This window comes from Streptomyces sp. NPDC046925, from assembly GCF_040644915.1.
Taxonomy (GTDB): domain Bacteria; phylum Actinomycetota; class Actinomycetes; order Streptomycetales; family Streptomycetaceae; genus Streptomyces.
Map to the genome: position 1 here is coordinate 1 of NZ_JBEYWZ010000015.1, position 221,786 is coordinate 221,786.

General features: G+C 69.4%; 207 protein-coding genes and 13 pseudogenes. 106 read left to right on the forward strand and 114 right to left on the reverse strand.

The window, feature by feature from the left end; translation table 11 throughout:
• Positions 1-142: 142 nt before the first annotated feature.
• Complete coding sequence (locus tag ABZ906_RS38745) at positions 143-1,573, reverse strand: endo-1,4-beta-xylanase (RefSeq protein ID WP_361390755.1); 1,431 nt, start codon at positions 1,571-1,573, stop codon at positions 143-145.
• A 483-nt stretch (positions 1,574-2,056) separates the two neighbouring features.
• Between ABZ906_RS38745 and ABZ906_RS38750 the strand changes: the two genes are divergently transcribed.
• Positions 2,057-3,535 carry a non-reducing end alpha-L-arabinofuranosidase family hydrolase gene (locus ABZ906_RS38750; RefSeq protein ID WP_361390757.1) on the forward strand — a complete coding sequence of 493 codons (1,479 nt, stop codon included), beginning with the start codon at positions 2,057-2,059 and terminating at the stop codon, positions 3,533-3,535.
• Positions 3,536-3,630: 95 nt separating this feature from the next.
• Here ABZ906_RS38750 and ABZ906_RS38755 read toward each other — a convergent pair whose 3' ends face one another.
• The 8 genes from ABZ906_RS38755 to ABZ906_RS38790 form a co-directional block, all read right to left on the reverse strand.
• The gene (locus ABZ906_RS38755) at positions 3,631-4,578 is read right to left on the reverse strand and encodes a zinc-binding dehydrogenase (protein WP_361390759.1); all 948 of its coding nucleotides are present in this window, start codon (positions 4,576-4,578) and stop codon (positions 3,631-3,633) included.
• Positions 4,578-5,432, reverse strand: coding sequence for an alpha/beta fold hydrolase (locus ABZ906_RS38760; protein ID WP_361390761.1), 855 nt, complete (start codon positions 5,430-5,432; stop codon positions 4,578-4,580). The genes ABZ906_RS38755 and ABZ906_RS38760 overlap by 1 nt, the downstream gene beginning before the upstream one ends.
• Before the next feature lie 36 nt (positions 5,433-5,468).
• Positions 5,469-6,317, reverse strand: coding sequence for an alpha/beta hydrolase (locus ABZ906_RS38765; RefSeq protein WP_361390763.1), 849 nt, complete (start codon positions 6,315-6,317; stop codon positions 5,469-5,471).
• Between the two features lie 119 nt (positions 6,318-6,436).
• Positions 6,437-7,276 (reverse strand): SDR family NAD(P)-dependent oxidoreductase, encoded by an 840-nt coding sequence (locus tag ABZ906_RS38770; protein WP_361390765.1) that lies wholly within the window; start codon positions 7,274-7,276, stop codon positions 6,437-6,439.
• Between the two features lie 83 nt (positions 7,277-7,359).
• Positions 7,360-8,202, reverse strand: a complete 843-nt coding sequence (locus ABZ906_RS38775; RefSeq protein ID WP_361390767.1) for an enoyl-CoA hydratase-related protein — start codon at positions 8,200-8,202, stop codon at positions 7,360-7,362.
• Entirely contained in the window at positions 8,199-10,502 is a 2,304-nt protein-coding gene (locus tag ABZ906_RS38780) for a CoA transferase (protein WP_361390769.1), read from the reverse strand. The genes ABZ906_RS38775 and ABZ906_RS38780 overlap by 4 nt, the downstream gene beginning before the upstream one ends.
• Before the next feature lie 149 nt (positions 10,503-10,651).
• Positions 10,652-11,512 (reverse strand): IclR family transcriptional regulator, encoded by an 861-nt coding sequence (locus ABZ906_RS38785; protein WP_361390771.1) that lies wholly within the window; start codon positions 11,510-11,512, stop codon positions 10,652-10,654.
• Between the two features lie 88 nt (positions 11,513-11,600).
• Positions 11,601-12,950: an MFS transporter gene (locus ABZ906_RS38790; protein ID WP_361390773.1), complete on the reverse strand. Its 1,350-nt coding sequence runs from the start codon at positions 12,948-12,950 to the stop codon at positions 11,601-11,603.
• A gap of 165 nt (positions 12,951-13,115) precedes the next feature.
• Here ABZ906_RS38790 and ABZ906_RS38795 point away from each other — a divergent pair, with 165 nt between their 5' ends.
• The 5 genes from ABZ906_RS38795 (at position 13,116) to ABZ906_RS38815 (ending at position 18,044) form a co-directional block, all read left to right on the forward strand.
• The gene (locus ABZ906_RS38795; RefSeq protein WP_361390775.1) at positions 13,116-14,102 is read left to right on the forward strand and encodes an ABC transporter substrate-binding protein; all 987 of its coding nucleotides are present in this window, start codon (positions 13,116-13,118) and stop codon (positions 14,100-14,102) included.
• 152 nt (positions 14,103-14,254) lie between these two features.
• Positions 14,255-15,256, forward strand: a complete 1,002-nt coding sequence (locus ABZ906_RS38800) for an ABC transporter substrate-binding protein (protein ID WP_361390777.1) — start codon at positions 14,255-14,257, stop codon at positions 15,254-15,256.
• A complete protein-coding gene (locus tag ABZ906_RS38805; protein WP_361390779.1) occupies positions 15,256-16,170 on the forward strand; it encodes an ABC transporter ATP-binding protein in 915 nt (304 codons plus the stop codon). The genes ABZ906_RS38800 and ABZ906_RS38805 overlap by 1 nt, the downstream gene beginning before the upstream one ends.
• The gene (locus ABZ906_RS38810; RefSeq protein ID WP_361390781.1) at positions 16,167-17,012 is read left to right on the forward strand and encodes an ABC transporter permease; all 846 of its coding nucleotides are present in this window, start codon (positions 16,167-16,169) and stop codon (positions 17,010-17,012) included. Before ABZ906_RS38805 ends, ABZ906_RS38810 begins: the two co-directional genes overlap by 4 nt.
• Before the next feature lie 69 nt (positions 17,013-17,081).
• Entirely contained in the window at positions 17,082-18,044 is a 963-nt protein-coding gene (locus ABZ906_RS38815; protein ID WP_361390783.1) for a zinc-binding alcohol dehydrogenase family protein, read from the forward strand.
• A gap of 71 nt (positions 18,045-18,115) precedes the next feature.
• Here the strand turns inward: ABZ906_RS38815 and ABZ906_RS38820 are convergent, their stop codons facing one another.
• Together ABZ906_RS38820 and ABZ906_RS38825 are read right to left on the reverse strand one after the other, a co-directional pair.
• Positions 18,116-19,747, reverse strand: coding sequence for a carboxylesterase family protein (locus tag ABZ906_RS38820; protein ID WP_361390785.1), 1,632 nt, complete (start codon positions 19,745-19,747; stop codon positions 18,116-18,118).
• Between the two features lie 133 nt (positions 19,748-19,880).
• Positions 19,881-20,846 carry a LysR family transcriptional regulator gene (locus ABZ906_RS38825; protein ID WP_361390787.1) on the reverse strand — a complete coding sequence of 322 codons (966 nt, stop codon included), beginning with the start codon at positions 20,844-20,846 and terminating at the stop codon, positions 19,881-19,883.
• Positions 20,847-20,974: 128 nt separating this feature from the next.
• Between ABZ906_RS38825 and ABZ906_RS38830 the strand changes: the two genes are divergently transcribed.
• On the forward strand, positions 20,975-22,084 hold the full coding sequence (locus ABZ906_RS38830; RefSeq protein WP_361390789.1) for a PrpF domain-containing protein: 1,110 nt from the start codon (positions 20,975-20,977) through the stop codon (positions 22,082-22,084).
• A gap of 42 nt (positions 22,085-22,126) precedes the next feature.
• Positions 22,127-23,383, forward strand: coding sequence for an SLC13 family permease (locus tag ABZ906_RS38835; RefSeq protein ID WP_361390791.1), 1,257 nt, complete (start codon positions 22,127-22,129; stop codon positions 23,381-23,383).
• A 92-nt stretch (positions 23,384-23,475) separates the two neighbouring features.
• Here the strand turns inward: ABZ906_RS38835 and dmpG are convergent, their stop codons facing one another.
• The 5 genes from dmpG to ABZ906_RS38860 all read right to left on the reverse strand — a co-directional run bounded on the left by dmpG (position 23,476) and on the right by ABZ906_RS38860 (position 28,176).
• A complete protein-coding gene (dmpG, locus tag ABZ906_RS38840) occupies positions 23,476-24,489 on the reverse strand; it encodes a 4-hydroxy-2-oxovalerate aldolase (protein ID WP_361390793.1) in 1,014 nt (337 codons plus the stop codon).
• Entirely contained in the window at positions 24,486-25,433 is a 948-nt protein-coding gene (locus ABZ906_RS38845; protein WP_361390794.1) for an acetaldehyde dehydrogenase (acetylating), read from the reverse strand. The genes dmpG and ABZ906_RS38845 overlap by 4 nt, the downstream gene beginning before the upstream one ends.
• A complete protein-coding gene (locus ABZ906_RS38850) occupies positions 25,430-26,254 on the reverse strand; it encodes a fumarylacetoacetate hydrolase family protein (protein ID WP_361390796.1) in 825 nt (274 codons plus the stop codon). The genes ABZ906_RS38845 and ABZ906_RS38850 overlap by 4 nt, the downstream gene beginning before the upstream one ends.
• A 115-nt stretch (positions 26,255-26,369) precedes the next feature.
• Positions 26,370-27,134 carry an IclR family transcriptional regulator gene (locus ABZ906_RS38855; protein WP_361390798.1) on the reverse strand — a complete coding sequence of 255 codons (765 nt, stop codon included), beginning with the start codon at positions 27,132-27,134 and terminating at the stop codon, positions 26,370-26,372.
• Positions 27,135-27,234: 100 nt separating this feature from the next.
• Positions 27,235-28,176 (reverse strand): LysR substrate-binding domain-containing protein, encoded by a 942-nt coding sequence (locus ABZ906_RS38860; protein WP_361390800.1) that lies wholly within the window; start codon positions 28,174-28,176, stop codon positions 27,235-27,237.
• A 110-nt stretch (positions 28,177-28,286) separates the two neighbouring features.
• Between ABZ906_RS38860 and ABZ906_RS38865 the strand changes: the two genes are divergently transcribed.
• From ABZ906_RS38865 to ABZ906_RS38895, 7 genes are all read left to right on the forward strand, one after another.
• On the forward strand, positions 28,287-29,093 hold the full coding sequence (locus ABZ906_RS38865; protein WP_361390802.1) for a cyclase family protein: 807 nt from the start codon (positions 28,287-28,289) through the stop codon (positions 29,091-29,093).
• Positions 29,090-30,739: a thiamine pyrophosphate-binding protein gene (locus tag ABZ906_RS38870; protein WP_361390804.1), complete on the forward strand. Its 1,650-nt coding sequence runs from the start codon at positions 29,090-29,092 to the stop codon at positions 30,737-30,739. Before ABZ906_RS38865 ends, ABZ906_RS38870 begins: the two co-directional genes overlap by 4 nt.
• A gap of 55 nt (positions 30,740-30,794) precedes the next feature.
• Positions 30,795-31,949: a thiolase family protein gene (locus ABZ906_RS38875; RefSeq protein ID WP_361390806.1), complete on the forward strand. Its 1,155-nt coding sequence runs from the start codon at positions 30,795-30,797 to the stop codon at positions 31,947-31,949.
• Complete coding sequence (locus ABZ906_RS38880) at positions 31,946-32,257, forward strand: zinc ribbon domain-containing protein (protein ID WP_361390808.1); 312 nt, start codon at positions 31,946-31,948, stop codon at positions 32,255-32,257. The genes ABZ906_RS38875 and ABZ906_RS38880 overlap by 4 nt, the downstream gene beginning before the upstream one ends.
• The gene (locus tag ABZ906_RS38885) at positions 32,254-33,882 is read left to right on the forward strand and encodes an ATP-dependent acyl-CoA ligase (protein WP_361390810.1); all 1,629 of its coding nucleotides are present in this window, start codon (positions 32,254-32,256) and stop codon (positions 33,880-33,882) included. The genes ABZ906_RS38880 and ABZ906_RS38885 overlap by 4 nt, the downstream gene beginning before the upstream one ends.
• The gene (locus ABZ906_RS38890) at positions 33,879-34,229 is read left to right on the forward strand and encodes a hypothetical protein (protein ID WP_361390812.1); all 351 of its coding nucleotides are present in this window, start codon (positions 33,879-33,881) and stop codon (positions 34,227-34,229) included. The genes ABZ906_RS38885 and ABZ906_RS38890 overlap by 4 nt, the downstream gene beginning before the upstream one ends.
• Before the next feature lie 210 nt (positions 34,230-34,439).
• Complete coding sequence (locus ABZ906_RS38895; RefSeq protein WP_361390814.1) at positions 34,440-35,780, forward strand: MFS transporter; 1,341 nt, start codon at positions 34,440-34,442, stop codon at positions 35,778-35,780.
• Positions 35,781-35,887: 107 nt separating this feature from the next.
• Here ABZ906_RS38895 and ABZ906_RS38900 read toward each other — a convergent pair whose 3' ends face one another.
• A complete protein-coding gene (locus tag ABZ906_RS38900; RefSeq protein WP_361390816.1) occupies positions 35,888-36,268 on the reverse strand; it encodes a helix-turn-helix domain-containing protein in 381 nt (126 codons plus the stop codon).
• A gap of 91 nt (positions 36,269-36,359) precedes the next feature.
• Here ABZ906_RS38900 and ABZ906_RS38905 point away from each other — a divergent pair, with 91 nt between their 5' ends.
• Positions 36,360-37,289 carry an NADP-dependent oxidoreductase gene (locus ABZ906_RS38905; RefSeq protein WP_361390818.1) on the forward strand — a complete coding sequence of 310 codons (930 nt, stop codon included), beginning with the start codon at positions 36,360-36,362 and terminating at the stop codon, positions 37,287-37,289.
• A gap of 28 nt (positions 37,290-37,317) precedes the next feature.
• Here ABZ906_RS38905 and ABZ906_RS38910 read toward each other — a convergent pair whose 3' ends face one another.
• From ABZ906_RS38910 to ABZ906_RS38920, 3 genes are read right to left on the reverse strand one after another with little or no spacing between them, the layout of a single operon-like run.
• A complete protein-coding gene (locus ABZ906_RS38910; RefSeq protein ID WP_361390820.1) occupies positions 37,318-38,238 on the reverse strand; it encodes an MBL fold metallo-hydrolase in 921 nt (306 codons plus the stop codon).
• Positions 38,235-39,581, reverse strand: coding sequence for an MFS transporter (locus ABZ906_RS38915; RefSeq protein ID WP_361390822.1), 1,347 nt, complete (start codon positions 39,579-39,581; stop codon positions 38,235-38,237). The genes ABZ906_RS38910 and ABZ906_RS38915 overlap by 4 nt, the downstream gene beginning before the upstream one ends.
• Positions 39,578-40,456, reverse strand: coding sequence for an alpha/beta hydrolase (locus ABZ906_RS38920; RefSeq protein ID WP_361390824.1), 879 nt, complete (start codon positions 40,454-40,456; stop codon positions 39,578-39,580). The genes ABZ906_RS38915 and ABZ906_RS38920 overlap by 4 nt, the downstream gene beginning before the upstream one ends.
• A gap of 269 nt (positions 40,457-40,725) precedes the next feature.
• Here ABZ906_RS38920 and ABZ906_RS38925 point away from each other — a divergent pair, with 269 nt between their 5' ends.
• From ABZ906_RS38925 to ABZ906_RS38950, 6 genes are all read left to right on the forward strand, one after another.
• Positions 40,726-42,204: a 2-hydroxymuconic semialdehyde dehydrogenase gene (locus ABZ906_RS38925; RefSeq protein WP_361390826.1), complete on the forward strand. Its 1,479-nt coding sequence runs from the start codon at positions 40,726-40,728 to the stop codon at positions 42,202-42,204.
• Positions 42,201-43,022, forward strand: a complete 822-nt coding sequence (locus ABZ906_RS38930; protein WP_361390828.1) for a 4-oxalocrotonate decarboxylase — start codon at positions 42,201-42,203, stop codon at positions 43,020-43,022. The genes ABZ906_RS38925 and ABZ906_RS38930 overlap by 4 nt, the downstream gene beginning before the upstream one ends.
• Positions 43,019-43,459 (forward strand): RidA family protein, encoded by a 441-nt coding sequence (locus tag ABZ906_RS38935; protein ID WP_361390830.1) that lies wholly within the window; start codon positions 43,019-43,021, stop codon positions 43,457-43,459. The genes ABZ906_RS38930 and ABZ906_RS38935 overlap by 4 nt, the downstream gene beginning before the upstream one ends.
• Positions 43,456-43,983, forward strand: a complete 528-nt coding sequence (locus tag ABZ906_RS38940) for a 3-hydroxyanthranilate 3,4-dioxygenase (RefSeq protein ID WP_361390832.1) — start codon at positions 43,456-43,458, stop codon at positions 43,981-43,983. The genes ABZ906_RS38935 and ABZ906_RS38940 overlap by 4 nt, the downstream gene beginning before the upstream one ends.
• A 4-nt stretch (positions 43,984-43,987) precedes the next feature.
• Positions 43,988-44,983, forward strand: a complete 996-nt coding sequence (locus ABZ906_RS38945; protein ID WP_361390834.1) for an amidohydrolase family protein — start codon at positions 43,988-43,990, stop codon at positions 44,981-44,983.
• 227 nt (positions 44,984-45,210) lie between these two features.
• Positions 45,211-46,152: a LysR substrate-binding domain-containing protein gene (locus ABZ906_RS38950; RefSeq protein WP_361390836.1), complete on the forward strand. Its 942-nt coding sequence runs from the start codon at positions 45,211-45,213 to the stop codon at positions 46,150-46,152.
• Positions 46,153-46,230: 78 nt separating this feature from the next.
• Here ABZ906_RS38950 and ABZ906_RS38955 read toward each other — a convergent pair whose 3' ends face one another.
• Complete coding sequence (locus ABZ906_RS38955) at positions 46,231-46,653, reverse strand: Dabb family protein (protein ID WP_361390838.1); 423 nt, start codon at positions 46,651-46,653, stop codon at positions 46,231-46,233.
• A gap of 73 nt (positions 46,654-46,726) precedes the next feature.
• Between ABZ906_RS38955 and ABZ906_RS38960 the strand changes: the two genes are divergently transcribed.
• Positions 46,727-47,380: a TetR/AcrR family transcriptional regulator gene (locus ABZ906_RS38960; RefSeq protein ID WP_361390840.1), complete on the forward strand. Its 654-nt coding sequence runs from the start codon at positions 46,727-46,729 to the stop codon at positions 47,378-47,380.
• Positions 47,381-47,610: 230 nt separating this feature from the next.
• Here ABZ906_RS38960 and ABZ906_RS38965 read toward each other — a convergent pair whose 3' ends face one another.
• From ABZ906_RS38965 to ABZ906_RS38995, 7 genes are all read right to left on the reverse strand, one after another.
• Positions 47,611-48,366 carry an SDR family oxidoreductase gene (locus ABZ906_RS38965; protein WP_361390842.1) on the reverse strand — a complete coding sequence of 252 codons (756 nt, stop codon included), beginning with the start codon at positions 48,364-48,366 and terminating at the stop codon, positions 47,611-47,613.
• Positions 48,363-49,340: a fumarylacetoacetate hydrolase family protein gene (locus tag ABZ906_RS38970; RefSeq protein WP_361390844.1), complete on the reverse strand. Its 978-nt coding sequence runs from the start codon at positions 49,338-49,340 to the stop codon at positions 48,363-48,365. Before ABZ906_RS38970 ends, ABZ906_RS38965 begins: the two co-directional genes overlap by 4 nt.
• A gap of 90 nt (positions 49,341-49,430) precedes the next feature.
• The gene (locus tag ABZ906_RS38975; RefSeq protein ID WP_361390846.1) at positions 49,431-50,369 is read right to left on the reverse strand and encodes a VOC family protein; all 939 of its coding nucleotides are present in this window, start codon (positions 50,367-50,369) and stop codon (positions 49,431-49,433) included.
• Positions 50,370-50,373: 4 nt separating this feature from the next.
• Positions 50,374-51,378 (reverse strand): amidohydrolase family protein, encoded by a 1,005-nt coding sequence (locus tag ABZ906_RS38980; protein ID WP_361390848.1) that lies wholly within the window; start codon positions 51,376-51,378, stop codon positions 50,374-50,376.
• On the reverse strand, positions 51,375-52,505 hold the full coding sequence (locus ABZ906_RS38985) for an FAD-dependent oxidoreductase (protein ID WP_361390850.1): 1,131 nt from the start codon (positions 52,503-52,505) through the stop codon (positions 51,375-51,377). Before ABZ906_RS38985 ends, ABZ906_RS38980 begins: the two co-directional genes overlap by 4 nt.
• Positions 52,506-52,541: 36 nt before the next feature.
• The gene (locus ABZ906_RS38990; RefSeq protein ID WP_361390852.1) at positions 52,542-53,504 is read right to left on the reverse strand and encodes a cyclase family protein; all 963 of its coding nucleotides are present in this window, start codon (positions 53,502-53,504) and stop codon (positions 52,542-52,544) included.
• Entirely contained in the window at positions 53,501-54,496 is a 996-nt protein-coding gene (locus ABZ906_RS38995) for a fumarylacetoacetate hydrolase family protein (protein ID WP_361390854.1), read from the reverse strand. Before ABZ906_RS38995 ends, ABZ906_RS38990 begins: the two co-directional genes overlap by 4 nt.
• Positions 54,497-54,638: 142 nt before the next feature.
• On the opposite strand from ABZ906_RS38995, the gene ABZ906_RS39000 reads away from it, so the two are divergent.
• Positions 54,639-55,556 (forward strand): LysR family transcriptional regulator, encoded by a 918-nt coding sequence (locus tag ABZ906_RS39000; protein ID WP_361390856.1) that lies wholly within the window; start codon positions 54,639-54,641, stop codon positions 55,554-55,556.
• 248 nt (positions 55,557-55,804) lie between these two features.
• Here the strand turns inward: ABZ906_RS39000 and ABZ906_RS39005 are convergent, their stop codons facing one another.
• Complete coding sequence (locus tag ABZ906_RS39005; RefSeq protein ID WP_361390858.1) at positions 55,805-56,443, reverse strand: SMI1/KNR4 family protein; 639 nt, start codon at positions 56,441-56,443, stop codon at positions 55,805-55,807.
• A gap of 683 nt (positions 56,444-57,126) precedes the next feature.
• Between ABZ906_RS39005 and ABZ906_RS39010 the strand changes: the two genes are divergently transcribed.
• The gene (locus tag ABZ906_RS39010; protein ID WP_361390860.1) at positions 57,127-58,239 is read left to right on the forward strand and encodes an acetate/propionate family kinase; all 1,113 of its coding nucleotides are present in this window, start codon (positions 57,127-57,129) and stop codon (positions 58,237-58,239) included.
• Positions 58,240-58,564: 325 nt separating this feature from the next.
• On the opposite strand, the gene ABZ906_RS39015 is transcribed toward ABZ906_RS39010, so the two are convergent.
• The 4 genes from ABZ906_RS39015 to ABZ906_RS39030 all read right to left on the reverse strand — a co-directional run bounded on the left by ABZ906_RS39015 (position 58,565) and on the right by ABZ906_RS39030 (position 62,080).
• The gene (locus ABZ906_RS39015; protein WP_361390862.1) at positions 58,565-59,029 is read right to left on the reverse strand and encodes a hypothetical protein; all 465 of its coding nucleotides are present in this window, start codon (positions 59,027-59,029) and stop codon (positions 58,565-58,567) included.
• A 264-nt stretch (positions 59,030-59,293) separates the two neighbouring features.
• Positions 59,294-60,343, reverse strand: a complete 1,050-nt coding sequence (locus ABZ906_RS39020) for a hypothetical protein (RefSeq protein ID WP_361390864.1) — start codon at positions 60,341-60,343, stop codon at positions 59,294-59,296.
• Positions 60,344-60,366: 23 nt separating this feature from the next.
• Complete coding sequence (locus ABZ906_RS39025) at positions 60,367-60,819, reverse strand: VOC family protein (RefSeq protein WP_361390866.1); 453 nt, start codon at positions 60,817-60,819, stop codon at positions 60,367-60,369.
• Between the two features lie 22 nt (positions 60,820-60,841).
• The gene (locus ABZ906_RS39030) at positions 60,842-62,080 is read right to left on the reverse strand and encodes an FAD-dependent monooxygenase (RefSeq protein ID WP_361390868.1); all 1,239 of its coding nucleotides are present in this window, start codon (positions 62,078-62,080) and stop codon (positions 60,842-60,844) included.
• A gap of 171 nt (positions 62,081-62,251) precedes the next feature.
• Between ABZ906_RS39030 and ABZ906_RS39035 the strand changes: the two genes are divergently transcribed.
• A complete protein-coding gene (locus ABZ906_RS39035) occupies positions 62,252-63,226 on the forward strand; it encodes a TetR/AcrR family transcriptional regulator C-terminal domain-containing protein (RefSeq protein ID WP_361390870.1) in 975 nt (324 codons plus the stop codon).
• Between the two features lie 111 nt (positions 63,227-63,337).
• Here the strand turns inward: ABZ906_RS39035 and ABZ906_RS39040 are convergent, their stop codons facing one another.
• Complete coding sequence (locus tag ABZ906_RS39040) at positions 63,338-64,474, reverse strand: MFS transporter (RefSeq protein ID WP_361390872.1); 1,137 nt, start codon at positions 64,472-64,474, stop codon at positions 63,338-63,340.
• A 159-nt stretch (positions 64,475-64,633) separates the two neighbouring features.
• Between ABZ906_RS39040 and ABZ906_RS39045 the strand changes: the two genes are divergently transcribed.
• Both ABZ906_RS39045 and ABZ906_RS39050 read left to right on the forward strand, forming a co-directional pair.
• A complete protein-coding gene (locus tag ABZ906_RS39045; RefSeq protein ID WP_361390874.1) occupies positions 64,634-65,239 on the forward strand; it encodes a TetR/AcrR family transcriptional regulator in 606 nt (201 codons plus the stop codon).
• 31 nt (positions 65,240-65,270) lie between these two features.
• Positions 65,271-65,576 (forward strand): annotated as a pseudogene (locus ABZ906_RS39050) (transposase); the annotation flags it as partial.
• A 70-nt stretch (positions 65,577-65,646) separates the two neighbouring features.
• On the opposite strand, the gene ABZ906_RS39055 reads toward ABZ906_RS39050, so the two are convergent.
• From ABZ906_RS39055 to ABZ906_RS39085, 7 genes are all read right to left on the reverse strand, one after another.
• A complete protein-coding gene (locus ABZ906_RS39055) occupies positions 65,647-66,957 on the reverse strand; it encodes a glycoside hydrolase family 6 protein (protein WP_361390876.1) in 1,311 nt (436 codons plus the stop codon).
• 141 nt (positions 66,958-67,098) lie between these two features.
• Positions 67,099-68,064, reverse strand: a complete 966-nt coding sequence (locus tag ABZ906_RS39060) for a glycoside hydrolase family 6 protein (protein WP_361191608.1) — start codon at positions 68,062-68,064, stop codon at positions 67,099-67,101.
• Positions 68,065-68,650: 586 nt separating this feature from the next.
• Positions 68,651-70,918, reverse strand: coding sequence for a glycoside hydrolase family 3 N-terminal domain-containing protein (locus ABZ906_RS39065; protein ID WP_361390878.1), 2,268 nt, complete (start codon positions 70,916-70,918; stop codon positions 68,651-68,653).
• A gap of 76 nt (positions 70,919-70,994) precedes the next feature.
• On the reverse strand, positions 70,995-71,840 hold the full coding sequence (locus tag ABZ906_RS39070; protein ID WP_361390880.1) for a carbohydrate ABC transporter permease: 846 nt from the start codon (positions 71,838-71,840) through the stop codon (positions 70,995-70,997).
• A complete protein-coding gene (locus tag ABZ906_RS39075) occupies positions 71,837-72,826 on the reverse strand; it encodes a sugar ABC transporter permease (protein ID WP_361191600.1) in 990 nt (329 codons plus the stop codon). Before ABZ906_RS39075 ends, ABZ906_RS39070 begins: the two co-directional genes overlap by 4 nt.
• Before the next feature lie 6 nt (positions 72,827-72,832).
• Entirely contained in the window at positions 72,833-74,131 is a 1,299-nt protein-coding gene (locus tag ABZ906_RS39080) for an extracellular solute-binding protein (RefSeq protein ID WP_361390882.1), read from the reverse strand.
• Between the two features lie 127 nt (positions 74,132-74,258).
• Positions 74,259-75,317, reverse strand: a complete 1,059-nt coding sequence (locus tag ABZ906_RS39085) for a LacI family DNA-binding transcriptional regulator (protein ID WP_361191594.1) — start codon at positions 75,315-75,317, stop codon at positions 74,259-74,261.
• A gap of 841 nt (positions 75,318-76,158) precedes the next feature.
• Between ABZ906_RS39085 and ABZ906_RS39090 the strand changes: the two genes are divergently transcribed.
• On the forward strand, positions 76,159-77,148 hold the full coding sequence (locus ABZ906_RS39090; RefSeq protein WP_361390884.1) for an AraC family transcriptional regulator: 990 nt from the start codon (positions 76,159-76,161) through the stop codon (positions 77,146-77,148).
• 360 nt (positions 77,149-77,508) lie between these two features.
• Positions 77,509-77,955: an STAS domain-containing protein gene (locus ABZ906_RS39095; RefSeq protein WP_361390886.1), complete on the forward strand. Its 447-nt coding sequence runs from the start codon at positions 77,509-77,511 to the stop codon at positions 77,953-77,955.
• A gap of 406 nt (positions 77,956-78,361) precedes the next feature.
• Here the strand turns inward: ABZ906_RS39095 and ABZ906_RS39100 are convergent, their stop codons facing one another.
• Entirely contained in the window at positions 78,362-79,264 is a 903-nt protein-coding gene (locus ABZ906_RS39100) for a hypothetical protein (RefSeq protein ID WP_361390888.1), read from the reverse strand.
• Between the two features lie 174 nt (positions 79,265-79,438).
• Here ABZ906_RS39100 and ABZ906_RS39105 point away from each other — a divergent pair.
• A pseudogene (locus tag ABZ906_RS39105) lies at positions 79,439-79,556 on the forward strand (maleylpyruvate isomerase N-terminal domain-containing protein); the annotation flags it as partial.
• Between the two features lie 28 nt (positions 79,557-79,584).
• Here the strand turns inward: ABZ906_RS39105 and ABZ906_RS39110 are convergent.
• Positions 79,585-80,154 (reverse strand): annotated as a pseudogene (locus tag ABZ906_RS39110) (SDR family NAD(P)-dependent oxidoreductase); the annotation flags it as partial.
• A 316-nt stretch (positions 80,155-80,470) separates the two neighbouring features.
• On the opposite strand from ABZ906_RS39110, the gene ABZ906_RS39115 reads away from it, so the two are divergent.
• Positions 80,471-81,061 carry an ANTAR domain-containing protein gene (locus ABZ906_RS39115; protein WP_361390890.1) on the forward strand — a complete coding sequence of 197 codons (591 nt, stop codon included), beginning with the start codon at positions 80,471-80,473 and terminating at the stop codon, positions 81,059-81,061.
• Positions 81,062-81,157: 96 nt separating this feature from the next.
• Here the strand turns inward: ABZ906_RS39115 and ABZ906_RS39120 are convergent, their stop codons facing one another.
• Entirely contained in the window at positions 81,158-81,517 is a 360-nt protein-coding gene (locus tag ABZ906_RS39120) for a hypothetical protein (protein WP_361390892.1), read from the reverse strand.
• Between the two features lie 429 nt (positions 81,518-81,946).
• On the opposite strand from ABZ906_RS39120, the gene ABZ906_RS39125 reads away from it, so the two are divergent.
• On the forward strand, positions 81,947-83,077 hold the full coding sequence (locus ABZ906_RS39125) for a glutathione-independent formaldehyde dehydrogenase (RefSeq protein WP_361391150.1): 1,131 nt from the start codon (positions 81,947-81,949) through the stop codon (positions 83,075-83,077).
• 265 nt (positions 83,078-83,342) lie between these two features.
• On the forward strand, positions 83,343-85,448 hold the full coding sequence (locus ABZ906_RS39130) for a regulator (protein ID WP_361390894.1): 2,106 nt from the start codon (positions 83,343-83,345) through the stop codon (positions 85,446-85,448).
• Between the two features lie 343 nt (positions 85,449-85,791).
• On the opposite strand, the gene ABZ906_RS39135 is transcribed toward ABZ906_RS39130, so the two are convergent.
• From ABZ906_RS39135 to ABZ906_RS39145, 3 genes are all read right to left on the reverse strand, one after another.
• Complete coding sequence (locus ABZ906_RS39135; RefSeq protein WP_361390896.1) at positions 85,792-86,232, reverse strand: Dabb family protein; 441 nt, start codon at positions 86,230-86,232, stop codon at positions 85,792-85,794.
• Positions 86,233-86,243: 11 nt separating this feature from the next.
• The gene (locus ABZ906_RS39140; RefSeq protein ID WP_361390898.1) at positions 86,244-87,110 is read right to left on the reverse strand and encodes an SDR family oxidoreductase; all 867 of its coding nucleotides are present in this window, start codon (positions 87,108-87,110) and stop codon (positions 86,244-86,246) included.
• 74 nt (positions 87,111-87,184) lie between these two features.
• On the reverse strand, positions 87,185-87,469 hold the full coding sequence (locus ABZ906_RS39145; RefSeq protein ID WP_361390900.1) for a hypothetical protein: 285 nt from the start codon (positions 87,467-87,469) through the stop codon (positions 87,185-87,187).
• A gap of 220 nt (positions 87,470-87,689) precedes the next feature.
• Here ABZ906_RS39145 and ABZ906_RS39150 point away from each other — a divergent pair, with 220 nt between their 5' ends.
• The 4 genes from ABZ906_RS39150 (at position 87,690) to ABZ906_RS39165 (ending at position 93,267) form a co-directional block, all read left to right on the forward strand.
• On the forward strand, positions 87,690-90,377 hold the full coding sequence (locus ABZ906_RS39150) for an AAA family ATPase (protein WP_361390902.1): 2,688 nt from the start codon (positions 87,690-87,692) through the stop codon (positions 90,375-90,377).
• Positions 90,378-90,845: 468 nt separating this feature from the next.
• Complete coding sequence (locus ABZ906_RS39155; protein ID WP_361391153.1) at positions 90,846-91,601, forward strand: ABC transporter substrate-binding protein; 756 nt, start codon at positions 90,846-90,848, stop codon at positions 91,599-91,601.
• 41 nt (positions 91,602-91,642) lie between these two features.
• On the forward strand, positions 91,643-92,428 hold the full coding sequence (locus ABZ906_RS39160; protein WP_361191565.1) for an amino acid ABC transporter permease: 786 nt from the start codon (positions 91,643-91,645) through the stop codon (positions 92,426-92,428).
• A 5-nt stretch (positions 92,429-92,433) separates the two neighbouring features.
• A complete protein-coding gene (locus ABZ906_RS39165) occupies positions 92,434-93,267 on the forward strand; it encodes an amino acid ABC transporter ATP-binding protein (RefSeq protein ID WP_361390904.1) in 834 nt (277 codons plus the stop codon).
• Positions 93,268-93,516: 249 nt separating this feature from the next.
• On the opposite strand, the gene ABZ906_RS39170 is transcribed toward ABZ906_RS39165, so the two are convergent.
• Entirely contained in the window at positions 93,517-94,071 is a 555-nt protein-coding gene (locus ABZ906_RS39170; RefSeq protein ID WP_361191559.1) for a DoxX family protein, read from the reverse strand.
• A 365-nt stretch (positions 94,072-94,436) separates the two neighbouring features.
• Between ABZ906_RS39170 and ABZ906_RS39175 the strand changes: the two genes are divergently transcribed.
• Complete coding sequence (locus ABZ906_RS39175) at positions 94,437-94,700, forward strand: hypothetical protein (protein WP_361390906.1); 264 nt, start codon at positions 94,437-94,439, stop codon at positions 94,698-94,700.
• Positions 94,701-94,715: 15 nt separating this feature from the next.
• A complete protein-coding gene (locus ABZ906_RS39180; RefSeq protein ID WP_361390908.1) occupies positions 94,716-95,093 on the forward strand; it encodes a VOC family protein in 378 nt (125 codons plus the stop codon).
• Positions 95,094-95,640: 547 nt separating this feature from the next.
• On the opposite strand, the gene ABZ906_RS39185 is transcribed toward ABZ906_RS39180, so the two are convergent.
• The 3 genes from ABZ906_RS39185 to ABZ906_RS39195 form a co-directional block, all read right to left on the reverse strand.
• A complete protein-coding gene (locus ABZ906_RS39185; protein ID WP_361390910.1) occupies positions 95,641-95,904 on the reverse strand; it encodes a hypothetical protein in 264 nt (87 codons plus the stop codon).
• Positions 95,901-96,209, reverse strand: coding sequence for a hypothetical protein (locus tag ABZ906_RS39190; RefSeq protein ID WP_361390912.1), 309 nt, complete (start codon positions 96,207-96,209; stop codon positions 95,901-95,903). Before ABZ906_RS39190 ends, ABZ906_RS39185 begins: the two co-directional genes overlap by 4 nt.
• Before the next feature lie 361 nt (positions 96,210-96,570).
• On the reverse strand, positions 96,571-97,161 hold the full coding sequence (locus ABZ906_RS39195) for a hypothetical protein (RefSeq protein ID WP_361391156.1): 591 nt from the start codon (positions 97,159-97,161) through the stop codon (positions 96,571-96,573).
• Between ABZ906_RS39195 and ABZ906_RS39200 the strand changes: the two genes are divergently transcribed.
• Positions 97,141-97,329 (forward strand): hypothetical protein, encoded by a 189-nt coding sequence (locus tag ABZ906_RS39200; RefSeq protein ID WP_361391177.1) that lies wholly within the window; start codon positions 97,141-97,143, stop codon positions 97,327-97,329. The two genes, ABZ906_RS39195 and ABZ906_RS39200, sit on opposite strands and share 21 nt — an antisense overlap.
• A gap of 119 nt (positions 97,330-97,448) precedes the next feature.
• On the forward strand, positions 97,449-97,604 hold the full coding sequence (locus ABZ906_RS39205; RefSeq protein ID WP_361191556.1) for a DUF6131 family protein: 156 nt from the start codon (positions 97,449-97,451) through the stop codon (positions 97,602-97,604).
• 111 nt (positions 97,605-97,715) lie between these two features.
• Here ABZ906_RS39205 and ABZ906_RS39210 read toward each other — a convergent pair whose 3' ends face one another.
• The gene (locus tag ABZ906_RS39210) at positions 97,716-98,012 is read right to left on the reverse strand and encodes a DUF5133 domain-containing protein (RefSeq protein WP_361390914.1); all 297 of its coding nucleotides are present in this window, start codon (positions 98,010-98,012) and stop codon (positions 97,716-97,718) included.
• Between the two features lie 172 nt (positions 98,013-98,184).
• Here ABZ906_RS39210 and ABZ906_RS39215 point away from each other — a divergent pair, with 172 nt between their 5' ends.
• Positions 98,185-98,379 (forward strand): hypothetical protein, encoded by a 195-nt coding sequence (locus ABZ906_RS39215; protein WP_361390916.1) that lies wholly within the window; start codon positions 98,185-98,187, stop codon positions 98,377-98,379.
• 108 nt (positions 98,380-98,487) lie between these two features.
• On the opposite strand, the gene ABZ906_RS39220 is transcribed toward ABZ906_RS39215, so the two are convergent.
• The 10 genes from ABZ906_RS39220 to ABZ906_RS39265 form a co-directional block, all read right to left on the reverse strand.
• The gene (locus ABZ906_RS39220) at positions 98,488-98,742 is read right to left on the reverse strand and encodes a gas vesicle protein K (protein ID WP_361391159.1); all 255 of its coding nucleotides are present in this window, start codon (positions 98,740-98,742) and stop codon (positions 98,488-98,490) included.
• A 122-nt stretch (positions 98,743-98,864) separates the two neighbouring features.
• The gene (locus ABZ906_RS39225) at positions 98,865-99,053 is read right to left on the reverse strand and encodes a gas vesicle protein (protein ID WP_361191545.1); all 189 of its coding nucleotides are present in this window, start codon (positions 99,051-99,053) and stop codon (positions 98,865-98,867) included.
• Positions 99,050-99,898, reverse strand: a complete 849-nt coding sequence (locus ABZ906_RS39230) for a GvpL/GvpF family gas vesicle protein (protein ID WP_361390918.1) — start codon at positions 99,896-99,898, stop codon at positions 99,050-99,052. Before ABZ906_RS39230 ends, ABZ906_RS39225 begins: the two co-directional genes overlap by 4 nt.
• Positions 99,891-100,253 (reverse strand): gas vesicle protein, encoded by a 363-nt coding sequence (locus ABZ906_RS39235; RefSeq protein ID WP_361191540.1) that lies wholly within the window; start codon positions 100,251-100,253, stop codon positions 99,891-99,893. The genes ABZ906_RS39230 and ABZ906_RS39235 overlap by 8 nt, the downstream gene beginning before the upstream one ends.
• On the reverse strand, positions 100,253-101,452 hold the full coding sequence (locus ABZ906_RS39240; RefSeq protein WP_361390920.1) for an SRPBCC family protein: 1,200 nt from the start codon (positions 101,450-101,452) through the stop codon (positions 100,253-100,255). Before ABZ906_RS39240 ends, ABZ906_RS39235 begins: the two co-directional genes overlap by 1 nt.
• Positions 101,445-102,116, reverse strand: a complete 672-nt coding sequence (locus ABZ906_RS39245; protein ID WP_361390922.1) for a DNA primase — start codon at positions 102,114-102,116, stop codon at positions 101,445-101,447. The genes ABZ906_RS39240 and ABZ906_RS39245 overlap by 8 nt, the downstream gene beginning before the upstream one ends.
• Before the next feature lie 33 nt (positions 102,117-102,149).
• Positions 102,150-102,395: a gas vesicle protein GvpG gene (locus ABZ906_RS39250; protein WP_361191533.1), complete on the reverse strand. Its 246-nt coding sequence runs from the start codon at positions 102,393-102,395 to the stop codon at positions 102,150-102,152.
• 6 nt (positions 102,396-102,401) lie between these two features.
• Entirely contained in the window at positions 102,402-103,145 is a 744-nt protein-coding gene (locus tag ABZ906_RS39255) for a GvpL/GvpF family gas vesicle protein (RefSeq protein WP_361390924.1), read from the reverse strand.
• A complete protein-coding gene (locus ABZ906_RS39260; protein WP_361191528.1) occupies positions 103,142-103,558 on the reverse strand; it encodes a gas vesicle structural protein GvpA in 417 nt (138 codons plus the stop codon). The genes ABZ906_RS39255 and ABZ906_RS39260 overlap by 4 nt, the downstream gene beginning before the upstream one ends.
• 118 nt (positions 103,559-103,676) lie before the next feature.
• Positions 103,677-104,060 carry a gas vesicle protein gene (locus ABZ906_RS39265; RefSeq protein ID WP_361390926.1) on the reverse strand — a complete coding sequence of 128 codons (384 nt, stop codon included), beginning with the start codon at positions 104,058-104,060 and terminating at the stop codon, positions 103,677-103,679.
• Positions 104,061-104,881: 821 nt separating this feature from the next.
• On the opposite strand from ABZ906_RS39265, the gene ABZ906_RS39270 reads away from it, so the two are divergent.
• Entirely contained in the window at positions 104,882-105,163 is a 282-nt protein-coding gene (locus tag ABZ906_RS39270) for a YhjD/YihY/BrkB family envelope integrity protein (RefSeq protein ID WP_361391162.1), read from the forward strand.
• 7 nt (positions 105,164-105,170) lie between these two features.
• Here the strand turns inward: ABZ906_RS39270 and ABZ906_RS39275 are convergent, their stop codons facing one another.
• A complete protein-coding gene (locus tag ABZ906_RS39275) occupies positions 105,171-105,560 on the reverse strand; it encodes a hypothetical protein (protein ID WP_361390928.1) in 390 nt (129 codons plus the stop codon).
• Positions 105,561-105,978: 418 nt separating this feature from the next.
• Here ABZ906_RS39275 and ABZ906_RS39280 point away from each other — a divergent pair, with 418 nt between their 5' ends.
• From ABZ906_RS39280 to ABZ906_RS39290, 3 genes are read left to right on the forward strand one after another with little or no spacing between them, the layout of a single operon-like run.
• On the forward strand, positions 105,979-106,215 hold the full coding sequence (locus ABZ906_RS39280; RefSeq protein WP_361390930.1) for an acyl carrier protein: 237 nt from the start codon (positions 105,979-105,981) through the stop codon (positions 106,213-106,215).
• A complete protein-coding gene (locus tag ABZ906_RS39285; RefSeq protein WP_361390932.1) occupies positions 106,215-107,450 on the forward strand; it encodes a beta-ketoacyl-[acyl-carrier-protein] synthase family protein in 1,236 nt (411 codons plus the stop codon). Before ABZ906_RS39280 ends, ABZ906_RS39285 begins: the two co-directional genes overlap by 1 nt.
• Before the next feature lie 16 nt (positions 107,451-107,466).
• Positions 107,467-108,315: an alpha/beta hydrolase gene (locus ABZ906_RS39290; protein WP_361390934.1), complete on the forward strand. Its 849-nt coding sequence runs from the start codon at positions 107,467-107,469 to the stop codon at positions 108,313-108,315.
• A 104-nt stretch (positions 108,316-108,419) separates the two neighbouring features.
• Here the strand turns inward: ABZ906_RS39290 and ABZ906_RS39295 are convergent, their stop codons facing one another.
• The 5 genes from ABZ906_RS39295 to ABZ906_RS39315 form a co-directional block, all read right to left on the reverse strand.
• Complete coding sequence (locus tag ABZ906_RS39295) at positions 108,420-108,896, reverse strand: (2Fe-2S)-binding protein (protein WP_361191514.1); 477 nt, start codon at positions 108,894-108,896, stop codon at positions 108,420-108,422.
• Between the two features lie 28 nt (positions 108,897-108,924).
• Positions 108,925-111,222 carry a molybdopterin cofactor-binding domain-containing protein gene (locus tag ABZ906_RS39300; RefSeq protein ID WP_361390936.1) on the reverse strand — a complete coding sequence of 766 codons (2,298 nt, stop codon included), beginning with the start codon at positions 111,220-111,222 and terminating at the stop codon, positions 108,925-108,927.
• Between the two features lie 51 nt (positions 111,223-111,273).
• A complete protein-coding gene (locus tag ABZ906_RS39305) occupies positions 111,274-112,497 on the reverse strand; it encodes an oxygenase MpaB family protein (protein ID WP_361191508.1) in 1,224 nt (407 codons plus the stop codon).
• A gap of 155 nt (positions 112,498-112,652) precedes the next feature.
• Positions 112,653-112,793, reverse strand: a complete 141-nt coding sequence (locus ABZ906_RS39310; protein WP_361390938.1) for a hypothetical protein — start codon at positions 112,791-112,793, stop codon at positions 112,653-112,655.
• 13 nt (positions 112,794-112,806) lie between these two features.
• Positions 112,807-114,015 (reverse strand): acetyl-CoA C-acetyltransferase, encoded by a 1,209-nt coding sequence (locus ABZ906_RS39315; RefSeq protein WP_361390940.1) that lies wholly within the window; start codon positions 114,013-114,015, stop codon positions 112,807-112,809.
• Positions 114,016-114,362: 347 nt separating this feature from the next.
• On the opposite strand from ABZ906_RS39315, the gene ABZ906_RS39320 reads away from it, so the two are divergent.
• A complete protein-coding gene (locus ABZ906_RS39320) occupies positions 114,363-114,983 on the forward strand; it encodes a helix-turn-helix domain-containing protein (RefSeq protein ID WP_361390942.1) in 621 nt (206 codons plus the stop codon).
• Between the two features lie 216 nt (positions 114,984-115,199).
• On the opposite strand, the gene ABZ906_RS39325 is transcribed toward ABZ906_RS39320, so the two are convergent.
• A complete protein-coding gene (locus ABZ906_RS39325; RefSeq protein WP_361390944.1) occupies positions 115,200-115,832 on the reverse strand; it encodes a helix-turn-helix domain-containing protein in 633 nt (210 codons plus the stop codon).
• A gap of 149 nt (positions 115,833-115,981) precedes the next feature.
• Between ABZ906_RS39325 and ABZ906_RS39330 the strand changes: the two genes are divergently transcribed.
• Entirely contained in the window at positions 115,982-116,695 is a 714-nt protein-coding gene (locus ABZ906_RS39330) for an SDR family NAD(P)-dependent oxidoreductase (protein ID WP_361390946.1), read from the forward strand.
• A gap of 271 nt (positions 116,696-116,966) precedes the next feature.
• On the opposite strand, the gene ABZ906_RS39335 is transcribed toward ABZ906_RS39330, so the two are convergent.
• Positions 116,967-118,055, reverse strand: coding sequence for a sodium-dependent transporter (locus tag ABZ906_RS39335; protein ID WP_361390948.1), 1,089 nt, complete (start codon positions 118,053-118,055; stop codon positions 116,967-116,969).
• 169 nt (positions 118,056-118,224) lie between these two features.
• Here ABZ906_RS39335 and ABZ906_RS39340 point away from each other — a divergent pair, with 169 nt between their 5' ends.
• Both ABZ906_RS39340 and ABZ906_RS39345 read left to right on the forward strand, forming a co-directional pair.
• Entirely contained in the window at positions 118,225-119,058 is an 834-nt protein-coding gene (locus ABZ906_RS39340) for a hypothetical protein (RefSeq protein ID WP_361390950.1), read from the forward strand.
• Positions 119,059-119,436: 378 nt separating this feature from the next.
• Positions 119,437-120,036 (forward strand): hypothetical protein, encoded by a 600-nt coding sequence (locus tag ABZ906_RS39345; protein WP_361390952.1) that lies wholly within the window; start codon positions 119,437-119,439, stop codon positions 120,034-120,036.
• Here ABZ906_RS39345 and ABZ906_RS39350 read toward each other — a convergent pair.
• On the reverse strand, positions 120,017-121,384 hold the full coding sequence (locus ABZ906_RS39350) for a HAMP domain-containing sensor histidine kinase (RefSeq protein ID WP_361390954.1): 1,368 nt from the start codon (positions 121,382-121,384) through the stop codon (positions 120,017-120,019). The two genes, ABZ906_RS39345 and ABZ906_RS39350, sit on opposite strands and share 20 nt — an antisense overlap.
• 221 nt (positions 121,385-121,605) lie before the next feature.
• On the opposite strand from ABZ906_RS39350, the pseudogene ABZ906_RS39355 reads away from it, so the two are divergent.
• Positions 121,606-121,960: pseudogene (locus tag ABZ906_RS39355) on the forward strand (transposase); the annotation flags it as partial.
• Positions 121,961-122,026: 66 nt separating this feature from the next.
• Here ABZ906_RS39355 and ABZ906_RS39360 read toward each other — a convergent pair.
• From ABZ906_RS39360 to ABZ906_RS39375, 4 genes are read right to left on the reverse strand one after another with little or no spacing between them, the layout of a single operon-like run.
• Positions 122,027-122,689, reverse strand: a complete 663-nt coding sequence (locus ABZ906_RS39360) for a response regulator transcription factor (RefSeq protein WP_361390956.1) — start codon at positions 122,687-122,689, stop codon at positions 122,027-122,029.
• On the reverse strand, positions 122,643-123,392 hold the full coding sequence (locus ABZ906_RS39365; RefSeq protein WP_361390958.1) for a phosphatase PAP2 family protein: 750 nt from the start codon (positions 123,390-123,392) through the stop codon (positions 122,643-122,645). The genes ABZ906_RS39360 and ABZ906_RS39365 overlap by 47 nt, the downstream gene beginning before the upstream one ends.
• Positions 123,389-123,997 carry a phosphatase PAP2 family protein gene (locus ABZ906_RS39370; RefSeq protein ID WP_361390960.1) on the reverse strand — a complete coding sequence of 203 codons (609 nt, stop codon included), beginning with the start codon at positions 123,995-123,997 and terminating at the stop codon, positions 123,389-123,391. Before ABZ906_RS39370 ends, ABZ906_RS39365 begins: the two co-directional genes overlap by 4 nt.
• On the reverse strand, positions 123,994-124,662 hold the full coding sequence (locus tag ABZ906_RS39375; RefSeq protein ID WP_361390962.1) for a DedA family protein: 669 nt from the start codon (positions 124,660-124,662) through the stop codon (positions 123,994-123,996). The genes ABZ906_RS39370 and ABZ906_RS39375 overlap by 4 nt, the downstream gene beginning before the upstream one ends.
• A 140-nt stretch (positions 124,663-124,802) precedes the next feature.
• Here ABZ906_RS39375 and ABZ906_RS39380 point away from each other — a divergent pair, with 140 nt between their 5' ends.
• Both ABZ906_RS39380 and ABZ906_RS39385 read left to right on the forward strand, forming a co-directional pair.
• Complete coding sequence (locus ABZ906_RS39380; RefSeq protein WP_361390964.1) at positions 124,803-125,171, forward strand: BlaI/MecI/CopY family transcriptional regulator; 369 nt, start codon at positions 124,803-124,805, stop codon at positions 125,169-125,171.
• Complete coding sequence (locus ABZ906_RS39385; protein WP_361390966.1) at positions 125,168-126,100, forward strand: M48 family metalloprotease; 933 nt, start codon at positions 125,168-125,170, stop codon at positions 126,098-126,100. Before ABZ906_RS39380 ends, ABZ906_RS39385 begins: the two co-directional genes overlap by 4 nt.
• 10 nt (positions 126,101-126,110) lie before the next feature.
• Here the strand turns inward: ABZ906_RS39385 and ABZ906_RS39390 are convergent, their stop codons facing one another.
• The gene (locus ABZ906_RS39390; RefSeq protein WP_361390968.1) at positions 126,111-126,317 is read right to left on the reverse strand and encodes a hypothetical protein; all 207 of its coding nucleotides are present in this window, start codon (positions 126,315-126,317) and stop codon (positions 126,111-126,113) included.
• Positions 126,318-126,515: 198 nt separating this feature from the next.
• Between ABZ906_RS39390 and ABZ906_RS39395 the strand changes: the two are divergent.
• Positions 126,516-127,254: pseudogene (locus ABZ906_RS39395) on the forward strand (response regulator transcription factor).
• Between the two features lie 97 nt (positions 127,255-127,351).
• Here the strand turns inward: ABZ906_RS39395 and ABZ906_RS39400 are convergent.
• The 4 genes from ABZ906_RS39400 to ABZ906_RS39415 are packed head-to-tail and all read right to left on the reverse strand — an operon-like array spanning position 127,352 to position 130,289.
• Positions 127,352-128,257 (reverse strand): M48 family metalloprotease, encoded by a 906-nt coding sequence (locus tag ABZ906_RS39400; RefSeq protein WP_361390970.1) that lies wholly within the window; start codon positions 128,255-128,257, stop codon positions 127,352-127,354.
• Positions 128,254-128,646: a BlaI/MecI/CopY family transcriptional regulator gene (locus ABZ906_RS39405; protein WP_361390972.1), complete on the reverse strand. Its 393-nt coding sequence runs from the start codon at positions 128,644-128,646 to the stop codon at positions 128,254-128,256. Before ABZ906_RS39405 ends, ABZ906_RS39400 begins: the two co-directional genes overlap by 4 nt.
• A gap of 9 nt (positions 128,647-128,655) precedes the next feature.
• Positions 128,656-129,858: a glycosyltransferase family 4 protein gene (locus ABZ906_RS39410; protein WP_361390974.1), complete on the reverse strand. Its 1,203-nt coding sequence runs from the start codon at positions 129,856-129,858 to the stop codon at positions 128,656-128,658.
• Positions 129,855-130,289, reverse strand: a complete 435-nt coding sequence (locus ABZ906_RS39415; RefSeq protein ID WP_361191459.1) for a hypothetical protein — start codon at positions 130,287-130,289, stop codon at positions 129,855-129,857. Before ABZ906_RS39415 ends, ABZ906_RS39410 begins: the two co-directional genes overlap by 4 nt.
• Before the next feature lie 78 nt (positions 130,290-130,367).
• Between ABZ906_RS39415 and ABZ906_RS39420 the strand changes: the two are divergent.
• The 4 genes and pseudogenes from ABZ906_RS39420 to ABZ906_RS39435 all read left to right on the forward strand — a co-directional run.
• Positions 130,368-131,732, forward strand: a pseudogene (locus ABZ906_RS39420) (hypothetical protein); the annotation flags it as partial.
• A gap of 223 nt (positions 131,733-131,955) precedes the next feature.
• Complete coding sequence (locus tag ABZ906_RS39425) at positions 131,956-132,345, forward strand: MerR family transcriptional regulator (protein ID WP_361191457.1); 390 nt, start codon at positions 131,956-131,958, stop codon at positions 132,343-132,345.
• 383 nt (positions 132,346-132,728) lie between these two features.
• A complete protein-coding gene (locus tag ABZ906_RS39430; protein ID WP_361191455.1) occupies positions 132,729-133,112 on the forward strand; it encodes a BlaI/MecI/CopY family transcriptional regulator in 384 nt (127 codons plus the stop codon).
• A 14-nt stretch (positions 133,113-133,126) separates the two neighbouring features.
• Positions 133,127-134,089 carry a M56 family metallopeptidase gene (locus tag ABZ906_RS39435; protein WP_361390976.1) on the forward strand — a complete coding sequence of 321 codons (963 nt, stop codon included), beginning with the start codon at positions 133,127-133,129 and terminating at the stop codon, positions 134,087-134,089.
• A 164-nt stretch (positions 134,090-134,253) separates the two neighbouring features.
• On the opposite strand, the pseudogene ABZ906_RS39440 reads toward ABZ906_RS39435, so the two are convergent.
• From ABZ906_RS39440 to ABZ906_RS39455, 4 genes and pseudogenes are all read right to left on the reverse strand, one after another.
• A pseudogene (locus tag ABZ906_RS39440) lies at positions 134,254-134,721 on the reverse strand (hypothetical protein); the annotation flags it as partial.
• A gap of 831 nt (positions 134,722-135,552) precedes the next feature.
• Entirely contained in the window at positions 135,553-136,572 is a 1,020-nt protein-coding gene (locus ABZ906_RS39445; protein ID WP_361390978.1) for a serine hydrolase domain-containing protein, read from the reverse strand.
• Positions 136,573-136,813: 241 nt separating this feature from the next.
• Positions 136,814-137,308 carry a hypothetical protein gene (locus tag ABZ906_RS39450; RefSeq protein ID WP_361390980.1) on the reverse strand — a complete coding sequence of 165 codons (495 nt, stop codon included), beginning with the start codon at positions 137,306-137,308 and terminating at the stop codon, positions 136,814-136,816.
• A pseudogene (locus ABZ906_RS39455) lies at positions 137,305-138,157 on the reverse strand (IS5 family transposase). The gene ABZ906_RS39450 and the pseudogene ABZ906_RS39455 overlap by 4 nt, the downstream one beginning before the upstream one ends.
• A gap of 278 nt (positions 138,158-138,435) precedes the next feature.
• Here ABZ906_RS39455 and ABZ906_RS39460 point away from each other — a divergent pair.
• Positions 138,436-138,600 carry a hypothetical protein gene (locus ABZ906_RS39460; protein WP_361390982.1) on the forward strand — a complete coding sequence of 55 codons (165 nt, stop codon included), beginning with the start codon at positions 138,436-138,438 and terminating at the stop codon, positions 138,598-138,600.
• Positions 138,601-139,425: 825 nt separating this feature from the next.
• Here the strand turns inward: ABZ906_RS39460 and ABZ906_RS39465 are convergent.
• Positions 139,426-139,743: a hypothetical protein gene (locus ABZ906_RS39465; RefSeq protein ID WP_361390984.1), complete on the reverse strand. Its 318-nt coding sequence runs from the start codon at positions 139,741-139,743 to the stop codon at positions 139,426-139,428.
• A gap of 62 nt (positions 139,744-139,805) precedes the next feature.
• Between ABZ906_RS39465 and ABZ906_RS39470 the strand changes: the two genes are divergently transcribed.
• From ABZ906_RS39470 to ABZ906_RS39520, 11 genes are all read left to right on the forward strand, one after another.
• On the forward strand, positions 139,806-140,069 hold the full coding sequence (locus ABZ906_RS39470) for a hypothetical protein (RefSeq protein ID WP_361390986.1): 264 nt from the start codon (positions 139,806-139,808) through the stop codon (positions 140,067-140,069).
• A 594-nt stretch (positions 140,070-140,663) separates the two neighbouring features.
• The gene (locus tag ABZ906_RS39475) at positions 140,664-142,061 is read left to right on the forward strand and encodes a S8 family serine peptidase (protein WP_361390988.1); all 1,398 of its coding nucleotides are present in this window, start codon (positions 140,664-140,666) and stop codon (positions 142,059-142,061) included.
• A gap of 4 nt (positions 142,062-142,065) precedes the next feature.
• Complete coding sequence (locus tag ABZ906_RS39480) at positions 142,066-142,434, forward strand: hypothetical protein (protein ID WP_361390990.1); 369 nt, start codon at positions 142,066-142,068, stop codon at positions 142,432-142,434.
• Positions 142,435-142,443: 9 nt separating this feature from the next.
• Complete coding sequence (locus ABZ906_RS39485; RefSeq protein WP_361390992.1) at positions 142,444-144,402, forward strand: hypothetical protein; 1,959 nt, start codon at positions 142,444-142,446, stop codon at positions 144,400-144,402.
• Positions 144,403-144,425: 23 nt separating this feature from the next.
• Complete coding sequence (locus ABZ906_RS39490) at positions 144,426-145,586, forward strand: hypothetical protein (RefSeq protein ID WP_361390994.1); 1,161 nt, start codon at positions 144,426-144,428, stop codon at positions 145,584-145,586.
• Between the two features lie 46 nt (positions 145,587-145,632).
• A complete protein-coding gene (locus tag ABZ906_RS39495; RefSeq protein ID WP_361390996.1) occupies positions 145,633-147,603 on the forward strand; it encodes a hypothetical protein in 1,971 nt (656 codons plus the stop codon).
• 7 nt (positions 147,604-147,610) lie between these two features.
• Positions 147,611-147,841 carry a hypothetical protein gene (locus ABZ906_RS39500; RefSeq protein WP_361390998.1) on the forward strand — a complete coding sequence of 77 codons (231 nt, stop codon included), beginning with the start codon at positions 147,611-147,613 and terminating at the stop codon, positions 147,839-147,841.
• A complete protein-coding gene (locus ABZ906_RS39505; RefSeq protein ID WP_361391000.1) occupies positions 147,838-148,128 on the forward strand; it encodes a hypothetical protein in 291 nt (96 codons plus the stop codon). Before ABZ906_RS39500 ends, ABZ906_RS39505 begins: the two co-directional genes overlap by 4 nt.
• Positions 148,118-148,924, forward strand: coding sequence for a hypothetical protein (locus ABZ906_RS39510; RefSeq protein ID WP_361191424.1), 807 nt, complete (start codon positions 148,118-148,120; stop codon positions 148,922-148,924). Before ABZ906_RS39505 ends, ABZ906_RS39510 begins: the two co-directional genes overlap by 11 nt.
• Positions 148,917-150,611, forward strand: coding sequence for an N-acetylmuramoyl-L-alanine amidase (locus ABZ906_RS39515; RefSeq protein ID WP_361391002.1), 1,695 nt, complete (start codon positions 148,917-148,919; stop codon positions 150,609-150,611). Before ABZ906_RS39510 ends, ABZ906_RS39515 begins: the two co-directional genes overlap by 8 nt.
• Before the next feature lie 24 nt (positions 150,612-150,635).
• Positions 150,636-151,448 (forward strand): hypothetical protein, encoded by an 813-nt coding sequence (locus ABZ906_RS39520; RefSeq protein ID WP_361391004.1) that lies wholly within the window; start codon positions 150,636-150,638, stop codon positions 151,446-151,448.
• A 211-nt stretch (positions 151,449-151,659) separates the two neighbouring features.
• On the opposite strand, the gene ABZ906_RS39525 is transcribed toward ABZ906_RS39520, so the two are convergent.
• The 3 genes from ABZ906_RS39525 to ABZ906_RS39535 all read right to left on the reverse strand — a co-directional run bounded on the left by ABZ906_RS39525 (position 151,660) and on the right by ABZ906_RS39535 (position 155,628).
• Positions 151,660-151,992: a DUF4190 domain-containing protein gene (locus ABZ906_RS39525; protein WP_361391006.1), complete on the reverse strand. Its 333-nt coding sequence runs from the start codon at positions 151,990-151,992 to the stop codon at positions 151,660-151,662.
• Positions 151,993-152,836: 844 nt separating this feature from the next.
• A complete protein-coding gene (locus ABZ906_RS39530; protein ID WP_361391008.1) occupies positions 152,837-154,486 on the reverse strand; it encodes a GMC family oxidoreductase N-terminal domain-containing protein in 1,650 nt (549 codons plus the stop codon).
• A gap of 902 nt (positions 154,487-155,388) precedes the next feature.
• On the reverse strand, positions 155,389-155,628 hold the full coding sequence (locus tag ABZ906_RS39535; RefSeq protein ID WP_361391010.1) for a hypothetical protein: 240 nt from the start codon (positions 155,626-155,628) through the stop codon (positions 155,389-155,391).
• A gap of 245 nt (positions 155,629-155,873) precedes the next feature.
• Here ABZ906_RS39535 and ABZ906_RS39540 point away from each other — a divergent pair, with 245 nt between their 5' ends.
• The 5 genes from ABZ906_RS39540 (at position 155,874) to ABZ906_RS39560 (ending at position 161,070) form a co-directional block, all read left to right on the forward strand.
• Positions 155,874-156,083 carry a hypothetical protein gene (locus tag ABZ906_RS39540; RefSeq protein WP_361191410.1) on the forward strand — a complete coding sequence of 70 codons (210 nt, stop codon included), beginning with the start codon at positions 155,874-155,876 and terminating at the stop codon, positions 156,081-156,083.
• Positions 156,084-157,314: 1,231 nt separating this feature from the next.
• On the forward strand, positions 157,315-157,893 hold the full coding sequence (locus ABZ906_RS39545; RefSeq protein WP_361391012.1) for a hypothetical protein: 579 nt from the start codon (positions 157,315-157,317) through the stop codon (positions 157,891-157,893).
• Between the two features lie 223 nt (positions 157,894-158,116).
• Positions 158,117-158,527, forward strand: a complete 411-nt coding sequence (locus ABZ906_RS39550; RefSeq protein ID WP_361391014.1) for an ATP-binding cassette domain-containing protein — start codon at positions 158,117-158,119, stop codon at positions 158,525-158,527.
• The gene (locus ABZ906_RS39555) at positions 158,521-158,715 is read left to right on the forward strand and encodes a hypothetical protein (RefSeq protein WP_361391016.1); all 195 of its coding nucleotides are present in this window, start codon (positions 158,521-158,523) and stop codon (positions 158,713-158,715) included. Before ABZ906_RS39550 ends, ABZ906_RS39555 begins: the two co-directional genes overlap by 7 nt.
• 840 nt (positions 158,716-159,555) lie before the next feature.
• Positions 159,556-161,070: an FMN-binding glutamate synthase family protein gene (locus tag ABZ906_RS39560; RefSeq protein ID WP_361391018.1), complete on the forward strand. Its 1,515-nt coding sequence runs from the start codon at positions 159,556-159,558 to the stop codon at positions 161,068-161,070.
• Positions 161,071-161,402: 332 nt separating this feature from the next.
• On the opposite strand, the gene ABZ906_RS39565 is transcribed toward ABZ906_RS39560, so the two are convergent.
• Positions 161,403-161,870, reverse strand: coding sequence for an ATP-binding protein (locus ABZ906_RS39565; RefSeq protein ID WP_361391020.1), 468 nt, complete (start codon positions 161,868-161,870; stop codon positions 161,403-161,405).
• On the opposite strand from ABZ906_RS39565, the gene ABZ906_RS39570 reads away from it, so the two are divergent.
• Positions 161,854-162,153 carry a hypothetical protein gene (locus ABZ906_RS39570; protein ID WP_361391022.1) on the forward strand — a complete coding sequence of 100 codons (300 nt, stop codon included), beginning with the start codon at positions 161,854-161,856 and terminating at the stop codon, positions 162,151-162,153. The two genes, ABZ906_RS39565 and ABZ906_RS39570, sit on opposite strands and share 17 nt — an antisense overlap.
• Before the next feature lie 55 nt (positions 162,154-162,208).
• Here ABZ906_RS39570 and ABZ906_RS39575 read toward each other — a convergent pair whose 3' ends face one another.
• Complete coding sequence (locus tag ABZ906_RS39575; protein WP_361391024.1) at positions 162,209-163,894, reverse strand: acetolactate synthase large subunit; 1,686 nt, start codon at positions 163,892-163,894, stop codon at positions 162,209-162,211.
• Between the two features lie 424 nt (positions 163,895-164,318).
• Between ABZ906_RS39575 and ABZ906_RS39580 the strand changes: the two are divergent.
• A pseudogene (locus ABZ906_RS39580) lies at positions 164,319-164,879 on the forward strand (IS3 family transposase); the annotation flags it as partial.
• Between the two features lie 545 nt (positions 164,880-165,424).
• Here ABZ906_RS39580 and ABZ906_RS39585 read toward each other — a convergent pair.
• Entirely contained in the window at positions 165,425-165,784 is a 360-nt protein-coding gene (locus tag ABZ906_RS39585; protein WP_361391026.1) for a hypothetical protein, read from the reverse strand.
• 146 nt (positions 165,785-165,930) lie between these two features.
• The gene (locus ABZ906_RS39590) at positions 165,931-166,251 is read right to left on the reverse strand and encodes a VOC family protein (protein WP_361391028.1); all 321 of its coding nucleotides are present in this window, start codon (positions 166,249-166,251) and stop codon (positions 165,931-165,933) included.
• A gap of 688 nt (positions 166,252-166,939) precedes the next feature.
• On the opposite strand from ABZ906_RS39590, the pseudogene ABZ906_RS39595 reads away from it, so the two are divergent.
• The 4 genes and pseudogenes from ABZ906_RS39595 to ABZ906_RS39610 all read left to right on the forward strand — a co-directional run.
• Positions 166,940-167,197: pseudogene (locus ABZ906_RS39595) on the forward strand (transposase); the annotation flags it as partial.
• A 224-nt stretch (positions 167,198-167,421) separates the two neighbouring features.
• The gene (locus tag ABZ906_RS39600) at positions 167,422-169,068 is read left to right on the forward strand and encodes a PP2C family protein-serine/threonine phosphatase (protein ID WP_361391030.1); all 1,647 of its coding nucleotides are present in this window, start codon (positions 167,422-167,424) and stop codon (positions 169,066-169,068) included.
• Positions 169,065-170,657, forward strand: a complete 1,593-nt coding sequence (locus ABZ906_RS39605) for a cobalamin-dependent protein (protein ID WP_361391033.1) — start codon at positions 169,065-169,067, stop codon at positions 170,655-170,657. The genes ABZ906_RS39600 and ABZ906_RS39605 overlap by 4 nt, the downstream gene beginning before the upstream one ends.
• A 52-nt stretch (positions 170,658-170,709) precedes the next feature.
• Positions 170,710-171,234: a MarR family transcriptional regulator gene (locus ABZ906_RS39610; RefSeq protein WP_361391036.1), complete on the forward strand. Its 525-nt coding sequence runs from the start codon at positions 170,710-170,712 to the stop codon at positions 171,232-171,234.
• Between the two features lie 149 nt (positions 171,235-171,383).
• On the opposite strand, the gene ABZ906_RS39615 is transcribed toward ABZ906_RS39610, so the two are convergent.
• Complete coding sequence (locus ABZ906_RS39615; RefSeq protein ID WP_361391165.1) at positions 171,384-172,517, reverse strand: PP2C family protein-serine/threonine phosphatase; 1,134 nt, start codon at positions 172,515-172,517, stop codon at positions 171,384-171,386.
• A 566-nt stretch (positions 172,518-173,083) separates the two neighbouring features.
• On the opposite strand from ABZ906_RS39615, the gene ABZ906_RS39620 reads away from it, so the two are divergent.
• The gene (locus ABZ906_RS39620; RefSeq protein ID WP_361391039.1) at positions 173,084-173,695 is read left to right on the forward strand and encodes a hypothetical protein; all 612 of its coding nucleotides are present in this window, start codon (positions 173,084-173,086) and stop codon (positions 173,693-173,695) included.
• Positions 173,696-173,916: 221 nt separating this feature from the next.
• On the opposite strand, the gene ABZ906_RS39625 is transcribed toward ABZ906_RS39620, so the two are convergent.
• Positions 173,917-174,321: a DUF6640 family protein gene (locus ABZ906_RS39625; RefSeq protein ID WP_361191366.1), complete on the reverse strand. Its 405-nt coding sequence runs from the start codon at positions 174,319-174,321 to the stop codon at positions 173,917-173,919.
• A gap of 283 nt (positions 174,322-174,604) precedes the next feature.
• Between ABZ906_RS39625 and ABZ906_RS39630 the strand changes: the two genes are divergently transcribed.
• Positions 174,605-175,627, forward strand: coding sequence for a phosphotransferase (locus ABZ906_RS39630; protein WP_361391042.1), 1,023 nt, complete (start codon positions 174,605-174,607; stop codon positions 175,625-175,627).
• On the opposite strand, the gene ABZ906_RS39635 is transcribed toward ABZ906_RS39630, so the two are convergent.
• A complete protein-coding gene (locus tag ABZ906_RS39635; RefSeq protein WP_361391045.1) occupies positions 175,624-176,442 on the reverse strand; it encodes a glycosyltransferase in 819 nt (272 codons plus the stop codon). The genes ABZ906_RS39630 and ABZ906_RS39635 overlap by 4 nt on opposite strands.
• Positions 176,443-176,685: 243 nt before the next feature.
• The gene (locus ABZ906_RS39640) at positions 176,686-177,009 is read right to left on the reverse strand and encodes a hypothetical protein (protein ID WP_361391048.1); all 324 of its coding nucleotides are present in this window, start codon (positions 177,007-177,009) and stop codon (positions 176,686-176,688) included.
• Between the two features lie 207 nt (positions 177,010-177,216).
• On the opposite strand from ABZ906_RS39640, the pseudogene ABZ906_RS39645 reads away from it, so the two are divergent.
• Positions 177,217-177,606: pseudogene (locus ABZ906_RS39645) on the forward strand (transposase); the annotation flags it as partial.
• Here the strand turns inward: ABZ906_RS39645 and ABZ906_RS39650 are convergent.
• Entirely contained in the window at positions 177,598-178,026 is a 429-nt protein-coding gene (locus ABZ906_RS39650) for a DUF5959 family protein (protein WP_361391051.1), read from the reverse strand. The pseudogene ABZ906_RS39645 and the gene ABZ906_RS39650 sit on opposite strands and share 9 nt — an antisense overlap.
• 379 nt (positions 178,027-178,405) lie before the next feature.
• Here ABZ906_RS39650 and ABZ906_RS39655 point away from each other — a divergent pair, with 379 nt between their 5' ends.
• Positions 178,406-180,025, forward strand: a complete 1,620-nt coding sequence (locus tag ABZ906_RS39655) for an endo-1,4-beta-xylanase (RefSeq protein ID WP_361391054.1) — start codon at positions 178,406-178,408, stop codon at positions 180,023-180,025.
• A 223-nt stretch (positions 180,026-180,248) separates the two neighbouring features.
• On the opposite strand, the gene ABZ906_RS39660 is transcribed toward ABZ906_RS39655, so the two are convergent.
• From ABZ906_RS39660 to ABZ906_RS39675, 4 genes are all read right to left on the reverse strand, one after another.
• Positions 180,249-180,551, reverse strand: coding sequence for a hypothetical protein (locus ABZ906_RS39660; RefSeq protein WP_361391056.1), 303 nt, complete (start codon positions 180,549-180,551; stop codon positions 180,249-180,251).
• 329 nt (positions 180,552-180,880) lie between these two features.
• Entirely contained in the window at positions 180,881-181,081 is a 201-nt protein-coding gene (locus tag ABZ906_RS39665; protein ID WP_361391059.1) for a hypothetical protein, read from the reverse strand.
• 1,011 nt (positions 181,082-182,092) lie between these two features.
• The gene (locus ABZ906_RS39670; RefSeq protein WP_361391062.1) at positions 182,093-182,476 is read right to left on the reverse strand and encodes a hypothetical protein; all 384 of its coding nucleotides are present in this window, start codon (positions 182,474-182,476) and stop codon (positions 182,093-182,095) included.
• 176 nt (positions 182,477-182,652) lie between these two features.
• On the reverse strand, positions 182,653-183,300 hold the full coding sequence (locus ABZ906_RS39675) for a hypothetical protein (RefSeq protein ID WP_361391065.1): 648 nt from the start codon (positions 183,298-183,300) through the stop codon (positions 182,653-182,655).
• An 800-nt stretch (positions 183,301-184,100) separates the two neighbouring features.
• Here ABZ906_RS39675 and ABZ906_RS39680 point away from each other — a divergent pair.
• From ABZ906_RS39680 to ABZ906_RS39695, 4 genes are all read left to right on the forward strand, one after another.
• Positions 184,101-184,517, forward strand: a complete 417-nt coding sequence (locus ABZ906_RS39680) for a hypothetical protein (RefSeq protein ID WP_361391068.1) — start codon at positions 184,101-184,103, stop codon at positions 184,515-184,517.
• The gene (locus ABZ906_RS39685) at positions 184,510-187,428 is read left to right on the forward strand and encodes a tetratricopeptide repeat protein (RefSeq protein WP_361391071.1); all 2,919 of its coding nucleotides are present in this window, start codon (positions 184,510-184,512) and stop codon (positions 187,426-187,428) included. Before ABZ906_RS39680 ends, ABZ906_RS39685 begins: the two co-directional genes overlap by 8 nt.
• Before the next feature lie 1,198 nt (positions 187,429-188,626).
• Positions 188,627-189,154, forward strand: a complete 528-nt coding sequence (locus ABZ906_RS39690; RefSeq protein ID WP_361391074.1) for a GNAT family protein — start codon at positions 188,627-188,629, stop codon at positions 189,152-189,154.
• Between the two features lie 235 nt (positions 189,155-189,389).
• Complete coding sequence (locus ABZ906_RS39695; RefSeq protein WP_361391077.1) at positions 189,390-189,710, forward strand: PadR family transcriptional regulator; 321 nt, start codon at positions 189,390-189,392, stop codon at positions 189,708-189,710.
• 1,126 nt (positions 189,711-190,836) lie between these two features.
• On the opposite strand, the gene ABZ906_RS39700 is transcribed toward ABZ906_RS39695, so the two are convergent.
• Positions 190,837-192,207 carry a WD40 repeat domain-containing protein gene (locus ABZ906_RS39700; RefSeq protein ID WP_361391080.1) on the reverse strand — a complete coding sequence of 457 codons (1,371 nt, stop codon included), beginning with the start codon at positions 192,205-192,207 and terminating at the stop codon, positions 190,837-190,839.
• A gap of 217 nt (positions 192,208-192,424) precedes the next feature.
• Between ABZ906_RS39700 and ABZ906_RS39705 the strand changes: the two genes are divergently transcribed.
• Positions 192,425-192,640 (forward strand): hypothetical protein, encoded by a 216-nt coding sequence (locus ABZ906_RS39705; RefSeq protein WP_361391083.1) that lies wholly within the window; start codon positions 192,425-192,427, stop codon positions 192,638-192,640.
• 1,186 nt (positions 192,641-193,826) lie between these two features.
• Here ABZ906_RS39705 and ABZ906_RS39710 read toward each other — a convergent pair.
• Entirely contained in the window at positions 193,827-194,384 is a 558-nt protein-coding gene (locus ABZ906_RS39710; RefSeq protein ID WP_361391086.1) for a hypothetical protein, read from the reverse strand.
• A 182-nt stretch (positions 194,385-194,566) separates the two neighbouring features.
• On the opposite strand from ABZ906_RS39710, the gene ABZ906_RS39715 reads away from it, so the two are divergent.
• Complete coding sequence (locus ABZ906_RS39715; protein ID WP_361391089.1) at positions 194,567-195,172, forward strand: hypothetical protein; 606 nt, start codon at positions 194,567-194,569, stop codon at positions 195,170-195,172.
• An 860-nt stretch (positions 195,173-196,032) separates the two neighbouring features.
• On the opposite strand, the gene ABZ906_RS39720 is transcribed toward ABZ906_RS39715, so the two are convergent.
• Together ABZ906_RS39720 and ABZ906_RS39725 are read right to left on the reverse strand one after the other, a co-directional pair.
• Positions 196,033-196,392 carry a hypothetical protein gene (locus ABZ906_RS39720; protein ID WP_361391092.1) on the reverse strand — a complete coding sequence of 120 codons (360 nt, stop codon included), beginning with the start codon at positions 196,390-196,392 and terminating at the stop codon, positions 196,033-196,035.
• 1,195 nt (positions 196,393-197,587) lie between these two features.
• Complete coding sequence (locus ABZ906_RS39725) at positions 197,588-198,085, reverse strand: hypothetical protein (RefSeq protein ID WP_361391095.1); 498 nt, start codon at positions 198,083-198,085, stop codon at positions 197,588-197,590.
• A 387-nt stretch (positions 198,086-198,472) separates the two neighbouring features.
• On the opposite strand from ABZ906_RS39725, the gene ABZ906_RS39730 reads away from it, so the two are divergent.
• Positions 198,473-198,949 carry a hypothetical protein gene (locus ABZ906_RS39730; RefSeq protein WP_361391098.1) on the forward strand — a complete coding sequence of 159 codons (477 nt, stop codon included), beginning with the start codon at positions 198,473-198,475 and terminating at the stop codon, positions 198,947-198,949.
• 422 nt (positions 198,950-199,371) lie between these two features.
• Here ABZ906_RS39730 and ABZ906_RS39735 read toward each other — a convergent pair whose 3' ends face one another.
• Positions 199,372-199,980 (reverse strand): TetR/AcrR family transcriptional regulator, encoded by a 609-nt coding sequence (locus ABZ906_RS39735; RefSeq protein WP_361391101.1) that lies wholly within the window; start codon positions 199,978-199,980, stop codon positions 199,372-199,374.
• Positions 199,981-200,090: 110 nt separating this feature from the next.
• Between ABZ906_RS39735 and ABZ906_RS39740 the strand changes: the two genes are divergently transcribed.
• On the forward strand, positions 200,091-200,795 hold the full coding sequence (locus ABZ906_RS39740; protein WP_361391104.1) for a hypothetical protein: 705 nt from the start codon (positions 200,091-200,093) through the stop codon (positions 200,793-200,795).
• 426 nt (positions 200,796-201,221) lie between these two features.
• The gene (locus ABZ906_RS39745) at positions 201,222-202,454 is read left to right on the forward strand and encodes an alpha/beta hydrolase (RefSeq protein WP_361391168.1); all 1,233 of its coding nucleotides are present in this window, start codon (positions 201,222-201,224) and stop codon (positions 202,452-202,454) included.
• A 106-nt stretch (positions 202,455-202,560) separates the two neighbouring features.
• On the opposite strand, the gene ABZ906_RS39750 is transcribed toward ABZ906_RS39745, so the two are convergent.
• Positions 202,561-203,409, reverse strand: a complete 849-nt coding sequence (locus tag ABZ906_RS39750) for a hypothetical protein (protein ID WP_361391107.1) — start codon at positions 203,407-203,409, stop codon at positions 202,561-202,563.
• An 89-nt stretch (positions 203,410-203,498) separates the two neighbouring features.
• Between ABZ906_RS39750 and ABZ906_RS39755 the strand changes: the two genes are divergently transcribed.
• The 7 genes and pseudogenes from ABZ906_RS39755 to ABZ906_RS39785 all read left to right on the forward strand — a co-directional run bounded on the left by ABZ906_RS39755 (position 203,499) and on the right by ABZ906_RS39785 (position 208,606).
• Positions 203,499-204,482, forward strand: a complete 984-nt coding sequence (locus ABZ906_RS39755; RefSeq protein ID WP_361391110.1) for a hypothetical protein — start codon at positions 203,499-203,501, stop codon at positions 204,480-204,482.
• Positions 204,483-204,776: 294 nt separating this feature from the next.
• Positions 204,777-204,935 (forward strand): hypothetical protein, encoded by a 159-nt coding sequence (locus tag ABZ906_RS39760; RefSeq protein ID WP_361391112.1) that lies wholly within the window; start codon positions 204,777-204,779, stop codon positions 204,933-204,935.
• Between the two features lie 346 nt (positions 204,936-205,281).
• Positions 205,282-205,590, forward strand: coding sequence for an antibiotic biosynthesis monooxygenase (locus ABZ906_RS39765; RefSeq protein ID WP_361391115.1), 309 nt, complete (start codon positions 205,282-205,284; stop codon positions 205,588-205,590).
• Positions 205,591-205,734: 144 nt separating this feature from the next.
• Positions 205,735-205,845: pseudogene (locus ABZ906_RS39770) on the forward strand (IS5/IS1182 family transposase); the annotation flags it as partial.
• A 570-nt stretch (positions 205,846-206,415) separates the two neighbouring features.
• Positions 206,416-206,609 (forward strand): annotated as a pseudogene (locus tag ABZ906_RS39775) (aldehyde dehydrogenase); the annotation flags it as partial.
• Positions 206,610-206,668: 59 nt separating this feature from the next.
• Positions 206,669-207,226, forward strand: a complete 558-nt coding sequence (locus ABZ906_RS39780) for a type 1 glutamine amidotransferase domain-containing protein (RefSeq protein WP_361391118.1) — start codon at positions 206,669-206,671, stop codon at positions 207,224-207,226.
• A gap of 186 nt (positions 207,227-207,412) precedes the next feature.
• Positions 207,413-208,606, forward strand: coding sequence for an alcohol dehydrogenase catalytic domain-containing protein (locus ABZ906_RS39785; protein ID WP_361391121.1), 1,194 nt, complete (start codon positions 207,413-207,415; stop codon positions 208,604-208,606).
• Positions 208,607-209,636: 1,030 nt separating this feature from the next.
• On the opposite strand, the gene ABZ906_RS39790 is transcribed toward ABZ906_RS39785, so the two are convergent.
• The 3 genes from ABZ906_RS39790 to ABZ906_RS39800 all read right to left on the reverse strand — a co-directional run bounded on the left by ABZ906_RS39790 (position 209,637) and on the right by ABZ906_RS39800 (position 212,991).
• Positions 209,637-210,920, reverse strand: a complete 1,284-nt coding sequence (locus ABZ906_RS39790; RefSeq protein ID WP_361391124.1) for a serine hydrolase domain-containing protein — start codon at positions 210,918-210,920, stop codon at positions 209,637-209,639.
• A 222-nt stretch (positions 210,921-211,142) separates the two neighbouring features.
• Complete coding sequence (locus ABZ906_RS39795) at positions 211,143-211,814, reverse strand: response regulator transcription factor (protein ID WP_361391127.1); 672 nt, start codon at positions 211,812-211,814, stop codon at positions 211,143-211,145.
• Positions 211,801-212,991 (reverse strand): histidine kinase, encoded by a 1,191-nt coding sequence (locus tag ABZ906_RS39800; RefSeq protein ID WP_361391130.1) that lies wholly within the window; start codon positions 212,989-212,991, stop codon positions 211,801-211,803. Before ABZ906_RS39800 ends, ABZ906_RS39795 begins: the two co-directional genes overlap by 14 nt.
• 375 nt (positions 212,992-213,366) lie before the next feature.
• On the opposite strand from ABZ906_RS39800, the gene ABZ906_RS39805 reads away from it, so the two are divergent.
• A complete protein-coding gene (locus ABZ906_RS39805) occupies positions 213,367-213,654 on the forward strand; it encodes a transposase family protein (RefSeq protein WP_361391171.1) in 288 nt (95 codons plus the stop codon).
• On the opposite strand, the gene ABZ906_RS39810 is transcribed toward ABZ906_RS39805, so the two are convergent.
• From ABZ906_RS39810 to ABZ906_RS39825, 4 genes are all read right to left on the reverse strand, one after another.
• A complete protein-coding gene (locus ABZ906_RS39810) occupies positions 213,565-213,753 on the reverse strand; it encodes a hypothetical protein (protein ID WP_361391133.1) in 189 nt (62 codons plus the stop codon). The two genes, ABZ906_RS39805 and ABZ906_RS39810, sit on opposite strands and share 90 nt — an antisense overlap.
• A gap of 361 nt (positions 213,754-214,114) precedes the next feature.
• Entirely contained in the window at positions 214,115-214,492 is a 378-nt protein-coding gene (locus ABZ906_RS39815) for a VOC family protein (RefSeq protein ID WP_361391136.1), read from the reverse strand.
• An 89-nt stretch (positions 214,493-214,581) separates the two neighbouring features.
• On the reverse strand, positions 214,582-214,908 hold the full coding sequence (locus ABZ906_RS39820; RefSeq protein WP_361391139.1) for a hypothetical protein: 327 nt from the start codon (positions 214,906-214,908) through the stop codon (positions 214,582-214,584).
• A 595-nt stretch (positions 214,909-215,503) separates the two neighbouring features.
• Positions 215,504-216,007, reverse strand: a complete 504-nt coding sequence (locus tag ABZ906_RS39825) for a hypothetical protein (protein WP_361391142.1) — start codon at positions 216,005-216,007, stop codon at positions 215,504-215,506.
• A gap of 2,238 nt (positions 216,008-218,245) precedes the next feature.
• Here ABZ906_RS39825 and ABZ906_RS39830 point away from each other — a divergent pair.
• The 3 genes from ABZ906_RS39830 to ABZ906_RS39840 all read left to right on the forward strand — a co-directional run bounded on the left by ABZ906_RS39830 (position 218,246) and on the right by ABZ906_RS39840 (position 220,904).
• Positions 218,246-219,061, forward strand: coding sequence for a sigma-70 family RNA polymerase sigma factor (locus ABZ906_RS39830; RefSeq protein WP_361391145.1), 816 nt, complete (start codon positions 218,246-218,248; stop codon positions 219,059-219,061).
• Positions 219,058-219,897: a hypothetical protein gene (locus ABZ906_RS39835; RefSeq protein WP_361391148.1), complete on the forward strand. Its 840-nt coding sequence runs from the start codon at positions 219,058-219,060 to the stop codon at positions 219,895-219,897. The genes ABZ906_RS39830 and ABZ906_RS39835 overlap by 4 nt, the downstream gene beginning before the upstream one ends.
• 842 nt (positions 219,898-220,739) lie before the next feature.
• A complete protein-coding gene (locus ABZ906_RS39840) occupies positions 220,740-220,904 on the forward strand; it encodes a sigma factor-like helix-turn-helix DNA-binding protein (RefSeq protein ID WP_361391174.1) in 165 nt (54 codons plus the stop codon).
• The last annotated feature ends 882 nt before the right edge of the window (positions 220,905-221,786 follow it).

The window sequence follows — 221,786 nt, forward strand, 5'->3', positions numbered from 1 at the left end:
ACCTCGTTGCCACCACCGCCCCCCACGCCCCCCCCGAGCCCCCCCCCCCCGCGGCCGCCCCGGCCGGCCCCCGGCCCCGGCCGGGGGGGGGTGCCCTCGACGGGGCGAAGGGCCCCGTGCCTCAGGTGTTGGTGGTCCACCCTCAGGTGCGGGTCCAGCGCTGATTGCTGCCGTTGGAGCAGGAGTAGAGCTGGATCAGGGTGCCGTTGGACGTGCCGGCCCCGACGGCGTCGAGGCAGAGGCCGGACTGGACGCCGACGATGGAGCCGTCGGAGTTGAGGCGCCACTTCTGGTTGTCGGCGCCCCAGCAGCTGTAGATCTGGACTTTGGCGCCGTTGCCGGTGCCGGCGGCGTCCAGGCATTTGTTGCCGTAGACCCTCAGTTCACCGGCGGTGGTGTACGTCCACTCCTGGTTGGTGCCGCCCGAGCAGTCCCACAGCTGGAGCTGGGTGCCGTCGGTGGTGCTGGAGTTCGGCACGTCCAGGCAGCGGCCTGAAGCGACGCCCTTGATCTGCCCCGCATCCGCGGGGGGCGTGGTGGAGCCGCCGTTGAGCGCGTCGAGGACGGCGGTGTAGGCGGGCTTCTTGCTGCCGTCGCCGTTGAACAGCAGCGGTGTGTCCTGCGAGCGCCAGGAGTCGGTGTCGCGTACGCCCCATACGGTGATGCCCAGGCAGCGCGAGACGGCCAGGCAGTCGTTGGTCACGGCGGCGTAGGTCGAGGCCGGGGCGCCCTGGATGTCGAGTTCGGTGATGGCCACGTCGACGCCGAGGGCCGCGAAGTTCTGCAGGGTGGTGCGGAAGTTGCTGTTGTAGGGGCTGCCGCTGTTGAAGTGCGACTGGAAGCCGACGCAGTCGATCGGCACACCGCGCTGCTTGAAGTCCTTGACCATGTTGTACATGGCCTGCGTCTTGGCCCAGGTCCAGTTCTCGACGTTGTAGTCGTTGTAGCAGAGCTTGGCGGCGGGGTCGGCGGCGCGCGCGGTGCGGAAGGCCACCTCGATCCAGTCGTTGCCGGTGCGCTGGAGGTTGGAGTCGCGCCGGGCTCCCGAACTGCCGTCGGCGAAGGCCTCGTTCACGACGTCCCACTGGGCGATCTTGCCCTTGTAGTGATTCATCACGCCGTTGATGTGGTCGATCATCGCCTGGCGCAGGGTGCTGCCGCTGAGGTTCTGCATCCAGCCGGGCTGCTGGGAGTGCCAGGCCAGGGTGTGGCCGCGCACCTGCTTGCCGTTCTGCACCGCCCAGTTGTAGACGCGGTCGCCGGCGGTGAAGTTGAACTGGCCGCGCTGCGGTTCGGTGGCGTCGATCTTCATCTCGTTCTCGGCCGTCACCGAGTTGAACTCGCGGGAGGCGATGGTCGTGTACGCCGATTCGCCCAGCTTGCCCGAGGCGATGGCGGTGCCGAAGTAGCGGCCGCTCTGCGCCGCCGCGGCCCCGAGCGTGCTCTCGGCGGCGTGGGCGGGCGGCGGCGCGACCAGTGCGACGGCGAGACCGAGGATGCCGGCGATCAGCGCCAGCAGCAGTCCGCGGGTCTTCCGGCAGACAGTGGATCTGGTGAGGGCATACGAGCTCATGGCTGCATCTCCTGGAGAGACATCAGGGAAGGACTGACGCGCGGGCCCGGGCGGGGGCGGTGCGAGGAGCCAGGAGGGGCGCTGGTGCTCTGGTACGCGGATCTGTAGTACGGCACTGGGTGCCCAGGATTGGCGGCATTCGAAATATCGAACTGTGGTCGGCTCCTCAGGCAGGGACATTGAGGCATTGACGGTGCAGCGTCAATACTCCTTGCAGAAATAGTTTCCGTTCGTCGGCCGAAACTTCCGAAATTTCAATGGGCCGGGCGAAGTGCCGCCCCCACCTGAGCTTTTGCTCCCTACCTCTCATGCCAACCCGCTGTTTGCAGACAGATCCGTGCGAGGGCTTGACCGGAGGGTCGCGTATTCCTAGCTTGTGGCGTCACTGCATCCGGAAATCTTCCGAAAAGTTTTCGGAGCTGTCCCGCCCCGCACGGCCGGTCCGCTGTTCCGGGGTCACCCCCACTTCCAAGGAGCCCTTTGATGTGGTCTCGTCACCCGTCCTCGGCCCACCCGCGACGGCTGCTCAGACGCTTACTAGCCGTCCTGTCACCGCTGATGCTCGTGGCCGCCTTCCTCGGGGTCCAGCCCGCCGAAGCGGCGACAGTGGACACCAATGCCTCGTACGTGCTGGTCAACCGCAACAGCGGCAAGGCCCTTGACGTCTACAACATGGCGACCAGTGACGGCGCCCGTATCACCCAGTGGCCCAGAAACGATCAGAGCCAGCAGCAATGGCAGTTCGTCGATTCCGGGGGCGGCTACTACCGCATCAAGTCCCGCCTCTCCGGCAAGGTCCTTGACGTCCACAACTGGTCCACCGCGAACGGCGGCTCGATCGTCCAGTGGGCCGACCTGAACGCCGCCAACCAGCAGTGGCGACTGGCCGACAGCTCGGACGGCTATGTGCGGCTGATTTCGCGCCACAGCAACAAGGCCCTCGAAGTGCAGGGCGCCTCCACGGCCGACAGCGCGAACATCGTCCAGTACGACGACTGGGGCGGTACCAACCAGCAGTGGAAGCTGGTCAAGGTCGGCGACGACACCTCCGCCCCGTGCGACCTTCCGTCCTCCTACCGCTGGACGTCGACGGGCGCGCTGGCGCAGCCCAAGTCGGGATGGGTGTCGCTCAAGGACTTCACCGTCGTCCCCTACAACGGCAAACAACTCGTCTACGCGACGACGCACGACACGGGGACCAGCTGGGGTTCGATGAACTTCAACCTGTTCGGCGACTGGTCGCAGATGGCCTCCGCCGGCCAGAACGCGATGTCGAGCTCCACGGTCGCGCCCACGCTCTTCTACTTCGCCCCGAAGAACATCTGGGTGCTCACCTACCAATGGGGCGGGAGCGCCTTCTCATACCGGACGTCGAGCGACCCCACCAACCCGAACGGCTGGTCGTCCCCGCAGGTGCTCTTCTCCGGAACCATCTCCGGCTCCGGCACGGGTCCCATCGACCAGACACTCATCGGTGACGGAACGAACATGTACCTGTTCTTCGCCGGTGACAACGGCAAGATTTACCGGGCCAGCATGCCGATCGGAAACTTCCCGGGCAGCTTCGGCGCGAACTCGACCGTGGTCATGAGCGATACGACGAACAACCTGTTCGAAGCCCCGCAGGTCTACAAACTGCAGGGCCAGAACCGCTACCTCATGATCGTTGAGGCGATCGGCGCGCAGGGCCGCTACTTCCGCTCGTTCACGGCCACCAGCTTGAACGGCTCCTGGACACCCCAGGCCGCGACCGAGAGCAATCCGTTCGCCGGCAAGGCCAACAGCGGTGCCACCTGGACCAACGACATCAGCCATGGCGAGCTGATCCGCACCAGCCCCGATCAGACCATGACCGTCGACCCCTGCAACCTCCAGTTCCTGTACCAGGGGCGCAGCCCCAGCTCCGGCGGCGACTACGGCCTCCTGCCCTACCGCCCGGGCCTGCTGACCCGTCAGCGCTGACGGCGCGTTGAGCGCGGAGGTCAGCGGGGGGCGCGGGAACTCCGACCAGTTCCCACGCCCCCTCACGCGGGCGACGACGCGCAGCCCCCGAGCTCTCACCCGGGCAACAGCACAGCCCGTCCCCGCACCCGTCCGCCGCGCAGAGCCGCAAGCGCTGCGGGAGCGTCAGCGAGGCCAAACTCCTCTACTGCCAGCGTCAGTTCGCCCTCGGAGAGCCGTCGGACCAGGTCGCCGGAGACCTCACGGGCCCGGCGCTCCTGGCGGATCATGTTCACCGGCAGCAGCGCCACCTCGTCGAGCAGCCAGCTCGGCAGATCGAGCTCGACGTGCGGGCCCGCCACGTAGCCGATGACCACGGCGCGTCCGCCTTGCCGCACCCACCGGCTGCGGCCGACAAGTCCCGCGCCGCCGAGCGTGTCGACGAGCAGCGACGTCGACCGGTCCCGGGCGAGACCTTCCGCGTCATCCAGCGTCAGAGCCTGGACCCCCTTCGGCACGTCGGCCAGCTGGTCCTCCCGGCCGACCACGCCCGTCACCCTGGCGCCCGCGGCCAGTGCCTGCTGGGCCACCATCGCGCCGACCGCGCCGGCGGCCCCCACCACGACGACGTCCTCGTTCCGACCGATCCGGGCGATGTCGTGCAGAGCCACGTGCGCGGTCGTGGCGGGGACGAAGAAGCTCGCCGCCACCGCGGGGTCGAGCGGGGCGCCGAGCGGGGTGACGGCCTTGCGCTTCACGCTGACCCGCTCGGTCCAGGTGCCGTCGCGCAGCAGGCCCAGGCCGCCACCGCGCAGGACGACCCGGGTTCCGGGGGCCAGACCGGAGTCGGCGTCCGCCTCCAGGACCGTACCCGCGCCCTCGACACCGCCGATGTACGGAAGCGCGGGCTTGAGCTCGAAGTCGCCGGACGCGACGGTGGCATCGAGGTGCGAAACACCACCCGCCGTGACCTGGACGAGCACCTCACCCGCCGCGCGCACGGGCTCGGGCACCTCGTCGAGGACCGGAGCGGCGCCCCAGTCGTGGAACCGGACCGCCCGCATCAGCCGGCGGCCTTGCCGATGAACTCCAGGCTGAGCGCGTTGAAGCGCTCGGCCTGCTCGTGCTGCGGCCAGTGCCCGCAGTTCTCGAACAGTTCGAGGCGCGAGCCGGGAATAGCCTCGTGCAGGGCCGTCGCCTCAGGGGTCTCGCCGAACGGGTTCTGGCGTCCCCACACCACCAGCGTCGGCTGGGCGATCCGCGCCAGGTGCTCGGGGCGTAGCAGGTTGCGTTGGCGCCGCTCCATCTGCTGGAGGGAGAGCAGGTTGTCGACGCCCGCGACGAACTCCGGCGTGTGGTAGATCGCGTGCCGGACCTCGACCAGTTCCTCGGTGGCGGAGGCATCGTCGGCCATAAGGAGGCGCATTCGCTTGCGGGTGAGTTCGATGTCGTCGGAGGTGACGGCCTTCTTGGTGCTGGTGCGGATACGGTCCATCACCTCGGGATTGGCCACCGTACCGCCGGAGCACAGGAGTTGAAGGCTGCGCACCCGCTCGGGGTGCTCGATGGCGGCGCGGGCGCCGACCCAGCCGCCCAGGGACTCGCCGACGATGTGGACGCTGTCGACACCGACGACGTCCAGGTAATCGATCAGGTGGGCGACGTAGTCGGCGATCTCGTACGGCTTGTCGGGCTTGCCGGTGTAGCCGTGGCCGAGCATGTCGATGGCGTGCAGGTCGTAGGCGGCGTGCGCGGTGATGTTGCGCGCGAAGGCCTCCAGGTGACCGCTGGTGCCGTGCAGGAAGACGACGGCCTGGGCGCTCGGGTCACCGGCGCGCAGGGCGCGGGTGGGGACCCCGGCCGCGTCGACGTACTCGACCCGGAAGGGGGTGGGGCTGATCTCGGTCCAGATGGACATGCTGCACTCCGAAAGGCGGTTGGGACGGGGGAGGCTTCAGCTCAAGGAGTTGAGGAAGCCGCTGACCACCGAGTGGTACGCCTCGGGGCGCTCCTCCTCGAGGTGGTGGGAGGTGTGGTCCATCACGTGGAGGTTGCCGTTCGGCACCATGCGGGCCAGCATCAGCGGGTAGTCCGGGGTGAGGAACGCGTCCTGCATGCCCCAGATGAACAGCGTGGGAGCCTGGATCTGCCCCAGTTCCTCGGTGAGGTCCTGCCAGTCGCCGCGGGGCGAGTCGGACATGGCCGCCAGCGCGCGCTCCTCCTGGTCGAGGCTCTGTTCGTAGCGCAGCGTCAGTGTCTCCTCGGGGAGTTTCGCGCCGTCGTACCACTCCAGCTTCGTGATGAGGTCCCGCATCTTCTCGCGGGTCGGGCCCTCGCCGCCGTAGTAGACGTCGCGGGCCGTGCGGCCGCGGTGACCGTTCTCCGGGAGCGGGGCGAGCGGCCCGTAGAAGACGGGCATGCTGCCGGTGATGACGAGGGACCGGACGCGGTCCGGGTACTTCGCGGCGAGGTTGAGGGCGATGGTGCCGCCCCACGAGCTGCACACGAAGTCGGCGCGGTCGACGCCGAGCGTGTCGAGGAGGCCGACGGTCTTCGCCGCGTGGTGGTCCCACATCGGGCCCTCGATGGGGGACTTCTCCGACTTGCCGTACTGCTGGATGTCGACGAGCAGACAGCGCCGGTCGGCGGCGAACAGGTGCGCGACGGGCCCGAAGTCGCTCCACGCGGTGCAGCCGGGGCCGCCACCGTGCAGGAACACGGTGTCGGGTCCCGAGCCGAGGTCGTGGTAGTGGTAGCGGATGCCCGCGCCGTCCGCGTAGTGGCTCTCCGGTGCTGGTGACATGCGAGTCCTTCCGTACGAATGCGAGGGGAGCGGTGTCAAGCCCATCACCGGGCCGGGCGCGGGCCCAGCGTCGCGGTCCGTTCAGCGAACCGCTCTCGCTGGGCGAATCGGGTGACCGCTCACTGCGCGGTGTAGCCGCCGTCCGCGTGTATCACCGCACCGGTGGTGAAGGACGAGCCGGCGGCGAGCAGCGGGAGCACCGCGTGCGCGATGTCCTCGGGCCTGCCCCAGCGGCCCAGCGGCACCTTGGCGGTGAAGGCGGCCTGGGCGGCGGCGTCGGTAGCGGTGTCACTCTCGTTCATGGGGGTGCGGACGGGGCCGGGCGCGACGCAGTTCACGGTGACGCCGGTCCCGGCGACCTCCAGGGCCGCCGACCGGGTGAGCGCGGCGATCGCGCCTTTGGTGGCGGCATAGCCGCCCCGCTCAGGGGCGCCAGTCGAGCCGAGCACGGAGCCGATCGTGACGATGCGTCCGTGCCTGGCGTCGAGCATGCCGGGCAGGACGGCCCGCATCGCCAGCCATGTGCCGATGACGTTGGTGTCGAGGGCGGCGCGGAAGTCCTCGATCGTGAGGTCGAGCACCGAGCCGCGGGCGAGTTGGCCGGCGGCCGTCACCAGGCCGGTGAAGGGGCCCCAGCGTTCGGCGGCCCGGCTCACGGCCGCGGCCAGCGCGTCGGGGTCGGTGGTGTCCGCGACCAGAGCCAACTGGCGCTCGCCCGCGATGCTTTCGAGCTGCTTCGCCGCCGCGCGGCAGCGGTCTTCGGAACGCCCGGTGATCACCACGGGGCGCCCGGCATGGGCCACCGCCTCCGCGACGGCCAGGCCGATCCCGCTCGTGCCGCCCGTGACGAGCACGGCCCCGCCTCGCGCGGCTTCTGCGGTGGGCCGGGTCTCGCTGGACTGGTTCTCGGTGGGCTGGTTCTCAGTGGGCTGGGACTCGGTGTGCTGTAGGGAACTCATCCGCCGAGGATGCGGAACGTACGGGAACACGCCAACGCGGGCGGTCCGGTCACCGGAACCGGACCACCCGCGTCGGTGCGGCCTCACCGTCCGGTGAACACCGGCGCCCGCTTGTCGAGGAATGCCTGAAGCCCCTCCGCCGCGTCGGCCGTCCCTATCAGGTCGGCGACGCCCTTCTCCTCGCGTGCCAGGGCCTGTTCGACGGGCAGCCCGTACCCCTCGTCGACGACCCGCTTGAGCAGGGCGATGGTGGCCGTCGGCTGCGCCGCGAGGCGGCGGGCCCGCTCGGCGACCGTCGCCTCGAACTCGGCCTGCTCCGCCACGACGTCGACAAGTCCGAGCTCCAGGGCGCGCTGCGGTGTGAGTAGTTCCCCCTCGATCATCAGGCGCTTCGCCAGGTGGGGGCCGACGAGCCGGGGGAGTCGCTGACTGCCACCGGCCCCCGGGAACAGCCCGAGCCGCATCTCCGGAAAGCCGAACGTGGCCTGTGTCGAGATGATCCGCAGGTCACAGGCGAGCGACAACTCCGCGCCGCCGCCCAGCGCGTGGCCGTTCAGTGCCGCGACGACCGGCTTGGGGGTCTGCTCGATCATTCGCTGTACGCGGATCCAGCGGCGCATCTTGGCCTGGTTCTCCGCGGACAGGTCCCGCATGACGGCGATGTCGGCACCGGCGACGAAGAACCTGCCGGTGCCGGTGATGACGATGCAGCGCACCCCCGGATCGGCGGCCAGCGGCGACAGAGTCGCGAGGAACTCCTCGATCATCGCCGGATCCACGGCGTTCACCTTGGGACGGTCCACGCGGACGGTGGCCACTGCGCCGTCACGCGTCACGTGCAGCACGGAGGTCTTCTCCTCGGCCGGCTTCTCCTGAGTCGGCTTCTCCTGGCTCAGCTTCTCCCGGATCATCCTCGCCTCGCTCACTCGGTCACTCCTTCGTCGGTCAGCGTCTCCAGCCGTTCATCGCTCAGGCCCAGCAGTTCTCGCAGCACCTCGTCGGTGTGCTGACCGAGGAGAGGTGCGGGCCGGTCGATTTCGCCGGGTGTCGCGGACAGCCGCGCGACGATTCCCTCGTGCCGGACCGGCCCGGTGAGGGGGTGGTCCAGTACGGGATAGAAGCCGCGGGCCGCGAGCTGCTCGTCGGCCTCGACCAGGTCCTGCCCGGTCGCCACGACCGTCGCCGCGATGCCCTCCGCCTGGAGCGTCTCGGCCAGTTTGTGCGCGTCGTGCCGGCCCGTCCAGGCGGCGAGGGCGGCGTCGATCTCGTCCTCGTGCGCCCGCCGGGCAGCCAAGTCGCCGTCAGCACAGGGGAGTTCGACGAGGTGCGTCAGCGCGTGCCACTGTGCTTCGTCGGTCACCGACACCGCCACCCACCGGTCGTCCCCGGCCGCCGGATACACACCGTGCGGCACGGCGCTCGGCGACCGGTTGGGGAACTCGGCGGTCCTGGGATCCGGCCCACCGTCGCCCAGGGCGGATTCCAGGGCGGCCGGTCCCATCGTCGCGGCCATCGCCTCCAGCTGGGACAGATCCACGTGGCCGCCACGCCCCCGCGCCAGCAGGTCGAGTGTGGCGAGCACCGCGGAATTGGCCGCGATCATGTCGCCGAGCCCGAAGGTCAGACCCTGCGGCGGGCCGCCCGGCTCGCGGGTCTCGCTGGACAGGCCGGACATCGCGGCGAGTGTGTCGGCGAACGTGACGGCGTTGCGCCAGGGACCGGTCTGCCCCACCCCCGCCATCGACACCAGGATCACGTTTGGGTTCAGTTCGCGCAGCGACGCGTAGTCCATGCCCCAGCGGGCGAGCACACCCGGGCTGAAGTTCTCCACGACGACGTCGCAGTGGGGGACCAGTTCGCGCAGCAGCCGCCGGCCCTCCTCGGTCCGCAGGTTCAGGGCGACGCCGCGCTTGTTGCGGTTGAAGTTGATGAAGTAGCCGCTGTCGTCGGGGTCGGAGCCCGGCCGCAGATGCATCGACGGCGCGAACCGCGTGGGGTCCTGGCGGTGCCGCGACTCGATCTTGACGATGTCCGCACCGTGCTCCCCGAGCTGCTTGGTCACGTACGGGCCGGCGAGGACCCAGGTCAGATCGAGGACCCGCACCCCTTCCAGGGATCGGGACGTGGGCCGTTCAGCCCGCTGGCGCGTGCGGCCGGGGCCGCGCCACGGCGCGTCGCTCTCCGCCCGGTGCAGCGCGGGCAGCGTGACCGGCCGCGGCAGCGCAGCCCAGGGAAAACCGACGTCCTCGACGCCGCCGTCCGGCAGCCCCTCGCCGGTGATCGTGACCAGGGACTCGCGGTCGCGCAGCTGCGGGTTGTCGGTCAGCCGCCCGGCCGGTACGACCTCGGCCCACGGCAGGGCCCGCTCGCGCGCCTCCGCGGCCAGTTCGGCGGCCGACTGCCGCGCCGCGAACCGCCGTACGACAGCGTCCACATGGGGGCGTTGCTGCCATCGGTATGTGGCGTCCTGCCAGCGCTCGTCGAGCAGATCACCTGCCTCGCCCCGCTCGGCCATCCACGCCAGCAGATCCGTCCACATCCGGTTGCTGCCGGAGTAGCCTCCGGCCACATACCCGTCCGCCGTCTCGAAGATCTGGTGCGCCACGTGCTCGTACACCCCTCCGTTGCGTACGGGGAAACGTCCGGCGTGGATCCATGCGAGGGCGGCGGTCTCCAGCGTGGCGGCGACGGCCTCCTGCGCGGAGACGTCGACCAGCTGAGGGGTGCCCGACACGACGGCCAGGAGCGCCCCGATAGCCGCGTGGGCGCCGGCCGTCTGGAGCGCCTGTTCGCGCGGCGGCGGCTTGGGCTGTGCGTCAGGGCGCCCGCCGAGCCAGGTCATGCCGCCCGCCGACGCGAGCACCAGATCGTCGCCGATCCAGTCGCGGCGCGGCCCGGTCAGCCCGAAGGGCGTCACCACCACGTGCACGGCGTGCGGCCACCGGGACGAACCGTCCTCCCGCAGGCCGTGCAACCGCGCCACGGGCCCACTCTCCAGGACGACGTTGGCGGCCGCCGCCAGTGCGTCGAGCTCGGCCGGGTCCGCCGCCGGCACCCAGCGCTTGCCCGCGTGCCAGTGCGTACGGGCCGCCGCGTCGAGGCCGGTGCCCGGCTCGGTCCGTACGACGTCGGCGCCGATCCCGACGAGCAACCGGGCGCCCTGGAAAGCGAGTTCATCGGTCAGGTCGAGCACGCGCAGTGCTGCCGGGTCCGTGTCTGGTCCCACCACGGCTCCTCCCCTTACGTGTCCGCAGCCTTTGCGGAATCTCACGATCAACGGGGGCGGGAAGACGGGCCACCGGGGTGTTCTGCTGACCGGAACCAGATCCGTACCCGGATCCGGGGCGTGTCCCGAGAGCAGTGGCGGGCGAGTACTCAGCTCACGGCGTGGGCGGGGCGCGCCCCGGCCGGCTTCGGTCCGCGTACCGTGCGCGCCGCGCGTGGCGTTTCGTACGACGGACTCTCCTCCGTCTTTTGCGCCACGCCCCGCTCGATGCTCTCCGCCGTGGAACGCAGCGCCGCGAGGTGTCGGTCCGCCGACACCTGCGCGACCGGTCCGGTGAGCGAGAGCGCCGCGTACTCCGTCCCGCCCAGAGCCACCGGTACGGCGAGGCTGGCGTCCCCGATCCTGACTCCCTCGATCTCCAGCGCGTACCCCTGACGGGCCGCCCTGGACAGCCGCTGGGCAAGGACCTGCGGGTCCGTGACGGAGCGCGGGGTCAGTGCGGGCAGCCCCCTGCCGGCGAGCTCCGCCACCCGCTCGGGTCCGTCCGCCGCCAGGGCGAGCAGCATCTGACCGGTCGCCGTACAGGACGCGGGGAGCCGACCGCCGACGTACGAGTGGGTGAGCACGTTGGCCTCACCGGCGATCTTCTCCAGGAACAGGACGTGGGTACCGTCGAGGACCGCGAGGTGCACGGCCGTGCGGATCCGCGTGAACAGGTCGGTCATCAGCGGGCGGGCCACGGTGCGCAGCACCGAGGAGGAGGCCACCCGCTGCCCCAGATGAAAGAGCCTGATGCCGAGCTCGTACGTGTCACCGTGCCGGTCCAGCAGCCCCCACTGCACCAGTTCCCGGGCGAGGCGGTACGCCGACGCCTTGGGCACGCCCGACCGGCGGCTCAGCTCGCTCAGCCGCAGCCGGTCCGCCCCTGACTCGAACGCGGCGAGCAGCAGCTGAGCCTTGCCCAGGACGGAATTCGGCAGCAGGACGTCCTTGTCGGCGTACGACCCCATCAGCGTCCCCTTTAATTCGTCGCATGGCGGTACGGGCCATTTGAAGTGCAACAACGCCATGTTGCATAGAGGGGCGGGGGTGTAAACATCAGGCAACAGGCGTGGTGATGTTCTCCTTCCGGGGCTGGTCGGCGTCCTGCGGGGCGTGCTGCCCGGGGTCCTTCGGTACCTGCGCGAAGAAGACCAGTGCCACCAGCGTGACGAGAGCCATCCCCATGGTCAGCAGCGCGACCGGCAGGAAATGTCCCGTGGCGGCCAGCAGCGCCGTCGCCACCACGGGTGACAGGCCACCGGCGATCGCCGACGACAGCTCGTGGCCCAGTGCCATCCCGGAGTAGCGGGTGCTGGTGCTGAACAGCTCGGAGAAGTAGGAGGGTTGGACGCCGATCATCGCGGCGATGGCGACGTGGCCGACGACGAACGCCATCCACACCGCGGCGGGCCGACCCGTGTCCATGAGGAGGAAGAAGGGCGCCGCCCACACCAGCATGCCGATCGCCCCGCCCAGATAGACAGGACGCCTGCCCACCTTGTCGGAGAGCCGCCCGAAGACGACCATCATCGCCGAGTCCACCAGCATCCCGACGATCCCGGCCCACAGCAGCACGGTCGGGGAGATCCCGATGTACGCCCCGTACACGAGGGAGAAAGACATGAAGATGTAGCTGGCGCCGCTGTCGGCGAAGCGCAGCGCCATCGCGAACAGCACCTGGCGCGGATGGCGCCGCAGTACTTCCCGCAGCGGCGAACGAGGCGCGCTCTCGGCCTCGGTGGACTCGGCCTCGAAGCTGTCCGTCTCGCCGAGATTGCGGCGGATGTAGATCCCCACCACGAAGATCACCGCGCTGGCCAGGAACGGGAGCCGCCAGCCCCAGGCCAGGAAGCCGTCCCCGGATACCTGCTCGGCCAGCCACAGCGCCAGGGCCGACAGGACGAAGCCCAGGCCCATGCCGCAGGAGCTGAACGAGGCGAGGAACCCACGGCGCTCGGCCGGGACGTTCTCGGTGATGATGAGGACGCCGCCGCCCCATTCGCCGCCGGCCGCCGCGCCCTGGAGGACCCGCAGCAGGACCAAAAGCAGCGGGGAGAGCAGACCGGCCGTGGAGTACGAGGGCAGCAGCCCCATACAGAAGGTGGCACCGCCCATCAGCGAGAGCGTTCCCATGAGCGCGGCCTTGCGCCCCCGCCGGTCACCGATGTGCCCGAAGATCAGACCGCCGATGGGCCGCGCGGCGAACCCCACGGCATGACCGGCCAGGGCCGCGATGGTGCCGAGCAGCGGATGCCCGCCGGAGGGGAAGAAGACCGTGCCGAGGACCAGCGCGGCAGCCGTGGTGTAGAGGAAGAAGTCGTACCACTCCATCATGTTGCCGGCGACGGACGCGATGACCACGCGTCGCGTCGTGGACGTGCCCTCGGTCGTGCTCTTGGGGGGCATGTGTGCTCCTTGCCGTTCGAGCCTGAGATCGGTGGAGCGTACGAACGGCCGGAAGTCGCCTCAATCGAGCCGGTCCGCCAGGCGGGACGCCGTGCTTTCCGCCGGCCTCCCGGGGTGCCAGGTTTCCGCCACCTCGACAGCACTCCGACCCGGAGGTCGTATCCGATGTCCTGTATCCACCGCACCAGACGGCGCCCGGTGGCCGCCCTGCTCACCCTGCTCGCAGTCCTCTCCGCCACCGCCTGCGGTGCGGGCACCACCGACTCGGAGGGATCCGCGGGCGGCAAGAGCCCGACCGTCCGGATCGCGCTCGGCGTCGACGCGTCGTACGCCCCGCTGTATCTGGCCGCCGAGCGCGGCCTGTTCAAGAAGGCCGGCCTCGACGTGCAGCTGACGAAAGTGGAGGGTGGACCCGCCGCGGCCCAGGCGGTCACGGCCGGTACCGCACAGATGTCGGCCAACGCCGACTCCACCGCGCTGCCGCAGATGGTGAGCAACCCGCGCCTGCGCGCCCTGGGCGTCTTCCAGTCCTCGGGCCGCCTCCTCAAGGTCGTCCTGCGCAAGGGCATCACCTCACCGCGGGACATCAAGACGATGGGCTCGATCCAGGGCATCGGCCTGTACGCCACGCATGAGTACCTGCAGCACCACGGCGTCGAGCCGGACTCCGTGAAGATCCAGCAGAGCTCTCCGCAGGAGATCCCCACCATGCTCCAGCGCGGCGACATCGACGGCTACATCCTCTTCGACCCCTGGGTGACCAAGGGCGTCGAGGCGGGCGGCCACATCGCCGGTTCCACCGGCGACTTCGGTGTCACGTACCGGCAGTGGCTGCTCGCGGACGACAAGTGGCTGAAGGGGCACCAGGATCTCGCCGGGAAGGTGTTCAAGGTGGTCGCGGAGGCCGACCGGCTGGTGACCAAGGATCCGCACGCGGCCGCCCTCGCGGCTCATCAGCAGGCCCAGCTGCCGGTGGCACAGACGCAGAAGGCCGTCGGTGAGATCTCCTTCACGTCCCGCGCACTGACGGCGGCCGATGTCGCCTCCTCGCGCAAGATCGTGGACTTCCTCCTCGCGCAGAAGCTCATCAAGAGCGCACCCGACTACGACACCGTGCTGCTGCGCGGCTGGTACGACCAGCACGCCAAGTGACCGCCTTCCACGAGCCACGTCCGGGCCGTCCCGCTGAGCGGACCGTTGCGCATGCTTCTGCCCTTGGACTGGCAGTAGCGTTCGCCCACTCGCGGGCCCGCACCCCGATTACCTGCCGAAAAGCGCCCCAATCCGAGGTGACCATGCAGACAATGTCCCGCCCGAAAGCCCGCCCGACCAAGCGCATCGCCGGCACCGTCTTCCTCACCGCCGCACTGACCGCGGTGACCGCCTGCGGAACGGGCACCACCGACGCCGGCTCGGGCTCCGGCGGCGGGGCAGGTGGTCCCCATATACGTATCGCAGTGGGTATCGATGCCGGGTACGCGCCGTTCTTCGTGGCCGATGCCGAGGGGTTGTGGGCCAAGCACGGGGTCGACGTCGACCTCGTCCAGTTCGCCAAGGGCGGGGAAGGCGTCGACGCCTTGGGCGCCGGGCAGGTCCAGATGGCGGGGAACTCCGACGCCACCACCATCGGCCTGCTCGGACAGAACCCGGATCTGCGCTCACTCCTCGTGTACGAGGACTCCGGGAAGTACCTCAAGGTCGTCCTGCGACCCGGTGTGAAGTCCCCCGCGAAGATCCGGAAGATGGCCGTGGTCCCGGGCCTGTCCGAGCTGGCCGCCACGCGGTTCCTCGAATCGAAAAACATCAAGCCCGACTCGGTCGAGTTCGTGACGGCCGACCCTGCCGAGATCCCGGCGCTCACCAAGAAGGGCGACGTGGACGCCTACGTCCTGTGGGAGCCGTGGCCGGCCAAGGGGGTGGAGCTGGGCGAGCGGATCCTGGAGACCACGGGCGACTACGGCTTCAGCTACCAGCACTGGCTCCTTTCGACGGCACCCTGGCTCAAGGACAACAAGAGCGTTGCCGTCAAGGTGGCCGCAGCCCTCGCGGAAGCGGCCGAGAAGACAGAGAGCGATCCGCAGGCCGCGGCGAAGGCCACCAAGGACGCCGCGAAGATCCCCGCCGACCAGACCCTGAACGCGGCGAAGGAGATCGACTTCGCCGTCCGCGACTTCACGGCGAAGGACCTCAAGGGCTACGAGAGTACGGCCCAGTTCTACCTGGAAACCGGCAAGGTCAAGGCCCGCCCCGACGTGTCCCGCACCGTCCAGCGCGGCTGGCTCGCCGACAACAAGGAGGGGTCTTGATGACCAAGGCGATCAAGGGCATCGAGAAGGAGACAGTGCCGGGGGAGGGCGCGGTGGCCGCGACGACCGTGACAGCTCCCCGTACGCCCACGGAGCCGACAGCCGGACGCGGAGCGGCGCTGCGCGTCGAGGGCGCGGGCATCTCCTTCGGTGACTTCCGGGCCGTCCAGGGCATCGATCTGGACATCCCGGCCGGGGAGTTTCTCTGTCTCCTCGGACCGAGCGGCTGCGGCAAGTCCACGCTGTTGTCGGCGATGGCGGGATTCATCCAGGTCAGCGAGGGGACTCTCACCGCGGACGGCGTGCCCGTCCGCGGCCCCGGCCCGGACCTCGGCATGGTGTTCCAGAGCAGCGAGGCCCTCTTCGACTGGATGACGGTGCAGCAGAACGTCACCTTCGGGCCTCGCATGCGCGGCTTGTCCCGCGCCGAGCAGAACCGGGTGGCCGACGAGTACCTCGGCCTGGTCGGCCTGCGCCACTGCGCGGACCGCTACCCCGGCCAGCTCAGCGGCGGCATGCGCCAGCGCGTCCAGATCGCCCGGGTCCTCGCCAACGAACCGGGCGTCGTCCTCATGGACGAGCCCTTCGGCGCGCTCGACGCGCAGACCCGGCAGGTGTTGCAGCAGGAGACGGCCCGCATCTGGAGCGCGTCCGGCTGCACCGTCGTCTTCGTGACGCACGACATCGACGAGGCGATCCTCCTCGCCGACCGGGTCGCCGTGATGACGGCGGGCCCCGCTGCCTCGATCAAGTCCCTGTACACGGTCGACCTGCCGCGCCCCCGCGACGAGTCCGACCCCGCCGCCCTGCGCCTGCGCAGCCGGCTGCGCGAGGACATCGGAGAAGAGGTTCGCAAGGCCATGCGCGATCAAGGACTCGACGACCAGCTCGACCGAGAGGCGAAAGGCGCATGACGATCACCACGACCGAGGCCCCGACCCCGACCCCGACCCCGGCCCGCACCCGCACCCGCCCGCGCCGCACCAACGGGAAGGGCGGCGGACAAGCGCTGCGTACCGTCGGCCTCTATGCCGTCGCCATCCTCATCGGCCTGGGTGTCTGGCAGCTCCTGGCCATGAAGTACGGCCCGTCCCTGGTCGCCTCGCCGAGCCAGACCCTGTCGGCCGCCCGCGAACTGGCGTCCGACGGCACGCTGGGCAACTCGGTCATCGCCTCAAGCCGCCGCATTCTGATCGGCTGGGGCCTGGGCGTCGTGGTCGGCGCCCCGCTCGGCCTGCTCATCGGGCAGATCAGGATCGTCCGCCTGCTCCTGGAGCCGTACACCGAGTTCTTCCGCTTCATCCCGCCGGTCGCGTTCGTGACCCTGGCGGTGGTGTGGCTGGGCATCGGTGAGAGTTCGAAGGTGGTCCTGATCTTCTACACGGCCGTCTTCATCGTCACGCTCAACACCAGCGCGGGTGTGATGGCCGTCAACGAGTCCAAGCTGCGGGCCGCGGCCAGCCTCGGAGCCGGCCGCCGCCAGATCCTCCAGCGCGTCGTGCTGCCGTCCACCGTCCCGTACATCCTCACGGGCGCCCGCCTCGCCATGGGCAACAGCTTTCTGACGATCGTCTCCGCCGAGATCGTCGCTGCCCAGGTGGGTCTCGGCTCCCTGATCTGGACCTCCCGCAACTACGGCCGCATCGACTGGGTCTTCGTCGGCATCATCACCCTCGGCATTTTGGGCCTCGTCTACGACCGGATCCTGCGCGTCATCGCGATGCGTGTACTGCACAAGTATGGAGCTAAGGTGTAAACGGGGGCCGTAACGATCTTACGGGGGGAAGCGCCGTGACCAACGGGGGATGAATGGAGAACGCAGCACATGAGCATCACCTCGTCCACATCGCGCGCCCTGTTCCTTGAGGAGTTCGGCACTCTCCCGAAGCTCAAGGAACGCCCCTTGCCCGAGCCGCGCCCCGGGCAGACCCTCGTCCGGGTGGCGGCGGCCACCGCCGCCCATCTGGACCTCAACATCCTCGACGGACAGTTCGGCATCCTGCCCGAGCTGCCGTTCATCCCCGGCACCCAGGGCAGCGGCTATGTCGTCGCCTCGGACACCCACCCCGAGGGTGCCCTGGTGCGGCTGCGCGGTGAGGGGCTCGGCCTGAGCCGTGACGGCGCCTGGGCCGAGCACGCGCTCGTGCCGGACACCGCCGCGGAGACCATGCCCGAGGGCACCGACCCGGCTCTGGCCTGCATCTACTTCTCCCCGGTCGGCACTGCCTGGGCGACCGTCCACCCGATCGCCCAGGTGCGGCCGGGGGAGCGGGTCCTTGTCACCGGCGCGTCCGGCGCGGTCGGCGCCATGGCCGTGCAGCTCGCGGCGCGCGCCGGCGCGGAGGTGGTCGGCGTGGTCAGCCGGCCGGCGAAGCTGCCGCACGTACCCGGCGTCGCCAAGGCACTGCTCGCCTCCGACCTCTCCGAGGACGCGATCGGCGGCAAGGTCGACGTCCTGATCGACTCGGTCGGCGGCCAGATCCTGCAGAGCGCCCTCACCCTGGTCCGCCCGCGCGGCCGGGCCGCGCTCCTCGGCTACACGGCCGGCCGCGAACTCACCCTGGACCTCGCGGACTTCTTCCTCGCCGACGTCTCCCTCCTCCCCGTGAACATGATGAGCCGCGGCCCGGAGGTCGCCCCCGAGGTGTTGCACCTGCTGCCGGACCTGTCCTCCGGCGCGCTGACGCTGCCGTACGAGAGCTACGGGATGGACGCGCTCGGCGAGGCGGTGGAGCGGCTGCGCTCGGGCACGGCGGTGGGCAAGATCGTGCTCGACATGGAGCACTGACCCAGGGCGTTTTCCCCGCGAAGACCCAAAGGGCCCCCTCCCACAGGAGGGGGCCCTTCGCGCTTGCCGGGTCAGGACGGGGAAACACCTGCCTGCGCGGCGAGTTGGTCCGGGTCGACGGGAAGCCAGTCGTACTCGACGGAGTTCCAGAAGGCGCACTGGCGGCGCGCCTCGTACACGCCGGTCTTCAGCGCCCGGCTCTCACCGCCCGGCAGCAGGGACATGAACTTCCCCGCCCGGTACGACGGCCAGGCGGCGATCCCCGAGGTGGCGGGGTCCCCGTGCTTCACGAACGAGCCCCAGTAGCGCACCATCCCACCGGACAGCTGCTGCTGCTCGGGAGTCAGCAGCTTCGATCTGTCCGAGGGCATCAGGTACGGCAGCTCACTGCCGTGCGAGGCACCCGCGTCGAAGTCGGACGCCGGGCGGCCGGTGGGCGGATGCGGGTCGTTGAACTCGTAGTAGTACGTGTGCGGTTGCCGCTTCGAGTACTGGGCCGTGAGTTCCTGGTACTGACAGCCCCCGAGTCCGTAGAAGGCGCTGCTGTCGCCCCACAGGGCGCCGAAGGCGTACGCCCCGGTGTACGAGTCACCGTAGGCGCTGAACGGATAGCGTGCGAGGACGGCTTCGGCCTCGTCCCCGAACTCGATCCGGACCGCCTTCTCGTACTGGCCCTTCGTCGCGTTCGCGAACGGCCCCGCCCACCCGCGCATTTCGTCACGCGTGTGGCCGACGAGGAGGGGAACGTTCGCGGTCCGTCCGGTGTGTACGGCCTTGAGCGGAGCGACGGGCAGTTCGGGAACCCCGGACGTGGGCAGCGGGCCGGTCACGAGGCCGCCGATGAAGTTCGCGGCCGCGGCCTGCAGTTCACTGGCGGGCTTGGCCCGTAGACAGGCCGGATCGGCCGAGTAGGCGGAGCAGCCGGCGGCCGTCGCGTACTTCTTTCCGCGGGCGACGGCCTGATCGACCGTGTGGCTCGGGCACCCGCCGCTCTGGATGATCGCGCCGGAGAAGAGACCACGTGCCGATGGCGATGCCAACTGCGCACACACGGAATGGCCGCCGGCCGACAGTCCACCGATCGTCACCCGGCTCGCGTCCCCGCCGAATGCTCCGATGTTGCGCTGGGTCCAGCGCAGCGCGGCCTGCTGGTCGAGCAGACCGTAGTTGCCCGCGCCCCGCTTGCTCAGCCCGGGCAGGTCGAGGAAGCCGAACACGCCGAGGCGGTAATTGATGGTGACGACCACGACGTTGTTGGTCCTGGCGATCAACGAGCCGTCCTGCGTGTCCCCCGAACCGGAGGAGAAGCCGCCGCCGTGGATCCAGAACATCACCGGCAGCGGGCGGCCCGTCCGGTTGGCGGGGGTGTAGACGTTCAGGTACAGGCAGTCCTCGCTCATCCCCGGGCTCGTGCTGCTCCCGTTCTGCAGACAGCGGGAGCCGGGGGAGGTGGCCGACCGGGTGCCCGTCCACGCAGCGGCGGGCGCCGGCGGCTGCCAGCGTCCGGTACCGACGGGCGGAGCCGCATACGGGACGCCGAGGTAACGGTCGACCTCGTCCGTCGAGGATCCCGCGACCGAACCCTTGTCGGTGCGGACGATCAACGAGCGCGAGGCGGCTGATGCGGGTGCAGCCGATAGGAGGGACAGCAGGACAAGGAGGCTCGCCAGGCAGGCAAGTCTCTGTCGGACAGTGGATCGCACTGATTCTCCTGAGAGTCGGAGCGATGGGCGCGTCATGCTCCGACGCGTGCGGCAGATGTGCCACGTCTGCGTTCCGCTGGGCGGACCGGTGTATCCTCAACTGTCCTCATTGCACGCCGAGTTGAGTGAGACGTCACCGCTTTCGTACGGCTCCCAGCTGGGGGCGGTCCAGGCCCGGGTCGGTGAAACCGCGCGCGACGGCGTGCAGGACGCGGGCCATCGCCTGGGCCGCGGGCGTGGCGGCGCGCTGGGCCGGTGTGGCCAGGAGAATGCGCCGGACCGGCAGAGCGGCGTCGGACGGCTGGTCTTGGGACAGGGAGAGAAGACGTACGTCACTGCGCCGGTTGGTCAGGGCCAGCCGGGGCGCTAGCGCCAGGCCGAGTCCGGCGGCGACCATGGCCTGCGCTTCCTGGTAGTCGTGGGAGGCATAGGCGATACGCGGTTCGAAGCCCGCCTGACGGCAGGATCGCCGGAGCACGTCCGCGACCGGGTGATTCTCGGCGCGGATGATCCACTCCTGGTCCGCGAGATCGGACAGCCGCACGTGATCGGAGGCGACCAGCGGAGAGCTGGTCGGCACGACCAGGACCGTGGGGTCCTCCAAGAGCGGCGTGAGGGCCAGCTGGCCGTCGTCGACGCGGTTCCAGTCGTATTCCCACAGCAGTGACAGCTCCACCTCGCCGATGTGCAGCATCTCCCGCAGCTGGGCCAGTACTCCGGCTCGCACGACCGTGCGCACCTGCGGGTGGGCCCGGCGGAAACGGGTCAGGGCGAGCGGAAGCAGGGAGGCGCTGGCCGTCGGGAAGGAGCCGAGGGCCACCACCCCACGGTCCAGATGACCGAACGCCTCCAAGTCGGCTTCCGCCGCCTGGAGTTCGCGGCGCACGGCACGCCCCCGCTCGGCGAGAGCGGCGCCCGCGGCAGTGGTGCGCACGCCGCGCGGTAGCCGCTCGATCAGTGGCTGCCCGGCTTCACGCTCGAACAGGGACATCTGCTGGGAAGCGGCGGACGTGGTCATGGACAGCGCCTCGGCGGCAGCGGTGAGCGAGCCGCGCTCGGCGACCTCGGCGAGCAACAGGAGTCGGCGGACATTGAGCATGAGACGACTTTAGAACAGCTAAACCCTCATCAATAAAGGAGACATTGTGCTGAAGCCGAAAGCTCTGCGAGAGTCTGCGCGACGCGGCGGCCCCCGCACCCGTCGCGCTGAGAGAAAGATGCTCTGACATGCACCTTCCCGCAACACTTGTGCGCGGCGGAACCAGTAAGTGCTGGCTCTTCCCGCAGGTGCACATGCCCGCCGACCGCGACCGGATCGAGCGCGTCCTCGTCGATGCCTACGGCGCGGCGGACCCGGTTCAGCTCGATGGCGTCGGCGGAGCCACGCCGACCACGTCCAAGGCGGCCGTGGTCGGCGCGAGTGCCCACGACGGCATCGACATCGACTACCTCTTCGCCCAGGTCGGCATCGGCACCGGCACGGTCGAGTGGGGCAGCAACTGCGGCAATTGCGCGACGGCCATCGCCCTGTACGCCGTGACCGAGGGCCTGGTGCCGCTCCGGGGCGACCGCACCCCCGTGGTCATGCGCAACACCAATACGGGCGCCGTCCTCGAAGCCGAGGTGGACACCCCGGGCGGCCGGGCCCAGGAGTTCGGCGACCGCACGGTCCCGGGCACGCTGGCCGGAGGTGTGCCGGTGGGTCTGGCCTTCCGTCACCCCTCGGGCGCCGCGACGGGCCGCCTCCTGCCGACCGGCTCGCCGGTCGACGAACTGCCCCTCGGCGAGGAGTCGTTGGCCGCGAGCATGGTGGACGCCGGCGCCCCGGTTGTCCTGGTGGACGCGCTGCGGGCCGAGCGGACCGGAGCCGAGACACTGGAGCAGATGCGCACGGAGGTGCCCTGGCTCCGTGCGGCCCGCCACGCCGCCGCGGTCCGCATGGGCCTGGCCGAGCCCGGGGCCGTGCCCGGTGACGCGGTGCCCAAGGTCGGCCTCGTCGGCCCTCCCGTCGCCTACACCACCACTCTCGGCGAGCACGTGGCCGCGCACGCGTACGACGTGTCCGTGCGGATGCTGTCGATGACCTCCCCGCACCCGTCCATCGGCCTCACCTCCGCGGTCGCCGTGGCCGCCGCCAACCTCGTCGAGCACACCGTGGTGGCCGAGGCGTCCACCGCCGCCGGCCGCGGCATCCTGCGCATCGGCACCCCGGCGGGTGTGCTGGCCGTGGAGGCAGCGGGCACCGGACCGGACCGGGTCACCGTCGCCCGGGCGGCACGCGTCCTGTGCCAGGCCCGCATTCTCGTACGCGATCCCGCCCTCCCGGCTGCCGCCTGATCCCCGCCCCCGCCCCGCCCCCGCAGGACAAAGAGGACAATGATGTCTCCTGAGTTGGTTTCCGTCGGCGCGCTGCTCGTCATGTTCGTCGTCGGCACCGTCCTGCCGATCAATATCGGCATCCTGGCCTTCGTCGCTTCGTTCGCGATCGGTACGACCGCACTGAACCTGACGGAGGACCAGATATTCGAGGGCTTCCCCGTGGAGCTCTTCCTCACCATCGTCGGCGTCACCTACCTGTTCGCCGTGGCCCGCCGCAACGGCACGGTCGATCTCCTGGTCGCCGCCGGAGTGCGCCTGGTGAGGGGGCGCACCTCCCTGATCCCGTGGGTGCTCTTCCTCCTCGCCGGCGTGCTGACATCGCTGGGCACCTTCACCCCCGCCGCCGTGGCGATCCTGGTGCCCATCGCGATGAACTTCGCCTTCCGGCACGACATCAACCCGCTCATGACCGGAATGATGGTGATCAGCGGCGCCCACGCGGGGGCCTTCTCTCCCATGGCCGTCTCGGGAGCGCTGGTGCTCGGCATGGTCGACGACACCGAACTCTCCGTCGCGCCCGCGACCCTCTTCCTCGCCAGCTTCGCCGTCAATCTCCTGTTGTCCCTGCTGACCTTCGCTGCCCTGCGGCGCCGCACGATGACGCCGGACCCGGCCGCACCGGCTCAGCACGAGACGGCGGACGGCGACACGGCCGAGCGGCGATCCACCTGGCACCAGTGGGCCACGCTCGCAGCCCTCGCGGTCCTCGTGGTGTGTGCCCTCGGCTTCCGGATGCAGATCGGTGTCCTCGCCCTGGCCGCCGGGGCGCTCCTGGCGCTCCTCGACATGAAGCGCCAGGAGAAGGCGGTGGACGGCATCAGCTGGCACACCCTGCTCCTCGTCGGCGGCATGATGACCTACATCGCGATGCTGGAGCACGCCGGGATCATCGAGAACATCTCCGAGCACGCGGCCGGCTTCGGGACCCCGCTCGTCGTGGCCCTCCTGCTCTGCTTCACGGTCGCCGTCACCTCCGCCTTCGCCTCCTCGACCGCGATCCTCACCGCGATCATCCCCATCGCCGTGCCGCTGCTGCTGTCCAGTCACCTCAGCTCGACCGGTCTGATCGCCGCGCTCGCCGTCTCCACCACGATCGTCGACGTCTCACCGTTCTCCACCAACGGAGCGCTGGTGCTGAGCAACGCACGGGGAGTGGAGCGGCGCGGCTTCTACCGCCAGGTCCTCGGCTACACCTGCGGCATCGTCGCGGCGGGGCCCGTGGTGGCCTGGGGCGCCCTGGTCCTGCCCTGGTCCTGACATCGGCGATCGGCCGACGGGACGTGACGAAGGCCTGCGTCGCGGCGGGCTGGGCAGGGACCAGCCCGCCCAGCCCTTTGTCGGACGGGTTGTCAGCTCGCCTGTGCGAGCCCCAGCGCCACGTCGACGATCATGTCCTCCTGGCCGCCGACGAGGCCGCGCTTGCCTACCTCGACGAGGATCGTGCGGACGTCGAGGCCGTAGCGCTCGGCCGCCGCTTCCGCGTGCCGCAGGAACGAGCCGTAGACCCCGGCGTAGCCGAGCGTGAGCGTCTCGCGGTCGACACGGACCGGCCGGTCCTGCAACGGGCGCACGAGATCCTCGGCCGCGTCCTGGAGCGCGAAGAGATCGCAGCCGTGCTTCCAGTCGTTGAGGTCGGCGACCGCGATGAACGGCTCGATGGGGCAGTTGCCCGCGCCCGCGCCCTGACCGGCGAGGGAGGCGTCCACGCGGGTCACGCCCTCCTCGACCGCGATCATGGAGTTGGCGACCGAGAGGGAGAGGTTCTCGTGGGCGTGGATGCCGATCTCGGTGGCCGGGTCCAGCACGTCGCGGTAGGCGCGCATCCGCTCGCGCACACCGTCCATCATCAGCCGGCCGCCGGAGTCGGTGACGTAGACGCAGTGGGCGCCGTACGACTCCATGAGCTTGGCCTGCCCGGCGAGCGTCTTGGCGTCGGCCATGTGGCTCATCATCAGGAAGCCGGACACGTCCATGCCCAACTCGCGTGCGGTGGCGATGTGCTGGGCCGAGACGTCGGCCTCGGTGCAGTGGGTGGCGACCCGTACCGAGCGCACTCCGAGCGCGTACGCCTGCTTGAGTTCCTCGATGGTGCCGATGCCGGGCAGCAGGAGAGTGGTGAGGCGGGCGTTCTCGATGTGAGCGGCGGCCGCCTCGATCCACTCCCAGTCGGTGTGGCTGCCGGGGCCGTAGTTGAGCGAGCCGCCGGCGAGGCCGTCGCCGTGGGACACCTCGATGCCGTCGACACCGGCTGCGTCGAGCGCGGCCACGATCTTCCCGACCTGCTCGGGCTCGATGCGGTGCCGGATGGCGTGCATGCCGTCCCGCAGGGTGACGTCCTGGATGAACAGCTTGTCGACGGTCATGCGTCGGCTCCCTGGAGTTCGGTGGCGCGGGCGGCCATGGCCTCAGCCATCCGCAGGGCCGCGCTGGTCATGATGTCGAGGTTCCCGGCGTAGGCGGGGAGATAGTGGGCTGCGCCCTCGACCTCCAGGAACACGGACACCTGGTGGGTGGCCGCGGCCCTGGTGAGGGTGTGCACCGGCTGGTCCGCGGGGACGGGGGTGATCTGCACCTGCTGCTTGAGTCGGTAGCCCGGCACGTACGCCGAGACCTCGTCGACCCGCCGCGCGACCGCTGTACGGATCGCTTCGTGGGCCGCCTCGTCGGGCGCGTCCACGAGCGCGAGCACGGTGTCGCGCATGATCAGCGGCGGCTCGGCCGGGTTGAGGATGATGACGGCCTTGCCGCGCTCGGCGCCGCCGACCGTCTCGATGGCGTGGCTGGTCGTCTCGGTGAACTCGTCGATGTTGGCGCGGGTGCCGGGGCCGGCGCTCTTCGAGGCGATCGAGGCGACGATCTCCGCGTACGGGACGGGCGCCACCGAGGAGATCGCGGCGACGATCGGAATGGTGGCCTGCCCGCCGCACGTCACCATGTTGACGTTGTCCGCGCCGACGTGGCCGTCGAGGTTGACCGCGGGGATCACCATCGGGCCGATGGCGGCGGGGGTCAGGTCGATGAGCTGCTTGCCGTACGGGGCGAGCGCGTGGGCGTTGGCCATGTGCGCCTTCGCGGACGTGGCGTCGAAGACGATCTTGATGTCCTCGAAGCCGTCCATCGCGATCAGGCCCTGGACGCCCTCGGCGGTCACGGGGACCCCGAGCCGCTTGGCGCGGGCGAGCCCGTCGGAGGCGGGGTCGATGCCGACCATCGCACCCATCTCCAGGGTGTCCGACAGACGGAGCACCTTGATCATCAGGTCGGTGCCGATGTTGCCCGAGCCGATGACGGCAACCTTGGTCTTCATGCGGAGGCTCCTTCGTCGGAGGCGGTGTGGAAGCGGACGGATACGGAGCCGAGTCCGCTGATGTCTGCCGTGAACGCGTCTCCGGCCGTGGCGGGCACCATCGGGCCGAGCGCGCCGGACAGGACGACTTGGCCCGCGCGCAGGGGGTCGCCGACGTCGCGGGCGGTGCGGGCGAGCCAGGCCAGGGCGGTCAGCGGATCGCCCAGACAGGCCGCCCCGTTACCCGTGGAGACGGTTTCCCCACTCCGCTCGAGGGTCATGGCGGCCTCCTCCGGCTCGAAGTCGGTGAGCGGCTTGGCCGGGGTGCCGAGGACGTAGAGCGCGGAGGAGCCGTTGTCGGCGACGGTGTCGCCGAAGGTGATGTCCCAGTCGGCGATCCGGCTGTCCACGATCTCCAGGGCGGGGACTGCATGCGCCACCGCGGCCCGGATCTGCGTGGCGTCGAGCGCTCCCTCGGTGAGGTCGGCGCCCAGGACGAACGCGATCTCCGCCTCGACCTTCGGCTGCAACAGCTCGCCGAGCGGTACGGACGCGCCGTCCGCGACGCTCATGTCCGCGAACAGCACCCCGAAGTCCGGCTGGTCCACGCCCAGTTGCTTCTGCACGGCGGGGGAGGTGAGGCCGATCTTGCGGCCGGTGATATTGCCGCCCGCTGCGAGGCGGCGGGCAGTCAGCAGCTCTTGGACGGCGTAGGCCGCCTTCACGTCGTCGCTGCCGATCAGGTCGCGGACCGGGGGACAGGGAACACGGTCGGCGGTGGCACGCAGCAGGCGCTCGGCCGCCTGCGCCACGGCGTGGTCGCCGGGAGAGAACTCGTTCATGCCCACAGCTTGGACACGGGGGTCGTCCCACACCCAGCAATGAGTTCCGCCTCGCGGAACTCGACCGCCGAAGAGGGGGCACGTGGCCGCCGAACAGGGGGCAAGCGGCAGTCGGTCAGTGGTTGCGCAGCTCCGCCCGGCGGCCGAGCGTCGCGGAGATCCCTGCCGCTGCGGCCCGCACACTGGTGGCGTGCCGGGCGGGCTGGAACCGGTGCACCGGGCCCGTCACACTGACCGCCGCCACGATCTCGTCCGACGGTCCGAAGATCCCGGCGGCCACGCAGACGATGCCGACCGCCGACTCCTCGTACTCGAAGGCCACCCCCTTGTCGGCGACGTCGGACAGCTGGCGCGTCAGCACGTCGACGTTGGTGATCGTCCGGGGCGCCTTGCGCTCCAGGGGCCCGCGCAGCGCGGCCTCCCGCACGTCGGCCGGGGCGTGGCTCAGCAGCACCTTCCCGATGGCCGTCGCGTGCAGAGGCATGCGCCCGCCGAGGCGCGAGGGGGAGTGGGCCTGTTGGTGGCCGCCCATCTTGGCGACGTAGACGACCTCCGTTCCCTCGCGGGTGCCGAGGTGGACGAGTTCGTGCGTGCGCACGTACAGGTCCTCGAGAAACGGCGTGGCCACTTCGAGCAGCCCGCGCTCGACAGACGCGCGCATCCCCAGCTCGAAGACGAGTCCCGACAGGCGGTAGCGCTCCTCGACACGGTCCAGGAGCCGTGCCGCCACGAGGTCGCCGAGCACCCGGTGCAAGGTGCTCTTCGCGAACCCCGTACGTCGCCGCAGTTCGGTGAAGTCCAGGGTGGTGTCCTCGACGGTGAATGCCTGCAGCACGGCGAGGGCTTTGCTCAGGACGCCGCTCGGCGCGTCGTTGCTCAAGGGGGTCTTCTTTCCGGGGCAGCGCAGCGTTCCGACTGTACGGGACCATGAGGGGTGTGGACCTGAGGCGGAGGCCTTGAACGGATTGCTCCTCTCATCGTCAGGATTCCAGCAGCACGGGGTCGGTCTCCCGGGCGACCGCGACGATCTCCTTGATCAGGAGCCTGGTACTCGCGGACGGCTGCCGGTCGGCGAGCGTGGTGATCCCGATCTCGCGCGGCACGGTGTCGAGCCCCAAGGGCAGCAAGGCGAGCAGCGGATCCCGTGCGCCGATCAGCATGGGCAGGGGAGCGACGGCGTCCGTCTCCAGCAGGACCGTCCTCAGCGTGAGGATCGTCGAACACTCGATGATGTTCGAGGGGAGAGGCAGGCCCCGGCGGTCGAAGAGTTCGTCGATCTCCTGGCGCAGCTGGCTGTTGCGGCCCGGCAGGATCCACGGCAGATCCATCAGGTCCTCGATGCCGCTGGTGGGTGCGGAGAGGCAGGGATGCTCATGCCGGACGACGAGGCGAACCGGTTCCTCGTAGAGCCGTACGTGACGCAGCGTGGCGCGCAGGCTCGACGGCTGGAGTCGGCCGACCAGGACGTCCACTTCGCCTCGGGAGAGTTGCAGGCCGAGTTCCTCGGGCATCGCCTCGACGACCGAGACGGTGAGATGCGGGTGGGCTTTTTTGAGCCGGATCAGGGTCTGCGGCAGCAGGGAGTGCGCGCCGGCGAGAATCGTTCCGACGCGTACGGGCTCCATGCCCAGACGCTGGAGCTCGTGGATACGTCCGGCCGCGGCTTGCACATTGCCGACGACCGCGCGGGCGTGCTCGATGAGGATCTCGCCGTACTGGGTCGGGCGGACGCCGCGCGGGCCCCTGGCGAAGAGTTCGACCCCGATGATCGTCTCGATCTCCTGCAGGCTCCGGGTCACGACCGGTTGGGTGACGTGCATCGCCTTGGCGGCACCGACCAGGGTGCCCTCATCGGCTACGACGGTGACGAGAACAAGGTGGCGCAGTTTCAGCCGACCGTCCAGAAAGTGATCCACGTTCATGCCTCGACATCTCTCCGTAACATGGCGTTGGTCTTCGGTATAGCCAAACACGCATAACGCCGACCGGAGAAGCATTAGTCAAGGCCGAATCTCTGCCAAATGATGAGGCCATGTCTAGGACACTCTCCGCAGAGGGCCTGCTGGGCGGCCTGACGGCCGCTCTGGCGTCCGGCGGCGTCGAGGTGGTCGACCTGACCGCCCTCCTGTCGCCGTCGACGCCCGTGCTCGACCTTCCGCCAGATATGGCACCGATCCCACACTTCGAGCTGGAGGAGCTCGCTCGGTACGACGAGCGGGGGCGCACGTCCTACCAGAACGGCATTCACACCGGTGAGCACGTGGGCACGCACTTCGACGCGCCGTGCCACTGGGTCACGGGCGCCGACAAGGGGGACGTCGCTCACGTACCGGTCCGGCGGCTGGTGGCTCCCGCTGTCGTCATCGACAAGACCGCCGAGTGCGCCGCCGACCCGGACTTCCTGCTGACGGTCGAGCATCTGAAGGAGTGGCAGCAGCACAACGGCCCGCTTCCGGAGGGCGGTTGGCTGCTCTACCGCACCGGTTGGGCCGCGCGCTCGCACGACCAGCAGCTGTTCCTCAACGCCGACGAGAGCGGGCCGCACACGCCCGGCATCACGGCCGAATGCGCCCGTTGGCTGGCCGAAGAGGCACCCATCGTCGGACTCGGAGTGGAGACGGTCGGCACCGACGCCGGGCAGGCGTTCACCTTCACTCCCCAGTTCCCGGCGCACCACCACCTGTTGGGCGCGGGCAAGTACGGAGTCACCCAGTTGCAGAACCTCGACCGGCTGCCCGCCACCGGCGCCGTCCTGATCGTCGCTCCGCTCCGCATCGCCGGCGGGTCCGGCAGTCCGGCGCGGGTCATGGCCCTCATAGCGAACGGAGAAGACCAGTGACCGAGCTTGTCCACGAGGCCATCGGCAGGCAGCTCACCGACCTCGGCGTCCGTGCGGTCTTCGGTGTGGTCGGCAGCGGCAACTTCCACTTCACCGACGCGATGGTGCGCGGCGGCGCCCGGTTCGTCGCCGCTCGCCACGAGGGCGGCGCGGCCACCATGGCGGACGCGTACGCCCGGATGTCCGACGAGGTCGCCGTGCTCTCCCTGCACCAGGGCTGCGGCTACACGAACGCCCTCACCGGCATCACCGAGGCCGCGAAGAGCAGGACGCCACTGCTGGTGTTGACCGCCGAAGCCGCCGATCCCGCCTCGAACTTCGCGCTCGACCAGGCGGCGATCGCGGTCGGGATCGGTGCGGTCGCCCTGCGCGTGCGCTCTCCCCGCACTGCCCTCGACGACGTGGCACGGGCCTTCGCGATCTGTAGCCACCAAAGGCGCACGGTCGTCCTCAACGTTCCCATCGACGTGCAGGACGCGCTCCTGGACGCGGAGGGCCCGGCCCGGGAGTACCACCGGGTCGTCGAACCGCGGCCCGACGACAGTGAGATAGCCACGTTCGCCCAAATGCTTGAACGCGCCGAGCGGCCGGTCTTCGTCGTCGGACGCGGCGGCCGTTCCCCCGGCTCCAGGGACGCCGTCCGGGAACTGGCCGCCGAGGCCGGCGCGCTCCTCGCCACCTCCGCCGTCTCCCGCGGGATGTTCAACGGCGACGACTGGAACATCGACGTCTCCGGCGGCTTCTCCTCGCCGCTGACGGCCGAACTCGTCTCCGGCGCCGACCTGCTGGTGGGATTCGGCTGCGCCCTGAACATGTGGACGATGCGGCACGGCAGGCTCATCGCGCCGGACGCGACCGTCGTCCAGGTCGACATCGAACCGGGGGCCATCGGCGTACACCGGGACGTGGACCTCGGTCTGTGGGGCGGTGTCGCGGGCACGGCCCGGGCCACGGCCGCGTGGCTGCGGGCGAACTCGCCCGGCGGGCGCACGGGTTATCGCACTCCGGACGTGGCCGAGCGGCTCCGGTCCGGCCTGCGCTGGAACCAGGTCGACTTCGAGGACGCCTCGGGGGACGGTCGGGTCGACCCGCGGCGTCTGAGCGTCGCGCTCAACGACATCCTGCCCACCGAGCGGATCGTCTCCGTGGACTCGGGCAACTTCCTCGGCTACCCGAGCATGTACCTCGACGTGCCCGACGAGTACGGGTTCTGTTTCACCCAGGCGTTCCAGTCCGTCGGACTCGGCCTGGCGACCGCGATCGGTGCCGCCCTGGCGCAGCCCGACCGGCTGCCCGTGGCCGGCTGCGGTGACGGCGGCTTCATGATGGGCCTCTCGGAGCTGGAGACCGTCGTACGCCTCGGTCTGCCCATGGTGATCGTCGTCTACAACGACGCGATGTATGGCGCCGAGGTGCATCACTTCGGGGCCGGCGCGAGCGGCCTCGACACGGTGACCTTCCCCGACGTGGACATCGCGGCGCTTGCACGGGGACATGGGTGCGAGGCGCTGACCGTCCGAGGGCCAGGGGACATGCACGCCGTGAAGGAGTGGTTGTCGGCCGGCCCCGTCCGCCCCTTGGTGCTGGACGCCAAGATCACCTCGGACGGGGGTTCCTGGTGGCTGCAGGAAGCGTTCGGGCACTGAGGCGCCCCGGCATGAATCCCCCCGACCACGTCACGACATGGGAGAGCGAGCTCTGATGGGAAAGACGACAAACGGCGTCTCGGTCATCGGCGCCGGTGAGTCGCCCTACACCCGGCATCCGGCATCCGGCACGACCACGGAAGGGGTGCTGGCCGACGCCGTACGCCGCGCACTCGCCGACGCGAACCTCCAGGCCTCCGAGGTCGACGGCTTCGGGGCGTGCAGCTTCACCCTCGGCCCTGACCACGCCGTCGACCTGGCCTGGCGGCTCGGACTGCGGCTGCGCTGGCTGATGCAGGACACCAACGGCGGGGCGAGCGCGGGCACGATGCTCCAGCACGCCGTGCGGGCCGTGGAGTCCGGCGACGCCTCGGTCGTGGTGCTCGTGGCCGGCGACCTGATGGACCAGCAGGTGCACCTCAAGATGGTGGCCGAGTACAACCGGGCGACCGCCGAGCAGTTGGTTCCGCTGGACATGCTCGGACCGAACGCCCTCTTCGCCCTGCTGACCCAGCGTCAGATGGAGGCCGAGGGGCTCACTCGTACGGATTATGGGCGGCTTGCGGTGGCTCAGCGCGCATGGGCCTCCCTCAACCCCGGGGCCGTCTACCGCAAGCCGCTGACGCTCGACGAATACCTCAACGCCCCCATGGTCGCCGAACCTCTCGGCCGGTACGACTGCGTACCGCCCGTCACGGGCGCCGACGCCGTGGTGGTCGCGGCCGACGAACGGGCCGCGGGCACCCGACGAGCCAGGGTCCTTGCCGTCTCGGCCCGCTACAACAGCGACGACCAGACGGGAGACGGCCTGGTCACCGGCTTGGTCGACTGCGCGCCCGAGCTGTGGGACACCGCAGGCCATGGGCCCGCCGACGTCGACGTGGTCAGCGTGTACGACGACTACCCGGCCATGGCGCTCGCCCAGCTCAAGGACCTCGGTCTGGTCGCCGGCGGTGAGATGCCCGCCTTCGTCGCCGACCGTCTCGCCACCCGCAAGCTCGCCGTCAACACCTCCGGCGGACAGCTCTCGGCCGGCCAGCCGGGTTCCGCGGGAGGCATGCACGGACTGGTGGAGACCGTCCGGCAGCTGCGCGGCCAGGCCGGACAGCGACAGGTCGATGCCCGTCTCGGCCTGTTCAGCGGATACGGGATGGTGCTTTATCGCTACGGCGCGTGTGCCACCGCCGGGCTCCTGGAGGCAGCCGAATGAGTGTGATCGTGCAGAACTGCCGGACGTGCGGCGGTCAGTGGTTCCCCGCCCGGCTGATGTGCCCCCGCTGCGGGGGCGCCGATCTGGCGCCCCTCAGCGTCGAACGCGGGGTGGTCGAGCAGCTGACCCACCTCGGCGACGTCGTCATCGCGTCGGTGGCCTGCGACCCCGAACCGCTGCTCGTGGCCAGGCTGCACGGCACGGTCGAGGTCGGTGACGTCGTGGAACTCACAGATCGCCCCGACGCCTCCGGCCGCCCTGTCGCCTTCGTACCGCCGATCGGCCTCCCCCGAGAGGAGCTTTCATGAGCGACGCCACCGCCGTCCCGGACCTCACCCGCGCGAGCATCCCCGGACTGCTGCAATGGCGCGCGGACATCACCCCGGACAGCATGCTGCTGCGCTGCGGTGACACGCAGAGGACCGCTGCCCAGATGCTCGAACGCGTCGCCGTCGCGGGAGGCCTGCTGCGCCGGCACGGGGTGGAGCGGGGAGACCGGGTGGCGCTGATGGCGTCCAACCGGGTCGAGCTGCTGGACCTGATCCTGGGCTGCGCGTGGATCGGTGCCGTCGCGGTGCCGATCAACACCGCCGCGCGGGGTGAGCAGCTCCATCACATCCTGACCAACTCGCAAGCCGAGCTGCTGGTTCTGGAACACCCCTTCCTCGCACAGGTGGAGGCGCTGCCGAGCACCGCCGAGCTGCGCCAGATCTGGCTCCTCGACGAGGACGAGGTCGTCTCGGTGCTGCCGGTTCCCGTCGACCTGATCCCTGACGACGGCCTGGCCGTGGAGCCGGTGGCGGTCGGCCCCGGCCACCCCGCGGTGATCCTCTACACCTCGGGCACCACCGGGGTCTCCAAGGGAGTCGTCTGCCCGCACGCCCAGTTCTACTGGTGGGGCCGCAACGTCACGGCCCAGCTCGGCATCACCTCGGCCGACGTGCTGCACACCTGCCTGCCGCTGTTCCACACGAACGCGCTCAACGCCTTCAGCCAGGCGCTGGTCAGCGGTGCCCAGTACGTTATCGGCCCGCGCTTCTCGGCCTCCCGCTTCTGGTCGGACGTGACGGCCAGCGGGGCGACCTGCACCTATCTGCTGGGCGCCATGATCAGCATCCTGGCGGGCCGTCCGCCCGGAGAGCACGACCGGGCGCACCGGGTGACCGCGGCACTGGCGCCGGCCACGCCCGCCGGGCTGCTCCGGGAGTTCGAGGAGCGATTCGGTGTCGTCCTCATCGACGGCTACGGCTCGACCGAGACCAACGCGGTGATCTCCGCGAGCCGTAGCGAACAGCGGCCGGGGTTCGTCGGACTCCTTCAGGAAGGATTCTCCGCCCGGATCGTCGACGAGAACGGACTCGACGTTCCCCCTGGCACACCGGGTGAACTGCTGCTGCGCAGCGAGCAACCCTTCGCCTTCGCCTCCGGCTACCACCGCATGCACGAGGCCACCGTCGCCGCGTGGCAGGACCTGTGGTTCCACACCGGTGACCGGATGGTGATCGAAGCGGACGGGTGGATCAGGTTCGTCGACCGCATCAAGGACGTGATCCGCCGTCGCGGCGAGAACATCTCCTCCGTCGAGGTCGAAAGCGTCCTCGCCCAGCACCCCGGTGTCCGTGACGTCGCGGTGTACGCGGTGGACTCCGAACTCGGCGAGGACGAGGTGATGGCCGCCGTGGTCCCGGTCGAGGGGCAGAAGATCGACTTCGCCGAGCTGGTGTCCTTCTGCGAGCCCCGGCTTGCCTACTACGCCATTCCCCGCTTCGTGGCGCTGTGCCCGGAACTGCCGCTGACCGAGAACGGCAAGGTGCGCAAGGCCGTGCTGAGGGCGTGGGGAGCCGACCGCGCCGACTGGGACCGCGAGGCGGCCGGTGTGGTGCTGCGGCGCGAGCAGGCGACCACGGCCCGCCCGGAAGGAGCTCGTACATGACCGAATACCGCGACTCCGGCGGTGGCCGGCTCCTCCTCGAGGGCACATTGCTGCTCACCGACACCGACACCGACACCGACACCGATTCAGTGGACGGCACCGTCGTCGACCGGGTGCACTTGGTGGACGCGCGATCGGCTAAACCGGTGCGCGCCGACGACGCCGGGCAGCGCATGGTGCTGCCGTTCGGCGACGAGCGCCGAAAGCTGAGCGCGGTCTCCCGCGCGTCGGCCGGGGGCCGGCCTGAGCAGCATCCCCGGGGACCTCTTCGTTCCAGGGCCCGCCTCGGAGAAGGCTGCCGTCCTGCCCGAAGCGGCGACCGTTTCCCTCGTCGAGGCCACTTCTAGGCGGCAGTTGACCTCCGCCTCCAAGATCGCGGCCACCGCCTCCGAAAAGGCGGTGGCCGTCACCGGACAGGTCGTGGCCGTCAGCGGCGGCCACCGAACCTTCCCTCGGGCGGACACCGCCCCGGCACATCCCCCTTTCCCGGCCACCGGGGCGACCCCGCGCGACCCTCGACGTCCCGATGGCCACCGTCCTCATCCAGAGGTGACGAGATGAGCCCCACCGCACCGCACAAACCGGCAGCCGAACCGCAGTCGATCCGCAAGATCGCCATCGCGAGCCTGACCGGAACCGCACTCGAGTGGTACGACTTCTTCCTCTACGGCACCGCCTCCGCCCTGGTGCTCGGCACCCTCTTCTTTCCCGAGGCCAGCTCCCTCGCCGGCACCCTGGCCTCCTTCGGCACCTTCGCCGTCGGCTTCGCGGCCCGCCCCCTCGGCGGAATCATCTTCGGTCACTTCGGAGACCGCCTTGGCCGCAAACCCATGCTCGTGATCACCCTGCTTGTCATGGGTTTCACGACCTTTCTCATCGGTGCCCTGCCCACCTACGCGCAGATCGGCGTGTGGGCACCGATCCTGCTCACCCTGCTGCGCGTCCTTCAGGGCATCGCGGTCGGCGGTGAGTGGGGCGGCAGCGTCCTGATGATCACCGAGCACGCCCCCGCCGGGCGACGCGGCTTCTACTCGGCCTGGAGCCAGGTCGGCATCAACCTCGGCTTCATCACCTCCGCCGGAGTCTTCGCCGCGGTCCAGACCCTGTCCGACGAGGCGTTCTTGTCCTGGGGCTGGCGCATCCCCTTCCTCCTGGGAGCCGTCCCCGCGCTGGTCGGACTCGTCATCCGGCTGAAGATCGAGGAAACCCCTGAATTCCAGAGCGTCCAGCACGAGGGCGAGAAGCAGCGGCTGCCGATCCTGCACGCCCTGAAGACCCATCCGCGGTCCATCATGATCACGGCCGGCGCCCGCATGGCGGAGAACGGCGCGTCATACATCTTCCTGGTCTTCTCCCTCGCCTACGGCAAGCACATAGGGGTCAGCAACGGCCTGCTGCTGACGGGGATCATCGTCGCGAACGTCGTGGAAGGCGCCTCGATGGTGGGATTCGGCGCCCTCTCCGACCGCATCGGCCGCCGCCCGGTCTACATGGCCGGAGCGGCCACCCTCATCGTCTTCGCGTTCCCCTTCTTCTGGCTGCTTGACACCGGCACCCCCGTGCTCGTCTGGCTCGCCTTCATCATCGCCATCGGCATCGGCCACGGAGCCATGATCGGCACCCAACCGAGCTTCTTCACCGAGCTGTTCGGCAAGACCTCGCGCTACAGCGCCATCTCGCTCGGCCACGAGCTCGCCTCGGTGTTCGCCGGCGGCCTCTCGCCGCTCATCGCGACCGCGCTCCTGGCGGCCACCGACGCCTCCTGGCCCATCTCCCTGTACATCGTCTTCCTCGGCTGTATCACGCTCGTCTCGGTCTACTTCGCCCGCGAGACGGTGCAGCGCGACGCCGCGCCCGCGCCGGACCCACAGATGCAGCCCGTCGGATCACACGAATAGCGCGTACCCGGCGCACCGACGCTCGTCGGCCACCTCTCGGGCGGCCGACGAGCGGTCCGTCCATCGAGAAGCGGCCGAGAGGATACTCACCCGCCCTGGCGGTGACCTCAGTCGCTGTGGGCGACCGGCCCGGGGCGGGCGTCGAGGGCATCGAGCACCGCGTCGCCGTTCGCCCTCGCCCACTCGGTCAGCGTGTGGATCGGTTCGATCAGCGTCGCGCCGAGAGGGGTGAGTTCGTACTCGACACGGGGCGGGACCTCGGCGTAGGCGTGGCGGCGGATGAGTCCGTGCGCCTCGAGCCGTCGGAGCGTCTGGGTGAGCATCTTGCGGGAGATGCCGCCGATCAGTTTGATCAGCTCGCCGTGGCGCACCGGGCCCTTGCTGAGGCCGGCAAGGACGACCACCGTCCACTTGTCGGCGATGAGCTCGACCGCCAGCCGCGCCGGGCAGTCGGCGAGAAAGAAGTCACAGGGACCGAAACCGCTCATGGCGCCAAAGGTACCTGCGCCGCAGGTACCTGCTGGTTCCTGTGGGAGATCTAGCTTGGGTTCTCTCCCCCCTCCCAAAAACAGGAGAGTCATGCGAGTCATCACCCAGCAGACGCTCGGCGGTCCCGAAGTGCTCACCATCGTGGACGCGCCCGAGCCCCGCCCCCTTCCGTCCGAGGTCCTCGTCCGGGTCAAGGCGATCGGGCTCAACCCCCTGGAGGCGCGCCTGCGCGCCGGCGAGTTCCCGCTGCTCGGCGAGCCGCCGTTCATCCTCGGCTGGGACATCAGTGGTGTGGTCGAAAAGGCGCCGCAGACGTGTCGGTTCCGGCCCGGAGACGAGGTGTTCGGGATGCCGCTGTTCCCGCGGGCCGCGAGCGCGTACGCCGAGCTCGTGTCGGCGCCGGCGTCGCATCTGGCACGCAAGCCGGAGTCGCTCTCGCATATCGAGGCATCGGCGCTGCCGGTCGTCGGGCTGACGGCATGGCAGGGCCTGGTCGACCTCGGCGGCGTGAGCGAGGGCGACCGCGTCCTGGTCCACGGCGGCGGTGGCGGGGTCGGCCACGTCGCGATCCAGATCGCGAAAGCGCTCGGCGCACAAGTGATCGCGACCGCCGGCGGGAGCAAGCGGAAGTTCGTCGAGGAGGTCGGCGCCGATGAGGTGATCGACTACACGGAGGTCGACTTCACCGAGACGGCCCGCGACATCGACGTCGTGCTCGACACGATCGGCGGCGACACCGTCGAGCGGTCACTTCAAGTGCTCCGGCCGGGCGGTCACCTGGTGACCGCGGTCGCCGAGGAGGATCTGGAGCTCGCCGCCAAGTACGAGGCGGCCGGCATGCGCTTCAGCGGCATCGGGGTCGGCCCCGATCCGGTCGCCCTGCGAGGTCTCGTCCAGCTCGTCGAACAGGGCAGGCTGCGGGTCCACGTGCAGGAGACGTTCCCCTTCGAGCGCGTCGCCGACGCGCACCGGCTGCTCGACGGCGGTCACCTCCAGGGCAAGCTCGTCCTCACCGTCTGATGTCTTCGTTGCGCACGGGGCCGGCGCGTCACCCGGCGGCGGACTCGCCCGCCACCACGTACCGGCCCGGGCGGTGGAGATCAGCGGCAGGTGCGAAGGTGAACCCGGAGCCGTGGCGGTCGACGCGGCCTGCGGAAGGGGCGGCGAAGTGCGCGGGGATCATCGTGGTTCCGGTGTCGGCCAGCCATTCCAGCGTCCGCCTGCGGGTGCGCGCCGAGAGCTCGGGGTCGACGCAGTAGCGGGTGCTGGCGTCCGGAGCCATCAGCTGGAGCGGGTGGTGCAGGATGTCGCCGGTGAGCAGCAGTTGGGCCCGGGAGCCGGTGACCAGGACGGCCGTGTTGCCCGGCGTGTGACCCGGTGCCGGGCACAGCCGCACATGCGGGCCCAGCTCGGCGTCCGGGGGCGTCAGATCCAGCAGTCCCGCCTCGGCGACCGGTTCGATGCTGTCGGCCAGGTAGTCGCCGGTTCGGGTCATCGCCGCGGCTCCCGCCGCCGACCGCCAGTAGTTGTACTCCGGTGCGGTCAGAACGTGCCGGGCCTTCGGGAAGGCCGGTCGCCATTGTCCGTCCGACCACCGCGTCGCCCAGCCGACGTGGTCCACGTGCAGATGGCTGAGGACGACCGTGGAGACGTCGTCGGCGGACAGTCCGGTCGCCGTGAACCGCTGCCACCAGCCGCTGACCTGGCGGTCGAACTCCGGCCTGCCCCGCTGTTTCCCGTCGCCGACGCAGGCGTCTACCAGGATCCGCTCGTGCGGGGTGACGACCAGGAAGGCCTGCATGGTGAAGACCAGCCGTCCTTGCCCGGGTTCGGACCAGGGCTCCTCGGCGGCCCAGCCAAAGGGCACGCCGGGGTGTCCGGGGAAGAACTCCGCCGGGTCGATGAGCAGCCGTGGTGTCTCCACGATCGGAACCACCGCGACGTCACCGAGATCGAACCAACCACTCATCGCGCCGCCACTTCCTGCTCTTTCCGCTCCGCGTCCTCAGCTTCGTTCGTCCGGTCGGCCGCGTGGGGCAGGCGCCGCAGCACCGCCGCGCTCACGGCCGCCACCACCACCGGAATGGCGGTCAGCAGCACGATGTCGTCGCCGGGGAGCGAGAGCGCGAGCAGGACACCCGCCGCGGCCGGACCCACGATCGACCCGACCCGGCCCAGGGCTGCGGCCCAGCCCACTCCGGCGGTCCTGGTGGCCGGCGGGTACATGGCCACCGCGAGGGTCAGCTGACCGATCTGGCTGGCCGTGACACCCGCACCGGCACCGGCGAGTGCGAGCAGCAGCGCGGTGTGGTCGGTCCCGACGGTGGCCGCGGCGACCATCGACACCGCGCCGATCACCGGCATCACCATCAGGGCGAACGTGATCCCCTTACGGGCGGCGAGCAGCAGGAGCACGATGCCGCCGACGACCCCGCCGAAGCTCAGGAAGGCCAGGCCGATCGGAGCCTGCGAGGCGGAGAAGCCGTACCCGGTCAGCAAGGTGGGTACCCAGGACTGAAGGGTGTAGCTGGCGATGAAGACCAGGAAGGCGAAGATCCACAGCAGTACGGTGGCGGCGCGCAGTCCGGGTGCGAACAGCGCGCCGACGCGCGCCTCACGCGCGGCGGCGGCCGAGTGGTCGGTTCCGGGCGCGGTCACCGTGCTGTCCGCGGCCGCGGCCGCGGGCGCCGGCGCGGCCGGCAGCCACCGGCCCATCAGCACGGCCAGCAGCAGCGGCAGTGCGCCGCCGATCCAGAACACCCCGGTGGACCCGACCGACGCCAGCATGCTGCTGCCGAAGACGCCGGCGACCGTCCCGCCGAAGGCGAGTCCGAGGGTGACCGTGACGGAGACCGTCTGCCGTTGCTCGTCGGGGTGGTGCGCGGCGGCCAGGGAGACGGCGCCGGGCAGGACCACGCCCAGGCCGAGGCCCGTGATCAGCCGGACCGTGCTCAGGGCGGTCAGTGACTCCAGGGGAAGCACCAGGGCGGTGGCCAGCGAGCCCGCGGCGAACAGCACGGTCCCGGCGATCAGCATCCGCCGCAGGCCAAGGCGTACCGCGAGCCTGCCCGAGGCGAGGTAGCCGAGCACCACACCGATGTTGGTCAACACCACCGCGGGGGTGAAGTCGGCCGAGGCGACGCCCCACTGCTCCGCCAGGGAGGGCAGGACGAAGGAGAGCGACGCGGAGTCGAAACCGTCGAGCAGTACCGCGAGAAAGGCAAGTCCCACCACGCCGAAGCGCATCCCGCGAAAACTCGCCAGGACGCTTCCCCGCCCACTCCCCGTCGCCGTGCTCTCGTCGTGTCTCATCGGGTGCCTCCGAAAACTACCTGGTGTGCGGCTTCGAACAGCTCCGACTTCGGTTCGGCGAAGGCGGTGGCGGTGCCGATGTGGTCGGTCCCGGTCAGCGCCACGGTCACCGGCGGCCTGCCCGCGGCGGTCAGGGCCTCGGCGAGCAGCCGTCCCTGACGGGTCAGCCACAAGTCGTCGTCCGTCTTGCGGTTGGGCTCCGGATCGCCGAAGGAGACCACCACCCGCTCGGGGCCGCGGCTCACCCGCAGGGCGGGGCTGAGCAGTTGGGCTTGTGCCGGGTCTTCGACCATGCCGCGCAGATCGGTGGGCGCGCTCATGCACACGGTGCCGGCCACCGGGCCCGGGGAGCTGTCGGTCAGCGTGACCATCGCGGCGAGATGACCGCCAGCGGAGTGCCCGGCCACGGTGATGCGTTCCGGGTCGCCTCCGTAACGAGCGGCGTTCGCGCGCGCCCACTGAACCGCCCGGGCCGCGTCCGCGACCGCGTCGGCGATGGTGTGGCGCGGTTCGAGCCGGTAGCCGCAGGACAGGAAGACCGCACCGGCGTCCACCCAGGGGCCGGCGAGGTGGTCGTAGTAGGCCGGGTGGCCCTCGCGCCAGCGGCCGCCGTGGAAGTACACGATGACCGGGCGGTCGCCGGATCCGGCGCCGGTGGGGACGGTGGGCGGGCCGGGGTGGTAGACGTTCACCAGCTGGTGGGCGTCGGGACCGTACGTGAGGTCGACCTCATGGGGCACCCGCGAGCGCAGCTCTTGGCGGCGCTGTGCGGCTCGGCGATAGAAGCCCGGCCAGTCGGGGTGATAGTCCTGCGGGCGCCGACAGGTGAAGAACTCACTGGTGTCCGCCGGACGGACTGCTTGGCTTGCGGCCACGGGTCCTCCTGGTCATCGCCGGCGCCCTGACGGCTCCGGGTGTGCAGTGGTCCGTATCATCACCAGGCTCGCGGCACCTCGGGTAATGCCTACTTCGTCCGCACCTATCGCCATCCGGTCATACCAGGGGTGTGCGGCCCCGTCCCCGGGCCCGCGCGGCGTACGTGCCTGACCGCCCTCGCCGCCCGCTCCCGCTATGCCTGATCGGCTATGCCCGAAGCCCAGATCGGTATTGGACGGGCATGGAAAGGCGCTCGTACGGTCGCCTCATGAGTGACGATTCGCCAACCGAGGTCGTTCAGCTCCGGAACCTCGTCGACGGAAGCTTCGTCGACGGTGCGGACACGTTCGACAAAATCAGCCCGGTCGACGGGGCCCATGTCGCCGTGGTGCACGAGGCCGGGCAGGAGACGGTGGATGCCGCCGTACGGTCCGCGCGCCGGGCCTTCGACGGCCGCTGGGGCCTTTCCACCGACCGGGACAGAGCCGCCTTGCTGAGGCGGATCGCCGACGGGATCGAGGCGCGTTTCGAAGAGTTCGTGGACGCCGAGATCCGTGACACCGGCAAACCGGTGGCGCTGGCCCGCGACCTGGACGTGGCCCGTGCGGCGGCGAACTTCCGGTCCTTCGCCGACACGATCTCCTCCGCCGGTCTCGACTCGTATCTGACCGACACGGGCGGGGGCCGCAGCGCCCTCAACTACGCGGTGCGCAAGCCGCTCGGTGTCGTGGCCGTCATCGTCCCGTGGAACCTTCCGCTGCTGCTGCTCACGTGGAAGGTGGCACCGGCTCTGGCCTGCGGTAACGCCGTGGTGGTCAAGCCGTCCGAGGAGACTCCGTCGACGGCGACCCTGCTGGCGGAGGTCATCGCCGAGGCGGGCGCGCCGAACGGCGTGTACAACGTCGTCCACGGCTTCGGCCCGGGCTCGGCGGGTGAGTTCCTCACCCGGCACCCGGGAATCGACGGCGTCACCTTCACCGGTGAGTCCTCGACGGGGGCGACCATCATGAAGGAGGTCGCGCCACGCGTGGTGCCCGTCTCCTTCGAACTGGGCGGCAAGAACGCAGCCGTCGTCTTCGACGACTCCCCGCTGGAGCGGACCCTCGACGGGCTGACCCGGTCGCTGTTCCTGAACACCGGTCAGGTCTGCCTGTGCACCGAGCGGGTCTACGTCCAGCGCGGTCTCTTCGACGAACTGGCGGCCGGGCTCGCCGAGCGGGCCCGGGGACTGAGCCTCGGCCGCCCGCACGACCCCGGCACGACGACCGGCCCGCTGATCTCCCAGAAGCACCGGGCCAAGGTGATGTCGTATCTCGACCTCGCCGTGCAGGAAGGCGCCGAGGTCCTCGCCGGGGGCGGCATACCCGATCTCGGCGAGGACCTGGCGCGCGGATCCTGGATCGAACCGACGGTGTGGACGGGCCTGGACAACTCCTGTCGTACCGTGCGCGAGGAGGTCTTCGGTCCGGTCGCCGCGCTGATCCCCTTCGACACCGAGGAGGAGGCGATCGGCCTGGCGAACGACACCGAATACGGTCTTGCCGCCTCGGTGTGGACCAGCGATCTGAACCGTGCCCATCGGGTGGCGCAGGCGATGAACGTCGGCCTCTCCTGGGTCAACACCTGGTATCTGCGCGACCTGCGCGCCCCCTTCGGCGGCACGGGCCGCTCCGGAATCGGACGCGAGGGCGGCAACCACTCGCTGCACTTCTACACCGAGACGACGAATGTGTGCGTGGCACTGTGACTGCATCGACCTCCCCTCTCTCCCCGTACGCCACGGCTCTCGACGAGGCCGTCACCTCCAGGCGGGCGATCGCGCAGCTGAGCGGGACCGCCTCCCTCACCCTGGACGACGCCTACCAAGTGCAGGCGCTCGGCTCCGAACTCCGGGCGGCCCGCGGTGACCGTGTCGTCGGTGTGAAGCTGGGGTTCACCAGCAAGGCCAAAGCGCTGCAGATGGGCGTCTCCGACGTCATCTTCGGCCGGCTGTACGCGAGCGGCGAGTACGCCGACGGCGGCAGCGTGGCCATGGAGGACTTCATCCACCCGCGCGTCGAGCCGGAAGTGGCCTTCCGCCTCGGTGCGCGGTTCGACGCCCGCGCCTCGGGCGATCCCGAGGCCGAACTGCGAGCCGCCGTCGACGCGGTCGCCCCCGGCCTGGAGATCATCGACAGCCGCTACGCGAACTTCAAGTTCTCCCTCACCGACGTCGTCGCCGACAACACCTCAGCGGCCGCCTTCGTGACCGGGGCCTGGCACCCGGCCGACCTCACCGCCACCGACGTCCGGTTCGACGACCGTCCGGTGACGCTGGAGATCGACGGCGCGGTCGCGGCGACCGGGAGCACCAGCGACATCCTCGGCGACCCGGTCCTCGCCCTGCCGGCGATCGCCCGCATGGCCGCGGCCCGGGGAGTCGTCCTGCCCGCCGGCTCCGTGCTGCTGGCCGGGGCGGCGACCGCCGCGGTCGCCCTTCCGGGCGGCGTCAGGGTCAGCGCGACCGTCCCAGGTCTGGGCTCCGTCCACGTCACCACCACCGGCACACCGGCGGGGGAGCGATGAACGACGAGTCCCTCGTCGTCGAGGGGAAAGCCACCCCTCGCGGCCGCTTCCCCCACGTCAAGGTCGCCGGTGACCTGGTGTTCGTCTCCGGGACCAGCAGCCGCCGCCCCGACAACACCTTCGCCGGGGCCAGCGCCGACGCGATGGGCGTGACGGACCTCGACATCGAGGCCCAGACCCGGGCCGTGATCGAGAACATCCGTGACGTCCTCGCCGCCGTGGACTGCACGCTCGACGACCTGGTCCAGGTCACCACCTACCTGGTCAGCATGAACGACTTCGGCGGCTACAACCGCGTATGGGCCGAGTACTTCGACACCACCGGACCCACGCGGACCACCGTCGCGGTCCACCAGCTTCCCCACCCGCATCTGCTCATCGAGATCCAGGCCGTCGCCGCGCGCCGGCCCGGTCCTGCCGCCAAGGAGAACTCATGACGTCGTCACTGCCTCCGGTCTTCAACTTCCCGCAGTGGCTCGCCGAGCACGAGCACCTGCTGAAGCCTCCGGTCAACAACAAGGCGATGTGGGACACCAGCGGTGACTTCATCGTGCAGATCGTCGGCGGCCCCAACCAGCGCTACGACTTCCACTTCGAGCCGTTCGAGGAGTACTTCTACCAGGTCAAGGGCAACATGCACGTCAACGTCATCACCGAGGACGGTCCGCAGCGCGTGGACATCCGCGAAGGCGACATGTGGCTGCTGCCCGGCAACACCTGGCACTCGCCGCAGCGGCCGGAGGAAGGATCCATCGGCATCGTGGTGGAGCGCGTCCGCCCCGAGGGCACGACGGAGCAGTTCGGCTGGTTCTGCCTGGAGTGCGGCACGAAGGTGCACTCGGTGGAGTTGCAGGTGCGGGACATCGTCGCCGACCTGCCGCCGGTGTTCGAGGCCTTCCACGCGTCCGTCGAGCAGCGCACGTGCGGGAACTGCGGCGCGCTGCACCCCGGTAAGGGCTGATCCGGTGTCCGATGTCATCGACGTACACACCCACTACGTCCCTGCCGCCTGGCCGGACCTCGGTCCCGGCCTGCCCTGGCTGCGGGTGGAGTCCGAACGCCAGGCGATGATCATGGTGGGGGAGACCGAGTTCCGCGCCATCGAATCGAACTGCTGGGATGCGTCGGTCCGACTGGCCGACATGGCGGCCGACGGGGTGCAGGCCCAGGTGGTCTCTCCCACCCCGCTCTTCTTCGGGTACGACCTGAGCGGTGCCGAGGCGGTCAAGGTCTGCCGGATCTTCAACGATCTGGCCCTGGAGATCTGCGCGCCCGACAGGGAGCGGTTCATTCCGTTCGCCCAGGTGCCGTTGCAGGACCCCGACGCGGCCTGCCGCGAACTCGACCGCTGCCTGGACGCCGGGCATGTAGGGGTGGAGATCGGCAACCACGTCGGCGACCAGGACCTCGACGCGGAAGGCGTCGTCACCTTCCTCCAGCACGCGGCCTCGCGCGGCGCGCCGGTCTTCGTGCACCCCTGGGACATGCCCACCTCCCCGCGGCTGGAACGCTGGATGGCGCGGTGGCTGACCGGGATGCCGGCGGAGACCCACCTTTCCGTGCTCGCCATGATCCTCGGCGGAGTGTTCGACCGGGTGCCGGATTCGCTGCGGATCTGTTTCGCGCACGGCGGCGGATCGTTCGCGTTCTGGCTGGGGCGCCTGGAGAACGCTTGGCACCGCCGCTCGGACCTCATCGCCACCTCGCAGCTGCCGCCCTCGGCCTACCTCGACCGGTTCAGCGTGGACAGCGTCGTCTTCGACCCGGTGGCCCTGCGCACGCTGGTCGACACCCTCGGCGCGGACCACGTGATGCTGGGCAGCGACTACCCCTACCCCCTGGGCGAACGGCCCGTCGGCCAGGTACTCCGGAAGGCCGACTTCCTCAGCGCCGAGGAGCGCGAGGCGATCGCCGGCGGCAACGCGCTGCGCTGGGTCGGGCGAGTGCCTGCCGACCGCTGACGACGGAGGGGCCCTCCGAAGGTGACTCCGGCCGAGTGACATCCACTCGGCCGGGACCGGCGGACCCTGGCATCCGTGCCATCAGGGCGCCCAGGGTCCGCCGTTCCGGTGCTCGAACAAGCCTGTCGGCGGGCATGCGGACCAGGCTCCACCAGCGGGTATGTCCATAGTGACGCGCACAGCCGTACGGTTATGCCTCAGCACGGAAGGCGGTCTACCGTTCTCGTATGGAAATACCGCGGATGTTGGACGGTCGGCTGAAGTTCCGCCATCTCCTCCTCGTCGAGGCGCTCTCCGGCCAGGGGAGCGTGGTCGGCGCCGCGGCCGCGCTCCACGTCACCCAGCCCGTGGTCACCCGCAGCCTCCAGGACCTCGAACGCATCCTCGGCGTCACCCTCTATGAACGCGGCCCGCGGGGGATCCAGCCCACCGAGTTCGGTGACGCCTTCACCCAGTACGCGCGCTCGGCGCTGGCCCAGATGAACCAGGCGAGCCGGCATCTCCAGGAGATAGCCGACGCCACCCGCGGACACGTGGTCATCGGCACCCATCTCGCGGGCTCCAACCTCCTGCTGCCACGGGCCATCGCCCATCTCAAGCAAGACCGCCCCGCCCTGAGGATCGTCGTGCGCGAAGCGACGCCGGAGACGCTGCTCGAAGACCTCGTCGCGGGCAAGATCGACTTCACCATCGGCCGCCTGGCGACGGTGCCTCCGGAGGGGACGATCCAGCAGACGCTGCACGCGGAGACCATCCGCGTGATCGCGCGCAGCGGGCACCCGCTCGCGGCACGCACCCACATCCCGCTCGACGAGTTGATCGCCTACCCGTGGGTCCTGCCGGGGGTGGAGACGGCGCTGCGCACGGAACTCGAGGAGTTCTTCCACCGCAACGACTGCTCCCTGCCCCCGAACCGCGTCGAGACGACCGCGTTCCTCACCGTCCGCCAGCTCCTCGTGGAGACCGACATGGTGGCCGCGCTGCCGGAACTCATCGGCGCGAGCGACCCGCGGCTCACCGCACTGGCGATCTCGCTCGACCTCGTCGGCGCACGCGTCGGGATCACCCGTGCGGCAGGACGCCGTCTGAGCCCGGCCTCGGAAGCCATGATGCAGTCGCTCGTCACCATCGCGGACTCCGTGCACCCGCGGTCAGATCGATCCGACTGAGTTCCGGCCGCGCGCAGGGGGCGTGGGACTCGTTTCTCCCCAAGCCCGGCCGACCGAGAAGCAGTTGGCGGCGTGCGGTCATGGACGACCTGACGGCTCCGGGGCGAGGTGTATCTCGAGGAGCGGTTCGAGTTGGGCGGCCCACTCCGGGTGCAGGGCGGCCTTCTTCTCGTGTACCGCCATGATCTCGCCGGCCAGTTCCGGGGCCATGTCGTCGGACAGGTCGGGGCCGACGGAGATTTTGGCCAGATGCGGGATGATCTCGGAATCTCCCGCCAGGTGAACCGGGTCGTGCATGTACCGCTCCAGGGCCGCCAGGTCCGCAATACCCACGCAGTAGGCGTGGGTGAGGCCATCGGCGGGATCGCCCAGGCTCTGTCCGACAGTTGCGAACGAGACCGACTCGACGGACGCCGTTCGCCGCATCAGCGCGAGTACATGTGCCTTCTGTTCCTCGGTCGTCCCGTCCTTGAAGGCGAAGCGCAGCGTGTGAACGATCATGGTTTGCCATCCCTAGATTGAACTGATGGGTTCAGAAAATCTGCCTTCTCAGTAACGCAGTTAGAATGAACCCATGGGTTCAACAGCGTCAAGTGGGCACAGTGGCGTCTCGCGCGGGCGGGTCGACAAGCGACAGGCGATCTTGGATGCCGCGTTCGTCGTCTTCGCGCGGCGCGGTTACGCACAGGCATGCGTCCAGGAGATCGCGGAGGAGGCGCGCGTCGCCAAGCCGACCGTCTACAGCCACCTGAACGACAAGGAGACCCTCTTCCGCCACACCATCGAGGCAGCGGCCGACACCCTGATGGCGGAGAACCTCGCGGTCGTCGGGCGGCTGCGCGAGCGAGCCCCGGACGATGACCTGCGTGTGTCGCTTGCGGACCTGGCCCAGCGGCTGCTGCGGATCTGCTGCGGTGAACGCGCCCGCGCGCTGCGCTGGTTGACCTACGCCCAGGTGGCGCGATTCCCCGACCTGATCGAGACCGTGCAGGAGCGCACCGCGCACCGTCCCCGCGCGGCGCTCGCCGATCGGCTGGCCCGCCTCTCGCTCGCCGGCCGCCTGCGCCCATGCGACCCGGAACAGGCCGCCGAACATTTCTTCGCCCTGCTCACGGGCCCTTTGGAGTCCCGCTCCCGGCTGGGGACCCGTCGCGTCCCCGCCGCCGAGCTCCGCGCCATCGCGGACGCGGCCGTGGACGCCTTCCTGCGCGCATACGGGAGCGACTGAGCGGGTTCGGGTCCGACGATCGGTGTCGATCGGCGTGCGCAGGCTGCCGAGGCGTTCGACCTCGACCCGACGATGTCGCCGGGACCGGGATGGAGCGTGAAAATATTGCTGGTCAGGGAGAGGACTTCTCACCCACCTCGAAAATCACGTCTGCGGTGTCGGCGTCCTGGACGACGGCTCCGTTGACGCGGGGCTGGATGTACTGAGGGAGACCTTGCCCTCCAGGCGCCTCATGGCTCCGCTCCCGGCCGCAGGGCGTCGGAGATCGACTTGGCCCCGCCGTGGGCGGTGTAGCCGCCGTCGACCGGGATCTCGGCGCCCGTGATGAAGGAGGCGTCGTCCGACAGCAGGAACGCGACCAGCGGGGTGATCTCGTCGACCGTGCCGGTGCGGCCGAGTGGTGTCTCGCGGGTGTTGGCCTCCCTGAAGGCGGGGGCGGCCGACGCCGTCATCTCGGTCTCGATGAAGCCGGGATGGATGGTGTTGACGCGGATGCCCCGTGGCCCGAGTTCGAGCGCCGCCGTCTTCGACAGACCGCGCAGCGCCCACTTGCTGGCCGTGTACGCGACCGGATAGTGCGCGGTCAGTGCGGCCGACGAGCCGACGTTGACGATCGAGGCGCCGGTCGGCATCAGCGGGGTGAGGTGCTGGATGCCGAGCAGCGGACCGGTGACATTCACGGCGTGGACGCGCGTGAAGTCCTCGGCGCGTACCTCGTCGAGGCGGGCGCGCCAGGTGATGCCCGCGTTGTTGACCAGGCCGTGGATCTGCCCGTACGACTCCCGCAGTTCGGCGGCCAGTTGGGCCCAATGAGCCTCGTCGGTGACGTCGAGCGGACGGATGCCGGCCCCTTCGGTGACGTCGGTGGCGATGACGCGGGCGCCCTCCCGGGTGAGGGCCTCGGTCTCGGCGGCGCCCTGGCCGCGGGCCGCGCCGGTCACGACCACGACCTTCCCGAGGAGCCGCTTGGGATGCAGGTCGTTCACGGCCGCTCCCGGGAGCGGCGCCGGCCGGCGGGCAGGGGGACCGGGGCGGCGCCGGGGCCGACGGTGTTGGTGAGCGTGCCGATGCCCTCCACCGTCAGGGTGACCGTGTCACCGGGCTTCAGGGGCGGCGGAGTCTGTTCGCCGCGCAGGCCCCACAGTTCGGCGAGGCAACCGCCGTTGCCGCACGTGCCGGAGCCGAGGACGTCGCCGGGCACGACACGGGTGCCGCGGGAGGCGTAGGCGACCATCTCCTCGAACGTCCAGCTCATGTTGGACAGCAGGTCCTTGCCGATGACCTGGCCGTTGATCTCGGCGGTCAGGGCCAGACGCAGGAAGCCGTCGCCGTCGCGGTAGGGGTCGAGTTCGTCGGCGGTGACCAGGTAGGGACCGAGGGTGGTGGCGGTGTCCTTGCCCTTGCAGGGGCCGAGCCCGACCTTCATCTCTGCGGACTGGAGGTCGCGGGCGGACCAGTCGTTGAAGACGGTGTAGCCGATGATGTGGTCGCGTGCCTGTTCCGGTGTGAGGTCGTGGCCTTCACTGCCGATCACGGCGGCGACTTCGAGCTCGTAGTCGAGCACGGCCGAGCCGGGCGGCATCGGGATGGCGGCGCCGTGGCCGTAGATCGCGTGCGGGTTCGTGAAGTAGAAGGTGGGGGCCGCGTACCACTGCTCGGGAACACCGCTGACGCCGTCCACGGAGCGGCGTACGCCCTCTACGTGCTCCTCGAAGGTGACGAAGTCCCTTATGGAGGACGGCTGGAGCGGAGGCAGCAGGCGCACCTCGGAGACGTGCGGACCGGCCGGTGCGTCGAGTGCGGCGGCGCCCGCGTCGAGGAGGGCGGGCGGACCGCCACCGGAGCGCACCAGCTCGGTGAGGGACGCGGCGTCGGGCAGCGGGTAGAGCGTGCCGTCCTGTTCTATGACGGCGACGCGTGCGTCGGCGGGGTGTTCCTGTGCGTAGGTGGCGAAACGCATACGGGGTACTCCTGGCGCGGGCAGGGACCGGAGGCGCGGCCGGCGGAGTCAGGGCATGGATTGGGCCGCCGCGCCCCCGTAGGGATGGGATCAGACCGGCGGGGCGACGAACACCCCGCGGTCGACGTCGTTGAAGGACTCCTTGGCGACGAGCTCGTTCATCGCGTTCGCGGTGCCCCACTGGTCGGTGACCTCGGGCTGCGAGAAGTCGTAGACATGCGGGTGCCAGGTGTCCTCGTCCAGGCACTCCAGCTCGGTCGTGTACTCGATGGTGTTTCCGTGCGGATCGAGGAAGTACGTGAAGGTGTTGTCGCCCGCCATGTGCCGGCCAGGACCCCAGATCTTCTTGAACCCGGCCCGCATGACACGGCCGGAGCCGCGCATGTACTCGTCGATGCCGCGCATCTCGAACGAGACGTGGTGCAGGGCGGTGTGCGGGCCCCGGGCGATGGCCATCGAGTGGTGCTGGTCGGAGATTCGCATGAAGTGCATGACCTCGCCCATGTGCGGCGACGACAGCGTGTCGGAGAGGGCGAAGCCGAGGTGGCGCTCGTACCACTCCCGGGTCCGGTTCAGATCGGGGGAGTTGAGGACGACGTGGGAGAGCTTGACCGGGACGGACTCCTTTTCCTCGATCTTGCGGTGCTGCCGCACCTCGACGTCGGCCGACACCTCGATGGTGCGGCCGTCGACGTCGAAGAACCGGAAGCCGTGGCCGCCGCCGGGGGTGTCCACCCGGCCCGGCTGTGAGATCAACTGCACGCCACCGGCGAGCAGTCGCTCGGCGAGGGTGTCGACGTCGGCGGGGGACGCGGCCCCGTAGGAGACGAGGTCGAGGCGCTTCTCGTCGGCCTTGCGCAGTCGGACGACGTAGTTCTCCGGGCTGCCTTCGGCAGCGAGGAAGGAGATGCCGGAGTCCTCGGCGACCTTGGTCAGGCCCCAGACGCCGGCGTAGAAGTCGAGCTGCTTGTCGTAGTCGGGCACGGCGAGGTCGACGTGCCGCAGGTGGGTGAGAAGACGGTTGCTCATGAGGTCAGTCCTTCCGGAGGAGGGCGGCCGCGTTGCCGCCGCGCACCGCGTCGAAGTCGGCGTCGGACAGCCGGGCGGCACGCAGTGCGGCCACCGGGTCCTTGCTGCCCATGTCGAAGGGGAAGTCGGAGCCGAGCAGTACCCGGTCCGCACCGGCTGCCCGCACCAACTCCCGCAGTACGTGCGGGTCGTGGACCAGCGTGTCGAAGTAGAGTCGCTTGAGATAGCTGCTCGGCAGGTGGGCGCAGCCGGAGCCGGCGTCGGACCGGGCGGACCAGGCGTGGTCGGCGCGGCCGATGTGCGTGGGCAGATAGCCGCCGCCGTGCGCGGCGATGATCCGCAGGCCCGGGAAGCGGTCCAGGACACCGGAGAAGATGAGATGCGACAGCGCGACGGCGTTCTCGGTGGGCTGGCCGACGGAGTTGGACAGGTACCACTGGTCGAGCCGCTCGTCGAGGGTGCAGCCGAAGGGATGCAGGAAGACGATCGCGCCCGTCTCCTCGGCCCTGGCCCAGAGCGGATCGTAGGCCGGGTCGGACAGTTCGCGACCGGGGGCGTGGCTGGAGATCTCGACGCCGACCAGGCCCCGGGCGAGTGCGTGGTCGAGCGCACGTACCGCTTGCGCGGGGTGCTGGAGGGGCACGAGACCGAGGCCGCGCAGCCGGCCCGGTGCGGCCGAACAGTGCGCGGCGGTCGCGTCGTTGGCCAGCCGGTACACCTTCTCGGCCTTCTCCTCACCGGCCCAGTAGTGGTAGTGCGAGGGAGAGGGGCTGACCAGCTGGACGTCCACGCCCTGGCCGTCCATCGCGGCGAGGCGGGCGGCGGGATCGGTGAGGCGGAGGATGCGTTCGCCGATCATCGGGCCGTTGACCTTCAGCGCGTCCGGTCCGTTGCGGCGGGCGTCCAGCGCCTTCGCCTCGGCACGGCCCGGCAGGTCCTCGACCAGCGCCTCGATCTCCGGAAGCAGGACGTGGGCGTGCACGTCGACGGTGGGCGGGGCCGTCGTCACGGCAGCTCCCTCAGCAGGGTCATGGTGCGGCCCATGAGGCCGGGCACATCGGCGTCGCGGACCCCGTCGAGCTGCCACTGGCCGATCTGGACGGAGGCTTCGACGACGGGACGTACGCGGGCGATCCGCCGCTCGTAGTACGCCTGGAACAGGGCGTCGTCCCAGGTGTCGGTGGCGGTGAGCATCTCGGTGAGCACCCGGGCGTCCTCCATCGACAGGGCCGCGCCCTGGGCGAGAGTGGGCGGGCAGCAGTGCGCGGCGTCGCCGACGAGGACGACCCGGCCGCGGTGCCAGGATCCCTCGACCAGCATCCGGTCGAACCAGGTGTAGTTGATCTTGGCTGGGTCGGTGATGTGCGCGGTGATCTCCGGCCAGTGGCCGCCGTAGTGCTGTGCCAGGGCGCGCATCTCGTCCGCGTACGAGCCGGGCGGGATGGCGGCCCGGTCGCGGTTCGCCTCGACGACGTACGCGTAGATCGTGTCCTGGCTGGTGGGGCAGTACCCGGCGATGTAGGCGGGGCCGCCGTAAGCAAGATCGGTGCGGGTCACTCCGGCCGGGCGGGGTGCCGCGACGCGCCAGATGGCCATGCCGGTGGGCTCGGGCCTGTCGGCGATGCCGATCGCCGCGCGAGTGGTGGAGCCAAGGCCGTCGGCGGCGATCACCAGGTCGTAGCGGCCCTCGGTGCCGTCGGTGAAGCGGACGGTGACGCCGCTGCTGTTCTGGTTCAGTGATGCGGCGCGCACGCCGAGGCGGATGCCTGCGCCACTGGCGCGGACGGCGTCGATGAGGATGCGCTGGAGCTGTGGGCGCTGTATGCCGACGGTGGCGGGCAGATCGTCGCCGCCGGTGCGCAGGTCTTCCGCGACGTGCAGGACGGTGCCGTCGGGCGCGGTGATGCCGACCGTGCCGAACCCGTAACCGGACTTCTCCACTTCCTTCCACACGCCGAGTTCGCGCAGCACGCGCAGGGCGTTCCCCTGGAGGGTGATGCCGGAGCCCGCGGTGGCGTTCCAGTCGTCCTTCGCCTCGATCAGGTCGACCGTGATCCCGGCGCGGCGCAGCAGGACCGTGGCGGCGTTGCCGGCCGCGCCGCCGCCTATGACAAGGACCGTGCGGGGTGGGCTCATGGAGATAACTCCCTTGTTCCGCTGGGTGGGTGAGGATTACTTGACGGCTATGGGGCTGACGGGCGAGCCCACGGCGCCGGTGATCGGCAGGGGAGCAGCGGTGAGCCAGAAGTCGTACACGCCGTCGTCCGCGCAGTCGGCGGCGAGCGCGTCCAGGTCCCACATCTCGCCGATGAGCAGTCCCATGTTGGGGATCGCGACCTGGTGCAGCGGCTGGAAGGCATCCTCGAACTCGTTCGGGCGGACCTCGAAACCCCAGGTGTCGGTGGCGATCGCGGCGATCTCGGTGCGGTGCAGCCAGCCCGCGGTGGCGAACGACAGGCCGGGCGACGGGCCGCCGGCGTACTCGCCCCAGCCCTCGCGCCGGGCCCGCGCGAGACGGCCGGTGCGCACCAGCACGATGTCGCCCCGGCCGACGGCCACGCCGTATGCCGCGGCGGTGGCGGTCAGATGCTCCTCTGTGATGGCGAAGGCGTCGGGGAGTTCGCCGTCCTCGCCGACGACACGGCCTACGTCGAGCAGGACGCCACGTCCGGCGACGTACGGGGCCATGTGCTCGATGCCGGTGACCAGGTCGCCGTCGGAGGTGACGACCTGTTCGGCCGGGCGCCCGTTCCACGCCTTGCCGTGATCGAAAATGTGGCCGAGACCATCCCACTGCGTCGAGCACTGCAACGGCATGGCGATGACGTCGTCGGCGCCGCCGAGCCCGTGCGGGAAGCCCTGGTTGCCGAGGGCGGCGTCGGTGCCCGTGTCGAGCATGGTGTGCACCGGGTTGGTGCGCCGCCGCCAGCCCTTCTGCGGGCCGTTCATGTCGAACCGCTGCGAGAGACTGAAGCTGACGCCCCGCCGCACGAGCGCGGCGCCCGCGCGGCGCTTGGCCTCGTCAAGGAAGTTGAGGGTGCCGAGCACGTCATCGGCGCCCCAGCGTCCCCAGTTCGAGTACGCCTTGGCGGCCTGCGCGATGCTTCCCTCCGGGTCCGTGCGGTCCAGGGTCACGGCGCCACCTCCGCCACACACCGGGTGCGCTGTGCGCCGAGCCCGGTGATGGAACCGTCCATCACGTCACCGTCACGCAGCAGGCGTCCCCAGTGCATGCCGTTCCCGGCGGGCGATCCGGTCAGCACCAGGTCGCCGGGCAGGAGGTGGGTGCTCTGCGAGGCGTAGGACACCATGCGCGCCACATTGAAGATCATGTCCTTGGTGGACTCGTCCTGCATGGTCTCGCCGTTCAGCCTGAGCATCAGGCGCAGATCGTCAGGGTCGGTGATCGACTCGGCGGGTACGATCCACGGGCCCAGCGGAGTGAAACCGGGGGCGTTCTTGCTGCGCAGCCAGTCCGTGCCGATCTGCGGCATGTCGCGGCGGAAGACGCTTGCGCGGTCGGTGAGGTCGTTGGCGATCGTGTACCCGGCGACGCACTCCAGCGCTTCCTCGACGGACACCCGGTGCGCCGGACGGCCGATGACGGCCGCCAACTCAAGTTCCCAGTCGGGCTGTTCGGCCCACGCGGGCAGCACGACATCGTCGTACGGGCCCGTGATCGCGCTCGGCAGCCCGATGAAGACGTACGGCAGATCCTCCGCGGCCCGCCGGTCCATGATCTCCGCCGCATCGGCGCGCCGCTCCGCCTCCGGGCGGTCGTCTCCCGGAGCCTTATGGGCCACGTGCAGATCGATGACGTGCTGTCGGTAGTTGGCGCCGGACTGGAAAACCTGGCCTGGCTCGACAGGGGCGTGCACGCGGAAGTGCGCCAGCGGCTCGCGCTTCGCGGATCCGTCACCGGCCAGCGCCCGGAGCCTAGGCAGTACCGCGCGCCAGTCTTCGAGGAGGCGCCGGACGGTCAACTGCTCGTCGCTCAGAGCGTCGCGCAGGTCGACGACGTACTCGTTGGACGTGACCAGGGCGGGGAAAGCCGGTCCGTCCGGGGCCGAGAGGGTCGCCAGGGCGAAGGGGCCGGCGAAGGGCGCGGATGCGAGTGCGGGTTTCACGGACGTGTCCTCCTGGTTGCGGTGGGACTAATCTGGACCCGCCACCCGTGATCAGGGAAATAGATTGTGTGGATGGCCGTCATCCACGGGGCAGATTTCGACTGGTCAGCGTCGTCCGACGCAGTACAGCAAGGGAAACTCCGTGAACCTGGCTCGCCTGGATCTCAACCTCGTCGTCGCGCTGCGTGCCCTGCTGGAGGAGCGCAACGTCACGCGTGCCGGGCAGCGCGTCGGCCTGAGCCAGCCTGCCATGAGCGCCGCACTGTCCCGGCTGCGCCGCCACTTCGGCGACGATCTGCTCGCTCGCGTCGGCGGCCACTACGAACTGACCGCGCTCGGCCAGGTGCTGCTCGACCGCACCTCGACCGCGTACGACGTGCTGGAGCGGCTCTTCTCCAGCCAGGCCGACTTCGACCCGGCCGTCGAGAGCCGTGAGTTCAAGCTGGTGGCCTCCGACTACGCCGTCTCCGTGTTCGGCGCCGAACTCGCCCGCGTCGTGCACAAGGAGGCCCCCGGAGTCCGGCTGCGATTCACGCAGACCCCGCCCACCGTCGTGGACGACACCGCCACCCTGCTCAGCGCCGTCGACGGCCTGCTCATGCCGCACGGCGTGATCAACGACTTCCCCGCCACCGATCTCTACGAGGACCGGTGGGTCTTCGTAGTCGCCGACGGTCACCCCACCGTCGAGGAGCGGCTCACCCGGCAGGACCTGGCGGACCTGCCATGGGTCACCTACCAGCGGACCTACGACGCCCCGGCCGTGCGCCAGCTCGGAATGCTCGGGGTGGAGCCGCGGGTGGAGGTGTCCGTCGACAGTTTCCAGCTACTGCCCCTGCTGGTGGCAGGGACCCGGCGCATCGCCCTGATCCAGAGGCGGCTCGCCCGCCTGCTCACGCCGATCGCACCGGTCCGTGTCGTGGAACCTCCTTACGAGGCCGTGCCGCTGCAGGAGGCCCTGTGGTGGCATCCGGTGCACACGCACGACGCCGCGCACATCTGGCTGCGGGAGACGGCGGCGCGGGTGGGCGCGCGGCTCTCGCCGGTGCACGACGGATGATCCGCAAACCGACCGGTGACGTTCCCGGTAGCAGGCCCGCGACCGGGCCCGGCGGGCAGCTGTGAGGCCGCCCGCCGGGCCCGGTCACGACATCTACGAGCACCGCGACGTCCTGGGACGATGCTTGAACCGCTTGAAGCGGTGGCGTGGCATCGCCACCCGCTGCTACGACAGGACCAGGGAGTCCTGCGAAGCGGCCGTCACCCTCGCCCCACGTCTGATGTGGGCGTGACGTCCGACAAGCCGACTCAGTCCTCGTCGTCGTCCCCGTCGTCGTCCATGCTCTCGTACTCGGAGTAGAACAGCGCCGAGAAGCTGGGGTACTTGGTCGTGTCGCCGTATTTCGGCGCGAACTCATAGGCAGCCCATTCGCCGTCCGGTCCGACGTCGGTCGGATCGAGCAACCAGAAGTCCTCTCCCCGGGCGATCTCGAGGGACCGGCGAAACAGCTGCACATCGTCTTCGTTGCCGGGTATCGATGCGTAGGTCTCGATCACGCGTCTGCCGGCATCGCTGTCCCGCATCCACGAGACGCGACCGCACGGATGGACGCCGTCCACCCAGGTGTCCAGGTGCGTCCATCCGTCACTGGCCAGGAAGAATCCCCGCAGGGTCGGCGGGAACCGCACCCCGAGGCGCTCCTCGGATGCCGCCACGGCCTCCTCCCGAGCCGGTGCTTCACCCAGCCACAGCTCGACCCGCTCCTCTCGCTCCAGCGCGTCCAGCTGATCCTCGTCCAGCAGATCGTCCAGCTCGTCCTCGTCGGCAGCGTTCTTCAAGTACTGCTCGCCGTACCGCTCCAGGAAGCCGCGCCACTCCTGCGGCGTGGTGGGAGCAGCGGCAACTGCATTCTCTTCGGGCCCAGTTGTCTCACTCATGCCGGTCATGGTGCCAGGTGGGTAGGACAACGCCGCCGTGTGGGCCCCCCGGGCTCCAACCACCAGAGCGACGCACCCACCCCAGATCGAAACTTGCGTGCAGGAAGCGCTTGCGCAACGCCTGCTGTGGGCGGCACCAAAGCGCCTGCCCCCGGACGAGGATCGACAGTGCGGGCAGCAGGCGGTGCATCGTGTCCTCCGTGCTGCAAGCGGGAGAGGTTGGGCCCGTCGGCAGTCCAGATGACTAGCGTGTCGACAGGGGCGAGGGCCACGTCGTTCGGTTCTGACCCGATTGCGCCGTGACCTCGGTTTAAGTCTGCCAGTTCTGCGGTGGTGTGAACGGCCGTCGCGAGGTATCCCTGATCGGCAAACAGGCGGCCTGCCGCGTCAATGACCGCAGAGTGCGACTTCAACCATGGAGTAGTCGCATAAGGGGCCCGCGACCGGCCCGCTGATCAACGCGCGTCCAAGCAGACAGCCACATCGCAACCGGCTTCTATTAGTGCCTCCTCATACCGAGCATCCGGCGAATAGGCACGCCAAGCGTTCCCGATCCGCTGGAATCACCCCGCAGAGTGATCCGTTTCCCGTGAGGTCGCATCGGGTACCTAATGCCGGGGCATGACAGCCCGGTATGAAAGTCATGATGCCTCTTCCGGGATATGTTGCGGAACAAGGGAGAGGATTGGTGTATGCGAACAGGAACCAGCCCGGTACTGGTGACGGACGCGGGGTCATCGAGTTTGCGCCTGACGGTTTTCGGGGACGGCGGCGAGGTCCTCCAAGAACATCACAGTGAATCCCCTCCCGGCGAAAGCGCAGTCGGTTCGCTGCGGCAATTGCTGAGGGAAGGACCGGCTCCTGCAGCCGTGGGTCACCGCATTGTCCACGGCGGCTCGGAGATGGGCAGCCACACCCTGCTCGATGATGAAGTGCGTGTGCGCTTGGATCGGGTGGCAGACCTCGCGCCATTGCATGTCCCGCAAGCGTTGACCGTTTTGGACGCGGCTAGGGAACTGCTGCCCGAAGTTCCGCACGTGGTCTGCTTCGACACGGTATTCCACTCCGGCCTACCGGCTGCCGCACGGGAGTACGCCGTACCTGCCAGCTGGCGCGAGGGGTATGGGCTGCGCCGCTACGGCTTCCATGGTCTGTCCTATGCCTGGGCGCTGGCCCGCACCGCTGAACTCCTCGGCCGGCGCGCGGAGCAGCTGCATTTGGTGATGGTGCACCTTGGTGGCGGCTGCTCCGCCTGCGCGGTGCGCGAGGGGCGGAGTGTTGACACGACGATGGGCTTTACGCCGTTGGAGGGCTTGGTGATGAGTCGTCGCAGCGGCAGCGTCGACCCCGGGGCGTTGACCTGGCTGCTGAATCGGAAGAATCTGTCGGCGGACGAGATCGAAGACGCGCTGAACCGCAAGTCCGGGCTTCTCGCCCTCTCCGGCACGTCGCACGACACGCGCGACCTGGTCCGCAGCCGGGCGGCGGGCGACGAGCGCGCTGCACTCGCCCTTGATGTCTTCACCCACCACTGCCGCCGCGGCATCGCCGGGATGGCCGCATCCTTGAGCCGTCTGGATGCCCTGGTCTTCACCGGTGAGATCGGTGAGGACCAGCCTGAGGTTCGTGAAGAGGTATGTGCCGGGCTTTCAGTGTTCGGCCTCACGGGCGGCCTGCGACCTGTGGTCGCCGAACGGCCAGAGATCGTCAGCGCGCCCGGCGCACGCGTCCCCGTGGTGGTCGTACCTACCGGAGAGGCTCAGCAGATCGACTTTGAGACCCGGGCTCTCTTGGGCCGGGGCTGATTGCTGGCCGGGGAGGTCTGTGATTCCTGGAGATCGCCGGTGAGCATGCAGCCTCCGGGGTCCATGCCGAGGGCTGTGGCGACGCGCGGCCCTCGTCGATCGCCTGACTTCGGCGGGAACATCATCGAGACGGGGCACGACGACAGCGAGAACTTTCTCAGCAGATGCGTGAAGACCTCCACAAGATGCATGCGCTGCTGAACGTCAACGGCAGAGCCAAGTGAGGCCGGCACGAGCCCCGATGACCTGTGCCGGCCCCATGTGGGGTCACCGCCGGGGAGCGATCGCGCTCAGGCGGGGGCATGTACCGCCGACCGGTTTCCCGTCAGCCGCTGGAAGCCGCGGCGGCCGTGGCCTGGCGCTGCTGCAGCGAGATGACGACCAGGCCCGCGAAGACCTGGACGGGAAGCGGTACGCCGGTGAATTCAGCGGTGAGCCCGCTGCCGAACCGGCCGGGCCGGAACTCGCCGACGACGCTGCCGTCCCGGACCAGTTGTCGCTTGCCGCGAAATGCCGAGGGACGCATCAGCTCGTACTCTCCTTCCGCGTCGATGATGTTCCACCGCCGGCCGGATCGGCGCGCCTCGACCCGGATCGGCCCCCCTGACGTTCCTTCGTGCATCTCGAAGGAACGGCCCCAGCGCGAGGACCGCAACTCGAAGTTCCTACCGGCCAGCTCCACGTGCCCGCCGGACTTCCAGGCGTGCCCGGACCACTGTGCGACCGGCTTGCCCTCCGACAGGATTTGGTAGGTGCGTCCGAAGACGCGTTCGCGTTTGATCTCGAGCATGAGGCACTCCTGCGTGATGGGGGGGCGGTTTCGATCGGCTCTGCATTGCCTTCCCGCGGAAATCCTGTCGATTCCCGTGGCGAGGGCTGCGGCATAGCGCGGAGCAGGCTGGCGGCCCGGGAGGCAACGGTGCCCGTGGCGGGGACTGCGGCGCCGAAGGTGTCGGGGGAGAGGGGCGCAGGAGTCAGGCCCGCCGGGTGCAGGGGGAGCTGGCTCCCTGCGGTCTGATCCGGCGGCCGTGCCGCAGTCCCGCCGCGCCGGAATCTATGCGGGCAGGGCTTCGACCCGTTGGAGGTGGCGCCCCAGAGCTCGGAGGGCCAGTACTTCCAGGCCGAGGGTGAGCAGGCCGATGAGGGCGCCGGTAAGGGAGCCGAGCATCATGAACACGGTGTGGGAGACCAGGGTCCCGCCGATCAGCCACAGCCGGTGGCTGTTGGTCCAGTTGCCTGCTGTGCGCCAGCGTGCGGCGAGCCAGGCGAACGGGAGCGCGGTCATGGCCGCAGCGATCAGCATGAACGGCTTCGACATGGCGTCGCCCAAAAGCAGGTCCCCCTCGAGGCCGAGCGGCAGCAGCGTGGTCAGGAACGCCATCGTCAGATAGACGGAAATGACCCCGACCACCAGGGGACGTGGCGCCTTCCGGCTGGGGTGGATCACCTCCCGTGGACAGTGCCGGGGCAGGACGCGCAGGGCAAACCAGGCCAGCAGCGCGATCGCGACGAGGTAAGTGGCGGTCCAGCCCATCGGGGTTCGGTAGCCAGGGTCTTCGGTGCCCGAGATGCCAAGGCGCAGGCCGAGTATGCCGATGACTGCCATCACGCTGGTGACGGCGAGGCCGCCGCCCCGCAGGTAGGGCCGGTCGCGCAGATGGGGGTAGAGCAGATTGGCGATCATGACAGGGAGCAGCACGCTGAGTACGACGTGGATGCCGATCTGGGATTCCCAGTAGGTCCAGTTGATGCCGTGGGCGCGCAGGCCCCAGTCGGCGGCGTCGTACATGTCCGGGCTGTTCAGGGCCTGGAGGCCGAGGCCGTCTTCGGCCAGCTGGTAGGCCATACCCAGTGCCACCAGGCTCGGCCATCCGCCACCGAAGCGGACCACCGCCTCGCGTATGAGCAGAACGCCGGCGCCGTACATCACCAGCAGCAGGGGCAGGGCGATCCACGTGCTGGGCACCGCCACGGCGGTGAAGGTCAGTTCTGCGCACAGCGTCGTCAGCAGCGCCAGGGTCCAGGCGGCGCGTACGCGGCGGGTCCCTGGCGGGGAGTGCGCGGAGCGGAGGGTGCGGGTGGTGGTGGGGGGAGTGGAGTTCATGGCGCGCGCTTTCTGCGGAGGTGTCATGCCCGGGCGTGGGCGTCGACCAGGCCCTGGATGTCGATCTTGGTCATGGCGTGCAGGGCATTGAGGACGCGTTCGGCGGTTGCCGGATCGGCGGTGCGCAGGAGTTCGCGCAGACATGAGGGCATGACCTGCCAGGTCATTCCGAAGCGGTCGACAAGCGAGCCGCCGGGCCCCTCCTTGCCTCCGTCGGTGAGGTCCGCCCAGAGGGCATCGAGAGCCGCTTGGTTCTCGCACTCCGTGTAGAGGGAGACAGCGGGTGTGAGGGGGTACTGCGGTCCGCCGTTGTAGGCGGTGTACTGCTGTCCGTCCAGGGTGAAGTCGACGGTGGTGACGCGGCCTTCCGGGTCCCGCTGGGTGTCGCGGATCACGGAGTTGGGGATCAGGGCGGTGTAGTGGGCGGCGAGGGCTTCGGCCTGGCCGTCGACCCACAGAAAGGTGCTGATGCTCATGAGTGTTCTCCTTGGGGAGGATTCAGTGATGTGCGTGGCTGGTGTAGTCGTCGAGCACGACGGTGTCGGCCACCTTTTCCAGGCCCCGGCCGACGATGCGTCTGGGCAGCAGGGGCAGGGCCCGCACCGACTGGTTGCGCAGCCACATCTGCGCGTGTGAGCCGGGCATGAGGCCGCCGTCGCCGGATGTCCGGGCGAACTCCTGCGCACGGTCGACGAATTGGCGCATGCCCCTTTCATAGGCGGCGAGGGCCGTCCGGTGGTCGCCGTCGGCCTTGGAGAGTTCGCCGGCCAGCATGTAGGCACCGACCAGGGCGAGGCTGGTGCCGATGCCGGACATGGGCGAGGCGCAGTAGGCGGCGTCGCCCAGGAGCACCGTCCGGTTGTCCGACCAGGTGTCGAGGTGTACCTGCTCGACGCGGTCGAAATAGAAGTCGGGCGCGTCCCAGATCTTGGGCAGGAAACCGGGCACTTCCCAGCCGGCATCCTCGAAGTGCCGGACCACGACCTGCTTTTGCGCAGCGGTGTCCCGGCGGTCGAAGCCGCCCCCGTCTTCGCGGAAGAAGAAGGCGGCAAGCGCCCTGCCCGGTGCGGCCAGCGGGCGCAGCGCCGCCGTCCGGCCGGGACGGCCGGGACGGCCGGCGCGGCCTGGCACGGTGAACATCAACTGCCAGCCGTCGAGGTCGACATCGGTTTTGACCGAGTAGAGAGCGATGAAGGAGTTCAGGTCGCGTACGAAGCGTTCGGCGGGCCCGAAGGCCAGCCTGCGCACGCCCGAATGCACGCCGTCGGCGCCAACGAGCAGGTCGAATCGCCGGTTCTCGGCCTTGCCGAAGGTGACACCGACACCGTCGGCGTCCTGCTTCACGCGGGTGATCGCGTCATCGAAGACGTACTCGACGTCATCGCGGATCGCGTCGTAGAGAATCCGGGCCAGGTCGGTGCGCAACAGCGCCCACTCCGCGACGGGCCCTCCGGACGGCCCGAAGACGTCCATTCCCAGGCTGGCCGTGTGCTTGCCCTTTTCGTTGATGAAGGCCATGCCGCGGGCAGGGATACGAGCCTTGCGGACCTCGTCCACGAGACCCATGCGCTCGATCACCTGCCGCGCGGTGCCGCGGATGTCGACGGCGTGGCCGCCTGTGCGCGGGGCCGGCGAGCGTTCCACCACCGTGGGCCTGAACCCGTACCGGCGCAGCCAGTACGCCAGGGCCGCCCCCGCGATGCCGCCACCGGACACGAGGATGTCCCGATTCTCCATTGGTTCTTCCGTTCGTCCATACGTCGTTCAAATGGTCACTGCGCATCCAACGTATCGGCGTAAAAGGCCAGTAGAGAAGCCGATGTGGGTGTAAGTGAACTAGTGCGCCATCCGAAGTGAACTAGTTCAATATGTCTGGCATGCTGGAACTCCCAGCCAGCGGAGGAGCACGTGCCACCAGCGCAGAACGCCGAGCCGCCCTACCGGGTAATCGCCGCAGAGATCCGCTCGCGGATCGACAGCGGCGAACTGCGCCCGGGGGACCGGGTGCCCTCCATCCGGGCCATCGCGCAGCGGTGGGGCGTCGCGATCGCGACCGCGACCAAGGTGACGGCCGTGCTGCGGGAAGAGGGGATCGTGGAGGCGCGCGTCGGCTCCGGCACGGTGGTCAGCGCGCAACCGGGCCGCCGCAGGGCGCCCGCGGCGGACGGCGCCGCTTCCACCACCCGCAAAGGCGAGACGCCCGACCAGGAGCTACGGCTGCGCATCCTGCGGACCGCTGTCGAACTGGCGGACACCGGCGGGCTGCACACCCTGACGATGCGCCGGCTCGCAGCCAGTCTCGACCTCGGCCCGATGTCTCTGTACCGATTCGTGGCGGGCAAGGACGAGCTGCTGACAGAGATGGCCGACCTGGTGTTCGGCGACCTCAGCCTGCCCGAGGACGGCCCGCAGGGATGGCGGGCCAAACTCGAACTCGTCGCCCGTCAGCAATGGCGGCTGTGCCGGCGTCACCTCTGGCTGCCCCGCGTCGTGTCGTTCACGCGCCCCGCCCTGGTGCCCAACATGATGGACCACACCGAATGGACGCTGCGCGCCCTGGACGGACTCGACCTCCCCATGGAGGTGCGACTGCAGGAAACTCTCACCCTCCACGCATTCGTCATCACCATCGCACTGTCCAAGGCCGACGAGGCCCGGGCCGAGCGGAACACCGGCATGACACTGAACCGCTGGTCCGACAGCCAGCGCTCCCGCCGCCGGGAACTCCTCGACAGCGGCAGATTCCCGCTCCTGGCCACCTTCTCGGACGACACCGCACCCGACCTGGACCTCCTGTTCGAGTACGGCCTGGCCCGCCACCTCGACGGATTCGCCGCTCTGCTCACCAACCACCACGCCGGCTCCCACCGTCCGGCGCAGTAGGCACCGTGGAATGGCATCTAGGGCCTGCTTGAGATGTTGATTTTGGAAGTGCGGGCTGGCAGGGCACTGGAAGTCCCTCTCCGGTGCCCTGCCGGCCCGAGTGGATCTCGGTCAGCGCACGGCGTCGTTGTTGCGGGCGGTCCAGATCGCCAGGGCTCCGAGCAAGGCGCAGGCGCCACCGAGCCAGAGCGCGCCTTGGAGCGTGAGCGTGTCGACGATGATGCCGCCGGCCAGCGCGCCGAAACCGATGGCCAGGTTGAACACCGCCACCCATAGCGAGGAGGCGGCTTCCACAGCCTGCGGAGCGGCCTTGATCATCCAGGTCTGGAGGGCCACGGACACGCCGCCGAAGGACAGACCCCAGACGATCAGCAGGATGGCGCCGCTGATCGCGGTCTGGCCCAGTAGCAGGAAGAGGGGCATCGCGGCCGTCATGGCTAGGGCGATGGTCAGCACGCTGCGGTGCACGCGGCGGGAGAGCGCCGCACCGGCGACGAAGTTGCCGATCATGCCGGCCGCGCCGAACCCGAACAGCAGCGGCCCGACATGGCGCTCGTCGATCCCCGACAGCTTCTGCAGTGCCGGGCTCACGAACGTGTAAGCGGCGAAGTGTCCGAACACGAGGAGCGCCGTCGCGATGATGCCGACGCGCACTCCCGGGTTGCGCAGCTGCTCCATCAGCAGCTTGGGCCGGAGGGCTTGGGAGGCGACCAGACTCGGCAGTACCGCAAGCAGGGCGATCAGGGTTACGAGTGTCAGGGCGCTGAGCACGGAGAAGGCGATGCGCCAGCCGGTCAGGTCACCGATCAGGGTGCCGAGCGGGACACCGAACACGTTCGCGGCTCCGACGCCGCCGAAGATGACTGCGGTGGCGCGAGGCACGTCCGCGGGGACGACGAGCCGGACCGCCAGGCCGGCGGCTACTGCCCAGAAGCCGCCGATCGCGATGCCGACCAGCACCCGGGATCCCACGAGCACCGCGAAGTTCGGCGCCAGGGCGGAGCCCAGGTTCGCGACGGTCATCAGGGCCATCAGTCCGAGCAGCAGGATGCGGCGGTCCAGCGACCCGACGATCATCGGGACCAGCGGTGCCGCGAACCCGGCGACGATGCTGGGCACCGTCACCATCAGTCCTGCCGTCCCTTCGGAGACCGACAGCGCGGACCCCACAGAGGTCAGCAGACCGATCGGTAGTTGCTCGGCGGTCACCAACAAGAAGGTGCCCAGAGCCACCGCGGAAACCGCCATCCAGCGACTCCTGTCCGGGGTCCCTGGTTCCTGCGTCTGTGTGGGGGTCTGTTCTGCGGTCGTCAACGGATCCTCCTCCAACAATTCGGGAGCGATCGCTCCCGAATTGGGGACCCTAGTATGGGAGCGAACGCTCCACAAGATGGGTAAGGTGAACTCATGGCACGCCCTCGACAGTTCGACGAGAAGAACGCGGTCACCTCGGCGACCGAGCTGTTCTGGCGGCGCGGCTACCACGCCACGTCGGTGCGTGACCTGGGCGACGAGCTGAAGCTCACGCCCAGCAGCCTGTACCGGACATTCACGGACAAGCACACGCTCTTCCTGCGCACGCTCGACCACTACCGGGTCACCGAGTCGACACAGGCCCGCCAGCGTCTGGACGCGAGTGACCGCCCGGTTCGTGAGGTGCTGCGGGAATGGATGCTGTGGCTGGTGACCTGCCCGACCGATGGCGAGTCCGGTCGCGGCTGCTTCGTGGTCAACACCGCCACCGAACTCGGCACCACTGACGCCCAGGTCCAGGAGCGGACCGAGGCTGCGTTCACGGTCACCCGGCAGGCCCTGCATGCGGCGCTGGCCGAGGGGCGGGAGCGAGGCGAGCTGTCCACCGATCTCGATATCGACGACGCCGTGGAATTGCTGTTCACGACGGTGCTCGGCCTACGGGTACGGGAGCGCGCAGGCCACGAACTGGAGCGCCTCACCACCACGATCGATCTCGCGATCCGGGCCCTGGGAGCCGCACCCGCGCAAGGCGCCTGACGGCAGCAGGAGACGCGACGGCCAGTTCAGCCGCCCCAGACGCCGTCCCGACCGGGTCGTCGCCGACAAGGGTTCCTCATCCACGAAGATCCGCTCCTACCTGCGCAGGTGCGGGATCAAAGCCGCCATCCCGACGCGGATCGACCAGATCAACGGCCGCATTCGCCGAGGCAACACCCTCTGCCGACTCGACCGCAACGCCTACCGGCGCCGCAACGTCGTCGAGCGCTGCTTCAACAAGCTGAAGCACAACAAGACCCTGGCCACCCGCTACGACACACGGGCTCGCCACAACGAAGCCATGATCACCCTCGCGTGCCTACAGCTCTGGCTGCCCAGGCCGCGGTTCTTGCGGGGCACCTCCTCGACACCACGGATGATTTCCCCGGCGCGCGGGTTGTCGGGAGTTACCGGGGGAATTGCAGACCGGGTGCGGCGTTGCGGGCGAGGGTGTGGGCCTGGTCGGGCCACCAGACGCCGGCGGCCGGGTCGACGATGCCGTACTCGGGATCGATGGTGCCGCCGGTGTTGCGTGTGCAGCTGCCGTCGGATTCGCCGATGGTCTTCACGTACAGGTAGGCGTCGACGAGCGGGACCTTGGTACTGGCGGTGGGGCGAGGTCCCATGCCGCGGCCGGGTGGGTTGCACCATGTCTCCGGGTCGCCGGTGTACTTGCCCGGGGGCGGCGTCCAGGCGCCAAGCCCGTTGCGGCTGGTGTCCACCACGAAGCGGGCCAGTTCATCGGTGGACGCGCCGCCCGTGTTCTGGTCGAACCAGGCGTCGGTCCAGTGCCAGGTCGATGGGTCGGTAGGGGAGACGGAGTTGCCCGGGCCGCCGTCGTTGGGCGCGGCGGGGGAGTAGTACTGACTGGCGCACCAGTCGGCGTGGCCGCGGTCCGACTCCGGTCCCTTGGTGGCGTACCACGCGCACTTGGCTATCCAGGTTCCGTAGCGCGAAGTCTGGTCGGTGGGCTGGTAGTTGGACACGTTGAGGGCAAAGCCGTCGCTCTGCTCGAGGCCGGCATCCAGGAGGCGCTGCGTGATGTCACCGACCGACTTCCACTGGCTGTTGCCCGCGTCGAGATAGACAGCGGTGTTCGGCCCGCTTTTCAGGGTGCGCACGGCGTAGGCGAGGTCCGCCATGCGGTGGGCGGTGAGTTCGCCGGTGGGGTCGATGTCGCCGGCGCAGTCCTTGGGAAGGGCCGCAAGGCCGTCGGGCTCCAGGACGACGGCGGCCTTGCGGTTGCCGATGCCGTCGGCGAAGGCGTCGATCCACTGACGGTATGCGGCCGAGGAGGCGGCTCCACCGCCGGAGTAGAGGCTGCAGTCGCGGCCGGGGATGTTGTAGGCGACGAGGACCGGCACACGCCGGGTGACCGCGGCGACCTGGACGAGCTTGCGCACCTCTCTCCTGACCTCGGCGGGCGTGCCTTCGGTGAACCACTCGGCCTGCGGCTGGGCGGCCAGCTTGGCCATGTTCAGGGCGTTGGCCCGGTCCCCCTTGCGCAGGTCGGTCACCGCCTGCTCGGCGGCCTTGCTGTGCGGGTCGACGTAGAAGCGCGTGGTCGGGGTGATGACCTTGTGTTGTGCCTGTTCGACCGGTTGTGCCTGTTCGGATGGTGCCCCTTGCGCCTGTGCGGCCGGGGCAGCCGCGCAGGCCATCAGGGCGGCCGAGACGAACAGGGCCATGCGTCTGACGGGCCGGATAGCGGATCTCATGTGTGTCCTCCTGGTCGGGGCGGACGGGGACAGGAACGGGCGGGGCAGAGATGAGGATGGGGCCGAGACGGGGAGGGGGATGCATCGACGGGCACGGCCACGGGCGCTCAAGGGGTGGCAGCCCGGGCGGGGATGTGGATGTCAGTAGCCGTAGATCATCTTGTAGGCGACCTCGGGAAGGAACTGGCCGGCCACCGATCCGGCGCCCACACCGCAGTTGCCGTCGGATTCACCGGGCGTCTTGACCCACAGCAGCATTTCGGCTCCCCCGCCGAGCTGGGTCGGGGTGCCGAGCCTGCGGCCTGCCGGGTTGCACCATGCGCCGTTGGAGCCGTATCCGTTGCGGCTGGTGTCGATGGCGTAGGGCTTGGTGTAACCGTAGGACGAACTCAGCTTCGCGTTGATCGCGTTGCCGTACGCGGTGTTCTCGCCGGTGGTCAGGTAGTTCGAGACGTTCAGCGAGAAGCCGTGGGCCTTGCGCACTCCCGCGTCGGCGAGGTGCTGCGCCATCGTGGGGGCCGCCAGCCAGGCCGGGTTGCCGGCGTCCAGGTAGACCCAGGTGTTGGGGGCCTTCTGGTTGAACTGGTCGATGGCGTTGTTGAGCAGACCGTTGCGCTCGGCGATCTGCGCGGCTGTCATGCAGCTGGTGTCTCCCAGGGCGTCCGGCTCCAGGACGACGACGGCCGGACGGCTGCCGATGCCGCTGGCGAAGGCGGCGATCCACGTCCTGTACGCGTCTGCCGAGCCCGCTCCGCCGCCCGAGTGCCCGCCGCAGATATCGCGGTTGGGGATGTTGTAGGCGACCAGGACCGGCAGCTTGTCCACGGCATCGGCCGCGCCGACGAACGCACCCGTGGCCGTGCCGATGGTGCCGCTCCAGCTACCGAACCAGCGGGCCATCGGTTTGGCCGCGATGTTGTCCCTGATCGCGGCGGCGCGGCCGTCACTGGGGTTGGCGGCGGCCCACGTCGCGGGGGCAGAGTGGGGGTCGACGTAGAACCCGCTGGTCATCGCCACCGGACTGTCGGCGTGGGCGAGTCCGGGGGCTGCCAGCGCGAGCGGGAAGGCGAGCAGCAGCGCGAGCAGGGCACGTCGGTATCTGAACATGGGGAACCTCTTCCTGTCGGGGGACGCAGCGCACGCGCATCGATCTGAACGTGCGCGTGCGGCGCGCTGTGGCAGTGCGAGGTGCGACGCCGCCGGGCGGCGGTGGCTCCGGGCCCGAGGACGTAAACCGTTGGCGCCGGAGAATCATGGGAGCGCTCCCAATCAGAAGCGGCCCCCACAGGCGTCCGAAGCCCCTGGGTGGGTATGGGGGGCATCGTGTGGGCGAGGGACGAACGTGTCAAGAGTTCTCGGTCAACTCCGCGTGATGTGACGGAAACAGGGCCCTGCGGCGGGCGGGGCGCCGGCAGCCCCGGCTCGACGAGACAGCGGGACGGTGGTGCGCGTTCTGCGCCCGCGCACCACCGTCACCGGCACCGTCAATCTGCCCCTCTTCGCGGTCGCGAGCGCGTGTGCGATCGCCTCGTAGGTGGGCTTGCGCCGAGCAGCAGGGCCGCCGCCGACGCGCAGGCGGCGGCTCTGCTGCGGGTACGGGCAGGGGTGCGCGGAGCAAGTGTGCGCATGGTGCTACACCTCAACTCATGCGGGGCGAAGAATGGTTGTGCGTGCGCCGTGCTGTCTTTGCGCGTTACTTGACGCGTATCTCGCACCGCATCCGCCGCTTGTGCCCGACCTCGCGTTCCGTACCCGTCAGGGTGAGCGGCACGGTGTGGTGGACGCGTTCGCTGGATGCGCAGACGCGTAGTTCGAGGGCGCCGGGTTCCACGACGCGGCGGCCGTCGGCTCCGGTGTACGCGGCGAGGTCCGCCGGGAACGTGGCGTGGACCTCGGCGGACGCCCCGGCATCGAGCGGGACGCGGGCGTACCCGACGAGCCGGACCTCGGGGCGTGCCACAGTGCCGACCGGGTCGTGGAGGTAGAGCTGGACCACCTCGGTGCCGGCTCGCTCACCGGTGTTGCGGACGGTGAGGCGCAGGGTGATCTCGCCGTCGGTGGCCAGTTCGGGGGTGGCGCACTGCGGGGCGTCCCAGGTGAACGTGGTGTAGGACAGGCCGTGCCCGAACGGGTAGAGGGCGGTGGGGTCCACGCTGCTGGCGTCGCCGCGGCGGCCGAGCGGCGGCGCGAGATAGGGGGCGGGCTGGCCGCCGGGGCCGCGCGGCACCCCGACGGGAAGGCGCCCTGAGGGCTCGACCCGTCCCGACAGGACTCCGGCGACGGCGGCCCCGCCCTCCTGCCCGGGGAAGAAGGCCTGGACGACGGCGGCGGCCCGGTCGGCCCAGCGGCCGAGTGCGTAGGGCCGCCCGCTGAGGACGACGACGACGGCCGGTGTCCCGGTGTCGAACACCTCGTCCAGCAACGCGCCCTGCCCGTAGGGAAGGTTGAGGTCCTCGGTGTCGCATCCCTCGCCGGACGAGCCGCGCCCGAAGAGGCCCGAGCGGTCGCCGACCACGGCGAGGCAGATGTCGGCCTGCGCCGGGTCGTCGACGAAGAGCGCGCCGGGCAGTTCGGCGCGCAGCGCCTGGGCGAGCGTGGGGACGTCGACGCCTGCGGGAAGGCCCGGGTGGTTGACGCCGACGTGCCGCGGGAACGTGTAACAGCCGAGCATGGCGGCCTGTTCGTGGGCGAGGGGGCCGGCCAGGGCGATGCGCAGCCCGGCGGCAGCCAGCGGCAGCAGCCCCGCGTCGTTGGCGAGCAGGACAACCGACTCCTGCGCCACAGCCCGTGCCAGATCCCGCATCTGAGGGGGGTTCAGGTCGACGAGCGCATCTTCGGCGTCTCCCGTGGATCCAGTAGGCCCCGTGGCTCCCATGACCGGCTCCCAGTCTCGGTCGAGCAGGCCCAGCTCGCACTTTTGCGTGAGGACGCGCAATGCGGCGCGGTCGAGCAGGTCCTCGGGAAGGCGGTCGGCCACGGGCAGGCAGCGCGCGGCGGGCAGTTCCACGTCGACGCCGGCCGCGAGAGCGATCCGCGCGGCGTCCCCCTCCGTCGCGGCGACCTGGTGGGCGGACTCCAGGAACGCGATGCCGAAGTAGTCGGCGACGACCGTGCCGGTGAACTGCCATGTGTCGCGCAGGAGGTGGGTGAGCAGGCCGGTGTGGGCGTGTCCGGGAAGTCCGTCGATGTCGTTGTAGGAGGCCATCACGGAGCGGGCGCCGCCTTCGCGCAGCGCCATCTCGAACGGGGGCAGGAAGATGTCCGCGAGTTCGCGCGGTCCGATGGGGGCGGGCGCGTGGTTGCGGGCGCCGCGCGAGGCCGAGTACCCGGCGAAGTGCTTGAGGGTGGCGACGATCCCTGCGGCCTCCAGGCCGCGTACGTAGGCGCTGCCGATGGTGCCGACCAGGTAGGGGTCCTCGCCGATGGACTCCTCGGTGCGGCCCCAGCGGGGGTCGCGGAGGACGTCGAGGACGGGGGCGAGGCCCTGGTGGATGCCGACCGTGCGCATCGATGTGCCGATGGACTGGGCCATCTCGGTGATCAGGGCCGGGTCGAAGGTGGCGCCCCAGGCGAGCGGCGTCGGGAAGATCGTGGCCTGCCAGGCGGCGAAGCCGGTCAGGCACTCCTCGTGGGCGAGTGCGGGCAGAGCGAAGCGGTTCGCGGAACGGATCCGGTGCTGCAGGTCGGCGAGGCGTGCCGCGCCCGCCGCGGGTTCGAGGGGGACGGTGCCGAAGGGCCGGGTCAGATGGCCCAGGCCGTGCGGCAGCAGGGCGTCGAGGGCCGCGCTCTCGGCGACGTGCGTGTGCTGCCCCGGCGCGACGGCGGCGCTGTCGGTGTCGATGTCGGCCCCCAGCCACACGCTGGACAGCTGGGCCGTCTTCTCCTCGGTGGTCATCCGGGCGAGCAGGTCTGCCGCCCGGACCTTTGCGGGCAGGGTGGTGTCCTGCCAGGGCTTGACCATGGAACTCCTCAAGTGCGGTGTGGGCGGGCGGTGGTGGCGGGGCCCGGCGGTGCGGTGTCAGCCCGTGGTCGTGGTGTCAGCCCTTGGTCGCGCCCACCGTGATGCCGCCGACCAGCTGCCGTTCGGCGACGGCGTAGAAGGCGAGTGCGGGCACCATGGCCAGGACGAGGTAGGCGAAGACGCGGGCGATGTCGGTGGCGTACTGGCCCTGGAACTGCTGGACGCCGACGGGGATGGTCCACCAGGTCTCGTTGCTGAACACGAGCAGCGGCAGCAGGAAGTTGTTCCAGCTGCTGACCACGGCGAGCACGGAGACGGTGCCGAGCGCCGGGCGCGCCATCGGCAGCAGGATCCGCCAGAAGAAGCCGAACGGCGAGCACCCGTCGAGGGTGGCTGCCTCCTCCAGTTCGCCGGGGATCTGGCGGAAGAAGCCGCGCAGGATGACGATGGTGATGGGCAGCCCGAACGCGGCCTGCGGCAGGATCACGCCCCACGGGTTGTCGAGGAGTCCGAAGGTGCGCAGCAGGATGAACAGCGGCAGGATCGCCACGGCGAAGGGGAACATCAGCCCCATCGTGAAGAGCGTGAAGAGCACCTCCCGCCCGCGGTAGGCGAAGCGGGCCAGGGAGAACGCGGCGAGGGCCGCCGCCCCCACCGTAAGGAGGGTCGTCCCGACGGCGACCAGGGTGGAGGCGCCGAGCATCCGCCAGAAGGGGCCTGAGGCGAGGATGTCCGTGTAGTTGGAGGTCACCCAGGGCGAGGGCAGGCCGAAGGGGTTGCTGGAGAGCTGGTCGGTGGACTTGAAGCCGGATACCAGGGCGTACAGCAGCGGTGTCACCATGCCGATGCCGACCAGCCACACGATCACGTACAGGGGCGCCGTGCCGAAGCGGCGGCGGCCGGGCACGCCGGGCGCGGTCATCGGGTGGCTCGCATGTTCGTGAGGGCTCCTTCGGTGTCCCGGCGCAGCACGAAGCGCTGGTAGGCGAGGGCGAAGACGAGGCTGATGAGGAACAGCGCGATGCTGATCGCGCTGGCGTAGCCGATCTCGTAGCGCTTGAACCCGAACTGGAACAAGGTGATGGCCATTGTCTCGGAGGCGTGGTCGGGGCCGCCCTGCGAGATCACCCACACCAGGTCGAACAGCTGGATGGCGCCGATGACGGACAGGAACGCGCTGATGCGGACGGTCGGTCCCAGCAGGGGCAGGGTGATGTAGCGGAAGCGCTGCCAGGCGCCGGCGCCGTCGATGCGGGCGGCCTCGTGCAGTTCGGCGGGGATGCCTTGGAGGCCCGCCAGGTAGAGCATCATGTGGAAGCCGAAGTACTTCCAGGTCATTACGAGGAACAGGGTCGGCATGACCGTGGACTGGTCGGCGAACCACAGTCCGCCCAGCCCGTCGAGGCCGACTGCGCCGAGTGCCTTGTCGGCGAGCCCGGCGTCCGGCGCGAAGATCATGGAGAACAGGACGCCGGTGATCACCTCGGACAGGACGTACGGGGCGAAGAACAGCATCCGGTAGACGGCCCGGCCGCGCAGCTTCTGGTTGAGCAGGACCGCCATGGCGAGCGCGAAGGGCAGTTGCACGAGCAGCGAGAAGCCGACGAGGAGAAGGCCGCGCCACAGGTCGCCGAGGAAGACCGGGTCCTTGGCCAGGCGGCTGTAGTTGTCCAGTCCCGTGTAGTTGGAAGGGGAGCCGAATCCGCCCCAGTTGAAGAGGCTGACGTAGAGGGCGTACAGGATCGGGGCGAGCACGAGCGCGCCGAACAGGAGGAGGGCGGGCAGGGTGAAGGAGACGGCCGTCAGCCAGTCGGTGACGCGCCGGGCGAGCGGACGCCGGTTGGCGGGGCCCGGCCGCGACGGCTCGGTGACGGCTTCGGCTGCGTCCTTAACGTAAGTCGAAGTCATGGTCTGTTACTGGCTCTTGGCGACCTGGGTGATGGACCGGGTCACCTGGTCGGGGGACTTGGAGCCGGCGATGAGGGCGGCGACGGAGTCGTTGACCTCCTGGCCGACGGCCGGCGGGTAGGCCTGGTCGAGGTAGAGCTGGAAGCCGGTGGACTTGCCGAGCATGTCGGAGACCGCCGTGAGGTTGGGGTCGGTCAAAGCGCTGGTGGCGTCCTTGACGACGGGGATCGTGTCGGCCTTGGAGACCAGGATGCGGTCGGACTTGGCGGTCATGAAGAACTTCAGGAAGTCGGTGGCGGCCTTCGGCGCGCCCTTGCGGACCGCGTAGCCGCCGCCTCCGCCGAACACGTCGGTGAGCGCGCCCTTGCCGCCGGCCACCGAGGGGAAGGCGAAGAAGCCGAGGTCCTTGCCGATGCCCTTGCCCGCGTCGGCCTGTACGACGGGTGCCCACTGGCCCATCAGTTCCATGGCCGCCTTGCCGTTGCCCATGGTTGCGGCCTCTCCGGTGGGGGTGGAGTAGGCATCGCCGAGGAAGCCCTTCTGGAACGGCTTGAGCGCCACGAGGTCCTTGAGGTGCTCGCCCGCCTTGACGAAGTCGTCGCCGGTGAAGTCCTTGGCGTCGGCGGCCTTCTGCATGCCCTCGACTCCGGCGATCCGCATCGACAGATACGCCCAGAAGTACATGCCGGGCCATTTCTCCTTGCCCGCGAGGGCGATCGGTGTGATGCCCGAGGCTTTCAGCTTCCTGACCGTGTCCAGGTAGTCGTCCCAGGTGGTGGGCGGGGCGCTGATGCCGGCCTTCTTGAAGAGCGCCTTGTTGTACCAGAAGCCCACGGCGCCGATGTCGAAGGGCACCGCGTACGTCTTGGCGTCGAACTGGTAGGCCTTGACCGAGGCGGGCACGAGTGTGTCGGCCCACGGCTCGATGGACGAGGTGAGGTCCTCGGCCAGGCCCGCGTCGACCTGCTGCCGCAGAACGCCGCCGCCCCAGGTGTGGTAGATGTCCGGAAGTTTTCCGGAGCTGGTCAGCGCCGTCATCTTCGACTTGTAGGCGTCGTTCTCCAGCGTGACGAGCTTGATCCGCACGTCGGGGTTCTCGGCCTCGAACGCCTTCGCCCGCTCGGGCCAGACGGTCTTGGACGGCTCGGTGGTCTGGATGTTCCACCATTCCACCACGGTCCGGCCCGAACTGTCCTTTCCGCTGCCGGAGTCGGAGCCGCCGCAGGCGGTCAGCGCGGCCGCCCCGAGACCGGCGGCGGAGGCAGCGCCGAGGAAGCGTCGGCGGGAGAGATCGGAGGCTGGCATGACGCACCTTCCGGAAGTGATCCGAAAACTATCGGTAGATGGCCACGGAAGTTACGGACACACAGCGGGGGTGTCAACGGCCTTAACAAAAAGGGCCGTTGACACCCCCGTCCGGGTGCCTGCCGCGCTACCGGCCGCGCGGGGCCGCCGTACTGGCCCTGACCACGAGTTCCGTCGCCAGTTCGATGCGCGGCGATGCGGGTGCCACCGAGCGCGCGAGGTCCAGGACAGCGCGGGCCGCCAACTTGCCCATGTCGGACAGGGGCTGGCGCACCGTGGTGAGCGGCGGCGCGCTCCAGCGCACCTCCGGCAGGTCGTCGAAACCGACGACGCTCATGTCCTCGGGCACCCGCAGGCCGCGCCGGCGCAGCGCCTCGATCGCGCCAAGGGCCATCTGGTCGCTGGAGGCGAAAACGGCGGTAGGCGGCTCGGCGAGGTCCAACAGCCGGTTGCAGCCGGCGAATCCCGACGCGTGGTAGAAATCGCCGGGCACGATCAGCTCGTCGTCCGCCGGCACACCCGCCACATCGAGCGCGGCCCGGTAACCATCCAGCCTGGCCCGCGAGCACAGCAGCCGGGGCGGGCCCTTGATGAACCCGATCCTGCGGTGCCCGAGGCCGAGCAGGTGCTCGGTGGCGGCCATGCCGCCCGCCCAGTTGGTGGCGCCGACCGTCGGCGCCTCGGTCGCGGGCGCTCCTGCCGGGTCGATCACTACCAGCGGTACGCCCAGGCGCTGCAACTCGTCGTGCAGCCCGGGCTCCAGGACCGACGTCACCAGGATCACGCCGTCGGAGGCGCGGGCCCGCAGATTGGTCATCCACTGCCGGGCCGCGCCCGCCCGGTCATGGATCGCGGAGACCACCGTGCCCACCTCCGCCTCGTGCGCGACCTCCTCGACGCCGCGGATGATCTCCACGGCCCACGGGCTGTCCAGGTCGTTGAAGACCAGATCGAGCAGGGCCGCACGGTCCCCGGGCGCGGGCGGCCGGCGCCGGTAGCCGTGCCGGCGCAACAGCTCCTCCACCCGGGCGCGGGTGGCCGGTGACACGTCGGAACGTCCGTTCACGACCCGCGAGACGGTCGGGACCGAGACCCCGGCCTCCCGCGCGATCTCGGCGATCGTCACCTTGGCCGGCCCGTCCGGGCTCCGCGTGGTCGCCTTGCGCTGAGCGCCTTCCCCGGCCACGTTCCCCACCTCCGTCGACTCGTCATCCGAAGATCTCCGGATGCCTTCCGGAACCGTAGGACATGCCGTCGACCACGCGCCGGTCAAGCCCCCGGTCCGTACGATCGGCCGAATCGACGGCCCCTGATCCCTGCGCGACCGGCCTCCAGAACGCGGGCCGGCCAGGTTGGTTGGCGCCGCACGCGCACGGCGGCGCCCTCCTCGCGGCCGTCGCACGGATGCGCGCGGATCTGCCGCGCCGGGGCCGTTCCGGTGGTGCGCCCTAGCGGCGGACGGCGCGAGGCGGGGGCCCCGTTGACAGGGCAGGGGAGCGGCCTTGAGTTGCGGCGACGTTGCCGGAAGATTCCCGGAAGTTCTCGGCGCACCATTCCTCGACCGTGCAAGAACCTCTGCCCGCGTGCACGGCGCAAGGCCCTGCGTGTGGCCACGCCTCCTTGCCGCCGGCGTGCATGTCGAAGGCCCCCGACCAGCTAAGAGTGCGAATTCGCCCCGTCACTCACTCCATGAATGAGGCCGAGATCAGCGACCTGGGCCTGCTTGCTGTGGGGCTTCACTGGCGCGCAGTGACCGTTTGGTGGATATGTGCCAGATGCTTGATCACTTGGTCCCCGCACCACGGACCGCCGGGCTCGCCGCCAGCGCACCGATCGCCCGCCCGTGTGCGGAGCGCGCCGAGGCCATGAGACGAGCTCAGTCGGCCCGCAGCCACACGAGTTCATCCACCGAGCGGAGATCACCAAGAGCATTCAGAAGTGTGGTCGAGCCGGCTACAAGAATGCCCACCGTCCCTCGTGTCCGCCGGGGCGGGCCATCCTGGTGCCCGCACTTGAGGGGGCAGGTCATGACGTCCACAAACGGCCAGGCGGCCGAGTCGAGCACCTTCGTCACGCGCTCAGTGGAGGAAGCGAGCCACGTGCTCTCGGAGGTCTACTACGACCTGCGACTAGAGGTGAGGGGAGGGGACGCGAAGGACTTCGTCACCCGGATCAACATGGCCGACCTCGGCGCGCTGACCGTCGGCGACGTCAGCTTCGGCACCGAGATCAAGACGGGCTACTGCGAGCCGGGCTTCTACCACGTCTGCGTTCCGATCGAAGGCGGCTTCGGCGTCCAGGAGGGCTCCGCCCCGCCCGTGTACACCACCACACGCAAGGCCATCATCTACGACCCCGCCCGGGACATCAGCGTCTACGACTGGTCGCCCGACTGCCGCGTCCTCGCCGTGAAGGTCGACAAGCTGGCCATGCACCGCCAGCTGGAAACCCTGCTGGGCAAACCACTGGGGCGACAGCCACGCTTCAAGCCGTACATGGACATCACCCGGGGCCTCGGCCGCAGTTGGGCGAACCTGACCCAGTGGAGCCTGCTGGACTGGGACATCCCGCAAGGCCTGCTGCGTCAGCCCCTCATCGCGGGCCGGTTGGAGCAGACCCTGCTCCAGGGGCTGCTGCTGGCGACCGATCACTCCTACCGTGCCCAGCTGGAGGCCGCGCCGCCGCCCATGCGCCCGGCCGCGGTCAAGCGGGTGATGGACATCGTCAGGGAACGCCCGGCGGAGCCGTACGACGCGGGCCGGCTCGCGGCCGTCGCCCAGGTCAGCCTGCGGACCCTACAGGAGGCGTTCCGCAAGCACGTGGGCATGTCCCCGATGGCCTACGTCACCGAGGTGCGCCTGCAGCGCGTACGGATGGAGCTGCGGACCTCGCCGCCGGGCACGGCGACCGTCACCGATGTCGCCTACAAATGGGGATTTGCGCATCTGGGCCGGTTCGCGGTGCGCTACCGGGCCCGCTTCGGGGAAACCCCTTCCCAGACGCTGCGCACCCACTGACCCCGGCGTTCTCAGTCCCCGCCACGCGGCGGGAAAACTGCCCGTGTCCCGTCCGTCGTACATATGTCTCGCGTTTTCCGGATAGTGCCGCGCAATCCGGAGCGTTGCCCCCTGCCGCAGCGCCATAGCCTCCCACTCAGTGTCACCGAAGGCGTGCCGGACATGACGTGAACGGGACGGGCGGGAGAACTCCGCCTGTCGAGCCTCAGCAGCGGGAAGCCCAGACCCCGGCACCAGCTGCCGAGTTCCACGGGCGCGCGCGTGGTGCGATGCGCACCCTCTCCGAGGCCTCAACCGGCTGGGGGGATCCGGGGCCCTGTGCGGTCAATGGCATACCTTTCAGCGCCGAGGCGATAGAGCATGCATGTATCTATTCCTGTCTCCGAGCACGTCGTCCTCGTCGCAGAGCTGAGTTGCCAGCTCCTGATTTTCATAGGCGCCGACGTCAGGGACGAGTGGAGCCTGCAGGGTTTGGCCCTAGGTATTGAGCTGGGCCAGCGGTCAGGAAAGCAGGTCGTGGTCGATCTTTCCGAGGCTGAATTCTTCAGCGCGGAGGTCCTCAATGAACTGTTGCGACCTGCCCGCAAAGGCGGGCAACTGCCTCGCCTTGCCGGACCGTTGAGTTCTGTCGCGCGTCGACGGCTCGAAGTAACGGGGGCATTGAAGTTCTTCGAGGTGTTCCCGACGCTGGCGGATGCGGTCATTCGGCTACCGGACACGGCCTGCTCGGACGTGACCGAAGCTTCGGGAGGGATACAGCACCGAAGTAGTACCGCAACCGAAGCGGCCAGCCCCCGGCTTCGATAGCAGCAGCCGATCGATGCTCCCGAGTCAGCCGTCAATGACTGGTCCGCAGAGAGCTACGGATCAGAAGGCCACGCATCCCGGACACGGCACAGTCACAGGCCGGGGCCGTCTCGGTTCCCGTCTCATGCAGCGCCGTACATGGCCGTTCAGACGGGACCGCACACGACACCCGACCCATGGACCAGTTCGCCGCGAACACAGGCGAACGTCCCCGATCAAGCCCCGCGAGCCCGCCACCACAGTTGGGCAGCCAGTCTGTTTGCTGCACCGTTGGTGGGAACGGCCTAAAGGCGGCACGCAAGGAGTAGACGCCGTCACGGGGTTGCTCCCCTTGGTCAAAGGGTCCCCGCGTGGCGACCCACGACCTCAAGACCAGATCACTGGTACGTCCTGCGAGGCGCCGTTCCTAGCGCATCAGCAGTCCCCGCATCCCCAGCCCGTAGTGCACGCGCAGCCGGTGCAGCTCCCACAGGCCCACCGCCGTGACGGAGAGCGGGGCGCCCAGGATGAACACGTAACGGATCACCGTCGGCACTCCCTCGTGGGCGCCGGTGAACATGTCGATCAGTGCCATCTCCCACGCCAACGCCATGATCAGCAGCGGCGGCACCGTCTCGTGGATGTCCGCGGTGCGGAACACGTGCTGGACGGCGAGTCCCACGCCCCAGACGACGAACGGCGTCACCCAGAACAGGACGAAGAGGGTGAACGCGAGGGTGAGGCCCTTCGTCACGGTGAAGTGGCCCTCCACAAGAGGTTCCTGGCCCTCGAAGAACCCTGAGAGCACGATGATCGGGAAGACGGAGGCCGCCGCCATCATGGCCACGATCGCGCCGAAGCACCGCCCCGCCCGGCGCAGCAGGTCCCGTCGCGCCGCCGGAGCGGCCAGGCCGTACAGGACGCCGACGACGACCGGGAGGGTCGCCGCCAGCACGAGGGCGCTGGTCCACGACTTGTCGACCTGTTCGTCCGCCGCATCGCTGAGCTTGGGGGCGAGCTTGTAGGCGTAGGACATCCACAGGAACGCGCCCACGCCGACCAGGGTCCTGATCTTCCGCATCCGCGCCACCTCAGGATCCGAGACGATGCCCGGCCGTGACGGGGTGAAGACCCTGCGCGCGGTGCGGATGGGGCCGATGCGCCGCCGCAGCCGGGTGATCGGCCCGCCCGGCGGCGGCACCGGCGGCCCCGGGTAGGGCGGCTGGGGCTGTGGCGGCACGTAGGGCTGGGGCGGATAGGGCTGAGGTGGCTGCGGCTGGTAGGGCTGCGGCCCCTGGGGCGGCTGTCCGCCCGGGTTCCAGTTGCTCATGGTTCGTCCCCCGATATACGAGTGTGCACCGTGATGGGTGCGATCGCCGAGTGTATTGAGCACACAGGGTCCGCGCAGCCCTCGCCCCGGGTCGTGCACCGAACGGCCACAACTGTGCAAGCATCCTTGCTTGCTTGTTTTCTTCGGCGCTGCCGTGCCCGAGGGGAGCGTCCCGTGTCCGATCCGACGCCCCGTGTTCGACGACCGGCGCGAGGAGAGCGAGAAACTCGACCGGCTGGTCGCCGAGTTGAGCGCCGAGCAGTGGGCCCTCGCCACCCCGGCTCCCGGCTGGATGTCGTACGGGACGACCCGGCGCCGACCACGGAGGACACGTCGACGAGTGTGCCGTGCCGCTGCGCGCGCATCACGTCCAGAGCGGCGCGCGCCCCGTTGACGTAGCCCAGCACATTGACGTCGAGGACGCGCCGGAACACCTCGTGCGGCACCTCCTCCAGGGCTCCGAAGGCCGCCACCGAGGCGTTGTTGAGCCAGACGTCGATACGCCCGAACGCGGCAACGGCCTGCTGGGCGAGGGACTGGACCGCCTCGGGGTCCGTCACGTCGGTGGGCACCACCAGCGTGCGGGCGCCGTGCCGCGCCCGGCACCCCTCGGCGACCTCGCCCAGCACATCGCCCCGCAGCGCGGCGAGCACAAGCGAGCAGCCCCGGGCGGCGAACGCCTGTGCGCTGGCCCGGTCCAGGGCTGGCGCGCTAGGTGCCGCTCCTTCAGCAGCACAGCGACGAACTGCCTGCGGCACCCCTCGGCTTTGCCTTCCCCTACTGCGCAGCCGCACCCGCCGAGGCGAGGTTGCGCAATCTGTCCCTGCCCGCCGCGCAGTGGCCCTCCTAGACGGCCCATCAGGCCGCCGTCCCGGGGCTGCTGTGCGCACGGCGCGGCTTCGACCTGCGTACCCGCGCCGACGAGCAGCGTTTGGCCTGCGGCATGGCAGCAGGTACGCCGCTCCGGCCGCGCGTGGAGTGCGGGCCGTGCTGCGGCGACGGTCACGGCGTCGTGAACCGCGCGCAGGCCTGCGGCGATGTGCCGTGAGATGGCGGCGACGCCGTGCCGGCCCGCGCCCGGCCCACCGACCCGCGTGCCCGGGCCGGCCGGGGCTGCAGCTCGCGCATCCGGGCAACTGCGCCAAGGGCAGGCGGCCTTGTCTTGAATGCGCGCTGGGTGGGCAGCCGATCTCTATGGCGGTAGATGTGAACGTGCTGCGCAAGGAACTGGAGAGTACGCGGGGGCACGCCCGTCACCTGGTGTACCGGGCGCGTCAGGTGGCGGAGGAGAGCCGTGGGCTGGGCCGCAGTATCCGGTGGTGCCACCACGGCAGGCAGCAGCCTGCGCTGTGTTCGGCCGCGCCGGCCCGCCCGCGGGCTCCTGCCCCCGCCCCGCCCGCCCCGGACAGTGGCGGCGGCGAGGATCAGGCGAGCGGGGGCGTGCTGCCGAACGGGGCGCAGGCGCAGGAGCTGCGGCGGGAGAATGCGCAGCTGCGTGAGGCGATGGCCACCCGCCCGGTGATCGACCAGGCCCGCGGCGTGCTGATGGCCCTGGGGGCCTGCGGGTCCGAGAGTGCGTGGCAGATGCTGGTGGACACCTCGCAGCGCACCAACACCAAACTGTGGCGCGTCGCGGAGATGGTGGTGGCCGGCCCGGAGGCGGGCAGATGCCCCGGCCGGTGGCCGCCTCTCTGCGGCAGTGGCTGCAGCGGCCCGGCGCCCGGTAGCAGTGCGCCGGCGGGCGCCGAAGCTGCCTGGATCTCCCCGCATTCGCCGACCCGGAAGCGCCCGGGATAGCCGGTGGGCCCCGACCTGACCGGCCTGCCCGGCCCCGGCCTGCCCGGCCTGCCCGGCCTGCCCGGCCTGCCCCCACCGTGACCGCCGGCAGGCTGGTTACGCCAGGCGGGTGTCGCGGGTGGCGTGTGGTGCGGGCGCGCCCCGGCCCTGCGCGTCGCCGTCGACGATTGCACGGACACGGTCGGCACCACGGGCGAAGCGGACCACGTTCTCGCCCGGCGCGCATTCTCCTCCCGCGCGGATGCACAGGAGGAGCAGGACCTGCTGGAGCTGCTGCAGGAGCGGGAGGGGCACCGGGAGGAGGGAGAGGCCCGCGTAATCGCCCTGCACCTGCGTGAGGGCCTGGTGCAGGGCACGGGAGTCGGTGCAGTTTTTGGCGAGGCCGTAGGCGAGGAGATCGCATGCTTCGGTGATCAGACTGGTCGGCGCGGGGACTAGGCGCGGGTGGCTGGTCATGATTCACCGATAGCCGCACCGCTCACGGACGGCAACCGGACCCCGGCCGGAGAGTGCGCGCACGGCAGGGCTCCCTTTGCGCGTGTCGACAGGGGCGGCGAGGACTCTCTCTGGCCCTGGCGGCACGGGTGCCGTGCGGCGGGGTCGAACACGCGCCGACGACGAGCTGCCTCGAACGAGACCAGACGGCAAAGCAACTGCCCGCCAGCATTGTGGCGGCCCGGGCCGCCACAGATACGCGCACCTCTACGCGGCGGCCGGGCCGGTGCATCTTCGCGGGCGCACCCTCGGAGCTGCCGTGCCTGCCGCCCGCTGACCAGGCCGTTCTGCATGCACAGCGGCCCGGGCGCATGGTGGAAAGACGGGGGAAGTCCCCTTTCGCCCTCGGGCCGAGACTGGCCGGAGATGGAACAGAAGGCGGTGAGCCATGTGAAAGCGCTCGTCTACCAGGGCCCGCGGGACGTAGCCGTCCTCGACGTCCCCGACGCCAGGATCGAACGGCCGACCGACGTGATCGTCAAGATCACCTCGACCAACATCTGCGGATCCGACCTCCACATGTACGAGGGGCGCACCCCCATGGAGACCGGCCGGACGCTCGGCCACGAGAACCTCGGAGAAGTGGTCGAGGCCGGTGACGCGGTGGACCGGGTGAAGGTCGGCGACCGGGTCTGCCTCCCCTTCAACGTCGGCTGCGGGTTCTGCGCCAACTGCGAGCGCGGCCTCACCGGCTTCTGTCTCTCGGTCGACTCCGACACACCGGGCGGGGCCTACGGATTCGCCGCCATGGGCACGTACGCAGGCGGCCAGGCGGAGTACCTGCGCGTCCCCTGGGCCGACTTCAACTGCCTCGTCCTGCCGGAGGACGCCGCGGAGAAGGAGAACGACTACGTCATGCTCGCGGACATCTTCCCCACGGGCTACCACGCCACCGAGCTGGCCGACGTCTCACCGGGCGAGTCCGTGGTCGTATACGGAGGCGGCCCGGTCGGGCTGATGGCCGCCTACTCCGCCCACCTGCGCGGGGCGAGCCAGGTACTGGTCGTCGACCGCCACAGCGACCGCCTGCGGCTGGCAGAAGAAGCCGGTGCCGTGGCGATCGACGACTCTGAGGGTGACCACGTCCAGCGAATCCTCGACCTCACCGGCGGCGGCGCCGACAAGGGCTGCGAGTGCGTCGGCTACCAGGCCCACGACCCGCAGGGCCAGGAGCGCCCAGAAGCGACCATGAACGACCTCGTCGCCTCGGTGAAGGCGACCGGCGCCATCGGCGTGGTCGGCGTCTTCCTCCCTCAGGACGAGGGCGCCCCGACCGAGCTCACCCGGCAGGGCAAACTCCCCTTCGACTTCGGCCAGTTCTGGTTCAAGGGACAGCGGATCGGAACCGGCCAGGCCAATGTGAAGGCCTACAACCGCCACCTCTGCAACCTCATCCACCACGGCAGGGCCAAGCCGTCGTTCATCGTCTCGCACGAGCCGCCGCTCGACGAGGCCGCCGACGCCTACCGGCACTTCGACGACCGCGACCCCGGATGGACGAAAGTCGTGCTCAAGCCCTGACCCCCGCCTACGCTGCCCCGCGCCGGCCGCCCTGCCTAACCGACGACGTCAAGCGCCAGGGCGGTGACCATGCCTACTTCACCTCCCTTGATCGGTGACGATCCGTGATGGCTGTGGGGGTTCGTTTACCGACCCGAGTCGGATCGGTCCTGCGTTCTCGTGACGTGTCGGCCATGAGTAGCGGTCAACTCCTGGCAATCGGCGACCCGCAGCGTCGTGTTCGTGCAGACTCGCGGCACAGCGATGTGCTGGGGAGCTGAGGCTCATGGTTCAGGGCACGAACGGGCGACGGGGCAACCTCCCGTGCGCGTCGACGAGTTTCGTGGGGCGGCAGAGGGAGATTGCCGCCATCGGCGCGCTGCTTTCCCGGGAACGTTTGGTGACGTTGACGGGCGCCGGCGGAATAGGCAAAAGCCGTCTGGCCCGGCACGCCGGGGTCCTGCAGGCATCCGACTTCCCCGATGGGGTGTGGCTGGTCGAACTGTCCCCTCTGCGCGAGGCCTCGTCGATCGCGCTGTGCATCTACGAGGCGCTACAGCTGGCCGATCAGAGCGCGCAGCCCGCAGTGCAGGTGGTGGCCGAATGGCTCGAAGGCAGGAAGCTGTTGCTGTTGCTGGACTGCTGCGAGCACCTCCACCAGCAAGTCGCCGCAGTAGCCGAGGAGTTGCTGACGGCTTCGCCGGGGCTGAGGATCCTGGCCACGAGCCGCCGCCCCCTCGAGTCCGCGCAGGAATACGTCCTGCCGGTGCCTCCGCTGCCACTGGGGTCGGTTCCCGGCGCGGGGGAGGGGCCGGACGGGTCCGCGGTGGAGTTGTTTATGGACCGGGCCCGCACCGCCGCTCCGGGCCTGATCGAGGCCGGCAGGGACGACGAGGACGTGGCCTACATCTGCAGCCGCCTGGGCGGGATTCCGTTGGCCATCGAACTGGCCGCCGCACAGCTGCCGGAAATGGACCTGAACCACCTCCGCTGGGCCCTGTGTACCCGCCTGCGAACCCTGACCTCGCCGAATTCTGTGCAGGACACCAACGAGCAGCGGCACCTGTCGCTGCACACCACGATCGGGTGGAGCCACGAACTGTGCGCCCCGCTGGAGCGCCTGCTCTGGGCGCGAGTGTCGGTCTTCAGCGGCGGCTTCGACGAGGAAGCCGCAGAATGGGTGTGCGGCGCGGCCCCACTCCAGGGCGAACGCATCGAGCCGCTGCTTGCCGCGCTCGTCGGCAAGTCCATCGTCCAACGCGTCACCACCCCACGCGGTCCGCGCTACCACCTGCTCGACACGGTGCGCGAGTACGGTCAGGAATGGCTCGGCGAACTCGGTGAGGCCCCCGCCACAGCGGAGCGGCACCGGGACTACTACCGGTGGCTGGCACGGGTCGGCAACCGCGAGTGGGCCGGGCCCGACCAGGTTGGCTGGTACGACCGCCTCACCACTGAATATGCCAATGTGTGCCTCGCGCTGGAAAACTGCCTGGCGTCACCGGCGCCGGGCATCGCGCTCGAAATGGCGGGTGACCTCTGGTTCTTCTGGGCCGGGTGCGGATACATTCGCGAGGGACGCGGCTACTTGGAGCGGTCCCTGGCAGCAGCGACAAACCAGCCTCCCGGCGACGAGCGGTTCTGGGCCCTGTGGGCGCTGGGCATCGTAGCTGTGACCCAAGGAGACTTCACCAGGGTCGAGGTGGTGGAGGACCAGTGCCTGTTGCTGGCCGAGCAGCTCGGCGCCCCGAAAGCGATCACCGCGGCACGATTCCTCACGGGCGCGCGCTGGTCGGCGACCGGCCGGCCCGCGCAGGCCGTTGCTCTCTTGGAAGAGATCCTGGGCCCGGCCGATGGTGTCGGCAAACCGTTCGCGGTCCACCTCCTGGCCCTCGGCATGAAGACGTTTGCCTTGTTGCAGACGGGCGACTTCACCCTGGCCGCCCAGTCGGCCGAGCAGTTGCGCAAGGAGTGCGAGGACCGTGGCGAGCAGTGGATGCGCAGCTTCGCGTTGTACTACCTGTCGGTGGCCGCGATGGCCGACGACAACGCTGCTCGTGCCGCGCTGCACGCCCGTGCCTCGCTCGCGATCCGGTGGCGGATCAACGACACGTTCGGAGCCGCGCTGGCGCTCGACGCGCTGGCACCGGCCCTGGTCGCACCCGACCCGGACCAGGCGGCCCTGGTGATCGGCCTCGTCGATGCCCTGTGGGCCTCCATCGGCCGATCCCGCATGGGTTCGCCCGAACTTCTGTCTGCCCGGGAAGCCTGCGAGACTTTGACACGCCGAGCGATCGGAGACGACGCCTACACGGCTGCATACCGCAAGAGCGCGCAGAGCGACATCGACACCGGCATCAGCTACACCCTGAGCCTACGGGCACCCGATTGAGACGTCCGCTCGCGCACGCTCAGCGCCACCGCGCTAGCCCTCGGGGGAGGGCGGGTGAGCCGACGAGTCATGAGGGTGATGAAAGTCCATGTGAGCCTCCGCAGTAGTGCCCCCTCTCCCTCTCCGCGCGGGCGGCCGGAGGCGTCGCGGCTCCACCGCGGCGAACGGGGCGTCCGTACGCAGTGCTCGGCTGAGTGGTGCGCCCGCTCCCTGCTCTCGGGAGGGGCGCACCATGGCTCTGCCGTGTAGGACGGCTACTGGTCCAGCCTCCGTTGGTCGAGCGGCCGACGCTGCGACCTCGGCGCGGACGTGGGCAGCTAGCAGCGCGTTCCCCCGGGCGCGGTCACTGGGCGGTGCCGGACGCCGCGCCCGGCATGGTTCGGCCGGGGGCCGCGCTGCCGGTGTACGCGCCGAGACCGGAAACCAGTGCGGCTATGTCAGGCAGAGCCTCGTACCGGCGCCGGTGGATGTCAGCGATCTTCGCGCCGACCTCCGGGGCCGGGTCGTCGGTGATGTCGAACGAAATGAATATGTCCACCAGCGGCAGTCCGATCCGATCGGTGTGCAGATGCGCCGGGTGGTTCATGTACTCCTCGTACCCCGCAAGATCCTCCAGCACGAAGACGGCCCCGTACTCGTACTCTCCGCCGAAGTCCGCGCCCACGGTGTACGACTTGACGGACGGAATGCTCCTGCCTTGGTGGCGCAGGCTTTCGAGAGCAGCATCCCTGTCTTCGGTCGAAACGCCTTTGCGCAGAGTGAAGCGGTTTCCGTGGTAGATCATCGGTTGTCCTTTCAGGCCTTGTTCAGGGCCGGGGTGAAGGCGGTGGCGTGGTCTCGGGCGAAGTCGGTGAGGTCGCGGGCGGGGCGTCCCGTGAGGTCGGGGACGGACGTGTGCACCTCGGCGGCCTCGCCCCTGCGGTAGTGGGCGTAGTCCTCGACGAGGCCGGCGAGTTGCCAGGGCGGGAGAACACCGGTCAGCGCGGCGGTGAAGCGGTCGGCACTGGCGTCGTGGAAGGTGATGTGCCGTCCGGTGGCGGTGGACAGCGCCTCGGCGATCTGGTCGTGGGTCATGGCGCGCGGGCCGGTCAGCGTGTAGATGCGGCCGTGGTGTCCCGGGGTGGTCAGTACGGCTGCGGCGGCGTCAGCGATGTCCCTGGTGTCGATGGCGCTCACGGCGGCGGTGCCGATGGGCGCGGTCAGGAAGCCCCGGGCGATGGTGCCCGCGAGGCCGAGAAGTGCCTGGAGGTAGAGGTTGGGGCGCAGCACGGTGTGGTTGAGTCCGAGGCCCGCCACATGTCCTTCGACCTCGGCGTGCCAGCGCAGGAACCGTACCGGTGAGTCGGCGCGGGCCGCGTACTGGGAGAGCAGCACGAGCTGTTGTACTCCGGTGTCGCGGGCGAGGTCGGCGAAGCGGATCTGGAGCTCTGCGGCGTCCGGGGCCGAGGGGCTGTTGAGGAAGGCGGCGTCGACGCCGTGCAGCGCGGCGGTGACGGAGGCGGGATTCGTGAGGTCGGCGACGACGTTTTCGGCGCCGGGGACGGGCCGGCCGGCGTCGCGGATCATGGCGCGGACGGTGACGCCTCGGGCCAGCAGAGCGGGGACCAGGTCGCGGCCGATGGTGCCGGTCGCGCCGGTCACGAGCACGGTGGGGGTGTTCATGGGGGTGGGCCTTTCTGGGGTCGGGCGGCTGGGGTGGTTCCGTGAGATCGGTGGGTGCGGTGGTTTCTGCGAGTTCAGTGCGTGCCCGCGGTGGCTGTGGCTGGCTGTGTCCGGAGGGTGGACACGAGTGAGAGTGCGAAGGTGATGAGGACGAGAGCTGTCTGGCCGAGGAGGGCTGCGGTGAATGAGATGTCGCCGTGTGTTCCCGAGATGCCGTTGGCGATCCCGGCGAGGGCGGCGAGCCCGACCGCGCTGTCGGGAATCACCAGGAACACCGCGGTGGCCAGAGCGGCCATCGCCACACCGCGTGGCGGCCGCCGGCGGGCGAGCAATGCCGTGAGGGCGGGCGCATCGCTCATGTCTCGTCCTTCGCGGAGGGGGCTTGCGGCGGCGTCCGACGCGTGAAGGGGCCTGCGGGCGCTGTTCGTTCCGGTTCCGTGCGGTGCATGCCAGGACGATCCCGTGAACAGTGCCGCGTTCGCGTCGGTGAGAATCACCTACGTATGCCGGAGGTCGCGTCGGCAGGCGCTGCCGGTGACGGGCGGACGCCTGGACGACATCACCGCTAGGGTTTCGATCATGTCGACGACGCCCGCCCGCACGCTCCTCGGTCGGCACGACGAGGTCACTCGCCTCCTGGACCTGGTCGGCGCTGCGGAACAGGGCCGGGGCGGTGTCCTCGTCCTGCGAGGCGAACCCGGCATCGGCAAGACCGCGTTGCTGGAACACGTCGAGCGTGCGGCACCCAAGGAGTTCCAGGTCATCCGCGCTTCGGGTGCGGAGTTCGAGGGTGAACTGCCCTTCGCGTCGCTGCACCAGCTGTGCGTGCCGGTACTGGCGCACCTGGAATCGCTGGCGCCCGCCTACCGCGATTCCCTGCTCGTCGCGTTCGGGCTCTCCGACGGCACGCCGGACGCGTTCCGTGTCGGCCTGGCCGCGCTGCAACTGCTGGCGACCGCCGCGTCACAGCGCCCGGTGCTGTGCCTGGTCGACGACGCACACTGGATGGACGCCGCGTCCGCGCAGGCGCTCACGTTCCTGGCACGGCGCGTTGCGGCCGAACCGATCGCGATGGTGTTCGCGGCACGCGACGCGGGAACGCTCCGCGGCCTTGACGAACTGCCAGGGCTGACCGTCGGTGGCCTGAGCGACGCGCACGCGCGCGCGTTGCTGGCCGAGCAGAAGGTCCTGACGCTCGACGAGCGGGTGCGCGATCGTCTGCTCGCCGAGGCACGCGGCAACCCGTTGGCGCTGATCGAGCTGCCGAAGGCGGGCGGCTTCGCGCCGCTGACACCGTCCCCGGTCGCGAGCCGGATCGAGCGGAGCTTCGAAGCCAGGATGGCGGAACTGCCCCTGGAAGCACGGTTGCTGCTGACCCTCGCCAGCGCCGATCCGACCGGCGACCCGGGGCTGCTGTGGCCGGCCGCGCAACTCCTTGGCCTCGGCGTTCCGGCCGCGAGCGCCAGCGCCGAGGCGTCCAGTCTTGTGCGGTTCGGCACCCGTACGCGGTTCTGCCACCCACTGGCACGCTCGGCCGCCTACCGTGCGGCCGAGCCGGAGCAGCGCCGGGCGGCACACCGGGCACTGGCCGAGGCCACCGACCCCGTCGCCGCCCCGGACCGGCGGGCCTGGCACCGCGCGCAGGCCACCACGGGCCCGGACGAACAGGTCGCGGCGGAGCTGGAGTCATCGGCGTCCCGCGCCCAGGCACGCGGGGGCGTATCGGCCGGCGCCGCGTTCCTTGAACGCGCGGCGGAACTCTCGCTCGATGCCGGCAGACAGAGCGAGCGCGCGCTCGCCGCCGCGCGGGCCACCCTCGCGGCGGGCCGGGCGGACGCGGCGGGCGAGCTGCTGACCGGCATCGATGCCGAGTCGCTCGACGACCTCCAGCACGCCGCCTTCGACCTCCTGCGCGGGCAGATCGCCTTCGCCCGGGGCGCGGACGGGGTCGTGCGCGGACCCGAACTCATCCTGCGGGCCGCGCGGCGCCTCGCAGGCAGCGATCCGCACCGCGCACGCGCATACTGCGTGGCGGCCCTGGAGATGGGCCTCGCCGTGGGACGGGCCGCAGGAGTGATGGACCAGGTGCTCGAGGCCGCCCGCACGGCGCCGGCCTCCGGCACGCCGGATCTCCTCGACGCGCTGGTACTGCTCAGCAGCGAAGGGCACCGAGCCGGGGTACCGGCACTGCGGCGGGCACTGGTCGGCGACGAGGCCGACGGCGCTGCCCGATGGGCCAGTACGCCCGCGCTGGCCACCGTCATCGCGGGCGAGCTGTGGGACTTGGACCTGCACGCGAAGATCGTGGAATGGCTGGTGCGTGCCGGCCGGGACACGGGTTCACCGATGATCATCCGGCTCGGCCTGTCCCAGCTCAGCCTGTCCGCGGTGTTCACCGGCGACTTCGGGCGGGCGATGGCCGCGATCGCCGAGGAGGAAGCGCTCGCCGACGCGGTCGGTGACCTCCCGCAGCTTTACCCCAGAGTGCACCTGGCGGCGTGGCGTGGCCGCCGTCAGGAGGTGCTCGACCTGTTCGCCGAAGTGACGAACCGGCCCAGCGGGCAGCTGACGGGAAATGCCCACTGGGCGACGGCCGTGCTGTACAACGGCCTGGCCGACTACCCGGCCGCGCTGGCCGCCGCCAAGCGCGCGGTGGCGGGCGGCGACCTGTTCCTCACCGGCATCGCGCTGCCCGAACTGGTGGAAGCCGCAGTCCGATGCGGCGAGAGCGCCGCCGCACGGTCGGCGCTGGAGTCCCTGGTCAAGCGTACGGAGCCCGCGGGAACCCGATTCGCCCTCGGCGTGGCCGCAGGGGCGCGGGCACTGGTCAGCGACGCGGAGGATGACCACCGGGAGGCACTTGAGTACCTGACGAACACCACGCTGGTCCCGCACCTGGCGCGGGCGCACCTGCGGTACGGGGAATGGCTGCGCCGCGCCGGCCGCCGCCGTGACGCACGCGAACACCTGCGCACCGCGCACGAGCAGCTCTCGGAAACCGGACTGGAGGCGTTCGCCCGGCGGGCCGCGGACGAACTGCGCGCGACCGGGGAAGTCGCCCGCAGCCGCTCCGAACACACCTACGACCGTCTGACCATGCAGGAAACACACATCGCACGCCAGGTCGCGGCGGGTGCGACGACGAAAGAGGTGGCCGGGCGCCTGTTCCTCAGCCCGCGCACCGTGGACGCCCACCTGCGGAACATCTTCCGCAAGCTCGGTATCACCTCCCGCAGGCAACTCAGGGACATGCCCGATCTCGGGTGACGCGGCACGCGCATCATCCGCTCCAGGAAGGGCCCGGGGCCGCGGGCGTCCAACTCGCCGCGACGGCACCCTTGCTCACCAGACCACCGCCTGCGTGACCGTACGCAGGCGGAGGTCGTCGCGTACGAGCCGGGGCTCGTCGTGCCGGGCGCTACGGGGACAGGTCCTCTCCGCGTCTCCGGCCGCCCTTCGCCGTCGATCCGGAAGCTGACGCAAAGTAAGGCCGGGGTGGCAGAGGGGAGTTGATGCTGCGGAGATCGATTGTGTTACCCATACGCAACCCCGAGGGCAGGACAAGAGCCCCGGGCGATGGCAGGATGCACCGCAGCTTGCGCAGCACACAGCGCTGTTGATCTCGCTCGCGCCCTGGTCCGAGCCCGCCCTGGAGGTCCTGTGTCCGCTCGTCCCCCCAAGCCCGTTCGTTCCCCGGTGGCTGCCATAGCCCTGACCGCGGTCGCCGCCCTGCTGATGACGGGCTGCACCAGCACCAAGTCCGACAGCGACGGCGACAAGAACGGCTCGGGGGTCAAGCTCGTCTCGTCCGGCAAGCTCAAGACCTGCACGCATCTGCCCTATCCGCCGTTCCAGTCGAAGAAGGACGGCAAGATCGTCGGCTTCGACGTGGATCTGGTCGACCTGGTCGCCAAGGAACTGGGCGTCGAGCAGGAGATCGTCAACACGCCTTTCGAGGGCATCGAAACCGGCCAGGACTTCAACATCCGCAAGTGCGACCTGGCCGCCGCAGGCATGACGATCACCGACGAGCGCGACAAGGTCATGGACTTCTCGGACCCCTACTTCAACGCCACCCAGGCGCTGATCACCAAGAAGGGGCAGCCCTACAAGACCTTCAAGGATCTCAAGGGCAAGAAGCTCGGCTACCAGAAGGCCACCACCGGCGGCATCTACGCCAAGAAGGAGAGCAAGGGCCTCGACATCGAACTCGTGGAGTACGAGGACGTCGGCCTGCTGCTCACGGCGGTCAAGGCCGGCAAAGTCGACGCGGGCATCAATGACAACGGCGTGCTCTTCGAATACATCAAGGACAACCCGGACACCGAGGTGACCGCGGAGTTCGACACCGGTGAGAAGTACGGAATCGGCTTGCGCACGGGCAACGACGCACTGCGCTCGAAGGTCAACAAGGTCCTCAAGGAGGCCCGGACCGACGGCAGTTACGACAAGATCTACAAGAAGTGGTTCGGCACCGCACCGCAGAGCTGACCTCGAGGATCCAAACGGCTGACCAGAGGAGTTCTGCACGTATGTCCATGTCCCGACGGCAGCGGGCACGGCTGTTCCGCGGCGTCCAGTACGCCGTGCTGTTCATCGCCATAGCCGTGTTCGCGCTGGTGGCCGACTGGGGCACGCTGCGCCAGGCATTCTTCGACGTGGAGATCGCCAAGGCGCTGTTCCCCGAGGTGATCACCACCGCGCTGGTCAACACCGCCTACTACACGCTGCTCGGCTTCGGCTTCGGCCTGGGGCTCGGCATCGTCCTTGCGCTGATGCGGCTGTCCACGGTGCCTCCCTACCGCTGGATCGCGATCGCCTACATCGAGTTCTTCCGCGGCGTTCCCTCCCTGCTGGTGTTCATCGCGCTCGGCTTCGGGGTGCCGCTGGCCTTCGAGGTCGCGCTCGACATGAACATCACGGTGATGCTGTCACTGGGCCTGGTGGGCGCCGCCTATATGGCCGAGACGATCCGCGCGGGCATCCTGGCGGTGCCCAAGGGCCAGAGCGAGGCCGCCCGTTCGCTGGGCATGTCACCGGGGCGCGCGATGGTGTCGATCGTCATGCCGCAGGCATTCCGGATCGTGCTGCCGCCGTTGACCAACGAGCTGATCCTGCTCACCAAGGATTCCTCACTGGTGTATCTGCTCGGCCTCTCGCTCGGCCAGTTCGAGCTGGCCAACTTCGGCCGGGACGCGCTGAACGAGCACAAGAGCCTGACCCCGATCCTGATCGCCGGACTGCTGTATCTCGTCATCACCCTCCCGCTCGGCCATCTGGTGCGGCGGCTCGAGGCCCGTACGGCGAAAGCCAGGTGAGCACCATGAAGTTGGACAAGACACCCGACGCACCCGCCCCCTCGGGCCAGGCGATCGAGGTGCGCGAGCTACGCAAGTCATTCGGCGATCTGCAGGTGCTCAAGGGCATCGACTTGACGGTCGGACGCGGCGACGTGGTCTGCGTCATCGGCCCTTCGGGCTCCGGCAAGTCGACCCTGCTGCGCTGCGTCAATCTCCTGGAAGAACCCACGTCGGGCACGGTGACGGTAGCCGGCACGGAGGTCACCGACCCCGATGTGGACATCGATCGCGTACGCCGCCGGATCGGCATGGTCTTCCAGTCCTTCAACCTCTTCCCGCACCTCACGGCACTGGAGAACCTGACCATCGCGCAGCGCCGCGTACTGCGGCGCAGCAAGGAGGAGGCGGAGCGCATCGCGCGGGCCAACCTTGAGCGGGTGGGCCTCGTCGACAAGGAGCAGTCCTATCCGGCGCAGCTCTCCGGCGGCCAGCAGCAGCGGGTCGCGATCGCCCGGGCGCTGTCCATGGACCCCGAGCTGATGCTCTTCGACGAGCCGACCTCCGCGCTCGATCCCGAGCTGGTCGGGGACGTACTGGCGGTGATGCGCTCGCTGGCCCGGGAGGGCATGACGATGCTGGTCGTCACCCACGAGATGAGCTTCGCGCGCGAGGTCGCCGACCGGGTGGTCTTCATGGACGACGGAGTGATCGTCGAGGAGGGCACGCCCGAACGCGTGGTGGGCGACCCGCAGCACGAGCGGACCCGACTTTTCCTGGCGCGCGTGCTCGATCCCGCGGCGGCGGAAATGGGCGAGGTCCCGGACACAGGACCGCACGAGAAGCGCGTGGACCGCTGAGCGCACCTCGCGGATCTGCCCCTGTTGGCGCCTTCGGCTAGCCCAATGCGCGCCGGGTCGGTGCTGCTTCGAACCCGGTGCGCAGACCTTGATGGCGACGTTTCGTCGTCGTCCCGCCGGTCGGGCCAGGCGTGCCCCCTTGACCGGTATCCGGCGGGACGACGACGCCGTGACGTCAGTCGTGCGAGGCTCGGCGCCGGGCGCGCGCCGAACGCCCTGCTCGGCGGTGTGCCAGTGGACGAGCAGGGATCAGAACTGCCGCGCGACGGTCTGCTGTGCGTTCTTGGACATCGATCGGAGAGTGCCGGCTGCGTCATTGAGCGTGCTCGACGCTTCGCGGCGGGCGTGACGGGCACTGCGGCGTCCTGCCACCGCGGCGGCCTGTGTCCGGTAGGCGAGAGAGGGCTTGCCGTGTGTGTCAGCTGCCGCGATGAGGAGTCCGCCGAGCAGCGAGAGATTCTTGAGGAACTGAGTGCGCTGGGCCGCCCGCTGATCCTTGTCCTCCTCCTTCCACCAGGCGTGCCCGGCGAGGGTTGTCGGCACGAGCGAACCGGCCAGCGCGAGGGCGGCGAGGCGCGGAACGCGTCCGGTCGCGAGCATCAGCCCGGCTCCCACCTGGACCGCGCCGTTGACGCGGACCAGCTGTTCCGGATTCTCGGTGAGCCGGGGGATGCGGAAGGCCAGCGGGACCGCCACCGGTTCGGCCGCGGGGGCCACGCGCTTGGGGTCTCGCAGAGTGCTCCAACCTCCGGCGAGGAAGACAGAGGCGAGCATGGGTCGGGCGACTTTCCTGAGAACGGGCATACCTTCTGGTCACCCGCAATCCGCGAACTCAAACAGACGTTACGCCTGCCGTGGTCGGGGTGCGCTTCTTATCTGCGTTCCTCGCCGTTACCTTCGGGGCCGGGCAGGGCCGGGTATGCCGGTGTCGTGGCATACACGACGGCCTCCGGGGACGCCCGCGGCCAGGTCGGCGGTGATGGATCTGCCGACGGGCTGGGGATCGACGGAGACGTGAGAAGCCGGGCGCTGAGCAATCATCCAGCCGAAGCCGCCGGGCGGTGCGGGGCCGGGGCGGACGAGGCAGGGCGGCGTGGTGGTGTCGTCGCCCACTTGTACCAGCAGGGAAGCGTTCTCGAGGCGGGCGTGGAACCGGGGGAGCCCGCTACGTGCAGGATCGCGTTGCAGGCCCACTCACTGGTCACCAACAGGGCATCCGCACGCCCGACCTCGGCGGGATGCCCGACCTGATCACCCTCGCCTGCCTCGCCATTACCGGCGGACGCACGCTGTCCCCGCGCTGGGTCCGCCAGACGTACTGTCGTCACACCAACCACCTCGGCACCCAGTGGAGCGACGCCGGTCTCGTTGGCGCCCTGCGCGCGTTCGCTGATGCCACCGGCCTGACGTCCCTCCACGAAGCCGATCAATGACCCCCGGAGGACGACGTGTTCCACGGCATCCGCGCCATCATGATCGTCGCCGAGGACCCTGAGACGTCCGCCCGCTGGTGGGCCAGCGTCCTCGACACCGAGGTCCGCCTCGACGTCAGCGACAAGAACGGCGCCGTGTACGCCTGGCTCGATGTCGCCGGCATCGAGTTCGGGTTCCACCCCCTGGACGAGAAGAACAACCGCCGCGGCGGCAGCCCGGTCCCGTACTGGAGCGTCGACGACGTCGCCGCCGTACGCCGGCAACTGATCGACGCAGGATGCACCCCCCACCGGGGCCCCCTCGACGTCGCGGACGACCCCAGCGGACGCACCAGGCGCATCGCACAGCTAACCGACCCGTTCGGAAACGTCATCGGGATCGATGGCTTCTGACCCTCTCGGAGGCACCCATGCGCCATGGCCGCTCACGCAACTCACCCTGACCACCACTGACCTGGTTCTCGCGACCCAGACGACGGCCGGCTCGACGAGTTCGCTGCATAGGACGCTGCCCGGATGCGTCACCGCCCGTGAGTGGAGTCCGCGCGGGGGCCGGGCCGCACCGACTTGGCCATCCTCGGCGAAGGCAGTCATGAGCCGCTGGCCCTGGTGGAGCTGAAGCCGACGCTGCGCGCGAGGTTGCCCGCAGCCGTCTGGCCGCCGCCCTGGGATCTGTGTGGACGGGACCATCTCCGCCGGATCGGCCTTCGATATCGGTGGCCATCCACTATTTCCTCACCGCCGTGGAATAGCCCGCGCGGGCCGTGCTGCTCCCCGTGCACGCGGGGATGGACCCGAGCCGGGTAGAGGAGCCCGACTCGTCCGCCTCTGCTCTCCGCGCACGCGATGATGGATCCTGTGGGACCAACGTGCGGGGGATGGACCTCGCGCCAGGCATCGCGTCAGGCGGAGGTCATCTGCTCCCTGCGGTTGCGGGGTATCAGGCTTCGGCGGGCGGCTCGCGGACGGCGACGAGGTTGATGCGTCCGGTGTGATCGCTGATCAGCAGGACGGTGATGGCGCTGGGGAGTTGGGCGGAGCGCATCCTGACGGGTCCGTCGACGTCAAGGCCTTCAGGCCGGGTGACGGCGTCAGGGTCTTCTTCAAGGCGCGGGAGCAGGTTAAAAAAAGCGAACTGGGCCTCGGTGGGGAGAGAGGCGATCAAGTCGAGGGCGAACTGGTCGCGTGAAAAGTGCCAGGTCACGCCGCGCTGTGTCCTTGATGTTGCCGCATTGTCTGCTCCCACTGATCCCAGGCGGCCCGTGATTCGGAGGTCTCACGGTACTCGGTCGGTAGCTCTCCGTTGTGCGTCTTGGCGTATTCGAGGAGGGCATCCATCTCCGGGGTGACCTCGTTCTGCCAGTCCTCGACGAACTGCTGCCAGCGGGCGAGAACGTCCGGGAGGTCGGGGAGCGGCGTGAGGTTGACCTGGCGCAGGAACGTCTGGCGGGTGTCGGCGACGGGGATCGCGTGGGCGATTGAGTCGATGGTCCACGGCTGCTCGCTCATGCCGTCCTCCGAGGCTGCGTATGTACGGTTCGTGGTTCCAGGTTGACAGTCGGATGGTACCGCCCGGCCGGCCGGGCGGGCGGGCAACGCGGGATGCGGATGACTGATCACGACGATGCCCCCGTGCCGAGCTGAGCTGGACCCATGCTGCTCCCGCGTGGACGGTCGGCAGATGTTCCAGGGTCGGCCGGCTGGCCTCGTGAGCCACGGTGTACCACAGCGGGCACATCTGTTCCTGCTCCTCGGCCTCGTGCCACGCCTCGGCCAGCCGACCCGGCAGAGCGCGGAAAGCGGGGGTGGTGAGGCTGGGCGGCAGGCCGTGTTTCCACGGCGCTCAGCCGCGCCTGTTCTCCGCGGGATCTCACTGCTCGAGTGGGCAGACAGTGAGCTTTCTGGTCATGCTGGCGAGAAACGCACCGTCCGGGCTGAAGGTGAGGGAACTGACGGCGCTGTTGGTGCCGGTAGTGAGGACCGCGATGCTCCTGCCGCTGACCGTGTCCCGCAGGGTGACGGTGCCGTCAAGGAAACCGCCCGTCAGGACCCCGCTGTGCCCGAACGCGACACAGGTCACGCCGGAGCTGGGTCCGGTGATGGTCGCGGACGTCTTGCGGGCTGCGATGTCCTGAGTGTGATCCGCCCATCGCGGCGCAGGCTCGCCAGCGTCTTCCCGTCGGAGCTGAGGGCCAGGGGGTTGCCCTGCGGGGGAGTTCGTTTCGGTCTCTGCTCCGGACAAGTCGCATCCGAGGTGCAGCGGCTGCCCGGCGGTGGTCAGCAGGGTGGGCCTGCCGTTCGGAGTCCCTGCCCCACCGCCGCCCGTGGACGTCGTGCTGCACGTGTAGTACTGCCGATCGGCCGCGATACACACCCCGGCACCTGCCCGGAGACAGTCGCCGCCACGGTGGTCAGCGGCAGGACCCGGACGGAGTCCGCCATGCTGCGGGAAGGCGATCACAAACTCGATCTGCGCGCGGCCCTGCTGTGGCGTTGCGGCCCCAATGGGGCCGGGCGGACGGGGGTGGCTCGTCGGCAGATGGCGTCGCATTCGATGAGCGACGACAAAAAGAGCTTGTTCGTGCATGGGCAAGTCAAGGAGGGGCACACGGAGGTCGCGCGGCAATGAACCGGCAACCGCACAGTTCGCGGATGTCGGGTTTACCCGATCCGGCTGTGCAGAGGGCGGGAGACGCGGGCCGGAAAGAAGGCCGCGCATCTCGAAATTACTTGACGTTAGGAATCCACATGATTGTCCTGGGCGCCATCTTGCTCATCATCGGTCTACTGGCCGGTATCTCCCTGCTGTCGACAGTGGGCGGCATTCTCGTCGTGGTCGGCGCTGTCCTGTGGGTCCTGGGCGCCAGCGGGCGCGCGGTGGGGGGACGCAAGCACTATTTCTAGCAGGGACGGGCTTGTCCCTTGTGGGTCCTCCCTCTCCGTTCGTGAGAGGGAGGACCCTTCGCGTGTCGCGAAGACTCCGCGGGCCCGGGCGAATTGCGACAGGGCCTGCGGTCAGGCGGCTTCGGTGACGTCGTCCTGCTTCTGCGCGGGCGAGAGCGCCCCGACACTTGACGTCACGGTCGGCAGGTCAGTGGCGGTGCTTTCCACTATGGCGTCCGCAGCACGCATTGCCTCGAAGATATTGGTGGTGCCCGTCATGACGCAGAGCGTGTAAGCGTGGTCCTCTCGTGTACGGGCTTTCTCAGGCGTCGAATGACGCTCGTCATCGATGGCAGCGTCGGCGTATCGCGCCAATGCCCGTCGAAGTTCGGCAGGCGTGGGAAGCAGCACCGTCATCTCCTTGCGCATCAGGAGCCTCTGTCAGTCGAGGCCTTTGCTGTCCCATGTGCCCCGAAACTGCGGTCCTACGGCGAGAATTTGGCCGTTCTCAAGACGCTTTTCGGCCCGGCCTCGCGATAATCAATGGCAGTCCGGACTGTCTGACTCCGCTCACGGACCCATTTCTGGGTACACGAAGATCATGCGAACCCATCTGGCCGATCTGGCTGCGTCCAGTTCCGCTCCTGTGCTGCTGGCCGTGATCATTTTCGGGCTGGTCAGCGTCTATCTCGCGGGACGTAGGTGGACTCTTGCCGAGGAACCGTCCCGAGACGGTTCCTCGGCCGCGCCGGGAAGCGTTCCCGGCCTGAACTCCGACGTGGAACTGCCGCGTTGACGCCGAACCGCGCCACGACGTGCCTTCGGGGATCCGGTATCCCCGAATCCCCGAAGGCACGAATCCCTCAATCCACGAGAAGAGCCTTGATCACGTGCTCTGCCGCCGTCAGCGCGGCAGCAGCGGTCCCAGCGGCCCCAGGTCGATGTTGAGGTCCTCGGGGCCGAGGTCATAGCGCTCGCGCAGTTCGGCCATCCGGTCCTCCAGCAGCATCAAGGTAAGACCGATCCGCTCCTCCTGGTCCTCCGACAGATCCCCCGTGTCGAAGCGGCGTACGGCCTGACGTTCCATCAACTGCCGCAGCAGCTCCACGATGGTGAGCACGAGCTTCATCAAGTCGCGTTCCACGGTGTCAGGATCGATCTTGACGTGTCCGGACCGCCGCTCTGCCGGGGTGCCGGAAGGAGCCGCGCCACAGGCATCACAGGGGGCGTTCTCGGCGGACGCAGACGCGTCAGCCGCACGGTTGGCTTCGTCGGGTGTGCTCACGGCAGGTCTTCCCACGGGGAGGGTACGTTCTCGTTCACGGAGCTGATCAGGGCATTGAGGTCGATCCGCACGAGGTCCACGTCCGCGATGCGCAGAGTGAGGTCCCCCACGAGGACGACACCGCCGGCGAGCAGACGATCGAGCAGATCGACGAGTGCGATCTCCCGCCGTTCGACGACGGTCATCGCCTGCCCCCTGCCGCCGGCTGCGCCTCGGAGCGTTCCTCGGGCGGCGTGGAGAAGGAGTAGGCGGCCCAGGGGCCGGTCAGCTCCACACGCAGGCCGGGCTCCTGGTCCGCCTGGCCGTTCACCAGTTCCACGAAGGTCTCCGACATCGAGCGGCTCACCAGGTAGGCCGCGTTGAGCACATTGCGGCCCGAGGAACTGCTCAGCTCGGAGCTCTGCGGAGGGTGCATGCGCGTGTCGTCGGCGTGCTGCGCCAACGCGTCGTGCAGCTCCTGCGCGAAGCCCTCCGCCCGGCGCCAGGCGTCGTCCCGGCCCGCCCGCTCGGTCCGCAGCCGCCGCAGGTAGTCGCGGCCGGACCCCGAGGCGAGCGAGTCGGACGAGAGGCGGTCGCGCAGTCCGCTGCCCGAGCCGGACGCGGCGGTCGCTCCGCCGTCCTGACTGGCCGAAGGGGCCTCCACATAGACCTTCACGCCCCATTCGACGCGATCGTGCAGGCGCTCGAGCGAGGCCCGGAAGCGGTCGGCCTCGGCTTCCAGCATGGACCGTACGCCGTCGTCGTCGTGGAACACCGTGGCCAGGCGCAACGGCAGGGGACTGGTGGCCGAGGCGAGTTCGGCGATCACCGCCTGATGCGCGCGGGCGGTATCGGAGAGCCAGTCCAGATTCTCCAGGTTGCGGCGCAGCGCCTTCTCGGTGAACTGCTCGGCCTGCACGTCGCCGACGACGGCGGTCAGGCCGAGGTGATGGAGCAGGCGGGGGGCGGCCCCCGCGACGCCGGCCGCTTCTGCCGCGGGCGGGGCGTCGAGGGGGCCGCAGATCGCGTAGACGTAACGCAACTCAGTCACGGGGCGTCTCCGTTCCGGGGAGCGATTCGGGCTCCCCGCGTGCGCTGTCGTTCTCCAGGGCGGCGAGGCGCTGCCTCAGTTCGGTGTTCTCCCGGGCGAGTTCCTGATGCCGGGCGCCGGACGACAACGCCGGGTCCTGCTCCCACCAGTCGATGCCCATCTCCTTCGCCTTGTCGACCGAGGCGACGATCAGGCGCAACTTGATGGTGAGCAACTCGATGTCGAGCAGGTTGATCTTGATGTCACCCGCGATGACGATGCCCTTGTCCAGGACGCGCTCGAGGATGTCGGCGAGGTTGGCCCCCGAGTTCCCGCCGCCGAGAGGGGAGTCGGGAAAGCTGTTCGCGGGGCCCATCAACGGCTCCGCGAACCGGCGTGCTCGGGCTGCTCACGCTCGTCGGCAGAGGCCTCGTCATCCTCGAGGTCGGTGTCGTACTCGTCCTCGTCCGCGAGTTCCTCGCCGTCCTCGAACTCCGCGTCCTCTTCGCCGGTTTCGTCGTCGTACTCGTCCTCGGAGTACTCGTCCTCGAGGTCGTCGTCCTCGTGGGCCGCGGCGTCCTCGTCGACGTACTCCTCCTCGTCCTCGTAGTCCTCGTATCCGTCGTCGGGTTCCCCGGCGCCGTCGCGAGGTTCCTCGTCTGGGTACTCGTCGTCCTGGTCGAACGCCTCGTCGTCCTCGGAGGCGTTCGCGGCGTTCTCCTCCTCTTCCGCGACCGCGTCGTCGTGGCTGCGTACGACCTCGCCGTCCTGGATCTCACCGCGCCAGCCGTCGGTCGCTTCACCCTTGATCGATATGAACCGGGCGAAGTGTTTGAGGTCGAGGCGGGCGCGGCGGCCCTGGGCCCGCCAGATGTTGCCGGTCTTCTCGAACAGGCCCTTGGGGTAGTACTCGATGATCAGCAGGACGCGGGTGAGGTTCTCGCCCAGCTCGTGGAAGGTGATGACACCCTTGGTCGTGCCCTTGGCGCCCTCGGAGGTCCAGCAGATGCGCTGGTCGGGGACCTGCTGGGTGGTGTGCGCCTTCCAGCTCCGGCTGGACCAGAAGATCTTCATCTGCCAGTCGGAGGTCACGTCGTCCGCGCGGTTGGCGTTCTTCACGCCGCGGGCGAAGGTGGAGAACTCCTGGTACTGGGTCCACTGGTCGTAGGCGGTACGCACCCCCACGCCGATGTCGATGCTCTCCAGGATGACCGTCGGCTTCTGGCCGCTGCCCGCCTTCGACTTGCCCTTGCCGCCCTTGCCGAACAGGCCCTTGACCCCGCCGACCAGGTTGTCCTTGAGGTGCCCGGCACCGACCTCGACGGCGGAGCGCAGCGGCCCCTTGCCGTCGGCGAGCTTCCGGCCGCCCTCCAGGGCGAGCTTGGCGAAGCCGGGGCTGTTGCCCTCGGCGATGTCGTTGAGCTTGGTCGTGGTCTGGCCCAGCTTGCGCCCGGCCCCGGTGAGCAGGCGGGTCGCCTGCGCCGCCAGGTAGTCCTGGGCCTCGGCCTTGAGTTTGTCCGCGGCCTGGCTCTTGGCCAGGTCCTTCAGCGGGTTGGTCGCGGGCGCTTCAGCCATTGCCGCGCTCTCCCTTCGCACCGCTGCGCGGGGCACGCCGGGCGGCCCCGGTGCTCTTGCGCGCCGATGCCGACGCCGACTTCTTGGCCGTTCCCGGGGCGCTCTGCGTCCGCTTGCGCGGCGCGGGCTCGCGCTCGTCGGACGGGGCGGACTTCTTGGCCGGAGCCCGCTTGCGGGAGGCCGGCCGCTCGGTGTCCTGCGAGCGGTCACCGTCCTCGCGGCTCTCGCCCTTCTCCTGGCCCTTCGACTTCTCCGTGCTCTTCGACGCGCGTGCGGTGGCCTTGCCGCTCAGCCCGCCGGTGGCCTTGTCCGCCGTGTCCTCGATGTCGTCGGTGCCGGGCGCCGCTCCCGCGAGACGGTCACGTACACCGGCCGTGCTGCTGTGCAGCTTGCCGGCCAGACCTTCCATCAGCCGTTCGAGGATCGCTCCGGTGGCGGCCTTGCCGACGCCGCGGAAGTCCTCGCGCAGCTGTCCGCCTATCTCCTTGAACTGCGGGTTGTTCTCCAGCTGAGTGCGCGCCAGGTCCAGGACGGCCTTGGGGCTCAGCTGCAGCTTCTTGCCGGCGACCACGGTGCCGACGGCGATGGCCAGCTTCAGTTTCTTCGTGCGTCCGAGGAGATATCCGGCGCCTACGGCAAGGCCCAGCGTTGATCTGTTGTTCATGGTGTGGTGTCCGTTCTCGCGCGCCGTGTGACGTCACGCGCCTGATTGTCTTGTGCGGCTGGCTTCCAGCCGGTCGAGGAGGGCGTCCTCGAGCCGGTCGAACGTCTCCTCGTCGACCTCGCCCGCTTCCAACTGCTCTTCCAGTGCGGCCAGTTGCGCCTTGATGGTCGAAGGGTCGTAGTACTGGCGCTCCGCGTCGGCGACGACCTGCTCCATGACCCACAGGGAGCCCCGCACGGGGGCGAGCGGCAGCAGGAGCACGTCGCTCAGCAGTCCCATCGGGCCCTAACCCGCGACGGGCTGCGTGACGTCGGGTTCCACGAAGCTGTAGGGAGCCAGCGGACCGTTGACCCGCAGGACGAGGTGGGGATGGGCCTGGCGGAGCTCGTCGACGGCATCCAGGAGCGGCTGATAGGAGGAACGGCCCACCAGGAAGGAGAGGTTGGTGATCCAGCCGCTGCTGTCGGGCGCGGCGCTGACCGCGTCCGCGTGCGGCTCCAGCGCGGCCCGCACCACCGCGGCGTCCCGGGCCTCGCGATGCTGCACGGCCGTGGCGACCAGCTCGCCGAGCCGCATCTTGTCCTGGTGGCTGCCGCCTCCGGCGCTGCGGTTGGTGTCCCGCAGGGCGCGGACATCGGGGTTCTCCGCCATGACAGTGCGCAGCACGGCATCCTCGTCGTGCTGGGCCTTGACGTTGTACTCGACGCGATCGTGCAGCGCCGCCAGACGTTCCTGGTAATGGGTCTCGCGCTCGCTGAGGGCGGCGGCGACCGCGTCGTCGTCCGGCGCGAGACTGCCGAAGCGCATGGGCAGCACCGTGCCTCCGCTCCCGGCGTCGGCCAGGACGCTCTGGTGGGCCAGCAGATCCCGCCGCTTGGGCCGCAGATTCTCCGGGGCGTCGCTGACCAGTGCGATCAGCCCGCCGCTGGTGACCGTGCGCAGGGGCAGTGCGGGGTTTCCCACACCCGTGGCCCCCTCGGGGAGGCCGGGGTGTCCCGCGTCCGCGATGCCGTAGACGTACGTGCTCATTCCTGCTCCTCCTTGCGGCTCGAGGTGCGGCGCTGTCGCGACCGGGAGGGGCTCTTGCCCTCGTCGCGGGCCTGGCTGAAGGCGTCGGATATGGTCTCCGCCGCGCCGGACAGGGCGCCCTTGGTCTTGCCGTGGGCGCCTGACTCCATGGTGTCGCCGATGATGTCGGTCAGGCCTGAGGGCTTCTTGCTGCCGCTCTCCAGGTCCAGGCGGTTGCAGGCCTCGGCGAAGCGCAGATAGGTGTCCACGCTGGCGACGACGACACGTACGTCGATCTTGAGGATCTCGATGCCGACCAGGGAGACGCGTACGAACGCGTCGATCACCAGGCCGCGGTCGAGAACCAGCTCCAGCACGTCGTAGAGGCCGCTGGACCCTCCGCCTCCGCTGCTCTGCGTGGTGGCGACTGTCATGGTGTTTCTCCCCTTCTTGTCGTCGATGGCCGGGAGAGCGCCGCGCACGCTCGTGCGGGGTGCCTTCCCGGGTGGTGATGGCCGGCGAAATCAGCCGGCGGATGACATCCGGCGGGTGTCACCCGGAAGCGCGGTCGTCGGAGCGACCGCGCTCATAGCGCCTGAGCCGCTGATAGCCGGTGAGGATCCCCTCGCTGTCGAGCGTGACCTCGTAGCTCGCGAGCAGACTCATCGTGTCGGGGACACGGGTGAGTTCCAGCACCTCCACCTCCAGCCGCCAGCCGTTCTCGGTGGCACTGAACGTGGAGACCGCGTCGACCGGCTTGCCGGTGAGCTCGGAAAGCTGTGCGCGTGCTTCGCGGATGGCGTCGGCCGGACGGAGTCTCTTGGTGCGTCGTGGCGCTGAGGGCTCGGCGTGTTCGCCGGAACTCCGGGTCTTTTTGGCGGTGGTTTTCTTGCGTGTACGGGACTCTGCGCCCGCTGGCTGAGAAGAGTCAGTCATAAAGCATCTCGCCCCCTGTACCCATGGATCCCTGGCTAAACCTGAAATCCTGTGGACCGATGTGACGCCCCTGGCCTTGAGCCGCACCGGAAGATAGTCAAGTGCGAGTAACGCCACATTTCCGGATGGACGGACGGGCAGACGGCTCAGGCAGGGGACGGAGACCGGATTCCCCGCTTGAACCGACTTACGACTCCCGATCGGAAGAGATATTTCCGAACGCGCAGGACATGCGGTACGTATGGCCCAGATGAAGAGGGGAGAGCACTCGGGCGCACCCGCGGAAGCGATTGAAAACGAAACTGATTATTCCGTTCCGTCCGAAGCGGTCGAACGACGAGCGCCCGACTCGCCGGCCGATCTCCCAAGCAGGCCTGGAAAGCGGCACGCAAGAGGAGTTTCCGCCAGTTCCAGGAGGATGAACTCCGCGACCGAGCCGAGGCGTTGACGTACTACGGCGTTCTCTCCCTCTACCCGGCGCTCCTGGTTCTGGTAGCGCTTTTGGGGGTGGTGGGGGAGAGCGCCACACAGAAGGTTCTGAAGAATCCGGAGACCCTCGGGCCGGGCCCCGCCCGGAGCTTTCGCCAGGACCGCGAACCAGATCTATGCCGTACCGGAGGCCTGCCCCTTCGGAAGATCCTTCCAATGCGTCTTGGCCTCACCCTGCGCTGATGGCATTGGCGGCGGTGAGTGCGCTCATCGTGGTATTCGCGGTCGGCTTCGCCAAGAGGGGCCGGAAGCGCATTCGGAGTTGGGGACACCGCGCTCACGGGCGGTCGGTGGCGAAGTAGTCGGTATTAGCGGTGCTGCTGGTACTGATGATGGCCTATTTGTTTTGGGTGACGCCCAACGTGAGGGGGCGGGGCTGGCGGTGGGTCACCCCGGGCGGATTTCTCGCGCTGCTCATCTGGCTCGCGGTGTCCGCCGGTTTCACCGTCTACGAATCCGGCTTCTCCTCGTACAACAAGGCGTGCCGCACTCACGCCATGACGACCGCACGTCGCGACGCACGCAAGACGCAAGTGGGGACCGACCCACGTGCGTTGGCCGGTCCCTCACCTACGAGCTATTGTGCGCGACTCCCGACGCGCCGAGAGAGCTGACGGATCATCAAAATCGGCCGCCGGTAGCGCGGGTGATCGGTCCGTGGCCGCGCCGCGCACTCACCCGGCCCAGTCCATAGGCGCCCACCAGCGCGGCGATCGCGCCGCCGCCCGCCCCCGCCACTATCGCTCTGCGATGCTTGACGACGGCCCAGGCCGTCGTCGCGGCCTGCAAGGACTTCACGGGAACGGTGGACAGGAACTCACCGCCCGCCTTCGCCTTCGACGTGAGGGCAACCACGTGACCGGTGCCCGCCTCGCGGACATCGGCAGCTGCCGACTCGGTCTTCTTGGATGCCTTGGACGCCGTCGACGCGGCGGTCCGGCCTGCGGATCGGGCGGCGGTCGTGGCCTTGGCGCCCTGTGCGTTCTGGTCGTTCTTCGCGGTTTCAGCCATGCCCCCCGTCTAGCCGTGACTGCGCCCCTGAAACGGATCCGTGTAAAGAAGATGTCCGCGGTGGGGAGGAAACGTGGACGAGGGGCACGCCCCTCGTCCAAGGAGGGCGGGCAGGCCGAAGGAGGCTGCGGGCGGCCCGCGAGGAAGGAAATCCCTGACGGCGAGGGGTTCCACGCGTCGTCGTGGGACGGCGGTACGACGCGGCGCACGGCGTGTGACGGCGCCCCTGCCGATGCTGCCCGCGCAGTTGCACCCTGTCTTCGCACGGCTGATCCCCGGGGCGCGGCAGCCGCGTGGTGCACCCCCCGAAGTGCTGTGCCCCGAACGGGTTGATCGGGGCCGGTGGACGTCACTTCGCGTACGGGTTGGCGTTGAGCCGACGAAGGACCGCGAACAGCGCCAGAAGGAGCAGCAGTTGATGGATGTCGCAGACCGGGTCACCGCCGTACTGGTAAGGATGTACCGCCTTGCTCCGGAGACGGTGCACCCCGACCAGCCGCTGCACCGGCTGCACATCGACTCCCTGGCCCTGGAGGAGTTGCGGCTGGTTCTCGAGGACGAACTGCACGTCGACCTGGACGATGTGCAGCTGACGTCGCGCAGCACCGTGCAACAGCTGGTGGACGCGGTGTGCGCCAAGGCGGCGGTGGCCTGATGGCGCAGAGCTACGGCTCCTGGGCCGCCGCGGTGACCGGTATCGGTCTGGTGACGGCGGCGGGGCACAGCGCCAAGGAGACCTGGAGCGAAGTCACCACCGCCCCATCCCCCCGGGGCGTGCGCAGCCTGGCATCCCTGCGCGACCTGCCCTGTGACTTCATGTACACGGTGGACGGGCTCGACCCCGAGGCCAGACTCGGCCGGGCCACCCTGCTCCTGGACCGTTTCGCCCAGTTCGCCGTCATCGCGGCCCGCGAAGCCGTCGCCGACGCGGGGCTCGACCCCGAAACCTGGGACGGCGCCCGCGTCGCGGTCGTGGTGGGCACCGCGCACGGCGGCCTGCTCTACTACGACGAACAGCAGGCCGTCCTGAGCGAGCGCGGGGCCCGCCGGGTCGCCCCCAAGGTCGCGCCGTTGAGCATGCCCAACAACGCCACCGGCGGCATCTGCCAGGACCTCGGCGCACGAGGGCCGAGCCTGACGGTCAGCACGGCCTGCGCCTCCGGCACCGACGCGATCGGCACCGCTCTGGGCTGGCTGCGCGCCAACCGCTGCGACATCGCCGTGGCCGGCGGGGCGGAGGCCCTGCGCTCACCGCTGATGTTCGCCAGCACCTGCCGGATGCGGGCCCTGTCCACCCGGGTGGACAACCCCGCCGCCGGCCGGCCCTTCGACGCCGGCCGGGACGGCTTCGTCATCGGCGAGGGCGCCGGACTGCTGGTCCTGGAACGCCCCGAGCACGCCCGGGCCCGCGGTGCCACCGTCCGCGCGCAGCTGGCCGGGTACGGCTCCACCAGTGACGCCCTGTCCCCGGTGGCTCCCGACGAGAGCGGACAGGGCATCGAAGCGGCCCTGCGGGCCGCACTGGCCGACGCCGAGGTCACTGCCGGGGACATCGGGCACGTCAACGCCCACGGCACCTCCACGGTCATGAACGACCTCGTCGAAAGCGCGGCCCTGCACCGCGTCTTCGGCGACGGTCCGCTCGTCACGTCCACCAAGGCCATGACCGGACATACCCTGGGCGCCACCGGCGGCATCGAAGCCGCCCTGACCGCCCTGGCGTTGGAGGAGCAACTGGTGCCCCCGACAGTCAACCTGGAGGTGCAGGACCCGGGCGTGCCGGTCGACGTGGTGGCCCGCACCGCCCGCCCCGCACGGCTTGCGTGCGCGGCAAGCTCCTCGCTCGGTTTCGGGGGCCACAACGCCGCACTCGTCCTCACCAGGGCCTGAGGCGGGGGATCGGCGCATGCACTGCGTACGCACGTTGAACGTGGACGGCCTGTCCTGCAGCTATCGCCTGGTGTCTCCCACCGCCTCGCGGTCCGAACCGCTCATCGCGCTGGGCGGCGCCTTCCAGGGGATGTACGACTGGGTGCAGCTCGAAGACGCCCTGACGGACGTGTCCTGCCTGCTCACCGCGGACCTGCCCGGCGCGGGCGACTCCGACGTGCCCCGCCCCGAGCACACCCTCACCCTGCTCGACGCGGTGCTCGACGCCATCGTGGATGACCTGCAGGTACCGCGCGTCAACCTCTTCGGTTACTCCCACGGCGCGGTCCTCGCCTTCCGCTACGCCCAGCGCCGTCCCCGGCGCTGCGCCCGTCTCCTCTTGGGGGGCGTGCCCGCCCACCTCACCGACGCCCCCTTCGCCCGCTACCGCAAAGCCAGCGAACTCCTGGCGAACGGTGACGCGGAGGGGTTCGTCGCGGCTATCTCCGCGGAGATGTTCTGCCTGGACGACAGCCGCCGGGTCCACCGCCGCGACCTGGCCCTGCGCTCTTTCCGGCGCTCCCTGCTGAGAGTTGCCCAACGGCCGCACGCCCAGGACATGCTGGCCCGCGCCCTGGGAACGCGCACCGCCCTGACCGGCGGCCTGGCGGGTGTGCCCACCTTGGTCTTCACCGGCGAGCACGACACCCTCACCCCGCCCGACCTGCAACGCGCGTTCGCCGAGACCATCGACGGCAGCCGCTTCGTCACGATTCCCGACTGCGATCACATGCTGCTGATGGAACGGCCCGATGCCGTCGCCGGCTTGGCCAGAGCCTTCATCACCGACAGCCGGCCGCCCGCGGAGTGCCGGATCCGTTCCTAGTACTTCAAGCAGCGTCTCCCGAACGGCGTCTTGGCCCGCGGCCTGCCCCCGGTCCGGCGCGCGTGCCGGACCGGGGAGGGGGAGCCGGGGTCGGTCCGCAGCCCTTACATGTTCTTGGCCCCGGCCCTGATCGCCTCCCGGATACGCGTGTACGTACCGCAGCGGCAGATGTTGCGGATGCCGTCCAGGTCGTCGTCGGTGATCTCGCGGCCCTCCGCCCCGACCCTGCGCACCAGGGCGACCGCGGCCATGATCTGGCCGGGCTGGCAGTAGCCGCACTGCGCCACGTCCTGGTCCAGCCAGGCCTGCTGCATCGGATGCAGGTCGGCACCGACCGTGGCCGGGAGCCCTTCGATCGTGGTCACTTCGTCGCCCGGGCCCAGGTCCTTGACGGGGATGGCGCACGGGTTGGCGGCCTTGCCGTTGACGTGACTGGTGCAGGCCTTGCAGACGTTGATGCCGCAGCCGTACTTCGGTCCGGTGATGCCGAGCAGATCGCGCAGCACCCACAGCAATCGCTCGTCGTCTGCCGCCTCGACCGTCACCTGCTCGCCGTTGACGCGGAATGTGTGCTCGGGCACGGGGCCTCTCCTTGGGGGGACCGGCAGCTCAGCGGACGTGGTCCAAGCCGTCGGTGGGGGATGCGGGGATGGGCGGAACGGTCGGTTTGGGGGTGAAGGAGAGCGTGCCGTGATTGATGGGGAAGGTGGTCGGCATCGTGCCCGTGGCCCTGCCGTACGCGCAGGCGACCGCCGCCATCGACGCGGAGACACCCAGTTCACCGGCGCCGCCCGGTTCCCCGGTGGTCGTCGGCATGATGATGATCTCCAGCTCGGGCGGCGTGTTCCACTGCCGGGTGTAGAAATAATTGTCCCAGCTCGCCTCCAGGAAGTGGCCGTCGCGCAGGTGCAGGCTGGAGGTGAGGGTTTGGGCGATGCCGTCCATCAGGCAGCCCGTCATCTGGGCTTCCAGGCCGCGCGGGTTGACGGCGAGACCGACGTCCACGGCGATGACGGCCTTGGTGACGCGTGGTCCCGCCACTCCGTCGCGGACGGGCCGGTTCACGGTCCCGGGCCGGCAGTCGATCTCCACCAGGACCGCGCTGACCGCGTGGTACTCGGAGTGAAAGGCGATGCCCTGCGCCGTTCCATCGGGCATGGCGCGGCCCCAGTCTCCGGCCTGTGCCACTGCATCGACGACGGCCTTGGACCGGTCGTCCCTGAGGGCGTCACGGCGGAAGCGGAGCGGGTCCTTTCCCGTCTTGGCGGCGAGCCGGTCGACGATCAGCTCACGGGCGCAGGTGACGTCGGGCGAGTAGACGCCCCGCATGCTTCCGGTGTTGAAGCCCTTGTCCGTCTCCGCGAGCAGGCGGCTGTGGAGGCCGAAGTCGTAGGGCATGGACTGGGACAGCTGGAAGAAGGTCTCGGAGAAGCCGATGTCGCCCACCGGGAGCTTCGCGGCCAGGGCGGTGAAGATCTCGCCGAGTCCATGGCTGAGGTCGGTGGCGACGCTGGTGTGCCGCTGGCGGTAGCTGAGGACGGAACCGCCGAGGTACGTGGCTCTCACCCGGGAGGTGGCCATGGGGTGGGTACGTCCCTGGCGCGAGTCGTCGGCCCGGTGCCACATGAGCTTGACGGGTTTGCCGATCCGCTGCGAGATCTCGGCGGCCTCCAGGGCCGCGTCGAAGAAGAGTTTGCGGCCGAACGAGCCGCCGCTCTCGGTGACATGGACGGTGATCGCGCCCGGCGGCAGCCCGAGTTTGGCCGCGATGGCCTGCCGGGCGACGATCGGCGCCTTGAGGCCCGACCAGATCTCGGCGCGGTCGGGCCGTACGTCGGCGATGGCGCAGTTGGTCTCCAGCGCGCTGTTGCTGCGGAAGTGGAAGGTGAAGGTCTCCTCCACCGACGGGGCCGCCGCGGGCAGCCCGAGGGAGAGTTCGGCGGCGCGCAGCTCCTTGAGCACGGACGCGTCCGACTTGCCCTCGGCGGTGCCGGCCTTCCACGTCACCCGCAGCGCCCGTACGGCGTCGATGCACTGGCCGAACGTCCGGGCGCGTACGGCCACGCCCGTGGAGACCACGGCGACGTCGGTGACGCCGTGCATGGCGCGGACCTGGTCGAGGTTGGTGACGGGCCCGGGCCTGCCGTTGAGGGTCGGCGGTCGGCACACCATGGTCGGCAGCGCGTCGGAGACCTGGAGGTCCATGGCGAACTTCTTGCGCCCGGTGACGGCGGCGAGTGCGTCGATGCGGTTGCGGGGCGTGCCGATGACGGTGAACTCGTCGCGCTCCTTGAGTTCCACCAGCACGTGGCGCGGGGTGGTACTCGCGGCCTTCCCCGCGAGCTCGCCGATGCCGATGCTGCGGCCCGCGGTATCGGTGACGACGCCGGCCTTCAGGGTGAGGTCGGTGACGAGCGCGCCGAGTTCGATCGCCGCCGTCTCCAGCAGGCGGCCCCGCGCGGTGGCGGCCGCGACCCGGACCGGGGTGAAGGTGGAGATGGTGGTGTTCGATGCGCCGGTGAGCTGGTTGAACACCAGTTCCGGCCGGGCGTCGGCCAACGTGACCCGCACCCGGTCGAGCGGAACGTCCAGCTCCTCCGCTATCAGCATCGCTGTCGACGTGGTGATGCCCTGGCCGACCTCGGCGCGCGGCAACGCGAACGACACGGTGCCGTCCGTGTGCACCACCACCTTGATCAGGTTCGCGGTGGGCCGGGCCGCCAGGGTCATCACGTCGTTCAGGTCGACGATGTCGGTGATGTCCCCGGAGGGGATCCCGTCCGCCGCGGCCCCGGACGCGGTGCCCAGGTCGGCGGCGGTCGCCAGGGTCGGCGCGGCCAGCACGTAGCCGAGGAACCGGCGCCGGCCGATGCCGCTCGCACCGGACGCGGCACCTGTCTTCTCCATACGTAGGTACTCCTGCCTCTCGGGATCACCTTCGGGGCGTCAACGGGTGGCTCAGGAAGGGCGGTTGGCGTCCGGGAGCTCGATGCTGATCCTCTCGCCCTCGGAGAGGAAGACAAGGACGATCTTCCTGATGATCTCCTCGAGCGTCCAGGCCACGGCCGGAACCAGCGGCAGGGGGATCAGACCTTCACGAAACGCCACCAGAAGCGGCCACGCGGCCTCCACCGTCGTCTCCAGCGGCCTCGACTTCCGCAGCCCGATGTAGTCACCGATCTGGTCCCCGAGCGTGTACCGGGAGAACGCGGAGATCAGGGGACGCGTGGCGCCCGCGTCGAGCTCGGCGACGATGTCCAGCAGCACCTCGGTGAGCTTCTTGCCCTCGTCCGTCGGGCCGAGGACCGGGTCGAGGAGCTGCCTGGACTGGGCGTTGGCCGCCGCCCAGCTGGCCGGGATGAACTCGTCGCGCACGCCCAGCATGTGCGCGGTCACCTGCCACACGTGCAGATACGCCTCGGACTCGGAGGCGCTGACGGGGACCTTCCACTCCAGGAGCTTGCGCATGACGAAGGTGGGCAGGCTGTGCCAGGTGACCATCACGTCCGCGAGGCTGATCGGAATCGTCTGGCCGCCGCTGGTGTCGGACCAGCCGGGCGACTGCGGCAGCAGGTACCGCACGGCGGCGTGCACCATCCGCGTCTTGACGGTGGTCACGATCATCTCGCCCGAGGGGCGGTAGGCGTCCAGGTCCCCGACGTCGTAGCCGAGCTTGGCCGTCTTGGAGATGCGGTCCTTCATGGCCGCACCGCCCTTGGAGTAGTAGACGGCGCGCGCCTCGCGGGGGATGGCGGTACTCATCAGACCGCTGCCCAGCCCGTACAGCGCGCCGGCGTAGATGCCCTTCTTCGTGGTGAAACGGGCGGCGGCGTCGAGCTTGGACTGGACCGTCCAGGGAGGCAGTTCGCGTGCCTTCTCCATGAACTCCCGCACATCGCCCGGCAGTCCGTCCGGCAGCGGCTGGTCGTTGCGGGTCCAGGTGCGCAGCAGTTCGTTGACCTTGGGGACGTCGCCGCGCTTGATGACGTCGGCGATCACGGGGTCGGCCTCGTCGTCCCAGATCCAGTGCGGATCGTTGCCCGTGCCCGAGCCGGCCACCGAGGCTACCGGGGACCAGGTCCAGGGGGTCTGCGCACGGGCGGGCGAGGCGATGCCGAGCATTCCGAGCGCTGTCAGAGTGCCGCCCGCGAACAACATCTTGCGTCTGCTGAGTTCGTCCATTCTCCTCAACTCCTCCTTGAGTTCCGCTGATGACCTTGCGTATGGCGAGGGAAATGCCGATGTGTTTCTCACGCGTGAGGACCCATCCGCCCGCTGACCGTCGAGCCGGACGCCTTCGTGAGCAGCAGCCCGGAAGCCCGGAAGCCGGCAGTGCGTCAGCCGCGGCGGCTCGTGGTTCCCGTTGCCGGGGCGTGAGTCGGCGTGAAGCGGGCGTCATAGCCGTCGGCGAGTTCGGCGGGCCGGTCGGCGAAGGCGGCCGGACCGCTCGGGCAGCCTTTGCCGGGGCGCTCGCACATGTGGGCAGGAAGTTCACAGGCGCTCGACGACGGTGGCGATGCCCATGCCGCCGCCGGCGCAGAGACTTACGACGGCCCGGCGCGCGCAGCGACGTTCGAGTTCGTCCACGACGGCGTTGACGAGCATTGCTCCGGTGGCGCCGATCGGATGCCCCATGGCGATCGCACCGCCGTTCACGTTGAGCTTGTCCCAGGACAGGCCGAGGTCCTCGACGTAGCGCAGGACCACGGACGCGAAGGTCTCGTTGATCTCGAAGAGGTCGATGTCCGCCACCGTCAGGCCGGCGAGGTCCAGTGCCTTCCGGGTGGCGGGGGCGGGACCGGTGAGCATGATCGTCGGATCCGCTCCGCTCAGCGCGGTGGAGACGATGCGCGCCCGAGGGGCCAGGCCGAGTTCGACCCCGGCCTGTTCGGAGCCGATCAGGACGAGCGCGGCACCGTCGGCGATGCCGGAGGAGTTGCCGGGGGTGTGGACGTGCTCAATTCGCTCGACCACGGGGTACTTTTCCAGCGCCATCGCGTCGAGGCGGCCGAAATCACCGATGTCCGCGAACGAGGACGTCAGCCTGCCGAGCGTCTCCAACGTCGTGTCCGGGCAAAGGGGTTCGTCCTGCTCCAGCACGATGACCCCGCCACGGTCCCTGACCGGCACCACCGACTTGGCGAAATACCCGCCGGACCAGGCGGCGGCCGCCCGATTCTGCGAGCGTACGGCGAACGTATCGACGTCCTCCCGGGTGAAGCCGCCGAGAGTTGCGATCAGATCGGCGCCGATGCCCTGCGGGACGAAGCGGAGGTCGTAGGCGATCCCCGGGGCGTCGGCCATCGGGCAGCCGTCGCTCTCCATCGGGACCCGCGACATCGATTCGACGCCCCCCGCCAGTACCAGGTGCTCCCACCCCGAACGGACCGTCTGGGCAGCGAAGTTGACTGCTTCGAGCCCCGAGGCGCCCAGCCGGTTGAGCTGGACTCCGGTCACGTGGTCGGGTAATCCCGCGGCGAGGGCCGCGGCCTTGGCCAGGTCCATGCCCTGGTCGCCGACCGGCGTAGCCACACCGAGCACGACATCGTCGAGCCGGCCGGGGTCCAGGCCCGGCAGCCGCCGGCCCAACTCGTCGATCAGTCCGGTCACCAGCGAAAGCGGCGTGATGTGGCGCAGGGCGCCGTCCCTGCCTCTGCCGCGCGGGGTGCGGATCGCGTCGTAGATGAAGGCTTCGCTCACCGTGCTCGCCCTTCCTTCTCGTGGTGGACACCGCAGCGCGGACCCAGCGGATCCGGCGGGACTAGTAATGCCACGTATTGGCGCAGTGTCAATAGAGCTCGCAGGCCTAGAATTGCTTGCGTGTAAAGCCGTAGGAAGGAATTTCGGGCAAGTACGGCTCCGACATGCGCCGACTATTGACGTAGAGCCAACAGTGAGTTCGGGGCGCGGAGAAACATCGACTCCCCGCGCGCGGCGGCCGGGTCGATGTAGACATGAATCCGTCACACACCACGAGGCAAAGACCACGACCACGAGGCAAGACCACGAAGCCAGACCCGCAGAGCAACGAGAAGGACGACAACGGTATGAGCGGTCAGCGCCAGACGCAGCGACGCAGGATGGAACCGGACGCGAGGCGTGCCGAGATCCTCAGCGTGGCCCGTCGGCTCTTCGGGGCGCGCGGCTACACCAAGGTGTCCCTGTCGGACATCGCCACCGAGGCCGGCGTGGCCCGCGCGCTGATCAACCACTATTTCGGCGGCAAGCGCGAGCTCTACCTGGAGGTCGTGCGCCAGATGATGGTCATTCCCGCCTCCGTGTCCGAGCGGCTGCCCCCGACGACCGCCGAGGAGCGATTGTCCGTCTGTGTCGACCGCTGGCTCGAGGTCGTCGAGCGGAACCGTGAGATGTGGCTGTCCGCGATCGGCCTGGAAGGACTCGGCAACGATCCGGAGATCGACCGGATCATGCTGGAGTCGGACGAGATCTCGACGGACCGCATCCTGGAGGCCGCGATGATGACCGACGTCGTCGAGGGCCGGGAGAAGCTGCGGGCGATGATCCGCGCCCACAGCTCCATGCTGAAGTCCGCCTCCCGGGAATGGCTGGTCCGCGGCACGCTCTCGCGCGCCGACCTCCACGTGATCCTCACCCGCACCGTGCTCCACCTGCTCCACACGGTCTTCCCGGCCGTCCGGGACGACTAGGCGGTTTCGTTTGGATCAGTCGGTCGTCGGCCCGGGCGTGTCGTTGGCTGATGCGCAGTGGGTGCGGATTGAGCCATGATCCGCAGGTGTGTCAGGTGGAGCGGAGGCTGCTCGCGACGCCGGCGATGTTGCGACGCCGGGAGGACGCAAGAGTGCGTGCCCCTTGGTGCTTCGACACGCGAACCAGACGGGCTCTTGTGGGCTGGCGGGTCGGTTCTATGCCTTGTCCCCGAGGCCTGCCAGGGCGTCGTGGACCTGCTGTGGGGTCGGCAGGCTTGCAGGCAGGGGGCTGCGGGCGGATTCGGTGCGCAGGCCGTCCAGGAGGAAGGCGGCTTGGCGCCGCCATGCGTTCGGGGCGGCTTCGCCGGTGGCCCGGGCCAGCAGGGCGTTGGCGGCGAAGACGAACACCAGATCCGCGTTGGTGAAATCGGGGCGGAGGGTGCCTGCTTCATGGGCCCGCTCGACGATCCGTTGTGCGGCGCCCATGCTCCGGTCGCAGGCGGTCATGAGGCGTTTCGCGCCCGGATACCGGCCACTGACCGCATCGGCGACCGCGGTGTCGGCGGCCTGGAGTTCGCACAGCTGCTCGACGTAGTACGCGAAACCCTCCCAGGCGTCCTCGAAGGACAGCGCCTGCTCGGCGGCCTGGTCCAGAAGACGTGAAGCGCGATCGGCCACCACCTCGTCGATGAGGGCCTCGCGTGTGCCGAAGAGGTTGTAGAGGGTGCCATGGCTCACCCCTGCCCGGCGGGCGATCTCCTTGAGCGGCACGTGCAGCCCGCGCTCCTGGAAGAGCTCGGCGGCGGCTGCTCGCAGCTTCTCCGCGTTCCGTTGCGCGTCGGCCCGCATCTGCTGGTCCCTCCTGGTCTCTTGGCCCGGCGTTCCCGCGCCCTGTTCTGCCCGTCAACAGAAGATGACCCCCTGGTCAACTTACATGCTACCGTCGAATCATAAGTTGACCACCGGGTCAAGATGCTGAGCAGCTAGGAGTCCACCCCATGTCCAAAGTGATCGCAGTCTTCGGCGCCGGCACCGGTCTGGGGGCCTCCGTCGCCCGCCGCTTCGGCCGTGAGGGCTTCAGAGTCGCCCTGGTGGCACGCCGACGCGAGCGCCTGGACGCGCTCGTCGCGCAGCTGGCGGCGGACGGCATCGAGGCCGCCGGGTTCACCGCCGACCTGTCCCGGCCCGTAGAGGTGCCGGCGCTGATCGCTGGCATCCGGGAGCGCTTCGGCCGCATCGACGCGGTCGAGTACGGGCCGTTCAGCCCCGGCCAGAGCTTCGGCCCGGCCACGCAGACCGATGCCGCCCTGCTGGAGAGCGGCCTCGCGATGTTCCTGCTGACGCCCGTGGAGATCATCCGCGCCGTACTTCCGGAGTGGACCGAACGGGGAGACGGGGCCTTCCTCCTGACCACCGGTGTCACGGCGGTCCACCCCGTGCCCGGACTCAGCGGCCTGGCCCCCCTGGGAGCCGCCGCCCGCAACTACATCCACTCACTTCACGGCGAACTGGCCGCCGCGGGTGTTTATGCCGGCACCCTTTCCGTCGGAGCGTCGATCGCACGCAGCGAGATGAGCGCACTCATCGCCGAGGCCGGGACGACCACGGAGTACCCGGTCGTCGACCCCGACGACATCGCCGAGCAGTACTGGGACATGTACACCAAGCGCGATCGAATCGAGCAACTCCACCCGCAACCCCAGAACGTGTAGCCCACGGGGGCAGGGGGTGGACCACGAGCAAATGCCCGCCATGCGGAGATGCCCCAGGGGACCCCGCGTGGATTGTTCGGCCCGTCCCGGTCCTGCTGGCCTGGACCTGTTCCGCTGGTACGGGATCTCTACCTGCGCCAAGACGGGCAACGGATGGAAGGGGGGCCGAAGGCGGCATGACGGTGGACCGCGCAGTGGACAAGGCATTGGGTGCCCGCCTTTCGTCCAGGAGCGCCTGCCAGGCGTTCGGCGCACGCCACATGAGGGTTCGTCAGTGGCCGCAGGGACGCCGCGGGCCCGGGCCGGCGGAGGGCCCGGTCCTCCGGCTGACGACTCTGCTCGCCGCCGTCTTCTGGAGCAGTCCGTAGGCCAGCACGGGCAGCAGCAGGTGTGGTTTGTCGGGCAGGGTGGTGGTGAGCAGGACCGCGCTCGCGCTGCTGTTGTTCATGCCGCAGGCGAGGGTGAGGGACGACGCCGCGGGGTCCTCCAGTCTCAGTAGGCGCGCGGCGCCGTGGCCGAGTGCGAAGGACAGCAGGCAGACGAGCGTGGCCGCGGCGAGCGCGGCGGCGAGCAGCAGCGGGCGCGGGCGGGCGAGGAAGGTGCCGAGGACGCCGCTGGCGTTGACGTAGGTCAGCAGGAGCGAGCCGGCCAGGGCGACGGGGACGACGACGGCGATTGCTCGGGTCAGCCATGGTGCGGGTAGTGCCAGGCGGAGCAGGATGCCGGTCGCGCAGGGCAGGACCACGCCGACCAGGGCGAATCCGCCGTGTGTGGGGTGCCCGGTTCGGGCGAGTGTATGCGCGTATTCGCCGCTGAGCAGTGGCTGCAGGGCGCTGATGATCAGTGGGATGGTCAAGGGGCTGAGGAGTGTGGAGGCGAGGACGAGTCCCACCATGGTCGGTTGGTCGCCGTCCCCCTTGCCGGTCCATACGGTCGCTCCGGCGGCGACGGGCATGGCCACGATCAGGATCATCGCGGTGATCAGGCCGCTGCCGCCGTCGGCGTCGGGAGTCTGGTGCAACAGGAATGCGACGGCGGGGATGGCGAGGAGCGGAATCGCCAGGTGCAGGACGAGACCGGCCAGCAGGGCGGTCGGGTGGCGGAGCAGGGTGCCGAGCGCGCGTACGGGCACCTGGAGTCCCGCCGAGAACAGGACCAAGGAGAGCAGGATTTGAGCGGTGGGCAGGGGGAGGTCGCCCGGCGCGCCGAGCGACAGCACGTGGGTGCGGCGCAGCCAGAGCCCCGGTCCGGGCAGGAGCAGGGCGGCGGCGTAGGCGAGGACGATCGCGCGGCCGAGCCGGTGGCGCAGCCAGCTCGTTGCGCGGTCAGACGGCGGGCGGCGGGCAGTTGGAGTGGTCACGGCGGCCTTCCTCCGTCACTGGCAGGGGAGCAGGGGGAAGCAGCGCCGGTATGTGCAGGACCACGTAGGTGTTCACGAATTCCATGCTGCTGGTCGAAGACGTGCGGTGTGCGCGATGCCGCGCGGCAGTCAGGATGTGTTCAGGTTTCCGGTGGCACGGTCGTCCGCCATGACCCATGAAACGTCTGAGACACCCGCGATCCCCGACAGCGGCGGTTCTGCCGTGCCTGCGCGGCACCGGCTGCGCTGGAACAAGGTGCCCGAGGTCACCGTCTACTTCTGGATCATCAAGGTGCTGTGCACGACGGTCGGTGAGACCGCGGCCGACCTGCTCAACGAGAAGGCGGGCTTGGGCCTGACCGGTGTGTCGGTGCTCATGAGCGTGCTGCTGGCCGGGGTGCTGGTCGTGCAGTTCCGCACGCGCGCGTACCGGGCGGGCGTGTACTGGCTCGCCGTGGCCCTGATCAGCGTCGTCGGCACGCTGATCAGCGACAACCTCACCGACAACATGGGGGTGCCGCTGGAAACGAGCACGGCGGTGTTCGCCATCGCGCTCGCGGTCGTGTTCGTGGTCTGGTACCTGAAGCAGCGGACGCTGTCCATCCACAGCATCGACACCACCGGCCGGGAGTCCTTCTACTGGCTCGCCGTGCTGTTCACGTTCGCCCTGGGCACCGCGGCCGGGGACCTGGTCTCCGAGCGCATGGCCCTTGGCTACTGGCTCGCCGCCGTCCTGTTCGCGCTGGGTATCGCGGCGGTGGCCGCGGCGCACATCGTGCTGAGGCTCGACGCGGTGTGGAGCTTCTGGGTCGCCTACATCCTCACCCGACCGCTCGGCGCTTCGATCGGCGACTACCTCTCCCAGCCGACCGGCGACGGCGGCCTGGGCCTGGGCACGGTGGTGACCAGTGCCTTGTTCCTGGCCGTCATCCTCGTTCTGGTCGTGTATCTGGCGGTGACACGCAAGGACGTCACCGAGCCGGAGGTCGGGCTCCCGGCCTGACCCGGCGAACCGGCCCGCGTTCAGCATGCGTTGAGGCTCTTGGCGCCAGGGACGGTGTGCGCGGCCGGCGTCGGTGGGCGGCCCGTCCCTCAGGGTGCTCGTCCGGTGTGCGGCGAGCACCCTGTCATACGGCCGGAGCGGAGGAACTGGCGTGGAGAAGCCGGAAGTCCGCACTGATCCCCACGTGACGAGCACGTCGCGTGTGCCGGGTGCGTCAGGTACCGCGAAGGCGGTGCTGAAGAAGCTGCCCGAGGTCACACTCGCCTTCTGGATCTTGAAGGTCGCCGCGACCACTCTGGCGAGACTGCGGGCGATCTCTTCGCGCAGACCCTGAAGCTGGGCTACTTCCTCACCACGATCGCGCTGTTCCTGGTCCTCGTGGTGACGCTGGTAGTCCAGCCGGGCTTTCGGCGCTACACCCCGTTCTCCTGCTGGACCGTGATCCTGTCGACCAGCATGGCCGGCACCACGAAGTACCACTTCGTGAACCGTGACGCCAGCGTCAAGTACTCCGCGGGCGGCGCCACTTCGCTCGACTGGGGCCCGCAGGGCTCGCCTCGGCTACCCCGCCGGGGCGGCGATCCGCATCTCGATCCTCCTGGCGATCTTCCTTGCCTGGAGGATGACGTTCCAGATCCGCGACATCGTCACCTTCAAGGGCGAGGCCCTGTTCTGGTCGGCCACCCTGATGTCGAACCCGCCGGCACCATCATGGGTGAGGTCCTGTCCGACAGCTCTGGCCTCGTGCTGATGCCCGTGGTCCTCAAGGTGCTGCCGTTCTTAATCGCCTTCGTCCTCACTCGCCCGCCGGGCGCTACCGCGGGTGATCTGCTCACCAAGCCGGTGGCCAAGGGCGTGCTCAATCTCGGCACCTTGGGCCCGTCCGACGTCCTGCTCGCCGTGCTGTTCGGGATGTTGGCCTGCGCCCAGGCGCGCGAGCGCCGGGCTGCTGCGGCGATCACCCGGCGGGCAGGCTGACGCTGAAGGCGGCTCCGGGGGTGTGGCCCGGGTCGTGGGTCACCTCGCCACCGACGGCGCGCGCCAGGCGTCGTGCGAGCGGCAGCCCCAGTCCCGCGCCGTCGTGTCCGTCATCGGTGTCGGCGCGTCGGCCGGGCTGGAAGAGTTCGTCCACGAACGTCTCGGGCACTCCGGGGCCGTCGTCGAGGACATCGATGTGTACGGCTCCGGGGACCCGCCGCGCGGATACGGTCACGCGGGAGTGGGCGTAGCGGGCGGCGTTGGTGAGCAGGGGGCTGAGGATGCGTTCGAGGAGAACGGGGGCAACCCCCGCCTGAAGCGGGGAGGTTGCCGTCTCCATCGTGGTCGTCACCTGGCCCGGTGGGGTGAGGTTGTGGAGCAGGCGGTCGATCACGGGCACGACGTCGGTGGTGCCGGGGGCTGTCGCCGGGTTGAGGGCGTTCTCGCGTGCGTCGTCCAGGACGGTGTCGCAGATGGTGCGCATGGACCGGGCGGCCTCGGCGATCACCTCCACGGTGGCCCGGGTCTCGGCGTGCGTACGGGGGCGGGAGCGCCACCAGTCGAGTTCCATGACGATCCGGGTGAGTGGCGTGCGCAGTTCGTGGGACACCTCGCCCATCAGCTGCTGTTCGTGGCGCAGCACGGTGCGGATGCGGTCCAGGAGCGCGTCCAGCGAGGCACCGAGGCGGACGAGTTCGGCCGGGTGGTCCTCGGTGCCGAAGCGCTCGTCGGAGGCCACCGCGCTCCACTGGGTGGCCTGGTCCGTCATCGCCCGCACCGGGCGCAGCGCCCGGCCGACGGACAGACGAGTGAGTACGTACGTGCAGCCGAGCATCACCAAGTCCAGGACGAGTGATCCAAGGAGCAGCGTGCCGGCCGAGTTGCGGTACGGAGTCAGGTCGAGGGCGGTGACGACGGTGGCCCGGCGGTCGGTGAGGGGGTGCGCGCACAGCCGGATGGTGTGGACGGCTGCGCAGGCGCGCCCGTCCTGGCTTGTCAGCCGGTCGGCGGCCCGGGTGAGAGGGCTGTCGGCTGCGGCGGATGGCGGTTTCTCCAGGAGGCGGGTTCCGGCGTAGATCCACACGTTTGCGTCGAGCAGGTGGTCGTTGGCGGTCTCCAGGACGCGTACGCGAGGACCGCTGGTGTCGATGGTCGTGGCCACCGCTGCCGCTTTGTTGTGCAGTTCGTGGTCGGCCTGGCGCTGCAGGTGCCCGTCCATCGCGCCGTTGAACACGACGGTCAGGACCGTCATCAGCAGGGCGGCGATGGCAAGTGCCACCAGGGAGAGGCGGCCGCGCAGAGTGCGCGGGGCGAGGCGGCGCACGACGTCTTCCGTGCGGTTCACCATGTCTCCTCCGTGGATGCCCCTGCCTTCAGGAGGGGGAGGAATAGAAGCTGCGGCGTGAGCGGGGCAGGGGTAAACGGGAGTCCGCGCACGTGCGGTACACCCACCGTCTGCGGGTGTCGTCGACCGGGGGCACTGGGCTGGAGGCGGAGTGGGCGCGTTGCCGGTGGCTCTGGAATGAGTGCGTGGCACGCTCGAAGAAGGCGCGCCGAGGGTGAGGAGTGTGGTCCAAGCGCGTGGTCCGGGGCCCCGATGTTCTGGTCGTCGAGGACTTCAGGCCGCGGTTCCTGGCGAGGTCGACCATGGCCCGCACGGCGGCCGACGCTGCGATCGGCGCCACCAAGCAGGCCTTGCTCGAGCAGGCCCGCAAACACGGGCGCCGCCTGTATCTGGTCGATCCGAGGCACACGACGATGGACTGTGCCGCGTGTGGTGCGAGAGCCAAGCACCGCCTGCCTCTTTCCGAGAGAACGTATACGTGCACCGCGTGCGGAAGGGTGTCCCCCAGGGACAAGAACTCCGCCCGCGTGATGCTCGTCCGGGCTGGTCTCGCACCCGGCTAGCGCTGATCGCGTAAGACTTGCCTCCTCGCCGAGGGGCAAGCAGCGTGAGCTAGGAATCCGCCGGCTTCCAGCGGATGAGGAGTCAAGACAGGCGGTGTCCGATCCCGCGTGCGGTGCCGATCGTCAGGGCGCTGCCCGCCTCGCGCAGCTTGCGGCGCAACCGGCTCAGGTACTGGTCCAGGGTGTTGTCGCTGACCTGCGCGCCTTCGGGCCAGCCGGCCCGGACCAGGTCACGGCGGCGCACGAGGTCCCCGTCCGCCGCGACGAGCGGGGCAAGGAGCCTAAACTCCGTGGGGGACAGCGGGACGCGGAGGCCGTGCACGGTGACGTGGTGGCCGACCGCGTCCAGGAGTAGATCACCGGTCATGGCCGGGGAGCGGGGGCCTGCGCGTTTGAGTGCGGCGCGCAGCCGGGCGGCGAGTTCGGCGAGGTGGAAGGGCTTGGGCAGGTAGTCATCCCCTCCGGCGGAAAACCCGGCCAGCCGGTCAGTGAGGTGGTGACGGGCGGTCAGGAAGATGACCGGGGCGAGGAATCCGTTGGCGCGCAGTGCCTGGCACACGTCCCGACCGTCCGCGTCGGGCAGCCCGACGTCCAGGACGAGTGCGGCGATGTCGGCAGTGGCCAGCCGCAGGGCCGTGGCTCCGTCGGCGGCGGGCAGGGGGTCGAATTCCTCCTCCCGCAGGCCGTGGCGCAGGACGTCACGCAGGGCGTGATCGTCCTCCACCACCAGGATCTTGGGGCGCATGGTTCTCCATCGGCTGAGGGGCAGAGGCCGTCGTGTGAGTGAGGAAGCGGGCGGGCAACAGGTGGGCGGCCACGCACAAGTACGTGCCCAGCCAGCCGAGGGCGAACAGCCAGCCGCCAAGGACATCGGTGAACCAGTGCACGCCGAGGAAGACCCGGGTCAGTCCGACCAGCAGGCCCCAGCAACCCACGGCGATCCGGAGCGCGGTGCCGCCGCGCGGGCGGCGCAGGGTGAGCGCGGCGATCAGCAGACCGGCGGTCAGGGTGGCTGTGGTGGTGTGCCCGGACGGGAAGGCGAATCCGCTCGCGTGCGTCGTCCAATCGCCCTGCGGCGGCCGTGCGCGGTGCACGAGCTCCATGACGGCGTACCGCAGTGCTTGCCCCGAGCCGAGGCAGGCGAGCGAGAGGACGGACGCGAGCAGCCGGTGTCGCACGGTGTGCCCCGCCACGAACCCGGCCAGGACGACAAGTACGTACGGGACCACGCCGGTACCGGAGGCCGTTACTCCGCGTGCCACTGCCACGGCGACCTCCGGGCGGTGGCCGACCGACCAGACGAGGAAACCGTCGTCCAGCCACAAGGGTGAACCGGCCCGGCCGATCACGACCAGGGCCAGGACCCCGAACGCCGCCCACGCGCCCAGCGCGACGCTGCCGAGCAGATCGGCGGCGTCCCTTCGGCTCGTGAGATCGACGCGGTTCATGTGGCCGTCAGCAGCAGACGCAGCGAAGCCGCCGCCGTCATCCGCCGGGCCAGCACCGAAGCCCGACGCCTCACCACGAGCATGGAACCGAGCGCGACGAGAGAGCCCACCACGAGCCCGGCCAGGATGTCGTGCGGATAGTGCACACCGACCCACACCCGCGAGGCCGCCATGGCGGCTGCTGCTGCGCAGGCCATTGCGCCCAGGCGCCGCGAGACGAACAGCAGTGCCACGGCCGCCGCTGCGGCGATGGCTGCGTGGTTGCTGGGGAAGGACCAGTCACCGGGCGCCGGGCACGCCTCCAGGGTCGGTACCTGCAGGCTCTGGCACGGCCGGTCTTCTCGGACGATCAGCTTCAGGGCGTCGTCCAGGGCGAACGCCAGGGCCGCCACCGCAGGAACGGCCAGTGCCGTCACCGCCGCTCCGGCGCCCACGCGCCGGGCCCGCCACCAGCCGAAGACCATGAGCAGCGCGAACACCGCGAGCCCGTATGCCGACCACACCGTCACCGTGGCATCCAGCCAGCCCGGCGAGCGCTGCGCGAGGTCCGTCACGTCCCGGTAGACGGAGCCGTCGACCGAGGCCCCGTCGAAGGCGAGGATCATCCTCGGACCTCCTTCTCTTTGCCGCGCCCGCGGGAGCGGTACAGCTCTGCGGCGAGCGGAAGCAGCGATAGCACCACGATCAACGCGACCAGCGGCAGCAGATAGCGGTCCACGTTCGGGATCGAGGAGCCCAGCGCGTACCCCGCCAGGGTCAGGCCGACGCTCCACCCCAAGCCGCCGGCCACCTGCCACACGGTGAACACCCTGACCGGCACCCCCAGCGCCCCGGCCAGCGGATTGAGCACGGTCCGCACCACCGGCACGAACCTCGCCAGGACGATCGCCTTCGCGTGCCCGTAGCGCGCGAGGAGTTCCTCGGCTCTCTTCGCCCCCTCGTGCAGCCGCGCCGAGCGGCCGCGGGCCAGCAGGGCTCCGCCCGCTCGGCGCCCGATCAGGTAGCCGCACTGCGCCCCGGCCAGTGCGCCGAACGCGGCGGCGGCCAGCAGCGGTGCCAGCGACAGCCGGACGCCGTGCTGCCCGCTTCCCGTGCACAGCAGGCCCGCCGTGAAGAGCAGCGAGTCGCCCGGCAGGAAGAAGCCGATCAGCAGGCCCGTCTCGGCGAACATCACCACCCCGACACCCAGCACGCCGAAGGCGGCAAGGAGCGATTGGGCGTTGAGCGGGTTCACCGCGAGCTGCGACGATAGAACCACGGGTGTGGTCATCGGCATGAGTCCTTTCCCTGCGGGCGACCGGAGGTATGGCGCTCGTGCGCACAGCAACCGGCATACGCAGCACCTGACTGACTACAAGTCTGTAGACGGTCTACGTTACTGTAGACGCAGTGGAGGTGAGGATCGTTCCCATGAGCAGCGAGAAGGACGACCGCCGCTCGGCGGGTGCACTGGAGGCCGCGGTGATGGCCGCGCTGTGGACGGCAGATGCCGCGCTCACACCCGCCGAGGTCCAGGCCGAGCTCGGCTCCGGGCTTGCCCGCACCACGGTGACGACGATCCTGTCCCGCCTGCACGAGAAGGGGACGCTCGAGCGGCAGCGGCAGGGCCGTGGCTACGCCTACCGCCCTATACAGGACCCGCACGGCCTGACCGCCCTGCGCATGCACGGCGAACTCGACCGCGACAGCGACCGCGAGACGGTCCTCGCCCGCTTCGTCGCCCAGCTCGACCCGGACGACGAACAGGTCCTGCGCCGAATCCTTGACGAGGGCCCATGACGATCGCGGTACTGCTGCTCCCTCTGTTGCTGCCCTGTGTGGCGCCGCCGCTTGCGCGCCGGATCCCGGGCCGCTGCCCGCCCCGGGCCGCCCTGTGGACGCTCAGCGCCTCGGCGCTCCTCCTGGCGGCGGGCACCGTGGCGGCGCTCGGCACACTGGCCCTGACCGGACTGTTCAAGATCCCGGCCCTGGCTGCCCTGGGCGAACTGGTGCACCCGCTGCCGACGCCGTCCGTGCGCCTTGTCCTGCCCCTGGCCGCACTCGCCGCCGGGCTGCTCGTGCTCGCCGCGCTCGCCCTCGGGCGCTCGGTCGTGCGACAGGCCACGGCTCTGCGGACCGCCCGCTCCCGGGCCGACCGCAGGCCTCCCGCGGGCGACCTGTGCGTCGTCGAGTCCGCGCACCCCGACGCGTACGCCCTGCCCGGCCGGCCGCATCGCATCGTCGTCACCAGCGCCATGCTGCGCAGCCTCGACGCCCGCGAGCGCGAGGCGCTCTTCGCGCACGAGCGAGCCCACAACGCAGGCGGTCACCACTACTTCCTGGCCGTGGCCGAACTCGCCGCCCACTGCCACCCCGCCCTGCGCCCGGTCCGCGCGGCCATCCGGCTTGCCGCCGAGCGGGCCGCCGACGAGGCCGCCGCCACCGCCGTCGGCGACCGCCGCCTGACCGCGCGCGCCATCGCCCGCGCCGCCCTGGCCGCACACGCGAGCGACACCTCCCGGCCCGCGGTGACACCCGCGGCCACCACCAGCCCCGTGCCGCAGCGGGTGGCCGCCCTCCTTTCCCCCGCCGCCCGGTCCCCGCGGGCCACGTCCTGGATCGCCGCCCTGCTGGCCGTCTGCGCGCTGGCCTCCTGCGCCACTGCGGCGACCGTCGCTGTCCACGTTCACCAGGACATCGAGGTCGCCCAGGGCGAGGCCGGCCGCTGAGCGCCGGCTGTCACCGGGGCGCGCCGGATGGACCGGGTTCCTCGTCGCGGCGAACACCGGCCGGGACCAACAGCGTGAAGGTGGCGGGGGCGGCGCGCGTGGCCGAGAGCCTGCCGCCCAGCCTCGTCGCCAGGTCGCGGGCCAGGGCCAGGCCGATCCCGCTGCTTCTGTCGGCGCCGCGGCCCCGCTCGAAGAGGCGTGCCGGGTCTCCCGTCACCCGGCGCTCACGGCGAGCGCCGCCCCGCTCGCCGTACTGGCCGCGGCCCTGAACGGCATCCGCGGCGCCCGACGCCCCGCCGTCGAAGAACTCCGCGACCTGACCTGTGAGCCGTAAACCGTGCAGCCGTGTGAACGCCCCGGACGTACGGAACGGAAGCCCGTGCCGATGACCCGCCCCGGTCCTACGCTGTCGCCCATGGGCACGCCCGCCGCACCCGACCGCGGCCGCCTGAGCGTCCTCGTCGTGGAGGACGACGACACCATCGGACGCCACCAGGAAACCGGCCTGCGCAGCAACGGCTACACCCCCACCTGGAGCCGCACCGGCACCTCGGCCCTGACCGAGGCGGCCCGTAGCGCCTACGACGCCGTGCTCCTGGACCTCAGCCTGCCCGACCTCGACGGCCTCGACCTCGCCCGCACCCTCCGCACGCGGTGCCCCGACCTGCTGATCGTGATCCTCACCGCACGCACGCACGGACGACATCGACGTCATCGCCGGCCTGGACGCGGGCGCGGACGACTACTTGGTCAAACCCTTCAGCCTCACCGTCCTGCTGGCCCGCCTTCGCGCCCACCTGAGACGCCAGACGACCGCGCCCCCAGTACAACGCCCGCTACGGGTCGGTGACTTGACCATCGACACCATGGAACGCCGCTGCACCCTCCATGGCACGGACATCCCCCTGCGGCCGAAGGAGTTCGACCTGCTCGCCCTGCTGGCACGGCACCCCGGGGAAGCGGTGCCGCGCGAAGACCTGATGGCACAGGTGTGGGACGAGAACTGGTTTGGCCCCACCAAGACCTTGGACGTCACCATGGCAGGACTGCGCCGCCGCCTCGCCCTGGCCGCCGCGGGATCCGCCCGCCCCTGCCGACTCCCGCAGATCACCACGCTCCGAGGGCACGGCTACCGCCTGGAGCGAGGCCCTTAGCCAGAGGGAGCGTCCGGCAGGCGGGCTCGTGCACCCCCAACCCCTGTGAGGGCGGTGGCGTCCCCTCCTCGAACCGGGCTTCCCACAACGGTGTTGGCTAGAGCGGCAGCGTACCGGCAAGGAGTTGCAGGAAGTCGCCGGTGGCGTCGGCGGCGCCGAGGGCCGGGAGCAGACCGAGGGTGAGGGCGGCGGCGGTCAGGGGCCACAGGCGTGGGGGTGGGGCGGTCTGCAGGGCGGCCACGCGGCGGGTGACGGCGCGGTCGGTGAAGTTCAGTACGCAGACGGGCTGGGAGCGCGCCGCGACGAGGGCGGCGCGGGCCAGGGCGCGGGCGGTGGTGGTCCGGTCGCCGACGGCGACGGCAGCGCGTTCGTCGGCCCAGCGTTCGATGAGGAAGACGACGGTCGTGCGTACGGGCGCAAGGAAGGGGTTGGCCGCGACGGCTACGGTCACGGCGGCAGCAACGAGAGCGTGCCGGTGGGTGAGGTGGGCGCGCTCGTGCGCCAGCAGGACGCGGCGCTCGGCGGGTTCGAGGGCGCCGAGCATAGCGGCGGTGACCAGGATCCGGCCGGGGGCCCCGGACGAAGCCGGGATGGCGAAGGCTTGCGGCACCGGGGAGGCGGCGACGACCAACTCGGTGTCCTGCGGGTGGCCTTCGCACAGGCGGCGCAGGGTGCGGCGGGTGGTGCACTCCTCGCGCAGCGAACGCCACACCCGGTACCCGATCACGATCAGCGCCAGGACGGCGACGACGGCGATGGCTTCGGGGACCGGTTCGGGCAGGCTGCGGCCGTCCTCGTGCGCTTCTGCCGTCACCGGCGGGGCCTCGCTGATGAGGGTGGCGGCGAGCAGAACGAGCGCCCACGTGGTGGCGGCGGCGGTGACGACTGCGGCGGCGGTGAGCACGCGAGCCGCCAGGGCGGGGGCGACCCGCCTGCCGAGCGTGGGGCCGATGGCGGCGAGCAGCAGGGACAGGACGAGCGGAGTGTAGACGTCGATTCTCATGGGCCGCTCCCGCCGAGGAGGTCGCGCAGCGCCCGCTCCTCCTCGGGGCTCAGTCCGGTGACGAACTGCTGGAGGGTGGCGATCGGGTCGGGGCCGCGGTCGAGGGCCTGGTGCATGGCCTCGGCGGTCATCTCGGCGGCGTTCTTCACCGGGCGGTAAGCCCCGCGCCGCCCCTCCGCGTCGCGCAGGACGAGGCCCTTGTCGTGCAGACGCTTGAGGATGGTGTGGACCGTGTTGTAGGCGAGGTCACCGCCGATCCCGGCCTGGATCTCGGCGGGGGAGAGGGCCTTGTCGGTGGCCCACAGGGAGGCGAGGACTTCGCTTTCCAGCTCGCCTGCGCCGCGCCGTTCCGCTTTGCCCGATCTGCCTTGGGGGTTGGTGCCTGCCATGCCGTCACCTTACAGTGCGTAGGGTTTTGGGGGAGAGGGGGCGCCGGGCGCACCGGACCGGGCCGCGGTGAGTTCAGCGAACAGGCTCTCCCACTGTTCGCGGATGCGTGCGGGGGCGTAGCGCCGGGCGGCGAGGGCCGCCTCCTCACCCAGCTTCGCGCGCAGTTCGGGCCGTTCGATCAGGAGGTTGAGGGCCTGCGTGAGCGCCGCGGTGTTGCCGGGGGTGATGAGCAGTCCGTCCCGGCCACCGGTGATGATCTCGCGCGGGCCTTGCGGGCAGTCGGAGCTGACCGGCGGGACGCCGTGGCTCATCGCCTCGGCGAGCACCATGCCGAACCCTTCGTGGCGGGAGGCGAGGGCGAAGACGGAGGCTTTGGCGAGTTCGGCCTCCAGGTAGGGCGTACTGCCCATGAGGTGGACATGGTTGTAGAGGTGCCGTTCGTGGATGAGCGCGCGCAGGCGGCCGCGTTCGGGGCCGGAGCCGTAGATGCGCAGCCGCCAATGGGGGTGGGCGCGGGCGACGGGGGCGAAGGCTTCGATGAGGGTGTCGAAGCCCTTGGCCCTGACCAGCCGCCCGGCGCTGATGATGAGGGGCCGGTCCAGGGGTGAGCGTGCGGGGGCGGCGCCGGGCAGGGGATTGGGGATGCACTCGATACGGACGGGTGCATCGGCCAGGCGCGCGGCATAGGTCTGCCGGTCGGCCTCGGTCAACACCGTCAGGGCGTCGAGCCGCGGGTACCAGAGGTCGATCTGGTGGGTCAGGGCGAGCTTGTGGCGCTCGTAGTGCAGGTGTTCCTGTCCGATGCGGAGCACGGAGGGCGGGGCGAAGCGGGCGGAGAGAAGATTGAGGCCGGGGCGGGTGGTGATGAGGACGCCATCGGTCAGGGAGCGCAGGTAGCGGGTGATGCGGCGGTCGGTGAGACGGCTGAAGCGCGTGAACTTGACCTCCGCGCGCGGGATCAGCTGGCTGGGGCGCCGCCGCTGCCACGCCTCGAAGTGCCGCCTGCCCCAGGGGCCGGCGGCGGTGGTGTCGGTGAGGGCGTGCAGGTGAACGCCGGGGTGGAGCGGGAAGGCGGGGGCGGCACGGTGCCGGTGGACGCTGGCGATCTCCACCTCGTGTCCGACGGCGGCCAGCGCGTTCGCCTGGTTGACGACGGTGCGGACGGTGCCGCCGACCGCGTACGCGTTCAAGAGCAGGAAGCGGATCGTCACTTCCCCTCCCGGCGGCAGGCGATCGAGAGGTTGTCCTTGACCGTGTAGTACGGCTCCACCCAGGCGCCGGCGGCGAACTGCGCCGGGTACACGAAGATCTTCTTCTTGCCGGTGATGTCATCCAAGTGCCGCCCCACGCGCAGGAGGCCGACTCCCGCGCCGACATCGAGATAGAGGTCCCAGACCTGTTCCGATGCGGCGCAGGGGTCACTCAGGGACTCCAGGGCAATGCGCGCCTCGAGCCGGACGCCGTCGCCGCCGGCGGGTACCCGCACCTCGGCGCCGGCCTCGCCCCGCGCCTTCAGGACGAGCACGGCCCGCTCGCCCCCGCCGCCCGCCAGCGACAGGCACAGCCGGATCTGTCCGTCGCGCGGCCAGACCTCCTCCACCTCCACGCCGTGCACCCCGTCGGCGCCCCGCTCTTCGCGCATGTCCGGTCCTTCCCTTCACCCCGACCCTACATGACGTAGGGTGGAATAACCCTACAACCTGTAGGGGTGGGGGCGGAAATGGCGAGGACCACGCACACCGCGCTCGCCGCTGTCGCGGCAGCGTTCGCAGCGGCTCAACTGATCCTGGTACGACCCGAGATGGGGCTCGGCTGGGACGAGACGGTCTACGTCAGCCAGGTCGGCTCGCACGCTCCGGCGGCCTTCTTCAGCGCGCCGCGCGCCCGGGGCGTCTCGCTTCTTGTGGCGCCGGTGGCCTCCTGGTCGTCGTCCACCGTGCTGCTGCGGGTCTATCTGGCGCTGCTGGCGGGCGTCGGCCTCTACGTGGCGCTGCGCTGCTGGCGGGGGCTGCTGCCCGTGCGGGTCCTCGCGCCGGCTGGGGCCTTGTTCGGGTCGCTGTGGGTGACGGTGGCCTACGGCCCGCAGGCGATGCCCAACTACTGGGTCGCCATCGGGGCATTGGCGGCCGCGGGGTGCTTCCTGCGCGCCCAGCGGAACCACCACGACCGCAGGGCCGCCGGGGGCCTCGCGGTGAGCGTGGCGCTGATGGCGCTGATGCGGCCCACGGACGCGGCCTGGGTGACACTGCCCTTGTGCGCCGCGCTGATCGGCATACGACGGTGGCGGCAGCCAAGGCTGTTGGGGGCGCTCGCCCTCGGGTTCTCAGCCGGGGCCGCCGAGTGGGTCGTCGAGGCGTACCTGCGCTACGGCGGACTCGGCGCGCGCCTTGCCGAGGGCTCCCGGATACAGGGCGGTCTGGGATGGCACCTCGCCGTCGGCGATCAACTGCGCAGCCTGGGCGGGCGGACACTGTGCCGTCCGTGCACCGGAGCGATGCCCGATGCTGCCGTGACCGTGTGGTGGTTCGTGCTGCCGCTGCTCGCGGCGGCGGGTCTCGCGATCGCGGCGCGGGCGGGCCGGGCGGCGACCACGCTCCTGGCGCTGGCGTGCGCCGCCTCGGCGGCCTTCCCGTACCTCTTCCTGATCGGCTACGCGGCGCCGCGCTTCCTGCTGCCCGCCTACGCGCTCCTCACGATCCCGGCAGCCGACGCCCTCGCCCATCTTGTCACCGCACCCAAGGGGTGGTGGCGGGCCGTGACAGGTGCGCTGGTGGCAGCCGTGCTCGCGGGGCATCTGGCCGTGCAGTACACGGTGTTGGAGCACACCGTGCACCGCTCCACCGCGGCCCGCCGCGACTACGCCCGCGCCGCCGCCGAGCTGCACCACCTCGGCATACGGCCGCCCTGCCTGCTCACCGGACACCAGGCCATCCCCATCGCCTTCTATGCCGGGTGCGCCTCCGCCCACACGCGCGGCCACAATGCCAACGCGACCGCCGGGCGCATCATCCGGGCGGCCCGGACCATGGAGGTCGCCGCCATCGAGCCCCCCGGCAGCCGGCCGCCTCTGTACGCCCGCACCTGGCACCCGGACCGCCTGGAGGGGCTCGGGGTGTACGAGGGCTACCGCGCCTACCTGGCCCCCGCTTCCGCGACGCCGGCGCATCGGACGCGGGCTTCGGCGAGCCGGCCGGATTCCTCCGGCGAGAGGCTGTCACGTCCGCGCCCGATGGGACGGAGCGCTGTCGCCGCCTTGCGGACGGATAGACTCTTGCGTCTACAGGACCGTAGTCGGTCTACTGGAGTCCATGCGAATCGGGGAACTCGCCAGGCGGTCCGGGGTGGGCGTGCGCCTCCTGCGCTACTACGAGGAGCAAGGCCTCCTCGAGGCCGACCGCGCCCCCGGGCGGCCGCGCGAATATCCCGAAGGGGCAGTGGGCAGCGTCCAGCTCATCCGGCGCCTCTACGACGCCGGACTGACCGGCAAGGCCGTCGCGGAACTCCTGCCGTGTGCGACCACCGGCGCAGTGACACAGGGAAAGCTCGACCGCCTGCTGGCCGAGCGCGACAGCATCGCCGTCCGCATCAACGAACTGACGCGGGCCAAGGCGGCGTTGGACGGAGTGATCGGACGAGTCCAGTCCGGCGGGTTGCTTCGGGACGGCGGCAGCGCCGCCGGCGCACTGCCCGACCGCTGATGCGGAATTGCGCCCCGCAGGAAGACTCCCCACCGCAGCAGTGCCTAGGCAGCCTAAGCCAATGAGATCTTGACTTTTAACCGGCCCTGCCCTGGCCGGCTGCGTCGAGTTCGCGCAGAGCTGGCGGCAGGGTGAGCCGTGAGGCGAGCGCGGACCGCTGCGCCTCGGAATGCTCTTCACGGGTGCGCGGTCCGCGCGGTACAGCACCGCGCCCCGGAGGACCCCGGGGCCCACCCCAGGCGGTAGCTTTGCCAGGCCACGCCGGGGTTAAATTGAGCGCGCTGCGAGATCATTTTTGACCTCTGTGTACAACAAGGTGAACGTTGATCGGGCGCGGGCTCCGGGGGTGTTCCGCGGGACGCCGGTTGTGGGAGGAGAAGACTGTGGCGGACAAGCGCCGGGACGAGAGACGTCCGCACGGGGAACTGGTCGCAGACGTGCTGGCGGTGTTGTGGCAGGCCGGTGAGCCGATGACCGCGCAGCAGGTCAACGCCGCCCTCGACAAGGGGCTGGCCAGGACCACGATGGCCACCATCCTTGCCCGGCTCTACGAGAAGGGCACGCTGCGCCGGATTCCGGTAGTGCGTGGTTATGCCTATGAGCCGGTGGAAGACGCGGCGGGCCTGGTGGCAGGGCGCATGCACCGCGAGCTGGAGAGCGATCCGCGGCGTGATCTCGTCCTGAAGCGGTTCGTTTCGTCCTTGTCCGAGGACGACGAGGAGACGCTGCGGAGTCTGCTGTTGGAAGCCGAGGACAAGTCCGAGTGACGTATGGGCCGGTCGTGGTGGTTCTGACCCTCGCTTTTCCCTGGGGCGGGGCGGCCATCGCACGGCGCCTTGCTGCTGTGCTGCCTCCGCGCTGGGCCTGCTGGCTGCTGACGGGCGCCGCTGTCCTCCTGGCCGGCGGGACCATATCGGCACTGGTCGGCTTGTTCCATGTGCCGTTTCTCGCCTCGCTCGAGCAGCTGTCTTTCACCCGCGTACTGGAGGAATGGCCGGCGGCGGTGCCGCTGGCCGGTGCGGCCGGAGCCGTGATGCTGGCGCAGTCGGTACTGCTGGTGCGGCGCTGGCTTCAGCACCGGTCTTTGCTCAAGCGCGCCTGGCTGGTGGCTGACGAGGGCACGGGGGACGGGGATCTGCTGGTGGTCCCCGGGAGCTACGTGGATGCCTTTGCGCTTCCCGGATACCGGGGGCGCCGGGGCCGGGTCGTGATGACCTCCGGGATGGTGCGGTCACTGAAGACCGGCGAGCGCGGGGTTCTGCTGGCGCACGAGCGGGCGCACCTGGCCGGGCGCCATCATCTGCTGTCGGCGGTGGTCGATCTTGTGGCTGTCGTCCATCCCGCGCTTCGCAGCCTGCGTACGTCGTTGGCCTTCCACCTGGAGCGGTGGGCGGACGAGGAAGCGGCCGCGGTTGTGGGCGATCGGCGGGTGGCCGCTGCGGCAGTGGCCCGGGCCGCTCTGGCCGGGGCGGCCCATGGCCGCAGCGGCGGGTATCCGCTGCTCTCGGCGACGAGCGGACCTGTTCCGCAGCGTGTCGAGGCCCTGCTGCTGCCCGAACCTGCGGCACCGCACGGGGCATTCCGGCGAGCTGGCGCCGTCAGCCTGGCAGGGACGGTGGTCGTAGCGGCGGTTGGCGCCCTCGCGCTGGCCTACGGGCTGCACGAGTACGTGGAATACGCCGCGCGGCAGCTGATCGGCGCCCCGTCGGGATGCTCGAGTTGCTGGAACTTGCTGGGCGCGTAGTCCCGTCCGGGCATGCCTCAGCGATCATGGCCGGCCCTTTCGGCGGCCGCGTCCGGCGGATCGGCGACGGGGCCGCGTGCTGCCACCGCGCGGCAGCAGACGGACTCGCGGCACGCTTCGGGCGCGCGTCCGTCTGCTCCTGCGGGCGGTGTGAGCCGAGGTGATCAGGCTGTCGTGGGGGAGGGTTGGGACTGTGCCGCGGTCAGTGCCGTGCTGTAGCGGCGCAGCAGGAGCAGGAGCAGGAGCAGGAGCAGGGCGGTGGCGGCGAGGCCGATGGCCCAGTAGCCGATCAGGGTGATGCGGAAGCCGCTCGTGGTGTCGTCCAGTCCGCGCAGGAGGCCGACGTCGATGTTCTGGGCGCAGTCGAAGAACTGCAGGAACGCCGTGACGATCAGCAGGTGGGTGGCGGTGGTCAGGGGACGGTCCGAGCCGGTTTCGAGGAAGGGAGCCGGCACGAGCCGGGGCAGCGTGACATAGACGATACCGACGCCGGTCATGCCGAGCCGGGGCAGGCCGAACGTGCCTTGGACGAGGACCCAGTTGAGCGCCGCGTTCACCGCGATCGAGGCGAGGGTGATCTGCAGGAGGGCCTGGGGGCGGCACATGCCGACGGTGAACTGGCGGATGGCCCGTTCGCTTGGCAGTCCCTCCAGCGGCTCGGCGCAGGGTCCGCTCCACCACGTCACGGGCGGCCAGCCAGTTCATGGCGAGCCCGGCCCGGGGAGCTGCGGCCCGGACGGATTCGGCGCTGGGCTTCCTGCTCTCGTACATCATGTTCCTCCCAAGGCAGGCATACAGATGGCGGGAGTTAGCCGGAGGCTGAGTGCAAGCAGGCGTACTGTCGAACCTCCGGTCACGAGGCGGGGCCCTCCGAGGTCGAGCTGCTCCGCGTGGCGCGGCGCGTACGCCAGGAGGACCAGGCCCACAGTGCTAACGCGTGCTGTGTCCCGCGGCGGGGTGCGGCGAGTCAGAACCCGGCGACCAGGCCCACGGTGACGCTGGAACCGGCCAGAACCCTGCCGACGAACGAGCACGGATGGGCGACAAGACCGACCTCGCGGGTCTGGTCCAGCCCGGGAACCAGTGACGCGCCAGGCAGCGGGACGGGAGATCTCGCTTCGGGTCTCGCGCTCGGCCAAAGCGAGCGGGGCCAGGCTTCGACCTCGCCGCGCCGGGCGGACATGGGTGCCTCAATTCGCGGAGGTGGGTCGAACGGCCGTGCGCAGCAAAGTCTACGTGAATGTAGACAGTGAAGGAATGCTAGCCATACCCGGCGCTGAGTGGGCTGCTCGGAGGCGTCCTCGCCCCCCGGCCAGTGCCCCGGCGAAACAAGACGGTCCGACCGGCGGCCGACGAACACAGAGCAAGTCGGTCTCGCCGCAGGCCGGTTCGAAGAAGTAGTGCCGCCCCAGAAGAGGGGCTTGACGCACTCCTCCTGGTCCTTCGTCAGCCGGTGGCTGTCCTTACACGCCGCAGAACTCCGCCTCGATGATCCGCCCGGCATCGCCCGCCCAGTCGCCGTTGAAGTTCACCGCCAGCGAGTGCCGACCGCCGGCCGTGCTGTAGCCATCGGAGTGCGAACCGTGGATATCACCCGCGTGGCCCCAGACCACCACACCGCAGGGCAACCGGACGCCTTCGATGCCGAGCCCGTATCCGTTCTGCGGATCTTGCGACTGGTTCGGCACGACAGTCTTCATGTCCTTGAGCTGTGCGGGCGGCAGCAACTCCCCACCCAACAGGGCCGAGTAGAAACGGTTCAGGTCGGCCGCGTCAGAGATCATCGACCCGCTGGCGCCCGCCGCGGACGGGTTCAGCTCGGTGACGTCGTAGACCGGTCCGTCGTCCAAGAACAGCTTGGAGTACCCTCGGCTGCCCGGCTGCGGCATCGTCACGTCGGTTCCCGGCACGGTGGTCGCGTGCAGCCCGAGGGGCGCGATGACACGCTGCTTGATGGCGACCGCGTACGAGTGCCCGGTGACCTTCTCGATGACCATCCCGGCCAATACGTAGCCGGTGTTGGAGTACTTCCACCCGGCGCCAGGAGCGAAGTCGGGCCGGTGTTTCATGGCGAGTGTCACCAGCTGTTTCGGGGTCCAGGTGTCGTAGCGGTGCCGGAGGAAGCCCTTGCCGAAGAGCTTGCCGGCGTACTCCTCGTCCTGGATGTAGTCGAAGATGCCGCTGGTGTGGTTGAGCAGCTGCCTGATGGTGGTCTTCGCGCCGTCGTTGCCGTGGCCCTGGACGACCCCCGGCAGCCATTCCTCCACCGTGTCGTCGAGGTCGAGGCGGCCCTCCGACTCCAGTTGCAGCAGGACGGTGGAGACGAACGTCTTGGTGATGCTGGCGATCCGGAAGCGGTCCCGGGGTGTCCTCGGTTGCCCCGTGCTCCGGTCGCCGACACCGGCGGTGCCCCGCCAGATCTGGCGTCCGTCCCGGACCCGGGCGACAGCTCCCGGCACGCCGTCTCGGACGGCGGCGTCCAAGGCTCTCTGGGTCGGCTCGTGCCGGCCATCTGCGCCGGCCGAAGCGGCGTGGGAGGGGCCGGGTAGTGCCCCTCCTGTCACCAACACCACCGCCACCGCTGTTGCTGCTGTTGCTCTGCGGATTCGCATGCCACGCCCCTTCCGTTGTCGTACCTCTGCGGTTCGGGCAGAGGGACGCCAGGCCCTGGTGGGGAGTTGCGGGTCCAGCATGCATGGGTCATTTTTCAGCCCTTCGCGAGGATCAGACAGAGGTTCGTCTCACTGCGCACCGGCTCAGCGGAGTGACATAGCCGCTGGCGTCACCGTGATGGACGTACTCGTCGCCTTCTCCCTCACTGGCCGGATCGGCGCGCTGACCTGCGGTATGTCTCTGTCTGAGACTGAAGACCTTCTCGGCCCGGGGCGCCCGCACCCAGCCCACCGCATGAGAGGGCGTTAAGTCCGTTTCTGGTAGCGGCCTCGTCCGGGCTGGCTGAGGGGAAGCCTTGGCGGAGTGGTTGAAGGCATTCACGATGGCCTGGTAGGCGGTGTTGGTCTCGGGCGGTTGGCTTTCGCTTCCTGCGGCCGGTGCGAGTTCGGTGATGACCTTCCGGGTGGTGGCCAGGTCCGCCAGCCGCGCTTGGGTCTCGGTCAGGGCGCCGGTCAAGTGCGTGATCCGGTGGCGTAGTCCACCGGTCCTGGCCGCGGTTTCATCGTGCTGGGCCTGCAGGTCGGCGAGGAGCTTGGTGATGTTCATACGGCCAGCTCGAGGGTGCCGCGCCAGGCGGGGGCGGGCGGGGTGAGGCGGCGGGTCATGTTCGCGACAGATGCCCGGTAGACACGCGAAGCGGAGGTGTCGGGCCGGTGGCCGTACTCACGGGCCAGCCGGCGGTGCAGTATCAACGTGCCGTTGACCTGCTCCACGATCCATCGCTTCGGCGGTGGGACGTAACCTTTGCCCTGATTGGCGGGGTTGCGGCGGACGGCCTCGACGTCGATGTCCAACAGGGCGCCGTGGATGAGGACTTCATCCTTGAAGCCCTGGTCCACCCGGCCCTTCTCCAGACGGTGGCCGCACCGCTCGGCCACCTGGTCGAGCGGAGCGGTGCCGGCGGCGTTGTCGTCTACGGGGCGGCCAGCACCACGACGCCGATGATCAGGCCGAGAACATCGACGGCCAGCCCGCGCTTGCGGCCCGACACCTACTTGTTGGCGTCCAGCCCCGTCGTGGCCTTGGGAACACCCGCGGCCGCGCGGACCGACTGGCGCCGATGACCACGAGGGGCGGGCCCTCTAATTGTTTCGTTCTCTCCCGTACCTGGCAGCGCAGAAGTTCCTGGATGCGCCGGTCAAGCCCGTCCTGGCGCCACAGGCCGAAGCAGTAGAACACCGCTGACCAGGACGGCAGATCATGCGGGAGGTAGCGCCACTGGCAGCCCGTCCGGTTCTGATAGAAGGTCGCGTTCACGACCTCCCGCAGGTCACAGGCCCCCGGATCTTCGGTCGCCGACCGCTTCACCCGGTCCTGCCTCCAGGCCGTGATCACCGGCTCGATCAACACCCACTGCTCATCCGCTGAGTCGCTCGGGTTCGGATCTCTCTTCACGCCCGCATCTCAGCATGAACATGTCGGTCAGGCGCCCCTCGCGACGATCAGTCCCACGACCGAGCGGTCACGAACCGAGGAAGATCGGATTTAACGCCCTCTCAGGGGTGAGGAGCAGGCACGACTCATTTCCTGGACTTCGGGGACGGGAAGCCGCGAAGTAGATACACTCAACGCGCCTAATAGGCCGTGTAGTTCGCGCAAGAGATTGGACGCCGAGGGCTCTCCTGCTGGGGGGTGGCGCTTTCGGCGCCGCTGATCTCTTCGGAAGGAGCTACATGGAACTGGCGGGTTGGGTGACCGTCGGGACAGCGGTGGTTGTTGGGGCTTTCACAGTGGTGGGGCACCTCTTCGACCAAGTGCCGGCCCTCGCTCAAAAGCTGATCATTGCGATTCGATCCGTTCGTGCCGTGCGCGATGAAGTAAGGGACGGTCGCGAATGATCGTCGGCCCTGCCGAGAGGGCTTACCGTCCTCGGGCGGGGCCGAATTCGAAGCCCCCATTCCAGCTCGTCCTCGGCAATGGCGAGAACCGTGGCCGCGGTAGTCTCGGGCTCCTGAAGTGCGATGCGCACGCGGCGCCGGGCGCGGAAGACGACTGGGTAGCCGAGCTCGCGGGCGATGGCGGGATCAGGGAGCGGCGATGGACGGCAGCCGCCCGCGCTTGAACTCTGCTGTGATGGCGTGTATTTGACGATTCAGCGCGTCCCTGGATGGTTGGTGGCGGTTCTCGTTGCGGCCATGGGAAGTGGGCTCGCTGCGTGGCTTGCGGCCTGGTGAACAGGAGCGCCGGACGTTAGGCAGGACGTTCTACCAAGCTCCATGCCGCCTGGCACACCATTCGGCGTAAGGCGTGGCGCGGGAGTTTGTGGGTTACGCCATGCGGGGTACACCCTGTCTGGCATGACTCATTCGAGCGCCAAGCCGGCCCCGCCTGCTTTTGAACTCCGTTGCGGTGGGCTGCATTTGACGATTCAGCGCGTTCCCGGATGGTTGGTTGCGGGCCTCGCCACGACGGCGGGGAGCGGGCTCGCGGCGTGGCTTACGTCCCGGTGACGGTCCCCGCGGGGAAGTTCTCGGCTGTCTTGGCGAACGGGCCGCCGTTGTCGCAGCGGGTGAGGGCGGAGAGGCCCGGGGTCGGCCGACGGCGTTCAGGGCGGTGGACAGGCGATCATTGACCGGTAGCTGGGCGGGGCTTGTGTCGCGCACGCGGGCTGCGGAGCGGTACAGGGGCCGCTGCGGGTGCTGCATGTGTCACTGCCTGGGCGGCTACGGTTTCGTCTTCGGCGTCTGCCGAGTTGAGGCTGTCAGTCGCCTGTATCCGATCACCGCGCGAACCAGGATCGCTGAAATGGCTGCGCCGGCCACAGCGAGTCCGCCGCGTTCCCACCACGTCACTCCGGGGCCTCGGGCGGTGATTGCGCCGATCAGCAGGACCGGTCCCGAGAGGAGCAGCACGAACATCCGCCAGTTCATCCACTGCGTCCACGACTGCCGTTGCCGGCCGTCGATGTCCACGGGAAAGATCCAGGCGGCAAGGCGCATGAACCACAACTGCTCGGGATCGTGTTGTCTGGCCCCAGGCATGGAGCAACTGTCGCATACAGCGGATGGCGCCGGGTGCCGGACTCCAGGGAGGGGAAAGACCGGTGACCAGCAACAACTTCATCTCGATCGACGTGTTCTGCACCCTGGACGTGGGCAAGGCTGAGCCTCACGGCAGGGCCTTGCTGCGCGAAGGCCGCACAGGCTTCGACAAGCCGCTGCCAGGCGGTGACCCGGACCTGCGCCAGCTGTTCGCCCGCCTGCTTCGACAAGGTTCGGCTGTTGGCCGAGGCCGGCCGCTGGCTGTCCCGAAACGGCACCTGCTCCGTGCTCACCCGCGTCGACGACGCCGGCGCCCTACTCCATGATCACCACCGCAGCGTAAGCCGACAACGGCGCGACCGACGTGCCGACGGATGGGCCTGTCGGCAAGTCCAACCGCATGGGCCCCGGTCAGCGTGCTCGCGCCGGGGCGGTGTTCGGCTGCGGCCGGTGCCGGCGCGGCCGGTGGGGCGTTCAGCGCAGCCGTGCGCAGGCAGGCAGCGGCACTCGCTTGCTGCCGGCTTGTCCGGGGCGTTTCCTGTTCCTGCAGAACAGGCGGCTTGCGCGGGCCGGTCCGCTCGGGGGTGTCGGCGGCTCGGGGTGATGCGGTTGCTGTGAGCGTTCCGCCGGAGGTTTCCTTCCGGCGCCTGGGCCCCCTTCACCGTGTCGCGCGAGGGACGTCCGAGTGCCCTGTCAGATCCGAGATGGCGGCCGCGGCCAGAACTACTACCTGCGGAGAATCGCTGAGGGGAAGACTCCGTCCTACGTCGGCTGCTGCGGGTGGCCTACGCGCGGGCCAGGCGCGTGGCGTAGAGGGACTGGTAGTTGCATGACCGCGCATTGACGGCCGGCTCCGACAGCAGGACTTTGGCAGCACGCACGGCCGGGGGGCCGTGCGTGGCGAGTTGAGCGGTGGGGGCATGAAACCGCATCTGTTGCTGCGACTGCGGGCGGGCAGCCAAGGGGTCGAGGCCGCTTCCTGGCTGGACGCCGCCTGCGGACACGACGGCCACGCACCCGACCCGCGGCCATACGGCCCGGCCGTGCTCACGCCCGCGATCGACTCGGTGCTGCGGCGGCACCGGGTCGGGGTGCGTGTCACGCACGAGTACCCGCAGGCCCGGCCGGGCAGGTGGAGCGCGGATGAGCGGGCGGCCGGTCTCGACCGGGTCTACCGGCTGATCGTGCGTGACCGCGCGGATCTGCCGTCGGGCATGGTGGATGAGATCGCGATGCAGTCCGAGGTGGATTTCGCGCGCGGCCCGCAGGTGACGTCGACTCCGCTGGCGCCGCCGGTGCCGGTGCCGGTGCGGGCCCTGGCCCGGAGCACGGATGCCCGCTCCCGCAGGCACATCGGCCTGCCCGAGGCCCATCGCCTGGGCGAGGGCAGCCCCGAGGTGGTCGTGGCCGTGCTCGACACGGGAGTCGACGTCGATCATGCGGAGTTGGCGCCGGCCGTGCTCCCCGGATTCGACTTCGTGGACATCATCGACGGTGCCGAGCGGTTCGTCGGCGACCACCTCGACGCCGACCCCGATCCCGAGGATCTGGTGGGACACGGCACGCACGTCGCCGGGATCATCGTGGGCCGGGGAGTGGGGATGCCGCGCGGTGTGGTGCCGCAGTGCCGGCTGCTGCCGGTGCGGGTGCTCGGGGCGATGCGGCGTGGCGAGCGGGCGGTGGGCGCGGGCCTCGTGGAGAACATCGATGTGGCGCTGAAATGGGCGGTGGACCAGGGCGCCGACGTGATCAACATGAGCTTCGGACTGCGCAGCAGGGGTGGTGGCCTGCCGCACCGGGATGTGGTCGCCTACGGACTGCGCCGCGGGGTGACGATGGTGGCGGCGACCGGTAATGACGGCAGCGATCGTGAGCTGTACTACCCGGGGGCGCTGCCCGATGTGATCGCGGTTGGCGCCAACGATGCGGATGACGAGGTCGCGGCGTTTTCGACGTACGGGCCGCAGGTGGTGCTGACCGCACCCGGCGCGGACATTTACAGCAGCGTGCCGGGCAACCGCTACGCCTTCGCCAGCGGGACCTCGCAGGCGGCGCCCTTTGTGTCCGGCGCCGCGGCCTTCCTGCAGTCGCTGGCAGTCCGGGCGGTCGGCGAACGCCTCTCGGCAGCCGGTATCCGGCGTCTGCTCGTACGGACCGCGGACCGGCCCGACGCCCGGCTGCGGACCCCGAGGGGCGGACATGGCCGGCTCAACCTTGCCGATGCAGCCCGGCTTCTCGCGTACGAGGGGCATCGCGGTGTCGGCACCGGCCGCCACGGAGCGATTCCCGCGCGGCTATCCCACGACAGGACGAGGTGACGACGTGACGAGCGGTGCGGCTAAGACATCGGGCAAGGATGCGGGGGCGGGCGCCGGGGGCAAGACCGCGACGGGGCCCGACGGATCCCAGAATCCTCCGCCCGATGACAGCGATGAGGTCGCCAAGCTGAAGGCCCGGGTGGCCGAACTCGAAAGGCGCCTGCAGGTGGTGGAGCGCGAACTGGAAACCAGCCGGCGGGAGAACCAGCAGCTGCGCGACGAGCGTAGGGAACTGGAGCGGCGGGAGGACCAGGAGGACGAGTTGCAGAGGATCCTCACGGTCACCGACGAGGGGGAGCGGGCCCGCAGGCTGGCCAAGCTCAGCTCCGAGGAGCGCCGGCTCTACGTCAAGCTCCGCATGGACTCTCGGTAAGGAGCCACGATGGTGGTCATCGACGGCATCTTCGGCGACGTGCGCTCGCTGCGTATGCTCCCCGACAGGGATCAGGTGGACCCTTTGATCGACCTGGTCACCGCCATTCCGGACCGTGCGCTGGCCCGGCGGGTGGTCCTCGACGTGGTGCAGCGGCGCGCCGTGCCGCGCGGTATCAGCGCCGCTCAAATCCGCCAGCTCGCGGACGCGGCGGGTCTGCCGGCCGAGGTGGTCACCGAGGGCATCGAGCAGCAAGAACGGGGAAACGGCACCGCGCTGCTGCGGATCCGTCCGCCGCGCGACCTGGATTCGGTCGCGCTGGGCGCGGCCCGTCTGACCCGCACGGAGTACGAGGGACGGCTGTCCAAGCGGCCGGGGCGCAGGCTCTCGCAGCGGGGCATTTCGGGCACCGTGGAACGCGTTACCGAGCGGTTCAACTCGGTCGCTCTGGACGACGCGCGCCTGCTGACGCTCGCCCAGCCGGCCGTCTACGAGACCCTGTTCCTCGACGCTCTGGACGACGGGCGGGTCGATGACTCCGATGTTGCAGGGATCTTCGACCACATCAGCAACCACGTCGACGACGAGGCGCTGCCGCATCTGCTCACCGGTGTGGTCAGTGCCGTACTGGCTGCCGAGGGCATCGCACTCGACCCGGCCGAACGCGACGACGTGGTCCGCCTGGCGGTGGCCCGCGGGCTGCCCCTGGGCGCCGGGCGGGTCCGTCCGGTGGTGCTGCATCTGGTCGAGATGCGCCGGCAGCAAGGCGAGATCCCGCGGTTCGTCGCCCATTACCTGGACACCCCGGGCCACCAGGAGATCGCCGAGGACGCGGTCGATGAGGAGACCCGCCAGGCGATGATCGACTACCTGGTCGATCTGCGGCTGATGATGACGTTCCCGCGGGTGGTCAACCGGGAGTTCGACGAGTACTTCGCGCTCGCCTACGACCACGCCCGCCGGGTCCGGGTGGCCAGTGACGACCCGGTCGACATCGCCCGGGGCGGCACTCGCGGTACGGCGCCGGCCTGGGACTTCACCGTCCGCCGGATGAGTGAGCGCGGGACCCCGCTGGTCCGTCCGCTGGCGATCCGGGCGGCCGGCGCGCTGTTCTATGCCTTTGTCCAGGGCGAACTCATGCGTCTCTTCGACCTGGGCGATGCCCTGGTCCTGGAGTGGCACCGGGGCAGGCTGGATGTGTCCGAGGGCGATTTGGCCCGCCGCCTCAACCGCTACGAACACCTGCGGGAGGTGCGCCTCGACGACGAGGAACGCGGCATGATCTACCGGCGTCTGCTCGGTTTCGGACAGGCGGAAGTCCTGTCCGGGTCGCTGGTCAACGAGCGCTTCGGGGAACACTTCGACACCCTGATGTACGAGGTGACCCGGCTGGTGGACCTGCAGGACCGGGCCTACAGCGACTCGCGGCAGATCTCCCGCTCGGGCGTCACCGCCGCGCTGGTCTCGCTGCAGCACAACCTGAGCCAGTTCCTGACCGGCTCCGCCTTCGTGAAGACCAATGAGATGAACAAGCAACTCGAAGAGGCCCAGGAGCTGATCACGGATCCGATCGTCATGGCCCGCTACGGGGGGATCGAGCACAACTTCCAGTCGACCGTGAAGCAGTTGGGGCAGGAATTTTTGGGCGTGTCGATCCCGGCCGATGACCTGGTGGACCTGTCCGAACAGGGCAACGACATCTTCCAGTTCCTTGCCGACTTCGCTCCCGGCTCGGTGCGCGAGCAGCCGTTCCAGGACTTCCTGGACGCATCCCTGCGCGTGATCATCGCCCGGGCCGCGATCGGCGGCGACGACTGGCCCCGGGAGCAGCAGGACGAGGAGTGGGAGGGCCAGGACCCCTACGAGCGCGGCCGGAACAGGGGCCGAGGGCGCCGGAGCTCGCCCGCGCGGTACTCCGGTGGCCAGCCGGAGCGCCGTGACGATGAGTTGGACGACTGGGACCGTTGACGACGCGATCGGGGAAGTGACCCATGGGTGCCGAACACGAGTTGAAGGACCAGGCGCGGCAGCAGGCGCGGACGCTGCTGGCCCAGAGCACCTCCTTCCTGGCCCTGCCGTTCGACCAGCAGCGCGACCTCTATCGGGAGGTGTACCAGGCGAGCTATGACCGGCTGGCCCGCCGACGGTACACGCAGTTGCCGCCGACGGCGTCCGGGGACGGACTGGTGCGCCAGACGGCGGTCGACCCCAGAAGGCGCCGCGGGGGCAATCAGCGCAACCAGTCCGGATACAACCCGAATGATCCCACCGATCCGGCCAACTTCGAGAACCGGCGGATCGAGCAGGCGGGCCAACTGGCGGGCGAGTTCATCGAGTCCATCGACTTCCCCGGCTTCGTGCGCGATCTTACGCTCGCAGTGTTCCGCGGCAATCTGGAGGTCCAGCACCAGCAGACGGACGACTTCATCCGGCTCTTGAAGATGGCCTCGGCCTCGCTGGGCGACTTCGTGCGGAAGGTCGACGACTTCGACGCCTACAGCAAGCTCGCAGAAAGCGAGCCGGACAGGTTCCAACTGGCGCTGCCCGCTGTCCCGGACGAGGACGAGGATGAGGGCGGCGACGAGGACGCTGCGGAGAGGACCGGGCAGGCGGGCGGTCCCGCGCTCCTGGACCGCAACGGCAGTCCGGTGGACGTCACCAGCGGTGAGATCAAAGCCAAGATCCTCGATACGAAGATCGCCATGGCGCAGGAGAACCGGGCCCTGCTGCGCGAGGTGCTGCTCATGGGCATCACCCGCATGGTCATTAAGAAGGGGCGCATCGAGGCGGCCTGCGTCTTCGACATCAAGGCGAAGGAGAAGGTCACCCGGCAGGGCATGGTCCAGAGCGAGGAAGTGGACACCGGAGGTACGACGGCCAGCGGCGGCATCTTCGGGCTGTTCTCCGGCGGAGGGTCGAGCACCCACCGGGAGACCGAGATCAGTGTGTCTTCTGCGGCAGGCCGCAGCAGCACCGATCTCACAGCCAAGATCACCGGTTCGGTATCGCTGGAGATCGAGTCGGACTACTTCAAGCTCGACAATTTCGCCGACATGTACCGGCAGATCTCCACACCACCACCGGCGCCCGGCGTGCCGCCGGGGGCCCCTGCACCGGCCGGCCCGGCGGCACCCCCCGTGGCGGCACCGTGAACACCGGCAGGAGCAGGACCGGCAGGAGCCAGGAGGCGGGGCGGCCATGGCGCTGGCACATCTGCGGCAACAGGGCGACGACGGCCGCGGCCATCTCCTCTTCCAGGCCGACCTCGGCGCCAACCGGTATTTCACCTATATCATCGGCGGCCCGAACTGGGCCGACAGGGACGGCTTTCCCGAACTGTCCGAGGTATCCCACACCGGGCCGCTGGCCGGGCCGCTGCCCGAGCACAGCCTCGGCCGCACCCAACTCCGTGTCCCCGCCGACCTCTTCACCCGCGACCACGATCTACTGCAACTGGTCAGCTACCGCCAGCCACCCGACATCGGCCCCGCGCTCGCGGAGCCTGTGCGGGTGCGCCCGGCGGCCGGAGCCCATCCGCGCCCGCCCGGGGGAGGGGAGCAGCGCATGACCTACGGACACCAGCAGCAGGCTGCGGCAGCGGCCGAGAGGGCCGTGCAGCCCTTCTCCTACCGGGAATCGGGCTACTCCGAGGAGATGTTCCTGGAGGCGCTGGCCCCGGTGCTCAACCTCGCGATGCCGCTGCTGGGAAAGCTCCTGCCGATGCTGGGCGGCGGCGGGGCGCCGACCGGGGCATCCGCAGCACCTGCGGTACCCGGCGCCGCGGGGGCCGCAGGCAGTGACGTAGTGCAGCAGTTGCTCGAACTGCTCCTGAAGAAGCTGCAGAGCACCCCCGCCGCGCCCACGGGATCCCCTGCCGCACCAACACCGGGGATCGGCCCCGTTCAGCAGGCCTCCCTCGCCCTGTCCGCCGGCGACGGCCACGGTTACTCCCGGGCCATGAACCCCATGCTGCTGGCCGCCATGCCGGTGATCGAAAAGGCGCTCAACCCGGAGACGCTCAAGGCGATCGGCGGACTCTCTGCCTCTTCGCAGGCCCAGGCAGCCCAGGAACAGGTCCGCCAGCACCTCGAACGCATCCTGCCGTCGTCCGACACGACCGCCATCTACCAACTCCTGGCCCTGCTCAGCCAGCAGGCGAGCACCGGCTCCCTTTCCGCGGTGATGCCGCTCTACTCGCCCGCACCGGGCACACAACTGGCCGTGGACCCGCGCGCGGAGCGGCCCGCGGTGACGCTGCGCGGCCGGGTGCGGCGCCTCTACCGCAACGACCGGGCGTGCACCTTCCCCCTGGTCCTGAGTGCTCCGCGGCCCATCGACGGCGCCCGACTGCGCTGGCAGGTCCGCCGGGCCACCAGCGCCGACCCCCTGATCGACGAGGTACGGCCCGTTGAGCGCATCCCCGGCCCCGAGCCGTCCGCGCTGAGCGCCGAGTTGTCGGCCGCCGACATGGCACGCCTTGCTCCCGGCGAGGAGCACGTGCTGTGCGCGTACGTGCTGTGGGAGACGCGCAGCGGACGCTCCCTGGGCGCCGAGACCCTGGTGTCCTTCACCCCGGTGGGCCCCTACGCCTACGACAGCGTGCAGGAGGGCACGGACGACGCCACGATCTTGCTCGACGACGTCGAGCTCCACCGGGACTTCTGGCACAAGGTGTGGCAGGCCACCCTCGACGAGGACGTCTTCCGCTACCACTACGAATGCAAGTACTACGTCGGCCTGGACACCCAGGCGCAGCGCACCGAACGCGGCATCACCCGGATCAAGGACGATCCTCTGGAACTGCACACCCGCACCGGTCGCCTCGAGGCCGCCCTGCAACTGGCCCTTGGTGACCTGAACGCCGTGCTGCAGTCCGCCGGCGGCCGCCCCGGCCTCGATCCTGCGCACCTGTCCGCCCTGCACACCACCGACTTCACGCGGCGCTTCTCCGCCGCCGGACGCTCCAAGGTCCGCTTCGGCGGACGCCGCGGCACCAGCGTGGCCCTATGGGTCTTTCCCGAGTTGCGGCTGCGGACGGTCCTGCTTCAACGCTGCCAGGAGAGCGATGGGCACGGCCGGGTCACCGCGACCGTGCCCGAACCGGTCCTCTTCCCCTTCCCGCAGGCTGTGCACTTCGTCGGGGTGACGTCCCAACAGAACGGCGGGTGATTTTGGCATGAGGCGCGAACGCCGCTTCCCGAACTGGGCCCTGGGCCTCTCGGCGGAGGCCGATGGCCTCGACGCACCTGCACCGGCCGAGGGGGACCCGAGCCGTCCCCCCGTGCTGCTGAACGGGATGCGGACGGTGTTCTCCGAACGCGTTCCGCTCTACCCGCTGGACCTCGAACGCCGCCCCGAGGACCCCGCAGACGAGGCTGCGCCCAGCCGGCCGGGGAGGCACCCGTGACCGGCCCGCAACCCGCCCCGGACGACGGGCTGCGAGCCCCGCTGGCCGAGTTCCTCACCCGGTTGGGCGCCGCGGCACAGGTGGACGACGCGGCGATGGACGGCGCGATGCGCCTCACCTCGCTCGGGCTGGACCTGCCCGTGGAGTTGGACGTCGGCACGGACGCCGACGGTGCCCTGCGGGTACGGGCCTGTCCGCCCACCCAGCGCGTGGCGACCACGTTCTTGCCCGTCTTCCACCGCATGACGGTGCGGATCACAGGTGAGGAACACCGCGATGCCCGCTGAAGCCAACCGCCCCTGGCAGCTGGAGAGCTTCCTCGACTCGGTCATCCTGGACCTGGACCGGGCGGTGGACGCGCTGTCGGTCAAAAAGGACAACGTCCGCATGACGTACACCGTCCAGGACCTGTCCCTGGCGCTGCAGGTCTTCCCGGTCTACGACGGCGGCTCCGTCAGGTTTTTGACCGCCCAGCCCGGCCAGGAGGGCGCCTCGACCGTTAGCGTGCAATTGGGTTCCATACGGGACACCCAGATCAGGGAGATCGCACGCGCCGCACCGACCCGCGACGACGTGCCGCTGGACCTGCCGGAGATCGCACCGCAGGAACGGATCGAACTGGAGCGTCTCGGGCTGCGCTCCGCCGACGACGTGGTGCGCACGGTCGAGGAGAACAACGTGGACCTCGACCGGCTGACCGGCGGCAAGGTCAACTACGGAAAACTCGCCCAGGTGCTGCGCCGGGCACGGCGCCTCGGCAACGGCGCACCGCGCGTGGACAGCACCCGGTTCGAAGCAGCCAACGTACGAGGCCTCGGCGTCCTGGCCCTCGGCGGCCGCAACCTGGCACCGCTGCCCGGCTCACCGCCCGGCTACCCCCGGGCCACCGTGGGCGAGCGGCGGGTGCCCGCCAGGGTCTCCGCCGGGGGACGACGGCTCTGTGTAGCCGTGCCCTTTGAACGCCCTCTGGCCGAGCAGCCGGTGAGCGTGGAGCTAGACCCGTACACGGATCTCACCCTGCGGCTCAGCCTCGACCCCCCGCGCCCGGAGCACGATCCCCACCTGGAGAAACGCCATGGGTGAACGCAACCGCTATCTGCGGCTCGACCGGCGGCTCGCGGACCGCGGGGCGCCGCCACCACACCGCACCGTGTTCTCGAGTCGCCGCAACGGGAACAGCGCCGCCGTGAACCGACCCAGGGACGCCTGGCCCGGCACGGCCGGCCGGACCCCTGCCGACGACTCCGCTTTGAGCCTGTCCCGCGAAACGGCGTGGACGTTGAGCGCCTACGACGACGGGACGCCCATCGACCTTCGCTACGAGAACCCGCAGGCGGTAACGGAGGCTCCGGCCCCGCCTGCTCCCGCCCAAGAAATGGCGGCACCCCAGCCGCTGGTCCCGCCCGTGCCCGCCCCGCCGCCCCCTGCAGCCCCGCCGCCCCCTGCGGCCGGGCTGCCTTCCGCTGCAGTGGTGCCGCAAGCCCTGCTCCAGGACGCATCGGACGAACAATTCGCCAGCCGCATCCGGCAACTGGTCGAAGGCGCGGCCGGCGGCACCACCCCCGCCGCACCCCCGCCTCGCCCCGCAGAGCCCGAGCAGGCCACCCCGGTCACGGCGCCCGCAGAACCCCCCGCCCCGCCCGCTGAGGAGCGCGAACCCGACGCAGAATCCGGCCGCTATGCGGTGTTCCAGAGCGTCGCGGACAGCCTCGCCAGGCCGGCCACCTTCGATCTGGGGTCGGTCTCCGTGACCGATGCCTTCGACGCGCTGGAAGAGGCCATGGACCGTGAGGAGAACGAGGCGACCCGGCGGGCGGCCAAGGCAACGGAGCGGACAGTGCCGCCCGCTCTGGCTCCCTTCGACATAGCCGAAGACTTCGGGCTGATGCCGATGGCCTCCGCACACAGTGCCCCGGCCCCACCACCGGCCTGGCGTGACTTCCGCCCGACGGCGAGCGACACCGTCATCGTCGACGGCGCGGAGTCGCCCGCGCCCGCCGGGCTGACCTGGCGCAACTGGACCTCGCCCGGTGTGGAGCAGTTCCGCGGGCGCCCGCAGCAGCGCACCCGGGCGCTCGCGGACGTGCGGCAAGTGGTCGTGCACGAGACCGTGGGAGCCGCCTGGACCGGCGTGCCGGCCCCCGAAGGCGTGCAACTCCACATCGAGCGGGACGGGACTGTGGTGCAGCACAACGACATCGTCGACATGCTCTGGCACGCGCGCCAGTTCTCGCAGCACAGTGTGGGCATCGAGGTGGTCAACCCGGTGTTCGACAAGGACGCGACCGCGGCAGAAACGCCCCCGGGCGAACGTATCCGCGTCGCCTGGGCCCCGCCCAAGGAGGGCCCCTACTACGTCCTGCCGCCCCCGCCGCAGGCCGAGGCGCTCGCCCTCACGGTCAACTTCCTGCGAGAACGCCTCGGTATCACCGACAACTGGCTGCAGGTCATCGAGCACCCTGACCCGGCCCAGAAGACCGCCCTGGCCGGCCACTGGTTCTTCCTGCTCTCGACGCGAGGCCACGTGTACTTCAGCACCATGACGGCCGAACCTTGGACAGCGTCGCACTCCGCCCTGGTGAGCCACGAGGACGGCGCCTTCCCCACCCTCTACTGCTACCTGAGGCTGCGGAAAGCCCAACAGCCGGCCGACGCCTACCAGGTGGCCCGGCAAATCGTGGAAGACCCCGGCGGCCTGCGCCGCAAGGAGTTCTACCACCGGGCCAGCGACGCGAAGCTGCAGTTGCTGGACATCACCGACGTGGCGTGACGCGAGCACGGAAGGACAACCACGATGCCAAACCGCTACCTCGACCTTGAGCGGGCCCTGGCAGACAAGGGCGGCACAGCCCCCTCGCAGCCCGATGCGCAGCCGGCCGCCGCCGCGGCGTTGCCGGCCACGATGAGCCGCCGCACCGCGGGCCGCACCCCCACCGACACCCCTCGCAGGCAGCGCTACAGGCCCATGGCCGGATCCTTCTCCGCTTACCCCTTCCGCGGGCCCGCCCCCTATAGCACCGCCGCAACGGCGTCACCCGGACTCCCCGGCGACGTAGTAGCCAGGACCCGGCGCTTCGAAGCCGCGATCAACCACATGTACCTGGACTCCGTCGGCGCCGTGACGATAGGCGTCGGGCACATGCTGTCCTCGCCGGAGGCAGCGATCCCCCTCAAGCTGCTCCGTGACAGTGATGGCAAGCCCGCCACCGAGGCGGAGAAACGGGCCGACTTCGACTCCGTCGCGCAACGCGTCAAGAACAACCCGGCCAGCTTCTACAAACAGTATGTGCGCTTGCACATGGCGCCGGACACCATCGAGGCCATGCTGCTCGCCGATCTGGACCATGTCCTCACCGGGCTGCGCGGACGCCTTCCCGACTGGGACCAGTACCCCGCCGCCGCACAGGAGGCCCTGCTCGACATGGGCTTTAACCTCGGCGAGCGCAAGCTGTTCGAATTGTTCCCGAAGTTCATCGCGGCAGTGCGCGCCAAGGACTGGCGGACCGCCGCCGCGGAATCCAAACGCACCGAACTGCCCAACCCCAAGGGAATCCCGAAGAGCCGCAACGACGAGATCCGCGCACTCCTCGAGTCGGTCGCACGCTGACGGCAGTCCCTGCGGCGATGCTGCCCCCCACCTACCGCAACGGCACAGGCACCGGGCGCTTTCCCGGCGCGAGCCCGTGATCCATCTCAGCCGTGTCGCTGCCCCTGCGGGGGCCGATAGATCATCCGGCCTGTTCAGGCGGCATGGTGGTACTCGTGAAGGGTCGGATCAAGAGATGCTCGGGTACCGACGGCATGGGGCGCGGGGCGGGTTAGTCGTTGATTTCGCGGTCGAAGTCCTTCGCGCACGCGTCGCGTTCACTCTTCGTGTCGGCGTGCTTGATGCAGTCGTCGAAGTTCTTGTACTCGTCCGAGTTGAGGATCGACGCGCCGATCGCGATGATCACGCCGGAGGCGATCAGGCCAAGCCCGCCGAGCACCGCACCGATGATCGACATCACACCGTGAGGCGCCCGGCCCCCACGCGCCTTGCGCGCGCCGATGATGCCGAAGATCACCGCCAGCAGGCCGAGCAGTGCGCCACCGATGACCGTCCAGAAGAGCAGGATCGCCAGAATGCCGAGAACAAGAGCGGCGATCGCCATTCCGTTTCCCGGCCGCATCCCGGAGTGCTCAGGAGGCTGCCCGTAGTTGCCGGGGGTCTGGGGATGCTCGGGGAAGGACATGACATCACACCCATCTGTGCTGTATTGCGGTCGAGTTGCCGTAGCTGCCCGTATGCCCTGACACCGTCTGTGAATGCGTGAAGTCTGCAGAGCGTGCTTGTCCGAACGGGTGGGCTTCCTGACCGGGGAAGGTCGACGCCGCGTCGTACGCCGCGGTGAGGATGTGCGTGCCGTCCGTCTGCCTGTGCGGAAGAGGCGCCCACGATCTCTGCTCGCTCCTCCAAGGCCTGAAGGACCGCCTCACTCGCCATCTGGAACGTCCGCCAGAATTACCTACCCGTCGCGCTTCCTTGGCGTCGTGCGAGTGAATGCCGCGGATGACCAGTCGGTGCCCTGCCCACTGCATCCTGGACCAGGAGAACGTCACACCTGTCGTGGCTGCTGCGGGGACCCCGGGCTGAGCCCTCCCGCTTCCCCAGAGGCCGCTGAACAGGTCCTCGAGCCTCCGCGTCACGGGGTAGCGGTACGGGACACCGAAGCTGGCCTCGCCGGCGTTCGGCGACATGTGCACCGTGTCTGTCGGCGTGCGCCCCCTCGGCAACCTCCGGCCGCCGGTGACGCCCAGAGCGGCCAAGCGGAACGTCCGACTTGGATCTTGGGCGTCAGAGCCAGCCCCGCTGCTGCCGGCCAAGGCACACCGCGGGCTGGATCGAGGAAACTATTGGTCGCCTTCACCGGTGAGCACCGGGTCGGCGAATCTGCTCCCCGCGCAAGCGGGAGCGGACCCCGCCTGGCGGCCCACATGCACCGGCACACCCACTGCCTACTTGCCGTGTTGCGTCATCAACTCCGCGCACCGCTCACCGATCAGCATGGCGGGAGCGTTGGTGTTCCCGCCCGTGATGCTCGGTATCACGGCGGCATCGGCGACGCGCAGGCCTTCGATGCCGCGCACCCTCAGTTCAGGATCGACGACGGCATCCTCATCCTCGTATCCGCCCATCTTGCAGGTGCCGACCGGGTGGTAGACGGAGTGGATGCGCTGTGGCAGCTCGCGTGCGAGGTCTGTCTCGTCGGCGATGGCCGGGCCCGGATGAAGCTCGCCGGTGACGACCTCGGTGAGGCGCTTGTGCGCCATGACCTCCCGCACGAGTTTCATGCCGGCGACGAGGAAACGGGCGTCATCAGGATCGGAGAGAAAGCCCGGGTCGATCAGTGGAGCGACGGCGGGGTCGGCGGAGGCCAGCCGCAACTCGCCGCGGCTCTTGGGGTAGATGAGCGTCGGCATCACCGTCAGCGCCGCCCGTTTGTCGACGGCGTGACGGACGGGCGCGTCCTGGTTGGGACTCGGATACGACCAGGGGAGGGCGAGCAGCTGCAGATCGGGCTGATCGGCGGGAGTCTGGGCTGCGGCAGTCCGTACGAAGGCCATCGCCTCGAAGACGGTACGTCCCAGCCAACCGCCGCCGCGCACCGACTCCGAGACCATTCCGGCGAAGAAGTGGCGTGCGGTGCCGCGGTGTTGTGCGCTAGGGGCAAGGAAGGTCATCGGTACGAAGAGGTGATCGTGGAGGTTTCGCCCGACCGGAAGATCGACGGCCACATCGAGCCCCAGGCCGCGCAGTTGCTCCGCGGGACCGATCCCGGAGAGGAGCAGTATCTGCGCCGAGCCCACCACACCGGCCGACAGCACGACCTCGCGCCCGGCGCGCAGTATCTGCCGCTGCCGTCGGCCGTTGGTGATCTCCACCCCCACGCACCGGCCCGCTTCGAGCATCACGCGCGTCACCATGGCCGCCGAACGTATCTTCAGGCCGGTCGGCCGGTCGTTACCGAGATAGGCGTGCGAGGCGCTGTAGCGGACACCGTCTCGGGCGCTCATCTGTACGACGCCGACGCCTGCTTGTTCGGTTCCGTTGTAGTCGTCGTTGCGGGGTGAATCCAGCGCGTCGCCGAATGCTTCCACCAACGCGTGGGACGCCGGAGTGAGACCGCTTTGGCGGGTCACCGCCACTGGGCCCCCGGCGCCACGCAGTTCGCTCGCGCCGTCCTCCCAGTCCTCCATGCGCTTGTAGGAGGGCAGTATCTCGGCGTGTGACCAGCCGGTGCAGCCTGCCGCGGCCCAGTCGTCGTAGTTGCGCCGGTGGCCACGGACGAAGAGCATGCCGTTGATGGCGCTGGAGCCGCCGAGCAGCTTGCCGCGGGTGACGGGAATTCGGCGGCCGCCCGCGTGCTCCTGCGGAGTCGTGTAGTAGCCCCAGTCGAAACGCTTCTTCACCTGGGGTACGGAGTGCATGATCGAGATCATGCCCGGGACCCGGATGACGCGCGATCGGTCAAGCCGATCCGCGCCCGCCTCCACCAGAATGACGCTCGCACCGGTGTCCGCGAGCCTGCGCGCGACGATGCAGCCTGCGCTGCCGGCGCCCACGACGATGTAGTCCGCTTCGTTATCTGATGCTGCGTCAGTCATAGCCGCAGTGAAACACGTTCGGGCCGAGGGGAGAATACGCAGGACCAAGCGCATGGTGAGTGGCGCGCCGATACCGCCGAGTCCGCCGGTCAGTACGTGAAGGCCGCCGGTGACGAATGCGGGTGACCAAGCAGGCCATCTCCTCGCAGCGCGCCCAGGACACACCGGTCTGCTCGCAGTAGCGACGCAACTGGACCGTCTGCCGGGCGACATGATTTCCGATACTGGCTCCCACGCTCTTGCTCGGCGCTACTTCCAGCTCGCCTGCAGCCGCGCAGGCCAGGCAGGACGCCCGCTGCAGGCCGCCATCGCCCTGCGCGCCCTGCCCACCCAGGCGCTGCAACTGAACCAAATGACTAACGCACGCCACCTCGCGTCCACAGCCCTGGAGGTCGAAGGATCGCGGGCGCCCACAGATGCGCGCGCCTACCTACTGGCCCAACTGGCCCTCGTGCAGGCCAGTCACGGCGAACGGAGTCAGGCGCTTTCGAGCATGAGGCAAGCGGAACGGGTGAGGCCGTCGCAGCCCGGCTTCTCCGGCTGACGGGGCATCGGCCCGGTGCCGAGCCTCAACACCGGCCCTGTCCTGTGGACTTCGTCATTGCACGAAGCGTTACATCCCGGCGCAAGACGGGTGTTCGGCTCCGGTCCCGCTGGTCGCTGCGGGGCCGGAGCCGACATTCGGTGTGGGGCACTGGAGTTATGCCCAGCCGTGCTCGGTGAGCCCGCCGTGCTCGTGCAGGGAGCCGAGGAGGCCTTCCTTGGGGCTTCGATGATGTCGTCGGGCAGCTCGTGGACGCTGAACCACCGCAGGCCCCGGCACTTCGCCGGCACCCGGTTGACGTGCTACCCGCTCCACTCGGTAACCAGGAAGAAGAACCCGATTCGCTCCATGGCAGCGTTCAGCCGATGGTGCACGACGTGCGCCAGGCGCAGGTGGCCGGGGTCGACCTCGATGCCGGTCTCTTCGAGCAGTTCGCGGGCGGCCCCGGCGCTGAGCCTCTCGCCCCGGTCGAGCTGCCGGAGGGCAGGTGCCAGCGGCCTCTGCCGTAGGGGCCGCCGCGCAGGGAGAGGAGGGGCTGGTCGCCGTCGCGCAGGATGACGTGGGTGTCGATGACGGGGTGCACGGGTTGCGGGTTCATGGTTCCTGCGGGTGAGGGGGGGATCACACCCACACTCGCCGACGCCCGGCCCCAACCCCGGCGAGTGTCCGGCCGGCGGGCCTGGAGGGGAGTTGGGCAGTGGGGTTGCGCAGGGCCAGGGTCTTGGGGCCGTTGTCCCGTGCCATGGTGGTGTTCCTGTCTCGTGTGATCGGGATGGGTGTACCGGGGCGGCGGGGATGCCTGGCGGCGAACGGCGGCCCCGGCGTCTATGGGAGGTGGGGCCGGTGGCGGTCTGGGAGCAGCGATTCGTGAGGATCAAGCCCGCGAGCGATGAGGACATCGACGAGACGCTGAGGCTGTGGGGAGAGAACGGCTGGGAGGTAGTCGGCCTTGCTCCTGCAGGGCATGTCTATAGAACGAATCACAGCGCGGGGCTCGACGAAGGGTATGTCGTGGAGTGGGTGTTCACGTTTAAGCGCCCCAAGTCTCCCTGACCTGGGGCCGTGTCAGCGGCCCCGGCAATTCGCCAGGACCAGAGTGAACAGCACGAGCACCGCGAAGCGGCTTCCGTTCGGCAGCCAGCCATCGACGCGGCCGGCAGAGCGGAGAGCCGACGAGCGGGGGAGGTCGGGATGCTGCGCCACGGTCGTCTCGATCGCCGCGAGATACGCCTTCTCCCGGACCGGCTCCCGGTGACTACCAGCTGCTCACGCGCTCCCGCGACGACGTCGAGCATCGCTTCGACCAAGTCCGTCCAGCGGGTGAGGACCTCGACGACCACCGCGGTGCCGGAGGTCTCCAGCACGCTGGTGTCCGCGCCGTCCTGGTGCGCGAATAGGACCTCCGGGCGCTCGCGGTAGAGCCGGCACCACCCCGCGCGGTTCCGCTTGCCCGTACGGCGCCGCCCCGACTCCCAAGCGCTCATCAAACTGGCATCCGTCGCCCCGCCGGTGATCACGTTCAACTCGTCGGCGGCCTCCTCCAGCGTCATGTTCCGCGCTCCTCTGGCGCGCTTGAGCGCCGAGTCGCTGTTGCCCGCGATCACGAATACCGCCCCCTCCCGATCCGCCCCTGCGTATGCGTTCTTCCCCGTGCACGGGCCGTTCAGCAGCTCACCAACCCAGGTCGGTGGCGTTGGCCGCGTTGTCGCCGGCGGTTCCGGCGTGAAAGGGACTGTGCCAGCGGACGCAGGTGCCTGGGTCCGCAGCCTGTGCAGATGGCGGTGTCGGGGATACCGGGCTGCGCGCCGGTGGACTCGTTGCTGCCACCGACCACGACGTGTCCCATCCGGATCTGTGCCGCGGTCGGCTACATCGATACCGCAGGCCAGAAAACGGAATACTTGGTCGATCGGACGGGCGCTGCATGGCGAGCGTGGCGGGTCTGACCGCGTGTTGGCCGAAATGCGCCCGAGCCTGGTCGGTGAAGGATTCGATGCGCCGGGCTTTGTCGTTACCGGGGGTAGGGGCAGTTCAGATTGATCCGGCCTACCCCGCGTTCGACCAATTCTGGGCTCCGTTCTTCCGGCGATCAGTATGCGCGCGGAGTCGAACTGTAGTTTGCAACGGTGTCTCCGTCATCGGCTGTTCCTTTCCGGCTGGGATTCAAGTGCCGTGAGTTCTCTAATGTTCTTCATGTGTCCAATCCAAACTTGAAACGACGTATGGCTAGCGCGGTAGCTATGGGCTAGCATCTCGATCACGAGCAGTTGGAAGCGAGCGCGCCATGGCCGTTGACCCGGACGATGTGTATGACTTGGTGGAATTCGTAACTCCGTATTACTCCAAACTCAAGAGGTATGTTGAGAACGGCAATATGGCTCGAACGCTAGGCACTTTCGGTCATTCGGAAATGAAAGCTGCACGTGACGCATTGAGTAAGACGGAAATGGCTGTTAATCCTTCCGGGCAACTATGGTCAGCCGTATCGCATCTGGAGTCAGCTCATTCCGCTTATCAAGATGTCTACAGCTATGATGAATACGCCACCCTCCCGGCAGTCGTTGGAGCGCTGAAGGGAGATGTGATGGCATGTTGCCTGATGGCTTCTTCGTACGTCTACTTACGAGAGTTTGAACTAAGCAAAAGGGCGATACGTGAAGCGCTAGAAGTAACCGATGAGATGCGTTTTGGGAGTCAAATTGGGAAACTTTTCGAGCACCCCCTTAAGAGCTGGAAGCAAGGAGTGCATGCGATACTAACTCCTAGCACCTTCTTCATGCAGGGCCTCACTAACTACAACGAGAGTGCTGTTCGTAACTTCAAACGCGAACTAAAGCAGGTTCGACGAGAGCTGCAGAGCTAAGCACTCGCAACGCGAGGATGCTTCAGTGGTTTACGCACGTACCCGTCAAGGGCCATGACCGCAGCGGCTAACCCGTCGAAACGGGCGGATGACTTTCCGCGGTCCGGCTTGACCGGGCGCATGTTCTCGTTGCTATCCCGGTACCCCTCCACCACGGATGGGTTTCAGCGGAGCACATATCCCGGCGTCCGACAGCGTCAGACTCATCCTGCGCCGCGGTGAAATGATCGCACTGGTCGGAGAGAACGGCTCGGGCAAGACCACCCTGGCCGCCCTGCTCACCGGACTACGCTCCGCCAACTCTGGCGGCAGGGTGACGTGGGACGGCCTGGACGTGGCCGAAGCCGATCCGCACAGCCTCTGGCCACGCGTGGGACTGGGCTCGCAGGACTACACCCGCTGGCCCATGAACCTGCGCGAGAACATCCACCTCGGCCAACCCCGCACCAGCAACGACGCCCTGCTCCTGGATGCTGCCCGGGCGGCGGCCGGCGCGGACAGCGTCATCGGACAGGTTCCCTACGGGCTCGACACCCTGGTCGCGAGCTCCAACTGGGGCGGTACCGACCTGTCCGGCGGGCAGTGGCAGCGCACGCGGTCGCTAGGGCCTTCTACCAGGATGCGGCCATGCTGATGCCGGACGAGCTGACGTCCGCGATGGACGCCCGCGCCGAACACCGGGTGATCAGCCGGTTCAAAGGACTCGCCCATGGCCGGGCCGCGGTCTTCGTGACGCACAACCTCGAGAACGGCGGATCGCTGACTGCATCATCGCGCTCGACGGCGGCCGGGTGCGCGAAGAAGGCACCTGGCAGCAACTGATGGACCGCGGTGGACTCCTTGCCGAACTCTACAAACTGTCACAGGACCGCTGACCTACCGCCGTTTCGTTCTACGGGTCGCGCGCGATCGCGCTCGGGTCGAACGAGAGCGGCTTGGTGCGCGTAGCTGCTCAGGAACACTGCGGGACTTGACCGCCTGAGAAAGGACAAGCTGGAGATCGGGCGCAAGGTGAAGGACGCCGACGGCACGGAGAGCCCGATGTGACGCACCCGCTGGGTGGCCCCCGGAGGTGGGCTTGGCGATGTGCCGCACCCGCCCATGCCGCTGGTCTTCAACCGCATCGGCGGGGAGCCGGGCTCTCGGGAGGCGCGAGTTGAGGTGCCCGGGTCCAGCCGTGTGTGTGCATGGTCTCGGTCTCCCAGTCCTCGAACAACTGGGGGAGCACCTTCGTCGAAACTACCATCGAGGTTGCCGATGCGGCAGAAGTCGCAGTCGGGGCGCACCGGGCATCGCCAGGTGAACGACATGCAAGTCCCCTTTCGGGGCGGAATGTGACACAGAGGGCCACGATTCGCCCGAGTCAGGATCAGCGTCAAGGGGGCTGTAGGCATCGCTGCGCCAGGGGCGCGTATCGGCCTAGACCGGCGGATGCCTGCCGAACGTCGGCGCGCAGCGGTGTGGCTTCCGCGAGATGGTCATGCCGCACAAGGCCGACGACCGACGGCCGAGTGGGCGGCTGCCGAATCACTGCGAGCCGCCCTGATGCCCCTAGCTTGGCGCGGTGGGACGAGAGCCTTCGCCGCCCTCCCGTTGCATTTCGGTGGCGTGGGGTAGCCGGTCGTGGTGAGGTTCGGCCAGTCGAGGAGAGGAACGTCTTTCATGCGTGCTCGGAACATAGGCGCGTCAGCCGCCACGGCGTTGGCGCTGGTGGCCGCCCGCGACCTTGTGCAGAAGAAGCACGCACTGCTGAGGAACTTCCCCGTGGTGGGGCACGCCAGGTACTTGCTGGAGAGGATCGGCCCCGAGCTGCGGCAGTACGTCGTGACGTCCAACGACGAGGAACGGCCCTTCAGCCGTGACCAGCGCAGCTGGATCTACGCGTCGGCGAAGGAGGAGAACAACTACTTCGGGTTCGGCACCGACAACGACGTCGAGCACGTGCAGGGTCACGCGTACGTGAAGCAGCGCACGTTCGCCGGTCGGCTGCCCGATCTGCGCGACGCGCAGGCGCCGTTGCCCTCGGCCAAGGTGCTCGGCGGACCACGAGGCCGCGCGAAGGCGTTCCGTCCGGCGAGTGTCGTCAACATCTCGGCGATGAGCTTCGGCTCGCTGTCCGGCGCGGCCGTCACGGCGCTCAACAAGGGCGCGGCGCTGGCCGGGACGATGCACAACACCGGCGAGGGCGGCCTGTCGCCTTACCACCTCAACGGTGGGGAACTCGTCCTCCAGATCGGTACGTCGTACTTCGGCTGCCGCAACGAGGACGGGACGTTCAACCTCGACAAGCTCAAGTCCGTGGTCGCGAGCGGGCCCGTCAAGGCGATCGAGATCAAGCTCTCGCAGGGTGCGAAGCCGGGGCTCGGCGGCATGCTGCCGGGTGCGAAGGTGACCGACGAGATCGCCAAGATCCGCGACATCCCCGCGGGCAAGGACTGCGCGTCGCCGTCGCGGCACACCGCGTTCCATGACGTGGACTCGATGCTCGACTTCGTGGAACTGCTCGCCACGGAGACCGGATTGCCCGTCGGGATCAAGAGCGCCATCGGGGAAATGGGCTTCTGGGAGGAACTCGCCGCCCTGATGGAGCGAGGTGATCGAGGGGTCGACTTCGTGACCATCGACGGAGGCGAGGGCGGCACCGGGGCTGCTCCCCTGATCTTCGCCGACTCGGTGTCCCTGCCGTTCCGCATGGGCTTCTCCCGCGTCTACGGCGTGTTCGCCGAGCGCGGGCTGACCGACGACATCACCTTCATCGGCTCCGGCAAGCTCGGCCTGCCCGAGAACGCCGTCGTCGCGTTCGCCCTCGGCGTCGACATGGTCAACGTGGGCCGTGAGGCGATGCTGTCCATCGGCTGTATCCAGGCGCAGAAGTGCCACACCGACGCATGCCCCACCGGCATTGCCACCCAGGACCCGTGGCTGACGCGCGGCATCGACGCACCCTCGAAGGCCATCCGGGCCGCGATGTACCTGCGCACCCTGCGCAGGGAGTTGCTGAGGGTTGCGGGCGCCGTCGGCGTCGCCCACCCCTCGCTCATCAACCCCACCGACATCGACATCCTCAACGGCGACTACGACGCCCGCACCCTGGCGAGCGTCTACGGCTACAAGGACGGCTGGGGCTCGCTCGGCCCCAAGCTCGCCGATGAGATCGCCGAGCTGCTCACTGCCTGAGCACGTCCTTGCCCCCCCGTCGGGTATTCGGAGATACGACTGCGGCCTGATCAGCACGCGACGTCACGAGTCTGTGCAGTCCTGTCCGGAGCGGCTCGGTGTCGGGAGCCACTCGGCCTGAGCGGTGGGGCGTAACCGCCTTAGGGATCTTTGTCAGCATCAAGCGCCGGCCACAGGGCTGGGGTGGTCTCTGCGCTTCGGGCGCGGCGCCTTGCGGCATGCTTTCCACGCGGGTGCGTCCCGCAAGGCGCCTCTTCCCCTGTCGGCGACGCCTGAACTGTGGACCAGTTCCGACGGGTGAAAGACGACCCCGGTCCGTCAGTTGATGTTGTTCATTGCCTGGTGTTGGCTGCGGGAACCCGTCCGAGGTCGCGGCCGCGCATGCGGTAGGAGTCGCCCTTGAGGTAGATCACTTCGGCGTGGTGGACGAGTCGGTCGAACATCGCGGCGGCGACGGTGTCGTCGCCGAAGACTTCACCCCAGCGTGCGAAGGGCTTGTTGCTCGTGACGATCACGGACGCGTGTTCGTAGCGGCCCGAGATGAACGGGAAGAACAGGTTCGCGGCCTCAGGCTCGAAGGGGATGTATCCCATCTCGTCCACGACGATCAGCGGGATCCGGCTGAGCCGGGTGAGTCCGTCGGCCAGGCGGCCGTTGGCATGAGCGTCGGTGAGGCGGGCGCCCCACTGGGCGGCGGTGGCGAACGCAAGGCGATGACCGGCCTGGCAGGCCCCTGATCTCCAGCCCGGTGGCGTGCGGGCAGGCGCTGGTGCTGTGCTGCTGATGGCCTGGCTGACCAAGGGCGGCCTCTACCTGGCTCGGACGAACACCGTTTTTACGGGCTGGGGGTGGACGTGCCCGACGTCACCGTCACCCCACGAGTGCGTGGTGTGCCGCACCCACTACGCGCTGCCCGACATCGCGGACTGCCCGGCCCACGACGGTCCGATCTGCTCGCTGTGCTGCTCGCTGGACAGCCAGTGCGGGGACGTGTGCCCCAAGGAGCCCACTGCCGGGCCCGTCCTGCTGCCGGTGCCCCAGCTGCCGCCCTCCTCGGGGCGGGACGCTGCGCGCGAGGCGTGACAGTGGCCCAGGAAGCGCGGCCCGTACGGGAGTCGGGCCGCGCCGCGCGGGCGGGTCAGAGCGCCGAGTCGAGGTGACCGAGGTGCTCGATGAGGTTCATGTTCTCGGCGTAATCCACCGGGCAGTTGATGATCGACACGCCCGGGTCCGCCAGTGCCTCACGGAGCGTCGGCAGCAGGTCCCCGGCGGACTCGATGCGGTAGCCCTTCGCGCCGAAGCTGCGGGCGTACTGGACGATGTCCGGGTTGCCGAAGTCGGTGTTGGAGTTCTCCCCGACCTCCAGGTCCATCTTCCACTTGATGAGCCCGTAGCCGTTGTCCTCCCAGATCAGCACGGTCAGCGGGATGTTCTCGCGGACAGCCGTCTCGATCTCCTGGGAGTGCATGAGGAACGAGCCGTCGCCGACCGCCGCCAGAACCTTCGTCTGCGGCCTGGCGAGCTGGACCGCGAGCGCGCCGGGCAGCGAGAAGCCCATGGTGGACAAGCCGTTGGAGATGAGGCAGGTGTTCGGCGCGTACGTCGGGTAGAGCCGGGCCATCCACATCTTCAGCGCGCCGGTGTCGACCAGCACGATGTCGTCGCGACCGAGCGCGGCGCGGGTGTCGGCGATGACGCGCTGCGGAGCGAGCGGATAGCGCTCGTCCGCGGCGCCCTGCTCGAGTTCCTTGGCCAGCAGCGCGCGGGTGGCCGTGGTGTCCTCGTCGTCGATGGTCCAGCGCTGGCCGTCGAGTTCGGTGACGAGGGCGTCGAGGGAGGCGGAGATGTCGCCGATGATGCCGACATCGACCGAGTAGCTGTCGTCCACCTCCGCCGGGAAGCGGTGGATGTGGACGATCTTCTTGTCACCATCCGGGTTTATCCGGGACGGGTCGAACTCCTGCAGCTCGTAGCCGACGGCGATGACGACGTCGGCCTCCTCGAACCCGAAGTTGGTGTAGTCGCGCCGCATGAAGCCGAACGTGCCGGTCGCGCACGGGTGGTCGTCGGGCAGGACGCCCTTGCCGTGGAAGGTGGTTGCCGTCGACACGTCGAGTGCGGTGGCGAACGCCGTCAGCGACTCCTCGGCGCCGCCGCGCGCCGCGCCGTGTCCGGCGAGGATCACCGGCCGGCGGGCCTCCCGCAGCAGCTCCGCCGCCCGCTTGATCTGCTTCGGGGACGGCGCCTCGGGCTGCACGACGTTTCTGCGCAGCGGGCGCAGGTCCGAGCCGTCCGTCGCCTCGTCGACATCCTCGGGCACGGCGAGGTAGACGGCGCCGGGCCGCTCGGACTCCGCGGTCTTGAACGCGCGCCGCACCATCTCTGGGATGGCCCGGGTGGCCGGGACGTCCGCCGACCACTTCGTGACCGGCGCGAACATGCTCACCAGGTCCACGAACTGGTGGGACTCCTTGTAGTTGCGCTCCTTGCCGACCTGCGCGGTGATCGCGACGACGGGCGTGCTGTTCGTCATGGCGTCGGCGACGCCCAGCATCAGGTTGATCGCGCCGGGCCCCAGCGTCGCGGACATCACACCCGCCGAGCCGGTGAGTCGGCCGTGCATCTCCGCCATGAAGGACGCGGCCTGCTCGTGCCGGGTGAGGATGTAGCGGATCTTCTCCGAGCGGGCGAGGGCGTTGGTGAAACGGATGTTCTCCTCGCCGGGCACGCCGAACACCACCTCGACGCCCTCGTTCTCCAGGCAGCGCACCAGGAGTTCGGCTGCTCCGTCGGGGGTCTGCTTCCGGTGCTCGGCGTCGCTCACGCTGATCGTGTCCTCTCCCGGGTTTTGGCCGCGCCGATGGGCGGGCCGGTCAGCCGTCTACCCCGGCCGGCCGCCCGGATGCCTGCGGACCGGGTCTTACGAGCCAGACCCCTTGGAGGGGGGCAACTTTGAGGTGTCGTCACTGGTTCACTTGTCGGCCGTCGCCGACACCTAGCGGCCGTCCAGTCCGAGGACACCGCACTCCTCAAACGCCTAGCCCGACGCCTCAACGCCCACCGCCGCCTGCTGATGGCTCGGCCTCCGCCGATAGCGATGACCGCCGCGGCCTTTCCGAAACCACGAACCATCTTCACGATGTCACCCGTCTTGTGTGTTCCTATCCGCTCTGCGAACTGCGCCGACATCACGGACTGACGCCACCGGTCGCCAGGTGGATCAGACAATGTCGCTGGGAGGACGCCATAGCGCTCGAGCGGGAGATCCTGCGCCGGGCAGCCGCGCGTTTCGCTCGGGAGGTGGAGTGAAGCCCTGCCGTTGGGACTTCATCTCCGACAACCGCGCCGACTTTGGCGTGCAGCGGATATGCCGGATCCTTGGGGTTTCCCGCTCGGGCTTCTACCGGCGGCTCGCCGGGGCTGGGGCCCGCGAAGAACGGTGGGCCGCCGAGAACGGGCTCGTCGCGGAGATCCGCGAGATCCACGCCGAGCACAAGGGAACGTATGGGGTCCGCCGGGTCCACGCCGAGCTGCGCAGGTTCGGGCACGCCGTCAAACGCAAGCGGGTCGAGCGGCTGATGCGTACCAACGGGATCGAGGACCGTCACCTGCGGTGGCGTACGCGCACCACGATCCCCGACCGGCTCGCACCACCGGCCCCCGGCCTCGTCCGCCGTGACTTCTCGGCCCGGCAGTTGGACGAGAAGCGGTGCGGCGACATCACCTACGTGCAGGTGGGAGGCACCTGGCTGTATCTGGCATGCGTCCTGGACATCTGCTCGCGCTGTTCCCCGCGTCTGCATGGGTGGTGGCCGGGCATACGGGCTGTACTACCTAGGAGAGGGGCTAGCCTCATGGCCGGCATAGTGGCAGCAGTGTTGTTCTTCGTGGCGTTTCTGATCAATGCGGCTGATCTGAGTACCAACGAGGTGTTCTCTTCGACGAACGTCATGCTCCTGGGGCTGATCGCCCTGGCCTTGCACGTTGCGGGGATCGGCACCAGCCGTACGCGTACCCGCAGACGCTGATCCCTGAGGGCCCGGTGGCACTCCGCCCCGGGCCCGCCGCCGTGACCCTGCAGGGGGATCGGCGAGCTGCAGGGGGAGCGCCGGCCGGGAGAGCGAAGGGGTGTGCTCCAGGCGGTGGCGCACACCAGGGACCAGACGAGCGGATGGACGCGTGCCTGGAGCACCTCCTGGCGCGGAACTTGGTATGCCGTCGTCGCTGGCCTTGCGGGCGAGGTCATCGCGATCGCCGCGGGCACCGGCCGCCGCACGGCGACACCATCTGGCGCCGGGGAAGCGGCGTCACACCCGCGGGCGAGCGCAGGAGTTGAAGAGGTCGGCCCACTCAGTCACTTCGCCGAGGGGACCCGCGTCGCGTTCGTCGCAGGCGGCTGCGTGGCGGGAGTTGCCTCGTCCATTTCGGCTGCATCCATGTCGACGGCGCAGTCTTCCGGGATCTTCTCGCTGGAAGTCGCGCAGGCCGAGGGGGCGGCATCGGGGCCGCTCCTGTCCGCCTCGCGCCGGCTCTTCTCTTGTGTGCCCGAGGTCGAGGTGCCCGAAGAAGGGTTACCGTCCGAGGACGACGAGCAGGCCGCCGAGCCCATGACAGTGCACAGGATCAAGACGGCCGAAACTGCGGCGGTACGAGCACGCATGAAAGTCCCCCCAACGCGGACATGGAGCGTCCAATTCATCAGACGATCAATCATGCCACCTTGGATCGTGCAGCTGGCGTGGGGAATGCGAAGAGAGGGCAGGCCTCCCTGACGTGCGACGTTGATGACGCTTCAGCAGCCGGGAATCTGCTCACGACAGGTCATGCTTCTTGTGCCAACACACCGCGAAGGCCCACGGCTCACTGGATGGGCGCCCCGGCGAGGGACAGGCTGTTGCCGTCGGGGTCCAGTACGACGACGTGGCGCACGCCGTTGCTGTAGGTCTCGAGGGGATCGTGCTCGATCCCGTGTGCGGCGAGCCGGGCCGGGATGTCGTCGAGGTCGGTGACGCCGAGCGTGATCATGGCTGTGCCTACTCGCTCGGCGCGCATCTTCCGGTCGTCGACGACGATCCATGCGTTCTCACCGAGCTGCCACAGATACTCATCGCCGATGATCTCGTCCGCTGGGCGCCCGAAGAACGCCCTGAACCACTCCAGCGCCTCGCTGCGATCACTCACGCACACGATGCTGTACAGATCCATTCGGATTCTCCGCACAGTCGTTTCGGACGTTGGACTACTCCCGTGGCCGAAACTCATCGGGGGAGGCAGCCATGGCTGCACTTGCGGGGCTTTGAACCCGCCGAACCCGCTTCACGGCATCGCGTCACGGACTGCGCGACTCCCTTCTCGGCTGCCGCTGCTCCACCGAACTCCTTTGCGGAGGACCTGCTTATGTCTTCAGCGTGTGCCTGTATGGCTGGTCTCACTGATCACAACGGCGGGTGGAATCTGTGAACCCGTCCCTCAGTACGTGGAGTTGGCCGATCGATGCTGCGCTCCACGCCGACGCGAGGGAGGGACATGGCGTGAAGGCTGGTACCCAAGGTGTTGCTGCCCGGACCGCGTTGGCGTAGTGGCTACGGGCCGGCTGCGCCTGACGATTGCTGCCCCATGACCTGCCACCATGGCCGACCGTCTACCACCACTGGCGGCTCTGGCAGCAAGAAGGCCAGACTGGCGGCTCTGGCAGCAAGAAGGCCAGTGGGAACGGATGCTGACGGCGCTGCGAACATGAGTGGGTGCGGCTTGGCCGTGATCCCACACCCGGTGCGGCCATCGTGGACAGTCAGAGTGTCCGGGTCAGCGAACGCCGTGGTCTGCACGGCTACGACGGCGGTATAGAGGTCAGCGGCATCAACAGCCACCTGCTCGTGTTCGCGCAGCGCCGCGACGGAGGATTCCGCGCGACCCGGGCCAGGCGAAGACAGGTACGCCGCCTCCGGCCGTGCCCCTCCTCGCAGTGGTCCCGGGACGTTGGGTGGTAGAGCGGACGATCGCCTGGCTGGGACGGTGCCGCCGTCTGTCGAGGGACTACGAGTACCTGCGTATGTGTTCGGAGAGCGCCATTTGCCTCACGATGGCCGTGCTCCTCGTCGGGCGCCTCGCAAGGACAGTCCGCTGACCGCCTTTCAGGCGTCCTCCGGTGCTGGGCTGGGGCTGCCAACCGGCGCAGGACCAGCGATGAGCTGTCCCATTTCTGCGGGGCTGGCGGGGATTGACGTCCGCGGTTAAACGGCGATCGCGGGGGCGGGTTGCCAGCCGGGGGGTCCATGAGAGATCTTTGCCGGACGGCAAATGATTTCGACCGGATGAGGTGAGGGGTTCGCGCAGCGGGCCCTCGATTTTGTGACTCCCGCTGAGCAGGTTCCCGCCCAGAGCGCCGTGGCCGAGTCGGCCGCGGCATGGACGTCGTCGCCCTATCCGGTTCTGGTCGTGGAGGCGGACAGGACGGTACGCCATGCGAACCGGCACGCCGTCGCACTCTTCCCCCGCCTCGGCCCCGGAGTGCCCCTGGATGTCTGTGGGCCGGCCTGGCTGGCCAGGGCCCACGCCTGCCGCGAAGGAGAGGCTCCGACGGGGGAAAGCGTGTCGGGCATGGTGGGGGAGCGGAGCTTCGAGGCCCACCCCACGGTGCAGGGCGACGGGGCTGTGGTGTGGTGGCTGGTGGACGATACCGACCACCGTCTCGCCCGTGAGGCCCTGCGCATGGAACGTGAGCGCACCGCGTTCCTCACCGAGGCCTCCAACGCGCTGCTCTCCTCGCTGAACGTCACCCGGTGCATGGACGTCACCGCACGGCTGGCCGCCGAGCACCTGGCGGACGCGGCGGTGGTCGTCGCGCCGATGCGCGGCCGGCTGCTACCCCTCGTCGCCTGCCTGCACGGCCAGAGCCCCCAGCACGCCGCATACGACGCCGACCCGGCCGACGTACCGGGCCTGAGCGAGGCCTTGCAGGGCTTCCCCCCGGTGCACTCCCGCTGGATCGACCCGGCAAACGCGCCGGACTGGCTGATCCCCGAGGGGACAGGCGAGGTGGGCTCGATAGTGATCACCCCTCTGCCTGGCCACGGTGTTCCTGCCGGAGCGCTGGTCTTGTTCCGGCGCAGCGGCGAGCGTGCTTTCACCAAGGGCGAGGAGGTCTTCGCCCGCCTCTTTGCGGCGCGAGCCGGTGCGGCGCTGTCCGCGGCCCGCCTGTACGCGGAGCAGGCCTCACTGACGGTGACGTTGATGCGTGAGCTGCTGCCGCCGGCGTTGCACCAGATCTCCGGGGTGGAGTTCGCCGGCGGATATCGTCCCTCGCAGGTCAGCGAGCGGATCGGCGGGGACTTCTACGACGTCCACCCGGCCGCGGCGGCAGGGGAGGCGTCCTTCGCCGTCCTGGGAGACGTGTGCGGCAAAGGGCTGGAGGCGGCCGTGTTGACGGGCAAGATCCGCAACACCCTGCATGCGCTGTTGCCGATGGCCGACGACCACCAGCGGGTCCTCGAACTTCTCAACGGGGCCCTGCTCAGCTCCCACCACACCCGCTTCGCGACACTGGTGCTGGCCTCTGCCGTACGCGAGGCCGCCTCGGTGCTCCTGCGGGTGACCAATGCCGGTCATCCGCCGGGACTGATCGTGCGCCAGGACGGCACCGTCGAAGAGGTGGGCTCGCGCGGCACGCTGATCGGCGTCATGCCCACGATCACGTCCACGACGATCGAGGCCCACCTCGCGCCCGGTGAGTTCTGTGCGCTGTTCACCGACGGCATCACCGAGGCCAGGGGCGGTCCGCTGGGTGATGAGCTGTTCGGCGAGCAGCGGCTGAGGAACGCTCTGGCGCGGTGCGCGGCGATGCCGGCCGAGGCGGTCGTCGAGCACGTGCAGATGCTGGCCTCCCAGTGGCTGGCCGGCCGGCCGCACGACGACATGGCCATCATGGTCATCGCCGCCCCTCTCACGCACCACCTGAGCGCCGTGGACGGTCGCACCCGGGGGAGGTTCACCGCATGAGGACCCTTGCGCACCCCGTCCTCGGCGACGGCACGGGCGACGGGTCTGGCGCTGCGACGGCCGACCGTTCCGGCCACGCCACGGTCGACGGCCTGTGGGAGGCGGTCTCGCGCGGAGATGAGCGCACCGCCACCGCCCTCCCGTTCACCGCACCGCAGGAGGGCATACCCGCCGAGCGCGTGCTGCTGGACCTGATCACTCACGTCCAGCGCCGGGTGGGGGAGGAGCGGGCCGCCAAGCGCATCACCGTCGCCCGGGAGCACGCCGCCACCGCCATCAACGACCGTGCCCTGGCGGCGCTCTCGGCGCACTGCGCCGACCACACCGCAGGCGCCCGCGGCCGCGTCCTGGTGGCCGGTGTGGACGCCGAGTGGCACTTTCTGCCCGCCCGCCTGGTCACAGAAGTCCTGAGGCTGCGCGGCTGGCAGGCCGACTGCCTCGGCGCGCAGGTCCCCACCGACCACCTGATCTCCCACATCCACCACACCGGCCCCGACCTGGTCGCCCTCTCCAGCGCGATCCCCACCCGCCTGCCCCTGGCCCACGCCGCGATCACCGCGGTCCAGGCCACCGATTCTCCGGCCATGGCCGGCGGAGCCGCCTTCGGCGCCCGGGGCCAACACGCCCGTCTGCTGGGGGCGGACGCCCGGGCCCCCGATGCCGCCGCAGCCGGCCTCCTGGAGCGCGCCCCTGCTGCGGCTAGCGCCGGCCCACCAGCCCATCGACGACCTGCCCCGCTTGGCCGACCAGGAATACACGATGGTTGCCCGCCCCCGCCCCGCCCTGGTCCGCACCGTCATGGGTTCCCGGACCGCTTCCCTGCCATGGCCGCCCACACCGACGCCCAGCGGGCGCGCACAGCCGAGGACATCGCGCACATCGTCGGTTTCTGGGGGACTGCTCTCTACACCGATGACGTCGAACTGTTCACCGGCTTCCTCACCTGGACCGCCGGCATTCTCACCGCCCGCAGCGTCCCCGCCCGATCCCTCATTCCGACCCTGCACATCCTCGGCGCGGAACTCGAGGACTTCGACCGCGCTGCCGACATGCTCCGCCAGGCCGCCGACCACCTCACAGCCGGCGGGCTATACGCACACCGCCACTCCCGGGACCACCCGATGACCACACCCTCCGCGCACCGGACCACCGGGCTTGCCGTCACGACCTCCACGCCGGGCTGTGACACTGGCGTCCTGCACCTGGAGCTGCACGGATATCTGGAACACGGCACCTGCGAGCGCTTCCTGGCCGAAGCCACCGCACAGTTGGCTGCCGCCCCCGCGAGTCTGCGCACGCTGCGGGTGAACTGCGCCGACCTGGGAAGCATCGACTCCATGGGGCTGTCCGCCCTGCTCATGCTCCACCGCCGCACCACCACGGCAGGAGTCGGCCTGCACCTGCACGATCGCACCGCGGCCCTGGACCGCATGTTGACGATCACCGGCACCCTGGACCACCTCGCGCCCGGGCGGCTCGGCGAAGCGGACCGGCGCACCCGGTCGGACCCGATGGCTTATCGTCATACACTCGACGACGGCATACGGGCCGGGCAGCCGGAGACCGCGGCAGGTCCCGACCAGGCCTGATCGACGCGGATGTTCACCACCGGGGACCGCCTCCCTCGAACGGGATGACCACATGACCGAGCACGCCCGCACCGCCTCCGCCCAGGCAGCCCGTCAGGTCGGCGACATAGCCGAGCTCCTCGACGTTCTGTGGGAACAGGCCCGCAGCGACTCCCCGGCGCCCAATGTCCCCGCCTCACAACTGCGGGTGATGTATCTCGTCGACCGCGAGGACGGCCTCCGCATGCGCGCGCTCGTCGAACTCCTGGGAGCCGCCCCGCCGTCCGCCTCACGCCTGGTCGATCGTCTGCAGGCCCTTGGTTTCGTCCGGCGCGATCCCTGCCCCGACAGCGGTCGTGAAGTTCTCCTCTCGTTGACCGCCGAGGGCCGCCGGTATCTGGCCCGCATCCGCGAAGAACGCGACGACCTCCTCATGCGGACTCTCGCCACCATGCCCGCCCGCCAGCGCACCACCCTGACCCGCAGCCTGGCCGCCTTCCAGGAAGCACTGACGGGCCGGCCCGATCCCCGTCTGCTGCCGCCCGAGACCCCGCCGGCCCCGGCCCCCGGGGCGCAGGACGTTGCCCGCTCCGCCTGAACCACTGTCCTTCGCCTCGGGATCGCGATGGCCCGGGAGTGTCGCCGTGCACCGCGTCCACATCTCCGCTTCGCCGCGATCATGGCTGGTGGAACCGGCGACGCGGCCGTACGCGGCTGTACGCCGCCGCACGCGGCGAGCTCGGCCCGCTAACCGATTTCCGGGCGCCCGTACCAGTCGAGGCAGACGACCAGCGCATCGTCGTCAAGAGGGGTCTCACCCCGGTACGTGGAGAGCTCACGCAAGATGGCTCCGGGCACCTGCGGGGGCGGGAGCAAGCTGGTGGCCGTCAGCGACCGCGCCAGCGCTCGCTCTCCGTACCTCTCGCTGGCCGAGGAGAGGGTGTCATAGACGCCGTCGCTACCGATCAGAAGACGGTCGCCGGGGAGCACCGGAAAGTGCTGGGAGGTGTACTCCGTGTCCTCGAACATGCCCAAAGGGAACTGAGCCTCCAGGTACATGGCGTCGACTTTCTTGTCCCGCAGCCGCCACAGCCGGGGAGATCCGGCATCCACGGCCTCGACCTCACCGGTCGCCAGGTCGAAGCGCAGCAGCAGCACCGAGACGTGCGCCGCACCGCGGTACTGCGCATACACCGCCTGGTCGGCGAGGCAGGCCTGGTCGGCCAGGCTGAGACCGGCCCGCCGGGCATTGCGCATGGCGTTGACGACGAGGTTGGTGAGCAAGGCGGCCTCAATGCCCTCGCCCATGCCGTTGGTGACGGTCAGGGTCAGATAGTCCTCGTCCGCGGACCAGTCGAAGTTGTCTCCGAAGATCGAGTACGCGGGCTCGAGGTGGCCCCCGAGGGCGAACTCGGGGCGGGAACAGGCCCGGCCCGGCAGCAGCTGCCACTGCATCTCCGCGGCAAGCGTCAAGCGTGCCGCTCGCCGGGCCAGCACATACAGGTCGGTGTCCCGTTCCGCGACGAGGATCTCGTGCCCCAGCACCTCGCAGATGTGCTGGACCTCCGGAATCAGCGCCCGATCGTAACGATCCTCCGGAAACGTGACGGACAAGATCCCCATGCGGTCTCCGCGGACGGTCACCGGGAAGTGCACGGTCACCGCGTGTCCGTCGGGATCAGCACTGACCTGGGCTTCCTGAGATCCGAAAGCGCGCCCCTGCGGACTGTCGTGGATCATGACCGGCTTGGTCGTGAACGGCACGGTCTCGACCGCCTGCAGCGACCTCATCCCGTAATCAGCCAAACGCAATTCGACGCGCGCGGCGCCGTACTGCTCCCCGAGGGTCACCGTAACGATCTCGAGCAGTGCGCTCGGCATCGCCGCTCGCAGCGCATGCTCGACGGTGGTCTGTCTCTTCACGTCGTCCCGCTTCCCCATCCACCGCGATCCGCACACTGCAGGCGGTTGCGGGCCGCCGGTGGCTCGCTCCCTGGGTTGACGCCCGCCGGATCGCATCCGATTTTACCTCTCCAAACCATTGCCGGACGGCAACTGCGGGCGTGATGAATCGCCCAACAGGCGCAGTGCGCCGGTGCATGATCGGCATTGTGCCGCTGCCCCTCGGGGTTATGCCCCCTCACGGCCGGGGGGCGGCCACGCTCGCGACTCCGGCGACGCCCTGAACGAGGCCGCAGGAGTTCTCGCCCCGCAGACCGCAGCCGAGCCGGGGGAACAGCCACCCGCTGGGTCCGGTCCGCCGCCGGAACAGCCCGAGCCCGCCACGGACGGCGGGCCGCGCCGGCACGAGCCTGTCGCGCACCAAGTGCAGCCGACCGCCGTGGATCGCTACGTCCTGGAGCCTGCTTGGAGGGTCTTGAGGCGGGTGCTCGGAAACACTTAACGTAGCTCGTTCTGCCCGTCTGCCCGCAACGGAGTCCTCGGCAATGGTTTTGGCCCCCTATCGGCTCATCTGGCTGGCCCTGTGGGTCGAAGCGTCGCCCGAGGAGAGCGCGGCGTTCACCGAACACTTCCGTACGGCTCTCGCACCCCACGGTGAGGTCGCCGTGCACGCTCGGGATCCTTTCCCCCGCACCCCGCAGATGCTGCACTTCGAGATCGATCTGACGCCTCGCGCGTCCACCTCTGAATGCCTGCGCGCACTTGGCTTCGACTGGGGCGGGCACGGCTGGGAACGGCCGGTCGATGGCAGGGCCTTCCTGCACCCTGCCGTGCACGGCGCCCAGTGCGGCGAAATGGAGGCGGCCACCGCTCCGCGGTTCGAAACGGGGGACGTCGTGAGGGTTCGCGACTCCTGTGGCGCACGCGAACTGGGGCTGGTCGGTGCGGAGGTGATCGTCGGGTTCCCCGATTACGACGCCGACACCAAGCCGCAGTGCAGGACGTGGCGCTATTCCGTACACGTCGAAGGGCAGGACGAGACGGAGGACCTCGCCGAAGGCGATCTGGAGCCCACCGGTCGACACGTACAGCTATACGGTGAACGCATCAGCGTCACCCGCGACGGCGTGGCGATGGGGCCATCCGGCACGGCCTGACCGCCGGGGGAGTCCGGCCCCGTGGTCGCAGCAGCTCGATGCCCTCCGGAATGGTCCCCGTACATGCGGGCACGACGGCCGGACGTCACATGATCAGCAGCTTTTAATCAGAACCCGTCCGGGAACCTGCCTCGAGAATTCCCGGACGGGTTCCGGCTGAGCGGTGGCGCGTTGGTGCCCGCCGGTGCCGTTGATTGTCTGCTGGCCCTCTTCGCGCATGTTTACTTGCGCAGCCTGCGGCGCTCCAGCGCATACGCCAGCCCGTTGAGGGCCAGGGTGGTCCCGGCGAGGAACGCCTGAGGGGCGCCCTTCTTCGGCGGATCCATGAACGCCGTGCCCGGGTACGCGATCGCCGACAGCTGCGTGACCCAGTACAGAGATGCCGCCCCGGCGGCCAGGTTGAGGCGCTCCTGCGAACGGCTGTCCCCGCGACCCCACAAGGCGCAGAGCCCTGTTGCCCCGAGTGCGGCCCCCAGGCTCATGGTCTGCGCGTTGTGGAACTTCGCGTGCGGTGGCCAGTTCGGGTTGTAGATGTGGGTGTCGTTCCAGTCGGCGATGTACGCGCCGCACATCGTGCTCAGGGACGACAGCGTCAGCAAAACCCGTCCGGGCGTGATGACTGCCATGGTTCTCCTCGATCCTGCAAGTGGCCGCACAATGAACGCAATTATGAACCAATCTGTCCCAGATTACGTGTCGGGTAGGGCGCCGGAATGGCGAGGTGCGTACGAGAAGACTCAGTTCGCACACGCTTGCCTCCGGCGCGGGCGACGGGACGGCCTGCGTCGAGGCCGCCGGACGCCCTGGCGCCCGCCTCTGAGCTGCCGCGAGGGCCAGGGTTGTCATCTTCGGGATACGCACGCCCGGACAACGAATGTGCCGGATTGGCTTAGGCGTAACGTGCTTGGGGTGACGGATGCGACCAGAGAAGAGGATCTTCCGGCGGCTCTCCCGACTCTGTCCCGTGCGTTCGGGCTGGGCGAGGTCCGCGATCGGCAGTTCCTTGCCCATGGCCTGATGAACCGGAACTGGCGGCTGGAGACGGCTGTCGGGACGTACGCATTGAAAGAGGTCACCGACGCTCCTCTGCCGAAGGTCCGCAGAAACCTCGCGGTCCTGGTAGACCTGGCTCGTGAGAGCGTCCCGGTCCCCGCGCCGCTGCCTGCCGAGGGCGGGGATCTCGTGGTCGAGGCCGACGGTCACGGCTACTGCGTCCTGACCTGGGTGGACGGCGAGCACGTGCAGGGGACAGACCTCACGCTCGGCCAGGTTCGCGATCTCGGAGCTCTCCTGGGCCACCTTCACGAGGGCTTGCGCCGGTGCGGTCCCGGTCCGGTCCCGAAGCAGGCGCCGGTTGCGAAGGTCCGCGATGTGGCTGAGGCCGAGCGGGCCGCTGTCGCTCTCTTGGGCCATCTACCGGCCGATCCGGTGACCGACTTCGACAAGGCGGTTTCCGAGGCCCTGCACGACCGACGCCGTCTCTTGGCGCGGCACGCTGATGCCTGCCCGGAGGGCGAGGAGCCGACTGGGCCCTACGGCTGGACGCACGGTGACTTCCAGTACCGCAACCTGCTGCGGCGGGAGGGCCGGGTGGTGGCGGTCCTGGACTGGGATCGGCTCGGGATCCGTCCGTACGGGGAGGAGGTCGCGCGGACCGCGCAGGTGCAGTTCGGGGTCGGCGGCGTCTTCGACCTCGACCGCATCGCCGCATTCTGCTCCGGCTACCGGTCCGCGATCGACTTGTCCGAGGCCGACCTTGCCGACGCCGTGAAGCGGTTGTGGTGGAAGCGGCTGACCGACTTCTGGCAGTTGGAGTTCTACCTCGACCGCCAGGACCCCGCCTTCGGTGAGATGTTCCTGACGAACGAGGCACTGCTGCACTGGTGGACCGACCGTGCCGACGAGGTCCAGGCCGCCTTCGCGGCCCGCTAGCCGACTGCTGCGGCGGGGATCAGCCCGGCGGCAGCCAGCTCGGGCAGGCACGGCCGGACCAGCGGGACTGTCCCTGAGCGGGCCTTCGTGCCGAGGCCGGGTCGGTCGGCCGACTCGATCGCCCGCACCCAGGCGTCCACATCGTCCGGGTGGAGAATCACCCCGCCGTCCCCGACCGCCTCGGGGATGCCTCCCCGGGACGAGCCCACCGTGGCGACGCCGTGGAGTCCGGCCTCCACGATCACCTGGGGGAAAGCACCCTCGACTTGGGAGGGCACGAGCAGCAGGTCGTTCGCGGCGCAGATCGGTCCCATGGCGCAGGTACGGGGCACCCAGTGGACGTTGGGGTAGCCGATGAACTCGCGGGCGGTGTCCCACCATCCCTCGACGAGGGGGAACCGGTGGCCGGGGAGCCGGTGGATCAGCTGGTGCAGGAGAGCCGCGCCCTTGACGGGGATGGGGTTGACCATCAGCACGCCACCGGCGGGATGACCGTCCCTGCCGTGGCCCGCGGCGAAAAGGTGCTCGTTGCCTCCGGCCGGCGCGAAGGGTGGGTAGAAGACGACCGGCTGCGTTTGGGCCCGGGGCTGGGCACGCCCGGCGACGAACCTCGACGTGGCCAGGGCGACGTGCGGCTCGCCGCGGAGGACGTCCATGCTGTTGGCCGAGACCGAGTGCAGCCATCCGGCAACCCGCGAGGCCCGGCGGGCGAGGACGGCGAGGTCGGCTGCCCCCTCCTGCGAGGTCACCACGAGCTCCGCCCGCACCGTGCCCAGGACTTCCCGCAGGGCCTTCTCCACTCGGTCCTGGGGCACGGCCCGGCAACGGATCCCGTTCCACACGTAGCGGACCTCCCCACCGGCTTCCTCCCACTCGGTGCCGCGGGCCTGAAGGTGGGCGCGGAGGCGCCCGCTCTGTGCTGACCCGTTCCAGGGGGCCTCGTGGCTGCCGAGGTAGACCACCTGCCACCCGGCCTGGGCGAACTCCTCCGCGACTAGCTGTTCGGAGACTTCCGCGCCGCCGATCAGTAGCGGCGGTGGTGTACGTCGCCACGCCGGTCACCGGCCTGCCCAGTAGGCGAAGAGAGCCTGGACGACGGCGGCGGTCTCCTGACGATCGCCGTCGCCATCGGCCACGGCCATCTCCCTGCCCACGGGCCTGCGCGCGGGGCGGCAGAAGTAGTCACGGAAGTAGCTGAGGAAGGCGGGGTCGTGGAGGAAGTACTCCGGCTCCACCTCGTGGTGCCCGGCCGCTTTGCGCCGTAAGTGCAACAACTCGGGGGCCACGTCCAGGTACAGGGTGTGGTGCGGCTGCAGGTGAGGCAGGTCCTGTACTCGGCGCCTGAGTTCGGGCACGACCCCGAAGCCGTGCATCTCGTCCATGACGTGGGCGTGGGCCAGAAGGGCGTCTACGGTGCGGTCCAGGACGATGGGCCCGTCGTGCTGGCGGGCTGCTTGAACACGGTCCGCCTCGATCTCCATGAACCCCATGAACGCTTCCACTTGCTCGTCTGCCGACCGAGTAGAGGGGGGGATGTCCTCGCGGCGGCTGAACGACTTCACGTAGCAGGGGAAGAACACGGTGTTGCCGGTATCCCGCTCGCCGTCAATCTGACCGGCGGCAACCGCAACGTCGTCACGCAGCTCATCCCGGTTATCGAAGCGGTCCCACCCGTGCGGGGCAAGCGTGGACGTCGCCGGCGCCGGCCCGACATCGTCCTCGGAGACCGTGGATACGACCACGACAGGTACCGTCGCCTCGTCCGGGCTCCCGGGGTGAAGCCCGTGATTGCCCGCCGGGGCAGCGAGCACGGCTCCGGCCTCGGTACCCAACGCTGGGTCGTGGAGCGCGCGTTCGCCCATCTGCACTGGTTTTGTCGCCTGCGGATCCGCCGGGAGATACGGGACGACATCCACGAAGCCTTCCTCACCCCCGGATGTGCGTTGATCTGCCGGCGGCGACTTGTCTCCCTACGCTGAAAGCATCGGAACCCAGTGATTCATCACCTGGTGCAGACGTTGCCTGTGGTCGGCGATCCAGTCGTCCGGCGGGACGAGTGGCACCCGCACGGTGACCATGGACCCCGACTCGTCCTCCACGACCACCTCCGGACAGTCACGCTCGCCGGTGAGCTGGATGGAGATGGACGGCCCTCGGTCCCACTCCATCCACACGACATCCTCGTCGGCGTCGAGCCTGTGCAACGCGGTGGCCCAACTTCCAAGTTTCGAGGCTGACAGCACCAGGCCAATACGGCCTGACACAAACGGCGTCCTGACAACAATCTCGGCGTCGAGCCCGGCGCTCCAGCCCGGATCGCGGCCCAGAACGTTGACGGTGACGCTGTTCCCCTCGGCATCGGCGAGAGAGATGAGCTCCCTCGGAGCGATGTCGCCCATAGCTGCCCCTTCATCGGCACGTATCGAGAGATCGTCACCCTGCAAAGAGTGCATCCGCTACCCCATTTCGGTGGGGGGTCTCCGGCCGTCGTTCCCGATCGGTCCTCGGCCGACGGTGCCTCACTCGCACCTGGAACAATGGTGATCAGTCACAGCGGGGCGGCGCGATCGGTTGCGCGCCGTTCTTGCCGCGGCCGGGGAGGACGGTGCTCGGCGACGGCGTGGCTGGGGGAGGCGGTGCCGTCGCAAGACGGGCTGGGGATACGGAGTGCTGCTGTTCATGCGGTTTCGAAAGAGCGCTGTCATCGCGGTTGTGTGTGCCTTGGTCGCTGGTGTCCCGGGGGACCGTGCCGGCACCTCCGCGACTGCGGGGGGACCTGTGAAGGACCTCCTGAACGGCAGGGACTGGGCTCACTTCGCCGGCGCCAAGCCCACGGATGCAGGGATACATATCACGGCCCTGGACCGGCGCATCACACGCCAGGACGGTACGGGCGGACAGCCGAACCCGCCGGTGAACCTGCGCGGTCCCCACCTGGTGTTCAGAGGGGATGTCCGGATCGAAGCTGCCCTGCGGCGCACGGATGACACGGATGCCTACCTGCATCTGTACGGTCAGACGCCGGTCGTCTACGACGAATGGCGCTACGAACGGCGCGGCGTGCGCATCGGCGTGGTCGGCGGGAGGCTGCGGATCGACCGCTGGGACGGGGACTCCGACCAACCTGCGATGACCCGGACCTTCGGGAGCGGCCCGGGGCCCGGAGTCCGCCTCGCCGTCGAAGTCCGCGCCAACAGGCTGGTGCTGGAGGCCGACGGCAGGGTCGTGGGAAGCGTTCCCGCGCACGACGTCTTCGGCAGTGGCCGCATCTGGTTCGGCGCGGATGCGGGAGCCCGCGGGAAGGGCTGGACCCTCAGCAATCTTAATGCGCGGTCACTGGGAGGGGGCCGGATGTCCGTCGTGGACGCGCCCGGTCTGCGCGTGCCCCGGTCCAGCGATGCGATGCGTGATCTGGCGGCGCATCTCCCACGCCCGATCCGTATGGGAACCGCCCTGGCCGCGGGCCCCTTGCTGACAGACAGCGCCTACCGCCGGACGGCGGGTGAGGAGTTCTCCATGCTGACGCCGGAGAACGACTTCAAGCCGCAGTTCGTCCAACCCCGGCGCGGCGTGTTCGCGTTCGCGGAAGGCGACACCTTGGCGGACTTCGCCGAGGCCAACAGGATGAAGGTGCACGCCCACACCCTCGTCTGGTTCGAGGCCCTGCCCGCATGGATGCGCGAAAAGATGACGCACGGGCAGCGCAGGCGCGTCATGGTGGAGCACATATGCGCGGTAGCGGGCCACTTCCGGGGGAAGGTGGCGGAATGGGACGTGGTGAACGAGCCCATGTCCGACGAGGACGAGGACTACGCAGGCGGCAACCGGGGCGTGCGGCCGCAGTTGTGGTTCGAAGCAATGGGCGAGCAGTACATCGACATCGCCTTCCGTGCTGCCCGCGAGGCCGACCCGCACGCGGTGCTCTACCTCAACGAGTACGGGGTGGAGGAGGACGGTCCACGCTGGGATGCCCTCTACGCGCTGCTGGTCCGGTTGAAGGAGCGGGGCGTTCCGATCGATGGCGTCGGTTTCCAGGACCACGAGTACGCCGTCGGCGACCGTACCGACCCCGAGGTCTTCCGACGCAAGGTCCGGGCTCTGGCCGGGCTCGGCCTGAAGGCCCGGGTCTCGGAGGCGGACGTCCTCGTCGACGAGGACGAAGAGGACATCCAGGCGCGCCAGTTGGCGGGGAAACTCGCAGTCTGCGCCGAAGAACCCAACTGCACCTCGTTTGCGACCTGGGGCTTCACCGACAAGTACGGCTCCACGGCCGACCTGCGCCACTATCCCCCCAGTCCGGGAAACGCTCTTCCCTGGGACGCGGCGTACGAGGCGAAACCCGCCTACTGGGCACTGCGTGACGTCCTGGACGACGCTCGCCGCTCAGGTACCGGATAGGTACGGCGAACACCGCGAACGACCCGCGGGATCGTTTCATCCTGATTTCGCAGCTCGCGGGGCTGAGGGTGGGGCTGGTGCGGTCCGGGAGTAACGGATTCCTGCCGGTCAGTATCATGATCACTGCGGGGGGATCGTCGGTCACCTCTGGATCCGGTGTCCGCGAGGACGAGGAGGGCCTGCAGGAGGGTGCTCGCGTGGCGGGCGTTCGTGCGGACCTTGGTCAGGATGCGCCAGGACGTGAGGTGGGCGAACCCGTGCCCGACGGCGGCGCGTTCGCGGCTGACCAGCCGGTTCGCTTCCTTCCCGGCACCGGGGAGTTGGTGGTTCCGGGTGGCCCCTTGCGGCCGGTGATGATCACGGGGTCGTCGTGGCGGAATCTGGTCAGTCCGACTCCGGCACCGGACTGAAAGGTCTGCCAGTCGACGAGGGCGGCGTGCACTTCCTGGTGACGGGCCAGGACGTGTACGTCGTAACGGGACAGGCGGACGATGCCGACGGCCGTGACGAGCACGCACTTCGCCACCGCGAATTCGTAAGCACTGCTTTGACTACTGGTGTTCGGCCGCCCTCCTCGTCAGCGGTGCTGGGTGAGGAAGACGCGGGCGCGCTCGTCGAGTTCGGCGCGCACCGCGGGCCCTCGGCCCGGTTCTGGCGCAGGTCCCCGCGCAGTGAGCGGACCGCCTTGAGGGCCCGGGTGGACTTCACCGCGGCCATGGTGTCGATGGCACGGTCCCAGGTGGCGCACGCCTGCTCGATACCGCCCTGCTTGGCCTGCTGCTCAACCTGGGCGACGAGGTCGAGGGCGATGATCCGCGCGTACGTCGCCCCGGGCCGACTCGCGGAGGCGATCGCTTAGCTGCGGGCGGAGTTGGGGCGGTCGCCCAGCGTCTCGAATACCTTCGCCGTGCGGCTATGCACAGTGGCCGCGGGCGGCTTCCACACCAGCGCCCAGAACGGCACCTCGTCCCCGCCCCCGGTCTCGGCGACGAGGGCGGTGTGAGCGCGGTCAAGGTCGGCAAGGGCCCGCTGAGCGCATTGACCCCACGACTTCATCGCCGTTGCATGCTCGTGGGCCTTTAGTGAGCAGCTCGGGGAGAGCCCGTTTCTCAACTGGGGAAGGCGACGGAAAATACGAGTTGGGGCATGATCGCGAGACGTGCGTGGGCCGCCGTAGAGGCTGTGCGCGCGGGGTTGTCTCGGGAACCTGCAGGAGCGTTGCGGCGGCGAGGTGGGCGGGCCCCGGTCAGCACTGCAGGCCGAGGATGCCCCACCCGTGCCCCGCCGCCACGGTCACTATCTCTCCCCATTCGGCGACGAGGGCGGACGTCCGGTTGGAGGACGCGATCTGGCTAGCGACCGTCTTTCGCCGCTTGACGTCCGCTGACCTTGCACTGGTGTTCTGCGATGCGGGATACACCTTCGCCATTCGTCTCGTGGCCGAGACTGCCGAGGCCGAGCTTGCACGACTGGTTGATGCCGCGGGGTGACCCCTCGGGGTTCGACGTGATGCCGTCAACGCGGGCCCGTTCTATTCAGCGGCCTTCGGCACGTGCATCGGATGCATCTCGGCCCGAATGCGGTGCAGGCGTGCGGGGCGGTGCCAGCAGCCGGCCGCGTCCCTGGCCACATCGACGTCCACCTCCACCCCCGTCTCGGGTCGCACCAGCGTGACCTGCAGTTTCTTTTTGGTGCCCCATCCTGCGGAGAATGACCAGCCGGTCCAGAGGTGGCCCGGGGAGGCGGGTTCCAGCAGGCCGGACAGTGCGCCGCGGGCCGCCCGGGTGGGCGAGTGGTTTGTCCCGTGTAATGCAGGCGCCCGGTCGAGTCGTACAGGCCGAGCAGCAGGCTCCCGGAGCGTCAGGAGTTTCGGTGACGGCGCCGACGTGTGGCGCATCTTGTACTTCTGCCAGCGGCGCGCCCTGGGGCGGTAGGGGCCATCCAAACTCGTGAGAACGAGCCCCTCGACGGCGCTCGGGCCTCAAGAGGGCCTGACTTCTACTTCCGGAAAGTGCTCGATGGGCAGCGAGGGGAACGCGGCGATGGGAGATTCCGCTGCTGCTACGGTCAGGCCCGCGGCGCTGGTGTCCGCATCGAAGACACGCGCCAGCGTGATGCTGCCCCGGGTTCAGCGACCTGCTTGATCCACGGCAGTCCGCAGGCTGAGCTGAAGAACACGGGAGCGTCGAGCCGCTGCGCCAAGAGGGCGGCCAGTTCCCCCTCGGAGAGACGCTGCCGCACCTGCGCGGTCGCGTAAATGATCAACGACCAGGCCAAGTCTCCCTCAAGGCGCTCGTAATCGCAGGTGACCAGGGCGTTCCAGTTTCGCGACTCAAGCTCGGAAAAATCCGACACATCCGTCTCGCAAATCAGAACGCCGAATGCCTGGGAAAGAAACTCGGGCAGGGCGTTGGGAACTCGGCTGTCCGTCGTGAAAAAGCCGTAGGTCATGGGGTGGTGGGCCTCCTGTATCTCTCGATTGAGTGTGCTCGTCCTCCACCGGATCCGGATTGTCCGCCGAGGACCCGGCCATTGTCATCACCAGCTGATTGGCCGTTGTTGCAAGGCATCGCCGGTAGCTGCTCTGGATACCGTTTGGAGATCGCCCGGGATGCTGCAGGTCTGGCTCACCCCCAGGTGGCGCCGGTGATCAGGTCGGGATCCAAGTGCCGGGCGGCCACGGTTGTGATGGCCGGGCAGGCGGGGCCGTCGCCGTGTTTCCAGGTGTTGACGATGCAGGTCTGTACGGGGTGTACGGGGCCCCCGGAGCGGCCGCCGGTGTCGGTTTCCAGCGGCCGGTCCTGCGGGGCGGCCAGGGCGTAGCAGGCCAGCATGGTGCGCTCGTCCTGCCACCAGTAGTGGTCCAGAATCGCAGGGTGGGTGAAGTCGAGGCTGTGGAAGGTGACGGCGATGTCCTGCAGGCCGTAGGGGGCGCTGCGCAGGGCGGGCCCCACGTCCTCGAGATTGTCACCGCGGGCCAGGAGGACCGCCCGCTCGACCGAGGCACCCCACGGCGGCGGTTCACTGTCCGGGCCGGGCACGCCGACCTCGGAGAAGACGAGCTCCGTTCCGATCGCCGGCGACTCGAACCGGGCCCGCCCCAGGACGCCGCCCCAGCCCAGACCGGCATTCACGCACAGCGAACCGGCAAACAGCATCCAGGGCGTACACACGAGCTGCTCCCGGCCGAGGTCCACGACCAGGCGTTCGAAGTCCTCCCGCGGCAGCAGCACAGGCGCTTGCGGCGCGATGAAGGTATCAACCCATATGCCCACGCGCTCGTTATAACAGCACTCCGGATTCACGTCACCCCGATCGTTGCGGCGCCCGGCGCGAAGGCCCGTCCGATATCCGATCCCAAAGATCGCGGCGAGTCTGACGATCGCCGTCGGACGCCACTGCCCCGACATCAGGTGGACAGTGCCCCTTGGAAGCCGCAATTCAGTTCACGACTCTGAAGCACACCCGAATCTTTGAGGAAGCGTCATACCCGCGGACGGGGTGCAGGGGTCCGACGCGCTCTCCCGTGCCAACACTCCGGCTCTCGAAGCTCACGCCGTGCAGGACAGCGGTGCTTTTCCGCAGGGCTGCCGGTGGGTTGGGGGAGGCTGGCCGGCGTCCGCATCGAGGGCGGGCGCGGCCTCTGCCAGCCGAGGCGGTGGAGCGGTGAAGCCGTATCCGTTCCGCCGGCGGGCTTGGCTCCGGGGCTTGCAGAAGGACCGCACTGCCCGCCCTTGGCGCCCTCCTCGGCATGAGCTGGGCCATCGGCCACGGCCTGGATGTCTGCATCAGCCTGCCGCTGGCGCTCCTGCTGCCGCTGTGCGTCGACCAGCTGCCCGCCGGCCTCGACGCCCGCGCCCGCGTCCATGCGGAGCATCGTCGACGCCGGACCCGGTCCTCCGTCCCTGCTGGATCTGATTGCCCGGCGTCAACCTACGGAGGTAGGCGGTCGTCAGCTCCGTGCGTGCGTCGCCAGGGGCAGCCCGTGCGTAGGCGGCTGCGCAATGTCCGTGCCTCGAAGTCACTTGCGTTACAGTCGACTTGGCCGTAGTCGTGTGCGTGACGGGGGTTCCGTGTGGACGGGGTTGGGGTCGAGCAGGTCCGGGTAAGTTTGTTCGCTCCAGATGATCCGGAGTCGCGTGCCACTGCGCAGGCGGCATTCGCGGCGGCCGAGAGCGTCGGGAAGGGTGTCGGTGCACGCGGGGCCGTTCCTCTGGGCGATGTGCTGCTGATCGGGTCGGTGGCAATGCATGGGCTTGCCTACCTGATCAACACGCTGCGCAAAGCGTGGAGCAAGGGCGTGGTGATCGATGCTGTCGGGCGTCGACTGACTATCCGTCAGGACGCGGCACTTCCCCGTGGTTTGGTAGTCGTGCGCTCCAAGTCGGGAGAAGTGACCGTTCGCGATGGAGCCGGGCTGGCGGACATCATCGCGGACGCGCTGCCCTCGCGCGGCAGCGACACCCCGGGCGAAGGGCCGGGGAATGCGTGACGAGGGGCGCAGCGTGATGTTCGCCCGATACCAGAATCCCGTGCTCGCGGCCGAGGCACGCGAGATGAGTATGAGCTGCATCGACCTCTCCTATCTTCGGTGGCTCACTGGCGAGCAAGATCCGGAACGTGCATGGGAGATGTACTTCGGCGCTACCCAGCCTCAGGTGCGGGAAGTCCTTGACCGGCTGCTGGCGACGTTTCCTCCGGAGGAGCGGGATCGAGCCATCGGGCTGGCTGGTTCCGTGGAGGCGTTTTGTCTCCCATCGAACGAGACGGCGTCGCGCGTCTTCGAAAACCCGGGCGAGGCCACCGGCTACCTCATCGGTATCTCACCGCTCGTGGTCCAGTTGAGCGCCGATATCGCCTGGGGGATGAACATGCTTTCTCCCTATGCCGCCGAGAACATCGGTGGCACGTGGGACGCGGCAGCGGGGAGGGAGACGCTCGACCTCCAGATCAGCGAGTATGTGCGTGCGCTGGAGGGCATCGGCGAAACACCCATGCCCACCAGCGCTGTCAGCATCGCTCTGGAGCATCGTTCGCATCAGGAGTGGCCGCACGGACAGGGCCCTCAGGATTACCGTGAAGCGGCCATCGCGTTCGTCCTTGCGCACGAACTCGCCCACATCCAGCACGGGGACCTGTCTCCAGCAGAGGAGACGACAAGAACGAGGCTGTTCCCGAGGGACTTTGCCTCGCTTCTTCAGATTTCCGAGGAGGCGAACGAAGAGCTCATGGCGGACGCGTCGACCTTCGTCCGGAGCTACAACTACTTCCTCGGCACCTGGTTCTTCAAGACCGACACCTCCGGTGCCAGTAGCCTCTCCCCTGGGCGCTTCAAGCATGAGCTGCAGTACCAACGTGTGGCCTTGCATAGCGCCCGGCGCGCGACCGAGGCGTGTGAGGCGTACTACACCACGGTTGCCATTCTCGGGATGATTGCATGGCGCAGCGGCGACGACGAGAAGGCAAACCGCTTGCTGGCCACTGCGATGCGGGCCCCCTATGTCCAGGTCTACATTCAGCGGGATCGCCAGCAGCAAATGGCCCCTAAGATCGGGTCGTTCCTGTGGACTGAGCGGGATGTCGCGTACCGAAGAGTGCATTTTGACTGGCGCTTCCACTTCATCTGCGACGTCATGCCACAGGCATGGCGCCGCCTGGGCCTGGACGTCCCCCACACCCCTCCGGACATCTCGGTCACGGGGAGAAACCTTGCCGACTTGCTGGAAGAGGCGGACGTCGTAGCCGCAGCGGCAGCCGTCCTCCAGGAGCGGCTCGACAGCCAAGAAGGTGTGCTGGGGCATGACCACCCAGACGTCCTGGAGACACGACAAGGAATCGCGTGGTTCCGGGAGAAGGCGGGAGACACGGCTGGAGCAGTAGCTGCCTACGCCGAATTGCTCACCGATTTGGAACGCGTGCTCGGGCGCAACAACCGCAGTACCCTCGCTGTCCGGCACAACCTGGCCTGGCTGCGGGGCCGGGCGGGGGACCCGGCCGGCGCGACAGTCGCCTTCGCTGAATTGCTCGCCGACCAGGAACACGTACTGGGGCACGACGACCTTGAAGTCCTGGAGACGCGGCACGAACTCGCTTGGTTGCAGGGGAAGACGGGCGATGAGAGGGGAGCGGCAGCCGCCTTCGCCGAACTGGTTGCCGACTTGGAAAGGGTGGCCGGGCCCGACCACGCCGCCACCCGCGCCGCCCGGGATGGCCTTGCCCACTGGCGGCAGAAGACGGGGGATGCAACGGGGGCTGCCACACGGCTGCTTGCCGAGAAGGAACAGACGCTGGGGCCGGACCACGCCGACACGCTTGCTGCGCGGCAGGCCCTCGCCGACTTGCGGCGGGAGACGGGGGACGTGACGGGAGCAGCAACCGTCGCCGAGGGATTGTTCGCCGACCGGGAACGCGTGCTAGGGCCCGACCACCCCGACACGCTCAGCACCCTCGCCAGACTGGCCCGCTGGCGAGGGGAGGCGGGGGATGCACTGGGGGCAGCAGCCGCCTACGCGGACCTTCTCGCCGGCCAGCAACGGGCGCTGGGGCGCGACCACCCGATCACCCAGGTGACCTGGGGGCTCCTTGGCTTCTGGTGGGGGATGGTAAAGGACACGGCCGGTTCAGCCGAGGAACTGTTCGCAGTGCTGGAGCGGGCGTTGGGGCGCGGCCACCCGATTACCCGGGCCACCCGGGCATGCCTCACCGCCTGTCAGGGGACAGTGGCCGACGCAGCAGAAAAGCTGTTCACCGTCCTGAGAGGGGGAGACGACCGTCCTGACATCCTCGCCACACGGACGCGCCTCGCCTATTGGCGGGGGATGGCGGGGGACGCGCCCGGAGCGGCGGCTAGCTTGAAGGAGTTGCTCGCCGATCAAGAGCGCGCACTGGGCCCCGACCACCCCAAGACCTTCACTACCTGGAATCACCTCGCCTATTGGCGGGGGATGGCGAGGGACGCGGCCGGAGCGGGAACGACTTTGTCGGAGTTGTTCGCCGACCAAGGGCGCGTACTGGGCCCCGACCACCCCAGCACTCTGAGGACACGACGCGCTTTGGCCATCTGCCGGGGGGAGGCGGGAGACGCAGCCGGGACAGCAGTCGCCCTAGAGGACTTGCTGGACCACATGCTGCAGGTGCTTGGTCCTGACCACTCCCTCACCACGGGGACGCGGCTCGGGCTCGCCTACTGGCAGCGCCGGGCGAGGGGAACGGCCAGATCAGTCGCCCTGGAAAAGATCCTGGACGCCACACTGCGAGTGCTGGACTCCGATCCCACCAACCCCATGGAAAAGCGGCACAGCCTCACTTACTGGCGGCGCCAGGCGAGAGGCGCGGCTGGCCCAGCAGCCGTTTTCGGCAAACTACTGAAGGGGATTCTGCTGCCTGACAATGATCGTCCTTGACACGCGAAGATCAACATGCGTAGGTGACCGCAGTGCCGCACATCCCTGTCGCACACCACGAACGAGACCGGAGCTGTTCACCAAACTGAGTTGGGTGTAGCTCTTGCTCTGGGAAGTAGGCGTGGCGGACTGGTTCATGTTCATCGGGCGCAGCACGGACCACCTAGGCGCCCAGCGCAGCCTCCACGTTTACCGCCCTCCCGGAGATCGCAAGGCTGCTACCGCCCGCCCTGTGGGCCACCGGCGGAAGGAAGAACGGCAGGCTCCTCGCCGACACCAAGGTAGCCAGCGCAGGCTTCCGCGACCGCAACGCCGGCTGGGACCCCCGCGGGCCCGCCGCTCTTTCCTGCGCAGCGAACCCCGGCACCGCGACATTTACGCCCTGAAGACCGCCGACGGGGGCGCCCTGGCGGTGGTGCCCCTGGCCCACCAGCAGGTGGCCCGCGTCCTCAATGCCGGTCTGCAGATCACCCCCGACGCCGAGGGAAAGATCTGCGATCTGCGCGCCCGCGCGGTCGTCGTCGACGACTTCCACGGCCAGGGCCCTGGCCCACCTGCCGCCCACCGGGAAGCCGCGCGTCCTTGCCGCCCGCTACGGGTTCGTCGACTCGCACTGAGCCCGGGTTGTGCCCTCGGAGGGCTCCTCGCTCCAGCGGAACCAAGCGCCGTCGATGTGCAGGAGGAAGCCGGTCGCCTCGTGACATGCCGTCCTGCCCGGTTCCCGTTCCGGCCCGACGCGGCGCTCCCTCGCCCGGCCACGGCACTGCGAGCTGCTGGAGGTTAGCACCTTTGAGAGCTGGCTGAAACTCCCGTAAATGCGCCGGGAGTGCTGCAAGCCTCACAGCGCCACTGTCCACAGACGCGGGGGAAGTTCCGTGAAGAACAGTGCGGGTGCAGTGCTTGCCGCTGCGGCGGCGGTCCTGACCTTCGGTGCTCTGGGCGCACCGGCATCCGCCGAAGCCCGCGGGGGGTACTTCTGACGGGTCGAAGTGGTACATCGGAAGCGGCAACTCCCACGGGGTGGTTGGCTGGGGCATCCCGAACTCACGGTCGCCTGGGCCGACGCCGCCTACGGGGGTGCCCTCATCGACTGGGCCCACCACTCACTTGGCCTCACGCTTGAAACGGTGCCCCGCCGCAAGGACCAGGACGGCTTAGCTGTCTTCGCAAAGAGGTGGAGAGTGGAACGGGCCATTTCGTGGATCATGAAAGCACGCAGGAACGTCCCGCGCTGGCCAAGGACAGCGCGGCGATTCACCGACGGTGGCTAGGTCCTCAAGAGCACACGCCGGAGGGCTTCGAGCGCCGCCTCCAGCATTTTGAACACCCCACTCACGAGGGCTTCGTCATCTGCCTGCACAGCACCGGCCAGATCGTCGGCGGCGTCAACATCAACAACATCGTCCGAGGCGCCCTCCAGAGCGGGACGTTGGGGTACACCGCCTACGCCACGACCGCTGGCCGTGGCTATATGACGGAAGAGCTGGGCCTCGTCGTCCGCCTCGCCTTCGACCAGCTGGAACTGCACCGGCTCGAGGCGAACGTCCAGCCGGACAACACGCCATCGCTGAACCTCGTCGCGCGCCTGGGCTTCCGACAGGAGGGCTACCCAACCGCCTTCCAGTTCATCAACGGCGAGTGGCGCGGTCACGAGCGCTGGGCCATCACAGCCGATATCGCACCCGGATACGCGCGTGCCTACGCGAGGCCCACAATCGGCGGCTGAGACGTTCACGGAAGGCTCCTCAGAAGCGGCTCTTAAAGTACCTATCCTGCGGTAAGACGCCAGGTCAGAGTGTTGCCCGGACTGAAGAGCGGCAGTCTCTCCTCAGCGCGCCGCAGGCCGGAGCCGAAGGGGGAAATGTCGTTGCTCTGCGCGCAGCTGGCGTCGCCGCGCGTTGTTTTCCCGTCACCGACACTCGTACTCGACATACTCTCTTTCCGGTGCTCCACTGGAAGACATGGCAGCGCTTCGTCTCACGCAAGCAACGATCGGCGTACTCAACGAGCTGCTCGACGCGTCGCAGGAGGAGCCGACTTGGGGGCTGAAAATCTGTGTTCAGGCAGATCTTGGTTCCAGTACCGTGTACCCGGTGTTGGATCGTCTGTCGAAGCTGGGGTGGGTTATCAGCTGGAGTGAGAGCACTCCGCATCCCGGCAGGCCACCGCGCCGCTTCCATGCTCTGACAGCGGACGGGCGTACTCAGGTGCGACAGCTCTTGGAGCAGCGATCGGCCAGGCGGCGGCTTTCTCTTCGGCTTCCGTTGTGGGGCCAGACCTGATGATCCTTAAGGTTTGGGGCAGGAGTGTCAGCGCGGGCTGTTTGATCACTATCATCGGCCTGTCGGTCAACTGGCCGCTGGCGGCTTGGCTGGGTCTGCTTCCCGGTGCCTGGTGCCTGTACCGGTCTGCCCGTCAGCAGTGGGCGTGGTGGGGCGGTACGTCGCGGGGTGGGCGCCCTCTCTCCGCCCTGGGTGCCCGCTCGGCATCACTTCTCACCACGGCGGTCACTGCCTCCGCGGTTCGCTTTGCGGGGTCCCGCCGACCTCATCTGTACGGTGAGTGGCTGGCCCACCTCGAGGGTGACAACCCTTTGACCGGAGCAAGGCTGACGTTACATCAGCGCCACCGTGCCGCTCTGGGCTTTCTGATAGCGGCAGTGCGCATGCGCGCAGCGGACGGCGCGGCGCAACTTTGGAGGCCTGTGGACTGGGTGCTGTCGACCGATCGGAGGCTCAACACCTGCATCACCGCTGTAGTGGTGTTGACTGCCGCCTATCTTGTGCGCACAGATGGGCTTCACGCGGTGATTGCCGGGGAGTGGCAGACCTGCGCGGGAATGGGTGGTTGTCTCTATTTGCTGGCCCGTTGGCTGCGGGGTGTGCGGTCGATCCCGGTGCGCGTGCGCGGCGGGCGCAACTCCGGCGACACCAGGGGCGGACCGCCGTAGGCACACGACCGGGTCGCCTGGATCGCCCCCCCGCACCCGCGTGCGTTCGCAGCTGCTCTCCGCGCGCGGGGATGGCCTTCCACTCGCTGACGCTGTCCTTCGCGCTAGGTCTGTCCTTGAAGAGCTGCCGCTCATCGACTCTTTGGGGTCATTGTGCCGGGTGCTGTTTGGAGTCCTTCCGGCGAGGGCCACGCGGGCGGGTGCGGTGTGCGTAGGCTGCGGTTGGCTTCATGTTGTCCGGGTGGGGTAAATGTTCGATTTTCTGGAAGTTGCTCAGAACGGCCTCTTCGCCGGGTAGATGCCCAGGTCGGCGAGACTGCTCCCCGCGCCCGCGGGGATGGACCCACCGGCATCGCCGTACCCGCCGCGGCGTGGAGTCCGGCCGCGCAGATCGTGACTGCCTTCGCGTAGCGTTTGGCCGGGCTGGCTGGCCGGCTCGAGGATGGACAGTCGCGCCCCTACGCAGCCGCTTCCCTGCGATGGTAAAGGCGCACCGTCTTATCCATGCCGGCGGTGGCCAGTAGGCGCCCGTCCGGAGAGAACGCCACCGAATTCACCCCCAGAGAGTGGTCGGCGAAGGGCATTGCGAGAGTGGAGCGAGTGGCAACGTCCCACAGCCGCACCGTCTTGTCGTCACTTCCCGTGGCCAGGAGGCGCCCGTCGGGGGAGAACACCACCGACCGGATCGAGCCGTCGTGGATGAGTGAGTCGCTGAGCGGAGTGAGGGTGATGGTCTCCCACAGCCGCAGCCTGTTGTCAGAGCCGCCCGTGGCCAGGAGGCGCCCGTCGGGGGAGAACGCCACGCAGTTGACGTCTTTGGAATGCGCGGTGAAGGGAGCGCCGACTGGGGTGCGGGTGGCGACGTCCCACAGTTGTACCGTGCCGAGGCTGCTGGCAGTGGCCAGGATGTATCCGTCGGGAGAAAAGGCCACCGACCGCACCCGGCCGTCGTGTTCGAGTGGTTGATCGACTGGGGTGCGGGTAGCGATGTTCCAAAGCTGCACGGTCCAGTGGCTGATGGCGGTGGCCAGGAGGCACCCGTCGGGAGAGAAGGCCACAGCCGTCAGACGGTGGGTGTGTTTCAGCCGCTTGCCGACCGGGGCGAGGGCGGCGGTCTCCCATAGCCGCAGCCTTTTGTCGTCGCTGCCCGTGGCCAGGAGGCGCCCGTCGGGGGAGAACGCCACGCAGTTGACGTCTTTGGCGTGAGAGGAGCTGGCGGTAGGGGTGCGGGTGGCAACGTCCCACAGTTGCACCGTGCCGAGGCTAATGGCGGTGGCCAGGATGTATCCGTCGGGAGAGAAGGCCGCCGACAGCACCTGTCCCTTGTGGGGCAGGGTGGCAAGAGCGGAGTAGGCGGCCTGCGCCTGGTCCCCCGGCCTTTGCACGAAGTGGCTCCTGGCGGCTGGGCGGGGTTCGGGCTGCGGCATTGCCGTCCCTGTTCCGTCCGGGGCGGTCGGGTCGGGAGCAGCGGAGGAGCGCCGTCGGTTCGGCTGCAGCAAAGTGAGCGCCTTCCACCGGGTCCGCCAGGGCTCAAGGGCGGGAGATCCGTGGTCGGGAGACTGGCACTGGTGTCCGCGCTCGTCCCAGGACAGCAGGGTGCGCACCAGCGCCATCAGCTTGTCCATGCTCACGTACTTGGCGTTCAGGGCGGCGCTCTGGGTTGCGATGGGCAGCGCCCCGGGGCCGAAGAGCTTGTGGGCGCGGGCCTCGATCGTGCGCAGGGAGGGATTGCCCCGCTCGACCCGAAGCCGGCGCAGACGCTCGGCCTGGTCGGCCAGCGCGGCTTCGTAGGTGTCCGTGCCGCGGTTGGTCTCTTCAGACTGCGCCATGGGCCTGCTCCCGTCGTGCAGCGTATATCGCACGGTAGCGGGCTGGCCGTTGAACGACGCCAGCTTTGGCGGAACAGCCCCGAAGGACGTGTGCCGTGCGCTCCGGGTGTTCGGCCGGACCCCGGCCCCGTGCGGCGTTGTGACACAGGCGATCGGCCTTCTACGGGACTGTTCCATTTGTGCAGGTCATGACTCTGGGCGGTGCCATAAAGGAGGCATGACCGAACCTCAGAACCCGCAGCAGTCCGGCCCGTCAGGGCCGGAGCCGTTCCTGTCCCTGCACACCGCCGTCGTCCTGCTCGCTGCCGTCGTCATCGGCCTCGTCCTCGGCGGGCTCACCTGGCTCACTCAGGTGTCCGCCGCGGCCGCCGTCCTCGCCGGGCTGGCCGGCGCCGGCGTCAGCATCCCGGTGCTGCACTCCCTCATCCGATGACGGGGCGCCGGCACAGCTGAGGGCTCTGGTCTGGATCATCGTGCGGACTAGAGGAAAATGCTGCGACATGGAGTCCGGCCAGGCAGACCGTGGCTGTCTTCTCGTAGCGGGCAGCGATGCCGCGCCACTGCTTGATCGGTTGATGCACCGTTCGAGGAGCAAGCCATAGTGACGCATAGAGGAATGCCCCGGTTGCGGCGCAGTGAGATCGGGTATCGGCGTACGACCTGGTAGAGCGAGACGATCACTACCCAGGCGCTGTCGGTGAATGTCTCGTCGCCTCGGACGTACCGCCGAGTCATGCGTACGGGCCCGGGCAGCATGGCCTGCACGAGCACGCGGGCTGCTGCTCCCCGCGCGCGGGGATGGGCCCTGATCGTCAGCCTTGGCGGCCCTGCCGATCTCCTGCTTCTGTACGAGCGGGGTGGATCTCTGCCGTTCGGGCGGTGTGATTGAGGCAACTGAGCCTGCGGGTGAGTTGGTTGCGCGTAGGCTGCGTTGGATGTCTCGTTCAACGGGGTGGGGGATATGTCCGATTCTTTGGAAGTTGCTCAGAACGCCTTGCGCTCCTGGTGAATGCCCAGGTCAGTGAGGCTGCTCCCCGCACGCGCGGGGATGGACCCCGGGCTGCGGCCAAGGCGCGTACGGAGCGCGCGCTGCTCCCCGCGCGCGTGAGGATGAACCCCACCTGGGCGCCGGTGAATGAGGCTGCCCTCTGCTCCGTTGGCCGGGGGAGTGGGTCCCGAGGGTCTTTTTCCCGTGATCGTGTGGATGCCCCCGGTGGGGGTGGCGGTGTGTCAACCGTGCTGGCTGCTGTTGCCGAGGAGCAGCTCGCTGCCCACATCGACGCTGCATGGCAGATACTCCGGCAATCTCACGAAACGGGCGTAGCCCAGCGGTACCCCGGACACATGCGGGGGATCGCCGAGATGTTGGAGACGCTCGAGGTGCACACACGGCTGGCTCGCCTGCCGATCCGCGCTGGGAATGGGGCGAGATTGCAGCCGTCGGCGGCCCGTTCGAGTGGGTCGAGGGCGCATGTCGGCACCTCGCCCCCCCGTCGAAGTGCGCAGCGCGCTCACGGACGGGCTGCTTGCACATCCCTGTACAGACTGCGACAAGCATGGCGAAGGCCCTGCCCGGAACCACCGGGCGGGGCCGGTCCACGTGCAGAAGAAGCTGAGCGCTACACACCCTGCTCCGTGATGTCCGTGATCTTCACAGACATCTTCGTGCCGGACGAGGCCGTACTGATCATCGTCTGCGTGTAGTCGAGAGTCGTCCGATCCGACAGTTCGCCCGTCTCAATGACCGGCCCGGAATCGTCACCAGAGATCTCGTACGTGATGTCGTACACCGCATCAGGATCAAGATTCTCACTCGGACCGACGTACGACAGGCTCGGCTCGACCGTCAGATTGCAGCCCGCCGAACCGAAACACTGCCGCTCCGTCGTGCGCAGCGTCATTTCGAAGTCATCGACGACCGGCGTCCCGTACGTCGGCTCCGCGTCTGCCTCCTCTGCAAGGACGGTCTCGGCGTCGTCGCTCGGAGTGCTCGACGCGATGGCGGCCGGCTTGCCGTCGTCCCTGGACTGCACGACGTAGATGCCGGTTCCCACGATGGCCGCGATGATGGCGGCGGCTGCTCCGATGATGATCGCGTTGCTGCCGCGCTTCTTTTCCGGCGATGCGGGCTGCTGCGGCGGGAGTTCGGGCTGCGGTGGTGGCGTGGTGGTGCTCATGGTTCCCCCCTTGCGGTTGTGCTCTGTCTGCGCATGATGCGACCTTGAGTGGGGAGCGTGAAGGCGTTGTGTTGAACTCGTAACACGCGCGTTCGTGCCACGGTTGGCGCGGCGCTCTTCGTAGCAGGTGGAGTTTCGCGAATGTCTGCATCTCAGGGGCGGTCTGATACGACAATCACCGCATGGATGCAGGGGATCTTGCGACTTGGGTCGGCTCCGGATTCGCCGCCATCGCGGCTGGCGCCACCTTGTGGACCCTTAAGAGCCAGCGCCAGCAGATCACCGAGCAGCGCGGGTTCATCGCGAAGCAGAGCGACTTGATCACAGAGCAGGCCGCGAACCTGCTGCTGGAACGTGAGGAGCTACGCGCGGCGTTGGCCGACAGGCGCATCAGCCAAGCACAGATGGTCACCATGGAGGCTAGCGAATCCGTCGGGACCACAGCCCATGCTGATCGGAACGGGGATCCGATCGCCAACATTCTCGTCGTGGAAATGCACAACGCGAGCAGCGAGCCATTGCACGATGTGACGGCTCATTTCGGCGGCGAGCCATCCTCCAGTGGTGCCCGGCTCACGCTTGCAACACTCAGGGGAGGTGACCGATGGGTAGCCATGGGGAGTCCAACCGGCCCTGTCGTGCCGACCATGGGCGGTGGTGAGCATTGGCGGTTCTCGTCTGAGACCGATGCCATCGCCCGGGGTGGGCGCCCTCACCTCGTGTTCACTGACAATAACGGTGTGCGCTGGCAGCTGGATGAATACGGTGGCTTGCGCGAGTTTCGGTAGCCGCTGCACGTGACGAAGCCCCGCCGCACCGGGGTCGATGCGGCGGGGCCCTCTTTGCCTTGCGCGACCCGGCGCGTACTCAACAGTGCGGCAGCAAAAGCTAGTTGTGGACGTTCGTCCTGCCGCCCCACTTCTGGTACACGGTCGTCGTCCGCCTGCTCGATGTGGACGCGCTCGCGCCCGGCGGTGAGCATGGCGCGGACATCTCGGTCACCGTCACTGGGGCCACGACGCCGGAACAAGCCGCAGCCCTGGCTGCGACGTTGACCGCTGCTCTGCAGCCGATGCTAGACGGGCCCAGGGGGACGGCGTCCGGGGCCGGAGGGGGCTCAGCAGTGTGACAGTGCCGACGGCCTCCGCTGTCAGTCCTGCCGGGAGGTGCGCGACGGGCGAAACCTGCTCCCCGTGCGCGGGGATCAACCCGTCGCGGCGTTCAGCCACAGCCGCGGGGCCCACGGCTCTCCGCGCGTGCGGGGGTGGACCCCATGAAGGGGAGCCAGGCCAGTCCGGTCTCGTCTGTTCCCCGCGCGTGCGGGGGATGGACCCTGCGTACAGAACGTCGACCTGCTGTACCGTCACTGCTCCCCGTACGCGCGGGGATGGACCCAAGCCACTCCAGGTGCCGCAGAGCCCGCCTGACTGCTCCCGGCACGTGCGGGGCTGGATCCTTCGAGCTGGTGGTGGGGCAGGGCGATGTGAGTTGTATGGCGGGGAGTCCGGCCGGGGGTGGTGTGGTGAGGGGGAATTCGTTCTTGGGGATGGCCAAGTCGACGCTGCTGATATGGGGTTCGGAGTCTGGGGCGATCGCGCCGGGTCGCCTCAGGGCAGGCAGGCTCGGGGGCGGGCCCGCCCGGACGTGTTCAGGTTGCGAGCAACTGGCCCAGTGGGCGGCCCTGGTCGGCGTCGGCTGCTGCCCGGTGTGCGAGTTCGCCGTCGTCGTCGAAGACCGTCCCGTGCCAGTGGTCGGGGGCGAGGGCGGTGGCCAGTTTGACGTGCGTGCCGAAACGCGCCGCCGCTGTGTACAGGATCTGCAGGGTGCGCAGCGCGTCTGCGTCGAGCGTGCCGATCCGTACCAGCCACACCTGGCGGGTATGGTCGAACGTTCCCACTGAACGCAGGAGTTGTAGCTGCTCGCCCCAGGCCGGATTCTCGCAGTGGGCGGACTGGCAGGTGGCTTCCAGCAGCCACCGGGTCGAGGACCTTCCAGAAGTCGAAGACATACCTGCGACCGTAGCCCCTGCTGCTGACAACCGGATGCTGCCCGTCTCCATCCGGTGGCCGTGCAGGCCTCCGGGGATGTCGTTCCGCGATGCAACTGGGAGTCAGTCGAGGGCCTCTGCCAAGATCAATGTCAGTGAAAGCGGGAGTCACCGCACCTGCATTGCCGCAGGCGGCGCGCGTGCCCGCGGCGGCATCCGGTCCTATCGCGGTACGTGGCTGGTGCAGTCATACGACATCCGCCGACGCGTCGAAACGACTCCGGCTCTGAGCCAGTCCGTGCTCGTGGCGGGCCCGCAGGCGCAGGGCACCCTTGGGGGCGCAGTAAGGGGGTGCCACGTGGGCAGGCGTCGGGGAGGGGCCGATATGGGCAGCGCGGGGTGCATCAGGTCGAACTGCTCCCTGCACGTGCGGGGGTGGATTCCTTGATCGGGTCGGTGAAGCGTGGGCCTCTCAATTGCACTCTTTATCAGCGGCGGTGGCCCCTGCTCGGCTTGTGGCCCTGCCAAGCGGGCGGCGTATTCGTGGCGGGGGCTTCGCGGGCGGCCCGGGTGTGCGTACGGTGCCTCTGGTGTCTCATTCAGCGAGGTGGGGGCATATGTCCGATTCTTTGAAAGTTGCTCAGAACGACCTCTTCGCCGAGTAAATGCCCAGGTCGGCGAGACTGCTCCCCGCGCACGCGGGGATGGACCCGACGAGGTCGAACGCACCGAGGACCAGGTCCGCTGCTCCCCGCGCACCTGGGGGTGGTCCCGACGAGCTGCGAGTTCTTCAGCAGCTTCCGAAGTGGTCGCCGCAAGCGGGGAGATGGCTGTCTTTGGTTCGCGGCCCGCTCCCTGCCGGCAGATTCTCGAAGGAGACCCCGGGGGCTGAGTGCCATCCAGATCATCGCGGCTGCCACGGCCGTGACGGTCGTCAGCGGCACCAGGGGGATCACCGACTGGGGCCCGGGCCACTTCGGCGGCTGGTGGAGTGTCACCACCGTGCCCGTGCCGGGCGACGGCGGTGGCAGCATCGCCGGGGGCGGCGCCCTGGCCCTGGCCGGCGTCGGCAGCCAGTCCTGCACGCATCGTGCATCGTCCGCGACGGCCGCGCCTTTTCGCCTTCGGCTCCGAGGGCGCAGGCAGTACCACCGCCCGGCTCCTCGCGGCCCGCGGGGCAGGCAGGAGGTCGGGCCCGGCCGTCGGACGCTGCTGCTCAGCGGATCCTGGTCCAGGCGTGCCACTTGCTGGAGTAGAACTCCGAGCGCCACACCTGGGAACTGCCGACCTTGACGTCAATGGCCCGCCGGGTGCCGTTGTGGCTCCACCCCCAGTCGTGGGTGTCGTCGGCACGTCCTGAGTTCGGCATCTCGACCCACTTGCCGGCGTTCTTCCAGTCGTGCCAGATGCGGCGGTTGGCGCTCACGCCGAATATTTCATCGACGGTGCCGTTGCCGTCCCAGTCGGCGGCCCGGGCGTGGGAGCCGCACTTGAGGTAGCCGACGTGGCGCCACGGCGAGGTCACCTTGCAGTCCCGCGGTGCGGACGCTGCGGCGTGCCCGCCGGTTCCGACTCGGATCGTGCTGAATACCGGCTGCGTGGCTGCGGAGCTGTCCCCGCTCGGAGCGGCACTGGCAGGCTGGGCGGCCAGCAACAGGCCCACGGCAACGGATATGCCCGCTGCCGCAAGCCCTGCATTCGGGATGGTGCGCATGTATTTCCCCCTTGTGTGTCGGTGAGTTGTGTGGTCGGGGAAGGACGCTACGGGGGCCGGGCACATTTGCGCGTCACCCGGTGGTTTGAGGTGTTGCCCCAACCGGCGCATCAGCGGGGTAAACCCGGGATTTACACCGGTGGTTGGATACGGCTGATTCGGGCCGGCACGTGTCCGCGGGCGGCACACCGCTGCATCCGGCGCATTCCCTACCGCGAGAGTTGCAGCGATTCATGAACTACCGCCGAGGTTTACCCGGGGACCAACCATGCGCGGGATGACCCGCAATCGTATCCGTCGCTAGCTTTGCCACTGACCACGATTGCTTCCTGAGGCAGCAATTCACGATCCCGGTCGGGACGAGAGAAGGGTCCGCAGGTGAAGTCAGTGATGAAGGTGAAGTGGGCGACAGGAGCGTCGGCCGTTGCCGGCCTGCTCCTCGCCGGCCAGGTCGCCCATGCGGCACCGTCCGGTACGGACACCGGAACGCGGTCGGCGGAAAGCAGGATCCAGGCCGGGGGGAGTGAGGAAGGCGGCGCCCTGGCATGCACCGGCTCCTGGACCTTTAAGTCGCCTTGGGGCCACACCGGAAAGTTCAAGTGCGGCTCCCATGTGCTGCGCGCCGACTGGGACAACAACGGTACGCCGGACGAATACTTCGGCATTGCCCCCAACCGCACCATCTGGCACGACTGGAAGAACGCCGGACGGTGGGTCGAGATGCCGAACAATGGGCGCGCCGACGACACTCTGAACATCGGGCGCACCGGAAACGGGCGGTATGTCCGCGTCAAGGTCGGAGGGCACATCTGGGTTTCGATCTTCAGCAGCGGCAAGTGGCACAAGTGGTACATGGTCGAGTGAGTGTGAAAGACGCGGTGGGTGTGATGGGCGGCTTTCACCTTCTCCTCGAATGCCTCCTGAAGTCGCTCCTTTTGGTGGGGAGCAAGGCGTCCGGGTATCCGTGCAGCCTGGGGGAGTAGGAGATCCACTGGACTGGTGCCAGCTCGCCGTCCACGGTGAGCACGTCTTCGCCGAGATGCATACTCAAGGACCCGGCCATGTCGTTGATATCGGCCGGGACCGGCGAGCCTGCAAGGACGGTCGGGGCGGTGAACCCCGGTGTGTCCAGGCCGGCGTCCGCGCACGGGCGGGTGGGCCAGGTGTATCCGCGGGACATCCATCCGGGCGGCAGGGCGGCGGCGAATTCCCGCCCGTCGTCCAGCCGCCGGCAGCGGTTGGGTGTTTCTCGCCTGTCGGCGCAGCAGCAGGCTGATGGCCGGCGTTCAGCCGGTGCCGATGGGCGGGTATGCGTCGCGCATGCGTTGCACGGTCATCGCTGCAACGGCACGCACGTCGCTTTCGCCCAGTGGCGCCGGAAGTGTTGAGGAGCTGAGAGAGAAGCCCTCGATCAGTGTGAACAGGAGGAGGGCTTCACGTCGCAGGGCTTCCTCGCTGACGTCCTTGTCCGCGAGGACGTCGCGCAGGAGTGCGCGTATGGCCTCGGTTCCCCGGACCGATGTCTTGGCGATCTCGCTGGCGAGTTCGGGGTCGGTGCGCGCAGCGACGTGGTACTCGATCAGGGCGCTGTTTTCTCTGCGTTCTTGGTCTGTCGTGGGGGCGACAAGTGAAATGGCGTCGACGAGCCGCGAGACCGGATCGGTCGCGGGCGTGGCGCGGCGCCGCACGATGCGCTGGACGAGCATGCCGAGCGTGAAGCGCATGACCTCGCGGAAGGTGTCGCCGAAGTAGTGCCGGATGCTTCCGATCGCCAGGCCTGTCCGCGCGGCGATTCGCGCGAGGGTGACCGAACGAAGCCCGTGCTCGGCGATCTCGTCGATGACGGCGTCGGCGATCAGTTCTCGGCGGGCCTCGGGGGCAACTCTTGGCGGCATGAGGCGAGTCTAGCGTCTTTAGCATGGCTATGCTAATTTTCTAGCATGAGCGTGCTAGAAATGGTTATCCGCCGTGGCGTCCTCCGCGCCGCCACGGAACAGGGCGCAGCGTGAACAGCGGGCACCAGCCGGCGGCGCCCGGTCACCGCGACGAGGACCCCGCATGGAGCTTCGGTTCGTTCCCGGGTCTCGACGGCGACCCAGGAACGTGGTCGAAAACTTCCCCGGCCCCGGGAGCGCCGCTGCCGCGGTTCCGCCCCTCCCTCACCCTGGAGCGCACCCGGTTCACGGCTCGGCTGCCCGATACCTCTACGGTCACCGTCGATGTCGATCACGTTGCGGGGCTGGCTTCGCTCTACCGCGGTGCTCGGCATGTGCAGACGGCGGAAATGCCGGTGCGGTTCGCCTGTGGTGCCGACCGCATCGACGTCGCCGCGAGCCGCTATGGCATGGAGCGGATCCACCTGGTCGGCGCCGACGGCAGCAGACGGCGCCTTGATCCCGCACCGGGGACTCCCGAGTACTGGCGAGCCCGGCTCTCCCGCCGGCACCCCGGTCTCGGACGTGCTCTGGCCGTCGCCGCGATCGTCGTCCCGCTGGCCAACCTGACGCTCATCGCGCCCCGACTACTGGCAACAATCACGCAGGTGCCGTGGTGGGCAGATCATTTCGCGCCCTTCGTCTCGCCGATTCATCCGCCGGCCTGGGCGAACACAGCCCTCACCATCACCGCGGGCCTGGCAGGAGTCGAACGGGCACTCACCTTCCGGCACCACCGGCTGCTGGATGCCGCAACTGACGGGATGACCGGCTAGAACCCGGCGGCACTCCCCACAGAACACGGCTCCACCGCCGCCACGCGCCCCGCGTGATGGCGGCCCGTCAGAAAGGAAACCATGCGATAACGCCCTGCCCCTTCGAGCTCCCCGCGGTATCTCCTGGCAACCGCCGCCGCAGCCGTATCGACGCTCCTCATTCTCACCGGCTGCTCACCCGCAACGCCTGAACCCGGGAGTTCCGCCCCTGAGGCCGACCTCAACGCATACCACCAGCAGAAACCCGACTGGACTGCGTGCAAGGACACAGCAAAGAGCGAGTCCGACAAGAAGCTGTTCGCCAACCCGGCGCTCGAATGCGCCCGAGTCGAGGTCCCGGTCGACTACGACAAACCCGGGGGCAACAAGGCGCAGGTAGCGCTCACGCGTCTGCGCGCCACCGATGACGCCCGGGGATCACTGCTCATCGACCCGGGCGGTCCCGGTGGTTCAGGCACTCAGATGGTCGCGTCCACCCAGCCGCTCTGGCAGTCCAACCCCATAGCGAAACACTTCGACATCGTCGGCTTCGACCCCCGCGGCATCGGATCCTCGACGCCCTCCCTCGACTGCTACACCGACAAGGAGTACGACGCCGGCGAAGTCCCCCGTTACGGGGCCGTGTACGACATCACCACGGCCGGCCAAGCCGCTGAACTCGCGAAGCGGTGCACAGACGCGTCCGGCGGAGTCGAAAACCTCGCGAACGCGGGGTCCACCAATGTCGTGCAGGACATGGACATCATCAGAGAAGTCCTGGGCGACGACAAACTCAGCTACCTCGGATACAGCTACGGCACCGAGCTCGGGGCCATGTATGCCACGACCTACCCCGACAAGGTCCGCGCGATGGTCCTCGACGGTGCCGTATCGCCCAACCTGACGGCGAAGGAGTTCCGAGCCGCCTCCTTCGAAGGTCTGCAGGCGCGCTTCAACGACCTCGCCGCTCTCTGTGCCGAGTCCCCGGGCTGCGTCCTCGGCGACGACCCCGAGGCGGCCAATGAGCGCCTGCACGATATCGTCCAGCCCGCCATCGATGCCCCGATCGAATCTTCCAGCGGCCGCAAGGTGAGCGTGTGGGACGTCTATCTCGGCATCAGTTCTGGCCTGTTCTCCGAGAAGAGGTGGCCGGTGATCATCTCTGCGCTGGCCGCCCTTGACGCCGGACGCCCCGACGAGATCCTCGCCTTGCGTGATCTCGCCTACGGCCGCGGACCGGACGGCGTCTACAACACGGACCTCGACACCAACATCGCCGTACGCTGCATGGACTGGCCCCGGCGCACGGCCGAGGAACACACCGCTCTCGCACGCCACATCGGAGAGGTGGCACCGATGTTCGACCTCGATGTCTTCACGGGCGCCTCCTACCACAACGAGTGCGCATCATGGCCCGCGCCGCCCACGCGAGATGAGCCGTGGCTCACCGATACGGCCGACCTGCCCAAGACGCTCGTTGTCTCGACCACCGGGGACCCCACAACCCCCCACCAGGGCGGCATCGAGATGGCTCGCGCCCTGGACGCAAGCCTCCTGACCGTCGACGGCAAGCAGCACGGCGCCTACGTCCTCGGAGGCAACGAATGTGTCGACAACACCGTGAACTCGTATCTCATCGACCTCGAAACCCCACCCCAAGACGCCCGCTGCACCCTCTGACCAGCACCCTCGCGCTTGTCGGCCTGGGCCTCGGATTCAGGCCCTCTGACTCCTCGGCGGTTCCTCGACATTGCAACACCTTCGGGGTCTTGCTTTGCGACGAGATCTAGAACTCACCCCGGTATCCCAGGGCTGAAAGAGGCCGTCCTAGACAAGCGTCGTTCGCTGCGTCTGGAACACCCCCCACTCCGGTGGGGAGGATCTGGGCGGCACGGCACGCCGGTCGATCACCGCCGGAGAACCCCCACGGGTGCTGGGGTGGTCGGCAGGTCATTCGTAGTCGTGTGGTTTGGCCAGGTTTACGGCGCCGGTGGGCGGGGGCGTGTTCACGCAGGAAGTCGGTTACGCGGTGCAGTTGGCCTGCGGCGGTGGTGGTGAGATGGTCGAGGGGGAGGGCGCGGGCGTTGTGGTCGGCGGCCCGCTCCAGGGCGGTGATGTGGCTTCGGCCCGGGCGGTGCTGTTCGGCGAAGACTTCCCCCAGGTGCGGGCCGTGGATGAGGACGGGGCCGACGGGGCGTCCGTTGACGGTGAAGAAGGCGTAGTGGTCGTACTGGTCGAGGCCGGCGACCTGCGCGGCGCCCGGTCGTTCTCCCCGTTCCTCGGTGATCGGACTGACGGCGGTGCGGGAGCCGCGGGTGGCGGAGAGGGCGGAGGCGTTCTGGATGAGGGACTGGCGAACCGCGACGAGCAGCCGTGACAGGAGCTGGGTCAGTGCGTGGAGCTGGATCTTGTATTTGCGGAAGTCTTCGAACATGGAGGCGATGGAGTCGCCTCCCGTCCCGGCGAGGGTGGTGAGTTCGTCGAGGTAGCCGCGGAAGGGCACCCGTTGTTCTTCGGGCAGCTCGGCGCGGGAGCGTCCGGCGCGCAGCAGGTCGCGGTTGATCAGGGCGGTCAGCAGCTTGTCGGTGGGCCCGTTGCCCGCGGTGCTCGCCCAGACGATCCACCGGTTGTCCATGGCCCACCGGATGTCGTAGACGCCGCAGGGCTGGCCGAGGAGGCGTGGGCGATGGGGTCGGCGGCCAGCCGGGCCAGGGGGTTGAGCCCATGCGCGTGCGCGCCCTGCCCCTGACCGCCACCGTCCTCACCGCGACAGCCGCCCTGCTCCTGACCGCCTGCGGCAACGGAGACACCCCCGATGACGCGAAGCGGACCAAGAAGCCGGCCGCAGCCGACGCCACCGCCCGGGCGGCCGGGGTAGTGGACCGTGCCGAGGCCCACCGGATCGTCGACCACTACGAGAAGGTCAGCAACGCCGCGAACAAGGCCCGCAACGCCCGGCTGCTGTCCACCGTCGAGGGCGGCAACCTGCTGGAGCGCAGCAGCGCCGCCTACGAGCAGTTCGAAACCCTGAGCGCGAAGGACCAGAAGGCCTACGTGGAACCGTTTTTCTACAAGGAGCGCACATTCTTCATCCCGGCGAAGGGCAAGGCCGACTGGTTCACGTTCACCGGGCGCAGCACGGATACCCCCGAGGCCCGCCGCAGCCTCCACGTCTTCGACAAGACCGAGGACGGCTGGCGGATGACGGTGTCCGTCGCCGCCGGCACCACCCTCCCGAAGATCGCCACCGACGCCGACGGTCTGGCAACCCCGGTGGCCGCCACCGCCGGCGCCGGCGCCCACACGACCGCCGACATCCCCGACGCGTACGAGGACCTGTGGACCACCGGCGGCAAGAAAGAAGGCCGGATCCTCGCCGACAACAAGGTCACCCGGGAGGCCAAGGACGGCTACCGCGACCGCAACGACGGCTGGGACCCCCGCCAGGCCCGCCGCTACTTCCTGCGCAGCGAGCCCAAGCACCGCGACACCTACGCCCTGAAGACCGCCGACGGCGGCACCCTGGCCGTGGTGCCCCTGGCCCCCGATCAGCTCAGAGGCGGAACACGACGTCAGAATGGAACGGCCAGCCCAGCCTCGCGCAATCGAAGCAGTGCCATGCTCATGCACTCGGCGACCGAGGCCCCGTCGGCCCTCATCGCACCGTCCAGCGGCCCACCAGAGGCGGCGAATGTCCACGCCGGCTGACCGTCACGCATGCGCTCCGCGTCGACCCGAATCATGGCACCGACCCCCTGCTCGCCAAGCCACTCCAGGATGGCCAGCGTCACGTCTTCGACGCCGCTGTCCAGGTCCACCTTGAGCCGCCGCCCCATCCCCTTGATCATGGCCGCAACCTTACTTAGCATCTGATCGGGTCACGTCACACCCACTCAAGGCGACTCAGACCATTAAGAACAAGCTGAGTGCCTGCTCCAGATCCGGCTGTGACGTTGAGCGATGGGTGGCAGAGATGTTCGGCTGCGCGTCGGGTGCAGGCGTGTGTTCGGGTGCCACGGCAAGCGCGGCACCATCCACCAGGCACGCCGCGACGGCATGGAGGGCCAGCTCGGCGCGCTCCGCCAGGGCCTCAACGCCATTGTGCTGTGGACGACGAAGCGGCTCGGCGAGTCCTACGCCCGGAACACCCACGGACCTTGATCGGGCCCAGTTCGGGGCCGGCGCGGCCGCTAGAACGGACTGCCCAAGAGACTCGCTGCCTGGGCCGAGAATCGGACGCTGATCGTCCGCAGACTGCGTTTGCGCGTACGGCGACGCCAGGTGAGGGTAGAGATAGATCAATAGATCAAACGGTTCCCCGGCGGCGATCGAGGCCCTCACAGCGCGTGTCTTCGACAGCCCAAACTTTCTACGGCGTCCTGGGCTCCAACCAGCGCTTGATGATGATCTTCGTTAGCGGCGGGCCGTTCGGACCGTCGCCCGAGCGGCCATGGCGGCGTTCGGTTCATCGACAACGCGAACCGCGCATGAGAAGAGGAGACCCAAGATGGCAACGCAGGTCACCAAGGCGCTTCTGGTACGCCTCGAAGCACTGCCCGGCAGGGAGGACGACGTCCGCGACTTCTTGAACCAGGGGCTGACGATCGTCGAGGGGGAGCCCAAGACCGTCAGGTGGTTCGGAATCCAGTTCGGACCCTCGTCGTTCGGGATCTTCGATGCCTTTCCCGACGACGACGGGCGCCAGGCGCATTTGTCGGGTGAGGTCGCGGAGGCGCTCGGTGAACACACGGGTGAGCTCTTCGAGGAGCCCACGATCGAGCAGCTTGATGTCGTCGCCGAGAAGCAGCCCGCGTAGCGTAGGTGCTGCCCGCGGGGCGGCGTGATCAGCCCAGTGGCCTCAGCTAGCACTGACGAAAGCTGCTGATCATGAGTGTGTCGGCCTGCCTGCTCGTAGGTCTGGGTATGGGAAACCGTCAGTCGCGGCCGTCGAGGGCAGACGCTGTTCGTACTGCATACCGGCATCCAACGGGAGTCCCTGCCGCAGGAATTGGGCTCCGGCTCGGGCATGACCTGCTGGCGTCGGCCGGCCGCCTGGAACGAGGCGGGTGTGCATCCCTGGGGAGCGGCGCGATGACATCCATGAAGCCCTTCCCCGGCTGGCCCGCCGAAGTGGGCAACCGCCCGGCGGCGACAGTCGAAGAAGGCCTGCAGGTCTTGGCTGGTGGTAACGGGTCGAGGGTGTACGACAGCGTCATGTGTTGCACCGTGGGCTGCTGCGGCCCAGCGGCCACGACCGGGCGCGGTCGAGCGCGTGCGGTCCTCCAGGACGTCGAGGCGCCGGTCAGGCGCAAGCGCCACGTCGTCGTCCGGGAGTGACCCCGCCGGCCCCCTCGCTCCGTGCGCGGCCGTGTACCCGCCGGGCCCGCGCCAGTACGACGACATAGAAGTGCGCACCCGTGGGCATCGCCTTCCGATGTGCGACGACGGGCCAACGATCCAGTGACCGCTAGTGGTTTGGCGTGGGACGGGCATGCCTCAGTGCCTGCCGGGTTCCCGACGCGCCACCGGCCATGCCTGGCGAGTCGCCCCTTTTGACATGTCTTGTGGGGGTGGGACAGTGGGAGTGGTGAGGTCGTTCCGTGCGGCACTTTGTCCACGGTGATGTGCCCACCAGACCACGGGGACGGGCCAGGCCGACGTCAAGGCGTACGACCGGCAGCTGTGCGGGCTGATCGAGCAGGTCAAAGCCGAGCCAAGCCGTCCCGGATCATCTCCCAGGAGCTGTCGCTGGACCACGCGCCGGAGGCCCACCAGCAATTCGTCCACCGCGACGACGGCTGGACCAAGGTCATCCTCCACCCCGACGGCAGCTGAGCGGCGGCAGCACGGACCCGAACCGTTCCCCCGCCGACCACCGGAAGGAACCACGCATCATGACCAACGAACTGCACGGCAGGAAGGTCGCCATCCTGGCCACAGACGGCGTTGAGCGCGTCGAGCTCGAACAACCTCTCGGCGCACTGCTGGGCGCCGGAGCGCGGGCCGAACTCCTCTCCCTCCACACCGGCGAGATCAACGCGCGCCAGATGGACATCGACCCGGCCGGAACTTTTACCGTGGACAAGAAGGTCGCCGACGCCCGCGTGGGCGACTACGAGGCGCTCCTGCTGCCCGGCGGCACCATGAACCCCGACCAACTGCGAACCGACCGCGACGCCGTCGCCTTCGTGAGGGAGTTCGTGGAGACCGGCAAGCCCGTCGCCACCATCTGCCATGGACCCTGGATCCTGGCGGAGGCCGACGTGGTGCGCGGTCGCCGCCTCACGTCCTGGCCCAGCATTCGTACTGACCTGCGCAACGCCGGAGCCGAGGTCGTCGACGAGGAAGTCGTGATCGACGGCCAGCTGATCTCCAGCCGCAGCCCGCAGGACCTCCCCGCCTTCTGCGAGGCGATCATCGAACGCTTCGCCACCGCACTGAAACCCGCCTGATCGGGAGAAGACGTACACGGCCGGGAGCACGGCGCGCAGCGTTAGTGGCATGCAGCGTTAGTGGCGTGCGCACGTTGGGTGACAGCCTCACATCGGAGAAACCGGACAAACCGATATCGCAAAGCCACCGAAATGACCGCCGACACTCCACGGCCGAGCCCCCGTGAATCAGCAGAGGAGATCGTCATGGCAAGCAGCAACCGCGCCGTCACCTTCCAGAACCCGAAAGACATGCGCGTCGAGTCTCTCGACTTCCCGAAGCTTCAGATGCCGAACGGGAAGAAGGCCCCGCACGGGGTCATCCTCCGGATCGTCGCCACCAACATCTGCGGCAGTGACCTGCACATCTACCGCGGGTCCTTCCCGGTGCCCCAGGGCATGGTGATGGGGCACGAGATGACCGGGGAGGTCATCGAGGTCGGCCCCGACGTCGAGTTCCTCAGTGAGGGCGACCTCGTCTCCGTCCCGTTCAACGTCGCCTGCGGCCGATGCCGCAACTGCAGGGCACGCCGGACCGACGTCTGCGAGACCACGAACCCCAAGGTGGCCTGCGGAGCGTACGGCTTCAACCTGGGCGACTGGACCGGCGGCCAGGCCGAATACCTGTTCGTCCCGTACGCCGACTTCCAGCTCCTGCGCTTCCCGGACAGGGACCAGGCCATGGCCAAGATCCGTGATCTGGCGCTGCTCTCGGACATCCTGCCCACCGCGTTCCACGGTCTCATGGAGGCCGGTGCCAAGCCGGGCTCGACCGTGTACATCGCCGGCGCCGGCCCGGTCGGCCGCTGCGGCGCAGCAGCGGCGCGCCTGCTCGGGGCGTCCTGCATCATCGTCGGCGACTACCACAAGGACCGCCTGGAGCTGGTGAAGAAGAACGGCTGCGAAACGATCGACCTGAACCAGGACGCGGCGCTCACCGACCAGATCGACGCCATCCTTGGCGAACCCATGGTCGACTGCGCAGTCGACTACGTCGGTAACGAGGCACACGGCATCGGCCGCGAGGCCGAGGACATGGACCCGGCCCACGCCATCAATCAGGTCATCGAAGCCACCCGCGCGGGCGGAGCCACCGGAGTCATCGGCGTCTACGGCGCCGACCCGCTCGCGAAGTCGAAGGCCGAGCAGGAGGGAACGTACCCGCTCGACTTCGGCAAAGCCTGGATTAAGTCGCCGCGGATCGCCGCCGGGCAGGCACCGATCATGCACTACAACCGCGAGCTGATGATGGCGATCCTGTGGGACCGCATGCCCTACTTGAGCGCCATGCTCAACACGAAGGTGATCAGCCTCGACGACGCCCCCGACGCCTACGCGACCTTCGACACGGGAGTGCCCGAAAAGTTCATCATCGACCCCCACGGCCTCATTCCCGCCTGAGGCCCGCCTTCCCCGGCCCGCAGTCCCCGTTCGGGGAGGCTGCAGGCCGGACCCGTGCCTGCCGACGCACCGGTCGCGAAAGGACCTCGGAACATCCCTGCTGCGTACGCTGGGACAGCACGCCGTGAGCTTCGGGCAGATCGACGCGAAGCGGTCAAGAGAAGAGCACGGCCAATGGCTCTGGGTGGCAGCGGGTGGCGCCGGAGGCAACGACGCGGCTGCAGGGTGGTAGTCCGCAGGTCCCGCTCGACGGCCAGCTGAACCTCCAGCTTCCCCTGCTGTAGAGAAGTCCGCCCGACTCGGTGCAGCCGGAGACCGTGGCGCTCGGAGCCCAGCCACGGCGAGCAGTGCAACCCGCCGTACTCTCCCTCATGGAGCGGCCGCTCACGCGCGGGTTCCGCGGATTCCAGCTTCAGTTCGCGACGAACCCGCTCGCTTCTTGGTGCTACCTCTCGCCGACATAGCCATCAGAGGTTAAATCTCAAGCTCAGCAGGGGCCGTTCACGAGTTTCGTCAGACGGTCGGTGTCCTGCAGATCGGTGAGGACGGTGTCGGCGCCGGCCGCTCGCAGGGCCCCTAAGGTCCATCAGCGAGGCCGTCACTCTTGATGCCGGCCGCAGCCTGGATCACCCGCCACTCTCGCCGTTGCGGCCGGGGTGATCATCGGGAGTGGACCACGTGTGAGGGGACGATCTGAATGACGAACAAGACCGCACGATTCGCGTTGGCAGATTGAGCTGGGTGGTCGTCGGGTGGAGACGCTGAAGAGCGTCACCGGTGTGGCGGTCGATCAGGAGTACGTCGAGCTGTTGCAGAACTCGCCGGACGGGAAGCCGGTCCCCGACCTGGTCCTGGGGGCGCCGTCGTTCTTCGGAAGCATGACCTGCACGGCATACCGCGGGTCGGCCCGGTCGGGGGATGTGGTTGTGTGGGGGGTGTTGCAACGGTCGTGGCGGCGGACGGTCGCGTGGCGACTGGGAGGTCAGGGCTTTCGTCCGCGGCTGTTCGGTGGCGGGGCTGTGCGGGGTTGTTACTTGCCCAGCATGTGGCAGGTGGCCTTGGTGACGAGTGCTTTGTTCGCGGAGGCGGCTGTCTTTTCCTTGATGCCGAAGTTGGTGGCTGTCAGGACGGCGATGCTGCGGTGTCCGCCGGTGTCGGTGTAGATCTCGCTGGAGTAGCCGGGCAGTCCGCCGGTGTGGCCCCAGACGGTGCCGCACGGTGTGTCCACCTTCATCAGGCCAAGGCCGTATCCGCCGCCTTCCTCGGGGGCGTCGACCGTGGTGCGCATCTGTTTCATCTGTTCTTTTGGCAGGAGCTCGCCGGAGACCAGCGCGGTCAAAAAGCGTTGCCAGTCCTGTGCGGTGGAGACCATACCGCCGGCTGCCCAGGACCAGCTCGGGTCGATGGCCGAGGTGTCGATGTTGTCGTTGGGGCGTGGCGGGCCGTCGAAACCCACGCGTTGGGGCAGGTCGACCGTGCCCGAGAGGATGGCCTTCAGCCGCCCGGCATCGGGTTCGTAGCCGCGCACGTGTGGTTTCCCGGCCTTCCAGTCGGCGCCCGTGGCCAGGTTCGAGTCGTTCATGTCGAGCGGCTTGGTGATCTTCTCCTCGATCTGGTCGGCCAGGGTCTGGCCGGTGGCCTTCTCCAGGATGAGCCCGAGGGCCTCGTAGTTGGCGTTGCTGTAGGAGTACTTCGTGCCGGGCTCGGCCGGTGGGTTCTGCCGCGGTGTGACGGCCAGCAGTTCCCGGGGCGTCCACGTGCGCTGTTCCTGGCCGGTGAGGGAGGGCAGGAACTGTGGGGTGAGCAGGAAGTCGCCCAGGCCGCTGGTGTGGTTGAGCAGCATCCGCACGGTGATGTCCTGGCCGCCCTCGACCAGGCCGGGCAGCCACTTCTCTACTGTGTCCTCGAGGCCGATCTTGTTGTCGGCGACCTGTTGCAGGACGAGGGTGGCGGTGAGGGTTTTGGTGTTGGAGCCGACCCGGAACCGGTCGTCGGCAGCCAGGCGGTGGTCGTCCTTTGTCCAGGCGGCCTGCCGGGCGATCTCCACCGGCTTTCCGGTGCCGGTGTCGACCCGGACGATGACGCCCAGGGAGCCTGCGTCTGCCGCCTTTTGCGCGAGGCCGGTCAACTGTTTGCCGGCCGTCGTGTTTGCCGCGCTGTGCCCGGCAGAGGGCCTGGCCCCGTCCGATGGCCCGGTGCCGTGCGACGGCGACTCCGAGCAGCCCATGAGTACCGCGCCCATACCGGTCGCCAGCGTCACGCCCAGGGCCCCTCGCAGGATCCGGTGACGACGGGACGACGTGAATGCGGACATGGCATTTCCCTTTCGGCGCATGGCTGTTGCTTGGTGCGTCGCGGAACCCCGGGCATTGACTCGCTGAGCGGTTTCCCCGGCGGTCCCTGTGCGCAGCACTCATTCAGCCAGCGGCGGCCGCCCGGCACATCGCTCGATGGCGGGCTTCTCACCGGCGCCGGATCACTCCTTGGAATGATCTCGGCGGGCGGGGCGGCCCGCCGTCCCGCCCGCCGAAGGCGGTCAGGACAGTGTGTTGCGGGCCAGCACCGCCGCCTGCGCCCGGCTCTGACAGCCGGTCTTCGTGAGGATCCGGCTGACGTGCGTCTTGACCGTGTGCAGGCTCAGCACGAGCCGGGCGGCGATCTCGGCATTGCTCAACCCGTCCCGGACCAGCCGCAGCACGTCGAGCTCCCGCTCGGTGAGGTCCTTGAGCCGGGCCAGTTCCTGGTCGTCGGGCTGCCGCCGGCCGCGCAGATGGCCCGCGATGATCCGCCGGGTGACCGCGGGGCTCAGGGCGCTGTGCCCGGCTGCCGCGGCGCGGACGGCTCCGGTCAGTTCCTCGTAGGCACTGTTCTTCAGCAGGAATCCCGAGGCGCCGGCGGCGAGTGCGTCGTCGACGTACTCGTCCAGGTCGAATGTCGTCAGCATCAGCACCCGGCTGCGTCCGGGCCCGAGCAGTCCCCGGCGGCCCAGTTCCTCCAGCGCCCACAGCCCGTTGCGGCGCGGCATGCGGATGTCCATCAGCAGGACGTCCGGCCGCAGCCGGGCGCACGCCTGGACGGCTTCCTCGCCGTCATCGGCGGTGCCCGCCACGGTGAGGTCGGCCTGGCTGTCCAGGATCGCGCTCAGGCCGGCGCGGATGACCGGCTCGTCGTCCACGACGAGTACGCTGATCTGCTCAGGCATCCGCATGCTCCAGCGGCAGCGTGGCCAGGACACGGAAGCCGCCGTCATTGGTCGGTCCGGCGGTGAGTTCTCCGCCCAGTGCGCCCACCCGCTCGCGCATGCTGACCAGACCGATTCCTGCCCCCGCGCCGGGTGTGGCGCGCCGCGCCGCGCGGCTGTTGACGACCTCGCACCGCAGCTCTCCGGCGGCGTCGTCGAGGGTCAGCCGGACCGGCGCGCCGGGGGCGTGGCGGCGCGCGTTGACCAGTGCTTCTTGCACGATGCGGTAGCCCGCCAACTGCACCGGCCCCGGCAGCGACTGGAGCGCGGTCTCTGTTTGCACCTCGATTGTTCCCCCTGCGGCACGGTGGCACTCCAGCAACCCGTCCAGCTGCCCGAGTCCGGGCACCGGCTGCAGCGGGGCCGCGTCCGCGGGGTCACGCAGCATCCGCAGCAGAGCACGCAGCTCGCCGCTGCTCTGCCGGCCCGCCGTCGCCAGCCCGTCGATCTGGGCGCGGGCCCAGTGGGGCAGTTCGCCGCCGCGGGCCCGCAGTGTCTCGGCGTGCACGACCAGCAGGGTGAGCGAGTGCGCGACCACATCGTGCATTTCTCCGGCGATCCGCGCCCGCTCGCGCTGCGTGGCGTGCACGGCCTCCAGGGCCCGGGCCCGGCTCGCGTCGGCCGCCCGCCGCTCGGCCGCGGCAAGGAGGGTCTGCCGGGTCCGGGCGGCGAATCCCAGCACCCACGCCAGCGGCATCGGGGCCAGCGCGGCAAGAACGTCCAGACCTCCCTGGAAGTCACCGGACTCGGTGGTCAGTCGGTTCACCCACAAACCGGCTGCGGTCAGCACACCGGCGCCGCCCGCCGCCCACACGGTCCGTGCCCAGTTGGTGCAGTGACTGCCCAGGTTGTAGAGCAGCACCGCCGGCGGCAGAAAGATCAGCGGAGACAGCTTGGCCCCCGCGCCCGCGCTCCCCGCCAGCGCCGCCAGCAGCGCCGCGAAGCCCGCCACGAAGGCGGTGGCCGGCAGTCGGCGCCGCAGCATCAGGACCACCGCTCCCACGGCCTCGAAGCCCAGGAGCGACGCCCACGCCGGCCCGGAGGTGTCCACGTACGGCTGCGACAGCAGGGGCGGCACAAACGTCAGCACGACCAACCCGGCATCACCAGCCCAAGCGGGCCACCTGCCTTCGAACACGTTCATCCGCTTGAGACTAGGACCTCACGCGCCGCTCTGCGTCACTCCAAAGAGCGACCCGTTCGACGCCTGCGGATCCCCCCCCCCGGGCCGCGGCCGGCCCGCGTGACTCCCGGCTGCCATGCAGGCAACGGCTGACGCGGATCTGCGGAGGTCTTCCGCGGCCCCGCTCACGCTGGGAATGGCCCCCCCACATCACAATGGCCGAGCTGATTGAGTACTGCTCCCTGCGCGCGGGGATGGACCTGCCACCGAGGGCTGGCGCTGCGGGGACCGGTCCCGGAAGGCCGGCGACGATCGGCGCCTGGTCCTCGCGCAGTTCGGCGTTCGCCACACCGCCGATGACATCCATGATCGCCGCAGTGAGCCGGGCTGCGACGCCTGACCACTGCCCGGCAGGCGACTTGCCCGGGATGCGGTTGCCTGTCGGGACGAGTACATGGCTCCTACCTGCGGATTCCCCGGGATCTGCCGGCCGCGGGCAAGCCCGTCGTGGTGGCATTGCGGGTGCGCCGGTTCGTCTGCGCGGAGGGCTCCTGTCCACGCAGGACGAGACCTGCTCTACGAGCAAGGAGCAGGTCAGGAGTCTTCCTCGACGAGGCCGAACCCCGCGGGGAAGTCCTCCAGGAATTCGCGGCGCAGGGGATCGGGTTCCTCCTCGGCCATTGAGTGCAGCAGTTCGATGAGCTCGGTTCGCTGATCACTCGACAACTGCGTCGCCAGGTGGGCGACGCCCTCCAGGACCTTGACCGCGTCATCCTGGTTCATCTGGTCGTCGTCGCATCCTTCAACGAACCAGAGGACATCGCCCAAAGCCTCCGCCAGAGCACGGCTCAGCGACGCGTACGCAGACATCGACAAGGTCTCCCAACAGACGGCTGACAGAGCGAGATCAATCTCAGCACATGCCCTTGACATCACTGTCGGTGAGGCGGCCACACAAAGTGGACCAGAGCCTCTGAGCGGGAGTCGTTTCGAGGCGTGCGGGGGAGTCACTGGTTGGCTCCCGGCGTGATCGATCGCGATGACTTTCGATGTCGCTCGCTTGCCCGCTGGCCGGTCCCTCCCTTCGCCGTCCGCTCGCGGTTCGGCGGGCCGGGCGGGGGGTGGGGCCCCTGCCTGGCTGTGGCTACGGTGCGGTGCCGGTGGCGTTCGGGGGGTCGAATACGCAGAACTCGTTGCCCTCGGGGTCGGCGACGACGATCCAGCGGAAGCCGTGTTCGCTGAGTTCTTCGGAGAGTCTGGTAGCACCGAGCTGTTCCAGGCGGTTGACCTCGGGCATCAGGTCCGCGGTGCCGAAGTCGAGATCGAGGTGCATGCGGTTCTTGCCGTGTTTTGGTTCCGGGACGTGTTGCAGGAGCAGGGACGGTGCAGGAGCGGGCCCGACCAGGCTCAGGTAGGGAGGTCCGTGGAAGCCGCGCCGGTAGTCCAGCGGCGCGAGCGCGGCAAGCCAGAAGTCGGCCTGCGCTTCGGTGTCGGCACAGTCCAGGGTCACAACGATCTGCATGGCGGAACGGTAGGTGGCTTGGCCTGCCCTGACGATCCATTTTCCGGCAGCCCTGAGCGTGTTCTTTATGGTCGGCGACTTCGTTGAGGTCAGCAGCGCACGCGGGCGGTGTCGCCGTCGATACGGACGATGCACTCTTTGAAGAGCGCCAGGGGCCGGCCTTCGTCTTCGGGAACCAGTGTGAGTCCGAGGTCCATGATGGGCTTGACGGCCTGTGCTGTTCGAGAGCCGTCGGGGTCCGGGCCGCGGAGGGCCGCCCAGCTCTCGAACAGCGCACGGACTTCTTCCCATCCGGGTCCGGGGACGAAGTGGCAGAGGAACGTTGGCTGGTCGACTGCGTACTGCCGTAGCTCGCCGATCCCGGTGTCGCCCTGTGTGAGCCACCACTTCACTACCGCTCCCTTCAGCTCGGACAAGACACCGCAGGACTGGCAATCCACCTCTCACAGAGCGGCTTTGAGCTGGTCCATACCGCCCGGACCAAGACGCTGCCGGGCCCGGCTGCAGGCGGTGACGGGCCGGCTGGAGCACGTGGAGGCGTACACAGTGCGCCTGCAGGATTGCACGCCCGAGGGCGTGGCCGGCCCTGGATGCCGCCGTCGTCCTGATGACCATGGCGTTGCCCTATGAGCTGCATCCGTTGTGGCGGGAGGAGTCGCGCCCCTAGCCTCGCATCCGCTGCTCTTGCCGCGGTTGCGGCTGGTGCACGCACGCATGTGGCCGGCTGGCCGGGTCCGTCGCCCCTGGCGGGCTGTGCGCAATGCGCCCCGCCGACCGTCCCTGCGTCCGGGCCGGTCATGGCATGCAATCGATTTCGAGATGGCCGGCATGAGTTCCGCGGCCGCATCCCGCCGTGTTGCGGGGAACCTCTGGCGGCTGGTCAGCGGCCGACGGTCTTGGCCCGGCAAACCTACGGGGCCGCGTGGTGCGGTCGGCTGGCGGGCCCCGGCAGGAGCCGCAGCCGGCCGGTGCGGCGTTGCCGCCACCGCGGTGATCGAACGCTCCGCCTGATTATGCGCGCGAGTCGAGGAAGCGCACCATGCCTTCTCGAATCGCCTCGATGGTCTCCGCCCGTCCGGGGTTGGCAGACAGCCTGAACGGCCGGTATTGGCAGACGAACTGGCCGCGGGGCCAGAAGCTGCGGGGGAACTTCCAGCGGCGGGACATCTCTCTGCCTGTGTAGGGTTCGATCAATGTGGCTCCGTCGGCCATGAGGAACAACGTGTGGCTCGACCAGCTCTCACCGTCGTCGTGGTAGGACGAGAACAGCCATCCTCTGCCCAGAACTGTGCGGGTGGGGCGGCGTTCCGTTCTCTCCCGCAGCTTCACGACCTTGAAGTCGTACACCGGGATGGTGGGGACGTTGCGCCGGCGCAGCGCCTCCGCGAATTCGGCCAGCAACGCGGCCAGCGGTTCTGCGCCCTTTGCCGCGGCCTCTTCTTCACGCCGGCGGGTGCTTTCCGCCCGGGCCTGGCGCTGCTCTTCGCGACGCCTGGCATCGTCTTCGAGGCTCACAGCTCAACGCTACAGCTCGACGGCGGAGTTGGGGAGCCGATGTGCAGGAGATGGAGCCGTGCACAACCCCGGCTGTGCAGGACGGGCGGAGGGGCGTGCACAAGATGCCGGACTCTCCAAAGAGACAAAGCCCTCCGTAGCACAGACGGCAGCCGACGGCGTCCGCGACGGCATCCAGAAGGGCGTGGCACCGACGAGCAGGGAGCTGGCCTCCTCCGTCGAGCCGTTCGTCGCGCGGGTATGAGTCGGCGACGTCCTCATCGCGCCGCAGCCTGTCCATCGGGTCTCTCACCCTCTTCGCCGTGGTAGCAGCCGGGGTGCCTGCCCGTGCGATCTGCGCGGTCAGGGAAGATGCTTGCTCACCGGGACGGGGGGGGGTGGGACAACGGCGCCTCGGAAGCTGTATCGGTCGACGAAACAGCTCCGGGCAGGCCCGCCCGATGGCGACCTGCATGCACGGGCCGAGCACACCATCGGAATGATCGGTGCTCTTCACCGCGCCGCGGACCGCGAAGAACTGTGCAGGAGGTCGGTCGAGGCACGGGCGTTTCTCAACTCCTTCGTTGTGCAGGCTTCAGCCCAGATCAGGTAGAGGGCCGGCCCGGTCCTGCGCAGCCTCGGCACCCGGCCCCGTGCAGGGTCCCCGGCAGAGTCAGGCTGGGCTGCCGGCAGCGGTGCACCGTGGCGTGATCGCTCACGCGCGAACGGCTCTGCGCGGCCGCCGGTCCCGGCCCTGCGTGCAGGCCGTCCGCCGCGTTGACCGGTGCCCGTCGGACTGTCGCGCGGGCTTCCGGCTGCCCGGGGGCGTGGGCCAGCGCCGGGTCGAGGCCGCTCGTCGGTTCGTCGGGTACCAGCAGCCGCGCCCCCGGCAGCGGCAGGGCGAACCCGTGCGGGGTGTGCCCTGGCGCCGGACCGGAGGCGGCAAGACCCGCGGTGTGCGGGGGGCGACGCATGTGCGGGGCGGGGCTGTATCGCGAGGACGGGCCGGCGCGGCCTGCGGGCGGGGCCCGGGCCGTCCTCGCGGAACCGGCGGGCCGCGGCCCCGCCTGCGGTCGCCTGCCTGCCGCCCCGCCCGGATCCGGGTGGGGCCATGAGGGCACTGCAGCGCTGCGGGAACAGCCTGCCCGTCCCCGGACTGGCCCGTCACCGCGGCCGATCGGCTGGCTGGCAGGCGTCGGGCCGGGCTCGGGTTGCAGGGGGAGCAGGAGGAAGACGGGGGAGGCCGGGAAGGAACACAGGCAGGCCTCCCGCGACGCGGCGCCGGGCCGGCTTGGTGCCCGCAGGTGTGCCGGGAGACCGGCGACGGCCGCAGCACCGCACCCTGGCGCGGAGGGGAAGACCGGGGCTGATTCGCTGCGGGTGGCCGCGAGTTGCACGCCGCCGGTAGGGGTCGGCTGTCACAAGATGCCGGGCGCGCCGCGTTGCCGGCATTCTGTCGCGGGTCGTTAGATCGTCCCCGGTGCCTGCGTTGCCCGTGTCCTGGCCGGATAGCCGGTGGTGCGGGTCGGCGCCGGGGTGTCCTCGTGCTGCGCGCGGGTATCGGCCGTTCCCGCCTGGCCTCCATACAAGGCCAGGCGGGAACGGTTGCACTCGCTCCCAACTTCTCGGCACGGGAGCGGCTTCCGGATGGAAGGCCGACACCTCTGGGTGTCAGGTTCCAATTGATGGGCGCCTGGGGCGCCGTCGCAAGGGGAACCCGGAATAACCACGCGAAGGCGTGCCGGGCTGCCCTCACTTGCGCAGGATCCGGTCATTCGTGCGCATTCAACGACCTGCATTGTTCCGTGAATCACTGATCACGTGGCGTAACAGCGCGCGCCGCTCCATGCTGTTGCCCTCCCGGTGAGGCGGGCTCGGCACCCTGCCGCCCCGGGTGCTCTGCGGTGCCCGGATGCGCCGCAGGGCTGCTTTCGTCCGCACCTCTGGAAAGAGATCAATGGAACGTACGTATTTGGGGCTCGTCCCGACGGCCGCAGCGGTTGTTGCCTGGAGCGTCGCCGCGGCGGCGTCCGGGCGGGCCGCTGTGATCGCCGCTCTCGCACCAACCCCCGGGCCGGCGGTGCACCGCCGGCCCGCGGTGCAGCAGATCACGGGTGCTGTCCGGGCGGACGGCCGGCGCGGCACCGGCTTGGGGGCGTCGCTGCGGGACGAGGGGGGCAACGCCCCGTGACGACCCCTCCCGATCCGCCAACGCCGTCCGGACGGCCCGGACGCAAGCTCGGGCCGATAGCGCCCGGCGTGGGCACCACCCATCAGGCCTGGCTGAACCCTCTGCGGGGCGCCTACCTGGAGAGCGGACTGACGCTGAGCGAGCTGAGCGTGCGGGTCCGCCTCGCCAAGTCCAAACTGTCCGAAATGCTGCGGGGGATGGGGCTGTACCCGCGCTGGGAGATCGTCCTGAGTCTGGCGGCCGAGCTGAAGCTGCCCGACTGGCCGCTGTACCGGCTGTGGCGGCAGGCCGCTCTCGAAGAGGCCCGCAAGAGCCGGGAGTGGGTGGAGCGCTCCGGCGAGAAGACGCTGACCGCCGCCCCTGGAATCCCGCCCCTGGACCTGGCGGCCTTCCGCGAACTGGTCGAAGAACACTACTGGTTCTACGCCTCGTGCTTTCTGGACGATCTCAGGTGCCAGACCGCTGTCGACGACACCTTCGACATCTTGTGGCTGCGCTGGAACGAAGCACTCGCCAGCCCCGACACGCGGCGCTTCGCCTGGAGCATCGTGCGCACCACCGTGATGTCGCGCACTCCGCATCACGACTGCCGGCCCAGCCTGGGCGGGGCCGTCTTCGACACCGCCGCGCTGCGCTCGCGCACCACGCCTGCCGACCGCCTGCGGCAGTTGACCGAGAGCCTGGAGCTCTTCGCGGCGATCAGCCGCCTGCCCGACAACCAGCTCGACGTCATCGTCCTGCGCTACCTGTGCGGGATGAGCGACCGGGCTGCCTCGGCGCTCCTGGGCCTGCCGCTGGCGTCGGTGCACTCCGATGAGCGGCACGCCAGCCGCTACCTGGAGGGCCTCATCAACCCTGCCTCCGCCGAAGGGGACACCGCATGACAGCCATCGCCGACCTGCTATCCAGGGCCCTGCTCGTACGCGATCGCACCGTGCCGCGCGACATCGTCCCCCTCTCCCGGGCGGACCACACCCCGGCCGGGGCTCCCGCCGGCAGACAGCACCGGTACACGGAAGCCGCCGAGAACCTGCGCTCCCTGTGCGAGACCCTGGTCGTGCACACCCCTGCCTCCGCACTCGCGGACTTCGTCACCGAGCAGGTCCCCCAGCCGCGCAGCGCGCTGGTCCTGGCCTGCCTGCTGCAGCTGACCGAGACCGGCGACGGCGCACGGGCCTGGTGGGAGTACGCCGCCGGGGCCGGGCAGGCCGTGGCCGCCTACTGCCTCTACCTCCACCACCTCTCCCTGGGGGAGGAAGAGGTGGCGGCCTGGTGGCATGGCCAGAGCGCCGACGACGACTACACGCTGCCGACCGAACCCCAGGCCCAGGAGGAAGAGGTGCCCGAGGTCGAGTGGCACCCGGGTGTCCGCCAGGCCACCTCCTCCACCGCCACCATCCTGCGGGTCCTGCGCAATCTGGCCCGGACTCCCGGGCGCAGGCCCCATTCCTGGGCCGTCAGCCAGCTGATGGCCTACGTGCCCACCGCCGTCGCCGTCGGCTACTTGCGCCAGCCCGACATCGCCCTGCCCGTGCCGGGCCGGGACTTCGCCGCGCAGATCACCGCGCGGCTCAACACCCAGCACTGCACCATGTGGGAGGACACCCGGAGCACGGACCCGGCCGGCGAACACACCGGGCCGCAGCCGGCCGGCCCGCACGGCACCGCCGGCGGCCTGCCCTTCCTGCGAGGGGAGTTGGGGCAGACCGCACGTCACTGACCGGGACGCCTGGTCCGCAGCCGCAGGACGGCGCTCCCCGACGCCGCCGGCCGCCGGCGCGCGGGAGAGCCCCTGCGGGCCTCGGGGCGTGCGCTTCCCGCCAGGCAGATGTCACAACTCCCGCCCGTCCATGCACTGTTGTGGGTGCACGGACGGTGCGGCTCACCTCGGCAGCGAGGACAGACAGGAGACAATGCAGTGGATCCCGTGGTCGTCGGGGGAGCGGTGACCGTATGCGTCAGTGCGGTGAGCGCCGTGGTGGAGACCGCTCACTGCCTTGCGGCTGTGCGAACAGGGTTGGTGCGGATCACCGGGGGGACCGGCCGCCCGACGCCTGCGCAGTGCCGTCCCGGGGGCCCGGCCGGGGCGCAGTCGGCCTTCCTGCCCCGCCCTGCCTGCGGGCCCCGGGCAGGGGGTGCAGGTTATGGACACGGCAGCCGGCAGTGAAGCCGTCGTGGCCGAGCGCGCGGACGAGACGTGTGTCCCGCTGCCCGGCAGAGACCTGGCCGAAGCTCTCCACTGCGCCCGGTACCCCGCACTCGTGTGCTTCCTCCTGCTCAACGGGGCGTCCTGGAACAAGGCCCGGGACGCCGCCCGGGATGCCTTCACCCAGATGTGCGCACCCGGAGTGTCCGTCTCCCGCCCCGAGGCCTGGCTGCGCACCGTGGCCCGGCGGTCCTGGGTACGCCAGCAGGTCAGCGCCCAGGACTGCTGCGCCGAAGTGCCGGAGCCCGCCGCGGTCCTGCAGTGCCTGACCCGCGCCCGGGCAGCCGAGACCGGCGAGGAGCAGCGCCGTCTCATCGCGCTGCTGCTGACCCTGCCGGCCAGGCCAGCGCTGCGCGCTGGCCTGGCACCTCGACGGCTTCACCGCGCAGGAAAGCGCCCGGGCCATGGGCACCACGCAGGCGGCCGTGCGGCAGAACCTCAGCCGCGCCCGCACCGCCCTCCAAACCGCACTGTCCCTGGAAAAACCATGCGACGACGACACGACGAGGGGAGCACCATGAGCAAGAGCCCGCCGCCGCCCACGACCGCCGGCATGATCCTCAACGCCCTGCTGGAGTCGGCACACGCGCAGCTGGCCACCGCCGTGCACGACCGGCTGACGGCCGGGGACGCCCCCCGGAGCTCGCCCGCCCCGGCCGGGCCCTGGACCGTCTGCCGGCCTCGGCCCACCGCGAGATCGGCACCGCCGTGGCCATCCGCCTCGACCAGCAGCACCCACCGGCCCCGGCCGGCAACCCGGCGGAACCTGGCCCGCGCGGCGCGGACCGCAGTCTCAAAGACCGCCCCGCCCGGGTCCGGCTCGAGCACCGTGACCAGACGCTGCACATCCTGGTCCGGTACTGGCCCGGCGATCTGGCCGCCGCCCTGCGCACCGCCCTGCGCATCCTCGGACAGCTGGACGCCCCGGGCAGCCAGGACCAGCCCGCCGCTGCCCCCGGTGACGTGGCCGGGCAGCTGGTCCGGCGGCTGGACGAACTGCTGCGCCTGCCCCGCCCCGGCAGCGCGGCCGCACGGCATCGTGCCGGGTACCTCGCCGCGGCCGGAGGCCGGCTGGCCCGCGCCGCGGCCGAGCTGTTCTGCGTCGTGCGAAGAGCTGGTGCCCCTCCTGCAGAGCGCCCCCGCCGGCGACGGCGGGGTGAGTCTTGTGGCCCGGGACCTCGTCGACGGCCTGGAGCACGCCTGCCGCACCGCACAGGAGTCGGCCCGCGGCCGGGCCGAAGTGGAGGCGGCCAGCAGCGACTTCACCGGCGCCGACCTGCGCGATGCCGACCTGGAGGGGGGGGCCCCGCCAGTGTGGGCGCCCCCGAGAGGCGCGCACCATGCCCAAGCGCGGTGGTGGCGGGGGTCCGGACGGCGCCCCGGGTGTTGGTGGGGGTTAGAGA

Coding starts and splice junctions, on each gene's coding strand:
- ABZ906_RS38745 (WP_361390755.1), bottom strand. CDS start 1,573: ATGAGCTCGTATGCCCTCACCAGATCCACTGTCTGCCGGAAGACCCGC.
- ABZ906_RS38750 (WP_361390757.1), top strand. CDS start 2,057: ATGTGGTCTCGTCACCCGTCCTCGGCCCACCCGCGACGGCTGCTCAGA.
- ABZ906_RS38755 (WP_361390759.1), bottom strand. CDS start 4,578: ATGCGGGCGGTCCGGTTCCACGACTGGGGCGCCGCTCCGGTCCTCGAC.
- ABZ906_RS38760 (WP_361390761.1), bottom strand. CDS start 5,432: ATGTCCATCTGGACCGAGATCAGCCCCACCCCCTTCCGGGTCGAGTAC.
- ABZ906_RS38765 (WP_361390763.1), bottom strand. CDS start 6,317: ATGTCACCAGCACCGGAGAGCCACTACGCGGACGGCGCGGGCATCCGC.
- ABZ906_RS38770 (WP_361390765.1), bottom strand. CDS start 7,276: ATGAGTTCCCTACAGCACACCGAGTCCCAGCCCACTGAGAACCAGCCC.
- ABZ906_RS38785 (WP_361390771.1), bottom strand. CDS start 11,512: ATGGGGTCGTACGCCGACAAGGACGTCCTGCTGCCGAATTCCGTCCTG.
- ABZ906_RS38790 (WP_361390773.1), bottom strand. CDS start 12,950: ATGCCCCCCAAGAGCACGACCGAGGGCACGTCCACGACGCGACGCGTG.
- ABZ906_RS38795 (WP_361390775.1), top strand. CDS start 13,116: ATGTCCTGTATCCACCGCACCAGACGGCGCCCGGTGGCCGCCCTGCTC.
- ABZ906_RS38800 (WP_361390777.1), top strand. CDS start 14,255: ATGTCCCGCCCGAAAGCCCGCCCGACCAAGCGCATCGCCGGCACCGTC.
- ABZ906_RS38805 (WP_361390779.1), top strand. CDS start 15,256: ATGACCAAGGCGATCAAGGGCATCGAGAAGGAGACAGTGCCGGGGGAG.
- ABZ906_RS38810 (WP_361390781.1), top strand. CDS start 16,167: ATGACGATCACCACGACCGAGGCCCCGACCCCGACCCCGACCCCGGCC.
- ABZ906_RS38815 (WP_361390783.1), top strand. CDS start 17,082: ATGAGCATCACCTCGTCCACATCGCGCGCCCTGTTCCTTGAGGAGTTC.
- ABZ906_RS38825 (WP_361390787.1), bottom strand. CDS start 20,846: ATGCTCAATGTCCGCCGACTCCTGTTGCTCGCCGAGGTCGCCGAGCGC.
- ABZ906_RS38830 (WP_361390789.1), top strand. CDS start 20,975: ATGCACCTTCCCGCAACACTTGTGCGCGGCGGAACCAGTAAGTGCTGG.
- ABZ906_RS38835 (WP_361390791.1), top strand. CDS start 22,127: ATGTCTCCTGAGTTGGTTTCCGTCGGCGCGCTGCTCGTCATGTTCGTC.
- dmpG (WP_361390793.1), bottom strand. CDS start 24,489: ATGACCGTCGACAAGCTGTTCATCCAGGACGTCACCCTGCGGGACGGC.
- ABZ906_RS38845 (WP_361390794.1), bottom strand. CDS start 25,433: ATGAAGACCAAGGTTGCCGTCATCGGCTCGGGCAACATCGGCACCGAC.
- ABZ906_RS38850 (WP_361390796.1), bottom strand. CDS start 26,254: ATGAACGAGTTCTCTCCCGGCGACCACGCCGTGGCGCAGGCGGCCGAG.
- ABZ906_RS38860 (WP_361390800.1), bottom strand. CDS start 28,176: ATGAACGTGGATCACTTTCTGGACGGTCGGCTGAAACTGCGCCACCTT.
- ABZ906_RS38865 (WP_361390802.1), top strand. CDS start 28,287: ATGTCTAGGACACTCTCCGCAGAGGGCCTGCTGGGCGGCCTGACGGCC.
- ABZ906_RS38875 (WP_361390806.1), top strand. CDS start 30,795: ATGGGAAAGACGACAAACGGCGTCTCGGTCATCGGCGCCGGTGAGTCG.
- ABZ906_RS38880 (WP_361390808.1), top strand. CDS start 31,946: ATGAGTGTGATCGTGCAGAACTGCCGGACGTGCGGCGGTCAGTGGTTC.
- ABZ906_RS38885 (WP_361390810.1), top strand. CDS start 32,254: ATGAGCGACGCCACCGCCGTCCCGGACCTCACCCGCGCGAGCATCCCC.
- ABZ906_RS38890 (WP_361390812.1), top strand. CDS start 33,879: ATGACCGAATACCGCGACTCCGGCGGTGGCCGGCTCCTCCTCGAGGGC.
- ABZ906_RS38895 (WP_361390814.1), top strand. CDS start 34,440: ATGAGCCCCACCGCACCGCACAAACCGGCAGCCGAACCGCAGTCGATC.
- ABZ906_RS38900 (WP_361390816.1), bottom strand. CDS start 36,268: ATGAGCGGTTTCGGTCCCTGTGACTTCTTTCTCGCCGACTGCCCGGCG.
- ABZ906_RS38905 (WP_361390818.1), top strand. CDS start 36,360: ATGCGAGTCATCACCCAGCAGACGCTCGGCGGTCCCGAAGTGCTCACC.
- ABZ906_RS38910 (WP_361390820.1), bottom strand. CDS start 38,238: ATGAGTGGTTGGTTCGATCTCGGTGACGTCGCGGTGGTTCCGATCGTG.
- ABZ906_RS38915 (WP_361390822.1), bottom strand. CDS start 39,581: ATGAGACACGACGAGAGCACGGCGACGGGGAGTGGGCGGGGAAGCGTC.
- ABZ906_RS38925 (WP_361390826.1), top strand. CDS start 40,726: ATGAGTGACGATTCGCCAACCGAGGTCGTTCAGCTCCGGAACCTCGTC.
- ABZ906_RS38935 (WP_361390830.1), top strand. CDS start 43,019: ATGAACGACGAGTCCCTCGTCGTCGAGGGGAAAGCCACCCCTCGCGGC.
- ABZ906_RS38940 (WP_361390832.1), top strand. CDS start 43,456: ATGACGTCGTCACTGCCTCCGGTCTTCAACTTCCCGCAGTGGCTCGCC.
- ABZ906_RS38950 (WP_361390836.1), top strand. CDS start 45,211: ATGGAAATACCGCGGATGTTGGACGGTCGGCTGAAGTTCCGCCATCTC.
- ABZ906_RS38955 (WP_361390838.1), bottom strand. CDS start 46,653: ATGATCGTTCACACGCTGCGCTTCGCCTTCAAGGACGGGACGACCGAG.
- ABZ906_RS38960 (WP_361390840.1), top strand. CDS start 46,727: ATGGGTTCAACAGCGTCAAGTGGGCACAGTGGCGTCTCGCGCGGGCGG.
- ABZ906_RS38970 (WP_361390844.1), bottom strand. CDS start 49,340: ATGCGTTTCGCCACCTACGCACAGGAACACCCCGCCGACGCACGCGTC.
- ABZ906_RS38975 (WP_361390846.1), bottom strand. CDS start 50,369: ATGAGCAACCGTCTTCTCACCCACCTGCGGCACGTCGACCTCGCCGTG.
- ABZ906_RS38985 (WP_361390850.1), bottom strand. CDS start 52,505: ATGAGCCCACCCCGCACGGTCCTTGTCATAGGCGGCGGCGCGGCCGGC.
- ABZ906_RS39005 (WP_361390858.1), bottom strand. CDS start 56,443: ATGACCGGCATGAGTGAGACAACTGGGCCCGAAGAGAATGCAGTTGCC.
- ABZ906_RS39010 (WP_361390860.1), top strand. CDS start 57,127: ATGCGAACAGGAACCAGCCCGGTACTGGTGACGGACGCGGGGTCATCG.
- ABZ906_RS39015 (WP_361390862.1), bottom strand. CDS start 59,029: ATGCTCGAGATCAAACGCGAACGCGTCTTCGGACGCACCTACCAAATC.
- ABZ906_RS39020 (WP_361390864.1), bottom strand. CDS start 60,343: ATGAACTCCACTCCCCCCACCACCACCCGCACCCTCCGCTCCGCGCAC.
- ABZ906_RS39025 (WP_361390866.1), bottom strand. CDS start 60,819: ATGAGCATCAGCACCTTTCTGTGGGTCGACGGCCAGGCCGAAGCCCTC.
- ABZ906_RS39030 (WP_361390868.1), bottom strand. CDS start 62,080: ATGGAGAATCGGGACATCCTCGTGTCCGGTGGCGGCATCGCGGGGGCG.
- ABZ906_RS39040 (WP_361390872.1), bottom strand. CDS start 64,474: ATGGCGGTTTCCGCGGTGGCTCTGGGCACCTTCTTGTTGGTGACCGCC.
- ABZ906_RS39045 (WP_361390874.1), top strand. CDS start 64,634: ATGGCACGCCCTCGACAGTTCGACGAGAAGAACGCGGTCACCTCGGCG.
- ABZ906_RS39055 (WP_361390876.1), bottom strand. CDS start 66,957: ATGAGATCCGCTATCCGGCCCGTCAGACGCATGGCCCTGTTCGTCTCG.
- ABZ906_RS39060 (WP_361191608.1), bottom strand. CDS start 68,064: ATGTTCAGATACCGACGTGCCCTGCTCGCGCTGCTGCTCGCCTTCCCG.
- ABZ906_RS39065 (WP_361390878.1), bottom strand. CDS start 70,918: ATGGTCAAGCCCTGGCAGGACACCACCCTGCCCGCAAAGGTCCGGGCG.
- ABZ906_RS39070 (WP_361390880.1), bottom strand. CDS start 71,840: ATGACCGCGCCCGGCGTGCCCGGCCGCCGCCGCTTCGGCACGGCGCCC.
- ABZ906_RS39075 (WP_361191600.1), bottom strand. CDS start 72,826: ATGACTTCGACTTACGTTAAGGACGCAGCCGAAGCCGTCACCGAGCCG.
- ABZ906_RS39080 (WP_361390882.1), bottom strand. CDS start 74,131: ATGCCAGCCTCCGATCTCTCCCGCCGACGCTTCCTCGGCGCTGCCTCC.
- ABZ906_RS39090 (WP_361390884.1), top strand. CDS start 76,159: ATGACGTCCACAAACGGCCAGGCGGCCGAGTCGAGCACCTTCGTCACG.
- ABZ906_RS39095 (WP_361390886.1), top strand. CDS start 77,509: ATGCATGTATCTATTCCTGTCTCCGAGCACGTCGTCCTCGTCGCAGAG.
- ABZ906_RS39100 (WP_361390888.1), bottom strand. CDS start 79,264: ATGAGCAACTGGAACCCGGGCGGACAGCCGCCCCAGGGGCCGCAGCCC.
- ABZ906_RS39120 (WP_361390892.1), bottom strand. CDS start 81,517: ATGACCAGCCACCCGCGCCTAGTCCCCGCGCCGACCAGTCTGATCACC.
- ABZ906_RS39130 (WP_361390894.1), top strand. CDS start 83,343: ATGGTTCAGGGCACGAACGGGCGACGGGGCAACCTCCCGTGCGCGTCG.
- ABZ906_RS39135 (WP_361390896.1), bottom strand. CDS start 86,232: ATGATCTACCACGGAAACCGCTTCACTCTGCGCAAAGGCGTTTCGACC.
- ABZ906_RS39140 (WP_361390898.1), bottom strand. CDS start 87,110: ATGAACACCCCCACCGTGCTCGTGACCGGCGCGACCGGCACCATCGGC.
- ABZ906_RS39145 (WP_361390900.1), bottom strand. CDS start 87,469: ATGAGCGATGCGCCCGCCCTCACGGCATTGCTCGCCCGCCGGCGGCCG.
- ABZ906_RS39150 (WP_361390902.1), top strand. CDS start 87,690: ATGTCGACGACGCCCGCCCGCACGCTCCTCGGTCGGCACGACGAGGTC.
- ABZ906_RS39155 (WP_361391153.1), top strand. CDS start 90,846: ATGACGGGCTGCACCAGCACCAAGTCCGACAGCGACGGCGACAAGAAC.
- ABZ906_RS39160 (WP_361191565.1), top strand. CDS start 91,643: ATGTCCATGTCCCGACGGCAGCGGGCACGGCTGTTCCGCGGCGTCCAG.
- ABZ906_RS39165 (WP_361390904.1), top strand. CDS start 92,434: ATGAAGTTGGACAAGACACCCGACGCACCCGCCCCCTCGGGCCAGGCG.
- ABZ906_RS39170 (WP_361191559.1), bottom strand. CDS start 94,071: ATGCCCGTTCTCAGGAAAGTCGCCCGACCCATGCTCGCCTCTGTCTTC.
- ABZ906_RS39190 (WP_361390912.1), bottom strand. CDS start 96,209: ATGAGCGAGCAGCCGTGGACCATCGACTCAATCGCCCACGCGATCCCC.
- ABZ906_RS39200 (WP_361391177.1), top strand. CDS start 97,141: ATGCTGCGGGAAGGCGATCACAAACTCGATCTGCGCGCGGCCCTGCTG.
- ABZ906_RS39205 (WP_361191556.1), top strand. CDS start 97,449: ATGATTGTCCTGGGCGCCATCTTGCTCATCATCGGTCTACTGGCCGGT.
- ABZ906_RS39210 (WP_361390914.1), bottom strand. CDS start 98,012: ATGCGCAAGGAGATGACGGTGCTGCTTCCCACGCCTGCCGAACTTCGA.
- ABZ906_RS39215 (WP_361390916.1), top strand. CDS start 98,185: ATGCGAACCCATCTGGCCGATCTGGCTGCGTCCAGTTCCGCTCCTGTG.
- ABZ906_RS39225 (WP_361191545.1), bottom strand. CDS start 99,053: ATGACCGTCGTCGAACGGCGGGAGATCGCACTCGTCGATCTGCTCGAT.
- ABZ906_RS39235 (WP_361191540.1), bottom strand. CDS start 100,253: ATGGGCCCCGCGAACAGCTTTCCCGACTCCCCTCTCGGCGGCGGGAAC.
- ABZ906_RS39240 (WP_361390920.1), bottom strand. CDS start 101,452: ATGGCTGAAGCGCCCGCGACCAACCCGCTGAAGGACCTGGCCAAGAGC.
- ABZ906_RS39245 (WP_361390922.1), bottom strand. CDS start 102,116: ATGAACAACAGATCAACGCTGGGCCTTGCCGTAGGCGCCGGATATCTC.
- ABZ906_RS39250 (WP_361191533.1), bottom strand. CDS start 102,395: ATGGGACTGCTGAGCGACGTGCTCCTGCTGCCGCTCGCCCCCGTGCGG.
- ABZ906_RS39255 (WP_361390924.1), bottom strand. CDS start 103,145: ATGAGCACGTACGTCTACGGCATCGCGGACGCGGGACACCCCGGCCTC.
- ABZ906_RS39260 (WP_361191528.1), bottom strand. CDS start 103,558: ATGACAGTCGCCACCACGCAGAGCAGCGGAGGCGGAGGGTCCAGCGGC.
- ABZ906_RS39265 (WP_361390926.1), bottom strand. CDS start 104,060: ATGACTGACTCTTCTCAGCCAGCGGGCGCAGAGTCCCGTACACGCAAG.
- ABZ906_RS39270 (WP_361391162.1), top strand. CDS start 104,882: ATGGCCTATTTGTTTTGGGTGACGCCCAACGTGAGGGGGCGGGGCTGG.
- ABZ906_RS39275 (WP_361390928.1), bottom strand. CDS start 105,560: ATGGCTGAAACCGCGAAGAACGACCAGAACGCACAGGGCGCCAAGGCC.
- ABZ906_RS39280 (WP_361390930.1), top strand. CDS start 105,979: ATGGATGTCGCAGACCGGGTCACCGCCGTACTGGTAAGGATGTACCGC.
- ABZ906_RS39285 (WP_361390932.1), top strand. CDS start 106,215: ATGGCGCAGAGCTACGGCTCCTGGGCCGCCGCGGTGACCGGTATCGGT.
- ABZ906_RS39290 (WP_361390934.1), top strand. CDS start 107,467: ATGCACTGCGTACGCACGTTGAACGTGGACGGCCTGTCCTGCAGCTAT.
- ABZ906_RS39300 (WP_361390936.1), bottom strand. CDS start 111,222: ATGGAGAAGACAGGTGCCGCGTCCGGTGCGAGCGGCATCGGCCGGCGC.
- ABZ906_RS39305 (WP_361191508.1), bottom strand. CDS start 112,497: ATGGACGAACTCAGCAGACGCAAGATGTTGTTCGCGGGCGGCACTCTG.
- ABZ906_RS39310 (WP_361390938.1), bottom strand. CDS start 112,793: ATGTGCGAGCGCCCCGGCAAAGGCTGCCCGAGCGGTCCGGCCGCCTTC.
- ABZ906_RS39320 (WP_361390942.1), top strand. CDS start 114,363: ATGAGCGGTCAGCGCCAGACGCAGCGACGCAGGATGGAACCGGACGCG.
- ABZ906_RS39325 (WP_361390944.1), bottom strand. CDS start 115,832: ATGCGGGCCGACGCGCAACGGAACGCGGAGAAGCTGCGAGCAGCCGCC.
- ABZ906_RS39330 (WP_361390946.1), top strand. CDS start 115,982: ATGTCCAAAGTGATCGCAGTCTTCGGCGCCGGCACCGGTCTGGGGGCC.
- ABZ906_RS39340 (WP_361390950.1), top strand. CDS start 118,225: ATGACCCATGAAACGTCTGAGACACCCGCGATCCCCGACAGCGGCGGT.
- ABZ906_RS39350 (WP_361390954.1), bottom strand. CDS start 121,384: ATGGTGAACCGCACGGAAGACGTCGTGCGCCGCCTCGCCCCGCGCACT.
- ABZ906_RS39360 (WP_361390956.1), bottom strand. CDS start 122,689: ATGCGCCCCAAGATCCTGGTGGTGGAGGACGATCACGCCCTGCGTGAC.
- ABZ906_RS39365 (WP_361390958.1), bottom strand. CDS start 123,392: ATGAACCGCGTCGATCTCACGAGCCGAAGGGACGCCGCCGATCTGCTC.
- ABZ906_RS39370 (WP_361390960.1), bottom strand. CDS start 123,997: ATGATCCTCGCCTTCGACGGGGCCTCGGTCGACGGCTCCGTCTACCGG.
- ABZ906_RS39375 (WP_361390962.1), bottom strand. CDS start 124,662: ATGACCACACCCGTGGTTCTATCGTCGCAGCTCGCGGTGAACCCGCTC.
- ABZ906_RS39380 (WP_361390964.1), top strand. CDS start 124,803: ATGAGCAGCGAGAAGGACGACCGCCGCTCGGCGGGTGCACTGGAGGCC.
- ABZ906_RS39385 (WP_361390966.1), top strand. CDS start 125,168: ATGACGATCGCGGTACTGCTGCTCCCTCTGTTGCTGCCCTGTGTGGCG.
- ABZ906_RS39400 (WP_361390970.1), bottom strand. CDS start 128,257: ATGAGAATCGACGTCTACACTCCGCTCGTCCTGTCCCTGCTGCTCGCC.
- ABZ906_RS39405 (WP_361390972.1), bottom strand. CDS start 128,646: ATGGCAGGCACCAACCCCCAAGGCAGATCGGGCAAAGCGGAACGGCGC.
- ABZ906_RS39415 (WP_361191459.1), bottom strand. CDS start 130,289: ATGCGCGAAGAGCGGGGCGCCGACGGGGTGCACGGCGTGGAGGTGGAG.
- ABZ906_RS39425 (WP_361191457.1), top strand. CDS start 131,956: ATGCGAATCGGGGAACTCGCCAGGCGGTCCGGGGTGGGCGTGCGCCTC.
- ABZ906_RS39450 (WP_361390980.1), bottom strand. CDS start 137,308: ATGAACATCACCAAGCTCCTCGCCGACCTGCAGGCCCAGCACGATGAA.
- ABZ906_RS39460 (WP_361390982.1), top strand. CDS start 138,436: ATGGAACTGGCGGGTTGGGTGACCGTCGGGACAGCGGTGGTTGTTGGG.
- ABZ906_RS39465 (WP_361390984.1), bottom strand. CDS start 139,743: ATGCCTGGGGCCAGACAACACGATCCCGAGCAGTTGTGGTTCATGCGC.
- ABZ906_RS39475 (WP_361390988.1), top strand. CDS start 140,664: ATGAAACCGCATCTGTTGCTGCGACTGCGGGCGGGCAGCCAAGGGGTC.
- ABZ906_RS39485 (WP_361390992.1), top strand. CDS start 142,444: ATGGTGGTCATCGACGGCATCTTCGGCGACGTGCGCTCGCTGCGTATG.
- ABZ906_RS39490 (WP_361390994.1), top strand. CDS start 144,426: ATGGGTGCCGAACACGAGTTGAAGGACCAGGCGCGGCAGCAGGCGCGG.
- ABZ906_RS39495 (WP_361390996.1), top strand. CDS start 145,633: ATGGCGCTGGCACATCTGCGGCAACAGGGCGACGACGGCCGCGGCCAT.
- ABZ906_RS39500 (WP_361390998.1), top strand. CDS start 147,611: ATGAGGCGCGAACGCCGCTTCCCGAACTGGGCCCTGGGCCTCTCGGCG.
- ABZ906_RS39510 (WP_361191424.1), top strand. CDS start 148,118: ATGCCCGCTGAAGCCAACCGCCCCTGGCAGCTGGAGAGCTTCCTCGAC.
- ABZ906_RS39515 (WP_361391002.1), top strand. CDS start 148,917: ATGGGTGAACGCAACCGCTATCTGCGGCTCGACCGGCGGCTCGCGGAC.
- ABZ906_RS39520 (WP_361391004.1), top strand. CDS start 150,636: ATGCCAAACCGCTACCTCGACCTTGAGCGGGCCCTGGCAGACAAGGGC.
- ABZ906_RS39525 (WP_361391006.1), bottom strand. CDS start 151,992: ATGGCGATCGCCGCTCTTGTTCTCGGCATTCTGGCGATCCTGCTCTTC.
- ABZ906_RS39530 (WP_361391008.1), bottom strand. CDS start 154,486: ATGACTGACGCAGCATCAGATAACGAAGCGGACTACATCGTCGTGGGC.
- ABZ906_RS39535 (WP_361391010.1), bottom strand. CDS start 155,628: ATGAACCCGCAACCCGTGCACCCCGTCATCGACACCCACGTCATCCTG.
- ABZ906_RS39545 (WP_361391012.1), top strand. CDS start 157,315: ATGGCCGTTGACCCGGACGATGTGTATGACTTGGTGGAATTCGTAACT.
- ABZ906_RS39550 (WP_361391014.1), top strand. CDS start 158,117: ATGATCGCACTGGTCGGAGAGAACGGCTCGGGCAAGACCACCCTGGCC.
- ABZ906_RS39555 (WP_361391016.1), top strand. CDS start 158,521: ATGCTGATGCCGGACGAGCTGACGTCCGCGATGGACGCCCGCGCCGAA.
- ABZ906_RS39560 (WP_361391018.1), top strand. CDS start 159,556: ATGCGTGCTCGGAACATAGGCGCGTCAGCCGCCACGGCGTTGGCGCTG.
- ABZ906_RS39570 (WP_361391022.1), top strand. CDS start 161,854: ATGGCCTGGCTGACCAAGGGCGGCCTCTACCTGGCTCGGACGAACACC.
- ABZ906_RS39585 (WP_361391026.1), bottom strand. CDS start 165,784: ATGATTGATCGTCTGATGAATTGGACGCTCCATGTCCGCGTTGGGGGG.
- ABZ906_RS39605 (WP_361391033.1), top strand. CDS start 169,065: ATGAGGACCCTTGCGCACCCCGTCCTCGGCGACGGCACGGGCGACGGG.
- ABZ906_RS39610 (WP_361391036.1), top strand. CDS start 170,710: ATGACCGAGCACGCCCGCACCGCCTCCGCCCAGGCAGCCCGTCAGGTC.
- ABZ906_RS39615 (WP_361391165.1), bottom strand. CDS start 172,517: ATGCCGAGCGCACTGCTCGAGATCGTTACGGTGACCCTCGGGGAGCAG.
- ABZ906_RS39620 (WP_361391039.1), top strand. CDS start 173,084: ATGGTTTTGGCCCCCTATCGGCTCATCTGGCTGGCCCTGTGGGTCGAA.
- ABZ906_RS39625 (WP_361191366.1), bottom strand. CDS start 174,321: ATGGCAGTCATCACGCCCGGACGGGTTTTGCTGACGCTGTCGTCCCTG.
- ABZ906_RS39640 (WP_361391048.1), bottom strand. CDS start 177,009: ATGGACGAGATGCACGGCTTCGGGGTCGTGCCCGAACTCAGGCGCCGA.
- ABZ906_RS39650 (WP_361391051.1), bottom strand. CDS start 178,026: ATGGGCGACATCGCTCCGAGGGAGCTCATCTCTCTCGCCGATGCCGAG.
- ABZ906_RS39665 (WP_361391059.1), bottom strand. CDS start 181,081: ATGAAGTCGTGGGGTCAATGCGCTCAGCGGGCCCTTGCCGACCTTGAC.
- ABZ906_RS39670 (WP_361391062.1), bottom strand. CDS start 182,476: ATGACCTACGGCTTTTTCACGACGGACAGCCGAGTTCCCAACGCCCTG.
- ABZ906_RS39685 (WP_361391071.1), top strand. CDS start 184,510: ATGCGTGACGAGGGGCGCAGCGTGATGTTCGCCCGATACCAGAATCCC.
- ABZ906_RS39695 (WP_361391077.1), top strand. CDS start 189,390: ATGGCAGCGCTTCGTCTCACGCAAGCAACGATCGGCGTACTCAACGAG.
- ABZ906_RS39700 (WP_361391080.1), bottom strand. CDS start 192,207: ATGGCGCAGTCTGAAGAGACCAACCGCGGCACGGACACCTACGAAGCC.
- ABZ906_RS39705 (WP_361391083.1), top strand. CDS start 192,425: ATGACCGAACCTCAGAACCCGCAGCAGTCCGGCCCGTCAGGGCCGGAG.
- ABZ906_RS39710 (WP_361391086.1), bottom strand. CDS start 194,384: ATGAGCACCACCACGCCACCACCGCAGCCCGAACTCCCGCCGCAGCAG.
- ABZ906_RS39715 (WP_361391089.1), top strand. CDS start 194,567: ATGGATGCAGGGGATCTTGCGACTTGGGTCGGCTCCGGATTCGCCGCC.
- ABZ906_RS39720 (WP_361391092.1), bottom strand. CDS start 196,392: ATGTCTTCGACTTCTGGAAGGTCCTCGACCCGGTGGCTGCTGGAAGCC.
- ABZ906_RS39725 (WP_361391095.1), bottom strand. CDS start 198,085: ATGCGCACCATCCCGAATGCAGGGCTTGCGGCAGCGGGCATATCCGTT.
- ABZ906_RS39735 (WP_361391101.1), bottom strand. CDS start 199,980: ATGCCGCCAAGAGTTGCCCCCGAGGCCCGCCGAGAACTGATCGCCGAC.
- ABZ906_RS39750 (WP_361391107.1), bottom strand. CDS start 203,409: ATGGACAACCGGTGGATCGTCTGGGCGAGCACCGCGGGCAACGGGCCC.
- ABZ906_RS39755 (WP_361391110.1), top strand. CDS start 203,499: ATGCGCGTGCGCGCCCTGCCCCTGACCGCCACCGTCCTCACCGCGACA.
- ABZ906_RS39765 (WP_361391115.1), top strand. CDS start 205,282: ATGGCAACGCAGGTCACCAAGGCGCTTCTGGTACGCCTCGAAGCACTG.
- ABZ906_RS39780 (WP_361391118.1), top strand. CDS start 206,669: ATGACCAACGAACTGCACGGCAGGAAGGTCGCCATCCTGGCCACAGAC.
- ABZ906_RS39785 (WP_361391121.1), top strand. CDS start 207,413: ATGGCAAGCAGCAACCGCGCCGTCACCTTCCAGAACCCGAAAGACATG.
- ABZ906_RS39790 (WP_361391124.1), bottom strand. CDS start 210,920: ATGTCCGCATTCACGTCGTCCCGTCGTCACCGGATCCTGCGAGGGGCC.
- ABZ906_RS39795 (WP_361391127.1), bottom strand. CDS start 211,814: ATGCGGATGCCTGAGCAGATCAGCGTACTCGTCGTGGACGACGAGCCG.
- ABZ906_RS39800 (WP_361391130.1), bottom strand. CDS start 212,991: ATGAACGTGTTCGAAGGCAGGTGGCCCGCTTGGGCTGGTGATGCCGGG.
- ABZ906_RS39810 (WP_361391133.1), bottom strand. CDS start 213,753: ATGAACCAGGATGACGCGGTCAAGGTCCTGGAGGGCGTCGCCCACCTG.
- ABZ906_RS39815 (WP_361391136.1), bottom strand. CDS start 214,492: ATGCAGATCGTTGTGACCCTGGACTGTGCCGACACCGAAGCGCAGGCC.
- ABZ906_RS39835 (WP_361391148.1), top strand. CDS start 219,058: ATGACAGCCATCGCCGACCTGCTATCCAGGGCCCTGCTCGTACGCGAT.